This window comes from Pseudomonas sp. DWP2-2 (assembly GCF_049897065.1).
Taxonomy (GTDB): domain Bacteria; phylum Pseudomonadota; class Gammaproteobacteria; order Pseudomonadales; family Pseudomonadaceae; genus Aquipseudomonas; species Aquipseudomonas paracarnis.
On sequence record NZ_JAFCVN010000002.1, the window covers coordinates 226,602 to 451,000 of the forward strand.

The following is a 224,399-nucleotide window of genomic DNA, read 5'->3' on the forward strand; positions in this document are numbered from 1 at the left end:
AGCTGGGTTACATCCCGCGCATGCATATCCAGCACACCTCCAGTGCCGAACAGGGCCAGATCTACATTGGTGCAGTGAACTGGTCGTTGATGGTCGGCGTGATCCTGCTGGTGTTGGGTTTCGAATCCTCCGGTGCCCTGGCCTCGGCCTACGGTGTGGCGGTGACCGGCACCATGCTGATGACCACCATCCTGGTATCAGCGGTGATGCTGCTGCTGTGGAAATGGCCACCGGTGCTGGCCGTGCCGCTGTTGCTCTGCTGCCTGTTGGTGGATGGCCTGTTCTTCGCCGCCAACGCGCCGAAGATCCTCCAGGGCGGCGCCTTCCCGGTACTGGCGGGGATCGTGCTGTTCGTGCTGATGACCACCTGGAAGCGCGGCAAGCAATTGCTGGTCGGCCGTCTCGACGAGGGTGGCCTGCCGTTGCCGATCTTTATCAGCAGTATCCGCGTACAGCCGCCCCATCGCGTTCAGGGCACGGCGGTGTTCCTCACCGCGCGGCCCGACGCCGTGCCCCATGCGCTGTTGCACAACCTGCTGCATAACCAGGTGCTGCATGAGCAGGTGGTGCTGTTGACCGTGGTCTACGAAGACATTCCACGGGTGCCTGCGGCGCGACGCTTCGAGGTGGATGCCTATGGCGAAGGCTTCTTCCGGGTGATCCTGCACTTCGGGTTCACCGATGAACCGGACGTGCCTGAAGCGCTGAAACTGTGCCATCTGGATGACCTGGACTTCAGCCCGATGCGCACCACCTACTTCCTCAGCCGTGAAACGGTAATTGCCTCGCGCATCAAAGGCATGGCCCGTTGGCGTGAAGTGTTGTTTGCCTTCATGTTGAAAAACGCCAACGGCAACCTGCGGTTCTTCAAACTGCCGGTCAACCGTGTGATCGAGTTGGGCACCCAGGTCGAGATGTAAGGCGCTGCCTACCGGGAGCCGGCAATCGGCTCCCGCTTTCCTTTCTGAACCCTGTGCAAACGATGGTTGTCGACTAGGCTCTATGCACTGTTGAACAGTGCCCACAGAACCCAGAAGAGGTGCGCCATGAGTCAGCTGCTCGAACCTTATACCCTGCGCCAATTGACCCTGCTCAACCGCATCGCGGTTTCACCCATGTGCCAATACTCCAGCGACGATGGCCTGGCCAATGACTGGCACCTGGTGCACCTCGGCAGCCGGGCCGTGGGTGGCGCCGGGCTGATTTTTACCGAGGCCACGGCGGTGACCGCCGATGGCCGTATCACCGCCCAGGACCTGGGCCTGTGGAACGACACCCAGATCGAACCATTGCGGCGCATCACCCGTTTTATCGCGGCCCAGGGCGCGGTGGCTGGGATCCAGCTGGCCCATGCCGGGCGCAAGGCCAGCACCCACCGGCCATGGATCGGCAAACACGGCAGCGTCAAGCCGGAGGAGGGCGGCTGGGTGCCGGTGGGGCCCTCGCCGATTGCCTTCGACCCCAATCACACCCAGCCCAAGCCACTGGACGAAGCACAGATCCAGCAAGTAATCGCCGACTTTGTCGCCGCCGCCAGGCGCGCCTTGACCGCAGGCTTTGAGGTGGTGGAAATCCATGCCGCCCACGGGTACCTGCTGCACCAGTTTCTCTCGCCGATCAGCAACCAGCGTCAGGACCACTACGGCGGCTCCTTCGAAAACCGCATTCGCCTGGTGCTGGAAGTCACCAAGGCCGTGCGCGCCGTGTGGCCTGAGGAGTTGCCGCTGTTTGTGCGCGTGTCGGCCACCGATTGGGTGGAAGACGGTTGGAACCCGGATGAAACCGTGGAGTTGGCGCGCCGCCTGAAAGACCTCGGGGTGGATCTGATCGACGTGTCGTCCGGTGGTACCGCCGCCAATGCCGAGATTCCCACCGGCCCCGGCTACCAGACGCGCTTCGCCGAGCGCGTGCGCAAGGAATCGGGCATCGCCACCGGCACGGTCGGCATGATTACCGAACCGGCCCAGGCCGAGCACATCCTGCGTACCTGCCAGGCTGACATTATTTTTCTGGCCCGTGAACTGCTGCGCGACCCGTACTGGCCGTTGCATGCCGACGATGACCTGGGCGGACGCAAAGCCATCTGGCCGGCGCAGTACCAGCGGGCAACCCATCGGGACCAGCCGATCCATGAGTCGGATCTGCGGGATTGACCCTACTTACCTCTGTGCCAAACCCACCCTGATACGGTGGGTTTTTTCTTGCTCGCGTTTATAGGAAGGCTGATCCTTGGCGGTTGTTAAGCAGGAGAAGCTTATGCTGGTGGAACGCGCGTTAACCGAAGACGATATCCCTTTGCTGGCAGCCATCGATCGTACGGAGCTGATCCCGGCGTGCTATCGCATGGACTGCGGCGAACTGGTGTTGTATGCCACACATCATGACATGCACGGCTGGCCCGAAGGCGAGGCTGAACAGGATGCGGTGGCGCTGCGTGCCTGCCTCCAGCGCGGCGGGTGGTTATGGGGCGTATTCGACGGCCAGGTGCTGGTTGCCGCAGTGGTGGTGGACAATCGGCCGTTCCATCACCAGGGCCTGCTGATGCGGCAGCTGAAATTCCTGCATGTCAGCCACAGTGCCCGCGGTTCTGGCCTGGGCGGGCGGTTGTTGGCGCTGGCTTGCGAGCACGGCCGGCAAGTGGGGGCCCAAGCACTCTATATCTCGGCGACGGAGTCGCGTAACACTGTGGACTTTTACCTGCGCCATGGTTGCCGTCTGTTGCAGCAACCCCACGCTGAGCTTTATGCGCAAGAACCGCTAGACATTCACCTGTATCGACCCCTGCGTGAGTAATGGCTGTAGGTTTTTATTACCGCCGTTATTTTTTAAGTTAATACTCTAAAAAAATCCCACGAATGATGAGATAGTTTCTACGCTAAGGGTAAGCCCGACTCCTGGCCCAGGGAGACAGGCGGTTGGTCCGCGAAGCCGTTGCGCTTCCCGGGAGTTTGGAAATGGGCACCAGGAGTGTTTGACTGATATCAGGAGTAGCGGTCCATGGCCAAGTCCTATGGCGTAGCGGGTGCGGTGGCGTCTTTTCTGAGCCGTCGGATGTCCTTGCGGGGTCGAAGGTTGAGTTCAGATGAGATGGAGTTGCTGGTGCAATACCGGGCGCTGACCGAGAGCGATCAGGTGGCGATGCGGTATCTGATTGGTGCGATGAAAAGCGTGTCGCGGTTCTAAGCCACCTGTGATCATTCCCACGCTGCGGCGTGGGAATGATCAGGCGGTTAGTTTCAGGTGTACTTGCGCTGCTCCGGTGCTGGCGGGAAGTACTGATACAGCCAGGTTTCACTCAGGGTGCGGTCCTGGGTTCGTATAAACAGGCGCAATTCGACGGGTTCCACGCTGTCGCTGGTGGGGTACCAGTCGAACAGGATGCGATAGCCCTTGATGTTATCCAGCACCAGCACGCTGAAATCCTTCACCTCACCATGGGAACAAGTCACCACCGGCTCGATGCCGGTGCCCGCTGGCAGGCGATCCAGGCCACCGCCCTTGAAGTCTACGGCGAAACGCCGCGCCCATACCTTCGGATAATGCTCGCCGGGTGCCCAGCCTTCGGTAAAGCCGCCCATGCCCGAACGGGTCGCGTCGACCTGTGCCAGCGGCGTGCTCACCGGCGGCAGTGCGCTCCAGTACAGCTTGTAGCCGTAGTTGAGCGAATCACCCGCGGCCACGGGCTTTTTCGGGGTCCAGAAGGCCACGATATTGTCCAGGGTTTCGCCAGTGGTGGGGATTTCCAGCAAGTCGATGGAGCCTTCGCCCCAGGCCGTGGTCGGTTCAACCCACAGGCTTGGGCGTTTGCTGTACCAGTCGACGGTGTCCTGGTAGCTGGCGAACTCATGGTCGGTCTGCACCAGGCCGAAGCCTTTGGGGTTGGTGTCGGCGAACGCGTTGAATTGCAGCTTGGCCGGGTTGTTCAGGGGCCGGCAGATCCACTCGCCGTTGCCGCGCCACATGGCCAGGCGGTCCGAGTCGTGGATTTGCGGGTGGATGGTGTCGCACATGCGGCGCTCATGGGTGCCGCAGCTGAACATACTGGTCATGGGCGCGATGCCCAGTTGCTCGATGGCGGTGCGCGCATTGATGTGCGCGTCGATCGCCATCACCACTTGGTTGGCCTGGCAGTCGATATCGAAGCGGTAGGCGCCGGTGGCGCTTGGCGAGTCGAGCAGGGCGTAGACCACAAAGCGCGTGGCGTTCTTGTCCGGAGTTTCGAACCAGAACTGCGTGAAATCGGGGAATTCCTCGCGTTTTTTCGCGTAGGTATCAATCGCCAGGCCACGCGCCGAGAGGCCGTACTGGCCGGTGGAATCCACCGCACGGAAGTAGCTGGCGCCGAGAAACGACAGCACGTCATGGCGGTCCAACTCCGGCGCCTTGAACAGCTTGAAGCCGGAGAAACCCAGGTCCCCGGTCAGTTGCTGGGTGTCCACCGTGGTTTTTTCATAGTTGAACAGTGAAGGGCGAAAATGCACTTCGCGGGCTTCACGGGTCTTTGGGTCGACGCTGTGCATACGCACCGGCGTCTTGAAGCCCATGCCGACGTGGAAGAACTGCACGTCCAGTTGGCCGTTCAACTCCTTCCACAGCGAATGGTTACGGTCATAGCCGATGGCGTTGAAATTCTGCGGGGTCATGGTGGCCAGGGTCGGCGGCAGCACCTGCTTAGTGTCCTGGTAGCCACGGGTGGCCAATTGCTTGGCCTGGGCCTTGAGCGATTCGAAATCGAACGCCACGGCCTTGCCATCGGCAGCCCGATTCCCGGCCCAGGCCTGCGCGGCCAGCAGGCCACTGGCCGACAAACCGGTGTAAGCCGCAATGGCCATGGATGCTTTGAGCAAATTCCTGCGGTGCATAGAGACAACCTGTCGTGAGCAAATCCCGCGCCGTTCCTGGCACGTATCGGATCAGAAATAACGGTTCGGACATGCCTTCGGCCAAACGCAACGGACAATAAACAGACGCCGGATAGCTTAAGCGGTTCGATGAACAAGGCAAATTGATTGATGGCGGGATGATGGCGTTGCATGTGCAACAAGACATTTCCAGCATCGCAGGAGGACGTTACATCTGGAAGCACTCTAGATCGCGGCTTTTTGGCACTTAGTTTTACGCTGGAGGCCTATTGGTCCTACGAACCCAAGTGTCTGGAGGCTACGAATGAATACCCGTGGATTGCTCGATCAGTTGCTCAAGTCTGGCCAGGACATGTTGCAAAACAAGGCCGGCGGCCAACGCAAATCCAATGACAAGGGCGCCCTCGGCGGCTTGCTCAGCGGTGGCGGGCTCGGCAGCATGCTCGGCGGTGCCGGCGGCGGCGCCCTGGCGGCGGGGGCCATGGGCTTGCTGCTGGGCAATAAGAAAGCCCGCAAATTCGGCGGCAAGGCGCTCACCTACGGCGGCTTGGCCGCACTGGGTGTGATTGCCTACAGGGCTTACGGCAACTGGCAAGCCCAGCAGGCCAGCGCGCCCCAAGGCGAGCCGCAAACCATCGACCGCCTGCCGGCTGACCAGGTGGAGCAACACAGCCAGGGCATTCTCAAGGCACTGGTGGCCGCGGCCAAGGCTGATGGGCATGTGGATGAGCGCGAGCGCGCCTTGATCGAAGGCGAATTTACCAAGCTGGACAACGACCACGAGCTGCAACACTGGCTGCACGCCGAACTCAACAAGCCCCTGGACCCAACCGACGTTGCCCGCGCCGCCAGCACCCCGGAAATGGCCGCCGAAATGTACATCGCCAGCGTGATGCTGGTGGACGAAGAAAACTTCATGGAAAAAGCCTACCTGGACGAACTGGCACGCCAACTGAAACTTGAACCAGGCTTGAAGCTTGAGCTGGAAAAACAAGTACGGCTAAACGCATAAATAGGGCCACACGCCAGTCAAACCTGTGGGAGCGGGCTTGCCCGCGAATGCGGTGGGCCAGTCACTCTATTTCTGACTGACTGACTCACGCCATCGCGGCATAGGCACCAACACCGTAACCACGATGCGAAGCGAGCCGCTCTTGATCTTGCTTTTGATCTGCTTGTGATCTTGATCTCAGGCGCCCCGTTAAACCACGCTGGCCGGAATTCGACAGGGATTTGGGGGGTAAACCGGCAGGGATGCCGGTTTAGCCGCCCCGCGCCATGGATGGCGCGTGGCGGCGGCCCCCCAAATCACTGGCGGATTACGGGCACACCGAGCCTGGGCGAGGTGCCGAGTGGTGGGGCAAGAGCGTTTTGCTTACTTTTGCGCTTTTCAAAAGTGAGCCGCCGTCAGGGCGGAACCCTAAGCGGCCATTGCCGCAGGAATGGATATGTACACAATCCAGCTGTGTTGACTGTCAGGCCGCCATCGCAGGCAAGTCAGCTCCCACATTCAGATCGTGGGGGGGGCAGGTGGGTAGGCGTCGGCTGTCAGGCCGTCACGGGAGCAAGCTCCCTCGCCACAGGTCCAGCGCCGTACCAAAATTGTGTAGATAGCTGTGGCCAACGCGAGCACATCTGCATTCTGTGCACTGCACATCAAAAGCCTTGATAAAAGCGCGCAGCCGCTCAGCTATACTCCCCTCCATTTGAATGGCCCTGCGAGGAATTACTGTGAAGAACTGGACCCTGCGCCAAAGGATTTTGGCGAGCTTTGCGGTAATTATCGCGATCATGCTGCTGATGGTCGTGGTCTCGTATTCGCGCCTGCTGAAAATCGAAATCAGCGAAAACTCAGTGCGGGACGATGCGGTGCCCGGGGTGTTTTTCAGCTCCATGATTCGTAGCGCCTGGGTCGACAGCTACCTGCAGACCCAGGAGTTGGTCGGGATCCACGAGAACCAGGGCATTTCCGAAACCGACAAACAGGACTACAAGTCTTTCGAGGCTCGGCTTGAGCAACATATGGCCAGCTACGCAGGGACGATCAATATCACCCAGGATCGCACCGAATTCGATGCCTTCGAAAAACTGCACCAGAGCTACAACCAGATTCTCGCCCAGGTCTTGGCGGCCCATCAGAGCAATAACGCCGCCGAAGCACTGAGGTTGTTCAACGAGCAACTGACCCCCGCCTGGACCGCAGGCCGCATGAAGCTCAATGACATTATCAACGAAAACAAGCAGGTCGCCGACAACGCCACCGCCGCCATCGATGATGCGGTAGCGGCCGCGAAGATCAGCATGGGCGTCTCGCTGTTGCTGGCGATTCTCGCCGCCGCGCTGTGTGGCCTGTTGCTGATGCGCGCGATCATGGCGCCGATGCAGCGCATCGTTCAAATCCTCGAAGTCATGCGCACCGGCGACCTGAGCAAGCGCCTGAATCTGGAGCGCAAGGATGAATTCAACGCGGTTGAAACCGGCTTCAACGACATGATGACCGAGCTGACTGCTCTGGTGTCCCAGGCGCAGCGTTCATCGGTACAGGTCACTACCTCGGTCACCGAAATTGCCGCGACCTCCAAGCAGCAACAGGCGACCGCTACCGAAACAGCGGCCACGACCACAGAAATCGGCGCCACTTCCCGCGAAATTGCCGCCACGTCCAAGGACTTGGTCCGCACCATGACCGAGGTCTCCACCGCCGCCGACCAGGCCTCGGTGGCTGCCGGTTCTGGCCAGCAGGGCCTGGCCCGCATGGAAGAAACCATGCACTCGGTGATGGGCGCCGCCGACCTGGTCAACGCCAAGCTGGCGATCCTCAATGAGAAGGCCGGCAACATCAACCAGGTGGTAGTCACCATCGTCAAGGTGGCCGACCAGACCAACCTGTTGTCCCTCAATGCTGCGATCGAGGCTGAGAAAGCCGGTGAGTACGGGCGCGGCTTTGCCGTGGTTGCCACCGAAGTGCGCCGCCTGGCCGACCAGACCGCTGTGGCGACCTACGACATTGAGCAGATGGTGCGTGAGATCCAGTCGGCGGTGTCGGCAGGGGTGATGGGCATGGACAAATTCTCCGAGGAGGTGCGCCGCGGCATGTCTGAGGTGCAGCAAGTGGGCGAGCAACTGTCGCAGATCATCCATCAGGTACAGGCCCTGGCGCCGCGGGTGCTGATGGTCAACGAAGGCATGCAGGCCCAGGCCACCGGTGCCGAGCAGATCAACCACGCGCTGGTGCAATTGGGCGATGCCAGCAGCCAGACCGTCGAATCCCTGCGCCAGGCCAGCTTTGCCATTGATGAACTGAGCCAGGTTGCGGTCGGTCTGCGCAGCGGCGTCTCGCGTTTCAAAGTCTGATGAGCGAACTCGCGGCTAAACGCGGTGCCGTCCCGGCAGCGAAAAAGGCGTTGTTTCTGGTGTTTCGCATCGGCAACGAACGCTTTGCCCTCAAGGCTACGGAAGTGGCCGAGGTGCTGCCGCGCCTGGCGCTCAAACCTATCGCCCAAGCGCCCTTGTGGGTGGCGGGTATCTTCGCCCATCGTGGGGTGCTGGTGCCGGTCATCGACTTGAGCGCCCTGACGTTCGGCACTTCGGCCCAGGCGCGTACCAGCACGCGCCTGGTGCTGGTCAATTACCAGCCGCAGCCCTGGAGTGAGGCGCGTTGGCTGGGGCTGATTTTGGAACAGGCCACCGACACCCTGCGTTGCGACCCCGCCGAATTCCAGCCCTATGGCCTGGACAACCGGCAGGCGCCGTACCTGGGGCCGGTGCGTGAAGATGCCCAGGGCTTGATGCAGTGGATTGGCGTTGCGGATCTGTTGACCGCGCCAGTGCGCGCCTTGCTGTTTTCCGCCGAGTTGAGCCTATGAGCAATGACCCGCGGTTTTTCGCGTTTTTGAAAGAACGCATCGGCCTGGACGTCGCTTCGGTGGGCGAGGCGATTATCGAACGCGCGGTGCGCCAGCGCTGCCAGTCGTCCCAGTCGCAGTCGGCGGAGGCTTACTGGCAACACCTGCAAACCTCCCATGACGAGCAGCAGGCGCTGATCGAAGCGGTGATCGTCCCCGAGACCTGGTTTTTCCGCTATCCCGAATCCTTTGCAACCCTGGCTCGCCTGGCCCAGGCACGCTTGGCCGAGATCAACCAGATGCGCGCCCTGCGTATTCTCAGCCTGCCGTGTTCGACCGGCGAAGAACCCTATTCGATTGCCATGGCCTTGCTCGATGCGGGGTTGGCGCCCCACCAGTTCAAAGTGCAGGGCATGGATGTCAGCCCGCTGTCGGTGGAGCGCGCGCGGCGGGGCGTGTACGGCAAGAACTCGTTTCGCGGCGCCGACCTTGAGTTTCGTGACCGTCACTTCACTGAAGACGCAGGTAATTACCGCATCGCCGACCGGGTGCGCGAACAAGTGCGCCTGCAAGTCGGCAACTTGCTGGACCCGGCACTGCTGGCGAATGAGCCAACCTACGATTTTGTGTTCTGCCGCAACTTGCTGATCTACTTCGACCAGCCGACCCAGAAACAGGTCTTTGATGTGCTCAAGGCATTGACTCACGTAGACGGTGTGCTGTTTATCGGCCCGGCCGAGGGCAGCCTGCTGGGGCGTCACGGCATGCGCTCCATCGGTGTGCCGCAGTCCTTTGCCTTCAGTCGGCATGTAGAACCGGCCCCGCCGGTTGCACCTGTGGTCAAACCGACGCCCGCGCCGCTACCGCAGCGCAGGGCGGTGCCGATACCGCTCAAGCCGCGGCCGTTCAGCACCGTCAGCCCCAACGTGCCACCGGTCAAAGTGGTGACTACCGATGCCGGGGATTTGCTCAGCCAGATCGCAACCCTGGCCAACGAGGGCAAAAGTGCCGAGGCCCGAGCGGCCTGCGAACGGTATTTGAGCAGTCACCCGCCGGCCGCCCAGGTGTTTTACTGGTTGGGGCTGCTCAGCGATGTGGCTGGCAGTGCCCTGGAGGCCCAAGGGTATTACCGAAAAGCCCTGTATCTGGAACCGCAGCATCCCCAGGCCCTGATGCACCTGGCCGCGTTGCTCGAGTCCCAGGGTGACAGTGCCGGCGCGCGCCGTCTTCAGGCACGCGCCGCCCGTAGCGAGCGAGCTGACAGTGAGTCCAAACGATGAGTAGTCCTGACGCGCTCGACACCGCAGGCCTGGACCTGACGCTGACCGATACCCAAGCCATTGACGACTGTTGGAACCGCATCGGTATTCATGGCGACAAGTCCTGCCCGTTGTTGGCCGAGCATATCCACTGCCGCAATTGCTCGGTGTATTCCGCCGCCGCCACACGCCTGCTCGACCGCTACGCACTGCAACAGGACGACCATCACGCGCAGGCAACTGCCGAAGCGGATAACGAGGTGGTCACCCGTTCGCTGTTGATGTTCCGCCTCGGCGAAGAATGGCTCGGTATCGCCACCCGTTGCCTGGTGGAAGTGGCGCCGTTGCAGCCGATCCACTCGCTGCCGCACCAGCGTTCCCGAGCGCTGCTGGGCGTGGCCAACGTACGCGGGGCGCTGGTGGCGTGCCTGTCACTGGTGGAACTGTTGGGCCTGGACAGCACCAGTGCCGGCTCCAGCGGCGGGCGGATCATGCCGCGCATGCTGATCATCGCTGCCCAGGACGGCCCGGTCGTGGTGCCGGTGGATGAAGTAGACGGTATCCATGCCATCGATGAGCGCACCTTGAAGGCCGCATCGGTGTCCGGCACCCAGGCCAGCGCACGCTACACCCAAGGCGTGTTGCAGTGGAAAGGCCGCAGCCTGCGTTGGCTGGACGAAGCGCAATTGTTGTCCGCCGTGACCCGGAGCCTCGCATGACCCCCGACCAGATGCGCGATGCCTCGCTGTTGGAACTGTTCAGCCTGGAGGCTGATGCGCAGACCCAAGTGTTGAGCGCGGGCCTGCTGGCGCTGGAACGCAACCCGACCCAGGCCGACCAGCTCGAAGCCTGCATGCGCGCCGCGCATTCACTTAAAGGGGCGGCGCGGATTGTCGGTGTGGATGCCGGCGTCAGCGTGGCCCACGTCATGGAAGATTGCCTGGTCAGCGCCCAGGAAGGCCGTCTGTATCTGCAACCTGAACATATCGACGCATTACTGCAAGGCACTGATCTGCTGATGCGTATCGCCACCCCGGGCAACGATGTGGGGCCGGCGGATATCGAGGCGTACGTAGCGCTGATGGAGCGCTTGCTCGATCCCTCGCAGCCGATTGCGACGCCCGCGCCAAAACCCGAGCCCATCCCCGCGCCGCGGGTTGACGCGCTGCTGCTGGAGCCCGAGCTGGAGCCTGCGCCACCGCTCGGCAGTGACGCGCCGCGCCAGAACAAGCGCATGACCGAAGGCGGCGAGCGTGTGCTGCGGGTGACGGCTGAGCGCTTGAACAGTCTGTTGGACTTGTCCAGCAAATCCCTGGTGGAAACCCAGCGGCTCAAGCCGTACCTGGCCAGCCTGCAACGCCTCAAGCGCATTCAAAGTAACAGCTTGCGTGCGCTGGATGCCCTGGACGGCCAGCTCAAGTCGCTGGATCTGAACCTGGAGGCCCAGGAGGCCCTGGCCGATACTCGTCGCCTGCTGAGTGAAGCCCAGGCCCTGCTGGCGGAAAAAAACGCCGAGCTGGATGAGTTCGGCTGGCAGGCCGGCCAGCGCGCCCAGGTGCTCTACGACACCGCATTGGCCTGCCGCATGCGGCCGTTTGCCGATGTGCTGGCCGGGCAGGTGCGCATGGTGCGTGACTTAGGTCGCAGCCTGGGCAAGCAAGTGCGCCTGGAGATTGAGGGCGAAAAGACCCAGGTCGACCGGGACGTGCTGGAAAAACTCGAAGCGCCGCTCACCCATCTATTACGCAATGCGGTCGATCACGGCATCGAAACCCCTGAGCAACGCGTGCTGGCGGGCAAGCCGGCGGAAGGCTTGATTCGCCTGCGTGCGTCCCATCAGGCCGGGTTGTTGGTGCTGGAATTGAGCGATGACGGCAACGGTGTCGACCTCGAGCGCCTGCGCGGCACCATCGTCGACCGCCATCTGTCGCCGGTTGAAACGGCCCTGCGTCTGAGTGAAGAGGAACTGCTCACGTTCCTCTTCTTGCCAGGGTTCAGCCTGCGCGACAAAGTCACCGAAGTGTCCGGGCGCGGGGTCGGCCTGGACGCGGTGCAACATATGGTTCGTCAACTGCGCGGCGCGGTGGTGCTGGAGCAGACGGCGGGGCAGGGCAGCCGCTTCCATCTTGAGGTGCCGTTGACCCTGTCGGTGGTGCGCAGCCTGGTGGTGGAAGTCGGCGAAGAAGCCTATGCCTTTCCCCTGGCGCATATCGAACGCATGTGCGACCTGGCGCCCGACGACATCGTGCAGTTGGAAGGCCGCCAGCATTTCTGGCATGAGGGCCGGCACGTCGGCCTGGTTGCCGCCAGCCAGTTGCTGCAGCGCCCGCCGGGGCAGAACCCGTCAGATACCTTGAAGGTGGTGGTGATCCGCGAGCGCGATGCCGTATACGGGATTGCCGTGGAGCGTTTTATCGGCGAGCGCACCCTGGTGGTGTTGCCGCTGGATGATCGCCTGGGCAAAGTCCAGGACATTTCTGCCGGGGCCTTGCTCGATGACGGCTCGGTGGTATTGATCGTCGATGTCGAAGACATGCTGCGTTCGGTGGATAAATTGCTCAACACCGGTCGCCTGGAGCGCATTGCCCGGCGCAGCCAGCAGACCACCGAAGCGCCGCGCAAGCGTGTGCTGGTGGTGGACGACTCACTGACGGTGCGCGAGCTGCAACGCAAATTATTACTCAATCGTGGTTATGAAGTCGCTGTTGCGGTCGATGGCATGGATGGCTGGAACGCATTGCGCTCCGAGGACTTCGACCTGCTTATCACTGATATTGATATGCCTCGCATGGACGGTATTGAATTGGTCACACTTTTGCGCCGTGACAGTCGCCTGCAATCGTTGCCGGTGATGGTGGTTTCCTACAAGGATCGTGAAGAAGACCGCCGCCGTGGCCTCGACGCCGGGGCCGACTATTATCTAGCCAAAGCCAGTTTCCATGACGACGCCTTGCTCGACGCCGTGGTTGAACTGATTGGAGGCGCCCGGGCATGAGGATTGCGATCGTCAATGACATGCCCCTGGCGGTGGAGGCCTTGCGCCGCGCCCTGAGTTACGAGCCCGCCCACGAGGTGGTATGGGTGGCCAGCAATGGCCTGGAAGCGGTACAGCGTTGCGCCGAGCTGACCCCGGACCTGATCCTGATGGACCTGATCATGCCGGTGATGGATGGGGTGGAGGCCACCCGGCAGATCATGGCCGACACGCCTTGCCCGATTGTGATCGTCACTGTCGACCGCCAGGCCAACGTCAGCCGCGTATTCGAAGCCATGGGCCACGGCGCCCTGGATGTGGTGGACACCCCGGCACTGGGCGTTGGCAACCCCAAGGATGCGGCCGCGCCCCTGCTGCGCAAGATCCTCAATATTGGTTGGCTGATCGGCCAGCGCGGCACGCGGGTGCGTGCCGAAACCCCGCCGCAGCGGGTCACCGGCAAGCGTCAACGGCTGGTGGCCATTGGTTCTTCGGCTGGTGGGCCGGCGGCACTGGAAGTTCTGCTCAAGGGTTTGCCCCGGGATTTTCCCGCCGCCATCGTGCTGGTACAGCATGTGGACCAGGTCTTCGCCGCCGGCATGGCCGAGTGGCTGAGCAGCGCTTCCGGCCTGCCGGTGCGCCTGGCCTGTGAGGGCGAGCCGCCTCAACCCGGCGTGGTATTGCTGGCCGGAACCAACCACCATATTCGCTTGTTGAAAAATGGCACGCTAGCCTATACCGCAGAGCCGGTGAACGAGATTTACCGGCCCTCCATCGACGTGTTTTTCGAAAGCGTCGCCAGCTACTGGAACGGTGACGCCGTTGGCGTCTTGCTCACCGGCATGGGGCGCGACGGCGCCCAGGGCCTCAAGCTGATGCGTGAGCAAGGATATTTGACCATCGCCCAGGACCAACAGAGCTCGGCGGTGTATGGCATGCCCAAAGCGGCGGCGGCGATTGATGCTGCTGTTGAAATTCGCCCACTGGATAGAATTGCGCCCCGATTGCTGGAGGTCTTTGCAAAATGAACAAAAATCTCCCGCCGTGCTGGCTTGCAGGTAGTAATTCAGGTGATTGCACATGAATGATTTACAGCTCGACGACTTCAAGACCGACGAAAACGCCGCCATGGTGCTGCTGGTCGACGACCAGGCCATGATCGGTGAAGCCGTGCGGCGTGGCCTGGCCCATGAAGAGAACATCGACTTCCACTTTTGCGCCGACCCGCACCAGGCGATTGCCCAGGCGATCCGCATCAAGCCCACGGTGATCCTGCAAGACCTGGTGATGCCGGGCCTGGACGGCCTGACCCTGGTGCGTGAGTACCGCAATCACCCGGCCACCGCGAATATCCCGATTATCGTGCTGTCCACCAAAGAGGACCCGCTGATCAAAAGCGCGGCCTTTGCGGCCGGGGCCAACGATTATCTGGTCAAGCTGCCGGACAACATCGAACTGGTAGCGCGCATCCGCTATCACTCGCGCTCCTACATGACCCTGTTGCAGCGCGACGCGGCCTACCGTGCGTTGCGGGTCAGCCAGCAACAGTTGCTGGACACCAACCTGGTGCTGCAACGCCTGATGAACTCCGATGGCCTGACCGGGCTGTCCAACCGCCGTCACTTCGACGAATACCTGGAGCTGGAATGGCGCCGCGCCATGCGCGACCAGACCCAACTCTCGTTGCTGATGATCGATGTGGATTTCTTCAAGACCTACAACGACAGCTTCGGCCATGTCGAGGGCGACGAAGCCTTGCGCAAAGTCGCCGCCACCATTCGCGATGCCAGCAGCCGCCCTTCGGACTTGCCGGCGCGCTACGGTGGCGAAGAGTTCGCACTGGTCCTGCCCAACACCTCGCCGGGCGGCGCACGCCTGGTCGCGGAAAAACTGCGCATGGCGGTGGCGGCGTTGAAAATCCCGCACATCGCCCCGGCTGAAGGTGCCAGCCTGACCATCAGTATCGGGCTGTCGACGTTGACGCCTGTCCAGGGTACGGACTGCCGGCAGCTGATCATGGCGGCGGACAAGGGGTTGTACACGGCCAAGAACAATGGGCGTAATCAGGTTGGTATCGAGTAATTAGAGGCCAACTTCAATGTGCGAGGGGGACTTCCCCCTTGCACTCCTGAGTTTCGTACTCATCCGAATTGATTACATATGAAAGTTTTTGAGCTAAGAAATCTGCCATCGTTGTAGAGCCGATGGCAGGGGGCAGGACGGCGTTATTCTATTCTGAATCCAGGCTTGCCATTATTCGCGCGCCACTCTTTGACCTCTTTTACAATGCCTTCTGGACTGTCTTCTCTACCCTTTCTTGGATAATAGACGAGATCTGACCCATCAGGATGCTCCGTAAGTCGCTTGAATTCTAATAGCATTTCGTCATCTTCTTCCTCAGAGCGAGCACTCGCATCACAAAGAGAAATTACAAATTTTAAAAATTCGCTTTCTGTGTACTCAGAAATTGAGGTTTTCATCTTAATTACCTTTGCCGTGAATACGCTTATGAAGTTTTGGAGTGACTATGTGGATATTGTCGATGTCGAAAATTTCTCCGCCTTGGGAAATGAATATTTTATGGTGAAGTTCGAATTTACTAGATTTTCCAGCATGTTCTAGTTCGCTAGTATAGGGCGCCTTGCCGTTTAGTATTCTTCTTAGGTTTTGACGGTTTAACTGACTAGCCAGTTCCGAGTCGCTAGCAACCGTTTTCCAGAAGGCTTCACGAAATGCCTTGAAGTTTTTAAATTCTTGACCTCTCAGTTTTGCGGCAATTTGCGATGGTATAGGGACTCCTTCACCCTGGGAGGCCGCTCCCAGCCAAGAGCCGGTTATAGATTGCCCATTGCCTGTCACGATTCCGGGATCTTCACGCCGATCCCTGAACATGACATAGATTGGAGGCAGGCCAGAATCGACCGGGAAAACGATGATGAAGTCGTCAAATCCAGCTTCAACAACGGCTGGAAAACTGTCAACCCTACCCTCGACTGGAATTGTGTCGGCGCCTGAATAGACGGGCGTTTCAGGCGGGGCCGGTGGCAGCGTTGTTGAGCTATCTCCAGGAGCGGAAATAGGTGTCCAAATCAACGTTCTTGGTGGAATGTCACTTGTCGTGACGGTGTATACCTTCTGCTCAGGATCATAGGTCGCAGTAACCACTTTGACCCTGGAAGGCACGCTTGCACCATCGGTGTTGACCACAAAAACTTCTGACCGCCCATCTGCGGCCGTCCTCGAACTCATTCGAACCGGCAGGTCGATTGTGCCGTTGACTGCCGAACTTATCGTCGACTCGTCGAGGCCTGGTACCAAGGTTGAGATCGGTGTGCCAAGCGCATAACGCTCTGGAAGTTCTCCGTTCGCGAGTTTGGGAGAATAGATCAGCGCTGAAACACCGACCATCAAGCCACTCGCGGTACTGGCGGCCAATTCCGTCAATGCGGCCACTGCTGCCCCAATAGCGGCTCGCAGCGTGACGGTAACCCCCTCTGCTGTAGCGATAGTCCCGACTGAGGTCATGACTATCGCTTGAGTCGCAGCAGCAGTGCCCGACAGTCGATAGGTATTGGCTACTCTTACCGCTTCAATACGCGCTTGGGCCGTTGCTACGTGCTGCGCACGTTCTGCGAGGTCGCTGATTGCATTGGAGGCGTTGGCAAGAAACCGCGCGGACTCTGACTTCAGCACAAAGTCATGATGGCTGAGCCATCTCACCCCAAGCGCGGTGTTCCGCTGCAGATAAATAAGCTGTTTGAGTCCCTCAAGCTCGGGTTTGCTGAGTGGCGGTGTAACCTGTGGGTTGGCTGCGGGATAGTAAATCATCAACCCGTTCCGGTTTATGGCTAACGGTGGGTCAATAGGTTTGATCGCTGCCATCGTTTCTTCGATCATTTTGTCCAGCGTGTTTTTGTAACGCATGAGGGGCTGGTCGGGTGTCAATCCAACGACCGAACCGGCAAGAGAGGCGAGTTCCACCTGCAGGTATTCCGGCAGCAACTGCACCTGAATTTCCAACTCATCTGCAATGGCCTTCAGATACTCATTGTGTAAATTTGCCCAGCCAGGATCCTGTTCGGCTAAATTGGCCTCCAGCGTTTGCCGGGCCTTTGCCAACCCTGAAAGTTTTTTAGTCAGAATGTCTATGGAGAGCGAGAGAGCCTTGAGTTCTTGTGCGGCCCTCCAGACGTTGTCGTAAAGTGTGTAGGCATCGCCCAGATTTTTTATCGGGTCAGAAGAGGCAAGCGTTTCACGTAGCTTTGTATAAGTTAAGTTTTCCATCAGGTAAAAAGGGCTTTGATCATAGAGCCCATAGATGAGTGGCGCAGTACTGGCGTATTTGGTTTTTTTCGCGCCGATGATTTCAAGTGTGATTTTTTGATCGAGAACGGCTGAGGCTGTTTCTGTAAGCGGCTGTGAAGCTTTCGCGGCGTGCTGTTTCTCTGCGAGTTCGCGTTCAGTTTCAGTAGTGAGCGTTGCGAACCGTGCGCTGTACTCCGCGTCAATCAAGGATTGATTGTACTTTTGCTCTCCAATGAAATCGGCGGTGGTGCTAGGGAAGTCAAACTGCTTGAAGCGGCTACGGTCTCCTTCACCTCGACGTGGCCCTTCTTGAAGGCCCCCAGCCATCTCCACTTCCTACGTAGCCTCCGCCTTCACCACCCCAATAAGTGTTTCGTCTCCCTGCGGTAATTATCGTCGGCTTGAGTTCTAAAGGTTGTCCTGGCTGCCACCCTTGTTGTGCCATAGGGCCTCTCCATTTTTATGAGAGTGATCGTTAGAGTTTGTGTGTCCTGAAGAAAAAACTCAGGCGCTTTGATCAAACTTATTTGAGAGGGAAGAAAGAAAAAACTGATGGCGTTTTGATTTGGTTTTATGCGTGTAGGAGGCTTTGTAAGACGGTTCTGAAACTGATGTATTTATATTCTTGTATGTTTATCACTTGAGTCTTGGGATGATTTGGCTAGAAACCTAATTGTTTGTTTTTATTGGAGTGGGTTGGTTTGTGGTCTTTTAGGCAGGCTCTGATTTGGATTTTCAAATTATTTGTATAAACAGATGAGCGGTCTGGTTTTAGCGAGTAGTAGGTCGGGTTTTCTAACGCGCGGCATCGTCAATCTATAGGAAATGCTCTGATGGTCGCGTATCCGTCACCGAAGCAAGCGTGACGAGAGGGAAGCGCTGTCTTGGCAGAATCGACCAAGCGGGCTGCCGTTTCCAGCCGTTTGCCGTTATACTCGCCGGCTTTCAAAAGTTCGCCAACGAGTGCTGCCCGCCATGGAAATCAACCCGATCCTTAACACCATCAAGGACCTGTCCGAGCGCTCCGAAACTATTCGGGGGTATCTTTGACTACGATCAAAAGCATGAGCGTCTGACCGAGGTCAATCGCGAGCTTGAAGATCCGAGTGTCTGGAACAAACCTGAATACGCTCAGGAACTGGGGCGCGAGCGCGCTGCGCTGGCACAGATTGTCGATACCCTCGACGAACTGAACACCGGCCTGGGTGATTGCCGCGACCTGCTGGACATGGCCGTCGAAGAAAACGACGAAGGCGCAGTGGGCGATGTTGTCGCCGAGCTGGCCCGTCTCGAGGAAAACCTCGCCAAGCTTGAATTCCGCCGCATGTTCAGCCACGAAATGGACCCGAACAACGCCTACCTGGATATCCAGGCCGGTTCCGGTGGCACCGAAGCCCAGGACTGGGCCAACATCCTGCTGCGCATGTACCTGCGCTGGGCCGACAAGCGCGGTTTCGACGCGACCATCATGGAACTGTCCGCCGGTGAAGTGGCCGGTATCAAAGGTGCGACCGTACACATCAAGGGCGAATACGCCTTTGGCTGGCTGCGCACCGAGATCGGCGTGCACCGCCTGGTGCGCAAGAGCCCGTTCGACTCCGGCAACCGTCGCCACACCTCATTCTCTGCGGTGTTCGTCTCGCCAGAGATCGACGACAAAGTGGAAATCGAGATCAACCCGGCCGACCTGCGGATCGACACCTACCGTTCCTCCGGCGCCGGTGGTCAGCACGTAAACACCACTGACTCGGCCGTACGTATCACCCACGTACCGACCAACACCGTGGTTAGCTGCCAGAACGAACGTTCCCAGCACGCCAACAAGGACACCGCCATGAAAATGCTGCGGGCCAAGTTGTACGAGCAGGAAATGCAGAAGCGCAACGCCGCTTCCCAGGCGCTGGAAGACACCAAGTCGGATATCGGCTGGGGTCACCAGATCCGTTCGTACGTGCTCGACGCCTCGCGGATCAAGGATCTGCGCACTAACATCGAACGCAGCGACTGCGACAAGGTACTCGACGGCGATATCGACGAATACCTGGAAGCCAGCCTGAAATCCGGCCTCTAATACCCTCTGTGGGAGCGGGCTTGCCCGCGATCCCCCGCCGAAGGCTGGGGGCAACGAACCTGATGGAATATTTAAAGACATGAGCGACCAACAACTCGACCCGCAAGCCCTGCAACAGGAAGAAAACTCCCTGATCGCCCTGCGCAAGGAAAAGCTTGCTGCCGAGCGCGCCAAGGGTAACGCCTTCCCCAACGACTTCCGTCGCGACAACTACTGCGATGCCTTGCAGAAGCAATACGCGGACAAGACCAAGGAAGAACTGGCAGAGGCTGCGATCCCGGTCAAGGTGGCAGGTCGCATCATGCTCAACCGTGGCTCGTTCATGGTGATCCAGGACATGACCGGTCGCATCCAGGTCTACGTCAACCGCAAGACCCTGTCCGAAGAAACCCTGGCCTCGGTGAAAACCTGGGACATGGGCGACATCATCGCCGCCGAAGGCACCCTGGCCCGTTCCGGCAAGGGCGACCTGTACGTCGAGATGACCAATGTACGCCTGCTGACCAAGTCCCTGCGCCCGCTGCCAGACAAGCACCACGGCCTGACCGACACCGAACAGCGCTATCGCCAGCGCTACGTCGACCTGATCGTCAACGAAGACGTGCGCCAGACCTTCCGCGTACGCTCGCAAGTCATTGCTCACATCCGCAGCTTCCTGATGCAGCGTGACTTCCTGGAAGTGGAAACCCCGATGCTGCAGACCATCCCGGGTGGTGCCGCAGCCAAGCCGTTCGAGACCCATCACAACGCGCTGGACATGGAAATGTTCCTGCGCATTGCGCCTGAGCTGTACCTCAAGCGGCTTGTTGTTGGCGGCTTTGAAAAGGTGTTCGAGATCAACCGCAACTTCCGTAACGAAGGCGTCTCGACCCGTCACAACCCTGAATTCACCATGTTGGAGTTCTACCAGGCCTACGCCGACTACGAAGACAACATGGACCTGACCGAAGAGCTGTTCCGCGAGCTGGCACAGCTGGTGCTGGGCAGCACTGACGTGCCGTACGGCGACAAGGTGTTCCACTTCGGCGAGCCATTCGTGCGCCTGTCGGTGTTCGACTCGATCCTCAAGTACAACCCCGAGCTGACCGCTGACGACCTCAACGACATCGACAAGGCCCGTGCCATTGCCAAGAAAGCCGGCGCCAAGGTGCTGGGCTTCGAAGGCCTGGGCAAGCTGCAGGTGATGATTTTCGAAGAATTGGTGGAGCACAAGCTGGAACAGCCGCACTTCATTACCCAATACCCGTTCGAAGTGTCGCCGCTGGCCCGTCGCAACGACGACAACCCGAACGTCACCGACCGTTTCGAGCTGTTCATCGGTGGCCGCGAAATCGCCAACGCCTATTCCGAGCTTAACGATGCGGAAGACCAGGCCGAGCGCTTCATGGCCCAGGTGGCCGACAAGGACGCCGGTGACGACGAAGCCATGCACTACGATGCCGACTTCGTTCGGGCCCTGGAGTACGGCATGCCGCCGACTGCCGGTGAAGGTATCGGCATTGACCGTCTGGTGATGTTGTTGACCAACTCGCCGTCGATCCGCGACGTGATCCTGTTCCCGCACATGCGGCCACAAGCGTAACCGTAGCGAAATCCGAAGCCGCCTTTTATAAGGCGGCTTTTTTATGTGGCCTGTTCAAGTGGTGCTCGTCATTGATCGTTCCCACGCTCCGCGTGGGAGTGCACTCTGTGACGCTCCGCGTCACCTCTAAAGGAAGAAGTGTGGTGAACCGCATAATGGCTCAAGAAGGTGCCGCCGGCATTGCTGCTGCCGTGGCTGAAAGTGTTCAGTACCAGGGCCGCAAGGCCAGTCGGCGGGGCAGCGAGCAGCGCCGGCAAGACATTCTCGATGCGGCCATGCGTATCGTCGTGCGCGATGGCGTGCGGGCCGTACGTCATCGGGCAGTGGCGGCAGAGGCGGGGGTGCCGCTGTCGGCCACCACCTATTACTTCAAAGACATCGACGACCTGCTCACCGACACCTTCGCCCAATACGTGGAGCGCAGCGCCGCTTTCATGGGCAAGCTGTGGGTGCGCAACGAAGGCCTGTTGCGCGAGATGGTCGCCTATGGCGATGGCAGCCCGGAGTCGCGCTCGCAACTGGCCGATGATATCGCGCGCCTGACCGCCGACTATGTGCTGCGTCAATTGACCAACCGCCGCGAATACCTGATGGCCGAGCAGGCTTTTCGCCAGGAGGCCCTGCTCAACCCGCGCCTGGCCGAACTGGTACGCTCCCACCAACAGATCCTGTTGCAGGGCACCGGGCAGTTTTTCCAGGTATTGGGTTCCCGTGAGCCACAGCAGGATGCCAAGGTGTTGACGGCTATCATCAGTCGGATGGAATATCAGGGCCTGTTGGGCGGCGCAGAGCCTTTGACGGGTGACGAGATGCTTGAAATCCTCAAGCGTCACATGCACCTGGTATTGGCCTCGGCCTAGCCCTGTGCGCAATCTGCTTTGGGTGGGGGCAGGCAAGCCAGCTCCTACCTCTGATGGGCCTGCTGCTCAGATGTGAAGCCGTGCGCTAACTGCGCGTGGGCCAATAACGTTTAAAGAGGAAGCACCGGGTGGACGATTACCAGCAGACGATACGCACCTTGTCCGATCGCATTGTGCTGGCGCAAACACCGATCCGCGTCCTTGATGCGGTAAAATGGGACGAGAACATTCGTCAGGGATTTCTCAAGGCCAAGGGCAAGGCGATGCCTGCCGTAGACCGTGATTACTACCTGAACCGGCCGCTGTCGTTCGATTCCAGTGCGGTGAAGCTGGAGTTTCAGAACATCGAGCGCGACATCACCCGTCGCCTTGGGCAATTCAGTCCGGTTGGGCAGATCATGCGGCGCATGTGCCGTGAATACCGCATGGTGGTGCGCATGCTTGAAGCGCGCGGCACCGAGGACTTCGGTCTGATTTCCCAAGAGCTTTACGGCGCCGCCTCCGATGCGTTCCACGCCGGCGACCCGACCCTGGCCGACCTTGGCCTGATGCTCTCCGACTATCTGAACAACATCGATGGCCGGGGTGACCTCAAGGACGAAGCCAAGACCCTCACCGCCAAGGACGCGGTCAGCCTGCTGCAAACGCGCCTGAACAAGGTGTTTGGCGAAGCCGAAGAGACCATCCGCGTGTTCGAGTCCGACGGCATCGTCGCCGATGCGGCAGCGGGCGCCGACTACATCAAGATCCGCGCCGATGCGATGTTCAATGACCGCGACGTGCGCGCCCTCGAAGTGCATGAAGGGTTGGTGCATGTGGGCACCACCCTTAACGGCCAGAACCAGCCGATCTGCACGTTTCTGTCCAAGGGCCCGCCGTCGTCCACCGTCACCCAGGAAGGCCTGGCGATCCTGATGGAAATCATCACGTTTGCCTCCTACCCCAGCCGCCTGCGCAAACTCACCAACCGGACCCGCGCCATCCATATGGTGGAGGAGGGCGCCGACTTCCTGCAGGTATTCGAGTTCTTCCGCGAGCAAGGCTTTGAAATGGCCGAAAGCTATGGGAATGCCAGCCGGGTATTTCGTGGTTCGGTGCCCACCGGCCTGCCATTTACCAAGGATTTGTCCTACCTCAAGGGCTTTATCATGGTCTACAACTACATCCAGCTCGCCGTGCGCAAAGGCAAGCTGGAGCAAGTGCCGCTGCTGTTCTGCGGCAAGACCACCCTTGAAGACATGCGTACCCTGCGCCAGTTGGTCGACGAAGGCCTGGTGGTGCCGCCCAAGTACCTGCCGGAGCAGTTTCGTGACATGAACGCGCTGGCGGCCTGGATGTGCTTCTCCAACTTCCTCAACCACTTGAGCCTGGACCGGATCGAGGCGGATTACTCCAATATCCTGTAACTGACGAAACCGAATCAAAAAATGTGGGAGCTGGCTTGCCTGCGATAGCGCTGGGTCAGCCAGCACTCAGTCACTGATAGACCGCTATCGCAGGCAAGCCAGCTCCCACATTTGATCTTTACTGGTCTTCAGAACTTTCGCGAGGTTTCAACGGATGAGAATCCTCGGCATTTTATGCCTGCTACTCACATTGAACGGCTGCAGCTCCTTGCTGTTCTACCCCGAGCCCGGCCTACCCTTCACCCCGGAAAAAGCCCACCTGCAATACCGCGACGTCACGCTCACCACCGCAGATGGCGTGAAACTGCATGCCTGGTGGCTGCCGGCAAAACCCGGTGTCCCGCTCAAGGGCACAGTCCTGCATTTGCACGGCAACGGCGGCAACCTCGCCTGGCACCTGGGGGGCAGTTGGTGGTTGCCGGAGCAGGGTTATCAAGTGCTGTTGCTGGACTATCGCGGCTATGGGCTGTCGGAAGGCAAGCCGTCGTTGCCGGCGATCTACCAGGATATCGACGCCGCCTTCGGCTGGATCGACAAGGCGCCTGAAACCCAGGGGCAACCGTTGGTTATTCTCGGCCAAAGCCTGGGCGGTGCACTGGCGGTGCATTACCTGGCAGCTCACCCGGAGCGTCAAGCCCAGCTAAAAGCCTTGGTACTGGACGGCGTGCCAGCCAGTTATCGTGACGTAGGACAATTCGCCCTGAGCACTTCCTGGTTAACCTGGCCGTTGCAGGTGCCGCTGTCGTGGCTGGTGCCCGACGCCGACAGTGCGATCAATGCCATTCCCCGGTTGACCGGCGTGCCCAAGCTGCTGTTCCACAGCCTGGATGACCCGATCGTGCCGGTGGCCAATGGCATCCGCCTGTATCAAGCGGCGCCACCGCCCAGGGTGTTGCAACTGACCCGCGGCGGCCATGTGCAGACCTTTGCCGACAAAACTTGGCAGACCGTCATGCTGCGTTATCTGGACGACCCTCAGCACTTCAACGGCTTGCGTCGCCTGGGGGAAATTCCGAATTACCCTATTCCTAAAGTTGACTCATCAGAGAGCCCGCAATGAGCGAAGAACGCAACATGATCCCGCTGATCCTCACCGGCATCGGTACCATCATCGGCACCGTTGGCTGCCTGTGGTACTACGGCTACCTGCACTTCGCCAAGCCCGAAGATGCGTTGCTGCTCAGCGATTTCACCATGCTCAAGACCATACCGGGCGAAGATTACAAAGTGTCCCTGACCCCGGCCGCGCAAGTGGCGCAGTGTGTTGACGGCGTGTTGGTGATGTTTGATACCGAGCAGAAAGGCTTGAGCGGCGTGCTGGTGAACAACAAGAAGCAGGCCGTACGTTGTATAGGTCAAGAAACGCCGAAACTGGAGCAGTAGGACAGGCAGTGTGGGGAAAGCTGGAACCATTTTGAGTGAGTTGCCACTGATTTGGGACCGAGCAGCAACGCTGATTCGGTTAACTCTTTAACTTGATTTGGAGTCACATATGTCTATAAGTGGAGTTGGTCCTTCCCAAGGTGGTTTTGGCGCTCAAGATGCAGGTCAACAATCCGGTGACGTGGGCAGCCTCAAGAAAGAGATTGAGGATCTGAAGAAGCAAATAGGTCAGATGCAATCTCAAGGTGCCGGTGGTTCAGAGGGCAGCGGCGGTTCGGGAGGCGCTATGGATGACCTTAAAAAACTGCTGAAAGAACTCGAGGAAAAGCTTAAAGCTATGGAAGGTCAAGAGGGTAAAGGCGCTGATGGCGAAGGCAGCAAGCCTGGGGGCGAAGGTAGCGCAAAGATTTCCATTGATTTCCAGCAGTAACATGAATAACGGGAACCGTCTTGCGTCAGAAGCCACAAAAGCGTCATGACTCATAAAGATTGGGGCCGAGACAGTGGCGATTACTATTGCTGCGATACGCAATATGTTGAACATGGCGAGAGGGCATGAAGAACTGGAGCGCAAAGTTGCCCAGACGCATGAGCTTAGCCAACTGATGGACAAGCTATCGAGCGCGAAGATAGAAATGCCGCTCGAAGATACACATCGTCCAGTCGGGTTCGACGAACCCAAAAAAAACCCACCGTAAGGTGGGTTTTTTATCCAGCATCAATCAGTTAGCAACGGAAGACCGTGGCTTGACCGGCTGGTTGTCGTTGGAAATGGTCACTTCCACGCGACGGTTCATGGCGCGGCCGGAGACGCTGCCGTTATCGGCAACCGGGTATTCCTTGCCATAACCCTGGGTCACGATACGCGAGATATCCACGCCTTGTTGAGCCAGTGCACGCTGAACAGAAGCGGCACGACGCTCAGACAGGCTCTGGTTGTACGAGTCGGAACCGGTGCTATCGGTATAGCCTTCGACGATCACTTTACGGTCTGGGTTATCGCGCAGGAACTGAGCCAGCTTGGTGATGTTCACCAGGCCGCTGGATTTCAGATCAGACTTGTTGGTGGCGAACAGCACGTCACCGAAAGTCACCAGGGTGCCGCGATCGGTTTGTTTGGCGTTCAAGCTGTTTTGCAGTTGCTTGATTTGTGCGTCACGAGCGTCCAGCAGGGCGCGGGCACGTTCGTCACCAGCGTTTTTCAGCTTGGCCTCGGATTCGCGCAGGACGATGGTGTCCTTGGCCACTTCAACGCGCTGGTTGGTCAGGTAGGCCAACTGGTCGACTTTCTTCTCGTCTTCCTTGTCGCGGTAGGCCTTGTCAGCCTTGTCCAGCCATTCGCTGGCGTCTTTGGTTTCCAGCGCCGCCAGCTTGGTGGCTTGCGGGTTGGTTTGCAGGGACGAGAAATTGGTCCGCGCATTTTCCAGGTTCGCGTTCGGCGGGGTGGAGCAGGCCGCCAAGGCAACGCTCATCGCCAGCAGGGCAGGGATCATCAATTGTTTACGCATAGTCGTGTCGTCCTTTCAATTCGATATCAGGTGCGATGCAGTCAAGGGGCTGCGGCTTACTTCTGCATGATTGCAGCAGGGCGCATGCCTTCCTTACGCAGTTCTTCAACAGCCTTCTGGGAATCCTTCACAGCCTGTTGAGCCTTGGCAGCCTGGGCCTTACGCTCAGCGACGCGGGCATCCCACTCGGCTTGTTCAGCCAATTGGCGAGCCTTGTCGTAGTTCTTGTCGTGCATGGCAATCTCAGCTTCTTTGAGCTTGTCCTGGGCCGACTTCATTTCCACCGCCGCATACTCGGTACCGCCGGCGCTGACTGCGCTGTTGACGGCCGATTGGGTTACGGCGTACTGCTCGGTTGGAGGGTTGCCGGCGCAGCCAGCCAGAACGAAGCTGGTGCCGATTGCCAGCGCGGCCAATTTGAGCCCGCGCAGGTGGTTAAACGAGGATTTGGCAGTGCTGGTGTTCATCGTCTTCAACTCCATTGGATAACTCCTGAAAAACATCAAAATCCATCGGGGCGTATCGATTTCGGGCCCGTCGGTAAAGCACATGGCGTCCGTTCAAACGACCGTTCCACAAGTGATGGCTACTGGCTGTGACCGGAGGCTTTTTTCAAAAGTTCAGCGGATATGGCGATTTGCCTAAAAAAATATCTGACTGATTGGTCAGTGTTTGAAAAATGGAACTTTCGCGGTGCGCAGCGGTACCTCCGGGCCTGTAAAAGGCCCGGAATACGTGGGTTTAATTGACGTCAATAAATGTTTATCAGTGTTTTTGTTCGTCAGCGCCGGCCGACAAATCATGTAAGTGGCGACGGGATAAAGTAAGAAAGCGTGGCGTGGGGCCGACGTCTTCATACAGCGGGTCACCCTCTTCGTCGGTGGCAATTACCTGCTGGCCCTGGATGTAGGGAAAGCTGGCTTCCAGCTCTTCAAGGGCGGCACCGATCAACTCGCCGAGCAGTTCTTCGACATGGCGCTTGGGGTACATCTCGGCAATGGCTGCCAGCCGTGCAGCGGCTTCTACATCCAGATGAATGGCGTACTCAGTCTTGGTCAAACGACCCTTGGCGGTTTCTTCCCAATGCTGGGCCAGTTCTCGAATTTTCATGGCTACCTCAATAAAGCCTGCGATGGCAGGCGGTGATGAGCGACCAGCCGCCTGCGCGGATGACGCGGCGACTCACCGTTGAGACTAGCTGCAAGCGCCAAGGTTTAAAGTCGTTTGCGTTCGGCCTTGTCAGAAACCGACGTCGGCGGCACTCTGAAGCACCTGCGCGTCCCGGATTTCTGGCTGGAGATTGGCTGATGAGTGATATCGATGCACGCTTGCGTGAGGATGTTCACCTGCTGGGTGAGCTATTGGGCAACACCATTCGAGAGCAGTACGGCGAGGCTTTCCTCGAGAAGATCGAGCAGATCCGCAAAGGCGCCAAGGCCGACCGTCGCGGAGCCGTTTCAGAGAAAGCCGCTGGCGATGAGTTGAGCGCCAGCCTCAACCAGTTGCAGGAGGACGAGCTGCTGCCGGTGGCCCGAGCCTTCAACCAGTTCCTCAACCTGGCCAACATTGCCGAACAATATCAATTGATTCATCGGCGCGATGAATCGCAACCCGCGCCGTTCGAATCGAGGGTCTTGCCGGAGTTGCTGGCCCGTCTGCAAAGCGAAGGGCACAGCAATGAATCCCTGGCCCGGCAGTTGGCGCGGTTGGACATCGAGCTGGTGCTCACCGCCCACCCCACCGAAGTGGCCCGCCGCACGCTGATCCAGAAATACGATGCCATTGCTGCGCAACTGGCCTTGCAGGATCACCGCGACCTCACCACCGCCGAGCGCGAGCAGATTCGCGAGCGCTTGCAACGCTTGATCGCTGAAGCCTGGCACACCGAAGAAATCCGTCGAGTGCGGCCCACCCCGGTGGATGAAGCCAAATGGGGCTTTGCGGTGATCGAGCATTCCCTATGGCACGCCATCCCCAATTACCTGCGCAAGGCCGACCAGGCCCTGCACGCCGCCACCGGCCTGCGCCTGCCCCTGGAGGCTGCACCGATTCGCTTTGCTTCGTGGATGGGTGGCGACCGTGACGGCAACCCGAACGTCACCGCGCCGGTCACGCGCGAAGTGCTGTTGCTGGCGCGTTGGATGGCGGCGGATTTGTATCTGCGTGACATTGATCAATTGGCCTCCGAGCTGTCGATGCAACAGGCCAGCCCGGCGTTGCAAGCCAAAGTCGGCGACAGCGTCGAACCTTATCGTGCCTTGCTAAAGCAACTGCGTGAACGCCTGCGCGCCACGCGCCAGTGGGCCCACACCTCGTTGACCAGCACCACCCCGGCGCCGGCCGAGGTGTTGCAGAACAACCGCGACCTGCTGGACCCGCTACAACTGTGCTACCAGTCCCTGCACGAATGCGGCATGGGCGTGATCGCCGATGGCCCGCTGCTCGACTGCCTGCGCCGTGCCGTGACGTTCGGCCTGTTCCTGGTGCGCCTGGATGTGCGCCAGGACTCCAGCCGTCACTCGGCGGCCATGACCGAAATCACCGATTACCTGGGCCTGGGGCGTTATGAGGACTGGGATGAGGATGCGCGTATCAGCTTCCTCACCCAGGAACTGACCAATCGGCGGCCATTGCTGCCGGGTTACTTCAAACCCTCGGCGGACACTGCCGAGGTGCTCAATACCTGCAAGGAAATCGCCGCCGCACCAGCCGCATCATTAGGTTCGTATGTCATCTCCATGGCCGGCGCCGCGTCGGATGTGCTGGCGGTGCAACTGCTGTTGAAGGAATCCGGTGTACAGCGGCCAATGCGCGTAGTGCCATTGTTCGAGACCCTGGCCGACCTGGACAACGCCGGGCCGGTGATGGAGCGCCTGTTGCAACTGCCGGGTTACCGCGCGCGCTTGCAGGGCCCGCAGGAAGTGATGATTGGCTACTCGGACTCGGCCAAGGACGCCGGCACCACGGCCGCCGCCTGGGCACAGTACCGCGCCCAGGAGCGTCTGGTGGACATCTGCCGCGAGCAACAGGTGGAGCTGTTATTGTTCCACGGTCGCGGCGGCACTGTTGGTCGTGGCGGTGGCCCGGCGCACGCTGCCATCCTGTCGCAGCCACCGGGCTCGGTAGCGGGGCGGTTCCGCACCACTGAGCAGGGAGAGATGATTCGCTTCAAATTCGGCCTGCCGGATATCGCTGAGCAGAACCTCAATCTCTACCTGGCCGCGGTACTGGAAGCGACCCTGTTACCGCCGCCGCCTCCCGAGCCTGCCTGGCGTCATCTGATGGACGAACTGGCGGCAGACGGTGTCAGCGCATACCGTGCCGTGGTGCGGGAAAATCCGCAGTTCGTCGAGTACTTCCGCCAGTCCACGCCGGAGCAGGAGTTGGGCCGTTTGCCTTTGGGCAGTCGCCCGGCCAAGCGTCGTGCGGGCGGGATTGAGAGCTTGCGCGCCATCCCATGGATCTTTGGCTGGACCCAGACGCGCCTGATGCTGCCCGCCTGGCTCGGCTGGGAAGCGGCACTGAGCAAGGCACTGGAGCGCGGTGAAGGTCAATTGCTGGGGCAGATGCGCGAGCAGTGGCCGTTCTTTCGCACGCGCATCGACATGCTGGAAATGGTCCTGGCCAAGGCCGATGCCGATATCGCCCGTCTTTATGATGAGCGTCTGGTGCAGCCGGACCTGCTGGCATTGGGTGCGCACTTACGCGACCTATTGTCGCAGGCGTGTGACGTGGTGCTTGGCCTGACCGGCCAGTCGCAGCTGCTGGCCCATAGCCCCGACACCCTGGAGTTCATCCGCCTGCGCAACACCTACCTCGACCCCTTGCACCTGTTGCAGGCCGAGTTGCTGGCACGTTCGCGCCAGCAGGAGGCTGCCCAAGACAGCCCTCTGGAACAGGCGCTGCTGGTGTCCGTGGCCGGTATCGCGGCCGGTTTGCGCAACACCGGCTGAGGTTTTTTGCGTGTACTCAATGGCTTGCGGGTAAACCGCGACGACCGCCCGGAAATGGGCGGTCGTCGTTTGAGAGGGTGGGTTGCGCTCAGGCACACCCCGGCGCTGACGCATGTGCGGCGCGGGTTTCTCCTACTTTTGGCGGCTTGTATGGTGAGGGCCCGCTGTGTATCTTGATCAGCCTTTGGCCGTTTGATCGGCCTAGAACCACATTTTTACGAGATTGGCCCCACGCGGCGAATCCGAGCGTCATCTCTATAAAAAATTGAGGAGCACATCGATGCGCGTCATTCTGCTGGGAGCTCCCGGGGCCGGTAAAGGTACTCAGGCAAAGTTCATCACTGAAAAATTCGGCATTCCACAAATCTCCACCGGCGACATGCTGCGTGCGGCCGTCAAGGCTGGCACCGAACTGGGCCTGATCGCCAAGAGCGTGATGGACAGCGGCGGCCTGGTCTCCGATGACCTGATCATCAACCTGGTCAAGGAACGCATCAGCCAGGAAGACTGCAAGAACGGTTTCCTGTTCGACGGCTTCCCACGCACCATTCCCCAGGCTGAAGCCTTGGTGAAGGCGGGCGTGGAGTTGGACGCCGTGGTCGAAATCGCGGTTGAAGACGAAGAGATCGTCCAGCGTATCGCTGGCCGTCGTGTTCACGAAGGCTCTGGCCGCGTGTACCACATCGTCTACAACCCGCCGAAAGTGGAAGGCAAGGACGATGTCACCGGCGAAGACCTGGTGCAGCGTAAAGACGACACCGAAGAAACCGTGCGTCATCGCCTGTCGGTCTACCATTCCCAGACCAAGCCCCTGGTGGACTTCTACCAGAAGCTGTCCGCAGCCCAAGGCAAGCCGAAATACAGCCACATCCCTGGTGTGGGCTCGGTAGAGGCCATCACCGCCAAGGTGCTGCAAGCACTGAGCTGATCCCTTGATCAGCGGCACAGACAACGGCCCGCTTGCGGGTCGTTGTTGTTTATACTGGCGCACTTTTTTCCGACTTGGACACCCACACCGATGAGTACCCTGCTGGCCCTGGACACCGCGACTGAAGCTTGCTCCGTTGCCTTGCTGCACGATGGCAAGGTCACGAGCCACTACGAGGTGATCCCGCGCCTGCACGCGCAGAAATTGTTGCCGATGATCAAGCAATTGCTTGAAGACGCCGGGACCACCCTAGCGGCGGTGGATGCCATCGCGTTCGGCCGTGGCCCCGGTGCATTCACTGGCGTGCGCATCGCCATCGGCGTGGTGCAGGGCCTGGCCTTTGCGCTGGAGCGCCCGGTGTTGCCGGTGTCCAACCTGGCGGTACTGGCCCAGCGTGCGTTGCGTGAGCACGGGGCATCGCAGGTGGCAGCGGCAATTGATGCGCGCATGGATGAGGTTTACTGGGGTTGCTACCGTGAGACCGCAGGCGAAATGCGCCTGGTCGGTGCGGAAGCGGTGCTGGCCCCCGAAGCGGCGCAGTTGCCCGCTGACGCCAACGGTGATTGGTTCGGTGCCGGCACGGGCTGGGGTTATGGCGAACGCATCAACGTGACGTGTGCCGAGCAGGACGCAGCGATGTTGCCACACGCCGAAGACCTGCTGGCGTTGGCACGTTTCGCATTCGAGCGCGGCGAGGCGATTGCGGCGGACCAGGCAGCACCGGTGTACCTGCGCGATAAAGTCGCGCAGACCAAGGCCGAACGCGGGATTATTTGACGCCAGAAATGTGGGTGTTACGCGGCAAATTTCGCCAATCGTCAGAATTTGCCTGGGTTTTTAAACCTTTTACAAATTATGTGTTCTAGTTATCACCAGAGCATTTGCGCGCCATGGAAAGTGCCGCTAAATTGCCATCATTGATACCGAGTCTGCATGTATGCGTATAGACGGTTTTTCCTCACAGTCGTACCCCCTCAAGCGTAAGCCGCGCAAGGCGAGCGTGACGGTAGACGAGTCCGTCGAGGATTCACCGGACTTCATTGAAGTACACGCCGATACGCCTTCCAAAGCCCAAGGCGCCTCGAGCGCACGCATCAGCGGCGTTCCTGCCCGTCAGCAAGACATGGTCTTTCCCCGTTCCATGAGCAAAAGCGTTGCCACCGCCTTGGCCAGCTACCTGACCACTGCCGGCTTTGTCGAATGGGATATGGAAGTGCTGGGTCTCGATATCCATATCTGATGCGTTTGCCTTATTACATCGGCTGCCCGTCCTGGAGTGAAAACGCCTGGCGCGAGTACCTGTATCCCGTTGAGGCACGTTCCAGCGATTACCTCGGGCTCTATTCCCAGGTCTTCAACGCCGTTGAGGGCAATACCACTTTTTATGCTCGCCCCTCGGCCGCCACTGTGCAGCGCTGGGCCGAAATCATGCCTGATGATTTTCGCTTCACCGCCAAATTTCCCGGCGATATCAGCCATGCTGGCGATTTGCGTGAACAGCTGCCGGCGGCAGAAAGTTTTGTCGGCTTGATGAGCCCTTTGGGTGAGCGCGTTTCACCGCTGTGGCTGCAGCTCTCGAAGAGCTTTACGCCGCCACGCCTGGCGGAGCTGGCTGGATTTCTCGATGGCATTGATCGGCCGCTGGCCGTGGAGGTGCGTCATGAACAGTTCTTCGCCAGGGGTGATGCTGAGCGCATGCTCAACCGCCTGTTGCGCGATCGCGGTGTCGAGCGCATCTGCCTCGATCCACGTGCCCTGTTCAGTTGTACCTCTACCTCGGAAGCGGTGCTGCATGCCCAGTCCAAAAAGCCCCGGGTGCCACCGCGCCCAGCGGCGCTCACGCAGTTTCCCCAGGTGCGCTTCATCGGGCATCCGGACCTTGAGGCCAATGACCCGTTCCTGATTCCATGGGTGGAAAAGATCGCCAGTTGGATCGAAGAGGGCCGCACGCCCTATATGTTCCTGCACACCTCGGACAATCGTCTCGCGGCGCAACTGGCGCTGCGCTTCCACGCCAAGCTGATGGTGCGTCTGCCAGGGCTACCGCCGCTGCCTGCCTTGCATCGAGAACCCGTGGCGGAGCAGCTCGGGCTACTTTGAGGGTCGAGCCGTGGGTGTGGTCAAGACATTGAGTGTGTTGCTGGTGCTGGTGGGCGCATTTGCGTTGGCCGTCTGGCGGGGTTGGGTGCCGATGCCGGCCGAGTGGAACCCCTGGGCGCCCTTGGATGTGCAGGCCAGCCCCAACCTGTTGACGCGCTACAAGCTCAGTCGTTTGCAGGACGATCCGGCGCTGTGTGACCAGGTGTTGAACACCTCTGGTCTGCGCGTGAGCCGCCAGGCCGATACACCGGCTGATACGGCGTGCCCCTTGCGCAATATTCTGCGTGTGCAGGGCGCTGACGTGGCCTTGAGCAGCAGCTTTCTCGCCAGTTGCCCGCTCGCGGTGGCGTTCGCATTGTTCGAGCGCCACAGCCTGCAACCGGCGGCCCAGGCCGTGTTTGGTCAAGCGGTGAGTCGGGTCGAGCATTTGGGCAGTTTTGCCTGCCGTAATATCTACAATCGCGCCGACGGAAGGCTCAGCCAGCACGCCTCGGCCAATGCCCTGGATATCGCCGGGTTTCGCCTGGCGGATGGACGCAGCATCAGCGTGCTCAAGGATTGGCCGGGGCAGAGCGACAGTGCGCGTTTCCTGCGTTTGGTACGCGATGGCGCCTGTGATGATTTCAACGTGGTGTTGAGCCCGGACTACAACGCGGCTCATCGCAACCATTTCCATCTCGACATGGGGCGTTGGTGGGTGTGTCGCTAGGGTTCAGGCGGCCAGGCGCAGGTTGTGGGTCACCAGCGGGCGTGCCCAGTAGTAATCGAAATCCAGGGCCTTTTGCTGCGCCAGCAGTTCTTCTTCGGGGTACGGCGTGGCGGCCGGTGGCAGCAGGTCCAGCTCGAATTCGGCAATTGGCAGGTGCAGGGGGCGTGGTTGTGGCGCCGGGCCTGGCTCGGGTAGCGGTTGGCCGGCGTTCAGCACGATGGGGCGCACCCACTCGCTCTCAAACGCTTGTTGGCGTTGCTGGGCGATGACTTCTTCTTCCGGGAACGGCGTCGCGGCCGGTGGCAGCAGCTCGGTTTCGAACTCGGCAATCGGCAGGAAGAGCGGCTCCGGCGGGGTGATCTCGGTGTCTTTCACATCGCACTCACGCTGGGTGAGGATCTGCGCCAGCAGGTCGGCGCCTTCGCGGGGTTCAACTGCCGGGTCTGCCGGGGCGGGCGCCTTGGCGGCGAGCGCGTCCGGCGTTTCACCGAGCTGCTCGGCCAACGCGCGGGCAAAGAAGTCCTGCCACACATGACTCACCCCGGCCAGCGCTTGGGTATTGCGCAGGCCGTAATGGTTGTGGGTCGGCAGTACACCGATGGAAAGGGGAAGAATGTCTGACATTTTTCTCGGTCGACGCTCAGCTCTGGCAAAATACCTGACTGTAATTTTTATCGGCTGTTGTTTGCCGATCCTTAATTTTTTTGAGCGTGGCGATTGATGAACGAACAACCAGCGGCCAGCCGCATCCAGGTCCAAGCCTTGGCTGACAGCTTCCAGGCCCGCGCTGAACAGTGGGCTTCGCTGCTGGGGTTGCCTCTGCAGGTGGCCGATGCGGATTTTTCCCTGCAAGTGGGGGAGCACGGTTTGCAGTTGCAACAGCTTGGGCCTGATGCGCCAGGGCCGGTGCGGGTCGACTTTGTCGAAGGCGGCGCGGCGCATCGGCGATTGTATGGTGGTGGCAGCGGGCAGATGATCGCCAAGGCGGTGGGCATCGCCCAGGGCGTGCGCCCGCGAGTGCTGGACGCCACGGCTGGCTTGGGCAAGGACGCGTTCGTGCTGGCCAGCCTCGGGTGTGAGATGAGCCTGATCGAGCGCCAGCCGTTGATCGGCGCCTTGCTCGAAGATGGCCTGGCCCGCGCTGCAGAGGATTTTGACGTGGCGCCGATTGTGGCGCGCATGAAGCTGCTCAAGGGCAATTCCATCGACGTGATGCTCAATTGGCAGGGCGAGCCGCCTCAGGTGATCTACCTGGACCCGATGTTTCCGCACCGTGAGAAAACTGCGCTGGTGAAGAAGGAAATGCGCCTGTTTCGGCCGTTGGTGGGTGATGATCCGGATGCACCGGCGTTGCTCGCGGCGGCTCTGGCCCTGGCCAGCCATCGTGTGGTGGTCAAGCGGCCGCGCAAGGCACCCTGTATTGAGGGGCCGAAGCCAAGCCATGCGCTGGATGGCAAGTCCAGCCGCTACGACATTTATCCCAAGAAAGCGCTCAAGCCGTAAGCTGCAAACAGCAGCACTTATCTCCCAGGTGCGCCGCAATCCAAATGTGGGAGATTCTATGGTTGGGGGGAAGCCCCCAAACCCGCTTTTGATTGGTACTCGCTCTGGTTTTTCATGAGCGAAAAGGCGATACGCGCTAACTTGCGGGCGATGATGACCAGGACTTGAGTTGTTTTCAGTCCCCTGGCCAGATAGCCCTCGTATAAAGGCTTCCAGGCTTCTGACCTAATACCGGCTGACGCCGCGTTATGCAGCAACCTGCGGATCTCTGAGTCTCCTTTCTTGCTTAACGAACGACGTCCGTTCATTTGCCCTGAGTCGGACACCCTCAAGTCCATTCCCAGAAAAGCAATGTAAGCGTCAGCACTTTCAAACTCTCCTCGTTGAAAGGCCATAGTCAGTGCAACTGCCGTAAGAAAACCAATGCCCTCTACGGCTTGGCAGCGCCTGACTTGATTCAAGACACCCGCTTCAGTGACAGCAGCTAATATCCGTTTTTCAATGAGCGCTTCATGTCTATCAAGACAAGCTGAAATGCTCTTGGACGAGGCTTTGAGCAAAGGCTCACCTGCCCAGCTCTGGTTCAGAGCAACACGCATCTTCACCAGTGCGGCACGTCGGCGAAGCGTATCCGTCCGGCCAACACACCTTCCTGACGCAACCGCCGAAGGACCAGCCCGTTTTGCGAAACCTCGGCTGTAGTTTACGACTTCAGCCTCAGCCGGGCCGGCGAGCATGCGCGTAACTTCCTACAAGACTGGAAGGGCAAGCTGGTCTGCGATTATTTCGGCGATTACAAGGCCAGCTTCGAACTCGGCGTGACTGAAATCGGCTGCATGGCTCATGCCCGGCGCAAGTTCTTCGAACTGCATGCGACTCACAAGAGCGCGCTGGCTGAGCAAGCCTTGCGTTACATGCAGGCGCTGTACGAGATCGAGGGGGAAATCGAGGATCTAGAACCGGACATACGCCGCCGAATACGGCAGGAAAAGGCGGTACCCGTGATGGATGCGTTGCATGCCTGGATGGTTGCCCAGCGCGACATCGTGCATAACGGTTCGGCCATTGGCAAAGCCTTGGATTACAGCTTGAAACGCTGGACGGCGCTGTCGCGCTACCTCGATGACGGGGCCGTGCCTATTGATAATAACTGGTGTGAGAACCAGATACGGCCTTGGGCGCTGGGGCGCAAGAACTGGCTCTTTGCTGGGTCGCTACGCAGCGGCAAACGCGCCGCTGCGATCATGAGTTTGATTCAGTCGGCCCGGAACAATGGGCACGATCCCTAGGCCTACCTGAAGGATGTGCTGACGCGCCTGCCTGCGCAGCGGGCAAGTGAGATTGCAGAGTTGCTGCCGCATAGGTGGCGTCCGGCTTAGTCGTGCAAGACGGTTTGCCCGTACGCTTACAAAGAAAGCCCAGCTTGAGCTGGGCTTTCTTTTGCAGACCTACATATCACTCAAGCGTATACTTATTCTCAGCCATAAAGGCTGGCTCTTTCCAATTAGAACCTTTTTTAATTCCCCCATCAGAATTATCAATCAGCCCTTCCAGTCTCATGTTATGAACAAGCTTTAATAGCTCAAGATTATTACCAATATTTACCCAGCCATTCCTGTTATATAGTCGATCCAGCATCGGATATGAAATTGACTTATTTCTTACTATAAAAAGAACGACATCTCTTGGGGATTCAGAGTTTACAATATCATTGATGTTGCTCATGTTATTCTCCGTATATTTGTTTGTTTTCTGCGACTATAGCTTCTGGCGTATAGAGTAATTCGTCAGCATCTTTAAGCTTGAAATCCTCTAAAGTCGCGGCATGAGTATTATTCCAAGTGGCGCCATCGTCGTTCGGTTTCACTCCATCCGTTATACCTAGAGCCCTATACCGCTCTAGCTCACGAATCTCATGGGTGTAAAATCGCTTATCGACATCGGTAATGGCCAATTCGCCAGTTAGGATTTTTTCCAGACGGTCAATCATCACAACATTTGCGTCCGATGGGTCGAATCTGCTCGTATGCAGCTTAACGAGGTCAATACCTTCCTGAGTCACCGCTGCGGTTGTCCAGTCTAGACTCTGAATGGGGCCGCCCGCCTTATCAGGATTGTACATCCGACCGCTGTGCTCACCTTTGGTGGTAGCCCCTTCGTACGGACTACTAAATACCGCATAAATCGGCGGTAAACCCGAATCTGCGGGGTAAACGTAAATAGCGTCCCGAATATCCAACTGGCCGACTACCGGAAACGGCTCAGCTTTGACCTCAATCGGTGTCAGTGTAATCCCGGTATACACCGGGGTTTCGACAGGCTGCGCAGGCGTCGCCGTCGAGCTATTACCTGGTACTGCGATTGGGAACGTCAGGGTGATCGGTGGTGAGTCAGTTGTAGTGAACGTATAGGCATTGGCCACAGGATCAAGCACTAGCGCTCTTACCGGGACGGTAGGTGCTAACCCTCCAGTGGGCTGGGTGGCCACTACCGAGTATTTGGACTGATCGCCATAAATTCGGTAGGGCAGATCCACAGTTCCTCCCGCCGCGGCGATCTCGGCAAGATTTTCGGGAAGATTAGGCGTTAAATCCTTGGCCGGCGTGTTAAGCATGGTCGAAGGTAGCTCACCATTACCCAGTGATGGTGAATAGACCAGCGCGCCAATGCCCACTGCCGTGGCAGCACTTACAACAGTGCCTAAGGCTACCTTTGCAGCCTGAATAGCCGCATCCAGCGTAAGACCTGAACCGGCAGTAATGGCGATAGAGCCAGCCGCAGTACTTAACTGACTCGCACCGTCAGCGGGGAGCCTATACGTATTAGCGGCTTTAAGTGCTGCAGCTTCAGCAGCAATTCTTGCTGCCTCTGCAGCGGCCGCTTCATCAGCAATGCGCTTGGCTTCAGCTTCGGCGGCTAACCTGGCAGCTTCTGCTGCAGCGGCCTCATCAGCGATACGCTTAGCTTCTGCCTCTGCCGCTACTCGCGCCGCTTCAGCAGCGGCTGCCTCATCAGCCACGCGTTTGGCTTCAGCCTCAGCTGCAACCCTTGCGGCTTCCGCAGCTGCGGCCTCATCGGCAATACGTTTAGCCTCGGCGTCTGCACGTGCTTGATTAGCCTGTGCCTGAAGGTTCTGCTTCAGGGCATTCAAATAGTCGATCTCGCGGTTGCTATATTTTGCAGCATACGAAGCCTCAAGTGAGGCGTACCATTCTTTATAATTTTTATCCGGAGGGTAATTTGTCTTGCTTCCGCTGATTGCATCTTTAATAAACTGCATCGTCGGATAATAAAAGAAGTCTCCATAGTAGTACTTATCAGCAATCACTTTTTGAGCAGCAGCAGCCTGTGCTTTTTGAGCAATTAGCGTATCTACCGAACGAATATGCTGTTCGATTTTCTCGACTTCGCTCGCGGGACTGCCTTCATTTTGTTCTATTGCAGTAATGCTTTGTGCAATAGATTCAGGCATCGACTGAAGATTCGCTGCAAAGCTTGCCTCCTGGTCCTTAACATTCTGGGAAATGATGGGAGGGTATGTGTTAAGCACATAAGTACGCGTTGCAAGGTTAATGAGCTGTCCGGTGTGACTATGTGAAAAATCACTGTCACCACCACCCCCTCCGAATGTCTGAGGTTCATATTTATTAATAGCATTGATTTCAATTTCTGGCAGATGAATCGTATCGCCATTAGCCATAGTGAATTCTCCTTTTCGCTAGGTACAGCATAAGAGCTTTGTACATCTCAGTAGGATGGACGGATGGTTCTCTCGTTGCCTTACTACTCTCTGATGAACGGCTTCGCCTCTTGGGTTGTCAGTTTTTGAGAAGCTCAACGAACGAGAATCCCCGTCTTCTCCACTTTTCACCATATCGCATTAATACTGTATGGGTATCCAGTATCAAGGGGAAACAAAAAATGCACTTATGCATATCGCGACCGACAAACGGTAGTGGTCACTGTTCCTTACGATACGGCTCTGAGCTTGACGGTGGGGGGAGCACACCTCTGTGACCGCAACCACTGCCGGTCATTTGCAGATAATGTGAGCCCGTCACAATGGAACGCGAGTCTACGGCGTCGAATGCAAGCCCATTTGCAATTAATGTGAGCCGGAGCCTTTGGCTGGTTGCAGTTAATGTGAGCCAGAAATGCCGCTGAATGCGAGCCCGAGTGTTTTCAAACGCGAGCCGCTACACTTAGGGTTCCGCCCTGACGGCGGCTCACTTTGCAAAAGCCGGGATGCCGGCCCAGGCCAAAGTAAGCAAAACGCTCTTGCCCCACCACTCGGCACCTCGCTTAGGCTCGGTGTGCCCGTAATCCGCCAGTGATTTGGGGGGCCGCCGCCACGCGCCATCCATGGCGCGGGGCGGCTAAACCGGCATCCCTGCCGGTTTACCCCCCAAATCCCTGTCGAATTCCGGCCAGCGTGGTTTGACGGGGCGCTTAAGATCAAAATCAAAAGCAGATCAAGAGCAGATCAAGAGCGACTCGCTTCGCATCGTGGTTACCGTCGGTTGCTACCGCCTATGCAGTGCTGTCGAGCCCCGTGCTGCGATAGGCCCGCATAAACAACTTCACCACGTCCTGCACATGCTCTTCGGCTTCTTGCGCGCTCAATTGTCCGCCGCAGCCATACAACAAGCGGAAGTTCGCCGTGCCCTTGAGCAGGCAAAAGAAGTGCTCCGCGGCTTTGAACGGTGTGTCGATGCTCAGGGCGCCGCCCTGGTGAATCTTGCCGAGCAGGCGCTCCATGCCTTGCAGCATGCGCATGGGGCCGGCGTTGAAGAAGATCTGGGAGAGTTTCACGTCCTGATTGCCGGTGGTCATCATCAGGCGATGCAGGTTTACCGACTCCTCGCTGTTGATCAGCCGATGAAAGCCGCGTGCGATGTTGAGCAACACCGTCTCGACGGGCATGCCTTCAGGAAGCTCGAAGTACATCACCGGCAACTGCTCTTCACATTTGGCCACCACCGCAGCGGTGAACAGCGTCTCCTTGTCGGTGAAGTGACTGTAGACCGTGAGCTTCGATACGCCGGCCGCCAGGGCAACGGCGTCCATGCTGGTGTTGGCATAACCCTTGTCCAGGAACAGCGATTTCGCCGATTCGAGGATTGCCTGGCGTTTTGCCATGTCCTTGGGACGCCCGGGGCTTGCGGTGTTCAGAGGATTGTCGGACATTTTCACCTTTAATACTGGACTGGTGAGTTTGGTATTAATAACATACCGGCCAGTATAATTATTCCAAGCTCTATTTGCGAAAGGTCCTTCAGCATGCGCAGCGCTTTCCTGCCCCTTGCTTTGCCTGTCAGCCTGGTCTTCCTGTTGGCCGCGTGCGGCCATGAAGAAGCGGCCCAGACCACCGTACGTCCGGCCATGGTGGTGCAACCGCAGCCTTCGGCACAGGCGATGGACAGCTACCCCGGTGAGGTGCGTGCCCGTTATGAGCCGGACCTGGCCTTTCGCATCGGCGGTAAAGTCAGCAAGCGCCTGGTGGAGGAGGGCGAGCGGGTCAAGGCCAACCAGCCGCTGGCCGAACTCGACCCCCAGGACGTGCGCCTGCAACTGGAAGCGACCCGCGCTCAAGTAGCCGCTGCAGAGGCCAATCTCAGCCTGGTGCGTGCGGAACGAGATCGCTACAAGACCTTGATGGACCGGCAGATGGTCAGTCGGTCGCAGTACGACAATTCCGAAAACCTCTACCGAGCCGGTGAAGCACGCCTCAAGCAGATCAAGGCCGAGTTCGATGTGTCGAGCAACCAGGCCGGCTACGCCGTGCTGCGTGCGCCCCAGGATGGTGTGGTCGCCAAGCGTGCCGTCGAAGTGGGGCAAGTGGTTTCCGCTGGCCAGACCGTGTTCACCCTGGCCACCGATGGCGAGCGTGAAGTGTTGATCAGCCTGCCTGAACAGGGCTTTGGCCGCTTCAAGGTCGGCCAGCCAGTGTCGGTGGAGTTATGGAGCCAGCCAGAGCAACGTTTTGCCGGGCGCATTCGTGAGCTGTCTCCCGCGGCCGATCCCAAATCCCGCACTTTCGCGGCGCGTGTGGCCTTCACCGGCGGCAAAGTGCCCGCCGAACTGGGCCAAAGTGCGCGGGTTTTCATCCAGGCCGACGGTGTCATTGCGCTGTCGGTACCCTTGTCCGCCCTGAGTGCCGAAAACGGCGCGTCCTACGTCTGGCGCGTACAACCGGACAACACCCTTGAACGCACTCCCGTGCGCATTGGTGCCTTTGGCGAAAACACCGTACCGATACTGGAAGGATTGGCCGCCACCGACTGGGTGGTTGCCGCAGGCGTGCATGTACTTCATGAGGGCCAGTCAGTGCGCCCGGTGGACCGCTCCAACCGTGTGGTTAATCTGGCGGCCAAGGAGTAGTCCCCATGGGTTTCAATCTTTCCGAGTGGGCGTTGCGTAATCGCCAGATCGTACTGTTCCTGATGATCCTGTTGGCCGTGGTTGGCACCTTGTCCTACACCAAGCTGGGGCAAAGCGAAGACCCGCCCTTTACCTTCAAGGCCATGGTGATCAAGACCAACTGGCCCGGGGCCACGGCCCAGGAGGTATCGCGCCAGGTCACCGAGCGAATCGAGAAAAAACTCATGGAGACCGGTGAGTACGAACGCATCGTGTCGTTCTCCCGCCCCGGTGAATCCCAGGTCACCTTTATTGCCCGTGATTCGATGCGTTCGGCGCAGATTCCCGAGCTGTGGTATCAGGTGCGCAAGAAAATCAGCGACATCCGCCACACCTTGCCGCCGGATATCCAGGGGCCGTTTTTCAACGATGAGTTCGGCACCACGTTCGGCAATATCTACGCCCTGACCGGCGACGGATTCGACTATGCCGTGCTCAAGGACTACGCCGATCGCATCCAGATCCAGCTGCAACGTGTCCCGGATGTGGGCAAGGTCGAGTTGCTCGGCTTGCAGGACGAGAAGATCTGGATCGAGCTGTCCAACCTCAAGCTCGCTACCCTCGGCTTGCCTTTGGCTGCGGTACAGCAGGCGTTGCAGGAACAAAATGCGGTGTCCACCGCCGGCTTCTTTGAAACCCCTACCGAGCGCGTGCAATTGCGCGTTTCTGGCAACTTCAAGACGGTGGAAGAGATCCGTAACTTTCCGATACGCGTGGGGGATCGCACTTTCCGCATCGGTGACGTGGCTGACATCCATCGAGGTTTCAACGACCCACCGGCACCGCGCATGCGCTACATGGGCGCAGATGCCATCGGCCTGGCCGTGGCCATGCGCGACGGTGGCGACATCCTCGTATTGGGCAAGGCCCTTGAAGCGCAATTCGCACGCCTGCAAAAGAACCTTCCGGCAGGGATGGAGCTGCGCAAAGTGTCGGACCAACCAGCAGCGGTAAAGACCAGCGTCGGCGAGTTTGTCCAGGTACTGGCTGAAGCGTTGGCGATTGTTTTGCTGGTGAGCTTTTTCTCCCTCGGTGTGCGCACCGGCATGGTCGTTGCCCTGACGATTCCGCTGGTACTGGCGATGACCTTTGCCAGCATGTATTACCTGGGCATCGGCCTGCACAAGATTTCCCTTGGCGCCTTGGTCCTGGCCCTGGGCTTGTTGGTAGATGACGCGATCATCGCCGTGGAAATGATGGCGATCAAAATGGAGCAGGGCTACGACCGGCTCAAGGCTGCAAGTTTCGCCTGGACCAGTACCGCGTTCCCTATGCTCACCGGCACCCTGATCACGGCGGCGGGCTTCTTGCCAATTGCCACCGCGCAATCGAGCACCGGGGAATACACCCGCTCGATCTTCCAGGTGGTGACCATCGCACTGCTGGCCTCCTGGGTGGCAGCCGTGGTGTTTGTGCCGTACCTGGGGGAAAAACTCCTGCCCGACCTGGCGAAGATTCACGCCGCCAAATACGGTACCGACGGCCCGGACCCTTACGGCACACCCTTCTATCAGCGTGTAAGACGTCTGGTGGAGTGGTGCGTGCAACGGCGTAAAACCGTGATCGTGCTGACCTTGCTGCTGTTTATCGGCTCGGTTGCACTGTTCCGCTTCGTGCCGCAACAGTTCTTCCCAGCTTCCGGTCGCCTGGAGTTGATGGTCGACCTGAAACTGGCCGAGGGCGCTTCGCTCAGTAACACCGCCGAACAGGTCAAACGCCTGGAGGCGTTGCTCAAGGAGCATGCCGGCATCAACAACTATGTCGCCTACGCGGGCACCGGTTCGCCGCGGTTTTACCTGCCACTGGACCAGCAATTGCCCGCTGCCAGCTTCGCCCAGTTTGTGGTGCTGGCTAACACCATCGAGGAGCGAGAAAGCCTGCGCACCTGGCTGATCGAAACCCTCAACGAGCAATTTCCCGACCTGCGTTCGCGTGTCACACGGCTGGAGAACGGCCCGCCCGTAGGCTACCCGGTGCAGTTTCGCGTGACCGGCGAGCACATCGAAGAGGTGCGCGCGCTGGCGCGCAAAGTGGCGGCGAAGGTTCGCGAAAATACCCATGTGGTCAATGTGCACTTGGACTGGGAAGAGCCAAGCAAAATCGTGTACCTGAATATCGACCAGGACCGTGCCCGCGCCCTCGGTGTGAGCACTGCCAACCTGGCGAAATTCCTGCAGAGTTCCCTGACCGGCTCCAGCGTCAGCCAGTACCGTGAGGACAACGAATTGATCGAGATCCTCCTGCGCGGCACGGTGCATGAGCGTAGCGAACTGTCGCGCCTGCCGAGCCTTGCCGTGCCCACCGACAATGGTAAAAGCGTGGCGCTGTCGCAAATTGCCACCCTCGAATATGGCTTCGAAGAGGGCATCATCTGGCATCGCAACCGCTTGCCCACGGTGACTGTGCGGGCCGATATCTATGGCAAGGAACAGCCGGCGACCCTCGTGCAGCAGATCTTGCCGACGCTCGCCGATGTACGTGCCGAACTGCCGGATGGCTACCTGCTGGAAGTGGGCGGCACGGTTGAAGATTCAGCGCGTGGGCAAAACTCGGTGAAGGCCGGCGTGCCGCTGTTTATCGTGGTGGTGCTGACCTTGCTGATGCTGCAACTGCGCAGCTTTTCGCGCACGGCGATGGTCTTTCTCACCGCACCGTTGGGGCTGATCGGCGTGACCCTGTTCCTGCTGGTATTCCACCAACCCTTCGGCTTCGTCGCCATGCTTGGCACCATCGCGCTGTCGGGAATGATCATGCGTAACTCGGTGATTTTGGTGGACCAGATCGAGCAAGACATCAAGGCCGGCCTGGCACCTTGGCAGGCGATTATCGAAGCTACGGTCCGACGCTTTCGCCCGATTGTTCTGACGGCACTGGCGGCGGTGCTGGCGATGATTCCGCTGTCGCGCAGTGTGTTCTTCGGGCCGATGGCCGTGGCGATCATGGGAGGGTTGATCGTGGCTACGGCATTGACCTTGCTCTTTCTCCCGGCGCTTTATGCCGCGTGGTTTCGCGTCAAAAAGGACGCTGGATAATCAGGCTGTCATCTCGGTTGTCGGGGCGTAGAGAGTACGCGCCCCGTCACCGTGGGCATGCGGCAGAATGAGCAATTTTCCTATGTGAGAGATAGGAAGCTCACTACACGGGCCTAGGAACCTTTCCTTATTGATTGCCACTCAATGTTACCTGGTTGGCAGGTACCTACTGCTCTTGCTCGTCGGCAGAAACAGTAGTGATTGGAATGAATTTAAGGAGTTCGCCATGTGTATAGCTAGTTTGAAGGCTTTTCTGCGTCCGCCCAGCAGGCCAAAACCTCCTGAAAAGTGTAAACCCAGCCCTCCTGAACGTTGTAAGCCCAAGCGCCCCGGGTATTGCAAACCCAAGCCCCTTGAGAGTTTCAGACCCAAACCTCCTGAGGAATGCAGACCCAAGCCTCCTGAGGAATGCAAACCCAAACCCCCTGAGTATTGCATGCCCAAACCTCCTGAAGAGTGCAATCCCGAGCCCCCTCCTAAGTGTTGCTACATAAAAACCGTTGAGCTGACGATTGTCATGAAGGCGGCCATAAATTACTGACTTTGAGGCTCTTTTTTGCGCAAACGCCTCGAGAATACGAGGCGCTTGTGGGGTGCAGGGCAGATCGGCAGGTTTTACAGCGCGCCAAACACCTTCTTGGCCAAGCTGGTAGCCGCAGCCGCTGGATTCTTGCGAATCGTTTCTTCCTGCTGCGCAATCATCTTGAACAAACCATCCAGGGCCTGCTCGGTCACGTAGTTCTCAACGTTGGCGCTCTTGGCGTCCACCGCGCCAAAGGCCGCGGCCTTGCCGGCGAGGGCGTTGTACTGCTGGGCCACGCCGACTTTGTCGGTGGCGGCCTTGACGATAGGCAGGAACTTGGCGCGAATCTCTTCACGGCTGCTTTTGTTCAGGTACTGGGTGGCGGAGTCCTGGCCACCGCTGAGAATGCCCTTGGCGTCGGTCACGCTCATGTTCTTCACAGCGTTGACCAGGATCGGCTGGGCCTGAGTCACGGCGGTTTCCGCTGCCTTGTTCATGCTGGTTTCCAGCTGCGTGACCTGGTCACCCATGCCGAACATTTTCAACTTGTCGGCGACTTTGCCGAGTTTGCCCGGCAGGCCGATCTTCACGTCCGGGTTGTTGCTGAAACCACCGGGCGTCCCGAGCTGTTTCACAGCAATCTGTGCACCTTGGGTCAAGGCATCCTTGAGGCCGCCGCTGGCGTCACCCTGAGACAGGCTGCCGAGATCCAGGGCCATGGCGCTGGCGCCGAATAGCAAGCCAGCACACAGGGCGGTGAGGCGAAGAGATTTGCGGAGCATGGGCGCTTCCTTATGAAGTGGGAATGATCAGTGTGCAGCCGCATCCACGCGCAGGCGCAGCGGTTGTGGGTCCTGGCCGTTGAGCTGCACGGTGTGCCGCTCGGTGGTGATAAACAGTAGCTTGCCGTCCAGCTCGATGCGAGCGCTGACCGAGTATGTGTGGCCTGGCTTAACCTGGGCCGGGTCATAGCTCAGGTGAAACGGCAGCGGCACCTGGCCTTTGACCGGGCCTTTCTGTTCGGCGAGGGGCACGGCCGGGGCGTCCATCAGGGACACGTCCTGCAGGCTGACACTCAAGGTGGCGGCTGGCGGCAGGGCGATGCGTTGCAGGTAGAACACTTCGCCGTCGAGGCTGGCCTTCGGGGTTGGGGTCATCGAGTGGCAGGCTCCGAGCAGGGCGGTCAGGCCCAGGAGGATGAGTTTTTTCAAGGTGCGGCTCCTTTTCAACGGCGCCGGAATCCGCCCGGCGCCTCAATCAGTCTAGCGCTGTGCTTCAGGATTGACGGCAACCGGTTCGGCCGCAGCCTCGGCTGCGCCGTCCACGCGGTGCAAGGCAACTTGGCGGATCGACAGGCGAATATCCGCCGGCAGTACGCGTTTGGCGGCGCCTTCGGCCAGTTCGCCGAGCAGGTCGTGATAGCCCAGCTTGCCGGCTTCATCGCGGCGCAGCACATCTTGCTCCAGCAACGTCTGGATAAAATGTCGGAAAAGACTCTTGTCGAAGAATTCCGGGGCATTGAGGCCGTGCAGGATCGACAGGCGCTGGGCCATGATCGTGCACAGGTCTTCCAGCTCTTCGGCGCTGATGCTGTTCTGGCCGCTGTTGAGCAGTAACGAGATCGCCATGTAGAAACGTTGCAGGGTCTGGGCGATGCTCTTGGACAGCAGCGTCAGCAGCACAAAGTGCCGCGAACTCGGCGCCGGGCGCAGGTATACGGCGTTTTCGAAACGCAGCAGGCCTTGTTCGACAAACGCGTCCAGCCACTGGTCCACCACGCTGTCCAGATCCTCCAGCGACCAACGGATAAACAGCTCCGATTGCAGGTACGGGTAGAGCGCGTGGGTGTAGCGCAGGATCTGTTCGCGGGTCATGCGCGAACTGCTCTGGAAGAAGCTCGCCAGCAGCGCTGGCAGGGCGAAGATGTGCAGCACATTGTTGCGGTAGTAGGTCATCAGGACGGCATTCTGCTCATCCAGATAAACGATTTTGCCCAAGGCGTCGCTCTGTTCGGACAACAGGTTCATGTCCTTGACGTGCTTGATCAGCGCCAGGCCATCGCCATCCGGCAAAGTGGTATGGGGCGAGTAGGGCACACGACGCAACAACGCCAGGTACAGGTCCAGTTGGCGGGCCATGGCCTGTTCATCCAGCGCCAGGCGAGTGGTGGACAGTAGCGCCAGCGCGACCAGGTTCACCGGGTTCACCGCAGCGGCTTCGTTCAAGTGGCGCGCCACCTGTTCGCCGAGGCGATTGGTGGTCTCGTTGAGCCACGCCGGTTTGTAGTTCGGCCCCAGTTCCTGGGCGCGCCAGTCCGGTTGCTCGGCGTCGAGGAACTCCGCCAGCTTGATCGGCTCACCGAAGTTGACCGCCACTTGGCCGAAGCGCTGCTTGAGCGCGCCGACCACTTTGAAAATATCGAAGATCGACTCTTTCTTCTTGCTCGCGCCACGCAGTTCGCCCAGGTAAGTGCGGCCTTCGAGCACGCGCTCATAGCCGATATACACCGGCACGAACACGATGGGCATGCGCGAGGAACGCAGGAAGCTGCGCAAGGTGATCGCCAGCATGCCGGTTTTCGGTTGCAGCATGCGCCCGGTGCGCGAGCGCCCGCCTTCGACGAAGTATTCCACCGGGAAACCCTTGGTAAACAGGGTGTGCAGGTATTCGTTGAACACCGAGGTGTACAAAGGGTTGCCCTTGAAGGTGCGGCGCATGAAAAACGCACCGCCACGGCGCAGCAGGCTGCCGATCACCGGCATGTTGAGGTTGATGCCGGCGGCGATGTGCGGCGGGGTCAGGCCGTTCTTGAACAGCAGGTAGGACAGCAGCAGATAGTCGATGTGGCTGCGGTGGCAAGGCACGTAGATCACCTCGTAGCCTTGGGCCACCTTTTGCACGCCCTCGATGTTATTGACCTTGATACCGTCGTAGATCTTGTTCCAGAACCAGCTCAATACCACTTCCAGGAAGCGGATCGCGGTGTAGGTGTAATCCGAGGCAATCTCGTTGCCATAGCGCAGGGCCAGGGCCTTGGCTTTTTCCGGGGCGATCTTTTCGCGTTCGGCTTCATCCGCAATGGCTTGGCGTACCAGCGGCATATTGACCAGGCCCTTGACCAGATTACGCCGGTGGGACAGGTCGGGGCCGATCACTGCCGTCTTCAGGTTACGGAAGTGCACACGCAGGATGCGCTGGGCCATGCGTACGGTGCGTTCGTGGCCTTTATTGTGCTCGATCAATTCACGCAGGTTGATAGGCGCGGAGAATTGCACGCGGGTCTTGCGCCCCAGGATCAGGATGCTCAACAACCGGCGTAGACGCCCGGTGACCGCCCAGCTGTCGGCGAACAACAGCTTCCACGGGCTGGACTCGCTTTCGGGGGATTGGCCCCAGAACACACTGACCGGAATGATTTGTGCATTCTCTTCGGCGTGTTCAGTGAGGGTGTTGACCAGGCGCGTCAGGGTCGGCGGCGCACCGCGCTTGTCCTGGCGGCCGAGCCAATCCGGGTCTGGCGTGAGGTAGAAGAACGCCGCAGGCTCCATCAACGGCCCCACCGACACCGGCAGCACCGGACGTGGCAGGCCAGCCTTGGTGCACTCGGCATCGACCACCGCCAACTCGGTGAGGGAGGGTGATTGCAGGACGTAGAAAACCGGCCGGCTGCGGTCCAGGTTGAGGGTTAGGGACGACTGGTTGATCGTCTCCGAGCGAACCCAGAGGTACAACAGTCGGCGCAAGGTGCCGAACACCAGACGGCGGAACGGGGAGCGGGTCATAGGCGAGCTGCTTCAAGTGGAAAAAACCGAGCAGGCGCTCGGGCGGGTAGTGTGCCGTATTCGCCGAAAATCGGCAAAAAAGCAGCGATGTAAAGTTGAGTTGATGGTTTTTGAGCCTGTCTTATACTCGGCAGTTCAATGCGAGCGACTCAACAATAAAAAACCAGTGGGAGTGAACAGATGTCAACGCGCGAAACCGGCAATGTGAAGTGGTTCAACGATGCAAAGGGCTACGGCTTTATCCAGCGTGAGGATGGCAAGGATGTGTTTGTGCACTACCGCGCCATTCGCGGTGAAGGCCACCGTTCGTTGGCCGAGGGCCAGCAGGTGGAGTACGCCGTGGTGACGGGCGAGAAGGGCTTGCAGGCGGAGGATGTGGTGGGCCTGTAACAACTTTGTTTGATCGTTCCCACGCTCTGCGTGGAAACGCCTCTTGTGACGCTCCGCGTCACGCTTTGGGACGCAGAGCGTCCCAGGCTACTTTCCCACGCAGAGCGCGGGAACGATCTTCAGGCGGTCTTCCAGGTGATCTGTTCTTCACCGTCTTCGCTGATGCGAATCCAGGTGTCGGCACTTTCCTCACCTTCTTCCTCAACCCAGGTGCCCGGCGCGCAACGCACTTCGACGTTCAGCGCGGCAAACGCGGCGCGGGCGCAGGCGATGTCGTCGTCCCACGGGGTCTGGTCGCTTTCCAGGTACAGGCTGTTCCATTTGCCCACCGCCTTGGGCAGCCAGGTCACCGGCACGCTGCCGGCCTTGCACTTGTAGGTCTGGCCTTTCTGGACCCAGTCGGTACACGGGCCGAGTGCGGCGCCCAGCCAGGCAGCGATGGCCTTGTGATCGACGTCGGCGTCCTTCAGGTAAATCTCAATATCGGGTTGGCGCATGGATGTTCCTCGTTGCGGGATTCGAAAATCCATTCGCGGATGGGTGAACGTCAGTCATTGAAGCACGAAATAATCGTAACGCATCGACACCGTGACCTGCAGCGGCTCGGCCGCCTCGATCACCTCGTGGCGGCGCTCGGCACTGGCCCGCCAGCCGTGGGGCGTCATCGCCAGCAGGTTGGCGCGGTCCTGGGGTTCGGCCAGGCTCAGGGTGAATTCCAGGGTTTCACTGTGAGCAAGGCTCATACCGTCCGGCACCAGGGCCAGGTGTTTGTCGTCGGTGTACTCGCGTACCTCGTCGTAAAGACGCTCGCGCAGTTCCATCAAGTGGCCGCTGGTCGGGCCGACCTTCATCAAACCACCGCCGGGACTGAGCAGGCGCTTGGCCTCTTGCCAGTCCAACGGGCTGAACACGCTGGCGAGGAACTGGCAGCTGGCATCGGCCAATGGCACGCGGGCCATGCTGGCGATCAACCAGGTCAGCGCCGGGTTGCGTTTGCACGCGCGCTTGACCGCTTCCTTGGAGATATCCAGGGCATAGCCATCGGCGTGGGGTAGGGCCTGGGCAATTTGCGCGGTGTAGTAACCCTCGCCACACCCAATGTCGACCCAGCGCTGCGGTGCACGCTCGGCGGCCAGTTCGGCCAGGCGCTTGGCCACTGGCGCATAGTGGCCAGCGTTGAGGAAGTCGCGGCGCGCCTCGACCATGGCCAGGTTGTCGCCTGGGTCGCGGCTGTTCTTGTGCTGCACCGGCAACAGGTTCAAATAACCCTGGCGCGCGCGGTCGAAGCGGTGCCCGGCCGGGCACGCCACGCCATTGTCCACGGTATTGAGCGGTGCACTGCAAATGGGGCAGGCAAGCATCAGGCGAGCAACTTGATCAGGGTCTGGTAATAGATTTCGGTCAGCACGTCGAGGTCGCTGGCCAGGATGCGTTCGTTGACCTGGTGGATCGTCGCGTTCACCGGGCCCAGTTCGACCACCTGGGTGCCCAACGTTGCAATGAAGCGCCCATCGGAAGTACCGCCACTGGTAGACGCCTGGGTCTCGCGCCCGGTGATCGCCAGGATGCTGGCCGACACTGCATCCAACAGAGCGCCTGGCTCGGTGAGGAACGGCAGGCCCGACAGCGCCCACTCCACGTGCCAGTCCAGGCCATGTTTGTCGAGAATGGCCGCGACGCGTTGTTGCAGGCCCTCGACGGTGGATTCGGTGGAAAAACGGAAGTTGAACACCGCCGTCAGGTCACCCGGGATCACATTGGTGGCGCCAGTACCGGAGTTGAGGTTGGAAATCTGGAAACTGGTTGGCGGGAAGAACGCGTTGCCGTCATCCCAATGCTCGGCAGCGAGTTCGGCCAGGGCCGGTGCGGACAGGTGGATCGGGTTCTTTGCCAGATGCGGGTAAGCCACATGGCCCTGTACACCGCGCACGGTCAAGGTGGCGCCAAGGGAGCCTCGGCGGCCGTTCTTGACCACGTCGCCCACCAGGCTGGTGCTCGACGGTTCGCCGACGATGCACCAGTCCAGGCGCTCGTTGCGTGCGGCCAGGCGTTCGATCACGGCCTTGGTGCCGTGGTGCGCCGGGCCTTCTTCGTCGCTGGTGATCAGGAAGGCGACCGAACCCTTGTGGTCCGGGTAGTCGCTGACGAAACGTTCCGCCGCCACCAGCATCGCCGCCAGGCTGCCTTTCATGTCCGCCGCCCCACGGCCGCAGAGCATGCCGTTGTCATCGATCAACGCGTCGAACGGGTCGTTCTGCCAGGCCTGTACCGGGCCGGTCGGCACCACGTCGGTGTGACCGGCAAAACACAGCACCGGGCCTTCGTGCTTGCCGTGGGTGGCCCAGAAGTTGTCCACATCTTCGATGCGCATCGGTTCAAGCGCAAAACCGGCGTCGCCCAGGCGCTGCATCATCAGCTTCTGGCAATCGGCATCGATCGGTGTGACCGACGGGCGACGGATCAGGTCGATGGCAAGTTGAAGGGTCGGCGAAAGGTCGGCATGGGCCGTCATGGGGGGAACTCCGGAAATCGAGGCGGCGACGTTCTAACTGTAGGAGCGAGCTCGCTCGCGAAAAACTCAAGGGCACCGCGTGCATTCAGGATGCCCGCGTTATCGTTAACGATTTTCGCGAGCAAGCTCGCTCCTACAGTGATGGGTGTAAGGCACGCAAAAGGGCCGTTATCTTATAGCAAAACGGCGGCCAAAGGCCGCCGTTTAGTGCATCGCGTGACTTTTTACGCCGCCGGCGCAGCCTCAAGCGCCGTCGAAGGTTTGGGCAGCGACGACAAGAACGCCATGATCAGCGCCGCCACGTACGGCAGCGACTGTACCAGCAACATTACCACCCAGAAGCGAATGTCATTGCTCGGCAGGCCTTGCACCAGGTAGATCCCCAGCGCCGCGCCCCATAGCAGCAGCATGATGAACATTTCTTCGCGGGCTTCGGAAATCGCCACCCAGAAGCCGTGGTTATCCGCGTTTTTCGGTGTACGAAAGAACGGAATGCTGCTGGTGAAGAAGCCGTACAACACCGCTTTGGCGATGGTATGAGACAGCGCCAACCCGGCCAGTGCCGCGCAGAACGCATCTTTCAAGTTCACACCTACCGCACGACGATAGAGGAAGATGATCTTGCCGACTTTGAACACAAACAACGCCAACGGCGGGATCGCGAAAATCAGCAATGGCGGGTCGACCCGAGTCGGCACGATGATCATCGCCGCAGACCACAACAGGGCGCCGACGGTAAAGAAGATGTTCATGCCGTCGGCCACCCACGGCAACCAGCCCGCAAGGAAGTGGTAGCGCTGGCCACGGGTCAGTTCGGTGTCTTTACCGCGCAACAGGCTGGCGGTGTGGCGCTTGATGATCTGGATCGCGCCATAGGCCCAGCGGAAACGCTGTTTCTTGAAATCGATAAAGGTATCCGGCATCAAACCCTTGCCGTAGCTGTCGTGGTAGTACGCCGCAGACAGGCCTTTTTCGAACACGCGCAGGCCCAGTTCGGCGTCTTCACAGATGCACCAGTCGGCCCAGCCCAGCTCTTCAAGCACCGAGCGGCGGGTCATGGTCATGGTGCCGTGCTGGATGATCGCGTCACGGTCGTTACGGGTGACCATGCCGATATGGAAGAAGCCTTTGTATTCGGCGTAGCAGAGCTTCTTGAAGGTGCTTTCGTTCTGGTCGCGGTAATCCTGGGGCGACTGCACCACGGCGATTTTCGGGTCGGCGAAGTGCGGCACCATGTGCTTGAGCCAGTTCGGCGATACGCAGTAGTCCGAGTCGATCACTGCGATCACTTCGGCATCCTTGGCGGTGTGCGGGATCAGGTAGTTCAGCGCGCCGCCCTTGAAACCGGCCAGGGGCGCGACGTGGAAGAACTTGAAGCGCGGGCCGAGGGTTTCGCAGTAGTCGCGCACCGGCTCCCACACCGCCGGGTCCTTGGTGTTGTTGTCGATGATCAGGACTTCATAATCCGGATAGTCGAGGGCGGCCAGGGCGTCGAGGGTCTGCTTGACCATTTCCGGTGGCTCGTTGTAGCACGGCACGTGGATCGACACTTTCGGGCGGTAGTCCGAGTCGCCTTCCACGGGCAGGAATTCACGCCGGCGCTTGTGGGTCCACACCGCTTCTGCCAGCTCATGGGCTTCGGTCAGCAACACAATGAACACGCCCAGGGCGCCGAGTGCCAGCAACACCCCGACCGTCACGCTGAACCAGGTGCTGTATTGCTGGCTGTAGTCGTAGCCGATCCAGACCAGCACCGACCCGCACAGGAACGCAATGAAGGTCAGGAAGGTACGGCCCCGCTGGCGCAGGGCCGAGCCGTCGATCATCAACAGGGTCAGGGACAGCAGCGCAAGCACCACCGAACCGATGGCCAGTACCCGCCATTGCGGAATCGCCACCACCGGGCCGTCAAAATTGAATTTCTGCTGGCGCGCGGCATTGAATACACCCCAATACGCACCCGCCGACCCTTCGTCGCTGACCTTCCACGGCTGGTCGAAGGCCTCGATCACAAAGTAGTTGTAACCCTGGCGGTTGAGCTTGTTGACCAGCGTACGCAGGTAAATCGCCTGGTCGGCCGGCGACGACTCATTGCCACCGCGCATACGGCCGTTGCTCGGCCAGCCCACTTCCGATAGCAGCAGTGGCTTTTTCGGGAAGGCTTTCTTCAGGTCCTTGGCGCGGTCGAGAACGTACTGGCCGGCCTTGTCCATTGGGATGTATTCCCAGAACGGCAGGATGTGCGCGGCGATCAGGTCGACGTGCTTGGCCAGTTGCGGGTTCTTTTCCCAGATGTGCCATTGCTCGGAGGTGGTCACCGGGACTTTCACGGCGGCGCGCACGCGGTCGAGCAGCACGATCAGGGCTTCGGGGGTGATTTCTTCACGGAACAACGCTTCGTTGCCCACCACTACGCGCACGACGCTGCGCGAGGTGTTGGCGATCTCGATAGCGCGCTGGATCTCCCGCTCGTTACGCTCAAGGTCCGGGCTGATCCAGATCCCCAGGGTCACGCGCAGGCCAAACTCTTCGGCCAGCTTGGGTATATCCCCCAGGGGGCCGTCCACCGAGTAGGTACGGATGTTGTCCGTCAGCTTGCTCATGATCGCAAGGTCCTGACGCATCTGTTCGTCGGTAGGGTACTGGCCTTTCTGCGGGTACTGGCCTTGCTGGAACGGCGAGTAGGAAAAACCGGAGATCTGATCGGGCCAGTTGGGAGCGGTGACCGGGCGGTTGATCAGCGCCCAGAAACCGGTGAACAGCGCGGCAATTGCCAGCACCACCACCAGGTTGAGTCCAAATTTACGCGATGCCATGGTTATGTCGGGTTCCAAAGGGTGCGGAACGAAAGAGGTGTCGGCCTGCGCCGAACGGCGCGCATCCTACACTGGCGCTTCCCTGAGCGTACAGCAGACAGAGAAAAGCCGGACGTTAGTCTGCGAAACTCCATCTAAGTTCTTCACTTGTAACTTGTAGCTTAAAACTTGCCGCTCCGTAGCCCTATAATGCGCGCCGGTTTTTGGGGTAATGATGATGAGTACAGAAGATCCGCGGTTTGCAGGCGTCGCCCGCTTGTACGGGCTTGAGGGCCTGGAGCGCTTGAAAGCGGCCCATGTGGCGATTGTCGGCGTCGGCGGCGTGGGTTCCTGGGCGGCGGAAGCGATTGCCCGCTGCGGGGTGGGCGAGATTTCGCTGTTTGACCTGGACGATGTCTGCGTCAGCAACAGCAACCGCCAGTTGCATGCCTTGGACAGCACCGTGGGCAAGCCCAAGGTCGAAGTGATGGCCGAGCGTTTGCGCGGTATTAATCCTGAGTGCACCGTGCACGCGGTGGCAGACTTCGTCACCCGCGACACCATGGCCGAGTACATCACCCCGACTATCGACTGCGTGATCGACTGCATCGACGCGGTCAACGCCAAGGCGGCGCTGATTGCCTGGTGCAAGCGTCGCAAGATCCAGATCATCACTACTGGCGGTGCCGGCGGGCAGATTGACCCCACGCTGATCCAGGTATGCGACCTGAACCGCACCTTCAATGATCCGCTGGCGTCGAAAGTACGCTCTACCTTGCGCCGCGATTATGGCTTTTCGCGCACGGTGACCCGTCATTACAGCGTGCCCTGCGTGTTTTCCACCGAACAACTGCGCTATCCCAAACCCGATGGCAGTATCTGTTTGCAGAAGAGTTTTGTCGGCGACGGGGTCAAGCTTGACTGCGCGGGAGGGTTTGGCGCGGTGATGATGGTCACCGCCACGTTCGGCATGGTGGCGGCGACCAAGGCGGTGGACAAGATTGTGGCGGGAGTGCGCAGGCCGTCGGAGCGCATCAAACCCAGCTAAATCTCATTGCCGAACATAGATCCAGATTGTGGGAGCTGGCTTGCCTGCGATAGCGGTGTGTCAGCCACTGAAAATACTGACTGATTCGCCGCTATCGCAGCATAGGTATCTACACAACTTCGGCACGACGCTAAATCTGTGGCGAGGGAGCTTGCTCCCGTGACGGCCTGGCAGCCGACACAGATATAACTGATGCCCCGCGATCCAATGTGGGAGCTGGCTTGCCTGCGAAGACGGCCTGACAGTCAACACAGTTGGACCGTGTACATATCCATTCCTGCGGTAGCGGCCACTTAGGGTTCCGCTTTTACAGCGGCTCACTTTTGAAAAGCGCAAAAGTAAGCAAAACGCTCTTGCCCCACCACTCGGCACCTCGCTTAGGCTCGGTGTGCCCGTAATCCGCCAGTGATTTGGGGGGCCGCCGCCACGCGCCATCCATGGCGCGGGGCGGCTAAACCGGCATCCCTGCCGGTTTACCCCCCAAATCCCTGTCGAATTCCGGCCAGCGTGGTTTAACGGGGCGCCTAAGATCAAAAGCAGATCAAGAGCGGCTCGCTTCGCATCGTGGTTACCGTTGAGCTAACAGAGTTATGTAGATACCTATGGCTATCGCAGGCAAGCCAGCTCCCACATTATTTCTGTGTACGCGTCAGGTCTCGCATGCGTTGCAGTACGGCATTCAAGCCATTGCTGCGCGACGGCGATAGTTGGCGCGACAGGCCCAGTTGATTGAACCAGCCAGGCAGGTCGACCGCTTGCAATTGATCAGCCGACAACCCATTGACCCGTGCCAGCAGCAACGCCACCAACCCGCGAATCATCCGTGCCTCGCTGCTCGCAGCAAACTGCCAATGGCCATCCTGCAAGCGCCCCACCAGCCACACCAGGCTTTCGCAACCTTGCACCAGGTTAGCATCGACCTTTTCGTCATCAGCCAGGGCGGGCAAGCGTTCACCCCATTGCATCAGCATCCGTGCGCGCTGCTCCCAGCTGCCCACGGCCTGGAAGGCTTCCAGCGCGGCTTGTGCCTCCAGCGGCAAGCTCATCGCAGCATGTCCAGCGCCTGGTCCAGCGCTTCAAAAAAGCGTTCCAGGTCGTCGGAATCGTTGTAGAGCGCCAGGGAAACGCGGATAGCGCCTGACAGATGCATTGCCTTCAACAATGGCATCGCGCAGTGATGACCGGCACGCACTGCAATGCCTTGCTCGGTCAGCAGGTGGGCGAGGTCGGCGTTGTGCACGCCCTCCACCACAAAACTCACCAGCGCCACCTGCGGCGATCCCAGCACGCGCACGCCATTGCGTGCCTTAAGCCCACGCAGCAGGTAGTCATGCAGGGCGGCTTCGTGGGCGATCACCGCCGAGGCATCCAGCGAGCTCAGGTAATCCAGGCTCGCGCCCAGGCCGATCACGCTGGCAATCGGTGGGGTGCCGGCTTCAAAGCCCAGCGGCGCGGGGCGAAAGCTGGCGCTGTGGTAGTCGGCCTGTTGCACCATCTCGCCGCCGAACTGCCAGTGGCGCAGGTGGTGCAGGGCCTCATTACGGCCATACAGCACGCCGACGCCGTCCGGGCCGTAGAGTTTGTGGCTGGAGAACACGTAGAAGTCGCAGCCCAGGGCCTGTACGTCGTGGCGGCCATGGACGATGCCTTGGGCGCCGTCCACCACCGTGAGGGCGCCATGTGCCTGGGCCAGCGCCAGCAAGGCTTGCAGCGGCTGCCAGGCACCGAGCACGTTGGACAACTGGCTCACCGCCAGCAGGCGCGTGCGCGGGCCAATCAAGCGGGCCGCGGCGTCCAGGTCGATTACGCCTTCATCGTCCAGGGGTAATACCACCAGCGTGAGCGCGCGGCGTTTGGCCAATTGCTGCCAGGGCAACAGGTTGGCGTGGTGTTCCAGGGCGCTGATGGCAATCTCATCGCCCGCATTGAATAAGTGTTCCAGGCCATAGGCCAGGAGGTTCAGCGCAGACGTTGCGCCGTGGGTAAACACAACCTGCCCGCTGTCACCTGCGTTCAACCACTGCGCGACCTTGCTGCGGCTGTCTTCAAAGGCCTGGGTAGCATGGGCCCCGGGCAAATGCTGGGCACGGTGCACATTCGCTGCGCCATTGGCGTAGTAATGATTGATGGCATCCAGCAGGGCTTGGGGTTTTTGCGTGGTGGCGGCGCTGTCCAGATAGATCTGGTCTTGCCGTTGCAGGGTGGCGATGGCCGGGAAGTCGGCGCGCCAGGGGGAGGGCACAAGCATGGTGATCAAGACTCGTATAAGCGGGCCGCCCCCGAGGGTGCGGCCCGCTAGTGGCATCGAGTGGCTGCTTAGTTGTGAGCGTGCAGCGCTTCGTTCAGTTCGATGGCCGATTTGTGGGTTTTACACTCCACGGCACCGGTCTCGGAGTTACGACGGAACAGCAGGTCCGGCTGGCCAGCCAACTCGCGTGCCTTGACCACCTTGACCAGTTGGTTCTGCTCGTCCAGCAGGGCAACCTTGGTGCCGGCGGTGATGTAGAGGCCCGACTCCACGGTGTTGCGGTCGCCCAATGGGATACCGGTACCGGCGTTGGCGCCGATCAGGCAGCCTTCGCCCACCTTGATCACAATATTGCCGCCGCCCGACAGGGTGCCCATGGTGGAGCAACCGCCGCCCAGGTCCGAGCCCTTGCCGACGAATACGCCCGCCGATACGCGACCTTCGATCATGCCCGGGCCTTCGGTGCCCGCGTTGAAGTTGACGAAGCCTTCGTGCATCACGGTGGTGCCTTCGCCCACGTAGGCGCCCAGACGGATACGTGCAGCGTCAGCGATACGCACGCCAGCCGGTACGACGTAGTCGGTCATTTTCGGGAACTTGTCCACCGAGAACACTTCCAGCAGGTCGCCACGCAGGCGCGCTTCCAGTTGGCGCTCGGCCAGTTCATTGATGTCGATAGCGCCCTGGCTGGTCCAGGCCACGTTCGGCAACTGCGGGAACACACCGGCCAGGCTCAGGCCGTGGGGCTTGACCAGGCGATGGGACAGCAGGTGCAGCTTGAGGTAGGCCTCAGGCGTGGAGGTCAGTGCGGCGTCTTCGGCCAGCAAGGTCGCGACCAGCGGCGTGTGGCTTTCAGCCAGGCGGCTGAGCAGGGCGGCCTGGGCAGCATCGACGCCTTTGAGCGCGTCGGCCAGTTGCAGGGCCTGGCTCACGGTGAAGGTGATCGCCTGGTTGCCTTCGGTGTAACCGAGGATCGGTGCGATGGCGGCAACGATTTCAGCCGACGGGTTGAGCAAGGGTTGTGCGTAAAACACTTCCAGCCAAGCACCTTGGCGGTTCTGAGTGCCGACGCCGAAGCCCAGGCTGAACAGGGAATTGGACATGCTGTTACCTCTACAAAAATGGAAGGCTGGCCTACTTGAGGGCCGCCGAATAACTATCTGGCTTGAAGCCAATCAGGGTTCTGTCACCGAGATCGAGCACCGGGCGCTTGATCATCGAGGGTTGTGCGAGCATCAATTCAATGGCTTTCGACTGATCGAGATCGGCTTTGCGTTCGTCTTCGAGTTTGCGAAAGGTGGTGCCCGCACGGTTCAAAACCACCTGCCAACCGTGCTCGTTGCACCATTGGGTCAAGTGTTCGCGGTCGATACCGGCCGTTTTGTAGTCATGGAACTCATAGCTCACCCCGTGCTCATCGAGCCAGGTGCGCGCCTTTTTCATGGTGTCGCAGGCTTTGATGCCGAAAAGGTGCAAGGTTTTGCTTGAAGCACTCAAGGAATTGCCCCCCTTTGGACGTATGAAAATGAAAGATCGCCGATTATGCCACGACCAGCGGGTTTCGGCGCCGCTCGTCAACAGCGTGCGACTTTTGTGCAAAGTGCCAGTGCGCAGCATAGGCGAGTAACATAGCCAGGTAACATAGCCGGGTAATATGGCACTTCAACGGCCAGTTGTTGCCTGATGTGTCGTTGCAAGCCGATTGTCCGGGAAACCCGCGTTATGCAAACCGCCTACACCGTTCTTATCCTGCTGATGCTGGTCAGCTTTTCGCGCCTGATCGGGCGCATCATTCCACTGCCCTTGCCCCTGGTGCAGATCGCCGCCGGCGCCTTGCTGGCCTGGCCCACGTTGGGGCTGCATGTGGCGCTGGACCCTGAGCTGTTCCTGTTTCTGTTCCTGCCGCCACTGTTGTTTTCCGATGGTTGGCGCATGCCCAAGCGTGAGTTGTGGCACCTGCGTGGCCCGATCCTGACATTGGCGGTGGGGCTGGTGCTGTTCACCGTGGTGGGCGCCGGTTACTTCATTCATTGGTTGCTGCCCTCGATCCCCTTGCCGGTGGCCTTTGCCCTGGCAGCGGTGCTCTCGCCGACGGACGCTGTGGCGGTGTCGGCCATTTCCCAGAACCGTTTGCCCAAGCCGCTGATGCACATGCTCCAGGGCGAGGCCTTGATGAATGACGCGTCGGGCCTCGTGACTTTCAAGTTCGCCCTGGCCGCTGCGTTGACCGGGGTCTTTTCCCTGGCGGATGCCAGCCTGACGTTTGTGTTAGTGGCGGTGGGCGGGCTGGCGATCGGTGTGGCGTTGAGCTGGCTGGTCGGCCGCCTGCGCGCCTGGATGATCGCGCGCGGTTGGGACGACCCGGCGACCCATGTGGTGTTCATGTTGTTGCTGCCCTTTGCTGCGTACGTACTGGCTGAACGCCTGGGCGCGTCCGGCATCCTCTCGGCGGTGGCAGCGGGCATGATGCAAAGCTGGCTCGACCTGCTGCCGCGCCAGACCAGCACGCGCCTGCTCAACCGCAGCGTGTGGTCGTTGCTGGAGTTTGCCTTTAACGGCCTGATCTTCCTGCTGCTCGGTCTGCAACTGCCAGACATCATCAAGGCCGTGGTCAGCCATGAAACCACGCTGTGGCCCACCTTGATGTATCGCTGCCTGGATGTGGTGGCGATCTTTCTGGTGCTGGTGGTATTGCGCTTCATCTGGGTGCAAAGCATCTGGCGGCTGTCAGGGTTGCTGCGCAGGCTACGTGGCAAAAGCGCGCTGACCCTGGTGCCGACGGCCCGTTCCTGCTGGTTGTTGACCGTCGGCGGTGTACGCGGTGCGGTGACCCTGGCGGGCGTCATGTCGGTGCCCTTGCTGTTGGCGCCTGGCCAGGATTTCCCTGAGCGTGACCTGCTGATCTTTATCGCTGCCGGTGTGATCCTGTTATCACTGGTCGCTGCCTGTATCGCGCTGCCGCTGCTGTTACGCGGCGTCGAGAATAGCCCGGATGAAAAACGCCACAAAGAAGTGCGCGAAGCCTGGAAAAAGACCGCCGTGGCCGCGATTCATGCACTGGAGGCCGACGAGCCAGCCGAGGCCGAAACGCCGGACGCCGCCCAGGCGGCATTGGCTACCGAACTGAAGGCACGGCTGATGTCGGAATATCGCCATCAATTGGAAGTCTTCAACGATTCGGCTGAAGCTCAGGCGCTGGCGCAGCAAATGGACCTGCTTGAGCGCAAGCTGCGGCTCAAGGCTCTGCGCGCGCAACGGTTGGAGTTGTACAGCTTGAGCCGTCACCACCAGATTGGTGATGACGTATTGAGGGAGGTGCTGGCGGAATTGGATATGAGCGAGGCGAATTTGGGTCACATGAAGTGACCCGTAAGCCCTTAACGGCGACGCTGGATAAAGTCGCGAATCCGCTCAGCCGCTTCCACGCATTCGGCCAACGGCGCAACCAATGCCAGGCGCACACGCCCCGCACCTGGGTTAAAGCCGTCCACTTCCCGCGACAGGTAAGAGCCCGGCACCACCGTCACATGTTCTTCCACGAACAAATCGCGGCAGAAGGCGGCGTCATCGCCTTGTACATTCGGCCACAGGTAAAAGCCGCCGTCCGGGCTTTGCACGTCCAGCACCGGCTTGAGGATCGCCAGCACTGCGTCGAACTTCTCGCGGTACAGGTCACGGTTGGCCAGTACATGGGCCTCGTCCTGCCAGGCGGCGATGCTGGCCAACTGGGTTTGCACCGGCATCGCGCAGCCATGGTAGGTGCGGTACAGCAAAAAGGCCTTGAGGATCTCGGCGTCGCCGGCCACGAAGCCTGAACGCAGGCCTGGCAGGTTGGAGCGCTTGGATAGGCTGTGGAATACCACACAACGCTTGAAGTCCTGACGGCCCAGTTCGACGCAGGCGCTGAGCAGGCCCGGGGGTGGGGTTTGTTCGTCGAAGTACAGTTCGCTGTAGCATTCGTCGGCGGCGATGACGAAATCGTATTTATCGGCCAGGGCGATGAGTTTTTTCAGCGTGGCGACTGGAATCAGCGCACCGGTCGGGTTACCGGGGGAGCACAGGAACAGGATCTGGCAACGTTTCCAGATATCCGCAGAGACAGCATCGAAGTCTGGATTGAAGCCGTTGCTATCCAGGCACGGCAGGTAATGCGGCTTGGCCCCGGCCAGGAACGCGGCGCCTTCGTAGATCTGGTAGAACGGGTTGGGGCTCACAACCAGTGCATCGTCGCCACGGTTGACCACGGTCTGGGTGAAGGCAAACAGCGCCTCGCGCGTACCGTTGACCGGCAGGATGTTGCGCGCCGGGTCCAGCCAGCCCTTGGGCACGTTGAAGCGGCGTTCGCACCAGGCGCCGATGGCTTCACGCAGTGCCGGGATACCCAACGTGGTGGGGTACACCGCCATTTGATCGAGGTTATTGCTCAAGGCCTCGGCAACGAAGGCCGGTGACGTGTGCTTGGGCTCGCCGATGGACAGTGCGATCGGGCGTTTGTCCGGGTTCGGCGTCACGCTGCCGAGCAGGGCGCGCAGCTTCTCGAAGGGGTAGGGCTGCAACTGGTTAAGGGCGTTGTTCATATAAGCCTCTATCACGGTGAGCGCGGATCTGTGGGAGCTGGCCTGCCTGCGATCTGCGGTCGATCGGACGGGCCGAGGTGTCTGCATCGCAGGCAAGCCGGCTCCCACATGACTCGTGTTCACAAAGTTAAGAATTCAAATAGTCAGTCTGGTCAGCTCGACACCGGGTTCCTGGGTCACGCTCAACTGCTCCACGATTGCCGCCTGTAAACGCAGGCACAGCTCCGGGTCGGACAGTGGCTGGTTGTCGGCATCGGTGATAAAGAACACGTCTTCCACCCGCTCGCCCAGGGTCGCAATCTTGGCATTTTGCAATGACAGGTCGAACTCCAGGAAAATCCCGCCGATACGCGCCAGCAGGCCTGGGCGATCCGGTGCGCTGAGCTCCAGCACCGTCACCGGTCGCTGTGCGTCGTTGGAAATGGTCACCTGAGGCGCAAAGGCAAAATGCTTGAGCTGGCGCGGCACCCGGCGCTGGATGATGGTGGGGTAGTCGTCGGGGTTGCGCAGGGCTTCGGTCAGGCCCTCGCGGATCTTTTTCACGCGCGCCGGGTTGTCGCCAATCGAGTCGCCGTCGGCGTCGAGCACGATGTAGGTGTCGAGAGTGAATTGGCTGCTGGAGGTGATGACCCGGGCGTCATGGATGTTCAGGTTGAGCTGGTCCATGGCCGCCACGGTCACGGCGAAGAAGTCGTGCTGGTCGGGCGCGTAGATGAAAATCTGCGTGCCGCCTTCGAATTCGCGCTGGGTGGTTTCCTTGATCAAGACCAACGGGCCGCCATCGGCGGGTTGCTGCAGGATCGCGTCGCTGTGCCAGGCCACGTCGCCGGCGGTGTGGCGCAGGAAGTAATCGTCACCCAGTTGCGACCAGAGTTGCTCCACGTCGTCCGGGTCGTTACCGCCGCGCACCAAGATATCCAGGGCTGCGCTTTGGGTGCGGCGGATCTGCTCTTCGCGGTCCACCGGGTTCTCCAGGCCACGGCGCAGGGCGCGCTTGGTCTCGGTGTACAGCTGGCGCAACAGGCTGGCGCGCCAGGAGTTCCACAGCGTCGGGTTGGTGGCGTTGATGTCAGAGACGGTCAGCACATACAGGTAATCCAGGCGGGTTTCATCGCCGACGATGCCGGCAAAGTCGTGGATCACCTGCGGGTCGGACAAGTCCTTGCGCTGGGCCGTGGTCGACATCACCAGGTGGTTCTGCACCAGCCAGACAATCAGGCGGCTGTCCCACAACGGCAACTGGTGGCGCTGGCAGAAGGCTTCGGCATCGACCGCGCCGATCTCCGAGTGGTCGCCATGCCGGCCTTTGCCGATGTCGTGGTACAAGCCGGCCAGGTAAATCAGCTCGGGCTTGGGCAGCTTGGCCATCAGCTTACTGGCCAGCGGGAATTTCTCTGACACCTGGGTGTACTGCAACTTACGCAGGTGCTTGATCAGGTTCAGGGTGTGGGCATCGACGGTATAGATATGGAACAGGTCGTGCTGCATCTGCCCGACGATAAAGCCGAACTCCGGCAGGTAGCGCCCGAGAATGCCGTAGCGGTTCATGCGCCGCAGGTTGCGATGGATGCCGATGCGGCACTTGAACAGTTCGATAAACAGGCTGGTATTGCGAATGTCGTTGCGAAAATCGTCGTCGATCAGGTGACGGTTTTCCCGCAGCAAGCGGATGGTATCGGCACGCACGCCTTTGATCTCCGGCTGCTGGGCCATCAACACGAAGATTTCCAGCATGGCGAACGGCGTGCGGCGGAACACGTTGTCGTTGCGTGCTTCGATATAGCCGTCGTGCAACTGGAAACGCGCATTGATCGGCTGCGGCGGCGCTTCGTCCTCGGGGGCCAGGATCACTTCTTCGAAGTGCTGGATGATCAAGTCGCTGAGCTGGGCAATGCTCATGACCACCCGGTAGTACTGCTGCATGAAGCTTTCGATGCTGGTCTTCGCATCTTCGCCTTCAAAGCCCAGAAGGGTAGCGATAGAGCGCTGGTGATCGAAGAGCAGGCGGTCTTCGGAACGACCGGCCAGCATGTGCAGGGCGTAGCGCACCTTCCACAGGAATTCCTGGGACGAGGCCAGCAGGGAATTTTCGCTCTCCACCAGAAAGCCTTCGCCGGCCAGGGCGCGCAGGTTCAGCGTGCCGTATTGACGGCGCGCCACCCACAAGATTGTCTGGATATCCCGCAGCCCACCGGGTGAGCCTTTGACGTTGGGTTCCAGGTTGTATTCGGTGTCGTTGTACTTGTGGTGCCGGGCTTTTTGCTCGGCGCGCTTGGCCAGGAAAAAGTCTTTGCTTGGCCACATGTGTGCGGTACTGGTGACTTCAAGCATGCGCTGGCGCAGGCGCTCGGGGCCACAGATGGTGCGGCTTTCCATCAGGTTGGTGACCACCGTCAGATCGGCACGGGCCTCTTCGGCGCATTCGTCCACCGAGCGTACGCTCTGGCCGACTTCCAGGCCGATGTCCCACAGCAACGTCAGAAAGCGCTCGATGGAATCGCGAAAGATCTCGTGATCGGCCTGGTCCAGCAGGATCAGCAGGTCGATGTCGGAGTAGGGGTGCAGTTCGCCGCGACCGTAGCCGCCGACCGCCACCAGGGCGATATCGGCGTCGAAACTCCAATTGAACTGCTCCCAGGCCTTTTGCAGGATGTTATCGACGAACCAGGCGCGGTCTTCGATCAGGCGGCGAATATCCCGGCCGCTGCGAAAGCGCGCATCGAGCACCTCGCGGGCTTGGCGGATAGCCTTCTTGAAGGCGGCGATGGGGCTTGCCTTCAGTGCCAGCTCGGCCTGGAATTGGCCACGGTCGAAGAGTTCGGGATCCACCTGGGGCATCGTTCGGCTTTCCTTTCTATCTATCAGTCAGTCACAACACGTTGCGGGAAAACCTGGGCGACCTTCAGGCAGAAACGCGTGGGATGGTGTCGTCAGCGCGCAGGGTGAAGATCTCGTAGCCGGTGTCGGTGACCAGCAGGGTGTGCTCCCACTGGGCCGAGAGCTTGCGGTCCTTGGTGATGGCGGTCCAGCCGTCGCCCAGCACCTTGGTGTCGGCCTTGCCCTGGTTGATCATCGGTTCGATGGTGAAGGTCATGCCGGCCTTGAGTTCCATGCCGGTGCCGGCGCGGCCGTAATGCAGAATCTGCGGCTCTTCGTGGAACACCTTGCCGATACCGTGGCCGCAGAACTCGCGCACCACCGAGAAGCCGTTCTTTTCCGCGTGCTTCTGGATCACTTCACCGATGTCACCCAGGCGGCAGCCGGGCTTGACGATCTCGATGGCCTTGTACATGCATTCCTGGGTGACCTGGGACAGACGCTCGGCCCATACCGGCACATTACCGACGTGGAACATGCGGCTGGTGTCGCCGTGGTAACCATCCTTGATCACCGTGACGTCGATGTTCAGGGTGTCGCCGTCTTTCAGTGGCTTGTCACCGGGAATGCCGTGGCAGACCACGTGGTTGATCGAGGTGCAGATCGACTTGGGGAAGCCTTTGTAATTCAGCGGGGCAGGGATGGCTTTTTGCACGTCGACTATATAGTCGTGGCAAATGCGGTCCAGCGTTTCGGTGGTGACGCCGGGCTTGACGTGTTCGGCGATCATTTCCAGCACGTCGGCAGCCAGTTTGCCGGCAACGCGCATGCCTGCGATGTCTTCGGCGGTTTTCAAGGTAACGGTCATACAGGCTCTCTCTAGCGCGACGCGCTGAAATCAATACGGTTCACGGGGAGCGCGACAAAGGGGTACAGCATTCGCGCAAGTCCCAAAAAACGCGATTCTAACAGACGATGCTGGCAAATCATGCGCGTCTGGTGATCGCTTCTCTCTATGAGGTAGAGGCATGTTGGCTGTATTCAAGGGGTTACGCAAAGACGACGACCGGCAAGTGTGATTGCGGGTTTCGTTTTTGCCGATGCTGTGGTATAAAATGCGCCGCTTTCCGGGGATACCCCGCAAAGCTTAAATCCACACACGTGTCGACACGATGACCTGGGTGCCGGAGGCCTTGATGCCGCTGGTTGGTCATTGGGATACGTGGAGGCCAAACCCGACTTATTAAGGAACTATCATGTCCCAAGTCAACATGCGCGATATGCTGAAGGCCGGTGTGCACTTCGGTCACCAGACCCGTTACTGGAACCCGAAAATGGGTAAGTACATTTTCGGCGCGCGTAACAAGATTCACATTATCAACCTTGAAAAAACCCTGCCAATGTTCAACGAAGCGCTGACTTTCGTAGAACGTCTGGCCCAGGGCAAAAACAAGATCCTGTTCGTTGGCACCAAGCGTTCCGCTGGCAAGATCGTTGCTGAAGAAGCAGCACGTTGCGGTTCGCCGTACGTCGATCACCGCTGGTTGGGCGGCATGCTGACCAACTTCAAAACCATCCGTGCTTCCATCAAGCGTCTGCGTGACCTTGAAGTACAAGCCGAAGACGGTACTTTCGCCAAGCTGACCAAGAAAGAAGCGCTGATGCGCTCCCGTGACCTGGAAAAGCTCGATCGTTCCCTGGGTGGTATCAAGGACATGGGCGGTCTGCCTGACGCACTGTTCGTTATCGACGTTGATCACGAGCGCATCGCGATCACCGAAGCCAACAAGCTGGGCATCCCGGTTATCGGCGTAGTCGATACCAACAGCAGCCCGGAAGGCGTTGACTACATCATCCCAGGCAACGATGACGCAATCCGCGCTATCCAGCTGTACATGGGTTCGATGGCTGACGCTGTAATCCGTGGTCGCAACCACGTTGCTGGTGGTACCGAGCAGTTCGTTGAAGAAGCTCCGGTAGCTGCCGCTGAGTAATTGACGCCCTGGCGTTGACTCAGTAAGCAAAAAGGGGGCTTGGCCCCCTTTTTGCCACCTCGAAAACCATTTGTCGGCAGCGCAGCTACATTATTTGTAACGTGCAGCGACCTACAACGGAAATTCGGGAAGAATTGATCGCCCGTTTGATCGGGTGGAATGGTTGAAAACCTATCCAAGAGGATTTTGAAATGGCAGAGATTACTGCAGCGTTGGTTAAAGAACTGCGTGAGCGTACCGGCGAAGGCATGATGGATTGCAAAAAGGCCTTGACCAAGGCCGGCGGCGACATCGAAAAAGCCATTGATGACATGCGTGCTTCCGGCGCCATCAAGGCTGCCAAGAAAGCAGGCAACGTGGCTGCTGAAGGCGCTATCGCTCTGAAAGAAGACGGCAAATCCGCCGTTCTGCTGGAAGTGAACTCCCAGACCGACTTCCTGGCTCTGCAAGATGACTTCAAGGCATTCGTTGCTGCCAGCGTCGAAAAAGCTTTCGCTGACAAGCTGACCACTGTTGAGCCTCTGATCGAAGCTCAAGAAGCAGCTCGCCTGGTACTGGTCGGCAAGGTTGGCGAAAACGTCAACATCCGTCGCCTGGTTCGCGTTGAAGGTGACGTAGTTGGTGGCTACCTGCACGGCAACAAAATCGGTGTTGCAGTTGTTCTGAAAGGCGGCGACGTTGAGCTGGCCAAAGACATCGCGATGCACGTTGCTGCAAGCAACCCTGAGTTCCTGCTGCCTTCGGAAGTTTCGGCCGAAGCGATCGAGCGTGAAAAAGCTGTGTTCCTGCAGCTGAACGAAGAAAAAATCAAAGGCAAGCCAGAAAACATTGTTGAGAACATGGTCAAAGGCCGTATCAGCAAGTTCCTGGCCGAAGCAAGCCTGGTTGAGCAGGCGTTCGTCAAGAACCCTGAAATCAAGGTTGGCGAACTGGCCAAGAAAGCCGGTGCTGAAATCGTTTCCTTCACTTACTTCAAAGTAGGCGAAGGCATCGAGAAGCCGGTCGACAACTTCGCTGAAGAAGTTGCTGCCCAGCTGGCTGCCGCCAAGCAATAAGACAGTTCCAAACTGTCGCCGAAAGAGGCTGCCCGCTCACGCGCGCAGCCTCTTTTCAAATGGGAAGGCCAATTTTATTTGGTTTCCTCTCGGAACTGGCTTACAAAGCCGTGTTCCGATGGCGCTGTGACAGCGTCCAGCTAGAGTGAACGCAAGCCGTAAACGGCTCGCCAAGAATTTTTTAAAAAATACGCCGCAGGAGAGATTCGCAATGGCTCAGCAGGGCAGTGGTTATCAGGCTCGCTATAAACGCATTCTACTCAAGCTCAGCGGCGAGGCCCTGATGGGCTCGGAAGAGTTCGGGATCGATCCCAAGGTGCTTGACCGCATGGCGCTGGAAGTCGGCCAGTTGGTCGGTATCGGCGTGCAGGTCGGCCTGGTGATTGGTGGTGGCAACCTGTTCCGCGGTGCGGCACTGAGTGCGGCCGGTATGGACCGGGTTACCGGCGACCACATGGGCATGCTGGCCACTGTGATGAACGCCCTCGCCATGCGCGACGCCCTGGAGCGCGCCAACATCTCGGCCATCGTGATGTCGGCAATTTCCATGGTTGGCGTGACCGATCACTATGATCGCCGCAAAGCCATGCGCCACCTGAACTCCAAGGAAGTGGTGATCTTTGCTGCTGGCACAGGTAACCCGTTCTTCACTACCGACTCGGCCGCATGCCTGCGTGCTATCGAAATCGATGCCGACGTGGTGTTGAAGGCGACCAAGGTGGATGGCGTATACACTGCAGACCCATTCAAAGACCCGCATGCCGAGAAGTTCGATCATCTGACCTACGATGAAGTACTGGATCGCAAGCTGGGTGTCATGGACCTGACCGCTATCTGCCTGTGCCGCGACCACAAGATGCCGCTGCGCGTATTTAACATGAACAAGCCCGGCGCCCTGCTGAATATCGTACACGGCGGCGCAGAAGGGACTCTGATCGAGGAAGGCCAACAATGATCAACGAAATCAAGAAAGACGCCCAGGCGCGTATGCAGAAATCCCTGGAATCCTTGAGCCATGCCTTTGGCCAGATCCGTACTGGCAAGGCGCACCCAAGCATCCTGGGCAGCGTGATGGTGCCTTACTACGGTTCCGACACCCCGCTGAGCGGCGTGGCCAACGTGACCGTGAAGGATTCGCGTACCCTGCAAGTTGTTGCCTTCGAGCGCAACATGCTCGCCGCCGTCGACAAGGCTATCCAGAGTGCCGGCCTGAACCTCAACCCGACCAACTTGGGCGAGTTGCTGCTGATCTCCATGCCAGCCCTGACCGAAGAAACCCGCAAGGGCTTCACCAAGCAGGCGCGCAGTGCTGCTGAAGATGCGCGCGTTGCCGTGCGTAACATCCGCCGCGATGCACTGGGCGATCTGAAGAAGCTGGTCAAGGACAAGGAAATCAGCGAAGACGAAGAACGCCGCGCCGTCGCTGATATCGACAAGCTGACCAAGGACGCCGAAGCCCAGATCACCAAGGCGACCGAAGAAAAAGAAAAGGACCTGATGGCCGTATAAGGGGTCAGGACGCCTTCATGGAAAAGACCAAGCAGACTGTGCCCTCCGTGGTGCCGCGCCATGTCGCGATCATCATGGATGGGAATAATCGCTGGGCGAAAAAACGCTTTATGCCGGGTGTTGCCGGGCATAAAGCGGGTGTTGACGCGGTAAGGGCGGTGATTGAGGTGTGCGCCGAGGCCAAGGTCGAAGTATTGACCTTGTTCGCGTTCTCCAGTGAGAACTGGCAGCGGCCCGCCGATGAAGTCAGTGCCTTGATGGACCTGTTCTTCAAGGCATTGCGTCGTGAGGCCAAGCGCCTCAACGACAACAACATCAGTCTGCGCATCATTGGTGATCGCTCGCGGTTCCATCCGGAGCTGCAAGCTGCCATGCGTGAAGCCGAGGCCATCACTGCCGGCAGTAACCGTTTTGTGTTGCAGATCGCAGCCAACTACGGTGGCCAGTGGGATATCGCCCAGGCTGCGCAGCGGCTGGCCCGCGAAGTGCAGGCCGGCCATCTGCGCCCGGACGACATCACGCCCGAACTGTTGCAAACCTGCCTGGTGACCGGCGACCTGCCGTTGCCGGACTTGTGCATTCGTACCGGTGGCGAGCATCGCATCAGCAATTTCCTGCTGTGGCAGTTGGCCTACACCGAGCTGTACTTCTCCGACCTGTTCTGGCCGGACTTCAAACACGATGCCATGCGTAATGCACTGGCTGATTTCGCTTCCCGTCAGCGTCGCTTCGGTAAAACGAGCGAGCAGATCGAAGCTGGAGCCCGGGTTTAAATGCTTAAACAACGAATCATCACGGCGCTGATCCTGCTGCCGATTGCCTTGTGCGGTTTTTTCCTGCTCGACGGTTCCGGTTTTGCGCTGTTCATCGGCCTGGTTGTGACCCTTGGTGCGTGGGAGTGGGCGCGCCTGGCAGGCTTCGTCAACCAGTTGCCGCGTGTGGCCTATGCCGCCTTGGTCGCGCTGTTGTTGTTCTTCATGTACATCCTGCCGGACATCGCGCCCTGGGTGCTGGGGGCTGCAGTGTTGTGGTGGGCGTTGGCGACTTTCCTGGTGCTCACCTATCCGCGCACCAGTGGCCAGTGGTCCAGCGTGGCCTGCAAGCTGGTGATTGGCCTGGCGATCCTCTTGCCGGCCTGGCAAGGGCTGGTGGAGATCAAGCGTTACCCGCTGGGCAACGAATTGATCCTGGCTGTGATGGTGTTGGTATGGGGTGCCGACATTGGTGCCTACTTCTCGGGTAGAGCTTTTGGCAAACGCAAGCTGGCCCCGGCCGTAAGCCCCGGCAAGAGCTGGGAAGGTGTATACGGCGGCCTGGCCTTGACGCTGCTGATCACCCTGGTGGTCGGTGTGGTGCGTGACTGGTCGGTAAAGGAGGTGCTTCTGGCCTTGCTGGGGACGGCTATTGTCGTCTTCATCTCGGTGGTGGGCGACCTTACCGAGAGCATGTTCAAACGCCAGGCGGGCATCAAGGACAGCAGTAACCTGTTGCCTGGTCATGGCGGTGTGCTTGACCGTATCGACAGCCTCACCGCTGCGCTGCCTATTTTTGCCGTGCTGTTGTGGATGATCGCTTCGTGAGCCGCCTGCAGCAGGTTACGGTGCTGGGTGCGACCGGCTCGGTCGGGCTCAGTACCCTGGATGTCATCGCGCGTCACCCCGATCGCTATCAGGTTTTCGCCCTGACCGGCTTCACGCGTTTGCGCGAGTTGCTGGCCTTGTGCGTGCGTCACTCGCCGCGCTTTGCCGTGGTGCCGGAAGCTGCTGCGGCTCGCAGTCTGCAGGATGATCTGCGGGCTGCCGGGCTGGCCACTCAGGTATTGGTTGGCGAGGCAGGCTTATGCCAGGTCTCGGCCGATGCGGACGTGGATACGGTGGTGGCGGCGATTGTCGGTGCGGCAGGTTTGCGCCCGACCTTGGCGGCAGTCGATGCTGGCAAGAAAATCCTGCTGGCCAACAAAGAAGCCTTGGTCATGTCCGGCGCACTCTTTATGCAAGCGGTGCGTAAGAGCGCAGCGGTGCTGCTGCCTCTGGACAGCGAGCACAACGCCATCTTCCAGTGCATGCCCGGTGATTTTGCCCGCGGCTTGAGCCAGGTCGGCGTGCGCCGAATTCTGCTGACGGCATCGGGTGGCCCATTCCGCCAGACTCCGTCGGCCGAGCTGGACCATGTGTCTCCCGATCAGGCATGCGCTCACCCGAACTGGTCCATGGGGCGCAAAATCTCCGTGGATTCGGCGAGCATGATGAACAAGGGCCTGGAGTTGATCGAGGCATGCTGGCTGTTCGATGCGCGGCCTGATCAGGTTGAGGTGGTCATTCACCCACAAAGTGTGATCCATTCCCTGGTCGATTACGTGGATGGTTCGGTGTTGGCGCAATTGGGTAACCCGGACATGCGCACACCGATCGCCAACGCCTTGGCGTGGCCTGAGCGGATTGATTCCGGCGTAGCACCGTTGGACTTGTTTGCAATCGCGCGCCTGGACTTCGAAGCCCCGGACGAGCAGCGTTTCCCTTGTTTGCGCCTGGCGCGGCAAGCGGCCGAGGCGGGTAACAGTGCCCCGGCGATGCTTAACGCGGCCAACGAAGTTGCCGTGGCGGCGTTTCTTGAGCGGCGCATCCGCTTTCCGCAGATCGCGAGTATCATCGAGGACGTCCTGGCGCTTGAGCCGGTAGTGGCAGTGAATGACCTGGAGGCGGTGTTCGAGGCCGACACCAAGGCCCGAGCCCTGGCCGGGCAATGGTTGGATCGCAATGCGGGTTAGGCCGCGGGCAGGTTTGAGTCTTCAGGCATTGGATTGAAGTGCGGAGAAATTAGATGAGTGCGCTCTACATGATTGTCGGCACCCTGGTTGCTCTGGGTGTGTTGGTGACCTTCCACGAATTCGGCCACTTCTGGGTGGCGCGTCGTTGCGGCGTCAAGGTATTGCGCTTTTCCGTCGGTTTCGGCATGCCGTTGTTGCGCTGGCATGATCGCCGCGGCACTGAGTTTGTCATTGCTGCTATCCCGTTGGGCGGCTACGTCAAGATGCTCGATGAGCGCGAAGGCGAAGTGCCTGCAGACCAGCTGGACCAATCCTTCAATCGCAAGACCGTTCGTCAGCGTATTGCGATTGTGGCGGCGGGACCGATCGCCAACTTCCTGTTGGCGATGGTGTTTTTCTGGGTCTTGGCCATGCTGGGCAGCCAGCAGGTGCGCCCGGTCATTGGCGCGGTCGAAGCCGACAGCATCGCGGCCAAGGCGGGCCTGACGGCAGGGCAGGAAATTGTATCGATTGATGGCGAACCCACCACAGGGTGGGGCGCGGTCAATTTGCAGTTGGTGCGTCGCCTGGGTGAAAGCGGCACCGTCAATGTGGTAGTGCGTGACCAGGGCTCCAGCGCCGAAACCCCGCGGGCATTGGCGCTGGACCATTGGCTCAAGGGCGCCGATGAGCCCGATCCGATCAAATCCCTCGGGATCCGCCCTTGGCGTCCGGCCTTGCCGCCGGTGCTGGCCGAGCTGGATCCAAAGGGGCCGGCCCAGGCTGCTGGCCTGAAAACCGGTGATCGCCTGTTGGCCCTTGATGGCCAGGCGCTGGGTGACTGGCAGCAGGTGGTTGACCTGGTGCGTGTGCGCCCTGATACCAAAATTGTGCTGAAAGTTGAGCGCGAAGGTGCTCAAATCGACGTCCCCGTGACCCTGTCGGTGCGAGGCGAAGCCAAGGCGGCCGGGGGCTACCTGGGGGCAGGGGTCAAAGGTGTCGAATGGCCGCCATCGATGGTGCGAGAGGTCAGCTACGGGCCTTTGGCAGCGATTGCAGAGGGCGCGAAACGCACCTGGACCATGAGCGTGCTGACCCTCGAATCCCTCAAGAAAATGTTGTTCGGTGAGCTCTCGGTAAAAAACTTGAGTGGACCGATAACCATTGCTAAAGTGGCGGGCGCTTCTGCCCAGTCGGGTGTCGCGGATTTCCTGAATTTCCTGGCTTATCTGAGTATTAGCCTTGGGGTTCTGAATTTGCTGCCCATTCCAGTATTGGATGGGGGGCATCTGCTGTTTTATCTGGTCGAGTGGGTGCGTGGTCGCCCCTTGTCGGATCGGGTGCAGGGTTGGGGGATACAGATTGGTATCAGTTTGGTGGTCGGGGTGATGTTGTTAGCCCTGGTCAACGATCTGGGACGTCTGTAACGCTTCGCTGAATTGCGAATCTGCCGCATTTTGCGGCAGTTTGTTTATTGCCAGTTGGAATAAGAAAGGACTTCATGAAACGTCTGCTGCTAACTGCGGTTCTCACCGTATTGATGATCGCCGAAGTTCACGCCGAGTCCTTCACCATCTCCGATATTCGCGTCAATGGCCTCCAGCGGGTCTCCGCGGGTAGCGTCTTTGGTGCCTTGCCGTTGAACGTCGGGGAACAGGCGGATGATCGTCGCCTGGTGGAATCCACTCGTGCGCTGTTCAAAACCGGGTTCTTTCAAGATATCCAACTGGGTCGCGAAGGCAACGTCCTGGTCATCACGGTCGTCGAGCGACCTTCCGTCGCCAGTATCGCGATCGAAGGTAACAAGGCCATCTCCACTGAAGACCTGATGAAGGGCCTGAAGCAATCGGGCCTGGCCGAGGGCGAGATCTTCCAGCGCGCAACCCTTGAGGGTGTGCGTAACGAGTTGCAACGTCAGTACGTTGCCCAGGGCCGCTACTCCGCGACCGTGGAAACCGAAGTGATCCCCCAGCCTCGTAACCGTGTGGGCCTGAAGGTCAACATCAACGAAGGCACCGTGGCCGCCATCCAGCACATCAACGTCGTGGGCAACACCAAGTTCCCTGATGAAGACCTGGTCGACCTGTTCGAACTCAAGACCACCAACTGGTTGTCGTTCTTCAAGAACGATGACAAGTACGCCCGTGAAAAACTCTCCGGTGACCTGGAACGCCTGCGCTCCTACTACCTGGACCGTGGCTACATCAACATGGACATCGCTTCGACCCAGGTGTCCATCACCCCGGACAAGAAGCACGTCTATATCACCGTCAACGTCAACGAAGGCGAGAAGTACAAGGTTCGTGACGTCAAGCTCAGCGGCGACCTGAAAGTGCCTGAAGACCAGGTCAAGTCCCTGCTGCTCGTGCAGAAGGACCAGGTGTTCTCGCGCAAGCTGATGACCACCACCTCAGAACTGATCACCCGCCGCCTGGGTAACGAAGGCTATACCTTCGCCAACGTCAACGGCGTGCCGACCCCGAATGATGAAGACCACACCGTGGACATCACCTTCGTCGTCGATCCTGGCAAGCGTGCCTACGTCAACCGTATCAACTTCCGTGGCAACACCAAGTCCGCGGACGAAGTGCTGCGTCGTGAAATGCGTCAGATGGAAGGTGGCTGGGCTTCGACCTACCTGATCGACCAGTCCAAGACCCGTCTTGAGCGCCTGGGCTTCTTCAAGGAAGTCAACGTCGAAACCCCGGCCGTACCGGGTGTGGATGACCAGGTTGATGTGAACTACGCCGTTGAAGAACAAGCCTCGGGTTCGATCACCGCCAGCGTCGGTTTTGCCCAGAGTGCCGGTTTGATCCTGGGTGGTTCCATCACGCAGAACAACTTCCTGGGTACCGGTAACCGTGTGTCCATCGGCCTGACCCGCAGCGAATACCAGAGCCGATACAACTTCGGCTATACCGACCCCTACTGGACTGCAGACGGTGTGAGCCTGGGCTACAACGCCTTCTACCGCACCACCGACTACAAAGACCTCGATGTTGACGTTGCAAGCTATGCGATCGACAGCCTGGGTGCCGGTGTAAACGTGGGTTACCCGATCAGCGAGACTTCGCGCCTGACCTTCGGCCTTACCGCCCAGCAGGATGAGATCAAGACCGGTATTTATACCGTGGACGAAATCTTCGACTTCACCCGTCGTGAAGGCGACAAGTTCCTGAACTTCAAGGCGTCTGCCGGCTGGTCCGAGTCGACCCTGAACAAAGGCGTACTGGCAACCCGCGGCCACTCCCAGAGCCTGACCGCGGAAGTCACTACGCCGGGCAGCGACCTGTCGTTCTTCAAGCTCGACTACCGCGGCCAGTTGTTCCAGCCGTTGAGCGATAACTACACCATGCGCCTGCACACAGAGTTGGGCTATGGCGACGGTTATGGTTCGACCAATGGCTTGCCGTTCTATGAAAACTACTATGCAGGTGGTTTCAACTCGGTACGTGGCTTCAAGGACAGCACTCTGGGTCCGCGTGGTACGCCGAGCCGCGGTTTTGACCGGACCGGTAACCAGGGCACTGTCGCTGACTCGGACAACGACCCGCTGCCATTCGGTGGTAACGTGCTGATCCAGGGTGGTGCGGAGATTCTGTTCCCGCTGCCGTTCGTCAAGGACCAGCGTTCCCTGCGTACTTCGGTCTTCTGGGACGTGGGTAACGTGTTCGACTCCAAGTGCGAACAGATCAAAAACCCAAGTGGCTTGAAGTCCAATACTCAATGCAACGACGTGAGCCTCAGCAACCTGGCGAGCTCCGTGGGCGTGGGTGTGACCTGGGTGACTGCGCTGGGCCCGTTGAGCTTTGCTCTGGCCATGCCGATCAAGAAACCGGATAACGCTGAAACCCAGATTTTCCAATTCTCCCTCGGCCAGACGTTCTAAGCGTCTGACCTAAGATAACGACAACGGATTCTGTAGGAGTACATCGTGCGTAAGTTGACTCAATTGGTCTTGCTGGCCACTGTGCTGGTCACCACCCCGGCCTTCGCCGAAATGAAAATCGCGGTCCTGAACTATCAGATGGCCCTGCTGGAGTCCGATGCGGCCAAGCGATACGCCGTGGATGCCGAGAAGAAATTCGGTCCGCAGCTGACCAAGCTCAAGACACTGGAAAGCAGCGCCAAGGGTATCCAGGACCGCCTGGTAGCCGGTGGCGACAAGATGCAGCAAGGCGAGCGCGAGCGTCTGGAGCTTGAATTCAAGCAAAAGGCCCGTGACTACCAGTTCCAATCCAAGGAGCTGAACGAAGCCAAGGCTGTGGCCGACCGCGAAATGCTCAAGCAGCTCAAGCCGAAATTGGACAGCGCTGTGGAAGAAGTCATCAAGAAGGGTGCCTTTGACCTGGTGTTCGAGCGTGGCGCCGTGATCGACGTCAAGCCTCAATACGACATCACCCGCCAGGTGATCGAGCGCATGAACCAGCTGAAGTAAACCATGACAGCGACTATCAAGCTCGGCGAGTTGGCCGAGTTCCTGGGGGCCACCTTGCGTGGCTCCAAGGAGAAAGAAATCACTGGGCTAGCCACCTTGCAGGAGGCTGGCCCAGCTCAGTTGAGCTTCCTCGCAAATCCTCAATACCGTAAATACCTGGTCGACTGCCAGGCCGCAGCAGTGTTGCTGAAGGCCGCCGACGCCGAAGGGTTTACCGGGGATGCGCTGGTGGTGGCCGATCCGTACCTGTCGTACGCCAAGGCGTCGCACCTGTTCGATCCCAAGCCGAAGGCGGCCGGCGGTATTCACCCGTCTGCCGTGATCGCCGATGATGCCCAGGTTGATCCTGCCGCCAGCATCGGTGCATTCGCCGTGATCGAAAGCGGGGCGCGTATTGGTGCTGGTGTCACCGTGGGTGCCCACTGCTTTATCGGTGCACGCTGTGAAATTGGTGCCGATGGTTGGCTGGCCCCCCGCGTGACCCTCTACCACGATGTGCGTATTGGTCAGCGTGTGGTCATTCAGTCCGGTGCTGTTATCGGCGGCGAAGGCTTTGGCTTTGCCAACTCCAAAGGTGTCTGGCACAAGATCGCCCAGGTCGGTGGCGTATTGATCGGCGATGATGTGGAGATCGGTGTAAACACTGCGGTGGATCGCGGGGCTCTGGCCGATACCGTGATCGGTAACGGTGTGAAGCTCGATAACCAGATCCAGATCGCCCACAACGTGCAGATTGGCGATCACACCGCCATGGCTGCCTGCGTGGGCATCTCCGGCAGCACCAAGATCGGCAAGCATTGCATGCTCGCCGGTGGCGTTGGGCTGGTGGGGCATATCGATATTTGCGACAACGTCTTCATCACCGGCATGACCATGGTGACCCACTCGATCACAGAGCCAGGGGCCTACTCGTCCGGTACCGCGATGCAACCTGCGGCCGAATGGCGCAAGAGTGCCGCGCGTTTGAGGAAGATCGACGACATGGCACGACGTATCAAACAGCTTGAAAAGCGTGTCGGGGACGTGACCCCTGGCGGTAATGCTTCATCAGAAGGCTGATACCATTTCCATATCAAGTGTGCGCAGCCGCTAGACGGCCTCCTTGATTTGCTAGCGGGGCGTGCGCCTGGTGCGCCCGCCCCCAATCTTTATTACAGGCTTCCCCCCGAAATGATGGACATCAACGAGATTCGCGAATACCTGCCTCACCGTTACCCGTTCCTGCTGGTGGACCGCGTAGTGGACCTCAATGTCGAGGAAAAGCGCATTCGTGCCTACAAGAATGTCAGCATCAACGAACCATTCTTCAATGGTCACTTTCCTGCGCATCCAATCATGCCAGGTGTGTTGATCATCGAAGCCATGGCCCAGGCTGCCGGTATCCTTGGTTTCAAAATGCTCGACCTCAAGCCTGCTGACGGCACGCTTTACTATTTCGTGGGTTCGGACAAGCTGCGTTTTCGCAACCCGGTCACCCCGGGTGACCAGTTGATCCTGGAAGCCAAGTTCATCAGTTGCAAACGCCAGATCTGGAAGTTCGAATGCCAGGCCTCGGTAGATGGCAAGCCGGTGTGCTCTGCCGAGATCATCTGTGCGGAACGCAAACTATGAGTTTGATTGACCCTCGCGCAATCATCGATCCGTCGGCCGTACTGGCCGCCGACGTTGAGGTCGGCCCTTGGTCGATCGTCGGCGCAGGTGTGGAAATCGGCGAGGGGACTGTCATCGGGCCGCACGTGATCCTCAAGGGTCCGACCCGCATTGGCAAACACAATCGCATCTACCAGTTTTCCTCGGTAGGCGAAGACACCCCGGACATGAAGTACAAGGGTGAAGAAACACGCCTGGTAATCGGTGACCACAATATTATCCGTGAAGGCGTCACCATTCACCGTGGCACCGTGCAAGATCGCGCCGAAACCACCTTGGGTGATCACAACCTGGTCATGGCCTATGCGCACATCGGCCATGACAGCGTGATCGGCAATCATTGCATCCTGGTCAACAACACTGCGTTGGCAGGCCATGTGCACGTTGATGACTGGGCGATCCTTTCCGGCTTCACCCTGGTACATCAATACTGCCATATCGGCGCCCACAGCTTTTCCGGTATGGGCACCGCCATCGGCAAGGATGTCCCGGCATTCGTGACGGTGTTCGGCAATCCTGCCGAAGCCCGCAGCATGAATTTTGAAGGCATGCGTCGTCGTGGTTTCAGCGAAGAAGCCATCCACGCCCTGCGCCGTGCCTACAAGACGGTTTACCGCCAAGGGTTGACCGTGGAGCAGGCCCTGGCCGAGTTGGCCGAGCCTGCCACGCAGTTCCCGGAAGTCGCGGTATTCCGTGATTCTATCCAGACCTCGACTCGCGGCATCACCCGCTGATCATGGCCACTCTGCGTATTGCGCTCGTGGCCGGTGAAGCTTCCGGCGATATCCTGGGTTCTGGCTTGATGCGCGCGCTCAAGGCCCAGCATCCGGCGGTGGAATTTATCGGGGTCGGCGGCCCGTTGATGCAGGCCGAAGGCCTGACCTCCTATTTCCCCATGGAGCGCCTGTCGGTCATGGGACTGGTGGAAGTCTTGGGGCGCCTGCGTGAGCTGCTGGCTCGCCGCAAGCTGCTGATCAAGACGCTGATCGAAGAAAAACCTGACGTCTTTATCGGCATCGATGCGCCGGACTTCACGCTCAATATCGAACTCAAGTTGCGCCAGGCCGGGATCAAGACCGTGCACTACGTCAGCCCATCCGTGTGGGCGTGGCGCCAGAAGCGTGTGTTGAAAATCCGCGAAGGCTGCGACCTGATGTTGACCTTGCTTCCATTCGAAGCCCGGTTCTACGAGGAGAAGGGCGTGCCGGTGCGGTTTGTCGGCCACACCCTGGCTGACGCCATTCCCTTGCAGGCTGATCGTGCGGCTGCGCGCGCCGAGCTGGGCTTGCCCGATGGCCCGTTGGTAGCGTTGATGCCAGGCAGTCGTGGCGGTGAGGTGGGGCGTTTGGGGGCGTTGTTTTTTGATGCTGCCGAACGTCTTCAGGCGCAAAAGCCGGGAATCCGCTTTGTGCTGCCTTGCGCCAGTCCACAACGTCGTGCACAGATCGAAACCCTGCTGGAAGGCCGCAACCTGCCGTTGACCCTGCTCGATGGCCAGTCCCACCTGGCCCTGGCAGCCTGCGATGCGGTGTTGATCGCCTCGGGCACTGCCACACTTGAGGCCCTGCTGTACAAGCGGCCGATGGTCGTGGCCTATCGCCTGGCGCCACTGACCTTCTGGATCCTCAAGCGCATGGTCAAGAGCCCTTACATTTCCTTGCCCAACCTGCTGGCCCAGCGCCTGCTGGTGCCGGAGTTGTTGCAGGACGATGCAACGCCCGAAGCGCTTGCGCAAACCCTACTACCCTTGATTGACGGCGGCGAAGAGCAGACCCGTGGTTTCGACGATATTCACCGCACGTTACGCCGTGATGCCTCGAACCAGGCGGCCGACGCCGTGTTGACCCTGATCGGCCATAAACAGGAAGCCTTATGACCATGCAAATGGGCCTGGATTTCAGTCTCGTCGCCCAAGCCCACGAACTGGTGGCGGGTGTTGACGAAGTCGGGCGCGGCCCGCTGTGTGGCGCAGTGGTCACGGCGGCGGTGATCCTTGATCCGAACCGCCCGATCCTGGGGCTCAACGATTCGAAGAAGCTCACCGAAGCCCGTCGCGAAAAGCTCTATGACGAGATCTGTGAGAAAGCCCTGAGCTGGCATATCGCCCGGGCTGAAGTCGAAGAAATCGACGAGCTGAATATCCTGCACGCCACCATGCTGGCGATGCAGCGCGCTGTGGAAGGGCTGCACATCACCCCGAAAATGGCGATGATCGACGGTAACCGCTGCCCCAAACTGACAATGCCGTCCGAAGCGGTGGTCAAGGGCGATAGCAAGGTTCCCGCCATTGCCGCCGCCTCGATCCTGGCCAAGGTCAGCCGCGACCGTGAAATGGCCGCGTTCGAATTGATCTATCCCGGCTACGGCATTGGAGGCCATAAAGGCTACCCGACCCCCGTTCATCTGGAAGCTCTGGCTCGGCTCGGCCCCACCCCGATCCATCGCCGCTCGTTTGCCCCGGTGCGCCAGGCTTATGAGGCCCGTGAAAGTCTGATCGAGGTATAGCAGCAAGGCTGATGTTTTTACCCAGGCCCGGTACAATCCGGGCCTTGTTGTTTTCATGTATCAAGACAGGATCACTATGCCGGCTTCATTCGTTCATCTACGCCTGCACACTGAGTACTCCCTGGTCGACGGCCTGGTACGGATCAAACCGCTGGTCAAAACCCTGGTGGGCATGAACATGCCTGCGGTTGCGGTTACCGACCAGAACAACATGTGTTCCCTGGTCAAGTTCTACAAGAACGCCATGGGCGCCGGCATCAAGCCGATCTGCGGCGCCGATCTGTGGCTGTCCAACAAAGACCCGGATAGCCCCCTGAGCCGCATCAGCCTGCTGGCGATGAACGGCGTGGGTTATCGCAACCTCACCGAACTGATCTCCCGTGGCTTTATCGATGGTCAGCGCAACGGCTCGATCATCATCGAGCGCGAGTGGGTGGCCGAAGCCAGCGAAGGACTGATCATGCTCTCGGCGGCCAAAGAGGGCGAAATCGGCATCGCGCTGCTGGGCGGCAACCCTCAGGAAGCCGAAGTGCTGGCGCGTGAGTGGATGCAGGTGTTCCCAGGCCGGTTCTACCTGGAAGTCCAGCGCACCAACCGCCCCAACGATGAAGAGCATCTGCACGCTGCCGTAGCCCTGGCCGATAAGCTGGGTGCGCCGCTGGTGGCGACCAATGATGTGCGCTTTATCAAGAAAGAAGATTTCGAAGCCCACGAGACCCGCGTGTGCATCGGCGAAGGCCGTGCCTTGGATGACCCGCGCCGCTCGAAGAACTACAGCGAAGAGCAGTACCTCAAAAGCGCCGAGGAAATGGCGGAGCTGTTCAGCGACTTGCCCGAGGCCCTGGAAAACTCCGTCGAGATCGCCAAGCGCTGCAACATCGAAGTGAAGCTGGGCAAACACTTCCTGCCCAACTTCCCGATTCCCGATGGCATGACCATCGACGAATACTTTCGCAAAGTGTCGTTCGATGGCCTGGAGGAACGCCTCAGCGTCCTGCTGCCCAAGGACACCACCGAGGACTACGAAGCCAAGCGCCAGGTGTATGTCGATCGGTTGAATTTCGAGCTGGATATCATTATCCAGATGGGGTTCCCCGGTTACTTCCTGATCGTAATGGACTTTATCCAGTGGGCCAAAAACAACGGTGTGCCGGTAGGCCCTGGCCGGGGGTCAGGTGCTGGCTCGCTGGTGGCCTACGTACAGAAGATCACCGACCTTGACCCGCTTGAATATGACCTGCTGTTCGAACGGTTCCTGAACCCGGAACGGGTTTCCATGCCCGACTTCGACGTCGACTTCTGCATGGATGGCCGTGACCGCGTGATTGAGTACGTGGCCGAAAAATACGGTCGCAACGCGGTAAGTCAGATCATCACCTTCGGCTCCATGGCCGCCAAAGCGGTAATCCGCGACGTGGCGCGGGTGCAGGGCAAATCCTACGGTTTGGCGGACCGCCTGTCGAAGATGATCCCGTTCGAAGTCGGCATGACCCTGGAAAAAGCCTACGAGCAGGAAGAAATCCTGCGCGACTTCATCAAGGTCGATGAAGAAGCCGCCGAAATCTGGGACATGGCGCGCAAGCTCGAAGGCGTGGTGCGTAACGTCGGTAAACACGCCGGTGGTGTGGTTATTGCGCCGACCAAGCTCACCGACTTTTCGCCGATCTATTGCGATGAAGAAGGCGACGGCCTGGTCACCCAGTTCGACAAGGACGACGTGGAGGCCGCCGGCCTGGTGAAGTTCGACTTCCTCGGCCTGCGGACCCTGACGATCATCGACTGGGCACTCAAGACCATCAACCGCGACCGTGCCAAGGTCGGCGAAGAGCCGCTGGATATCGCGTTTATCCCGCTGGACGACAAGCCGACGTACAGCCTGCTGCAAAAAGCCGAAACCACCGCAGTGTTCCAGCTTGAATCCCGGGGCATGAAGGAGCTGATCAAAAAGCTCAAGCCCGACTGCCTGGAAGACTTGATCGCACTGGTGGCCCTGTTCCGTCCGGGCCCGCTGCAATCGGGCATGGTGGATGACTTCATCAACCGTAAACACGGCCGGGCCGAGCTGGCTTACCCGCATTCCGACTATCAGTATGAAGGCCTCAAGCCCGTACTGGCGCCGACCTACGGCATCATCCTGTACCAGGAACAGGTGATGCAGATCGCCCAGGTGATGGCCGGCTACACCCTCGGCGGTGCGGACATGCTGCGTCGCGCCATGGGTAAGAAAAAGCCCGAGGAAATGGCCAAGCAGCGCGGCGGTTTCATTGAAGGTTGCGCCACCAACAATATTGATGCCGACCTGGCCGGTAACATCTTCGACCTGGTAGAAAAGTTCGCCGGTTATGGCTTCAACAAATCCCACTCCGCCGCCTATGGCCTGGTGTCGTACCAGACCGCCTGGCTGAAAGCCCACTACCCGGCACCGTTCATGGCGGCGGTACTTTCGGCGGATATGCACAACACCGACAAGGTCGTGACCTTGATCGAGGAAGTGCGCACCATGAAGCTGCGCCTCGACGCGCCGGACGTGAACGCTTCGGAGTTCAAGTTCACGGTGAACGACGAAGGCCGCATCATCTATGGCCTTGGCGCGATCAAAGGCGTGGGCGAAGGCCCGGTCGAGGCCATTACCGAAGCGCGTCAGGACGGGCCGTTCAAGGAACTGTTCGACTTTTGCGCACGCGTTGACCTCAAGCGCATCAACAAGCGTACCCTCGATGGCCTGATCCGCAGCGGCGCACTCGACCGTCTTGGCCCGTATTTTCATGATGAGCCGAAGGCTTACCAGGCCAATATCGACCGCAACCGTGCGGTGTTGCTGACCGCCATGGAAGAGGCGATCAAGGCCGCCGAACAGACCGCCCGTACCCATGACAGCGGCCACGCCGACCTGTTTGGCGGGCTGTTCGTCGAAGAAGATGCGGATGTCTACGCGAATCACCGCAAGGCCAAGGAGCTGACTCTGAAGGAGCGCCTCAAGGGTGAAAAAGACACCTTGGGCCTGTACCTCACTGGCCACCCGATTGACGAGTACGAAGGCGAAATCCGCCGTTTTGCCCGCCAGCGCATCATCGACCTGAAGCCGGCGCGGGATACCCAGACCGTCGCCGGTATGATCATCGCCCTGCGGGTGATGAAAAATAAGAAGGGCGACAAGATGGGCTTCATCACCCTCGATGACCGCTCGGGCCGCATCGAAGCGTCATTGTTTGCCGACGCGTTTCACTCCGCCCAATCGCTGTTGCAGACCGACGCCATGGTGGTGGTGGAAGGGGAGGTCAGCAATGATGACTTCTCCGGTGGCCTGCGCCTGCGCATCAAGCGCGTGATGAGCATGGAAGACGCCCGCACCAACCTGGCCGAAAGCCTGCGCCTGAAGGTCAAGACCGAAGCGCTTAAAGGTGATCAGCTACGCTGGTTGGGTGACCTGCTAAAACGCCATCGTGGCGCATGCCCGGTGACCATGGAGTACACCGGCAGCGATGCCAAGGCCATGTTGCAGTTTGGTGAGACGTGGCGAATTGATCCCGCTGATGGCTTGATTCAAGCTTTGCGTGACCAGTTCGGGCGAGACAACGTCTTCCTCCAATACCGTTGACGGTCATATAGATCTGATCTCGACTAAACATTTAATCTCGACCTAAACGCGCCTCTCCCTTAAGGTAGGGCGCGAATAGACAACCGGCTGGCCAGGCACCCCTTGGCCGTCGACCCAAGACGGACGCTTATGAACCCGAATTTTCTTGATTTCGAACAGCCGATCGCTGACCTGCAAGCCAAGATCGAAGAGCTGCGCCTGGTCGGCAATGACAATTCGCTGAACATCGGTGATGAAATCGCTCGCCTGCAAGACAAGAGCAGCACGCTCACCGAAGACATCTTCGGCAAGCTGACCAGCTGGCAGATCGCGCGCCTGGCTCGCCATCCGCGCCGTCCCTACACCCTGGACTACATCGAACACATCTTCACCGAGTTCGACGAGTTGCACGGCGACCGTCACTTCTCCGACGACGCAGCCATCGTGGGCGGCATCGCTCGCCTGGACGACCAGCCGGTGATGGTGATCGGTCACCAGAAGGGCCGTGAAGTGCGCGAGAAAGTACGCCGCAACTTCGGTATGCCGCGCCCGGAAGGCTATCGCAAGGCGTGCCGCCTGATGGAAATGGCCGAGCGCTTCAAGATGCCGATCCTGACCTTCATCGACACGCCGGGTGCCTACCCGGGTATCGACGCCGAAGAGCGCAACCAGAGCGAAGCGATTGCCTGGAACCTGCGCGTCATGGCGCGCCTGAAAACCCCGATCATCGCCACTGTGATTGGTGAAGGTGGTTCCGGCGGTGCCCTGGCCATTGGTGTCTGCGACCAACTGAACATGTTGCAGTACTCGACCTACGCGGTGATCTCGCCGGAAGGTTGTGCCTCGATCCTGTGGAAAACCGCCGAAAAGGCGCCGGACGCTGCCGAAGCCATGGGTATCACCGCCGATCGCCTCAAAGGCCTGGGTATCGTGGACAAGGTCATCGCCGAGCCACTGGGCGGCGCCCACCGTGACCCGGCTGCCGCTGCTGCGACCATCCGTGCCGAGTTGGGATCGCAACTGGCGATGCTCAAGAAGCTGGATAACGAAGCGCTGCTGGCTCGTCGTTATGAGCGCCTGATGAGCTACGGCCTCTAAGCCGACGCTGTACCCAATGCGGGAGCCGGCTTGTGTGGGAGCTGGCTTGCCGGCGATAGCATCACCTTGGTATCACTGATACCTCGAGGTGCCTGCATCGCGGGCAAGCCCGGCTCCCACATTTGTTTTGTGTATGCTGACGGACGTATTCAAGCTTTGCGGCGGTGACGTGTGATGAAACCAACCCTGCCGGCCACACTCCTGCACACCCTGGCCGACTGGCGCAACGCGCCGGCCTGGCATATCGCATTCTCCGGCGGTCTCGACTCCACCGTTCTGCTGCACCTCCTGGCCTCATTGGCCAAAATCGAAAATCTGCCTCCTGTCAGCGCCGTCCATGTCCACCATGGCCTGCAAGCTGCTGCCGATGCTTGGCCCTCTCATTGCCAATCGGTCTGCGACAGCCTGGGCGTACCTTTGCGCGTCATGCGCGTGCAGGTCAGTGAGGGTGCGAGCCTTGAACGTGCGGCCCGCGAGGCGCGCTACCAAGCGTTCATGCAGGTCCTAGGGGGGGGGGAGGTGCTTTTCACTGGCCAGCATCGCGACGATCAAGCCGAAACCCTGCTGTTTCGCCTGCTGCGTGGCGCCGGTGTAAGAGGGCTGGCGGCTATGCCTGAGCATCGCCCCTTGGCGCAGGGGTGCTTGGTGCGGCCGTTGCTGGCATTTTCCCGTAGCGACCTGGAAGCCTACGCCCATCAGCATCAGTTGCAGTGGATCGACGACCCCTCCAACGTTGATCCACGGTTTTCCCGCAATTACCTGCGTCACCACGTACTTCCCACGCTGACGAAACGCTGGCCACAGGCGATCACCCACTTGGCTCGCACGGCTGAACACATGGCTGAGGCGCAAGGGCTGCTCGACGAATTGGCGATGATGGACCTGCAGCGCGCCGATCAGCCTTCTGCGTTTCCCTGGTTGCCTCTGCCGTCCCTGGCGCTTGAACCATTGCGCGAGCTATCCGATGCCCGCCAGCGTAACGCCCTGCGGCATTGGCTCACGCCACTGACCCGTTTACCCGACAGCGACCACTGGGCCGGTTGGCATGCCCTGCGCGATGCCAAGAGCGACGCACAGCCTCTGTGGCGCCTGGCCGACGGCCAAATGCAGCGTAGCGGTGAACGCATCTGGTGGTTGCCCTCAACATGGTCGGAGTTTTCCGACGCATCGGTGAGCTGGCCCGATCCGCAAGATCCACTAAAGTTAACGGGCAATGGTCAACTGAGGTTTATCGGCAAGGCCCCCGAAGGCCCGCTGGAGGTGCGTTATCGCCAGGGTGGCGAAATCATCGACGTAGCGGGCCGAGGCCGGCGGAATCTCAAGCGTCTGCTGAATGAAAGCGGCATGCCGGGTTTCGCCCGTGGCAGATTGCCGCTGGTCTATCGGGGCGAGCAATTGCTGGCTGTGCCAAGCGTTGCGGGGGCATGGTCCAGGTCGGTGGGTGAGGTGCAATTGGATTGGTTGCCACAGACCTGCGATCAAGGTTTGAGCTGATAGCGCCTTTCCGGTAGACTACGCTCCCTTCTTGATACAACTTCTGTGGATTCGCCTGAATCGCAGTCGTTGCCGATTACCAAGCAGTCTTTGCTGGGCGATTCCAAAAAATGTGTAGCGATCAACGTACCGGTGCTTCATTGCTGGTCTGTCACAACGCGGCGGTTTTTTTGAAAGGTGCACTGTGATTAATGCAGGTGATCGGGGGCTTCGGCCTTCCTTCGCTTTCCCCGGCGGCTCGGACCGCTTTAACGCAGACTTCTAGGGTTTTTCATGACGCGCTACATATTCGTCACGGGCGGTGTTGTTTCTTCATTGGGGAAAGGCATTGCCTCCGCTTCATTGGCGGCCATCCTGGAGGCGCGGGGACTTAAGGTCACCATGCTCAAGCTGGACCCGTACATCAACGTTGACCCGGGCACCATGAGCCCGTTCCAGCACGGTGAAGTGTTCGTCACCCACGACGGCGCCGAGACCGACCTGGACCTGGGCCACTACGAGCGGTTCATCCGCACGACCATGACCCAGAACAACAACTTCACCACCGGCCGTGTCTACGAGCACGTGCTGCGCAAAGAGCGCCGTGGTGACTACCTGGGTGCAACCATCCAGGTGATCCCGCACATCACCGACGAAATCAAGCGCCGCATTATCAAGGGTGCTGGCGATGCCGACGTGGCGATGGTCGAGATCGGTGGCACCGTGGGTGACATCGAGTCCCAACCGTTCCTCGAAGCCATCCGCCAGTTGCGTTTCGAAGTCGGCGCCAAGCGCGCGATGCTGATGCACCTGACACTCGTGCCGTACATCGCCACTGCCGGCGAAACCAAAACCAAGCCTACCCAGCATTCGGTCAAGGAACTGCGTTCCATCGGCCTGCAGCCGGATGTGCTGGTATGCCGCTCCGATCACCCGATCGACATTTCCTCGCGCCGCAAGATCGCGCAGTTCACCAACGTTGAAGAACGTGCGGTGATTGCCCTGGAAGACGCCGACACCATCTACAAGATCCCGGGCATCCTGCATTCCCAGGGGCTGGATGATTTTGTGGTCGAGCGTTTCGGCCTGCAGTGCGGCGGCGCCGACCTGTCCGAGTGGGAAGCGGTTGTCGACGCCAAGCTCAACCCTGAGCATGAAGTCACCATCGCCATGGTCGGCAAGTACATGGAACTGCTGGACGCGTACAAGTCGCTGATCGAAGCGATGAGCCACGCCGGTATCAGCAACCGTACCAAGGTCAACCTGCGCTACATCGATTCCGAAGACATCGAGAACCAGGGCACCGCGCTGCTCGAAGGTGTTGACGCTATCCTCGTTCCCGGCGGTTTCGGCCTGCGTGGCGTGGAAGGCAAGATCACCGCAGTGCAGTACGCCCGTGAAAACAAGGTGCCGTACCTGGGTATCTGCCTGGGCATGCAAGTGGCTGTTATCGAGTTCGCCCGTAACGTGCTGGGCTGGAAAGACGCCAACTCCACCGAGTTCGATCACACCAGCGGCCATCCGGTCGTGGGCCTGATCACCGAGTGGGAAGACGCCACCGGCGCCGTTGAAACCCGTACCGAAACCTCCGACCTGGGCGGCACCATGCGCCTGGGTGCACAGGATTGCCTGCTGGAAGCCGGCTCGCTGGTACACGACTGCTACGGCAAGGACGTGATCGTTGAGCGTCACCGCCACCGTTACGAAGTGAACAACAACCTGCTGCCGCAGATCAAAGAAGCTGGCCTGAAAATCTCCGGCCGCTCCGGTGATGGCAAGCTGGTTGAAGTGGTCGAGGCACCGGATCATCCGTGGTTCGTGGCTTGCCAGTTCCACCCGGAGTTCACCTCGACACCGCGTGACGGTCACCCGTTGTTCAGTGGTTTCGTCAAAGCAGCACTGACGCAACATCAGAAGAAGGCGTAAACCTGATGGCCCAGAAGATCATTCGCGTAGGCGACATCGAGATTGCCAACGACAAGCCCATGGTGCTGTTCGGCGGCATGAACGTGCTGGAAAGCCGCGACATGGCGATGCAGGTGTGTGAAGAGTACGTGCGGGTCACCCAGAAGCTGGGTATTCCTTACGTCTTCAAGGCCAGCTTCGACAAGGCCAACCGTTCGTCCGTGACCTCCTATCGCGGCCCGGGCCTTGAAGAAGGCATGCGGATCTTCCAGGACATCAAGCAAGCCTTCGGCGTGCCGATCATCACCGACGTCCACGAGCCTGAGCAGGCTGCGGTGGTCGCCGAGGTGTGCGACATCATCCAGTTACCGGCTTTCCTGTCGCGCCAGACCGACCTCGTGGTCGCCATGGCCAAGACCGGCGCGGTGATCAACATCAAGAAAGCCCAATTCCTCGCTCCTCAGGAGATGAAACACATCCTGAGCAAATGCGTGGAAGCGGGTAACGACCAGTTGATCCTTTGCGAGCGGGGTTCGAGCTTCGGCTATAACAACCTCGTGGTGGACATGCTCGGTTTCGGCATCATGAAACAGTTCGAATACCCAGTGTTCTTCGACGTGACCCACGCGCTGCAAATGCCCGGTGGTCGCTCGGACTCCGCTGGCGGGCGCCGTGCCCAGGTGACGGACCTGGCCAAGGCGGGCATGAGCCAGTCCCTGGCGGGCCTGTTCCTTGAAGCTCACCCGGACCCGGACAACGCCAAATGTGATGGCCCATGCGCGCTGCGCCTGGACAAGCTGGAGCCATTCCTGGCCCAACTCAAGCAGTTGGACGAGCTGGTCAAGAGTTTTCCGACGGTAGAGACCGCGTAACTGGCATTTCTCCGGTAGAATTTCCCACGCTTTACGCTCAGGCCCCCGGGCCTGAGCCTTGTCGTCTGCAAGCCTGCCCCGTTGTTCCACCCTTGCGGTCGGTCAAAAGATTTCCTTCAGCTGCGTCGTTTTCGTCAACTTTGGAGTGTTTACAACAATGGCAAAAATCGTCGACATCAAAGGTCGTGAAGTTCTCGACTCCCGTGGCAACCCCACCGTCGAAGCCGACGTGCTTCTCGATAACGGCATCATCGGCAGCGCCTGCGCGCCGTCCGGTGCCTCCACCGGTTCGCGCGAAGCGCTGGAACTGCGTGATGGCGACAAGAGCCGTTACCTGGGCAAGGGTGTACTCAAGGCTGTAGCCAACATCAACGGTCCGATTCGTGACCTGTTGCTGGGCAAGGACCCGCTGGACCAGAAAGCCCTGGACCACGCGATGATCAAGCTCGACGGCACTGAAAACAAAGGCAGCCTCGGCGCCAACGCCATCCTCGCGGTATCCCTGGCCGCCGCCAAGGCAGCAGCCCAGGACCAGGATCTGCCGTTGTACGCACACATTGCCAACCTGAATGGCACTCCGGGCGTCTACTCGATGCCGGTGCCGATGATGAACATCATCAACGGTGGCGAGCACGCGGATAACAACGTCGACATCCAGGAGTTCATGGTGCAGCCAGTGGGCGCCAAGTCCTTCTCCGAAGGCCTGCGCATGGGCACCGAGATTTTCCATCACCTCAAGGCTGTACTGAAGGCTCGTGGCCTGAGCACTGCCGTGGGAGACGAAGGTGGTTTCGCGCCGAACCTGGCCTCCAACGAAGATGCACTGAAAGTCATCTCCGAAGCTGTGGCCAACGCTGGCTACACGCTGGGCACCGACGTGACCCTGGCTCTGGACTGCGCCGCCAGCGAATTCTATGAAGACGGCAAGTACAACCTGTCCGGCGAAGGCCAGGTGTTCGACTCCGAAGGCTTCGCTGAATACCTCAAAGGCTTGACCCAGCGCTACCCGATCATCTCGATCGAAGACGGCCTGGACGAGTCCGACTGGGATGGCTGGAAAATCCTCACCGACAAGATCGGCGAAAAAATCCAGCTGGTGGGTGACGACCTTTTCGTGACCAACACCAAGATCCTGAAAGAAGGCATCGACAAGAAGATCGCCAACTCGATCCTGATCAAGTTCAACCAGATCGGCACCCTGACCGAAACCCTGGAAGCCATCCAGATGGCCAAGGCCGCGGGCTACACCGCCGTGATCTCCCATCGCTCCGGCGAAACCGAAGATTCCACCATTGCCGACCTGGCCGTGGGTACTTCGGCGGGCCAGATCAAGACCGGTTCCCTGTGCCGTTCCGATCGCGTTTCCAAGTACAACCAATTGCTGCGCATCGAAGAGCAATTGGCAGGTAAAGCCAAGTACAACGGTCGCGGCGAGTTTCGCGGCTAAGCAGTAAATGGTAAAAAGTCGGCGGATTGCGTCGGAAATCTCACGAAAATGTGAATTTCGGCGCTAATCTGCTGACTGACAAGCGCAAGCCTGGGTTTTCCAGGCTTTGTGCTATCAGTTGCTGCAAAAGGTTTGCATGACTGTCTTTATTCAATGGATACCCGGATTTCGATGCGCAGTCCCAATTGGTTGTTCCTCGTCTTGCTCTTGTTGCTGGCTGGCCTGCAGTACCGCCTATGGGTCGGTAATGGCAGCTTTGCGCAGGTGGAAGAGTTGACCCAGCAAATTGCCGACCAGCGTGCCGAAAACGAACGCCTGCTGGAGCGCAACCGTGTCCTCGACGCTGAAGTGCTTGAGCTGAAAAAAGGCACGGAGACCGTTGAAGAGCGGGCTCGTCATGAGTTGGGCATGGTCAAGGAGGGCGAGACCCTCTACCAGTTGGCCCAATGAGCCACGATTTACCGGCCTTCTGGGCCGTGATTCCTGCCGCGGGCGTCGGTGCCCGTATGGCTGCGGACCGTCCCAAGCAGTACCTGCAATTGGGCGGGCGCACTATTCTCGAACACAGCCTCGGCTGTTTTCTCGACCATCCATGCCTCAAGGGCCTGGTGGTCAGTCTTGCAATTGACGATCCTTATTGGCCCACCTTGGCATGCGCCACTGACCCGCGTATACAGCGTGCCGACGGGGGCTCGGAACGTTCCGGCTCGGTACTCAATGCGCTGCTGCAACTCAACGCCCTGGGCGCCAGTGATGAAGACTGGGTGTTGGTGCATGACGCTGCGCGGCCTAACCTGAGCCGTGATGACCTCGACAAATTGTTGGCGGAACTGGCTGACGATCCGGTAGGCGGCCTGCTGGCGGTGCCGGCGCGCGACACCCTCAAGCGTGTCGACAAGCACGGCCGTGTGGTGGACACCATTGATCGCAGCCTGATCTGGCAGGCTTATACACCGCAGATGTTCCGCCTGGGCGCCTTGCATCGCGCCTTGGCCGACAGCCTGGTGGCCGATGCGGTGATCACCGATGAAGCGTCGGCCATGGAATGGTCTGGGCAGGCACCGCGCCTGATCGAAGGGCGTTCGGACAATATCAAGGTGACTCGGCCGGAAGACCTGGAGTGGTTGAAGTTGCGCTGGGCTAATCGGCGGTAACCTGTCAGACCGAGTCTGCTTCATCGCAGGCAAGCCAGCTCCCACATTTGATCGCTGCCACATCAAACAACACGTCCAACTGTGGGAGCCGGGCTTGCCCGCGATGAGGCCGGTGCAGACCACCTCAATTCAATGCTTGTACTCCGGCCTCTGCGCCAACCCCACCTTCAAGAAATCCACCAGCTTCCTCACCTTCGGCGACAAATGCCGCTGCTGCGGATACAGCGCCCACACGGCGGTATTCGGCGGTTGATGAGCCTGCAGCAGCGACACCAACGCCCCGCTGTGCAGATGCTCCAGCACGTAGTAATCCGGCAACTGGCACAAGCCCATGCCTTGCAACGCGGCATCCAACACCGCTTGCCCACTGTTGCAGCGCCAATTGCCTTGCACACGCTGGGAAAATTCCCGCCCATCCTGGGCCATTTGCCAGATATCCGAGCTGCCAATCAGACAGTTATGCCGGCTCAACTCCGACAAGCTGTGTGGCCGACCGTACCGTTCGAGGTAGGAGGGGGAGGCGCACAGGTACATGCGCCGAGGCGCCAGGCGGCTGGCGACCATGCGCGAGTCTTGCAGGCGTCCCAGGCGGATGGCCAGGTCGAGGCCTTCATGGACCAGGTCCAGCGAGCGGTTGGTCAACTCGATGTCCACGCGCAGTTGCGGATAGTGCGCCATGAACCGCGTCACCAGCGGCACGATAAAACGTTCGCCATAGGCCACGGCGCAGGTCATGCGCAACATGCCCTTGGGTTCGCTGGTCAGGTCGCCCACCGCCCGCAACGCTTCCTCGCGACCGTCCTGCAGGCGTTGGCAGTGCTGCAGGAAGGTCTGACCGGCTTCGGTCAAGGTCACCTTGCGCGTACTGCGGTACAGCAATCGGGTTTGCAGGCGTTCTTCAAGACGCGCCACTTGCCGGCTGACATGGGATGAAGACACCCCCAGCCGTTCGGCCGCCGCCGTGAACTGGCTGCATTCGGCCACCGCGACAAACTCGTCAATGCCTTCCCAGCGGTTCTCCAGCATGCTGATTGTCCCTGTACGGCAATAATGTTTTGCTTTGGTCCGGATTATTCATCAATGGGCGATGTTTTACACTCACGGCCTCAGTTTTTAACCCGATGGAGAAACCCGGATGATCAAGTCCCGTGCCGCCGTAGCCTTCGAAGCCAAGAAGCCCCTTGAGATTGTTGAAGTGGATGTCGCCATGCCCAAGGCTGGCGAGGTGCTGCTGCGGGTAGTTGCGTCCGGCGTGTGCCATACCGACGCCTACACCTTGTCGGGCGCCGACCCGGAAGGCATTTTTCCGTCGATCCTCGGCCATGAAGGCGGCGCAGTGGTGGAAGCCATCGGCGAGGGCGTAACTTCGGTGGCTGTGGGCGATCACGTGATCCCCCTGTACACCCCGGAATGCGGCAAGTGCAAGTTCTGTCTGAGTGGCAAGACCAACCTGTGCCAGGCCATTCGCGCCACGCAGGGCAAGGGCTTGATGCCGGATGGCACCACGCGTTTCTCCTACAAGGGCCAGCCGATTTTCCACTACATGGGCACCTCGACGTTCTCCGAGTACACCGTGCTGCCGGAAATCTCCGTGGCCAAGATTCCTAAAGAAGCGCCGCTGGAAAAAGTCTGCCTGCTCGGTTGCGGTGTCACCACCGGCATCGGTGCGGTGATCAACACCGCCAAGGTCAAGCCGGGCGACACCGTGGCCGTCTTCGGCCTGGGCGGTATTGGCCTGTCGGCGATTATCGGTGCAGTCAAGGCCAAGGCCGGTCGCATCATTGCTATTGATATCAACCCGGCCAAGTTCGAAATCGCCAAGCAACTGGGTGCCACCGATTGCATCAACCCGAAAGACTACGACCGCCCAATCCAGGACGTGATTGTCGACCTGACTGACGGCGGCGTGGACTTCTCTTTCGAGTGCATCGGCAATGTGCAACTGATGCGTGCGGCCCTTGAGTGCTGCCACAAAGGCTGGGGCGAGTCGGTGATCATCGGCGTGGCCGGTGCTGGCCAGGAAATTGCCACTCGCCCATTCCAGCTGGTCACCGGTCGCGTCTGGCGTGGTTCGGCGTTTGGTGGCGTGCGCGGTCGTACCGAATTGCCAAGCTACGTGGAAATGGCTCAGTCCGGTGAAATCCCGCTGGATACCTTCATCACCCACACCATGGGCCTGGAAGATATCAACAAAGCGTTTGACCTGATGCATGAAGGCAAGAGCATTCGTACCGTCATTCACTTCTGAGGTCGGCCATGAGTCTGGAAAACCTGTCATGCCAGAAGAGCTTCGGCGGCTGGCATAAACGCTACAAGCATCATTCCGATGTGCTCGGTTGCGACATGACCTTTGCCGTCTACCTGCCACCGCAAGCGGAGCAGGGCGGCAAGCTGCCGGTGTTGTATTGGCTGTCCGGTTTGACCTGTACTGACGAAAACTTCATGCAGAAGGCCGGCGCCCAGCGCATGGCCGCCGAGTTGGGCTTGATTATCGTCGCGCCGGACACCAGCCCCCGTGGCCCCGGCGTGCCGGGCGACCCGGACAATGCCTGGGACTTCGGCCTCGGCGCCGGCTTCTACCTCAATGCCACCCAGGAACCCTGGGCCAAGCACTATCGGATGCATGACTACGTGGTACAGGAGTTACCGGCCTTGGTGGAAGCGCATTTCCCTGCGTCGGATAAGCGCGGCATCAGCGGCCACTCCATGGGCGGTCACGGTGCGCTGGTCTGTGCGCTGCGCAACCCTGGACGTTACCTGTCGGTGTCGGCATTTTCGCCGATCAACAATCCGATGGACTGTCCTTGGGGTCAGAAAGCCTTTTCCCGTTATTTGGGTGAAGAGCGCTCTAAGTGGCGTGAATGGGATGCGTGCGTGCTGATCAGCGAAGCCTCGGAAAAGCTGCCGCTGTTGGTGGACCAGGGCGATCGCGACGATTTCCTCGCCGTTCAGCTAAAGCCTGAAGCCCTGCTGCAGGCGGCCAAGGCAGCCAACCATCCGCTGGAACTGCGCCTGCAGCCTGGCTACGACCACAGCTACTTTTTCATCGCCAGCTTCATCGAAGACCATTTGCGTCATCATGGGCGTGCTTTGCTCGGCTAATCTGAGGCAAAAGTAGGTAGAATCACGCCCTGAATTAAATCGGGGCGTTTTTTTATGCGTATTGGCCACGGCTACGATGTGCACCGTTTCGCTGAAGGCGATTTCATCACCCTGGGCGGCGTGCGCATTGCACACCACCATGGGTTGCTGGCTCATTCCGACGGCGACGTGGTCCTGCACGCCTTGAGCGATGCCTTGCTCGGCGCGGCTGCATTAGGCGATATCGGCAAGCACTTTCCGGACACCGACCCCACCTTCAAGGGGGCGGACAGTCGTGTGTTGCTGCGCCATGTGGTCGGCCTGATCCATGCCAAGGGCTGGAAGGTCGGCAACGTCGATAACACCATCGTCGCCCAGGCGCCGAAAATGGCCCCCCATATTGAAGCGATGCGCGCAGTGATCGCCGCAGACCTGCAAATTGAATTGGATCAAGTCAACGTGAAAGCCACTACCACCGAAAAGCTCGGGTTTACCGGTCGTGAAGAGGGCATTGCGGTGCACTCCGTCGCCTTGTTGCTGCGCGCATGAACGACCTGCAACTGCTGGGCCCGCGGGCCTATGGCGAGGCCCTGGGCAGCGCGGTACTGAAGGCCACGGCCGAAGACTTCCAGGTTGATGAGGTGCTGGACATCCCGCTGACCGGCGATGGCGAGCACCTGTGGCTGTGGGTGGAAAAGCGCGGCTTGAACACTGAGGAAGCCGCACGGCGTATCGCCAAAGCCGCTGGGGTGCCATTGCGCACCGTCAGCTATGCCGGGCTCAAGGATCGTCAGGCCCTGACCCGCCAGTGGTTCAGCGTGCAATTGCCCGGCAAGGCCGACCCGGACATGAGCGGCGCAGAAAACGACACCCTCAAGATCCTGAAAACCGCCCGTCACAAGCGCAAGTTGCAGCGTGGGGCCCATTCGGCCAATGGTTTCACCTTGCGCCTGACCCAATTGGCCGGCGACACCGCTGCCATCGACGCACGTCTGCAGTTGATTGCCCGGCACGGCATCCCCAATTATTTCGGCACCCAGCGTTTTGGCCACAACGGCGGCAATGTGGTGGATGCTCGCGAGTGGGCTGCCCGCAAGGCCCTGCCCGAGCAGCGCAACGTGCGCTCGCGCTTGCTGTCCACGGCTCGCAGTTACCTGTTCAACCAAGTGTTGGCGGCTCGCGTCGCCGACGGTTCATGGCAGCGTGCCCAAGTTGGCGATCTGCTGGCGTTTACCGACAGTCGCAGTTTTTTTCCGGCCGGGGAAGCTGAATGCAGTGACCCGCGCCTGGCGATCCTGGACCTGCATCCCACCGGCCCGCAGTGGGGCGAAGGCGACTCGCCGGCGAAAGGTCTTACGTACGAGCTGGAACAATCTGTCGCCGCTGGCGAAGCAGACCTACGTGATTGGCTGGTGAAGGCGGGAATGAGCCAGGAACGTCGCATTCTGCGACTGCCCATTGGCGGGTTGACGTGGCATTATCCCGGGCCTGACATTCTGCAATTGGAATTCGTCCTGCCGGCCGGATGCTTCGCCACTGTCTTGGTGCGCGAGCTTGTTGATCTGGTGCCGGTGGGGCAGACGGACAGCCCATGCGTATTCTGATATCAAACGATGACGGTGCCACCGCACCCGGTCTTGCCGCGCTCCATGCTGCGCTGCAGGATTACGCCGAGTGCGTGGTGGTTGCCCCCGACCAGGACAAGAGCGGCGCCAGCAGTTCGCTGACGCTCGACCGTCCGCTGCATCCGCGGGTCCTGGCCAATGGCTTTATCAGCGTTAACGGCACCCCCACCGACTGCGTGCACCTGGCGATCAACAGTCTGCTGGAGCACCAGCCAGACCTGGTGGTCTCGGGGATCAACCTGGGCGCCAACCTGGGTGATGACGTGCTGTATTCCGGCACCGTGGCGGCCGCCCTTGAAGGGCGCTTCCTGGGCCGCACCGGCTTTGCCTTTTCCTTTGCTTCGCGGCAGCTGGATAACCTGGCGACGGCGGCCTACTACGCGCGCAAGTTGGTGGAGGCCCATGCTTCCCTGGACCTGCCGCCGCGTACGGTGCTCAACGTCAATATCCCCAACTTGCCCCTCGACCATATTCGCGGTATCCAACTCACGCGCCTGGGTCATCGCGCCCGTGCGGCGGCGCCCTTGAAGGTGGTCGACCCTCGCGGCAAGGAAGGGTATTGGATCGCCGCCGCCGGCGACGCCGAGGATGGCGGCGAAGGCACCGACTTTCATGCGGTGATGCAAGGCTATGTCTCCGTTACCCCTCTGCTGTTTGATCGCACCTTCAGTGATGCCTTCAGTGGCCTTGATGGCTGGCTGGAGGGACTGCGTTGATGGCTCGTGAACAAGACGACCTGTTGCGCCGTGGCATCGGGATGACCTCCCAGCGCACCCGGGAGCGGTTGATCCAGCGTCTGTATGAAGAAGGCTTGTCCAACGCGCAGGTGCTGGAAGTGATCCGGCGCACGCCGCGGCACCTGTTTGTCGATGAGGCGCTGGCGCATCGCGCCTATGAAGACACAGCGTTGCCAATCGGCCACAACCAGACCATCTCTCAGCCCTATATGGTTGCGCGTATGAGCGAGCTATTGCTGGCGGCGGGGCCGTTGGACAAGGTGCTGGAGATTGGTACCGGCTCCGGCTACCAGACGGCCGTGCTGTCGCAATTGGTAGAGCGGGTGTTTTCGGTCGAGCGCATCAAGGTGCTACAGGACCGGGCCAAAGAGCGTTTGGTGGAGCTGAACCTGCGCAACGTGGTATTCCGCTGGGGCGATGGTTGGGAGGGCTGGCCGGCGCTGGCGCCCTACAACGGTATCATTGTCACCGCCGTGGCCACCGATGTGCCGCAAGCCTTGCTGGATCAATTGGCGCCTGGCGGGCGGCTGGTCATCCCGGTGGGCTCCGGCGAAGTGCAACAGTTGATGCTTATTATCCGTGAGGACGAAGGTTTTTCCCGGCATGTACTCGGTGCCGTGCGGTTCGTACCCTTGCTCAACGGCCCGCTGGCCTGATCATTTATTCGCAGGCAGTGAATTCTGTAAGCGCGGATGTGTCTTACGGCGGGGTCCATTGAATCAACATGCCTGGCAGCCACGATTAAACATGATGAATTTTTCCTTTCAGTCAGGTGCCAGTAAAAAGCCAATGCCCAGTTATACTTGCGTCATATTTCAAGCCTGATACAGGCGTTAACGTTCAGCCACCACAAAGGGAGCGGCGGGTGAGTCTCACAGGTCCTGCGCAGCGAATGAGTAAAACAAGCTTTCAGCGACTGGTGCTTGGCCTTGTCTTGAGTTCCTTATTGGCAGCCTGCTCGAGCACGCCATCCGGCGGTGCGCGGGTCGTTGACCGTACCAACGCAACCCCCCAGAGACCTACGGTCACCACCGGCCAATACGTGGTGCGCAAAGGCGACACACTGTTCTCGATTGCCTTCCGTTATGGCTGGGACTACAAGGCGTTGGCCGCCCGTAACAACATTCCTGTGCCGTATACGATCCATCCTGGGCAAACCATTCGTTTCGATGGTCGCTCAGGTTCTGCACCTACGGCAGTTGTGACAAAGTCGGGTTCTTCGCCATCGTCCTCGAGCAAGACCACCATCATCACTCGGCCTGCAGGCAGCGCCACGCCTACGGTTGCGAGCAAGCCGGCACCCGCGCCGTTGCCACCTGCCGGGCCTGCGCCGACCGGATGGGGATGGCCTTCAAACGGAGTGTTGATTGGAAAATTCTCTTCAAACGGTAGTTTGAATAAAGGCATTGATATCGCCGGGGATTTGGGACAGCCTGTTTTAGCTGCGTCTGATGGGACAGTGGTGTACGCCGGGAGTGGTTTGCGGGGCTACGGCGAGCTGGTCATCATCAAACACAGCGATACCTACGTCAGTGCCTACGGTCATAACCGCAGGTTGTTGGTTCGGGAGGGGCAGCAGGTCAAGGTCGGACAGACGATTGCCGAAATGGGGTCAACGGGCACAGACCGGGTGAAACTGCACTTTGAGATTCGCCGCCAAGGGAAGCCTGTAGATCCGCTGCAATTCCTGCCCCGTCGTTGATGTGTTGCACAGCCTGTTCCCTCACGTAGAAGGAACAGGCTCCAGCGTTGCCAAGGATAGAGGCGTCGCTTGAGCTTGAGGTCGAACTCACCAAAGGACTATAACAATGGCTCTCAGTAAAGAAGTGCCGGAGTTTGACATCGACGATGAGGTTCTCCTTATGGAGACCGGCATCGATTTGGAAACGATGTCAGATAATGAAGGGGTATCACCACCTTCAGTTCGCACCAAATCCAAAAATGCTGCCGCGTTGAAGCAGCACAAGTACGTTGATTACACCCGGGCGCTCGATGCGACCCAGCTGTACCTCAATGAAATCGGCTTTTCCCCTCTGTTGACCCCCGAAGAAGAAGTCCATTTTGCGCGTCTGTCGCAGAAGGGCGATCCGGCTGGGCGTAAGCGCATGATTGAAAGCAACCTGCGCCTGGTGGTGAAGATCGCCCGACGCTACGTCAATCGTGGGCTTTCCCTGTTGGACCTGATCGAGGAGGGCAACCTGGGCTTGATCCGAGCTGTGGAGAAGTTCGACCCTGAGCGGGGCTTCCGTTTCTCCACCTATGCCACCTGGTGGATTCGCCAGACCATCGAACGGGCGATCATGAATCAGACCCGCACGATCCGGTTGCCGATCCATGTGGTCAAGGAGCTCAACGTCTACCTGCGGGCGGCGCGTGAGCTGACGCAAAAACTCGATCATGAACCTTCGCCTGAAGAGATCGCCAACCTGCTGGAAAAACCGGTAGGGGAGGTCAAGCGCATGCTGGGCCTTAACGAGCGTGTCTCTTCGGTCGATGTCTCGCTGGGGCCGGATTCGGATAAGACCCTGCTGGACACCCTGACCGATGATCGTCCGACAGACCCTTGCGAGCTGCTGCAAGACGATGATCTTTCCCAAAGTATTGACCAGTGGCTCTCAGAGCTCACGGACAAGCAGCGTGAAGTGGTGATTCGCCGCTTCGGCCTGCGCGGCCATGAGAGCAGCACCTTGGAGGATGTAGGCCTGGAGATCGGCCTGACCCGTGAGCGGGTGCGGCAGATCCAGGTAGAGGGCCTCAAGCGCTTGCGCGAGATCCTGGAGAAGAATGGCTTGTCGAGTGAGTCGTTGTTCCAATAACGATTGGTAGGGCAGCGATCACAAAACGCCCGATGCATGTGAATGCACCGGGCGTTTTGCTGTGCCCTGATCGTTCCCATGCTCTGCGTGGGAATGCAGCTCTGGACGCTCGGCGTCCCAAAGCGCGACGCCGAGCGTCACAAGAGGCGTTCCCACGCAGAGCGCGGGAACGATCAGGCATAAAAAAACCCCGCTTTTAAGGGCGGGGTTTTTTCGACTAAGTCAGTACAAGTTAGATAACTTGAACTTCTTCAGCTTGCATGCCTTTCTGACCGCGGGTAGCGATGAAAGAAACCTGTTGGCCTTCTTTCAGGCTTTTGAAGCCGTCGGATTGGATAGCTTTGAAGTGAACGAACAGGTCGTCACCGGATTGTGGAGTGATGAAGCCGAAGCCTTTTTCATCGTTGAACCACTTAACGGTACCAGTTTGGCGATTAGACATGGTGTAACTCCTTGGACAAAGTTAACTGCGACTCAGGAAAAGCCCTGGCCGAGACTGAGTGCAAAGAGCAGGAAAAATTCTTGGAGATGGTTGGATCGAAATTCAACATATCGTGTAGAGATTCTCAGTGACACAAGCAGCACAGTGGCGCCACCTTAACCCTTTTTCCGGAACGTGCCAATGGTATTTCCGAAGGTTTCTCTATTTTCGTGACTGGCGGTGGTATTTACAGACATCCCTCACGGCAATCCCGCCCCCGGCCGTGTTGGCTGAGGCTTATAGCGCGCAGGGCTTTGATCAAGAAAACCCTTGTGGCCTTTGAACCCCAAGGCTGGCCCCGGTAAGATGGCCCACAGATTTTTTTCGCCTCGCTATTCAGGACACCGCCATGAGCATCAAATCGGACAAGTGGATTCGCCGCATGGCGCAGGAACACGGCATGATCGAGCCGTTCGTCGAACGCCAGATTCGTGGCGAAGGCGACGAGCGCGTGATTTCGTACGGCGTTTCCAGCTATGGCTACGACGTGCGTTGCGCCGATGAATTCAAGGTGTTCACCAACATCAATTCGGCGATCGTCGATCCGAAAAACTTCGACGAAAAGAGCTTCGTCGACGTCAAGAGCGACGTGTGCATCATCCCGCCCAACTCCTTCGCCCTGGCGCGCACCGTGGAGTTCTTCCGTATCCCTCGCGACGTGCTGACCATCTGCCTGGGTAAAAGCACCTATGCCCGCTGCGGCATTATCGTCAATGTCACGCCGCTTGAGCCTGAGTGGGAAGGCCACGTCACCCTGGAATTCTCCAACACCACCACCTTGCCGGCGAAAATCTACGCCAACGAAGGCGTGGCACAGATGCTGTTCCTGCAGTCCGATGAGGCCTGTGAAGTGTCCTACAAGGACCGTGCGGGCAAGTATCAGGGCCAACGCGGCGTCACTCTCCCACGCGCTTGATCGAAAGCGCCTACGGGTAAAGGGAATTTGTCTGCAGAAAGTGACTCTATCTAGGTGTACTGCTTCGGCGCGTGTGAAACGCGCCGGGCCATACTTGAGGAGTACCCTATGAAGATCGACCCGCGAATCAGCGCAGAACTCGCCCGGCTTGAACCCAACCAGATTGGTGTTCTGGCCTGGTCCTTGATGGCCAACCCCGCGCATGCGGGGGGCATCCCTGGTCAACCCGAACCTGATTACCCGCAGCCTACCGAGCCGGGTGAGCCGACCTTACCGGACGAGCCGCCACCCGCACCCGTTGCCTGATACCTGAGCAGGCCTGTGTCCGATTCATTGAATCGGCCAGACTTGGTGATCGCCAATCACAAAGATTCGCTGGTCCTGGGCCTGCTCCACGGCATAACCCCCTGTGAACGCGCCGAATGCTGGCAGCAGGCTAACCTGAGTGCCGATCTGGAAGCATGGCAGGCGTAGCCGCTGGCGCCCTTTGCCGCGCAAGTGGTACACCGGATGCACATGCCCCGCCAGTACATGATGGCTGGCGTGGGCGTCTGGCTCATGTTGCAAGGCGAAAGGGCCCATCAGCAGGGGCTCGGGGATCACCTCGATGCCCAGATCCAACGGTGGGTCGCCGGCGCTTTTGTCGTGATTGCCGCGAATCAAGGTCAAGGCCAATGTGCGATTGCGCTCACGCCAGGCCCTGATTGCGTTCAGGGTGCCGCTGGCGTGAGAGCCGGGACCGTGGAGGAAATCACCGAGAAAGATCAACTGCGCGCACGGCAGGGCCGATAACAGCTTGTCCAGGCGTTCCAGGTTGGCCGTAGTCGTGCCCTGTGGCACCGGTTGTCCCAGGCTGCGATAGGCCGAAGCCTTGCCAAAATGCGCATCGGCAATCAGCAGGCATCGGCGTGCGGGCCAATACACGGCCTTGTCCGGCAATAGCCAGAGTTCTTCGCCTTCAAGCGTCAGTGGGTAATGCATCAGCCTTGCCCTTTGTCGGCGACTTTTTCCAGGTCGTTGACCATCCGCGCTATGCGCTCCGAGAGTTTTTCCGAGCTCATGCTTTCGCGCATCCGTTCTACCAGCAGCGGAAAGGCCAGGGGCGTGGGCCGCTGGATCCTGTGCAGGTCCAGCTTCAATGTCGACAGATGATTCAGCGTCTGTTCCAGCCGGCGAATATCCAGCTCGTCCCGCAGCACTTCTTCCCCAGCCTGGGCCAGCAGCAGATTTTGTGGGTCATATTGCTTGAACACTTCAAAGAACAAACCACTGGAAGCCTGCACTTGTCGCGTGCTTTTTGGCGCGCCGGGATACCCGGCAAATACCAGCCCGGCGATTCGCGCAATCTCGCGAAAGCGGCGCAGGGCCAGTTCACCGGCATTGAGGCTGGCGACCACGTCCGCCAGCAGGCCTTGGGGGCTCAGCACTCTAGTGTTCAACAACTGGGGCCACTGCACCTCGGTGGCGCTCAACAGCTCCAGGCCATAATCATTCACCGCAATCGAAAAGGTCAGCGGCTGCTGCTGGCTAACCCGCCACGCCAGCAAACTGGCCAAGCCCAGGTGTACCTGGCGGCCAGCGAACGGATACAGAAACAAGTGCCAGCCCTCCCGCGACCGCAGGGTTTCAGCCAGCAAATGCTCGCGGGTCGGCAGCCCGGACCAGCGCAATTGGGTGTGCAGCAACGGTTGCACCGCTTTCATCTCTGGGCCGTCGAAGTGCCCATGCGCGGCGGCATCAAAACGCTCGACCACCGCCTGGGCCAGTTCGTTGGAAAGGGGCATGCGCCCGCCATTCCAGCGTGGCACGGCGGCTTTTTTCGCGTTGCTGCGGCGCACATAGGCGGTCATGTTTTCCACACGCACCAGTTCCAGCAAGCGCCCGGCGAACAGAAACCCATCCCCCGGCTTGAGCCTTGCAATAAAGCCTTCCTCGACACTGCCCAGGTTCTTGCCGCCGCCGCCCTTGCTCCAGAACTTGAGCTGGATACTGGCATCACTGACGATGGTGCCGACGCTCATGCGATGGCGGCGTGCCAAGCGGGCATCCGGAACACGCCAGATGCCGTGCTCATCGGGCTCCACCCGGCGGTAATCCGGATAAGCGGTGAGTGACAGGCCACCATGGCGCACAAACCCCAGGGCCCAGGCCCAATCCGCTTCGGTGAGGTCGCGATAGGCCCAGGCGCCGCGCACTTCGTCCAACAGTGCCGCCGGAGTAAACCCGCCGCCCAAGGCCATGCTGACCAGGTGTTGTACCAGCACATCCAGCGGCTTGTAAGGTGATTCCCGCGCTTCGATGCGCCGTTGGGCGATCGCATCCTGGGCGGCTGCGGCTTCCACCAGCTCCAGGCTGTGGGTTGGCACCAGCGTTACCCGTGAGGGCCGCCCTGGCGCGTGGCCGGAACGCCCGGCGCGTTGCATCAGCCGCGCCACACCCTTGGCGGAGCCTATTTGCAGCACCCGTTCCACCGGCAGGAAGTCCACGCCCAGGTCCAGGCTGGACGTGCACACCACCGCCTTGAGTTGCCCGTCTTTCAACGCTCGCTCCACCCAGTCCCGGGTCTCCCGCGATAGCGAGCCGTGGTGCAGTGCAATTAATCCGGCCCAGTCCGGTCGGGCGTCGAGAATCGCCTGGTACCAGATCTCCGACTGCGCCCGTGTATTGGTAAACACCAGGCAACTGCTGCTGGCCTCCACCTCAGCGACCACCTGCGGCAACATCTTCAAACCGATGTGCCCCGCCCAAGGGAAACGCTCGGTGACAGCCGGCAACAAGGTGTCGACCTTCAGCGCCTTCGCCGTTTGCCCCCGCACATTGACCCCGCCACCCTGTGGGACCAGAACCTCCAACGCGTGGGCCTGATTACCCAGCGTTGCGGAAATACCCCACACCATCAACTCAGGATGCCAGCGCCGCAAGCGTGCCAGTGCCAGTTGCAACTGCACGCCGCGCTTATTGCCGATCAGTTCGTGCCATTCATCCACGATGACCATGCGCAGGTGCGCCAGGCTGGTTTCACTGTCGGCACGGGCCAGCATCAGGGTCAGGCTTTCCGGAGTGGTGACCAGGGCGGTGGGTTGGCGACGGGTCTGGCGCGCGCGTTCGCTGCTGCTGGTGTCACCGGTGCGCAGGCCCACGCTCCAGGGAATCTGCAACGCCTCCAGTGGGGCTTGCAGGGCGCGTGCGGAGTCGGCGGCCAAGGCGCGCATTGGCGTGATCCACAGCACGGTCAGCGGCTCGGCAGGCGGTTTGCGTTTGCCTGTGGCGGGCGGGCGGGTGATGGCGAAACGGTTGAGTGCGGCAAACCACAGGGCATAGGTTTTACCCGCCCCGGTGCTGGCATGCAGTAACCCTGATTGGCCGGCCTTGACCGCGGCCCATACCTCTTTCTGAAAGGCGAATGGCTTCCAGCCTTGGGTGGCAAACCATTGCTTGGCGAAATCGTGGGTTTTTGCCATTCGGCAGCGGACGCTCTGGAGGGGTTAGTTCAAAGACCCCTGAGGCAGCGCCGACGTTCAACTGCCTAATGCCATTCAGTCAAGCAGAAGCGCTGCCCTGTGGCGAGGGAGCATGCTCCCGCTGGACTGCGTAACAGTCCCAGTCTTTTTGAGCAAAGAGCGGGGGCCGCTTCGCGCCCCAGCGGGAGCAAGCTCCCTCGCCACAGCAAGCTCGCTCCTACTTCAAATTGCCACTCAGAAACTGTTGCAGGCGTTCGCTTTTCGGATTGCCCAGCACATCCTCCGGCAAGCCCTGCTCCTCCACCAGACCCTGATGCAGGAACAGCACCTGGCTTGAAACCTTGCGCGCAAAGCTCATCTCGTGGGTCACCATAATCATGGTGCGGCCTTCCTCGGCCAGGCCCTGGATCACCTTCAAAACTTCGCCCACCAACTCCGGGTCCAGCGCAGACGTGGGTTCATCGAACAGCATCACCTCCGGCTCCATGGCCAGGGCGCGGGCGATGGCGACACGCTGCTGCTGGCCGCCGGAGAGGAACGCCGGGTATTGATCAGCCACGCGCGCCGGCAGCCCGACTTTGTCCAGGTAGCGGCGGGCACGGTCTTCGGCGTCCTTTTTACTGCAACCCAGCACGCGGCGCGGGGCCATGGTGATGTTTTCCAGCACGCTCATGTGGCTCCACAAATTGAAGTGCTGGAACACCATCGCCAGCCGCGTGCGCAAGCGTTGCAACTCGGCGTCGTCGGCTACGCGCATGCCATGGCGGTCGCTGACCATGCGAATCGCCTGGCCGTCCAGGGTCATGGCGCCATCGTTGGGGGTTTCCAAAAAGTTGATACAGCGCAGGAAGGTACTCTTGCCTGAGCCACTGGCGCCGATCAGGCTGATCACATCACCGGTCTTGGCCTTGAGCGACACACCTTTGAGCACTTGATTGTCGCCATAGCTTTTGTGCAGGCCTTCAACGGTCAGTTTGTACATGTGGCATGCATCCTCAAGGCGAAAGTAGATAACCGCTGCGGTAGGCCTGTGTGCCGGCGACATGGCAGGTCACCATGCCGGCCGTGGCCATGCGGCGTAGCGAACGGGCGTAAAGCAGCCCGGCGTGCTGGCAGTGCACAGGCGTCACGCGGTCTGTAATGGGATCGATGATTTCAGCGACCAATTGCCCCGCCTCCAGGTATTCCCCCGGCAGGGCGCTGAACACGAGCAAGCCACCCACTGCAGTGGTCACTGGCTCCACCGCCGCCAACGGCGTAGCCGGGTAGGCCAGGGCAGGCAAGGGGGCTGCATTGCCGCGAATGGCGCCGAAGTGGATCAAATAATCAATGATGGCCTGGCAGTCCAGCGCGGCGAGGCCGTGGTTGACATCGCCCTGGCCACGCAGCTCGACGGTCACCGACAAGCCGCCCATGGGGATCGGGTAGCGTTCGCCGAAGCGTTGCTGCAACTGCCACCACACCAGGGTGAAACACTCGTCAAAAGACTGCCCACCGGAATCGGTGGCCAACAAGTTGGCCTCCGAGCCCAGGTAGCGCGCCAACGGTTCTACCTGTGGCCAGGCTTCGGGCGTGGTGTACAGGTGCGCCACGGCTTCGAAGTCGCAATGCAGGTCCAGCACCACGTCGGCATCACAGGCCAGGCGTTGCAGCACCAGGCGTTGGGAGTGCAACTGGGTCTGGGCGGTGTGCGCGGCCAGGGCGCGGGACAGTGCGCTGCGGATCAATTGGGCATTGCGCTGGGGATCATCGCCCAGCAGGTCTTCGACCTGGTTACCCACGTCTTCGCTGAGGTCGACGAACAGGCGATTGAAGTTCTGCCCGCTTTCCAGTTCGTAGCGGCCCAAGGGGATATCCATCAATACCTGTTCCAGGCCCACCGGGTTGGCGACGGGCACCAGCACGATTTCGCTGCGCAAGCGCCCGGTCGCTTCAAGTTCTGCCAGGCGCGCCTTTAAATGCCAGGCCACCAGCATGCCTGGCAATTCATCGGCATGCAGGGAGGACTGGATGTACACCTTGCCTTCGGGCTGCTGCGGGCCGAAGTGAAAACTGTGGATCTGCCGCGCCGTGCCGGGCACCGGTGCGATCAGGTCATGTAGCTGATGGTGCATGCAAGCTCCTTAGTGGCTCGGCCCGAGGAAGGCCAGCCAACGCCGCTCCGCCAGGCGAAACAGGCCGACCAGGGCAAAGGTCACCGTCAGATAGATCAGTGCGGCAATGCCGAATGACTGGAAGGTCATGAAGGTGGCGGAGTTGGCATCCCGCGCCACTTTGAGGATGTCCGGGATCGTCGCGGTAAAGGCCACGGTGGTCGAATGCAGCATCAGGATCACTTCGTTGCTGTAGTAGGGCAACGAGCGTCGCAACGCGGAAGGCATGATCACGTAGGCGTACAGCTTCCAGCCACTGAGGCCGTAAGCCTTGGCCGCCTCGACTTCGCCGTGGGCCATGCTGCGGATTGCCCCGGCGAAAATCTCCGTGGTGTAGGCGCAAGTGTTGAGGGCGAAGGCGAGCAGGGTGCAGTTCATCGCGTCGCGAAAGAACGCATCCAGCACCGGTTGTGCTCGTACGGCGGCAAGGCTGTAGATGCCGGTGTAGCAGATCAGCAATTGGATATAGAGCGGAGTGCCACGAAACAGGTAGGTGTAGAACTGCACGGGCCAACGCACCATGCGCTTGCGCGAAACGCGGGCGATGGACAGTGGAATCGACACCAGAAAACCGATGACCAATGAGGCGCTGAGCAGCCACAAGGTCATGGCCAGGCCGGTGATGTGCTGGCCGTCGCTGTAAAGAAAAGGGCGCCAGTATTCCTGCAATAGCTCGATCATCGCACTGCCTCCCGGGCGCCTGCGGAGTAGCGACGTTCAAGTCGGCGCAAGACAAAGTTGGAGGCGCTGGTGATCAACAGGTAGATCAGCGCCGCCAGCACCAGGAAATAAAACAGTTGATAGGTGCTCTTGCCAGCGTCCTGGGCGGCTTTTACCAAGTCTGCGAGGCCGATGATCGACACCAGTGCGGTGGCCTTGAGCATCACCATCCAGTTATTGCCGATGCCCGGCAGCGCAAAGCGCATCATCTGCGGGAAGGTCACGTAGCGAAACCGCTGCCCGCGCTTGAGCCCGTAAGCGGTGGCGGCTTCGAGTTGGCCGCGGGGCACGGCGAGGATCGCACCGCGAAAGGTTTCGGTGAAATACGCACCGTAGATAAAGCCCAGGGTGATCACCCCGGCGCTGAACGGGTCGATCTCGATGTATTCCCATTCCATAAAGTCGGTAAAGCCACTGAGCCAGGTTTGCAGGCTGTAGAAAATCAACAGCATCAGCACCAGGTCCGGCACACCGCGAATCAGAGTGGTATAGAGCTGGGCGGGGATACGCACAATGGCCAGGCTGGACAGTTTGGCGCTGGCGCCGAGCAGGCCCAGCAATACGCTGACGGCCAGGGACAGCACCGACAACTTGATGGTCATCCAGGTGCCTTGCAGCAACAGCGGGCCGAAACCCTTCAGGCTGAATGCGCTCAGCCCGAGGGTTTGCAACAGATCTTCGAACATAAATCAGGACCTATGGCGATAAAAAAGCGCCCCACCCGAAGTAGGGCGCCCCAGGCATTATTTGCCGCTGTACAGGTTCAGATCGCCAAAGTGTTTCTTCTGGATAGTGGCGTAGGTGCCATCATCGTGTAACGCTTTGATACCTTTATCCAAAAGCGCCTTGAGTTCAGTGTTACCTTTTTTGATACCGATGGCGGTTTTCGACGGCAGCAGCGGGTCGTCGATAGCGGCGCTCACTTCATAGCCAGCACCGGCTGGCGACTTGAGGAAGCCCAGTTCGGCCTGGAGCATGTCCTGCACGGAAGCGTCGAGGCGCCCGGAGGTCAGGTCGGCGTACACCTGGTCCTGGTTGGCGTAAGCCTTGGTGGTCACCCCGGCTTTATCCAGTACGGCCTTGGCGTAGGCTTCCTGGATGGTGCCTTGCTCGTAACCTACGGATTTACCTTTGAGAGATTCTGGCGTCGAATAGCCAGCGCCTTTCTTGAACACCAGCGAAGTCGGGCCGGAGAACAGCTCGGAGGAGAAGTCGATGGCCTTCTCGCGCACGGGGGTCACGGTCATCGACGAAATCACGCCATCGAATTTATTGGCTTTCAGGCCCGGGATCATGCCGTCGAAGTCACTTTCGACCCACTTGCACTTGACCTTCAGCTCCGCGCAGATCGCATTGCCCAGGTCGATATCGAAGCCCACCAGGCTGCCGTCGGCGGCCTTGGATTCGAACGGTGCGTAGGAAGGGTCGACACCAAAACGCAATTCCTTGTATTCCTTGGCTGTAGCAACACCAGCAGCCATGCACAGAGCCAGTGCAGAAAGGGTCAGCAATGCTTTTTTCATTATGTAATCCCTGGAAACCAAGATAAGCGCTTGTGGCGCGATTAGGACTGTTACTGAACGGTGTCAGACCCATCACAAGTAGCAATTTCTGCACCATAGTTCCGGATGGGCTTTTTAAACGGTGGGATAAGGCAGTTCCAAGTGTAGGCGGCGCCCAAAAATGGGCATGGAATTTCCAGTGCACCATTGTGGAACTGTCGCTGATCAAAAGGTGGGAGCTGGCTTGCCTGCGATAGCGGTGGGTCAGTTGTTACATGGGGTAATTACGAAACGCGATAGCAGGCAAGCCAGCTCCCACAAGGGGCTACATCAGGCTAGCAAGTCTTGTAGCGTGGCCAGGTTGTCCGCTTCATCCACCGCCTTGTCCTGGCGCCAGCGCAGCATCCGCGGAAACCGCACCGCAATCCCGCTCTTGTGCCGCTTGGACAGGGCAATCCCTTCAAAACCCAACTCAAACACCATGCTCGGCGTCACGCTGCTGACCGGGCCGAACTTCTCCACCGTGGTTTTGCGCACAATGGCGTCGACCTTGCGCATTTCCTCGTCGGTCAGCCCGGAATACGCCTTGGCGAACGGCACCAGTGTGCGCTCGCTTCCCGGTGGGCTGTCCCATACCGCGAAGGTGTAGTCGCTGTAGAGGCTGGCGCGCCGGCCATGGCCGCGCTGGGCGTAGATCAACACGGCGTCGACGCTGAAGGGGTCGACCTTCCATTTCCACCAAAGGCCCATGTCCTTGGTGCGGCCCACGCCGTAGAGGCCGTTGCGATCCTTGAGCATCATGCCTTCCACGCCCAGGCTGCGAGAGGCTTCGCGCTGCTCGGCCAAGGCTGCCCAAGTCTTGCCTTCCAGCAAGGGCGAAGGCAATAAGACCGGTTGGTTGCACGTAGCGATCACCTGTTCCAATTGGGTGCGACGTTCGGCCTGGATGTGGTTGCGCCAGTCGTCGCCCTGATACTCCAGCAAGTCGTAGGCGAGCACGGCCACTGGCGCATCCTCAAGGACTTTTTTACTCAGGGTCTTGCGGCCAATGCGCTGTTGCAGCAGCGCGAAGGGTTGTACCGAGTCTTTCCACACCACGATTTCGCCATCGATCACCGTACCGTCGGGCAGGCCACTGACCAGGCTGTGGAGTTCAGGGAAGCGTTCAGTCAGCAATTCTTCACCGCGAGACCAGACCCACAGGCGTCCCTCGCGCTTGACCAGTTGTGCGCGAATGCCATCAAACTTCCATTCCACCTGCCAATCGGCGGGTGAACCGAGCAGCGTGTCGAATTGCTCCACCGGTTGCGCCAGCCCGTGAGCCAGAAAAAACGGATAGGGTTGCCCGCCACGTTGCGCGTGTTCGTCGGACGATTCGGCGGCAATCAGCTTTAGATAGCCTTCGGCTGTGGGACGGTTCGACAAATCGGTGTAGCCCACTAGCCGCTGCGCCACGCGTTTGCTGTCGAGATCGGCCATGGCGGCGAGGGCGCGGGTCACCAGCAGTTTGGATACCCCGACCCGGAAGCTGCCGGTGATCAATTTGATGCACACCATCAGGCTCGGTTGGTCCAGTTGCGCCCACAGCGCCGGCAGCCGGTCTGCAAGGTCCAAGGGTGGCAGACCGCGCAGGGGCAGCAGTTTTTCTTCCAGCCACACGGCCAGGCCGTCTTCGGATGTGTAGGTGGATTCTGGCAGGAGCAGTGAGATCGTCTCGGCCAGGTCACCTACGGACTGGTAGCTCTCTTCGAACAGCCAGGGTTCGATGCCGGCCGCTTCGGTGGCCATGTCCCGTAGCAGGCGCGTCGGCACCAGCTGTCGTGGCCTCCCGCCGCTAAGAAAGTAAACGGCCCAAGCGGCATCTGCTGGCGGCGCCTGCAGAAAGTAGGCCTGCAGGGCGGCGAGCTTGGCATTGCTGGAAGTGGTGGCGTCGAGGTTGGCGTACAGCTCAGCGAAGGCTTTCATGCCGTGGCCTCTTCTTCGTCATCGCCGTATTCGGTGCTGAAGCCTTGGGCATCCAAGCCCTTCTCCCGCAGGTGGCGTACCAACACACCGACCGAACCATGGGTGACCATCACCCGTTGTGCCCCGGTTTGTTCGATGGCCCATAACAGGCCCGGCCAGTCAGCGTGGTCCGAGAGCACGAAGCCACGGTCCACGCCGCGCCGCCGTCTGGTACCGCGCAGGCGCATCCAGCCGCTGGCGAAGGCGTCGCTGTAGTCGCCAAAGCGACGCATCCAGGTACTGCCTCCAGCGGAGGGCGGGGCGATGATCAGGGCTTGGCGCAGCAGTGGGTCGGTCTTTTTGAAGTCGCCGGCATACAGCGTCTCGGGGATGTAGATGCCCGCTTCGCGGTACACCCGGTTCAACGGTTCGACCGCGCCGTGGCTGAGGATCGGGCCGATGCTGGCGTCCAGCCCATGGAGGATGCGTTGGGCCTTGCCGAAGGAGTAGCAGAACAACACGCTGGCTTTGCCGCTGGCGATATTGGCCTGCCACCAGTCATTGATCCCGGCAAAAATCTGCGCCTGGGGCTGCCAGCGGTAAATCGGCAGGCCGAAGGTGGATTCGGTGATAAAGGTGTGGCAACGCACCGGTTCGAAGGGCGCGCAGGTACCATCGGGTTCGACCTTGTAGTCGCCGGACGCCACCCAGACTTCGCCCTGGTATTCCAGGCGTACCTGGGCCGAGCCCAGTACATGTCCGGCGGGATGGAAACTCAAGGTCACGCCGTGATGCACCAACCGTTCACCGTAGGCCAGGGTTTGCAGGTTGATGTCCTGGCCCAGGCGCCAGCGCAGGATACCTTCGCCGGGGGCGGCGGCCAGGTAGTGTTGATTGCCGGTGCGGGCGTGGTCGCCGTGGGCGTGGGTGATGACCGCACGTTCCACTGGACGCCAGGGGTCGATATAAAAATCACCGGCAGGGCAGTAGAGGCCTTCGGGGCGGGCGATGACAAGGTCCATGGGGTTGCCGGGGCGGTGGGCTTGTTAGTTATGAGGCGGGGCTGGGTGCAGAAGTTCTATCTGAATGCAGGTAGTACAAAGGTGGGAGTTGGCTTGCCTGCGATGACGGTCTGAAAGCCGACACCTATCTACCTGACACCCGACGATCCAACTGTGGGAGCTGGCTTGCCTGCGATGGCGGCCTGACAGCCGAAGCTGTTATCTGTGTACATATCCATTTCTGCGGTAACGGCCACTTAGGGTTCCGCTTTTACAGCGGGTCACTTTTGGAAAAGAGCCCGGAATGCCGGCCCAGCCAAAAGTAACCAAAAAGGCTCTTGCCCCACCACTCGGCACCTCGCTTGGACTCGGTGTGCCCGTAATTCGCCAGTGATTTGGGGGGCCGCCGCCACGCGCCATCCATGGCGCGGGGCGGCTAAACCGGCATCCCTGCCGGTTTACCCCCCAAATCACTGTCGAATTCCGGCCAGCGTGGTTTAACGGGGCGCCTGAGATCAAGATCACAAGCAGATCAAGAGCGACTCGCTTCGCATCGTGGTTACCTTCGGCTGCTATCGCAGGCAAGCCAGCTCCCACAGCGTTATCCGGTTTCGTCAAGGAAGCCCGGTTACTTACCAGGCGTCAGGGTCAACCTTGTCTTGCCATACACCTTTTCAAAGTTCTGCGGCTGCATCGGAAAGCTCAGGTATTGCGCCTTCAGCGAGGGGTCGATGCCATTGACATAGTTGGGGCTGGCCGGGTTGCCGGATTGGCCGATGCCGCCCTGGCCCATCATCGGTTCCACTTGGCCGAAGTCGATGATCATGCGCAGCGCCGACACCTGGGTCGCGTTGAAATCCTGGCCCCAGCTATACGGCGCCGGGTTCAAGGTGTTGTGGTCGCCACCGCTGGCAAAGGGGCCGCGGATGACCTGGCCGCTGCTGTTTTTCCATGTGGTGCTGTGCAGCTTGCCCCACTGCCAGGCCTTGTGGTCGGCGCCCAATTGACTGTCGCCAGTAGTGATGGCGGCGGCCAGGGTGCGGGCCAGGATCGCGGGTTTGTCTTCTTTTTGCGGTGTACGCGTGTCATCCCAGAATGGGCTGTCTTCACGGCCCAGCAGGTGGTCGGCGATGGCCGAGTAGGACAGGCTGGCGTTGCTGACGAAGGCTTTCCAACTGGCGCTGTTTTCCGGGCCGAGTTTGTCCAGGAAGATCTGCCGGGCGCTTTCCTGCAGGAACAGTTCGTAGATTGCCGCGTCAGCCGAGGTGGTTGCCAGCCGACCATCGAAGGTCATCAGGCGCTCCAGTGCTTCGCGGGCCTTGGCACGTTCCGCTGTCGGCAGGGCCTCGATGGCCTGTTTGAGCGGCTGGGCCATGCCGGGTGCCTGGAACATGTTCTTGAGCTTGGCGGCGAAGAGGGTGGTCTGGTCGTATTGCATGGCGATCAGGCTGCGGCTGTCATGCTTGCCGGCGTTGGCCAGTTGCGCCAGGCGCTCGCTGCGCTCCGGTGCATCCCAGGCGTTGGACAGTTGCATGCCGTAGCCACGCGGCGCGGTACGCTGGTTGGCGGTGCCGATCCAGCCTTGGGCCGGGTCCTGATCGTACGGGTGCAGCATCGCGTCGGCGTAGCCGTCCCAGTCAAAGCGCGTGTCCCAGCCCGGCGATGGCAACAGGCCTTCGCCTTCGCGGCGGTTGGGGAAACGGCCGGTGACCTGCCAGCCGATGTTGCTGGCGTCGGCGAAGATCATGTTCAGGGCGATGGCGCGAATCTCGCGGGTAGCATCCGAGGCCTTGCCGGCGTTTTGTGCGCGGGACAGGTCGAAGAACGCATCCAGGCTCTTGTCGTCCTTGAAGTCGGCGGTTTGCAAGGCCAGGCCAAGACCGCTGGTGAGCGCCTGGCTGCTGTTGAGCAGAGCGCCGTGGCGGGTTTCGTACACCACTTCGCGAATCGAGCGCTGGCCCTTGATGAAGAAGGTTTCGTTGCGCACGCCGGCCGGCAGCCATTTGCCGTTGTTCTCGTAGTACAGCGCACTGCCCTGGCGTTTGACCTTCTCCAGGAACAGGTCCTGGGTGTCGCCCTTGACCGCGCTCATGCTCCACGCCACTTTGCCGTTGAAACCCGCCAGCAGGGTCGGCAGGCCGGCAATCGAAGCACCGACGGCCTGGTATTTGGGCGCACGAATCTGCACGTAGTTCCACGGCGACGGTGCTTGTGGCTGCGCGGCGATATCGTTGGCCAACAGGCTTTTGCCGCTGCGGCTGCGTTGTGGGCCAATGGCCCAGTTGCTTGAGGTGGTGACGCCCAGGGCATTGAGGCCGCGCAATTGCTGGCCCACCGTCTCCAGCCCGGCGAGGCCGGTGATCTGGTTCAGGTTGACGCCTTTGAGCTTGTCGGCTTCGGCCAGCGGGACGGGTTCGTCCGGTGCGCTTGGGGTGAGCCAGGCGAGTTTGTCGACGCCGACCTTTTGCGCCAGCATCAGGGACGAAAGCTCCTCCTGCAGATTGCTCGACTGGCTGAAGTTGAGCAGGCAGAACAGCAGCGCCGAATCTTCCGGCTTCCAGTACTCGGGCTTGTAGCCGCTCTGGGCCAGGTCCGTCGGCAACTTGTCGCGATAACGGAACAGGTAGGCGTTGACGCCTCGGGCATACACTTCAAAGAAGCGTTTGAGGCGCGGCGATGAAGCGTTGTACAACTCGCCAGCGCTTTTCTTGAGGTTGACCGCCCGCATAAAACGGTCGACGTCCAGCACTTGCGGCCCCGACATTTCCGCCAGACGGCCCTGGGCTAGCAGGCGCAGGGTGACCATCTGGGTGATGCGGTCGCTGGCGTGTACGTAACCGAGGCTGAACAAAGCGTCGTGGAAGGTGTTGCTTTCGATCAGCGGCATGCCTTGGGCATTGCGGCGCACCGACACATTCTGTGCCAGGCCCTTGATTGGCTGCACGCCGGCAACGGGCGGCAGGGTGTCCTGGGTGTTCTGGAGCTGGCAACCGGCCAGGCCCAAGGCACTGACCACTGCCGCGGCAACGCCGAACCGGGGAAGAAAATATAAGAGGGCTGGCGAGGCCATGGCAAAGCTCCTGCGGGGGTAGCGTCAGTAAAGGCGCTACGTTAGTGAGCGCGGCGAAACGACGCAAGCGGGAGTTTTGGCAATTGCGTGAGAACTTGAAACAGCCACCAATCGAGGTGGCTTAAGGTTTTGTAGGAGCGAGCTTGCTCGCGAGAAACCCATAGGCGCCGCGTTTACTCAGAAAACGCGCGCTATCGTTGACGTTTTTCGCGAGCAAGCTCGCTCCTACCCGTGCGGTTTAAGCACCGTGGCACTTCTTGAATTTCTTCTCGCTGCCGCACGGGCAAGGATCGTTGCGGCCTACGTCCTTCAACGCATTGCGCACCGGCTCCTGGTGAGCGTGGCCGCAGTTCGGGCCGTGGACATGGCCGTGGTCGTGATCATGATGATCATGATCGTGGTTGCAGTCAGGACCATGGACATGAGGTTGCTGTGTCATCGATGTTGCTCCGGAATAAAATCGCCGGGGATTATCTCGCCATTGTGTGCCACCTGCACGTCATTACCGATGAATAATCCGGTTTTCAGTTCGCCTTCTAAACGATAAGGCACGGGCCGGTCGGGATTTTTCAGCATCTGCACCACCTCACGCACCTGTGGCCAGAGGTTGGTGCGCACCGAGACCTTGAAGAATTTATGACCGCGTGGCGGTACGGTCAGCCACTCGTTGGACTCGCCTTCGGTCAACACCAGATTGCCCAGGCTGACCTTGTAGACCAGGCCGCGCACGGTCAGGTCGGCGTCGTCGCGGTTGTCCACGCGAAAGTACAGCTTGAATTTCTGTTCCAGCAGCTTGGCCCGCACCACTTCGACCTTGACCAGGGAAACGTGGGGGGGCGGCGCGTCGTCTTCGAACCAGGACGCGCAGCCGGTCAGGCCCAGGGTCAACGCCAGCATCAAGCTATACATTCGAAGCATGGCGCTATCCCCGTCGAGTGATTAGAAGTAGCTGGAACAGCACTTCTTGAATTTCTGCCCGCTGCCACACAAACAGGCATCGTTACGTCCGGCCTTCACTTCTACCGTAGGATCGATGAAGTACCAGCGCCCTTCATTCTGTACGAAAGAAGACTGCTCGCGGTGACTATGTTCACCGGCAGCGTCATGCCAGCGCGCGGTAAAGGTGACAAAGGCGTGCTCAGGCTGGCCGCCGAATACCTCGGAGCTTTCCACCTCCAGGCCCAGCCAGGTGCTCTGGGCACTCCAGGCGGCAATGGCGTCGCGGTCCAGGCCAGCCTGTTGCGCAGGCAGCGTAGTGGCGACCAGGTAATCGACTAGGCCCAGCACATAGGCGCTGTAGCGCGAGCGCATCAACGCGCTGGCGCAGGGGGCCGGGTGGCCGGCGTGATAATGGCCGCAGCAGGCATCCAGCAGATTGCCGCTGCCGCACGGGCAAATGGATGTACTCATCGGGTTACCACCAATACTTTCCGAAGTTTTCCGGGTTGGCCCAGAAGCGGGCGTTGAGCCAGTCCGGCACCTGTTTATAGTCAAGCAGATCATAGGTAAACAGCGTCAGCACCTGATCATCGCGTTGGAAGCGTTCGCCGGCTTGCAGGGCCAGGGAAAAAAAGTCGGTGTCCTTCCAGTCGCAGGCACCCAGGTCGACCAGCACGGCAATGCGGCTGGCGTTGAGGTTACGGATGCCTCCGAGCAGGGTCAGGCCTTGGGGTTTGGACAGGTGCTCCAGGCAGTCGACCACCAACGCGAGGTCAAAGCGCTGCACGGCGAGGTCTTCCGGCAACGGTCCTGGCGCGGCATAGAACACCTCGGTATCCGCGTGCGCAGCCCGGAAGGCATCCAGCGCCGGAAATTGGCTGGCGCCCACTAACAACAGGTGTTTTGGCCTGTGAAGGTCCAGCAGGGCCGCCAAGGCTTGTTGGGGCGTACGGGCAGAAATTCCAGCGGTCATTGCAGATCCTCGCATCAAGACCGTAGAGACTAGCGCGGCTGGGCGCGTGGGCCTAGAGCGCGGCGGTCGATACCCACCGAGGTGGAATTGAAGTTTTTTGATCCTTCACTGGCAAATCGCCGGTAGAAGTCGTTACTGTGCGCTCAAAGAAAAATTTGAAAACACTCAGGAGCCCCATGATGCGTAAGGTTTTTCTGTTGGCCCTGTTGGTCAGCCCCGTTGCCCTGGCCCAGAGCGTCAGTGTCGAAACCAATTCGTTGATGCGCTTGCCCAGCAGTACCAGCGTGTTGCAGCTCGAGCGCCTGGACGTGGCGGACTACGGCACCTTGCTGATTCCGGCCACCATCAGCCAGGTCACGGTGGATGAGCTGCACTTGGGGCGCGACGCACGCATCACCATTGTGCCTGGCAATACCGCCTTGCAAATGCAGGTACGCGAGGCGCAGTTGGAGCACGGTAGCCAGATCACCTCACGGGGCGCCCCCGGCACCCACGAAAAACCCGCCAAGGCTGGACGTGATCTGACCTTGCGCATTAACTCGCTGACTGCCGAAGCGCTGTCGGTGGATGCCCGTGGTGGCGCTGGAGCCCAAGGATATGCGGGCCTGGACGGTGCCAACGGCGTGGACCCGGGTTGCACCTGGGGTTCAGCCGGGCGCGGCTTTAATGGCGATAACGGCGGCGATGGCCGGCCAGGGGCAGCGGGCGCCCAGGTACGCCTGGAGTTGCCACAGGAATTCCCGGCTGAACAGATCAAGGTCTGGGTCGATGGCGGGGCTGGAGGCCTGGCGGGTGTTGCAGGTAAACCCGGCAAGGGCGGGCAGTCCAAGGGCTGCCTGGTGTACCGCGCGGACGGCGGCGAAAAGGGCCGACCAGGGTTGGAGGGGCAACCGGGGCCGGCTGGGCCTGCGGGGTCTGTGACCATCCAGCGGCTGTAAGAGCCAGCTTGCTCGCGAAAAACGTCAACGATAACGCGTGCTTCCTGAATAAACGCGGCGTCTGTGAGTTTTTCGCGAGCAAGCTCGCTCCTACACGCGTTAGGGCAAGCCAACAGCTCAGAACATCGGCCGAGCCGAAGCCACCGCCACCACCACCAACCCCACGATCAAATTAATCCCCACCAACCTGCGAATCTGCCCCAGCGCAGCCGCGCCCGCCGGCCAATCCTCAGCCGCCACCGCCGCCTTCAGCTCCGGGAACTTCAAGGCCTGGATGCGGATAAACAACGCCGTCATCACCAGATACAACCCCATCATCACCTGCACATAACGCGGCGCGGTCTCAAAACCACTGAAGCGCAGTTGCAGCAAACCAATGCCGCTGATCGGTAAAAGCACCACCGCCACCCACACCCACACAAAAAAACGTTGAAACACATTTGCCCACAGCTTGAGCCGGGCAGGGCCGTCAAGCGCCGCCACGGCGGCGGGGCGCAGGATCATCCAGGCGAAAAACATGCCGCCGACCCAGATCAAGGCGGCCAGTACATGCAGGGTATAAGCGAGGCTAAACGCGGTCATTGTGGTACTCCGTTCTGCGCGGGATTAATTAGCGGGGTATGATAGCGGCCGATCCGAACCACTGAAAATTTATCCAGCGTTTTTTGCGCCCGACTATCCATGATCAGCACTGAACTCAAAACCACGATCCAGGGCGCCTATTCGCGTTTTCTCGAAGCCAAGAGCTTGAAACCGCGCTACGGCCAACGCCTGATGATCGCCGAAGTGGCAAAAGTCCTCGGGGATATCGACACCGACGACGAAGGCCGCCGCGAGGGTGAGCCTGCGGTAGTGGCCGTCGAGGCCGGTACCGGTACCGGCAAGACCGTGGCCTACAGCTTGGCCGCGATCCCTACGGCCAAGGCTGCTGGCAAGCGATTGGTGATTGCCACCGCTACCGTCGCGCTGCAAGAGCAGATTGTCTACAAAGACTTGCCCGACCTGATGCGCAACAGCGGCTTGAGCTTTACCTTCGCCCTGGCCAAGGGCCGTGGCCGCTATATGTGCCTGTCCAAGCTCGACGTATTGCTGCAGGAAGGCCACGCCCAAACCGCCACTGCCTCCTTGTTCGAAGAAGAAGGCTTCAAGATCGAGGTGGATGAGGCCAGCCAGAAGCTGTTTACCAGCATGATCGAGAAGCTGGCCGGCAACAAATGGGACGGCGACCGCGACAGCTGGCCCACCGCCCTGGAAGATTCAGACTGGGCGCGCCTGACCACCGACCACAGCCAATGCACCAACCGCCATTGCCCTAACTTCGGCCAGTGCGCCTTCTACAAGGCGCGCGAAGGCATGGGCAAGGTAGATGTCATCGTCACCAACCACGATATGGTATTGGCTGACCTGGCCCTGGGTGGCGGTGCGGTACTGCCCGACCCACGCGACACCCTCTATGTGTTCGACGAAGGCCACCACCTGCCAGACAAGGCCATTGGCCATTTCGCCCATTACACCCGCTTGCGCTCCACGGCCGACTGGCTGGAAACCACTGCCAAGAACCTCACCAAGTTACTGGCCCAGCACCCGTTGCCCGGCGACCTGGGCAAGTTGATCGAGCAAGTGCCGGAGCTGGCGCGCGAGATCAAGACCCAGCAGCAGTTCATGTTCAGCGCCTGCGAGCAGGTGGCGGACTTCAAGCCCGGTGAAGACGTCGAAGGCCGAGAGCGCCCGCGTCACCGTTTTGTCGGCGGGATGATTCCCGAGCACATGCGCGAAATGGGCATCGAGCTGAAGAAAGGCTTTTCACGCCTCACCGACCTGTTCACGCGCCTGACGGACTTGCTCAAGGAAGGCATGGATGGCGAGGTCAATATCGGCATCGCCAGCAACCAGGCCGAAGAGTGGTACCCCTTGTTCGGCAGTTTGCTGTCTCGTTCCCAAGGCAATTGGGAGCTGTGGACCGCCTTCACCGTCGAAGACCCGGAAGACAACCCGCCCATGGCCCGTTGGCTGACGTTGTCGGAAAGCGGTGCGCTGTTCGATATCGAGGTCAACGCCAGTCCGATCCTCGCCGCTGAAATGCTGCGCCGCAACCTGTGGAACGTCGCCTACGGCTGCCTGGTAACCTCGGCCACGCTGACGGCCCTGGGCACCTTTGACCGCTTCCGCATGCGCGCCGGCCTGCCGAAAAAGGCCGTCACCGCCGTGGTGCCCAGCCCGTTTCATCACGCTGACGCCGGCGTGCTTCGGGTGCCGGACCTCAAGGCCGACCCACGGGATGCGGCGGCGCACACGGCGGCGATCATTCGCGATCTGCCGTCGTTGGTGGAAGGCTCCCGCGGCACCCTGGTGCTGTTCTCGTCGCGCAAACAGATGCAGGACGTGTTCGATGGCCTCGACCGCGACTGGCGCAAGCAAGTGTTTATCCAGGGCAACCTGTCCAAGCAGGAAACCCTGAACAAGCACAAAGCGCGGGTCGACGGTGGGGATTCCAGTGTGTTGTTCGGCCTGGCCAGCTTTGCCGAAGGCGTGGACTTGCCCGGTGCCTACTGCGAACACGTGGTGATCGCCAAAATCCCGTTCTCGGTGCCGGATGACCCGGTCGAGGCCGCACTGGCCGAATGGATCGAAGCCCGGGGCGGCAACCCGTTCATGGAAATCTCGGTGCCGGATGCTTCACTGAAGCTGGTGCAGGCCTGCGGGCGTCTGCTGCGTACCGAAGAAGACCGCGGCACCATCACCTTGCTCGACCGTCGCCTGGTTACCCAGCGCTATGGCAAGGCGATCCTCAATGCATTGCCGCCGTTCAGGCGCGAAATTTCTTAAGCCACCGTGGGCGGATTCGCCCACTCTGTGGTCTATCTCATCACTATCATCAGGCCAGTCATCGGCCGTTTGGGAGAACCTTGTTCGTATGATTCGCACGCTGCCCGCTCTTTTTGCCCTGCTGTTCGCTGCGCCGTTGATGGCGGCGCCCGAGGGGCAACAAACGCTGTTCAACTTCGTCCGGCCGGCCGATGTGGTCAAGGTGGCGACCCAGGACGCCAGCCTGCCGCAATACAATGCCGAACAAACGCCCGAAGGCGAGGTGCTGCGCCGCATCACCTTCAACCCAGCGGCCGAGCCGAGCCTGGTGCTCAGCCCGCAGACGGGGACGTGGGACTGGTCGCAATCGAGCGCCATGAGCCTGCGTATCCAGAGCGCGATGAACTGGGCACTGACCCTTTACGTCAAGGTGCAGAGCGCCGACGGCAAGACGCTCGTCAGCCGCATCGACCTGCCTGCCGGCCCGGCCCAGACGCTGCTTGTCCCGCTGCAAGCCAACTCACCGCTGAGCCAGGGCATGAAGGCCGGCCCGCCGATGCCGATGACCGTGGATGGCCAGCGGGTGTTGCTGGCCGCCAGCGCCGGAGAAATCGACCGCAGCCAGGTCGTCTCGGTGACCCTGTCGATGCTCAAGCCCAATGCCGCTCAAAGTATCCTGCTGGAGCGCTTTGGCGTGCAGGACAGCGAGCCGGTATTGAAGGCTGCCTACACTGAACTGGTGGATGCCTATGGCCAATCCAACCGCGCACGCTGGCCGGAGAAGGTCAGCAGCGACGAGCAACTCAAGGCATCGGCCGCCAAGGAACAACAGCAGCTCAAGACCTGGCTGGCCGAGCGGGACAAGTCCTCCCTGGATCAATACGGTGGCTGGAAGAAGGGCCCGGCCTTCGACGCCAGCGGTTTTTTTCGCACTCAGAAGCGCGACGGCCGCTGGTACCTGGTGACGCCGCAGGGGCATCCGTTCTACTCGCTGGGGGTGAACACCGTGGCGCCGGACAACAGCCAGACCTATGTGGCGGGGCGCGAGTGGATGTTCGCGGCGCTGCCCAAGGCCGGCGAACCCTTTGACAAGTACTACGGCAGCGACGACAGCCGCACCGGCAACGGCGCCGGTGAAGGCCGCGGTTTTGGCTCCGGGCGTTGGTACGATTTCTATGGCGCCAACCTGCAACGTACTTACGGCGGGGACGCGTTGGACCAGCCACGCTGGGTGACCCACACCCTCGATCGCCTGCAAGCCTGGGGCTTCAACACCGTCGGCAACTGGAGCGATCCGGACCTGGCCACTGCCGACCGCGTGCCGTACACCTTGCCGCTGTCGATTGTCGGTGACTATGCCAGCATCAGCACCGGCACCGACTGGTGGGGCGGCATGCCCGACCCCTTCGACCCGCGCTTTGCCATGGCCACCGAGCGCGCAGTGGCTATTGCCGCACGCGATCACCGTGACGATCCTTGGCTGATCGGTTTCTTTGCCGACAACGAACTGGCCTGGGCCGGTCCTGGCGAGGATGCAAAATCTCGCTACGCCCTGGCCTACGGCACCCTGCGCATGACCACCGACGTGCCGGCCAAGCGCGCCTTCCTTAAGCAACTGCGCGATAAATATCGCAATGAAGAGGGCCTTTCCAAAGCCTGGGGTATTCAACTGGCTGGTTGGGAACTGATGGAAGACCCAGGCTTCGAGCCGCCGATGCCCAGCCCTGAACACCCGGAAATCGAAGCCGACTTCAAGTATTTCCAGAAGACCTTCGCCGATGCTTACTTCAAGACCATTTCCGACTCGCTGAAGTGGCACGCGCCCAACCAGCTGTTGCTGGGCGGCCGTTTTGCGGTGAGCACGCCCGAGGCCGTCGCTTCGTGTGCGCAGTATTGCGACGTGCTGAGCTTCAACATGTACACCTTGAAACCCCAGGACGGTTACGACTTCGCCGCCCTGCGTGCGCTGGACAAACCGGTACTGATCACCGAATTCAACTTTGGCTCCGCCGACCGCGGCCCGTTCTGGGGCGGCGTGACGCAACTGGCCCGCGAAGAGGACCGCGGCGCGGCGTACTCCGCGTTCCTCAAGCAGGCGGTGGCCGAGCCGTCGATTGTCGGGGTGCACTGGTTCCAGTACCTGGACCAGCCGGTAACCGGGCGTCTGCTGGATGGTGAAAACGGCCATTTCGGCCTGGTCGGCATCACCGATGTATCCTTCCAGGGCTTTGTCGAGACGGTGCGCAAGAGCAACCTGGCCGCGCTCGACCAGTTGGGCCGTGAGGCGCAAAAAGCCAAGGCCACCCAAGCGATGCGTGAAAGTGAAGCGGGCAAGCCGGGGCGCGACGGCAAAGGCGCGGGGCAGGGCGCTGGGCATGCCGGTGGACACGCTGGAAACGGTCATTGATTCATCGTTGACGGGTTCACAAAACCTACAATGGCTGAAAGAATGGCGACCACTTTTCATGGTGTTTTCCGAGGGGACTTAGGTGCAGATTCAGGGTCATTACGAGCTGCAGTTCGAAGCGGTGCGCGAAGCCTTCGCCGCCCTGTTCGATGATCCTCAGGAGCGTGGTGCCGGGCTGTGCATCCAGATCGGCGGGCAAACCGTCGTCGACCTGTGGGCCGGTACTGCCGACAAGGACGGTGCCGAGGCCTGGCACAGCGATACCATCGTCAACCTGTTCTCCTGCACCAAGACCTTCACGGCAGTGACCGCCCTGCAACTGGTGGCCGAAGGCAAGCTCAAGCTCGATGCGCCGGTAGCCGAGTACTGGCCGGAGTTTGCCGCTGCTGGCAAGGACGCGATCACGCTGCGCCAGTTGCTCTGCCACCAGGCCGGGCTGCCCGCCATCCGCGAAATGCTGCCCACCCAAGCGTTGTACGACTGGCAATTGATGGTCGATACCCTGGCGGCAGAAGCCCCGTGGTGGACACCGGGCCAGGGCCACGGCTATGAGGCGATCACCTACGGCTGGCTGGTTGGCGAACTGTTGCGTCGCGCCGACGGGCGCGGGCCGGGGGAGTCGATCGTGGCGCGGGTGGCACGGCCATTGGGGTTGGACTTCCATGTAGGCCTGGCGGATGAAGAGTTTTATCGCGTCGCTCATATAGCGCGCAGCAAAGGCACTATGGGGGATGAAGCCGCGCAACGGTTACTTCAAGTAATGATGCGCGAGCCGGCGGCGATGACTACCCGTGCATTTGCCAATCCACCGTCTATTCTGACCAGCACTAATAAGCCTGAATGGCGACGCATGCAGCAGCCTGCGGCGAATGGCCACGGTAATGCACGCAGCCTGGCCGGGTTTTATAGTGGTTTGTTGGACGGTAGTTTGCTGGAAAGCGACATGCTCGAACAATTGACCCGCGAGCACAGTATCGGGCTGGATAAAACCTTATTGACCCAAACCCGCTTCGGCCTGGGCTGCATGTTGGATCAACCGCAGTTGCCCAATGCCACGTTCGGCCTCGGACCACGTGCATTCGGGCATCCCGGGGCAGGGGGCTCAGTCGGGTTTGCCGACCCTGAACATGATGTAGCCTTCGGTTTTGTGACTAATACCTTGGGGCCCTACGTACTTATGGACCCGCGGGCCCAGAAGTTGGTCGGAATATTGGCCGGTTGTCTATAAACCCCTTGCTGTTTCACAATTTTTTGTTACAAAGGCAAGTATAAAAAAGATGCTGAACGACATGTTGTAACTTGAATGCTCTTTTAGCGTCTGTTTAACGGGTCCTGCGACCCTCTGTTTTTTTCTCATTTTGTGGATATCTCATGTTATCGAACAAGTCTTTGGCACTGGCGCTGTGCCTCACTATTACGGGTTGTGCACAAACTCCACAAAATGATGCCGAAGGTGGGCATTGGTGGTCATTTGGATCTGACAAAACCGCGACCAAGGATCCAGTGGCCCAGACCGACGCCAAGTCGGATGCCAAACCCGACGCCAAGCCGGCCGCCGGTGCCAAGCCTGTTGAGCCTGTCACCGCTGCTGCCGCTGCCCCGGCCGCCAAAGCTGACACCGGTTACAGCTGGTGGCCGTTTTCCACCAAGAGTGCCGAAGACAAAGCCGCCGACGCCAAGGCCGACCTGAAAGCCGACCTCAAGGCGGCAACCCCGGCCTCGGACGCGGCACCTGTCCTCGCCAAGACCGACAGCGAGCCGCGCTGGTGGTGGCCGTTCGAAAGCAAGCCAAAGCCATTGGCCAAGGTCGATGTGACCAATGTACAAATGCCTGACCCGAAGATCACCCAAGCCTGGCTGGACGAATACGAACCACGCCTGCGTGCCGCCATCAAGGACAGCAACCTGCAACTGGAGCGCCGTGACAACACCCTGGTGGTGATTGCCCCGGTAGACGGCTCCTACAACCCGAAGCGTCCGGCCATGTTGCTGCCGGTGACCCTGGGCCCGTTCACGCGGGTGGCCAAGGCCGTCGAAGCTGACCCGAAGACCGCCGTACTGGTGCTGGGCCACGTTGATGCCACGGGCAGCGCCCCGGCCAGCCAGGCGTTGAGCAAGGAACGTGCGCAGTCCATTGCCTCGATTTTCAGCCTGAGTGGTTTGAAACAGGATCGCTTGATGCTGCGTGGCATGGGCGACCTTATGCCGCGTGCCGCCAACGACAGCAATCAGGGGCGTGCGCTGAACCGTCGCATGGAAATCATGTTCACTCAGCGTACAACGATGTTGGCACTGCTGAGCAAGTACAACTCCGGCAAGACCCCGCCCGTAGCCGAAATGGTCGCGGTGCAGAATGTGCCTGCGCCAGCACCGGCGGCCAAAGCGCCTGCCAAAAAGGCCACGGCCAAGAAAGCGGCGGCCAAGCCAGTGGCTAAAAAGGCTGCGGCCAAGCCGGCTGCGAAGAAACCTGCCACGGCAAAAGCCAAGGCGGCACCCGCTTCGAACGACCAGGCGAAGAACTGAGCTGTTGAACCACAAGGATAAAGCCGCATGACCCAGGCACTGGCCGATATGCGCCGTGACTACACACGGGACGGTTTGAGCGAGGCCCAGGCCCCGGACGAGCCGTTTGCGTTGTTCCACCATTGGTTTGCTGATGCGGTGAAAACCGAACAGCCGCCAGTGGAGGCCAATGCCATGACGCTGGCGACAGTGGATCAGGACAGCCGCCCGCACTGCCGCATCCTGCTGCTCAAGGGCCTGGATGCACAGGGCTTTACCTTCTTCACCAACTATCAGAGCGCCAAGGGTGAACAACTCGCGGCGCGGCCGTTTGCGGCCATGACCTTCTTCTGGCCCACCCTGGAGCGCCAGGTACGCATTGAAGGGCGCGTGGTCAAGGTCACGCCTGCAGAGTCGGATGCTTATTATCAGGTGCGCCCGTTGGGCAGCCGTCTGGGTGCCTGGGCCTCTCCGCAGAGCAAAGTCATTCGTGATCGCGAAGAGCTGCAGGCGCTGCTCAAGGCCACTGAAGAGCGTTTCAGCGATACCCAGCCCGATTGCCCCGAGCATTGGGGAGGGTACCGTTTACTGCCTGAGCGCATCGAGTTCTGGCAAGGCCGCGCCAGCCGCCTGCATGATCGCCTCAACTACCGCTTGCAAGACGGCCAATGGTGCCGCGAGCGCCTGGCGCCCTGAGCGTCACCTTTCGTCATCCCACCTGAATCAACACCGTTGCGTCGAAGTCTCTGTTCAAGAGACTTCGGACGCTTTCGGCTGTGCGGCTACACTGATCGAGCCGGTTATGGCATCGTTCCGTACCCTGGCTTGGTTACCGTTCGTCGAGTTCTCTGGTGCTGGCAGTCTGTACTCAGGCTGAATGAAAGCAAGTTTCTGCCTGGTGCGCCGTGACACGCGCCAAGCCACAGCGTTTAATGAATACCTGTCCTTTGGAGTTGATGCTATGCGTAAGTCCGTTTTACTAGTTGCCTGCTTTACCACCCTGTCGTTGCTGTTGGGTGGCTGCGCCTCGAGTCTGACCGGCGACTCGTACTCTCGTGATGAGGCGCGTCGTGTACAGACCGTTCGCATGGGCACCATCGAATCCCTGCGTCCGGTGAAAATCGAAGGGACCAAGACCCCAATCGGCGGCGCCGCGGGCGCAGTCATCGGCGGCGTTGGCGGCAGCGCCATCGGTGGCGGCCGTGGCAGCATCGTTACTGCTGTGATCGGCGCAGTTGCGGGCGGCCTGCTGGGCTCGGCCACTGAAGAAGGCCTGACCCGTACCCAGGGCGTGGAAATCACCGTGCGCGAAGACGACGGCAGCATGCGTGCCTACGTACAAGCCGTGCAGGAAAATGAAATCTTCCGCATTGGTGACCGCGTACGCATCATGACCGTCGACGGTACCAGCCGCGTTACTCGCTAAGCCTTAAGCTTCAGGCGAAGAAAAACCCCCAACCGGGTGACCGGTTGGGGGTTTTGTTTGTAGGAGCGAGCAAGCTCGCTCCTACAACTGACTGACTTCAATCATGCAACGACGACTTTCTTGCGACTTGCCATCGCCGTCACGGCATACCCGATAAAGGCCGCCAGGATCGACCCGGTCAGAATCCCCATGCGATCTTCACCGGCAAACTCACTGGCGCCTGGCACAAACGCCAGGGAGCCGACAAACAGGCTCATGGTGAAGCCGATCCCGCACAGAATCGCCACGCCCATTACCTGACCCCAGTTGGCGCCGCTGGGCAGTGAGGCGATGCCGGTCTTGATCGCCAGCCAGGTGAGGCCGAACACACCGACGGTCTTGCCGATCAAGAGACCGGCGGCGATGCCCATGGGCACGGAGTGGGTGAAGCTCTCCAGGCTGACACCTGTCAGAGAGACCCCGGCATTGGCAAACGCGAACAGCGGCAGGATGGCGTAGGCCACCCACGGGTGCAGGGCGTGTTCCAGGCTCAGCAGCGGTGAGGTTTCAGCATTTTTGGTGCGCAGTGGAATGCAGAACGCCAGGGTTACACCCGCCAAGGTCGCATGCACACCGCTCTTGAGCACGCACACCCACAGGATCAGGCCGATGATCATATACGGCCCCAGCTTGATCACGCCCAGGCGGTTCATCGCAATCAGCGCAATCAAGCACGCCCCCGCGCCCGCCAGGGATGCCGTGGACAAGTCAGCGGAATAGAACAAGGCAATGACGATGATGGCGCCAAGGTCATCAATGATCGCCAGGGTCATCAGGAACAGCTTCAGCGACACTGGTACGCGCTTGCCCAGCAGGGCCAGAACGCCCAGCGCAAAGGCAATGTCGGTGGCCATGGGGATCGCCCAGCCGGCCAGGGCGGCCGGGTTGTCCTTGTTAAGCGCCCAGTAGATCAGCGCCGGCACAACCATGCCGCCGATGGCCGCTGCGCCAGGCAGCACCACTTGCGAAGGCTTGGACAGGTGACCATCCAGCAGCTCACGCTTGACCTCCAGGCCGATCAGCAGGAAAAACAGGGCCATCAGGCCATCGTTGATCCAAAGCAGCGCCGGCTTGGCGATTTTCAACGCGCCAACCTGAGCCACCACCGGCGTGTCGAGAAAGGCGTTGTACAGGTGCGACAACGGTGAGTTGTTGATAATCAGCGCCAAAGCGGCAGCGGCGATCAACAACAGACCACTGGCGGCTTCCAGCTGGAAGAAACGGGTGAAAGTGCTACGCAGAGGCAAGGGATGCTCTCCAATCCAGGTTCAATAGGTGGGTACCCTAACCCGTACCGTTAGTTGTTAAAACAAAAGTTATATTCTTATTTGTTATAAGGAGTTGGCCGGAACATCGGTGGGTTAAAGACTAGCAATTGTGTGTCCAATTGCGTCGTCACTGTATCTGTGTGAAGTGTGGGAAATATCCTAAGATCACCGCTGAAAACCTTTAGAGAAGCCACCATGAGCGACCACCGTACCTGGGCCCGCGAAGCCATTCGTATCATTGAAGCGGACTTCCAGCGGAGCGCCGATACCCACCTGATCCCGCTGCCATTACCGGGTTTGCCAGGCATCGAGTTGTACTTCAAGGATGAGTCCAGCCACCCCACCGGCAGCCTGAAACACCGGCTGGCGCGCTCGCTGTTCCTGTATGCGCTGTGCAATGGCTGGCTCAAGCCGGGCGCCCCCGTTATTGAAGCGTCCAGCGGCTCCACCGCGATCTCTGAAGCCTACTTCGCGCGCTTGCTCGGCTTGCCGTTCATTGCCGTCATGCCCGCGACCACGTCCCAAGAGAAGATCGCCCAGATTGCCTTCTATGGTGGCAAGAGCCATCTGGTCCAGGACCCGACGCAGATCTACGCCGAATCCGAACGCCTGGCCCAGGAAAGCGGGGGGCACTTCATGGACCAGTTCACCTACGCCGAGCGTGCCACCGACTGGCGGGCGAACAACAACATCGCCGAATCGATCTTCCAGCAGATGCGCTTTGAACAGCACCCGGAGCCGAGTTGGTTGATTTCCAGCCCTGGCACCGGCGGCACCACCGCGACCCTGGGCCGCTATGTGCGTTATCGTCAACATTGCACGCGTGTTCTATGTGCCGACGCCGAACGCTCGGTGTTCTTCGACTTCTACCAGAGTGGTGACGCCAGCCTGCGCCTGGACTGTGGCTCACGGATTGAAGGGATTGGTCGCCCACGGGTGGAGGCATCGTTTCTGCCCGCGGTGATTGACGCCATGGTCAAAGTGCCGGATGCATTGTCCCTGGCGGCCATGCATTACCTGGCTGAGCGTTTGGGGCGACGGGTTGGCGGGTCCAGCGGGACCAACCTGATCGGTGCGCTGATGGCGGCGCAACAGATGAAAGCGGCGGGGGAGTCGGGGTCGATCGTTGCGATCTTGTGCGATGGTGGTGAGCGCTATGCCACGACCTATTACGATCAAGCTTGGCTGGCGGGGCAGGGCTATGAGCTGGAAGGGTTGATCGCGGCGGTTGCGGCGAGTGTCGAGCGCGGTGAGGCGCTACCCGCTAACATCCTGCGCGCTAATATCTGACAAGCAGCGCCAAGTTGTAAGCTCCAAGCTACAAGAAAAGCAGGATGCATACCTGTTTTTAGCTTGTGGCTTGAAGCTTACAACTCGAAGCTTCAACCGTGGATGCCGAGCATATCCCGCGCCAACGCCTCGGCGATCCGAATCCCGTCGACACCCGCCGACAGAATCCCACCGGCATACCCCGCGCCTTCTCCGGCCGGGAACAAGCCTTTGACGTTCAGGCTCTGCATTGACTCGTTGCGGGTAATGCGCAAGGGCGATGAGGTGCGGGTCTCGATGCCGGTCAGCACCGCATCGTGCAGCGAGTAACCTTTGATCTGTTTCTCAAACGCCGGCAAGGCTTCGCGGATGGCTTCGATGGCGAAGTCCGGCAGGGCCAGGGCCAGGTCACCCAGCGACACTCCGGGTTTGTAGGACGGCTCCACACTGCCCAGCGCGGTGGAGGGTTTGCCGGCGATGAAGTCGCCCACCAGTTGCGCCGGGGCCTCGTAGTTGCTGCCGCCGAGGATGTAGGCGTGGGACTCCAGGCGCTCCTGCAACTCGATACCGGCCAGCGGGCCACCCGGGTAATCCACCTCGGGGGTAATGCCTACCACGATGCCAGAGTTGGCATTGCGCTCGTTACGCGAGTATTGGCTCATGCCGTTGGTCACGACGCGATGGGGCTCCGAGGTCGCAGCCACGACGGTGCCGCCCGGGCACATGCAGAAGCTGTAAACCGAACGGCCGTTCTTGGCGTGGTGCACCAGCTTGTAGTCCGCAGCACCCAGCTTCGGGTGGCCGGCGTATTTACCCAGGCGTGCGGCGTCGATCAGCGACTGTGGGTGTTCGATACGGAAACCCACCGAGAACGGCTTGGCTTCCATGTACACGCCACGGTCGTGGAGCATGCGGAAGGTGTCCCGGGCGCTGTGGCCCAGGGCAAGAATCACGTGCTTGGAGAGGATCTGCTCGCCGCCGTCGATGACCACGCCGTTCAACTGGCCGTCTTCGATCAACACGTCGGTGACCCGCTGCTCGAAGCGTACTTCACCGCCCAGGGCGATGATCTGCTCGCGCATGTTTTCCACCACGCCGGTCAGGCGGAAGGTGCCGATGTGGGGCTTGCTGACGTAGAGAATTTCTTCCGGCGCGCCGGCCTTGACGAACTCGTGCAGCACTTTGCGACCGTGGAATTTCGGGTCCTTGATCTGGCTGTACAGCTTGCCGTCGGAGAAGGTGCCTGCGCCGCCTTCACCGAATTGCACGTTGGACTCGGGGTTGAGCACGCTTTTGCGCCACAGGCCCCAGGTGTCCTTGGTGCGTTGGCGCACTTCCTTGCCGCGCTCGAGGATGATCGGCTTGAAGCCCATCTGTGCCAGCAGCAGCCCGGCGAAGATCCCGCAGGGACCGAAGCCCACCACGATTGGCCGCTCAGCCAGGCCTTCCGGCGCCTGGCCCACCACCTTGTAGCTGACATCCGGTGCCGGGTTGACGTTGCGGTCGTCGGCAAACTTGAGCAGCAGCGCGGCTTCACCCTTCACGTTCAGGTCGACGGTGTAGATGAAGCACAGCTCAGAGGTCTTTTTACGCGCATCGTAGCTGCGCTTGAACAGGGTGAAATCGAGCAGGTCATCACTGGCGATGCCCAGGCGCTGCACGATGGCAGTGCGCAGGTCTTCTTCGGGATGGTCGATGGGCAGCTTGAGTTCGGTGATTCGTAACATGACAGGATCCGGTAGGCGGCGGGCAAGGAGGCCGGCTGTTTTGCAAACCGGCGATTATAAGCCCCAATGGCAAGTTTCCGTCAGGTTAAAACAGCACAGGGCCTAATCAGTCGTCCCGCGAGCCGCCGAATGCTGCGCAACCACGCTGCACCTGGCCGTTCACGCGCAACTCGGCGCTCATGTGTTGCAGGCTGCCGCTCACACTGTCGACGCAGCGCTGGGGCGCCACCCACAGTTCGATGTGCTGGTTGTTGGCTTCAGTCATCAGATTGAAGCGGCCGTCGCCCAGTTGTTCCTCGACGTAGGGTACTGCCAAAGGTGGATGGCCTTCGCGTTCCAGCACCATACCCTTGGCCGTGACATTCATTGCCCAGGCGGGTTTATGGCCGTTGGCCCGCAGTATCATGCGCTTGAAGTCCGGGTCGGAGCACGCTGAAGTCGAGCGTTCGACGCGATACAGCTGTTGCAGGTCCACTGAACCCTGGGTGCCGCTGGCGACCCCGGAAAACTTGCCGCGCAGGTCGGCAAACAGCTTGCCCTGCTGGCCGGCCAGCGAGGCGGCTTCCTGCAGGACGCTGGTGCCGCCGGTGTCGTTGACCACGTAGCTACGCTGGTCGCCGCACGGCTGGAACAGCAGTTTGCCGTCCACCGCGGTCAACTCACCCTGCATACGGGTCAGCCCGACAGTCGATGGCTTGGCCGGCTCGCTTTCGAACAATTGGCAGGCGGCGAATACAGGAAGCAAGGCAAACAGGACGAGGGTACGGGCGGCGCGCATTATCGGGTCTCCAGGCAAGTGCCGCCACGTTACGCAGGCTGGCCGTGCATCACAAGCCCGCTTGCCAGCTTCAGGCGTTTCTTACAGCACTCACCCTCACCCCACGATAAAGGTCTGACCAGTTTGTAGGCCCTCGACGCTTTTGGCGTAAGCCAGCGCTACATCGGCGGCGGGGGCAGGTTTGTAGCCACGGAAATAAGGGGCATAGCTGCCCATGGCTTCCAGTAGCACAGTCGGGCTGACCGAGTTGATACGCAGGCCGCGAGGCAATTCAATGGCCGCCGCTTTGACGAAGGCGTCCAGAGCACCGTTGACCAAGGCCGCCGAAGCGCCGGTACGGATAGGATCACGGTTCAGGATGCCGCTGGTGAACGTGAACGAAGCACCGTCGTTGGCGTACTCACGGCCGATCAACAGCAGGTTGACCTGGCCCATCAGCTTGTCACGCAGGCCCAGTTCGAAATCGCTGTCGTTCATGTCTGCCAGGGGCACGAAGTTGACGCTGCCTGCCGCGCAGATCAGGGCGTCGAACTTACCGGTCTGCTCGAACAGCTTACGGATCGAGGCGCTATCGCTGATATCCACCTGGAAGTCACCGCTGGTGCGGCCGATGCTGATCACTTCGTGGCGCTGGGCCAGTTCCGCCTTGACCGCTGAACCGATGGTGCCGCTGGCACCGATCAATAGGATTTTCATCGTGCTGTTCCTCTGGGGCTGATTTCCTGCAGGGGCAAGCGTGCTCGCGAAAAACTCAAGGTCGCCGGCGTGTAGTCAGGCTTACCGCGTGATCGTTGACGTTCTTCGCGAGCAAGCTCGCTCCTACAGGGGTTGGGATTTGCGTTCAGTCTAGTGTGGCTTTTTAATTGGATAAACGTGCTAATAGGCAACCTTTGGTTTTCAAATGGAAACAGTCCATGAGCGAAATGGATGACCTGGCGGCGTTCGCCGTGCTGATCGAAGCCGGCAGTTTCACCGTGGCGGCCGCACAATTGGGCTGCAGCAAAGGGCAGTTGTCCAAGCGCATCAGCCAGTTGGAAGCGCAGTTTGCCGTGGTTTTGCTGCACCGCACCACGCGCAAGCTGAGCCTGACTGCTGCCGGCGCGGCGTTGCTGCCCCAGGCACAAGCATTGGTGGTGCAGGTGGAACGCGCCCGCCAGGCATTGGCGCGGCTCAAAGATGATTTGGCTGGCCCTGTGCGTATGACCGTTCCAGTGTCGTTGGGTGAAACCTTCTTCGATGGCTTGCTGATGGAGTTCTCCAAGCAATACCCGCAGGTGCAGATCGAGCTGGAGCTCAATAACAACTACCGAGACTTGGCACGGGATGGTTTTGACTTGGGGGTACGGTCGGGCGCCATCGAACATGAACGCTTGGTGGCTAAACCTTTGCTGGCCTGGCATGAGATGACCTGCGCCAGCCCGGCTTATCTGGAACAGCATGGCGAGCCGCAGACCCCAGCGGACCTGGCGGCGCACAGCTGTTTGCTCAACAGTCATTACAGTGGCCGCGAGGAGTGGTTGTACCACCAGCAACACGAATTGCTGCGGGTAAAGGTGAGCGGCACCTTCGCCTCCAACCACTACAACCTGTTGAAAAAAGCAGCGTTGGTCGGCGCCGGTATTGCCCGCCTGCCGTCCTACGTTCTACCCACGGAGCTGGCTGACGGCCGATTGCGCTGGCTGCTGCGCGATTATCAGACACGCAGCATGCCGATGTACTTGGTGCATCCCTACCAAGGCGGTTTGCCTCGGCGTACCCAGGTGTTGGCCGACTACCTGGTGGACTGGTTCAAGCGCAGCGGCGAAGCGCTGGATCGGCTTCAGCGATAACGACGGGCAATCAGGTGGTCGATGGACAGGCACCCGGGGCCTTTGGCAAGCAACAACAATAACAGCGCAAGCCAGGTGCCGTGAGTGGGGTAGGCGTCAGGGTAGACGAACAGCTGGATGGTCAAGGTCATGCCTATCAAGGCCAGGGCCGAGAAGCGCGTGGCGAACCCCAGCAGAATCAATACCGGAAAAAAGTGCTCGGCAAAGGTTGCCAGGTGCGCGGCCACCTCTGGCGACAGCAGAGGCAATTGGTATTCGCTGCGAAACAAAAAGAGCGTCGAGGCGGCGAGTTTGGGCTCACCCCATTGGAAGGTGCCGCTGATCAGGTCAATGGCAAAGCCTTCGACCTTGGTCTGGCCAGACTTCCAGAACACCGCAGCAATGGAGAAGCGCGCGATAAAGGCGATCAGGCTGTAGGGGATTTTTTCAAACAGTGCGACGGTTCGTTTTACCAGGCAGGGAGCGGGAAAGTTCATGGCGATACCTCTGGTTGCAGATGCAAATGGGTGATGGCGTCGTGGCTGATCAACAGCGTGAGACATAGGTGCAAGTCGAATTCGTCAGAGGCTTTCAGGGCATCAGCTATGGCCATTTCCAGCCCTGCGCCTTGGTTGAGTCGGTTGATAAAGGTCACAGACCCGCGGTCGATGGCGAATACCTTGACCACCAACCCTTGGCGCAAGACCAGCCCGCCTTGGGCATGCCAGGGGTTCAAGCTGGCGATGGCCCCGTCGGCCTGGTGCGCCGCCCAAACCGATACCACCGCGTAGGACGATTCCAGCGTGGCAAGTGACGGATGCAGTCCTACACGCAGTTGCCCCAGTTGTGCGCAACCTTGCAGTTGCCGAAGTACGCTGTGCTGATCCAGAACCTGGCAATCCGCCGCGTGATAAGCGCGGACCCTCAAGCGTTCCAGCCGGGCGACATCGGCCAGGTAGGGCACGCTCCAGGCTGGTTCGAAACCCTGGATAAAGTCAGCGAACGTGCCGCCGTACTCATTGATCAAGGGGCTGGTGGGCGGGTGGGCCTGGGCATACAGGCCGGCCATGGCGCGGAAAAACTCATCGCCGACCAGTTGCCGCGCCACCGGGTAGGCGGCTGCCAAAGCATTGATCAAAGCGCTATGGACATTGTTTCGATACACCGCAAAGCGGCTCGCCGGTTCAGCACCGTTGCTGCTGAACACGCCCTCGGGGCAGGTTGCTTGCGGGGCCAGTAAAGCCTCGGCGAATGTTTGCTGAATGCTCATCGGGCCACCTGCGACAAATACCATTCGGCCTGCCGGGCCTCTGCTTGCAACACGCTGAACGCGGGCACCTGGTTATCCCGCTCGATCAGCGTCGCCACCGCTCCGGTCCGCGCCAGTACCTGTGCGTAAAGCTGCCACACGGCGTTATCGATCGGCGCGCCGTGGTCATCAATCAGCAGGCGGTCGCCCAGGCTGTCGGTGTCTTCGGCAAAACCGGCCAGATGAATCTCACCCACTGCGTGCAATGGCAAGGCATCGATGTAGGTCAGCGGGTCGCGCTGATGATTGATGCAGGACACGTAGACGTTGTTGACGTCGAGCAGCAGGCCGCAACCAGTACGGCGGACTATCTGGCTGATGAAGTCGGTTTCGTCCAGGGTAGAGCGCTGGAACTGCAGGTAAGTGGAGGGGTTTTCCAACAGCATCGGCCGCTTGAGCGTGCTCTGTACCTGATCCACGTGTTCGCATACCCGCTCCAGGGTGCAGGCGTCGTAGGCCAGGGGCAGCAAGTCGTTGAGAAACACCGGGCCGTGGCTGGACCAGGCCAGGTGTTCGGAAAAAGACTGGGGTTGATAGCGTTCGATCAGCGTGGCCAGGCGTGCCAGGTGCTCGCGATCCAAGGGGGCTTCGCCGCCGATGGACAGGCCGACGCCGTGCAGTGACAGGGGGTACTGCGCACGAATCAACCCCAGGTAGTGATGAAACGGGCCGCCGGCCGCCATGTAGTTTTCGGCATGTACTTCGAAAAAACCGATGTCGGCGCGGGTCTCGAGCACCTCGGTGAAGTGCTCGGTCTTGAGCCCCAGCCCGGCCCGATAGGGGAGGCCGGGCACCTGAGCCGGTGAGACCGCGTGTTGGGCTGTAGGCGTCATCATCAGTACTCAGGCTGCGCGGGGTTCAGGATTTGGCGGTGAAGGCCGCTTCCTGGCCAAAACCGGTCGGCGAGGTGGTGCTTGGGGTCTTGGTGCAAGTGCCGGCGGGGACCAGCTTCCAGGCATTGGCCTGGTCTTTGGTTTTGGAGGTGCCAGCGCAGGAAGTACCGGCGCCCGCGGCGCAGTCATTCTTGCCGGCTTCAGCCACGCCGAAGCATTTCTGCATGTCGTCGGCCGCGTGGGCGGTGGTGGTCAGGGCGGACAGGCTCAGGGCAGACCCAAGGGCCAGGACGAGGGTGGCAGCGGACAGTTTGGTGGTCATGGTGTGTCTCCAGCAGTGGTTGAATGCGCAGGCTTGATTGCCTGCATGCACCACTAGAGAAAGGGGGAGGGAATTCGTTACAAAGCCATCGAAAAAAACTGCAAACAACACCTGTTTAATGACTTATACAAAGCAAATGTGGGAGTCGGGCTTGCCCGCGATGCAAACGCCTCGGTTCTTCAGATACACCGGGGTGATGCCATCGCAGGCAAGCCAGCTCCCACACAAGCCAACTCCCATTTGGAACTCACTCTTTCTTAGCCGCCGAGGTAGGCCTCCCGCACCTTCGGATCGGTCAGCAATTGCTCACCCGTACCCTGCATCACCACCCGGCCATTCTCCAGCACATAGGCACGGTCAGCGATTTTCAGCGCCTGGTTGGCGTTCTGCTCCACCAAAAACACCGTCACACCGTCCTTGCGCAGCTGTTCGATGATGTCGAAGATCTGCTGGATGATGATCGGTGCCAGGCCCAGGGAAGGCTCGTCCAGCAACAACAGCTTGGGCTTGCTCATCAGCGCCCGGCCGATGGCAAGCATTTGCTGCTCGCCGCCGGACATGGTGCCGCCGCGCTGGCTGAAGCGTTCCTTGAGACGGGGGAACAGGTGCAGCACCTTGTCCATCTGCTCCTGGTAATCGCCCTTGTCGGTAAAGAATCCACCCATGGCCAGGTTCTCTTCCACGGTCAGGCGCGAGAACACCCGACGGCCTTCGGGCACCACCGCAATGCTCTTGCGCATGATCTCGGCGGAGTGCTTGCCCACCAGTTCTTCACCCATGTAGCGGATGCTGCCACTGTAGGCTTGCGGCGAACCGCACAAGGTCATCAGCAAGGTCGATTTGCCGGCACCGTTGGCGCCGATCAGGGTGACAATCTCACCCTGGCGCACTTCCACATTGACGCTGTGCAGGGCCTGGATCTTGCCGTAGAAAGTGGAAACGTTTTCGAATTGCAGCATTTTACGCTTCCCCCAAGTAGGCTTTGATCACTTCAGGATTGTCGCGGATCTGCTCCGGCGTCCCGTTGGCCAGCGGCGTGCCCTGGTTGATCACCACGATATGGTCGGAGATGCTCATGACCAGTTTCATGTCGTGTTCGATCAACAGCACCGTGGCGTTGTTTTCCTCGCGCAGCACGCTGATCAGCGCCTTGAGGTCTTCGGTTTCCTTGGGGTTCAGGCCGGCGGCGGGTTCGTCGAGCATCAGAATCCGCGGGCGGGTCATCATGCAACGGGCGATTTCCAGGCGACGCTGCTGGCCGTAGGCGAGGGTGCCTGCCGGGCGGTTGGCAAACTCGGTCAGGTTGACCTTGTCCAGCCAGTACGCCGCGTACTCCATGGCCTCGCGCTCGCTCTTGCGGAACGCCGGGGTCTTGAACAGGCCCGCAAAGAAGTTGGTGTTCAAATGACGGTGCTGGGCGATCAGCAGGTTCTCGACCGCCGTCATGTCCTTGAACAACCGCACGTTCTGGAAGGTACGCACCACGCCCTTGCGAGCGATCTCGTGACCGGCCAGGCCCTGGATCGGCTGGCCGTCCAGCAGGATGCTGCCGCCGCTCGGCTTGTAGAAGCCGGTGAGGCAGTTGAACACCGTGGTCTTGCCGGCGCCGTTGGGGCCGATCAGCGCTACCACTTGTTTCTCTTTGACGGACAGGGCCACGCCATTGACCGCCAGCAAACCACCGAAGCGCATGCTCAGGTTTTCGACTTTCAGGATCTCGCGGCTCATTTGCGCAGCTCCATGTGTGGACGTTGCATGGGCAGCAGGCCTTGAGGGCGCCAGATCATCATCAGCACCATCATGGCGCCGAACATCAACATGCGGTATTCGCTGAACTCACGCATCATTTCCGGCAGCAGGATCATCACGATGGCCGCCAGGATCACGCCCAGTTGCGAGCCCATGCCACCCAGTACCACGATGGCGAGAATGATCGCCGACTCGATAAAGGTGAACGATTCCGGCGTCACCAGGCCTTGGCGAGCGGCGAAGAAGCTGCCGGCAAAACCGGCGAATGCAGCGCCCAGGGTGAATGCGGAAAGCTTGATGATGGTCGGGTTCAGGCCCAGGGCACGGCAGGCGATTTCATCTTCGCGCAGCGCTTCCCACGCACGGCCGATGGGCATGCGCAGCAGGCGGTTGATCACGAACAGTGCCGCCAACGCCAAAAGCAGCGCCACCAGGTACAGGAACACCACTTTGCTCACCGGGTTGTAGGCAATCCCGAAGTACTCGTGGAAGGTCTGCATGCCTTCGGCGGCGGTGCGGTCGAACGACAGCCCGAAGAACGTCGGCTTGGGAATGCTGCTGATACCGTTGGGGCCACCGGTGATATCGGTGAGGTTACGCAGGAACAGGCGAATGATTTCGCCGAAGCCCAGGGTCACGATGGCCAGGTAGTCACCGCGCAGGCGCAGCACCGGGAAGCCCAGCAGGAAGCCGAACGTGGCCGCCGCCATACCCGCCAATGGCAGGCAGATCCAGAAGCTCCAGCCCAGGTAATGCGAGAGCAGCGCGTAGGTATAGGCACCCACGGCGTAGAAGCCCACATAACCCAGGTCGAGCAGGCCTGCCAGGCCCACCACGATGTTCAGGCCCAGGCCCAGCAACACGTAGATCAGGATCAGCGTGGCAATGTCGACCGCGCCGCGCGAGCCGAAGAACGGCCAGATCAGCGCCGCGATGATCAACCCGATGATGATGTAGCGCTGGGTGCGCGGCAGGGTCAGAAATTGGCTGACCTTGGGCGACACCAACGGGCCACGGTTGCCCTTGAACAAGGCACCGACCTGCTGGGTGAACAGTACACGCAGGAACATTAGCACCGAACACAGGGCGATGACGGTCAGGGTCACAGGCCCGGTGCCGTGCACCTCCAGGTTGATGCCGACAATGCTCAGCTTGAGGCCGAGTACCGGGAAGGCCACGGCCCACACCAGCAAGGCGCTGAAAAACGCCGATTTAAGATATCTGCTCATACTTTCTCAACCTCCGGACGGCCCAGGATGCCGGTCGGACGGAACAACAACACCAGAACCAACAGGCCGAACGCGACGACATCCTTGTACTGGTCACCGAAGATATCGGCGCCAAAGGCTTCGGCCACACCCAGCACCAGCCCGCCGAGCATGGCGCCCGGAATGCTGCCGATGCCGCCCAATACCGCAGCGGTAAAGGCCTTGAGGCCCACCAGGAAGCCGGCGTTGGGGTTGATCACGCCGTATTGCATGCTCAGCAACACGGCCGCCACGGCCGCCAGCGCAGCACCAATGACGAAGGTCAGGGCGATGATGTTGTTGGTGTTGATGCCCAGCAGGTTGGCCATCTTGATGTCTTCGGCGCAGGCCCGGCAGGCGCGCCCCAGACGGGAGCGGGAGATGAACAGCGTCAGGCCCAGCATGGCCACCAGGGTGACCACGAAAACCAGAATCTGCATGTACGAAATCAGCACTTCTTGTGCGCCACCCGGGCCGAAGGAAATGCTCCCCGGAATCAGGTTGGGAATGGACTTGTCCTTGGAGTCCTGGGACAGCAATACAGTGTTCTGCAGGAAAATCGACATGCCGATCGCGGAAATCAGCGGGATCAAACGGTTGCTGCCCCGCAGGGGGCGGTAGGCAACCCGCTCGATGCTGTAGCCATAGGCACTGGTTACGATGATCGACGCCAGGAACGCAGCGGTCATCAATAGCGGCAGGGAGTGGATCCCCATCATGGCCAGCCCGGCAAGGGCAATGAAGGCCACGTAGGAACCAATCATGTACACCTCGCCATGGGCGAAGTTGATCATTCCAATGATGCCGTAAACCATTGTGTAGCCAATGGCTATCAAGGCATAGGTGCTGCCAATGGTCAGGCCATTAACCAGCTGTTGGAAAAAATGATAGATCTCAGGCATTACAGCGCTCCTAAAAACCCGATACGCATTTCACTGGTGGAGTCATTTCCGGCTCGGTGCCCTGTTCTGTGACCAGGTTGCACAAAGCGTTTGCCAGCGAACCGCTGGTGACGGTTTTAAGATTTTCAGGTGAGCCAGCGCCCGGATCGCGGGTGACATGGCCCATAAACCTCGTAAAACAAAGCCCACTGCTTGCACAGTGGGCTTGTTGACCAGTAACGCCTGGCTTACTGAGGGGAAACTTCGGTTTTTGGTTTACCGAAGTGCCATTCGTAGACCACGAACTTGAAGTCCTTCAGGTCGCCCTTGGCGTCGAAGCTCAGATCGCCGGTAGGGGTCTTGAAGGTACCCGCGTGGATGGCCTCGGCCACTTTGGCGGTGTCTTCGCTCTTCGCGGCAGCGATACCGCCGGCGATGACTTCAACTGCCGAGTACGCCGGGAATACGAACGGACCGGTTGGGTCCTGTTTGTTCTTGGCGAACTCTTCAACGATGGCTTTGTTGGCAGGGTCGGTGTCGAAGGATTTCGGCAGGGTCACCAGCAGACCTTCGGAAGCGCCCTGGGCGATTTGCGAGATGGAGTCGTTACCCACGCCCTCTGGGCCCATGAACTTGGCGTTCAGACCTTTTTCCTTGGCTTGGCGCAGGATCAGGCCCAGCTCAGGGTGGTAGCCGCCGTAGTAGACGAAGTCGACGTTGGCTTGCTTGAGCTTCTGGATGATCGAGGAGAAGTCTTTGTCACCGGCGTTCAGGCCTTCGAAGACGGCAACCTTGGTGCCTTTTTCTTCAAGGGTCTTCTTCACGGCGCTGGCGATACCCTCACCGTATTGCTGCTTGTCGTGCAGGACGGCAACGATTTTCGGCTTCACGTGGTCGGCGATGTAGTTGCCGGCCGCTGGGCCTTGCGCGCTGTCCAGGCCGATGGTGCGGAAAATCAGCTTGTAGCCACGGGAAGTGATTTCAGGGCTGGTGGCAGCGGGGGTGATCATGATGACGCCTTCGTCTTCATAGATATCCGATGCTGGCTGAGTGGAGCTGGAGCAGAGGTGGCCGACGACGAACTTGACGCCATCATTGACCACTTTGTTGGCAACGGCCACGGCTTGTTTTGGATCGCAAGCGTCGTCGTATTCCTTGGCCTCAAGCATCTTGCCGTCTACGCCGCCCTTGGCGTTGATGTCTTTGATGGCTTGCTTGGCACCCATGAATTGCATGTCGCCGTATTGCGTCACCGGACCGGTCTTGGGACCGGCGATGCCGATCTTGATGGTGTCGGCTGCGAACGAATGGCCGGCAACCCCAGCCAGGACCATAGCGGCAAACAGTTTGGAAATCTGCTTAGTAGCCTTATTCATAGTGCTCCACTCTTACTGTTGTATTTTTTATAGTTCTAGCGGCCTTGTGAGCTGCGGAACCGGATCAGATATCGCGGATATCCCCCCGGCATTGCCCTGGCAACTGTACCGGTACAGTGTAGAGCGCCGGTTGATCGCTTGAAAAGCTGGCAGCTGGGGGCAAAACCTGGGTATGTCGCTTAAGTGAAAGAAAAAGACAGAATTGCGCCGGGCTGCTAACAGCTTTCAAGGCATTCCTTGGCTTTCCTGGCAGTTTCAATCGCTACTTCATTTGCTACTGGGTTTTTCTGCCTGAGCGACGGGGCTATGATTGCGCCGATTTTCTACTCAGGTGAATTCCCATGACGCAAGAACCAAGCACCCTCTATGCCAAGCTGCTCGGTGAAACCGCCGAAATTTCCTGGAAGGAGCTTGAACCGTTCTTTGCCAAGGGTGCCCTATTGTGGGTCGATGCCGGCCTGGATTTGATCGAGGCCGCCGAAGGAATGGCCGAAGACAACCGTGACAAAGTCGCCGCCTGGCTGGCTGCAGGCACCCTTGGCGAGGTGTCTGCGACGCGGGCATTGGACCTGGTCGAACGGGATCCAAGCTTATGGGCAGTGGTGGTCTCGCCATGGATCCTGATCCAGGAAAGGGCGGCATAAGAATGGTGCGCACGAAAAAGGTGCGTATTTTTCACGCGCTGAAGTGTGTAGCCGAGTAACCGCTGAACGCGTGATGGCACCTTGCCGTAGAGAAAGGTCACAGCCGAGGGTGACGTAAGCGTCACGGGAACAGTTGAGGTCCGAAGGAATGAGTGGCGCAATTGTTTCTAGGTATGACCCGGCGTGAAGAGAAGCAGCGATTACACCACCACTCCCCGTGCCTGGGTCTCAGCGAATCGGCCTGACAATAGACGGCGGGCCGATACGCCCTGGCGCCGGGTCTTTTGGCTGTGGAGCGTCGTTGTTCTCCACGCTGAGCGGGTATAGCGGGTTGCGCATGGCAATCCCCTGCATCACGCCGATGATGTCATTGAAAGGCACCGCCGGGCTGAGCAGGTAGCCTTGGATGTAGTCACAGCCATGCTTGAGCAGCAACTCGAACTGTGCCTGGGTTTCCACGCCTTCGGTAACCACCTGCAAGTGCAGGGTGTGGGCCATGCCGATAACCGCCTGGACGATTTCACTGTCTGCGGTGGATTTGGGAATGTCCTGGATAAACGAGCGGTCGATCTTCAAGGTGTTGAGCGGCAAGCGCTTGAGATAAGCCAGCGACGAATAGCCAGTGCCGAAGTCATCGATGGCCAGTGACACACCCAGGGCGCGAATTTGCCGCAACAGTGCCAGGGTGCTGCTGATGTTGCCCATCAGCGCATTTTCAGTGACTTCCAGTTCAAGTCGGTTGGTGCCTATGCCGGCGAAGCGCAGGGCGTCTTCGATTTCATCGGCCAGTTCGTCACGCGCCAGGTTCAACGCCGAGCAGTTTACCGCCATGATCAACTCGGTGTAGCCCCGGTCAGACAACAGGCTCAGGTCGTGACAGGCCTGGCGCAATACCCAGTGGTCCAGCTCGGCGATCAGCCCGTTGTTCTCGGCAATGCCGATAAAGCGGTCCGGAGCCAGGAGTCCGTGCTGGGGGTGTTGCCAGCGCACCAGGGCTTCCAGGCGCGTGACCTTGCCCAGCTTCATGTCGAAGATCGGCTGATAAAACAGCACCAGCTGGTTGCGCGTACGCAAGGCGGCGCGCAGTTCCTCCTCCAGTTGCAGCTCAAGGAACGCGCGTGTTTTCAGGTTGGAGCTGAAGAAGTGCAAGCTGTTGCGCCCGGCGTCCTTGGATTGGTACAGCGCCAGGTCGGCAGTTTTCAGCAGCTCTTCGCAGGTGTGGCCGTCCTCGGGAAACAGGCTGATGCCGATGCTGGTGGTCATCACCATGCGCCGGCCAGCCAGCTCGATGGGCTCTTTCATCTTCTGCATGATGCGCTGGGCCATCTGCCGGGCTTCGTCGCGGTGATGAATAGTGATCAGAATACAGAATTCATCGCCGCCAAAGCGTGCCACTACATCTTCATGGCTGCGTATCGAGCCCTTGATATGCCCGGCCAGCACCGTGAGCAACTGGTCGCCCGCATCGTGGCCAAGGCTGTCATTGATGCGCTTGAAGTGATCAATGTCGAGAAAGATTACCGCCAGCATGCCTTGGCTTCGGGTTTTTTCCGCAACCTTTTCCGCGAAGATCTGATTGAAACCACGGCGGTTGAGCAGGCTGGTCAGCGCATCGAAGTGGGCCACTTGTTGCAGTGAGGCGCGGGCCTGGTCGAGTTCGCTGAGCAGCGCATTGACCCGGCGCAGGTCCCGTTCTTTGTGCTGCAGCTTTTTATCTGCCAGGGCTGCGCTGACACTACTGCCGATCACCAGCAAGGTAATTACCGCCACCGACAACCCCAGTTGAATCTGGCTGCCATCCACCGGCAATGAAAGATCCGCGCCACCGGGCACCAGCATTTGCATGGCCGCCATGCCGGTGAAATGCATGCTCAGGATTCCGGCTCCCAGCACCAGGCTGGCGGCGTATTTGAGCAACTGGTGAAACACGCCGGCTCCGTTGCGCAGGTAGCTGGACAGCAACAATGCCGCCAGGCTGGCGCCGATGGCAATCGCCACCGAGGCCAGGAACAGCCGTGTTTCGAAGTACACCTGGGCCTGGGAGCGCATGGCCGACATGCCCACGTAGTGCATCAGCGCGATACCCAGTCCCATCCACACCGAAGCCACCAGGTACTGATGAAAGCGCAGGTGAGTATGACTGAGGGTCTGCATGGCGAGCAGCGAGGCGATCAGGGCGATCAGCAGCGAGGCGAACGTCATGATCAATTCGTAGTGAATGGCGATGGGGGCCTGGAACGCCAGCATGCTGATGAAATGGGTCGACCAGATTCCGCCTGCCAGGCAACCCGCGCCCAGCCAGCGCCAATGGCGGCGGGCTTCGGTACGCTGGACATGGCCCACACGTTCGGCCATGTCCAGCGTACCGAAGCCCGCCGCGCAGGCGACCAGGTACGCCAGTAGCACCAGAAAGGGGTTATGACTGCAATTGAGTAATAAATGCCCACTGTCTGGAAGGTCGGTAAAAAAGTGCTGCCCCAGCCATTCCATAGCGTATCCCGTCATAGAGCCATGTCACTGCCAGAGGCGATGACCGATGAGATCGAGTATAGAAGTCTCCGAAGATTTGCCATGAGTAATGGCGTTTTGATCTCAAATTATTTTGACATGCCTTCCATAGCGTTTGGTGCTAAGCGCTGATGGGCAGGTCGAGTTCGAAGTGTGGGGCTTCCAGCGGCGCCAGGCCGAATGCGGCACGGGCGGCGTCGCAATCGACATTTTGCTCGCCCTGGCTCCAGGACGAGTCGAACTCACGGCATACGCTGGAGCGTTGCTCATAAATAGAGCAGCTGGTGGCCTGTCCGACTTCACCTTCAAGGCTGCAGCACCGTGCAGGTTTCTGATCGGTGCCGATCATCGCCACGCGGCTGGGGTTGATCTGCACCACCAGGTCATCGGGCACCGTGCCCCCGGACGAGGCGCACTCACCCCAGAAGAAAGACACGCGAAAGTGTGAACAGCAGGCACCGCAATTCAGACACGGACTGGCTTCGGACATGGGCGTCATCAATAAGAAAAGTAGGAGGAGGGTGCTACGAAAGGCTCGCCATTCTATCCGTGCCATCGCCATTGGGAAGAGGGGCACGCACTTATATTTTCGTGGGCAAAATCCGCTGTTGCCTGGGTGAAATCATGCCCTATCAGCTTTACGAATCATTACAGACAATCACTGCCAGCCTGACTATGTTGCAGTGACCTGAGCAGGATGCATCGGGCATCGCAGCTCTCATAACAATAAAAGAGACGGACCCATGCAGAACTCGACCCAAGCGGCGAATGCCTGGCGCATTCTGTTCCTGCTGTTCCTCGCTAACCTGTTCAACTTTTTTGACCGCACCATTCCCGCGATCATCATTGAGCCCATCCGCATGGAATGGCACCTGAGCGACTTCCAGCTCGGTATCATCGGCACCGCTTTTACCATCGTCTACGCCATTGCCGGGCTGCCGCTCGGGCGCCTGGCTGACACCGGTTCACGCAGCAAGTTGATGGGTTGGGGCTTGTTCGCCTGGAGTGGGCTGACGGCGGTCAACGGCATGGTCGGCAGTTTCTGGACCTTCCTGCTGGTGCGCATGGGCATTGGCATCGGCGAAGCCAGCTATGCACCCGCGGCCAATTCGCTGATTGGCGACCTCTTTCCCGCCCACCGCCGTGCCCGAGCCATGGGGATTTTCATGCTTGGCCTGCCGTTGGGCCTGTTGCTGGCGTTCTTTACGATCGGTGCGATGGTCAAGGCGTTCGACAGCTGGCGCGCGCCCTTCTTTATCGCGGCGGTGCCGGGGCTGATCCTTGCGGTGTTTATGTTCTACATAAAAGAACCCAAGCGTGGTGCGGCGGAAACCGTGCAAGTCTCCCAAGAGCGCGTCGACCGCCCGATCCGTCGCGTGCTGGCTGTGCCGACCTTTCTGTGGCTGGTGCTGGCCGGGTTGTGCTTTAACTTTGCCACCTATGCGTGCAACTCGTTCCTGGTGCCGATGCTGCAGCGCTATTTCCTCATGCCCTTGCAGGACGCGGCCGTCGCGACGGGTGTCATCGTCGGCCTGACCGGTTTGGTGGGCTTGACGCTGGGGGGCTGGATTGCCGACAAGATTCATCAGCGGGTCGCCAATGGCCGACTGTTGTTCGCCGCCTTCAGCTTGATCATCTCCACGGTCACCACCGCCTGGGCATTGCATGCCGGGCGTGTCGAAATCGGGGTGTTTGTCGCGCTGTTCAGTGTGGGCTGGCTGTTTGCCTACAACTTCTATACCTGCGTGTATACCGCGATCCAGGACGTGGTCGAACCACGCTTGCGCGCAACGGCGATGGCGCTGTTCTTTGCCGGGCTGTATCTGCTCGGCGGTGGCATGGGGCCGGTGGTGGTCGGGGCGTTGTCCGATCACTTTGCCCATTCAGCGATGTATGCGGCTGGGGCGCAGCAGATGACAGAGGCTTATAAAGCGGTAGGCTTGCATGACGCCATGTACCTGATTCCAGTGGCGTTGTTCTTGACCATGCTGTTTCTGTTCCAGGCCTCGCGCAGTTTTGTGCGTGATGCCAAGCGGATGAAGGAAGGGTTGAGTGCGGTTGAGGTGCCGGCAGCGGCGGCAACGGCGTGAGACCGAGTGATCGTTCCCATGCTCTGCGTGGGAACGCCGCTCTGGACGCTCTGCGTCCGCTTAAAAGTCGTGACGCAGAGCGTCACATGATGCATTCCCACGCCGAGCGGGGGAACGATCTCTAGGCCGGATAGCCGACGCTGTTCTAACTGACGTGCCGCGATCTAAATGTGGGAGCTGGCTTGCCTGCGATGACGGCCTGATAGCCGACACCCATCTACCTGGTACACCACGATTAACCTGTGGGGGGGCTTGCTCGCGAAGGCGGCCTAACATTCAACACAGTTGGACCGGGTACATATCCGTTATTTAGGTAACGGCCACCTAGGGTTCCGCCCTGACGGCGGCTCACTTTGCAAAAGCGGCAAAGTAAGCAAAACGCTCTTGCCCCACCACTCGGCACCTCGCCTAGGCTCGGTGTGCCCGAACGCAGTCTTGAATCCGTGGGCCGCCGCCACGCGCCATCCATGGCGCGGGGCGGCTAACCCGGCGTCCTGCCGGGTTACCCACGAATTCAAGCCTGCGTTCGGCCAGCGTGGTTTAACGGGGCGCCTGAGATCAAGATCACAAGCAGATCAAGATCAAGAGCGGCTCGCTTCGCATCGTGGTTACTGTCGATCGCTTCAGAGTTGTGGAGATATCTATGCCGCGATGAGGCCGGCAAGGCTAATAAAAAGGCCCGCATTGCGCGGGCCTTTTACGTTCAGCGGATTATCAACCCGCCACCAACACCCGAATCGCTTCCAGTCGCAGTGCCGCTTTATCAAGCATGGCCAGGCCTTGCTCGCGCTGGTTGCGCAAGGCAACCAGCTCGCTGTCACGTACGGTCGGGTTGACCGCTTGCAGCGCGGTCAGGCGCGCCAGCTCTTCGTCGGTGTCTGCCGCCAGGCGACGCTTGGCTTCGGCTACACGCTCGGCGTGACGCGGGGCGATCTTCTCTTCACCGGCGTTGATGCGCGGTGTGAGTTGGTCGCGCTGCGCCTGTACGAATTTGTTCGCGCTGGCCCGTGGCACGCTTTCCAGCTGGTCATTCAAGGTTACGAACGACACGCGGCCCGACAGGTCATTACCGTTGGCATCCAGCAGGCAGCGCAAGGCGGCCGGTGGCAGGTAGCGACCCAGTTGCAGGGAGCGCGGGGCGACCACTTCGCTGACATACAGCAGTTCAAGCAATACGGTGCCTGGCTTGAGCGCCTTGTTCTTGATCAGTGCCACGGCGGTGTTGCCCATGGAACCGGACAGCACCAGGTCCATGCCGCCTTGCACCATCGGGTGCTCCCAGGTGATGAACTGCATGTCTTCGCGCGACAGCGCCTGGTTACGGTCGTAGGTGATGGTTACACCCTCGTCGTCGCCCAGGGGGAAGCTGGCGTCGAGCATTTTTTCGCTGGGCTTGAGGATCAGCGCGTTTTCCGAATGGTCTTCGCTGTCGATGCCGAATGCGTCGAACAGGGTTTCCATATAGATCGGCAGGGCGAACTGGTCGTCTTGTTCGAGGATGTCCTCGACCAGTGCATCGCCTTCGCCAGCGCCGCCTGAATTGAGTTCGAGCAAGCGGTCGCGACCGGTGTGCAGCTCCTGCTCCAGGCGCTCGCGCTCGGCACGGGCTTCGTCGATCAGGGCTTGCCACTCGCCGTCGTCGGCGGCTTCCAGCAAGGGCAGCAGGCGTGGGCCGAACTGATGCTGCAAGGCGTTGCCGGTCGGGCAGGTGTTGAGGAAGGCATTGAGCGCCTCGTGGTACCACTGGAACAGGCGCTCTTGCGGGCTGGTTTCCAGGTAGGGCACGTGCAGTTCGATCACGTGTTTCTGGCCGATCCGGTCCAGGCGCCCGATGCGCTGTTCCAGCAGGTCGGGGTGGGACGGCAGGTCGAACAGCACCAGGTGATGGGAGAACTGGAAGTTGCGGCCTTCACTGCCGATTTCCGAGCAGATCAGCACCTGGGCACCGAACTCTTCATCGGCAAAATAGGCAGCGGCGCGGTCACGCTCCAGAATATTCATGCCTTCGTGGAACACCGTGGCCGGGATGCCGGAGCGCACACGCAGGGCGTCTTCCAGGTCCATGGCGGTTTCGGCGTGGGCGCAGATCACCAGGACCTTGGTGCGCTTGAGCATTTTCAACTGGTCGATCAGCCACTCGACCCGAGGGTCGAAACGCCACCAGCGGTTCTCTTCCTCGATGTCCGGTTGCGCCTGGAAGCTGACTTCCGGGTACAGCTCGGCGTGTTCGCCCAGGGGCAGTTCGAGGTATTCGTCCGGGTTCGGTAGCGGGTAGGCGTGCAGCTTGCGCTCGGGGAAGCCTTGCACCGCAGCACGGGTGTTGCGAAACAGCACGCGGCCGGTGCCGTGGCGGTCCAGCAGTTCACGCACCAGGCGCGCGCTGGCCTCGGTGTCGCCATCGTTGACGGCGGTGAGCAGGGCTTCACCTTCGTCACCGAGGAAGCCTTGAATGGTCTTGTGCGCGGTCGGCGACATGCGGCCCTTGTCCAGCAGCTCCTGCACGGCTTCGGCCACCGGGCGATAGTTTTCGCTCTCGGCGCGGAAGGCTTGCAGATCGTGGAAGCGGTTCGGGTCCAGCAGGCGCAGGCGCGCAAAATGGCTGTCCTGGCCCAGTTGTTCTGGAGTGGCGGTCAGCAGCAGCACGCCAGGAATCACTTCGGCCAGTTGTTCGACCAGCGAGTATTCGGCGCTGGCCTTGTCTTCGTGCCACACCAGGTGGTGGGCTTCGTCGACTACCAGCAAGTCCCAGCCGGCGGCGAACAGCGCGTCCTGGGCCTTCTCGTCGTCCACCAGCCATTCGAGCGCAACGAGTGCAAGCTGGGTGTCTTCGAACGGGTTGGTGGCATCGCTTTCGATAAAGCGCTCTTCATCGAACAGCGCAACCTGCAGGTTGAAGCGGCGGCGCATTTCCACCAGCCATTGGTGCTGCAGGTTTTCCGGGACCAGGATCAGTACGCGGTTGGCACGGCCCGAGAGCAGTTGGCGATGGATCACCAGGCCTGCTTCGATGGTCTTGCCCAAACCCACTTCGTCCGCCAGCAACACGCGTGGCGCGATACGGTCAGCGACTTCGCGGGCGATGTGCAGTTGGTGGGCAATCGGTTGGGCGCGTACGCCACCCAGGCCCCACAGCGAGGACTGCAACTGGCGGCTGGTGTGTTCCAGGGTGTGGTAGCGCAGCGAGAACCACGCCAGCGGGTCGATCTGCCCGGCGAACAGGCGATCACTGGCCAGGCGGAACTGGATGAAGTTGGACAGTTGGGTTTCTGGCAGGGTGACCTGCTCGTTCTGCCCATTGAGGCCGTGGTAGACCAGCAGGCCATCGACGTCGTCGACTTCCTGTACGGTCATTTTCCAGCCTTCGAAATGGGTGATGGTGTCACCCGGCGAAAACCTCACGCGAGTGAGGGGCGCATTCCGTAGCGCATACTGGCGAGTGTCGCCAGTGGCCGGATAGAGCACGGTCAACAAGCGGCCGTCCTGTGCCAGAACGGTGCCTAACCCCAGCTCTGCTTCGCTGTCACTAATCCAGCGTTGCCCCGGTTGATACTGCTGCGCCATGCTGCCTGACTCCCGCCGTGAAAAAGCCGACTATGTTAACGGAACACGGCCCGGCGCCCAAGAACTCTGACAAAAACTACGCTGTTTGTACGGGCAGGCGGAAATTGAATCGACGGGTGGCGGGCACTTGAGAGTGTCGACTGAGTCACAGCTTGGCACGCGGGTGCTCAAGTCGCCCTGCCACCCGCCGACAGCCTGTTGATCAGGAGAATAATTATCATGCTGCCACCCATGCTGCCCGTCAGTGTTGTGCCGGTCACGTCGCAACTCGACCCGGCACGCCAGAAACCGGATATTCCGCCGGTGGTGCCCATTCAACCGGGCTCCAACGAGAGCACGATCGACCTGAAAAAAGGCGATGCCGAGCAATCGACCTTTCTGCTGCGCGAAGAGCAGCGTCGCCAGCAGGAGCAGCAGAAACGCCGGCGCGAAGCCGACGACGACGCGGAGCAGCATTTGCCGATTCCCGGCGACTTGCTCAACGCTGACAACACCGTGCCCGTGGCGCCGCTGATCGAAGACGCGCCGCGCCAGGGCCTGTGGGTGGATATCGAGGTCTAACCGTTCAGTTCGCGCAGGGCCTTCACCAGCAGCTCAATATCGTCATCGGTGTTGAGCGGGCTGACGGAGATGCGCGCAATGCTGTTCAACCCACGTGCTTGCATATCCAGCGGGGTGTAGGCCACGCCATTGGCGCCGATGTTGATGCGCTTGCAGGCCAGGCGTTGCTTGAGTTCAAAGCTGTCCCAGCCGGCCAGGTTGAACGCGATCAAGCCTGAATGCGTTCTGCCTAAGTCATGCAAGGTAATTCCCGGTATCTGACGCAGTGCTTCGCGGATTCGCGCGCTGGTCTTCGAGACCCTTTGCCATACTTGCTCAATCCCCAGTTGATTGATCTCGTGCAACGCATTGCCCAGGCCGGCCAGCAGGGCGAAAGAGACTTCGCTGGTTTCAAAGCGCCGGGCGTCGTTGCGCAGGTCGAAGCCTTCTGCGGTCCAGGGCGCTGAAAACACGTCGCGTTGGGCCGGGTTCAGATGCGGCAGAAAATCCGGCCTGATATACAGCAGCGCGGTACCGCGAGGCCCGCGCAGGTGTTTGCGGCCGGCAGACTTGAGCACATCGCACTGCAACGCTTGTACATCCACCGGCACCTGGCCGACGGCTTGGCCCGCGTCGATGAAGTAGGGAATGGTATGCCGCCTGGCCACATCGCCGATGGCCTGGGCCGGGTTGATCAAGCCACCGTTGGCCGGGAGCCAGGTGAGGTCGATCAGCTTCACCTTTGCATCCAGCATCGCCTCCAACGCCACCGGGCAGGCCGCGCCGCTGGCATCGCACGGGATGACCTCCACCCGCGCCCCGGCTTGAACGGCCAGTTCCATGCTCGCCAGGTTACCGCCCCATTCGTGGCGCCCCACTAGAATACGATCGCCCGGCTGCCATGGCCCCAGCGCCTGGAAGGCCATGCTCCAGGCCGTCGAGCCACTGCTGGCGAAGGCAATCGATGAGGCGGGCGCATTGAGCAGTTGGCCGGCGGCTCGGCGGGCATTTTCCACTAAGACGGCACCCTGTTCTCCGGCCTCCATCGGGCCGTCGCGGGCTTCGCGTTGCAGCTGTTCGATGATGGCGTCGAGCGTCGCCTGGCTGGGCAAGGATGCCCCGGCGTGGTTGAAGTGCACGATGCCGGACTGGCAACCGGGCGTGGCTTCTCGCAAGTGCTGGACTTGCAGCGGGGTCATGGCTGCAGCTCGAAAATGGCGTCCACTTCCACGGCGACACCAGCCGGCAGACTGCAGACCCCTACGGCGGTGCGCACGTGCCGGCCCTTGTCGCCGAGGGCATTGACCAGCAGGTTCGAAGCGCCATTGGCGACCAGGCTTTGGCGCTGGAAGTCGGCGCTGCTGGCAATGAACACGCCCAGGCGCAGGATGCGCACCACCCGCGACAGGTCATCGCCCAACGCGTCGCTCAATTGCCCCAGCAGGCCCAGCGCCGCCAATTCCGCCGCTTGGGCGCCATCTTCATCGCTGAGAGAATCGCCCAGCCGGCCAAGGTAGGCAGGTTTGCCATCGGCCATGGGAATTTGTCCCGAGATGAACAGCTGGTGTTGGCTGATCACATGATTGACATAGTTGGCAGCGGGTTGGCTGGGCGTGGGCAGTGTCAGGCCGAGGGCGTGTACGCGCTGGCGGATGGAGTCGGTCATGGTGAAATCCTCTGGTGTCAGAAGGTTCCAGCATGTTGGCGGTGGCGAGGGGCGACAAACGGATAGATCTCAACCGACGTATCTAAAAAACTCACGCGTCGGCACACGCCTGCTTCAACCACTGGCTGAAGCATTCAGCCGCCTCACTGAGCGGACCCTGAGGTGCGATCAGCCAATAACCGATCTCGCTGTGATAGGGCGGCCAGTCAAAGGCCTCCACAAGGCTGCCGTCGTGGAGCCTGCGTTCAATCAGGCGATGGCGGCCCATGGCGATACCCTGGCCGGCCACGCTCGCTTCGACCACGATGTTGTAGTCATGCAGCATCACGCGGGGGTGGTGATCAAGGTTGACCTGGTAATGGGTCGACCAATCGGTCCACTCGAAAGGGCGGTGCGAGGTCGCCATCAACAACGGGCCTGTGGCGACCTGTCTGGCCTTGAACGCCGGGCTGCATACCGGTGACAGGGTTTCGGTCATCAGGCGTGTGGCGAGCACGTCGGGCCAGTCGCCCTTGCCGTAGCGGATGGCCAGATCAACTTCGGCCGTGGCGACGTTGGCCAGTTGAATAGCGGGCAGCAACTCCACCTGGATATGCGGGTAGCACCGTAGAAACTCGGCCAGGCGCGGCGCCAGCCATAACGTGGCAAAGGATGCCAGCAAGCCGATACGCAACACACTTGCGCTGGGCGCACCCCGTTGGTTGCGCGTCGCAGCGGCGATGGCGTCCAGGGCAGGGCGGATTTGCGCGTAGTAATCTTGCCCGGCCAACGTCAGGTCAATCGCACGGGTTCGCCGGATAAACAACGGTTTGCCCAGGTGGTGTTCGAGCTTATGTACCTGGTGGCTCAGCGCGCTTTGGGTCACCGACAACTCGTTGGCCGCCTTGATAAAACTCAAGTGCCGCGCCACGGCCTCGAAGGCGCGCAGGGCCAGCAGCGGTGGAAGGTCGTTGTGCAAGGCCACCTGGATGCGCCTCCTGGGCAGGGTAGAAAATGCCGATTTTGGTCGATGGCCTGCATTTTGTCGCCCGCTTAATTGCCGTCGGGCGGGGCAGGCCGCATTATTGAGGCATTCCCGCCACGACGTAAGCCAAGCCATGAGTGATGACGACAAGCTGATCGACCTGAACGCCGAACGTGCCAAGCGCGTGCACGACCTCAATGACAAACGCTTGAATGAAGTGCGCCAAGCCTTTGAACAAGCCATGCCCTTGGGCAAGACCAAGAAAAAGTCCAAGAGCAAGCCGAAAAAACGTTGAAACGCCCTGTATCCATTGATGCAGGTCAGTTATTCCCCTTCTTTACGCCCCGTTGTGGGCGACATTGATCCTGGTCAATTTCCCACTGCGCCTTCTCCATTAACTTAGCCCTATCGCAACAGGGCAAGTGCAGGAGGCCGGTCATGTTTTTCGATAATGTGGTTTTCGCCGGAGTGCTGACTGTTAGCCTCATGGTGCTGTTTTTTGTAGGGTTTGGATTTTTTATCTGGAAAGACGCGAACAAGCGTAAAAAACCTTAAGTCTTTCCGGGTTACATGAGCACGCAAGGCATTTTGGGCGACTTCGGTCGCCCTTTTTTTTGGCAAAACGCACCGCAGTTTTTGATCGTTCCCACGCTCCGCGTGGGAACGCATCCCGTGACGCTCCGCGTCACCCGTGCGCCAGTGGGACGCGGAGCGTCCGTGGCGGCATTCCCACGCAGAGCGTGGGAACGATCATAAAACGATCATAAAAAAAGGTGCGACCCTCGCGGATCGCACCTTTTTTATCGCCGGCTGGCTATCAGTTGCCCAAAGCCTTGGACGCCAACCAGAACAACCCGGCCGAGAGGCCTACGGTCGCTGGCAAGGTCAATACCCAGGCCATCAGGATGGTCTTGACGGTGCCACCTTGCAGGCCGCTTTTGTTGGCAACCATGGTGCCCGCCACGCCAGAAGACAGGACGTGGGTGGTGGACACTGGCAGGGCGAAGATATTGGCAAAGCCGATCATGGTGGCCGTGGTGATTTGCGCCGACATGCCCTGGGCATAGGTCATGCCTTGCTTGCCGATCTTCTCACCAATGGTCAGTACCACGCGCTTCCAGCCCACCATGGTGCCCAGGCCCAGGGCCAGTGCGACCGCGAGAATCACCCAGAACGGGGCGTACTCGGTGGTGGCGGTCAGGTCTTTGCGCAGCTTGTCGAGGTCTGACTTCTCACGGGAGTCCAGGCCTGGCAGCTTGCCGACCTTTTTCGCGGTGTCATCCAGGCAAAGCAGGTAGCGACGCACTTCGATGCGGTGGTCGGCCGTCAGCGAGTGGTAGTCCGAGACGCCCTTGAGGGTGCCCAGCAGCGCGTTGATCGTCGGTTCGGTCTGCTGCGGGTTGCAGCGGAACTTGCCCGGCAGGTCATCCTTCACGCTTTTGCCCAGGGCCAGGAATTCACCGAGGGTCTCGTGGTTGCGCTGGTAGAACTGGTTCAGGTGCAGGGTGGCGTCGCGGGTACGTTCGATCTGGTAAGTGGTGCTGCCCAGGTCCAATACGAACTGCGCCGGCACGATACCGATCAGTACCAGCATGATCAGGCCGATGCCTTTCTGGCCATCGTTGGAGCCGTGCACGAAGCTTACAGCCATGGCCGAAATCACCAGGACCAGGCGGTTCCAGAACGGCGGGTGCTTCTTGTCGTCGAGCTTGCGGCGCTGGTCCGGGGTCTTGTGCATCTTAGACAGCGGGCGCCACCACTTCAGGCCGATCAGCACCAGGGCGGCGACCAGGAAGCCCGCCATCGGCGAGAACACCAGGGAGGCGCCGATATCCACGGCCTTCTGCCAGTTCACACCGTCAGCCAGGGGGATGTCGTTGATCAATGCATTGGCCAGGCCGACACCGAGGATCGAGCCGATCAGGGTGTGGGAGCTGGAGGCGGGGATACCGAAGTACCAGGTGCCCAGGTTCCAGGTGATCGCCGCCGCCAACAACGAGAAGACCATTGCCAAGCCGTGGCCGGTGTTCACATTGATCAGTAACTCCACCGGCAGCAAGTGCACGATGGCGTAGGCGACACCGACACCGCCGAGCAATACGCCGAGGAAATTGAACACCCCGGAGAAGAACACGGCCAGGTGTGGCGGCATGGCTTTGGTATAGATGACTGTGGCCACCGCGTTAGCGGTGTCATGAAAGCCATTGATGAACTCGAAGGCGAGGACAAAGGCCAGGGCGAGCAACAGGCTCACGAGAACCCAAGCATCCAGTCCGCTGAATAAATCGATCATGAAGGTTTTCTGACCCGGTCGTAAGGGGGCGCGATTATGCCAGAAAACATCAGTAATCGATGCATTAGCTGCTCATCGGTAACAATCTTCCTGGAAAAAAAACCGGCAAGACACACGTATCCCAGGGTTTTCGGGGCTTTGGCAAGTCTTTGATTTATAAAGCGCGGGCCGCGGAAGGCGGGCTTTTGTCATGAAAATGCTATGCCTGAAACATTTGTATGAAATTTCGTGGGTGGCTGTAGGTTACTGACCAGCGGCCGCTGAACCAGTGGTTGACCGGCAGCGACTGCAAGGCGCTGAACTCGACCAAAGTGCTCAGGGCTCCTCGGTCTTGAGTTCCTGCTCGATTTTTTGGATTTCCTGGGCAAATGCCTGATCCAGCAGGCTGGCTCGTTTGCGCCATGGTTTGCGTTCCGGCTCAGGTTGCGCGGCGTAGGTGGTGACTTCCCCGCCGTAGACGTCCTTGTAACGTTGCTCCTGGCGCTCAAGTTCCGCGCGCAGTTCATCTTTCGTCACAGTATTACCTAATTGAGTTGAGTTATTGATTGCGCAGTGTCATGCCTGAAAGTCGTGCTCGGGGCGATTCCAAATAGAACAGTAGAACCGTTCAAGTTGGTATACGGGCCTGAGGGCCGTTCTTTTAAGCGAGTACTTGTGGCCGGCGTTGCCTGCAGCCTGCAATGCCTGGTGAGCTCCCCTCCCGATAGTGATACCGGGCTGACCTCTGCACAGGTTGCATTATAGCGGCGCATTTGAAGAACACTATCATCATGAAGTTAAAAAGCGTCAACGGCGTGCTTGGGTTTTGTTACATATCGCCGACGTATGTGTGAACAGCGTCATCTTCATATCTGTATTCATACTGATAGAAGGGTAAATGCCTACACTTTTCGGCGACATCAGCTAAATCTCGAACGTTATCTGCGGGATCTGCACCCATGCCGGCCAAATTGCGATAATCGCATGGTTGTCCGATAATCGCCCAATGTTACCGGCGTTGACTTGTGCAGGGCGGCCGGCACGGCTTGTAATAGCCGCCAACCCTCCCGTGGTGATAACAAGAGAAGGCCCGTTGAAATGAACGATCAATTGCGCAACTCCTTTGCATCAGTGGCGCCGCCGATCGTGGCTTCACCGGCCAAGCGCATCCAGGCATTCACCGGTGATCCGGATTTCATGACGTCCCTGGCCCGTGGCCTGGCCGTGGTGCAGGCGTTCCAGGAGCGCAAGCGTCACCTGACCATCGCCCAGATCAGCCACCGCACCGAAATTCCCCGCGCCGCCGTGCGCCGTTGCCTGCACACCTTGATCAAGCTCGGCTACGCCACCACGGATGGGCGCACCTACTCGCTGTTGCCCAAGGTGCTGACCCTCGGTCACGCCTATCTGTCGTCCACACCGCTGGCCGTTTCGGCACAGCCTTATCTGGACCGCATGAGCGAGCAGCTCCATGAAGCCTGCAACATGGCTACCCTGGAAGGCGATGACATCCTCTATATCGCCCGTTCCGCCACCACCCAGCGCCTGATCTCGGTTGACCTGTCGGTGGGCGGGCGCCTGCCTGCGTATTGCACGTCCATGGGTCGCATTCTGCTGGCCGCCCTCGACGATGCCTCGCTGCAGGATTATCTCGACCATGCCGACCTGCAAACCAAGACCAGCCGCACCCTGACAACACCGCAAGCGTTATTCGAATGCCTGCAACAGGTGCGTCAGCAGGGCTGGTGCATTGTCGACCAGGAACTGGAGCAGGGCCTGCGCTCCATCGCGGTGCCGGTGTATGACGCGTCCGGCCAGGTATTGGCCGCGCTGAATGTCAGCACCCACGCCGGTCGGGTCAGCCGCAGCGAGTTGGAGCAGCGCTTTTTGCCGAGCATGCTCAGCGCCAGCCGTGAGCTGAGTGCGCAGCTGTTTGCCTAAGCTGTTCGGTGACCGCACAGATCCCGGCGGGCTCGATTGACGGTGTTTCCCTTGGCTTATTAATGTGCGGCAGCGCTCTGAGGAGCTGCCCAATAAGAATGACGGCCCAGGTCGTCAGCCCGCCATCGGTGTGGAATAAAAATAATGAATCAGCCTTCTGTCGGTACCACCCTGGACGTACAGTCCTTTATCAACACCCAGCCACTTTCGCGCTATCAGTGGCGCGTGGTGATCCTGTGTTTCCTGATTGTCTTTCTCGACGGCCTCGATACAGCCGCCATGGGCTTTATCGCGCCGGCACTGTCCCAGGAATGGGGCATCGACCGCGCCAGCCTCGGCCCGGTGATGAGCGCCGCGTTGATCGGCATGGTGTTTGGCGCACTCGGTTCCGGCCCGCTGGCCGACCGCTTCGGCCGCAAAGTCGTGCTGGTCGGCGCGGTGTTGGTGTTTGGTGCGTTCAGCCTGGCGTCGGCCTACAGCACCAATGTCGACCAGTTGCTGGTGCTGCGCTTTCTCACCGGCCTGGGCCTGGGCGCCGGCATGCCGAATGCCACCACCTTGCTGTCTGAATACACCCCCGAGCGGCATAAATCCTTGTTGGTGACCAGCATGTTCTGTGGTTTCAACCTCGGCATGGCCGGTGGTGGGTTTATTTCGGCCAAGCTGATTCCCGCGTTCGGCTGGCACAGCCTGTTGCTGATAGGCGGCATCCTGCCGTTGATCCTGGCGGTGGTGCTGTTGGTGTGGCTGCCGGAGTCTGCCCGCTACCTGGTGGTACGCAATCGCGGCACCGACAAGGTACGCAAGACCCTTGCCCCCATCGAGCCAAACATCGTTGCCCAGGCCACTCACTTCAGCGTACCGGAGCAAAAAACCGTCAAGGCCCGCAATGTCTTCGCAGTGATTTTCTCGGGCACCTACAGCGCTGGCACGTTGCTGTTGTGGCTCACGTACTTCATGGGCCTGGTGATTGTTTACCTGCTGACCAGTTGGCTCCCGACTTTGATGCGTGACAGCGGCGCGAGCATGGAACAGGCCGCGTTTATCGGCGCGCTGTTCCAGTTTGGTGGGGTATTGAGCGCGGTGGGCGTGGGCTGGGCGATGGACCGGTTCAACCCGCACAAAGTGATCGGCACTTTTTATCTGCTGGCCGGGGTGTTTGCCTACGCGGTGGGGCAGAGCCTGGGCAACATCACGCTGTTGGCCACCCTGGTGCTGGTCGCCGGGATGTGCGTCAACGGTGCGCAATCGGCAATGCCATCCCTGGCAGCACGTTTCTACCCCACCCAAGGCCGTGCCACCGGGGTGTCATGGATGCTCGGCATCGGCCGCTTCGGCGCGATTCTGGGGGCGTGGATGGGCGCTACTTTGCTGGGCCTGGGCTGGAACTTCGAGCAGGTGCTTACGGCACTGGTGATTCCGGCGGCGTTGGCCACGGCAGCGGTGGTGATCAAGGGCATGGTCAGCCATGCCGATGCCACCTGAAACCAATCGCTACCCCTGTGGGAGCTGGCTTGCCTCCGATATCGGTGCTGAATCCACTCGCGCCATCGCAGGCAAGCCAGCTCCCACATTGACCCTGTTCCTTACAATGGTTAGTTAAGTAACAATCGGTTCGATAATCGAACGCTCAGTCGATTATCGGATTGTTCGGTCCATTTCCCCGGCTTAATCTTCAAGCACTTCGGCGCCACCTCAGCGCCTTTTTCGATCAACACCGGGAGCCCAACCCCATGGCTGAAATCCTCACCTTGCGTGATGCGGTCAAGCGCTTCGTGAACGACGGCGATACCGTCGCCCTCGAAGGCTTCACCCACCTGATCCCTACGGCCGCAGGCCATGAAATCATTCGTCAGGGCAAGAAAGACCTGACGTTGGTGCGCATGACGCCTGACCTGATCTACGACCAGTTGATCGGTGCCGGCTGTGCGCGCAAGTTGATTTTTTCCTGGGGCGGCAACCCGGGCGTGGGTTCCCTGCATCGGCTGCGCGACGCGGTAGAGAAACAATGGCCGCAAGCGCTGGAGATCGAAGAGCACAGCCACGCCGACCTGGCCAATGCCTACGTCGCCGGTGCCTCCGGCCTGCCGTTCGCGGTGTTGCGTGCCTACGCCGGTTCCGACTTGCCCAAGGTCAACCCGCTAATCAAGACCGTCACCTGCCCCTTCACCGGCGAAGTGCTGGCGGCGGTGCCGTCGGTGCGTCCGGACATTACCGTGATTCATGCGCAGAAAGCCGACCGCAAAGGCAACGTGCTGCTCTGGGGCATTCTCGGGGTGCAGAAGGAAGCGGCCCTGGCGGCCAAGCGCTGCATCGTCACCGTCGAGGAAATCGTCGACGACCTGAATGCGCCGATGAACAGCTGCGTGCTGCCGACCTGGGCGCTGACGGCGGTGTGTCACGTACCCGGTGGTGCCCATCCGTCCTACGCTCACGGCTACAACGAGCGGGATAACCGTTTCTACCAGGCGTGGGACCCGATTGCCCGCGACCGTGGCACCTTTACCGCCTGGATCGACGAATACATCCACGGTACTGCCGACTTCATTGAATTCCAGGCCAAGCTGGCCGCCGCGCAGGAGGCTAAGTAATGGCTTATTCCACCAATGAAATGATGACCGTCGCCGCCGCACGACGCCTCAAGAACGGCTCGGTGTGCTTCGTCGGCATCGGCCTGCCATCGAAGGCGGCCAACCTGGCGCGCCTGACGTCCTCGCCGGATGTGGTGCTGATCTACGAGTCGGGCCCGATTGGGGCCAAGCCCAGCGTGTTGCCGCTGTCCATCGGCGATGGCGAGCTGGCGGAGACCGCCGACACCGTGGTGCCCACCGGTGAGATCTTTCGCTACTGGCTGCAGGGCGGGCGCATTGATGTCGGTTTTCTCGGCGCGGCCCAGGTCGACCGTTTCGGCAATATCAACACCACCGTGGTCGGTGATTATCACCAGCCTAAAGTGCGTTTGCCGGGTGCCGGTGGCGCGCCGGAAATCGCAGGTTCGGCCAAAAGCGTGTTGATCATCCTTAAGCAATCGTCCCGTTCGTTCGTCGACAAACTGGACTTCATCACCTCCGTCGGTCACGGCGAAGGTGGCGACTCACGCAAGCGTCTGGGCCTGCCCGGCGCCGGCCCGGTGGGCATCATTACCGACCTGTGCATCATGGAGCCGGAGGAGGGCAGCCATGAGTTCGTGGTCACTGCGCTGCATCCGGGCGTGACCCGCGAGCAAGTGATCGCCGCCACCGGCTGGGCGATTCGCTTTGCCGACCAGGTGAGCACCACCGCTGAACCCACCGAGACCGAACTGACCGCCCTGCGTGACCTCGAAGCGCGCACCGCGGCTGCCCACGGCCAAGCACCGGGAGAAGCCTGATGCGCGAGGTTTTTATCTGTGATGCCATTCGCACACCTATCGGCCGTTTCGGCGGTGGCCTGTCCACGGTGCGTGCCGACGACCTGGCGGCGCTGCCGATCAAGGCGCTGATCGAGCGCAACCCGTCGGTGGACTGGAGCGCCGTAGACGAAGTCTTCCTCGGCTGCGCCAACCAGGCCGGTGAAGATAACCGCAACGTGGCACGCATGGCGTTGCTGCTGGCGGGGCTGCCGGAAAGTATTCCTGGAGTGACCCTCAACCGCCTGTGCGCCTCGGGCATGGATGCCATCGGCACCGCTTTTCGTGCGATTGCCAGTGGTGAAATGGAGCTGGCGATTGCCGGTGGCGTCGAGTCGATGTCCCGCGCTCCGTTTGTGATGGGCAAGGCCGACGCGGCGTTCTCGCGCAACATGAAGTTGGAAGACACCACCATTGGCTGGCGCTTTATCAACCCGCTGATGAAGGCCCAGTACGGCGTGGATGCCATGCCGCAGACGGCCGATAACGTGGCCGATGACTATCAGGTTTCCCGCGTCGACCAGGACGCTTTCGCCCTGCGCAGCCAGCAACGCACCGCCGCTGCCCAGGCCGCCGGGTTCTTTGCCGAGGAAATCGTTCCGGTGCGGGTCGCCCATAAAAAAGGCGAAACCCTGGTGGAACACGATGAACACCCACGGGACACCACGTTGGAAGCCCTGGCCAAGCTCAAGCCGGTCAACGGCGCGGACAAGACCGTCACTGCTGGCAATGCCTCGGGCGTCAACGATGGCGCCGCCGCGCTGATCCTCGCCAGCGCCGAGGCCGTCAAGCAACACGGCCTCACCGCCCGCGCCCGTGTGCTGGGCATGGCCAGTGCTGGTGTAGCCCCGCGCGTGATGGGCATCGGCCCGGTGCCGGCGGTGCGCAAACTGGTGGAGCGCCTTGGGTTGGCTGTCACCGACTTTGATGTGATCGAACTCAACGAAGCCTTCGCCAGCCAAGGCCTGGCGGTGCTGCGCGAGCTGGGTATTGCGGACGATGCGCCCCAGGTCAACCCCAACGGCGGCGCCATTGCCCTCGGCCATCCCTTGGGGATGAGTGGTGCGCGGTTGGTGATGACGGCCCTGCACCAATTGGAAAAAACCGGCGGCAGCAAAGGCCTGGCGACCATGTGCGTGGGCGTCGGCCAAGGCTTGGCCCTGGCGATTGAACGCGTCTGATCAATAAAAGAGGATTGCTCCATGAGTGACAAGCCCGGTTACCGGCGCCCGCAAGCGGGCACTCAACCTGATTACCTGCACCCGGCCTACCAGTCGACGAACCTGCGTTCGCCGTCCCAGCCTTTGGTGTTCCTGCCCCATTCCTTGTCGGAAATCACCGGCCCGACCATCGGCGCCGAACGTATCAATGAGAAGGACAACGACCTGACAGCCCAGCATGAGGGCGAGCCGCAAGGCGAGCGCATCATCATTCATGGCCGTGTGCTGGACGAAAACGGCCTGCCAGTGCCGGGCATCCTCGTGGAGATCTGGCAGGCCAATGCCGCCGGCCGCTACAACCACAAGCGCGACCTGCACGATGCACCCCTGGACCCGAACTTCACCGGCACCGGGCGCACCGTCACCGACGCCGATGGCTGGTACCAGTTCCAGACCATCAAGCCCGGCGCCTACCCGTGGGGCAACCACCACAACGCCTGGCGCCCGGCGCATATCCACTTTTCGCTGTTCGGCCCCAGCGTGCTGACGCGCCTGGTGACGCAAATGTATTTCCCGGGTGACCCGTTGCTGGAGTACGACCCGATCTACAACTGCGTGCCGGATACCAGCGCCAAGCAACGCTTGATCGCTAGCTTCGACCTGGAAAAAACCATTCCTTCCTATGCCCTCGGCTACCGCTGGGACATCGTCCTGCGCGGCCGCGACGCCACGCCGATGGAGAAATGAGATGACACTCAACGCGACCACGTCCCACACCGTCGGGCCGTATTACCACATTGGCCTGACCTGGCTGAACCGTGAAGACCTGACCGTCACCGCCACCCTCGGTGAGCGCGTGGCAATCAGCGGTCAAGTGGTGGACGGCAACGGTGATGTCGTCAACGACGCCATGCTGGAAGTCTGGCAGGCCAACGCCGTCGGCAAATATGCTCACCCCGAAGACGAGCAGGACAAAGCGCTCGACCCGAACTTCGAAGGCTTCGGCCGCGTGCCGGTGGATGCCGAAGGGCGTTTTCGTTTTACCACCATCAAGCCGGGCAGTGTGCCGGGGCTCAAGGGCACCACTCAGGCGCCGCATTTGGTGGTGCTGGTGTTTGCCCGTGGGTTGGTGAAGCACTTGCTGACGCGGATTTATTTTGACGGTGAGGCCTTGAACGGCGATGACCCGTTGCTGGCGTGTGTGCCGGCAGAACGTCGTGGCACCTTGATTGCCCAGGCGGATGCGGCAGGGGTATATCAGTGGAATGTGATTTTGCAGGGCACAGATAAGGAAACGGTGTTCTTCGACTATTGAGTTGGCTGTTGACGATCGTTCCCACGTTCTGCGTGGTAATGCATCCCGTGACGCTGCGCGTCACCCGCGAACGGCAGGACGCGGAGCGTCCCATGCGGCGTTCCCACGCAGAGCGTGGGAACGATCATCCAGGCTCCACCTATCCAAAAGTCTGCTTGCGGAACAGGGTTGTTGCAAAGTATGTCTAGGCTATAACCGTTCCCACTGAGTAAAAAAACATGACAACAAAAACCAGCCACTACACCGGAGAAGAACGCAGCAAACGGATCTTTGCGATTGTCGGTGCGTCCTCCGGCAACCTGGTCGAATGGTTCGACTTCTACGTCTATGCCTTCTGCGCGATTTATTTTGCCCCGGCGTTTTTCCCCTCGGATGACCCCACGGTGCAGTTGCTCAACACCGCCGGTGTGTTTGCCGCCGGGTTCCTGATGCGACCGATCGGTGGTTGGTTGTTTGGCCGGGTGGCCGACAAGCACGGGCGCAAGAACTCGATGATGATCTCGGTGCTGATGATGTGTGGCGGCTCCCTGGTCATCGCCTTCCTGCCCACTTATAACGACATCGGTGCCTGGGCCCCGGCGCTGCTGTTAGTGGCACGACTGTTCCAGGGCTTGTCGGTGGGCGGCGAATACGGCACCACGGCCACCTACATGAGTGAAGTCGCGCTCAAGGGCCAGCGTGGCTTCTTTGCTTCGTTCCAGTACGTGACCCTGATCGGCGGCCAGTTGCTGGCGGTGCTGGTGGTGGTGATCCTGCAACAGATCCTCACTGAAGAAGAATTGCGTGCCTGGGGCTGGCGCATCCCGTTTGTGATCGGCGCCATAGCCGCCGTGATCTCCCTGCTGCTGCGTCGCACCCTGAAAGAAACCACCAGCAAGGAAATGCGTGAAGACAAGGACGCCGGCAGTATCGTCGCGCTGTTTCGCGACCACGGCAAAGCCTTCATTACGGTGCTGGGCTACACCGCCGGCGGCTCGTTGATTTTCTATACCTTCACCACCTACATGCAGAAGTACCTGGTGAACACCGTCGGCATGCACGCCAAGACCTCGAGCTACATCATGACCGGCGCGCTGTTCCTGTACATGTGCATGCAGCCGCTGTTCGGCATGTTGGCCGACAAGATCGGCCGGCGTAATTCGATGCTCTGGTTTGCCGGCCTTGGCACGTTGTTCACAGTGCCGATCCTGCTGACTTTGAAAACCGTGACCAGCCCGTTTTTGGCATTTGTGCTGATCACCCTGGCCTTGGCGATTGTCAGCTTCTACACCTCCATCAGCGGCCTGGTCAAAGCGGAGATGTTTCCGCCGCAGGTGCGTGCCTTGGGCGTGGGCCTGGCCTATGCGGTGGCTAACGCGGTGTTTGGCGGTTCGGCAGAAGTGGTCGCGCTGAGCCTCAAATCCATCGGCATGGAAAACACCTTTTATTGGTACGTCACCGCGATGATGGCGGTGGCCTTCCTGTTCAGCTTGCGCCTGCCGAAACAGGCGGCGTACCTGCATCACGATCTGTAAGGGATGAGTTATGACGTTGCGCACGAGCAATCAACTGTTCGACGCTTATTTCACTGCTGACAGCATGGCCGAGGTGTTCTGTGACCAGGGGCGCTTGCAGGGCATGCTGGATTTCGAAGCCGCGCTGGCTCGGGCGCAGGCCCAGGTAGGGTTGATCCCCCAGGCCGCCGTCGCACCGATTGCCCAGGCGTGCCTGGCGTCGCTGTATGACGTGGATGCCCTTGGCAGCGCGATTGCCACGGCGGGCAACTCTGCGATTCCACTGGTGAAGGCGTTGGGCAAGTTGATCGCCAGTGAGGACGCCGACGCCGAGCGTTATGTACACCTGGGCGCAACCAGTCAGGATGTGATGGACACCGGCCTGGTGCTGCAACTGCGCCGTGGGGTGGAGTTGATCGAGGCCGACCTGGCTCGCCTGGGGGAGGTGTTGGCCGCCCAGGCTCAGCGTTACGCCACCGTGCCGTTGGCCGGGCGTACCTGGTTGCAGCACGCGACGCCGGTCACCCTGGGGATGAAAATCGCCGGTTGGCTGGGCGCGGTGACGCGCAGTCGCCAGCGCCTGGCCGAATTGAAACCGCGCCTGTTGGTGCTGCAATTTGGCGGCGCGTCGGGCACTTTGGCGGCCCTCGGCGAACACGCCATGCCTGTGGCCGAGGCCTTGGCCGCCGAGTTGCAACTGGGCTTGCCGGAGCAACCCTGGCACACCCAGCGTGACCGCCTGGTGGAGTTTGCCAGCCTGCTCGGTCTGATCGCCGGTAGCCTCGGCAAGTTGGGCCGCGATATCAGCCTGTTGATGCAGACCGAAGCGGCGGAGGTGTTCGAGCCTTCGGCGCCGGGCAAGGGCGGTTCGTCCACCATGCCGCACAAGCGTAACCCGGTGGGCGCCGCGGTGCTGATCAGCGCAGCCACCCGCGTACCCGGCCTGGTGGCGACAATGTTCAGCGCCATGCCCCAGGAGCACGAACGCAGCCTGGGCTTGTGGCATGCCGAATGGGAAACCTTGCCGGAAATTTGCCGCCTGGTATCCGGTGCCTTGCATCAGGCAATTCTGGTCAGTGAAGGGCTGGAGGTGAATGCCGAACGCATGGCACAGAACCTCGACCTGACCCAAGGCCTGGTACTGGCCGAAGCGGTGAGTATCGTGCTCGCCCAACGCTTGGGCCGTGACACCGCGCACCATCTGCTGGAACAGTGCTGCAAACGTGCGGTCGCCGAGCAGCGCCATTTGCGCGCGGTACTGGCGGATGAGCCGCACGTCACCGCCGAGCTGTCGGCGGCTGAACTGGATCGCCTGCTCGACCCTGCCCACTACCTAGGCCAGGCGTCTACCTGGGTCACGCGTGCGGTGACCGAACATTTTGCTTTGACTGCCTGAGGAGAACGCTGTGGCTTTTGTACAACTCGCCGAGGGCGAACTGCATTACCAACTCGAGGGGCCCGCCGACGCACCGGTATTGGTGCTGTCCAATTCCTTGGGTACCGACCTGCATATGTGGGACATCCAGATACCGGCTTTTACCGAGCATTTTCGTGTGCTGCGATTCGACACCCGTGGCCACGGCCAATCCCTGGTGACCGCGGGGCCTTACAGCATCGAGCAACTGGGCCGAGACGTGATCGCGCTGCTGGATGCGCTGGATATCCAGAAGGCGCATTTTTGCGGATTGTCCATGGGCGGCTTGATCGGCCAATGGCTGGGCATTCATGCCGGCGAGCGCCTGCAACGCCTGGTGGTGTGTAATACCGCGGCCAAGATCGGCACGCCCGAGGTGTGGAACCCGCGTATCGAAATGGTCCTGCGTGATGGCGCCGCCGCGATGGTGGCGCTGCGCGATGCGTCGATTGCGCGCTGGTTCACCGCAGATTTCGCCGCTGCCAACCCGCATCAGGCCAAGCAGATCACCGACATGCTCGCGGCCACGTCACCCGAGGGGTATGCCGCCAACTGCGGCGCCGTGCGCGATGCGGATTTTCGTGAGCAATTGTCCTCGATCAAGGTGCCGACCCTGGTGATTGCCGGCACCGAAGACGCGGTGACGCCGCCAGCCGGCGGCCACTTTATCCAGAGCCATGTGCAGGGTGCCGAGTATGCCGAGTTCTATGCGGCGCACCTGTCCAACGTTCAGGCCGGTGCTGCGTTCAGCGACCGGGTGATCGAATTTCTGCTGGCCCGCTGAGGAGCTATTTGTGGACGAGAAACAACGTTATGCCGAAGGCCTGCAGGTGCGCCGCGAAGTACTGGGCGATGCCCATGTCGACCGCAGCCTCAATGCCCTGACCGAGTTCAACAGCGAGTTCCAGGAAATGATCACCCGCCATGCCTGGGGTGACATCTGGACCCGCCCCGGCCTGCCTCGGCATACCCGCAGCCTGATCACCATCGCGATGCTGATCGGCATGAACCGCAGTGAAGAACTGAAACTGCACCTGCGTGCCGCCGCCAGCAACGGCGTGACCCGCGCCGAGATCAAGGAAGTGCTGATGCAGAGTGCGATTTACTGTGGGATCCCGGCGGCGAATGCGACGTTTCACTTGGCTGAGTCAGTGTGGGATGAGTTGGGAGTTGAGTCGCGGGGCGCGGTCTAGATGTATTCCGTACGTAGTGGGCGGCGCATTTCTTCCTTCAGTGCATTTTCAGTAAATGCAGGGGGGTTGCTTGTCGTGGGCTCGGTTGCACGATGATCGTCAAAATCGAACGATAATGCATCTGTAGGCAAGCCTACTGCTTGACGTTCGTCGTTGGGCTCGCCCTCAGGATTCTCGTCTATGACTGTTTGACCTTCGAGGAAGGTACCCGTGGCCCCATTGTAGGCGTGGGCCATTTCATGGAATAGGACGTTGACCGGAGCAGTTTCGTCATTAGGCACGAAGGAGGGGTTGTATTGTAATTGTGCGCCCGTCGCGAAGGCGCCACGTTGATTGTGAGCAATGTAGCCCTGGGCTGCTGGTTCAAGGGTCTCCAGGGATTTACCTGTAGCCAGGTGGTTGCGCACCGCTGCGTTATTAAAAATGTAAAAGCCGTTATCATCAGCCGTTTCAGTGATGCGCACCGGAGAGTCATTGCGCTGGGCCGAGTTATCGGCAGTGCTTAACATTTTTTTGCCTGGCAGGGACATTCTCAGCAGTTCCATGTCGTCCTCTACGTATTGTATGAACTCGGGAGAGCCTTCAACGACATAGCCACTTTTTCCTGCTTCGCGGTATTGCGTGTGAATGAGCGTGGAACCTGGCGTGCGGTGAATCTCGTCCGAAGGCTTGGCATAAATGACGGTGTCATCGCTATTGGACCTGACAATATTTTTGTCGCGCCCGGTATAAATCGTGGCAGGGCCCTGCGTGACTATCAGGTTTTCACCTTTGCCTCCATGCATGACTATCGGGTTTGGGGAGTCATTGCTGGTGCTAATCATAAAGTCGTGACCGTCACCACCGTCCATGTAGATATGGCGATCAGCAGAACCCTCTCCTGACTGCATGCGGTCATTACCGTTGTTTCCCTTGAGAATGCCACTGCCGGAGCCTGCGATGAGTAAATCGTCGCCATCATCACCAAATGCGATGCCGACGCCGCTGCCCAGTTTTAGCCAGTCGTTCCCTGCGCCTCCGTATAGACGCGTATTACCCGAGCCAGCACGGGCATAATCATTGCCCTCGCCCAGTTCAATGCGAATGTCGTTATTAACGTCTGGGTGGATCACAACGCAGTCATCGCCGCCTTTGGTTTTTATGCGCAGGGGCTGGATTTCAGTTCCGTCAGAGGAGCGAGCAAGACTCAGTTGATACGGTATGTTATTGATGGTGGCGACCAGACTGTCGTCCGGGCCTTTTTTGATAATGACCTTATCGGCACGGTCAGTTGTCTCGATTACACATTCATTACCAGCAGCCCCTATCGGCTCGCCGTTTTTGCTTAAGTAGGTTATCTCCTGATAGATCTTTACGTTCGCGTCATGACGCAACACATCAGTGTTGATGTATTTTTTTTGGGTTGTGTCTAGTGGGTCCTGATCAGGTGTGAGCCTGGAATGGCTGGAAAAGTACAGGAAATTCACTGTCCTGTCCGGTCCTACATACCCGGCAGATTTAGCGTTGATCTGGATGGGTGGTCGCGGTGAGGTTGTGCTGGAAGGTGCCTCCACGGGCGCCATGGGTTGTGGATTGACGGCGTATGCGCCAGAAAGCGAAGACGTATTCATGTGGGTCATCTCATTGTGTGTTGACCCTGAGTGGTGGTGCTGGAATTGAGGTTCCCGACAGCAGGTGGGCGGGGACGGCAGCAGATGTTATCCGTTGTTGCGACGAGGTTAATGAGAGTCTGCGTCCCACACCAGATTCCAAATCCCAGGCAAATGCACTGGGTCGTCCACATTTTTCACGGTTCGCGCAATCGCCGCGCGCTCAACCTGGGCCGTGTCGGTGTAGAACGGCTCGGCAGCGGTCTTCAAACCGTTGACCCGCGCGCTGTCCATCAGGATCTGCAAATACTCCTGCATATGCCGCGCGGTGTAGCGATTGATGTCATGGAAGGTCACCACCACCGGGATCACCCCCTCCACCGTTGGCAGCTCACCCAAGGCGATGCGTTCGCGCACCACCGACAGTTGCCGATACAGGTTGGCCCGCCGACGCGGGCTGGCGTTGAAGCCCCAGATCTTGCCGTCATTGGCACTCAGGTCCGTCAGCAGAACGTGCATGCCGTGGCGTTGGTAGGCGGCGAAGGTGCGCTTGTCGTAGTTCCAGAAGGGTGGGCGTACCAGCACGGGGGGCGCGCCCGTGATGGCGGCAATGTCTGCGGCCCCTTCGGTAAGGGTGTGTTCCAGGGTGGCGTCGTTCAGCCAGCGATGATTGGTGTGAAACGCCGTGGCGGTGTGAAAGGCCAGGACATGGCCGGCGGCGAATTCGCGTTCCATGGTCTTGCGCCCCCGGGCACTGCCGCCGGAGCGAGCGGCTTCGGTCTGCAGGAAGAACACCGCCTTGATTCCCGGCAGCACCGGGTTGTTGGCCAGGTCCGCCACTACCGAACGGCTCGGATTGTTGTAGCCCGAGGCGCTTGGGCCGTCATCGAAGGTCAGCAAAAAGCGGATCGGCGCCTGGGCCAGCAGGCGCTGTTCGGTCTGTGGCGTCAGGGCGATGGGGGCGCTGATGCAGCCCCCCAGGCTCAAGGCCAGGGCAAACAGTGCGATTGCTGTAGCGAAGGATTTCATGCCGTGCAGGGCCCGAGTAAAGGCCGCTGCTGGGGGGATCAGCAGCGGCAGGCGCGCACCATACAGTAAGTGCTATGCCGGTTTACAGCAGACTGATCGGATAGCTGACGATCAACCGGTTCTCATCGAACTCGTTGTTGCTGTAGTCCCTGCGCATGCTCGAATTGCGCCAGCGCACGTTGAGGTTTTTCAGCGTGCCGCTTTGCACCGTATAGCCTACTTCGGTCTCGCGGCCCCACTCCTTGCCGTCGGTGATGGTGCCGGTGTGTACGTTGCTGCCGCTGATATAGCGGTTCATCAGGGTCAGGCCCGGTACGCCGAGGGCGGCGAAGTTGTAGTCGTGGCGAACCTGCCAGGATTTCTCCCGCGCGTTGTCGTAGCTGGAGTTGTAGCTGTCGTTGGCCAGGGTACCGCCGCTGGTGCCGTTGACGCGCATCCAGGCACTGTCGCCGGTGAGTTTTTGCAAACCGACGTAGAAGGTGTTGCCGCCGTACCTGGCCGAGAACAAACCGGACCAGGTTTTGTTGTCCAGGTCGCCGGCGCGGGCGCTGCCGTCGTCCTTGCCGTAGAAGAAGCCCAGGTTGGCGCCCAGGGTCCAGTCGCCCACAGGCTGGCTGTGGATCAGATTGACGAACTGCTGGCTGTAGATGTCCTTGAGCTGGGCATTCCACACGCCGACTTGGGTGTGTTTGTCGTTGAACGCGTATTCGGCGCCCTGGAAATTGAAACGGTCGGAGGTGAAGGCGGTTTTGCCGAACATCGACATGTCGCTCATGCTGCCGTCGTCCCGCGGGCTGTTGGCGCGGAATTGGCCGCCATAGAGGGTCAGGCCGTCGATTTCCTTCGAGGTGATCTGCCCACCACGCAGGGTCTGTGGCAGGGAGCGGCCATCGTCGGAACGCAGGATCGGCAGCACCGGCATCCATTCGCCCACCTTCAGCTCGGTCTTGGAAAAGCGCGCCTTGAACGCCACGCCCAGCCGGCCAAATTCATCGGCTGGCCGACCGTCATGGTCCAGCGGCAGCAACTGCGTACCGCCCGTGCCACGGCCGCCATCGAGCTTGAGCGAGTACAGGCCCAGCACATCCACACCAAAACCGACCGTGCCTTGGGTGAACCCGGACTTGGCGTCGAGGATGAAACTTTGCGTCCACTCCTGCGCGCCACCCTGGGCCTTGGTCGGATTGGTGTAGTTGCGGTTGAAGAAGAAATTACGCAGGTTGAGGTTGGCGCTGGCGTCTTCGAGAAAGCCGTGCTCCTGGGCGAAAACGGGCAGTGCAGAACTGGCGACAGCAGCCGCCAGCAACAGCTGGCGCGGTTGGAAAGTGCTCATGGTGTGGACCTGTTGTTATTGGGTTTATGCAGGTGGCGGCCATGGTGCGCGGCGGTGCGGGGGCGATGAAAGTAGGGGAAGGTGGGTTGTGGGCGATGATCGAACGCAAGTTGTAAGGGCGACAATGCAGGCATAAAAAAACCGCTTCCGGTGAGGGAAGCGGTTTTCACACCCGCGCTATCAGAACAACTTCAACGGCGGTGCTTGTTCTTTCAACGGCTCGTTCTTCGCAGTCTGCTCGTTCCAGCCACCGCCGAGGGCCTTGTACAGGTTGACCTCGCTGGTGAGCTGCGCCAGGCGGTCGGTGATCAGCGATTGCTGGGCACTGAACAGTTGGCGCTGGGCGTCGAGGAAGGTCAGGTTGCTGTCGACACCAATGCGGTAGCGACGCTCGGCCAGGCGGTAGTAATCCTGGTTAGCCTCGACGAAGCCGCGCTGGGCATCCAGTTGCTGCTTGTAGGTCGCACGCGCGGCCAGGCCGTCGGAGACTTCCTGGAAGCCGGTCTGGATGGCCTTCTCGTAGTTGGCCACGTTGATCTCTTTCTGGATCTTCGAGTAGTCCAGGCTTGCGCGCAGGCTACCGGCGTTGAAGATCGGGATGTTGATCTGCGGGGCAAACGCCCAGGTCCCCGAACCGCCTTTGAACAGGCCACCCAGGGTAGGGCTGGCAGTACCGGCGCTGGCGGTCAGGCTGATGCTCGGGAAGAACGCCGCACGGGCCGCGCCGATGTTGGCGTTGGCGGCCTTGAGGTTGTACTCGGCTTGCACGATGTCTGGGCGACGTTGCAGCAGGTCCGAGGGCAACCCGGCAGGCACTTCGCTGAGCAGGTCATCGGACAGCGGCTTGCTGGCGATATTCGCCGGCAGGCCGGTGCCCAGCAGCAGGGTCAGGCTGTTTTCGTCCTGGGCCACCTGGCGGGTGTAACGCGCCAGTTGCACACGGGCGTTTTCCACCGAGGTGCGTGCCTGGCTGAGGTCGAGGGCCGAGGCCACGCCGACTTCATTGCTGCGCGAGGTGAGCTTGTAGCTTTGCTCGAACGCGGCCAGGGTGTCCTGGGTCAGCTTGAGCAGCTCCTTGTCGGCCTGCCAGGTCAGGTAGGCATTGGCCACGCTGGCCACCAGGCTGATTTGGGTGCTGCGGCGCGCTTCTTCAGTGGCGAAGTACTTTTGCAGCGCTTCTTCACTGAGGCTGCGCACGCGGCCGAACAGGTCCAGCTCATACGAACTGATGCCAAGGCCCGCCGAGTACTGGCTGGCGATGGTCGATTCGCCGGTCTGCGACAGCTTGGCCGGGGTGCGCGAACGGCTGCCGTTACCGGTGGCCGATACCGCCGGGAACAGGTCGGCACGCTGGATCTGGTATTGCGCTGCATAGGCGTCGATGTTCAGCGCCGCGACACGTAGGTCACGGTTGTTCACCAACGCGGTCTGGATCAATTGCTGCAGGGCAGGGTCATGGAAAAACTGCTTCCAGCCTTGCTCGGCAGCGGCCTGGCTCGGCGCCTGGGCCGACGAATACGCCGGCCCCTGCGGGAACTGCGCGGCCACCGGCGCTTCGGGACGCTGATAGTCAGGTATCAGCGAGCAGCCACTGAGCACGAATGCGGTGACGGCTAGGGAAAGTAGCGACTTGCTCATTGGCCAGCCTCTTTAGGAGTTTCAGTAGTGTCTTTCTTTTTGCGTTCGCCAGCGGCGGACACGGTTGCGTAGAACAGTGGCACCCAGAAGATCGCCAGCACAGTGGCCGTGATCATACCGCCGATAACGCCGGTACCGATTGCGTGCTGGCTGCCTGAACCGGCGCCGGTGGAGATTGCCAGCGGCAATACGCCGAGCATGAACGCCAACGAGGTCATGATGATCGGGCGCAGACGCATGCGGGATGCTTCGATAGCCGCCTCGACGATGCCTTTGCCTTGCTCATGCAGTTCCTTGGCGAATTCCACGATGAGGATGGCGTTTTTCGCCGCCAGGCCCACCGTCACCAACAGGCCCACCTGGAAGAACACGTCGTTGGACAAGCCGCGCATGCTGGTGGCGATCAGTGCACCGATCACACCCAGAGGTACAACCAGAATCACCGCGATCGGGATCGACCAGCTTTCGTACAGTGCCGCCAGGCACAAGAACACGACCAGCAGCGACAGTGCGTACAGTGCTGGCGCCTGGGAACCGGAAAGGCGTTCTTCGTACGACAGGCCTGTCCAGGCGTAACCGACACCGGCCGGCAGTTCTTTGGCGATGCGTTCGACTTCGGCCATCGCATCACCGGTACTGTAGCCCGGTGCCGGGGTACCGAGGATTTCCATCGCCGCTACACCGTTGTATCGCGAAAGCTTGGGCGAACCGTAGATCCACTTGCCCGACGAGATGGCCGACAGCGGCACCATTTTCCCGTCGTTGCTGCGCACGTACCATTTGTCCAGGTCTTCGGGCGACATCCGGCTGGCGGCGTCGCCTTGTACATACACCTTCTTCACGCGACCACGGTCGATGAAGTCGTTGATGTAGCTACCACCCAAGGCAATGGCCAGGGTCTGCTGGATATCCGCCAGGCTGATGCCTTGGGCACTGGCTTTCTCGTCGTCAACGGTCAGCTCGTACTGCGGCTCGTCGTTCACGCCGTTAGGACGCACGCCGGCCAGCACCTTGCTTTGTGCCGCCGCACCCAGGAACTGGTTACGTGCAGCCATCAGCTTGTCGTGGCCGACGCCACCCTGGTCTTGCAGGAACACGTCGAAACCCGTGGCGTTACCCAACTCCAGCACCGAAGGCGGCACGATGGCGAAAACCATGGCGTCCTTGAAGGCCCCGAAGAAGTAACCCTGGGCACGCTTGGCCACTTCGAACACCGACTGGCTCGAATCACGCTCATCCCACGGCTTGAGCATCACGAACGCAAGCCCGGAGCTCTGGCCACGACCGGCGAAGTTGAAGCCGTTCACGGTAAACACCGACTTCACCGCCTTGCCTTCGCCTGGCTCGCCTTCCTTGTCGTTCAGCAGGAAGGCGCGCATGTCGTCGACGACTTTCTGCGTGCGCTCAGCCGAAGCACCGACCGGTGTCTGCACCTGGGCGAAGATCACACCCTGGTCTTCCTCAGGCAGGAACGCGCTTGGAATACGGGTGAACATCCAGATCATGCCGGCCAGGATCAGCGCATACACCAGGAATGCCGGGATCTTGTGCTTGATCATGCCGCCCACGCCGCGCTCGTACTTGAGTACGCCACGGTCGAAGGTGCGGTTGAACCAGCCGAAGAAGCCGCGCTTGGGCTGGCCGTGTTTTTCCGGATCAATCGGCTTGAGCATGGTGGCGCACAAAGCCGGGGTGAAGATCAGGGCAACCAGCACCGACAACGCCATCGCCGAAACGATGGTGATGGAGAACTGCCGGTAGATCACACCGGTGGAACCACCGAAGAACGCCATCGGCAGCAGTACCGCCGACAGTACCAGGGCAATACCCACCAGGGCACCCTGGATCTGGCCCATGGACTTGATCGTTGCTTCCTTGGGCGACAGGTGCTCCTCGGCCATTACCCGTTCGACGTTTTCCACCACGACGATGGCATCGTCCACCAGCAAGCCGATGGCCAGGATCATGCCGAACATGGTCAAGGTGTTGATGGTGAAGCCGCACGCCGCCAGGATCCCGAAGGTACCCAGCAATACCACCGGTACGGTCATGGTGGTGATGATGGTGGCACGGAAGTTCTGCAGGAACAGGAACATCACCAGGAACACCAGCACGATCGCTTCGACCAGAGTGTGAACCACACCGGAGATCGATTCGGTCACGACCGGGGTGGTGTCATAGGGCACCACCGCCTTCATGCCAGGCGGGAAGAACGGCTCCAGGGACTTCACTGTTTCGCGGATGGCCTTGCCGGTGTCCAGTGCGTTGGCACCGGCCGCCAGCTTGATCGCCATACCCGAGGCCGGCTTGCCGTTGAACTGTGCACTGATGCTGTAGTTCTGGCCGCCCAGTTCGATGCGCGCGACGTCACCCAGGCGAACCTGGGAGCCGTCGGTGTTCACCTTCATCAGAATCTTGGCGAATTCCTCGGTGCTTTGCAGGCGCGTCTTGCCGATGATCGTGGCGTTCAGCTGGGTGCCTGGCAGGGCTGGCAGGCCGCCCAGTTGGCCGGTGGCCACCTGCACGTTCTGGGCCTTGATGGCATTGCTGACGTCCACTGGCGTGAGCTGATAATTGTTCAGTTTGGCCGGGTCGAGCCAGATACGCATGGCGTACTGCGAACCGAACACCTGGAAGTCACCCACCCCCGCGGTACGGGAGATCGGGTCCTGGATGTTGGACACGATGTAGTTGGAGAGGTCGTCCTTGGTCATGCTGCCGTCTTCCGACACCAGACCGATCACCATCAGGAAGTTCTTCACCGACTTGGTCACGCGGATACCCTGTTGCTGCACTTCTTGCGGCAGCAGTGGGGTGGCCAGGTTCAGCTTGTTCTGTACCTGAACCTGAGCGATATCCGGGTTGGTACCCTGGTTGAACGTCACGGTGATGGTCATGCTGCCGTCGGAGTTACTGTCCGAGGAGACATAACGCAGGTTGTCGATACCGTTGAGCTGTTGCTCGATGACCTGCACCACGGTGTCCTGCACGGTTTGTGCGGACGCGCCTGGGTAGGTCACCTGGATATCAATGGCCGTTGGTGCAATGGCCGGGTATTGGTTGATGGGCAACTTCAGGATCGAGAGTGCCCCGACCAGCATGATCACCAGGGCAATTACCCAGGCGAAAATGGGACGGTCGATAAAAAATTTCGACATGGATTACTCCCCTTGACCAGCAGCGGCAGCAGGCGCTGCGGCAGTACCGGCGGGTTTAGCGTTGGAGGCTTCCGTGACCTTCACCTCGGCGCCTGGCTTGACGTACTGCAAGCCTTCGGTGATGACGCGATCACCGGCATTGAGGCCTTTTTCCACCAGCCAGTAGGCACCGGCGGTACGGTTGGCAACCAGTTCGCGTTGCTCGACCTTGTTGTCCTTGTTCACGATCAGCGCGGTCGGAATGCCGCGCAGGTCACGGGTCACGCCTTGTTGCGGAGCCAGGATGGCCTTGCTGTTCACACCGGCCAGCAACTGGGCGTGTACGAACATGCCCGGCAGCAGCACGTGGTCAGGGTTGGGGAACACGGCGCGCAGGGTCACGGAACCGGTGGTCTGGTCGACCGACACTTCGGAGAACTCCAGCTTGCCGTCCTGGGCGTAGGCCGTGCCGTCTTCCAGGGTCAGCTTGACCTTGGCAGCGTTTTCGCCGGCTTTTTCCAGTTGGCCGCTGGCCAGGTCGCGACGCAGCTTGAGCATTTCAGCCGAAGATTGCGTGACGTCGACGTAGATCGGGTCCAGTTGCTGGATCACCGCCATGGCGTCGGCCTGGCCATTGCTGACCAGTGCGCCTTCGGTGACCGAAGAACGGCCAATACGCCCGGAGATCGGCGCGTACACCTTGGTATAGCGCACGTTGATCTGGGCGGTTTGAACGTTTGCCTCGGCAGTCATGCGGTTGGCAACGGCGGTGTCGTATTCCTGACGGCTGACGGCTTGTTCATCGACCAATTGCTTGTAGCGATCGGTGATGGATTTGGTCTGGGTCAGGCTCGCTTGTGCGCTTTTGAGCGTGGCTTCATACACCGACGGGTCGATCTGGTAGAGCTGTTGCCCTTCCTTCACGTCGGCGCCTTCCTTGAACAGGCGCTTGAGAATGATGCCGTTGACCTGCGGCCGGACTTCCGCAATGCGAAAGGCCGTGGTGCGGCCTGGCAGCTCGGTGGTCAGGGTATAGGCTTGCGGTTGAATGGTGACCACGCCGACCTGAGGGGTTTGAGCGGGCGGTGCCGCTTCTTCCTTTTTACATCCGCTGAGCAGCGATGCCAGGGCGACGGCAGTGACCAGAGCGGTAACAGCTGGCTTAAGTTGCATGAAGATCCTCGGGTCAGGCGCGCAGAGTGCGCACAAGAAGTGTGGAAGGGTAAAAAACAAGCCGTGAGTGGATAAGTAGCTTGCTACGCAATATACTTACGTTCATGGTTGTTTGTAAACTCTTGACAGGCTTCGCGCAATGTTGACAAAGCACCGCCGCAAGCCTCGATTCTAGTACGTTCGGCGCCCATGACGGCGTCGTCCCACAATTATTCAGATGACGGTCAAGTACCGTCCACAGTGTCCCGATTGAGGTTTTACTGCCATGGTTCGTCGCACCAAAGAGGAAGCTCAGGAAACGCGCAGCCAGATTCTCCAAGCCGCCGAGCAAGCCTTTTATGAGCGTGGCGTAGCGCGTACCACCCTGGCGGACATCGCCGCGTTGGCGGGCGTGACGCGTGGGGCAATCTATTGGCATTTCAGCAATAAGTCCGATTTGCTCCAGGCCTTGCTCGATACGCTGCACGAACCCTTGGACGAATTGGCCCGGGCGAGTGAAAGCGAGGATGAAGTCGACCCGCTGGGCTGTATGCGCAAGCTGCTGATTCATCTCTACCATGAAGTGGCCCTGGACCCGAAAACCCGGCGCATCAACGAGATTCTGTTTCATAAGTGCGAGTTCACCGATGAAATGTGTGACATGCGCCGCCAACGCCAGACCCACAGCCTGGAATGCAACCTGCGTATCAGCCTGACGTTGCGTAACGCGGTTCATCGCGGGCAACTGCCTGAAAATCTCGACACCACCCGTGGGGCTGTCTGCATACATGCCTTCATCCACGGTTTGATCGGCCAGTGGCTGCTGGTCCCCGATAGCTTTGAACTGCACCAGGACGCCGAGCGCTGGGCTGATATAGGGCTGGACATGCTGCGCCTGAGCCCCAGCCTGCGCAATTGAAACAAAATGCGTAATTGCAACCCGTTGTGTCAACAGTAAAGCCTAAGGACGGTCAATCGTCCTTCTGGCTGATTTGTGGGGTGACTTTATATACGGCCTGGCGGGCGGTTGATAGGTAGCCGGCTAAGTATTTTGTAGCGATATTGTTGCCGTTCTGTGAAGCGATGTTTCCAGGGGGGGCTACAGACAGGCACAAATGTGGGAGGGGACTTGCTCCTGACACTGTAGGAGCGAGCTTGCTCGCGAAAACGTCAACGATAACGCGTGCTTGCTGAATGAGCGCGGCGCCTGTCAGTTTTTCGCGAGCAAGCTCGCTCCTACAGTATTTGCGGATGACGTTAGATCGGCAGCGTCGGGTAGTCGATGTAACCCACCGGGCCTTTGCCATAGAAGGTCTCAGGGTGAGGCTCGTTCAACGGCGCATCGGCCTTCAGTCGCGCCGGCAGGTCCGGGTTGGCGATGAAAGGAATACCAAAGGCCACTGCATCCGCCTTGCCCGCCGCCAGCCAGGCATTGGCGCTGTCTTTGGTGAAGCGTTCGTTGGCGATGTATACGCCGCCGAAGGCTTTTTTCAGCTGTGGGCCGAGGCTATCCGCACCTTCTTTTTCGCGGGAGCAGATGAAGGCGATGCCGCGCTTGCCCAGTTCGCTGGCGACGTAGGTGAAGGTCTCGGCGAGGTTGTCGTCGCCCATGTCATGCGCGTCAGCACGCGGTGCCAGGTGCACGCCCACGCGGCCGGCACCCCAGACTTCGATGGCGGCGTCGGTGACTTCCAGCAACAGGCGCGCACGGTTTTCCAGGGAACCACCGTACTGGTCGGTGCGCTGGTTGGTGCTGCTCTGCAGGAACTGGTCAAGCAGGTAGCCGTTGGCGCCGTGGATTTCCACGCCGTCGAAACCGGCGGCCTTGGCGTTCTCGGCGCCGGTGCGGTAAGCGTCGACGATGTCGGCGATTTCAGCGGTTTCCAGGGCGCGCGGGGTTGGGTAGTCGGCCAATGGGCGAACCAGGCTGACGTGGCCTTTAGCCTGGACCGCGCTCGGAGCCACCGGGGTTTCCCCGTTCAGATAGGACTCGTGGGAGATGCGACCAACGTGCCACAACTGCAGGAAGATCTTGCCGCCCGCGCCATGCACTGCCTTGGTGATATTGGCCCAGCCGCGCACTTGGTCGTTGGACCAGATGCCGGGGGTGTCCGGGTAGCCCACGCCCATGGGCGTCACGGAAGTGGCTTCGCTGAGGATCAGCCCCGCGGAGGCGCGTTGCACGTAGTACTCGGCCATCAGCGCGTTGGGCACGCGCCCGGCATCAGCACGGCAGCGGGTCAGCGGCGCCATGATGATGCGGTTCGACAGCTGCACGTCGCCCAAGGTGATCGGATCGAAAATAGTCGTCATGGAAAAAACACCTTCTCTTTCAAGTTGATCAGTTGGTCGCAGGGGCCAGGTCGGCATTGCCGCCCTGACGGAAAGTGATGAGGGTCACCAGCAGCGCGAAAATCGCCAGTGCTGCAGCGGCCAGGGGCACGCTGGTCAGGCCGAAACCGTGGGCAATCACGCTGCCGCCGACCCAGGCGCCGAGGGCGTTGCCAATGTTGAAGGCACCGATGTTCAGGGTGGATACCAGGTTCGGCGCGGCCTTGCCGAAGGTCACCACGTTGATTTGCAGCGCCGGCACGGCGGCGAACGAGGCAGTGGCCCACAGGAACAGGGTGATTTCAGTCGGTATCACCGCAATGCTGGTCCAGCTCAGCACCGTGGACACCACCGCCATGCTGATGAACACGCCGACCAGGGTGGCCGCCAGGCGTTTGTCCGCCAGCTTGCCGCCGATGATGTTGCCCACGGTGAGGCCCAGGCCGATCAGCAGCAGGGTCCAGGTCACGCCCTTGGGCGACACGCCGGTGACATCGCCGAGCAGCGGTGCGACGTAGGTAAAGAGGGTGAACATGGACGCGGCGAACAGCGCGGTCATGCTCAGCGACAACCAGATACCAGCACCCTTGAGGGCGGCCAGTTCGGCGCGCATGTCGAGTTTTTCTTCGTCACGCTTGGCGGGCAGGAAGCGAATAAGGCCGATCAAGGCAATCACGCCAATCACGGTCACGGCCCAGAAGGTCGAGCGCCAGCCGGCTTCCTGGCCCAGCGCCGTACCCAGGGGCACGCCCAGCACGTTCGCCAGGGTCAACCCGGTGAACATCAGCGCCACCGCCGACGCACGTTTGTTGGCCTGCACCAGGTTGGCCGCCACCACCGAGCCAATCCCGAAGAAGGCACCGTGGCACAACGCTGTGACCACACGGGCAAACATCAGCACGTTGTAGTCGCTTGCCAGGGCACAGAGCAGATTGCCGATAATGAAAATACCCATCAACGCTACCAGCGCCGCCTTGCGTGGCAGCCTGGCGGTGGCCAGTGCCATGAACGGTGCGCCGATGGCCACGCCCAGGGCGTAGCCGGTGACCAGCCAGCCGGCGCCGGGAATCGACACACCCAGGTCCGCCGCCACATCGGGCAGCAGGCCCATGATGACGAACTCGGTGGTGCCGATGGCGAAGGCGCTCAGGGCCAGTATGAGTAGCGAGAGTGGCATGGGCGTGTCCTTGATGATTACGGTGCGCTGAGTTCGGTAATGAGCGCAGTGAGAAAGGCTTGGATCACTTCCTCATTGCGCTTGAAAAAGTGCCACTGTCCAGCCTTCTGGCTGCTGATCAGACCCGCCCGTTGCAAGGTGGCCAGGTGCGCCGACACCGTCGACTGGGACAAGCCGCAGCGCTGGTCGATCTGCCCGGCGCAGATGCCGTATTCGTGGTTGTGCAATTGCTCAGGGAACTGCACTTTCGGGTCTTTGAGCCAGGTGAGGATGTCTCGTCGTACTGGGTGCGCCAGGGCTTTTATTATTTCGTCGAGGTCGATGGACATGGCAGGGTGCTCGGTGTCGTAAAGCGTTATATCGCGATGAGGCGAACTTTAAATCGTAATATTCCGATATACCAATATGATTTTGATCTGAGGCCAGGCCAAATCGGTATATCGGGTTATAACGATATGCGAGTGGCAGTGGTAGACTGCGTAGCATGAATTATCTCGCACATCTGCACCTGGGCGGCCAACTTCCTGCGCAATTGCTGGGCAGTCTCTATGGCGACTTCGTCAAAGGCCGCCTGCAGGGCCAGTTCAGCCCGCAAATCGAAGCGGCGATCCAGTTGCATCGCTCCATCGACCGGTTCACCGACAGCCACCCCTTGGTGGGGGAGGCGTTGTCGCGTTTCAGCCAGACCCGCAGGCGCTATGCCGGCATCGTGCTCGATGTGTTTTTTGACCATTGCCTGGCGCGTGATTGGGCGCTGTATGCCGACCAGCCCCTGGAGCGTTTCACGTCGCATGTGTATCAGGTGTTGGCGGCCGAACCCGCGTTGCCGGGGCGGCTGGCGCAGATTGCGCCGTATATGGCCGCGGATGATTGGTTGGGCTCGTACCGCGAGTTTGCGGTGATGGAGCAGGTGCTGCGCGGGATTTCGCGGCGGCTGACACAGCCTGAGGAACTGGGGTATGCGATGCAGGAGTTGCGGGTTTTGTATGAGCCGTTGAGTGAGGACTTTCGACTGTTCTACCCAGAGTTGCAGAAATTTGCGCAATCTCAACTGACTATTGAGATCTGAATGTGGGAGCTGGCCTGTCGGCGATAGCGGCCTACCGGTTGATGTTATGGCTGACCCACCGCCATCGCAGGCAAGCCAGCTCCCACATTTGGATTGAGTTCACATTGCTTCAGGCTGCGAATGCAGGCCGAGCGGCCACTTGCTCGGTTTCCGGCACCGGGCCGAACAATGCCTTCTGCACCGCCTGCTGCGCCTGATACGCCAACGCCGCACGTTCCTGCCCGGCGCAGGCAATCGGCTTGAGCACATGAATCTCCACATCGCCGCGGTCATTGGAAAACAAGCGCATCAGGTGCGAGAGCAAATCATCATCGCCAATAAAGGGTGCCAGCGGGTCGACTTGGCCGTCGCGCAGATACCGAATCGCTACCGGCTGCAGTGATACATCCGCATCGATCGCGCTGGCCAGCAAGCGCCCGTGGAACGTGCGCAGGCCGCGCCCATCGGTGGTGGTGCCTTCGGGGAACATCAGCAAGGGGTGCTGTTGCTCCAGATGACGGGTCATTTGCTTGCGGATCAGTTGGCTGTCACCTGATCCGCGACGAATAAACAGGCTGCCAGCCTTGGCCGCCAGCCAGCCGGCCACCGGCCAGGTGCGCACCTCGGCCTTGGACAAAAACGACATCGGCGCCACCATGCCCAGCAACGGAATATCCGTCCACGACACATGATTGCTCACCCACAGCATCGGCGTTTGCGGCAACTCGCCATGCACCGTCACGCGAAAGGGCAGGGCGTTGGTCAGTCGCGCCATAAAGAAGCGCGACCAACGCTGGCGCCGCACCATCGAGTTAGCCACGCCCAGGCGCTCGAACAGGCCAAACACACTGGCCATGCTCAACCCCAGCCCCACCACCAACAGCACGCGGGCGATGCGCCCGTAAATGCGCAGGCGGTTCATCACATGGCCGCCTTGAAGTGGCGCGCGTAACGCGGGCACAACTCGTCGCGCTTGAGCAGGATAAACACGTCTGCTACCTGGAAGTCTTCATCCCAGCACGGCTCGCCGCAGATCTTCGCGCCCAGGCGCATGTAGGCCTTGAGCAGCGGCGGCATTTCGGCGATGACGTTGGACGGCAAGTCCAGGGCCGGCAGTGGTTTTTTCGGTTCGGCGCGCAGGTGTTCGTTGCACAGGTAGCGCTCGCGCAAGCGCTGCATGATCGCGTGGGCCTGGATGCCGCCATCGTGCATCGGGATGCTCGCGCAGCCCATCAGGTAGCTGTAGCCGCCCTGGTTGAGCACTTCGGCCAACTCGCCCCACAACACCGCGATGGTGCCGCCATTGCGATAGGCCGGGTCGACGCAGGTGCGGCCAATCTCCAGGATCGGGCCCTGCAAGTGCAGCAGGCCATGCAGGCTGAATTCTTCTTCACTGTAGAACCGGCCCAGGGTGCTGGCGGCCTGGTGGTCGAGCAGACGGGTAGTCGCGACGAGTCGACCGCTGTTCAAATCCCGCACGCCGATATGGCTGCAGTGAACATCATAGTCATCCATGTCCAGACCCAATTCCGCGCCTTTCAGCTTGGCGTTGAACTCGCCGCTGAACACGTTGAACCGCAGGGCCTGGGCTTCCTGCAATGCCTGTGCGCCTACCAGGCGTTCGGCTTGCAGACGGCGTTCATTGCCTTTGTCGCTGATGCGGGCGATCTGAGTCATAGCGAGTCTCCGGGTGCCGGCCAGGTTGCGGCCAGTCGACTTTGTTGTCCAAAGTCAGGCTATGTAGCCTCGGTGTCAGCTCCATGAAGTTACGGTGACGGTTGGATGACAGCCCCCTTGTCGCAAATCTGTCACTGGCGTGAGCTAGGCTCGCGGGCTTGAATGCCCCCTTGAGTTTGCGTCCATGGTCCGAGGCCTGTTGTGCGTTGCCCTGCTGTTTGTCGCCGTGAATGCTCGCGCTGAAATCTGGCCTGAAAAGGAGTGGGCCGTGGGCACAACCCTCACCGGTCCCGCTGTCGATGCCCTGGACGCCTACGCTTTCCCACCTCGTGACGATGCCACCCGCAACGGTATTCGCACCGATGCGTTGCTGGTCATTCGGGATGGCGAAATCATCTATGAACGCTACGCCGCGCCCACCACTGCCAGCACACCGCACCTGACCTGGTCCGTCAGCAAAAGCCTGATGGCTACCGTGCTGGGCGTGGCCTACGGGCAAGGCCGCTTCAAACTCGGCGACCCTGTCGCACGTTTCTACCCACCGATGAAGCAGCACCCCAAAGTGAGCATGGCCGACCTGCTGCACTGGGCCTCCGGGTTGGACTGGCAGGAAGACTACGAGTACGCCCCGTTGAAATCCTCGGTGGTGGCGATGCTCTACACCCGTGGCCACACCGACATGGCGCAATTCGCGGCGGATACCGAGGCCGCCGCCGTTCCTGGCCAGGCTTTCCGTTATTCCAGTGGCGACAGCACTATCCTGTCCGCTGCGCTCAAGGGCATGCTCGGCCACAAGGCCTACATGACCTACCCGTGGGACGCGCTGTTCCAGCCCCTGGGCATTCGCGACGCAACCTGGGAAACCGACGCCGATGAAACGTTTGTCGCGTCGTCCTATGCCTACCTCACGGCCCGGGATCTGGCACGAGTAGGTTTACTGATGGCGCGGGATGGGCGCTGGGGCGTGCGGCAACTGCTGCCCAAGGACTGGGTCACCTTCAACCGCCGGCCCTTCGACCGCTACAAAGTCGGCCAGGATGAAGCTGTGCCGGGCGGCCATTGGTGGCTCAACACCGGCGCCCCCCAACCCTGGCCCGACGCACCGGCCACTACCTTCGCCGCGCTGGGGCACTGGGGCCAGGCGCTGTTTGTGCTGCCCGACGAACACCTGGTGATCGTGCGTTACGGCGATGATCGGGATGGCAGTTACCGGCATAACGAACTGCTCAAACGCGTGCTGGCGGCGGTGCGCTCATGATCCGTCGTCATCCGTTCATCAGCGTTTTACTGGTGTTGCTTTTCGCATTGTTCGGCTGGGTTTGGCACGAGCGCGTCAACCTGCAAGCCTTCCCCGACATCATCGCGGCGTACACCGCCAAGGAGTACTGCTCGTGCCGGTACGTGGCCAACAACCCGGCGCAGTATTGCCTGGGGTATGTGAAGCAGTACGTGCCCATCAGTGCGTTTATCGACACGCCTGAGCGCAGTGAAGTAACGGCGAGTGGTTTGGGGCGTACGCATACAGCGCGATGGATAGGCAACCGCCAAGGCTGCCGCCTGACTCCCTGACACACCCCATCACCTCCTGTGGGAGCGGGCTTGCTCGCGAATGCGGTGGGTCAGTCAACACATGTATTGGCTGGTATTGCGCATTCGCGAGCAAGCCCGCTCCCACAGGGGATATGCGCTGGCGGACGCAACGGCGCTGGTTTTTTGCTGATGTCGGACCTCGGCTGAGGCCCGTTTGAGCTACCTGAACTTCACAAGCATGGCGGCAACTACCCCCCATGTGAATGACGTGAACATCAGCGTCATATTGACGATCAGACGCCGTTTCAGACGAGCTGGAAATGTTTCGATATCAGCAGGATTTACATCACCTGTAAGAACATAAGCCCTCGGCCACACGACCATCCCCGCGATTTTTGATATTTCCAAGAGTGACCAAATCAAGCCCCGTTTTCCTAGGCTATCTCCCCATAGGTAGATATACCGACTGTTTTTCAAAGCCTCCTTTAATGCGTCCAGATGACGGTGGCTCAGGTGCAAACTATGAGCAATCCCGGCAACTGCGAGCAGACCTGGGGCCCCCAAAACAAAGATTGCAGCCCAGGGAGGCCAAGTGTCGATACCGGTCATGGTTGAGTCATTTCGTAAATTTTTTCTCCGATAGCTTCGCCAGTCATATTACCAACAGTCGTCCCCATCCATGCGCCTGTCCCTACTATAGCTGCGATGCATACAACGCCTCCGATACCTCCAGTGGCTACGCCAATCGCCAGGCAGATCGGACCACTGGCAGAACTAGCCATCGCGCCACCTGCAACGCCGAGGGCAGTAGAAAGCCCAAATTTTCCGCCTTCAGTAAACTTGACCTTCTCACAAGCTGGCCCAGATTCGCCGTTACATACCTGCTCAATAGCCATCAGCGAAGACACTCCGCCAATCCCAATCCCGATGTAACCGCCCGCCTTCATGTATTGGGTAGCACGACTCGTTGCTTCCACGTGAGCGGCATATCCCGGAATCTGCCCCGGCGCACCGGCCTTGTCCCAATGGTGCACCAAGCTACGACTGGAAATGCCGAGGGCTGTTTTCAACTTGGGGTGATCGCCCAGGGTGGTGTGGCCACGCAGCCGAGTGGAATTCAACAGATGAGCATCCAGCTGGCTCATAAGACGCTGGCGATCCGTGAAGAACTGCGACGACTTAAGGTGGCCGTGCTGACGATAAGTTTGTTGGTGTAGACGCTCGATGGCCTGGAGGGTGTTGCGCAAGTTATTCAGGTGCGTTTCCATCACCACCGCACTCACGCCGAGCCAGGTTGAGGTATGGCCTATGAAGCTGGCGATTTCGGCACCGTGTCGATACAGAAAGTCGGCCTCGTCCGGCGTAAGGGAATCCAGGGAGGCATCGACTTGTTGAGCGGCCTGCATCAACTGCGCTTCCTGATAAGTGCAGGAGGTGTTGTTCGGATCGCTGAGCACGACCATTGAGCCGGCTTTGAAGTGACCTGTATTGGGATTCAGCGTTTGAAACTTGCGCATTACAGCCGGGTCAAGAACTGGAAAAAGCGTGGCCTCCAAAGCCTCGCGCGTAGTGCTTTTGGGCACGATATAAAAACCTGGTTCCTGGCCCGATAGGCCGTTAAATGCAGACGGGACTGAATGGCTTGGCGGTTTGTAAGCGCTTTGAGAAGGCGCCGCCCAACTGGTAGTGGCTCGGACCGGTTCGGCTGCTCGTCTGGCGGAGTTCGTAGCGCCGCTATCTTTACCATATTGAGCTGAAAACACTGAAGGAATCAGCTCGGCTTTACAGGGACAGTCGCTGTAACTATCCAACGTACCGGCCATAAGCCGGCCATGACTGTTCATGTAAGAAATGCCACCGACGATCTTATATGTTTGCCCATCCTTGCCACAGGTAACTCGATCACCTTCGCAGGCATGAAGAAGGCCATGGATGTTGACTCTTTTATCTCCGTCCAGCACTTCCCCGCCGCAGGTGGTCTTGTCACCCAGGCCAATGAAATAACCTACGCTCATTGTTTTTCCCTTTATCCATTAAGTTTTTTGGCCGTACTTTCCTCCTCGTCTCGACAAGAAAACTAACGCGTGACGCATTTCAATCGAGGTAAACGAGCAAGGGAGAGTCAGTGGCAAGCCAGACTTTGGAGAGGGATTTACTTAGGGTAAAGTCAGACGATTCCGTGAGTTTCGTCGTATTAATCTGATGGGATTGCGGCGCCCGATGCCGTGCACCGGGCGCGTATTACTTATTGCACAGGTGGAGTGCCGGGCTGCATCGCCAGCAGCAGGTCGTCGATGATGGCTTTGCCCATTTCGCCCAAGTAATGCGAGGCGAACGCAAACCTCTCGGCCCTGCGGTCCATGGCAGCTTCAAGGGAGAGCATTTTGGCGTAGTAGAGCACGTGGGAGGCGTGTTCGAGGGCTTCCACAAGCGGAACCCCGGCGTTGACGCGGAACAGTTTCAGGTGGCTTTTGTTTTCTCCGCAGTCTGCGAAGGTGGCGGCGCCGATGGTTTCGGCTGAGGGTATTTCGTACGGCATAAGCTTGCTCCTTTGGTACAACCAAAATGAGCTTCTTTCTCGGGATTCCACGCCCGGTCGTTGATGAGCAGCGACGGTGGGGAGATTAACGCTATGTACGTGGCCTCGCAACCGGTGGCATTTCGCTGTTGATCCCGGCAGCGGTGGGTCAGTTGGAAATGTTTTGGCTGACAGTCCGTCATCGGGGGCAAGCCCCCTCCCACATTTTGATCTCCAGAGATTTTAAGAAAATGGTTGGCCTCAGGTTCCACAGGGTGGAACCACCTTTGATTGTCCTCACGCGCACATCGCGCTTAGCTGTCGATGTGTCGCCAACAAGAACGGGACCACCCGCCTGTGAGGAGAATCACCATGCGCCCGCACCAGCACATCCTGGATTGGCTCAGCGACGTTGCCAGCGACTTGCACGCTGTGCGTCACGATATCCACGCCCACCCCGAACTCGGCTTTGAAGAGAACCGCACCTCAGCGCTGGTCGCACAGTCACTCAAGGAGTGGGGTTACGAGGTGCACACCGGCATCGGCAGGACCGGTGTGGTCGGTGTGTTGCGCAATGGCAACAGCTCGCGCACGTTGGGGATTCGCGCCGACATGGACGCCTTGCCCATCATCGAAAACACCGGCGCGGCCTACACCAGCCAACATGCCGGCTGCATGCACGCCTGCGGCCATGACGGCCACACCACCATGTTGCTCGGTGCCGCGCGTTACTTGGCGGCGACGCGGCAATTCGACGGCACTTTGAACCTGATTTTCCAACCCGCCGAAGAAGGCCAGGGCGGTGCCGAGGCGATGTTGGCGGATGGTTTGCTGGAGCGCTTCCCGTGTGACGGCCTGTTCGGCATGCACAATATGCCGGGCTTGCCGGCGGGGCATTTGGGATTAAGAGTTGGCCCGATGATGGCGTCCCAGGACTTGCTCACTGTCACCCTTGAAGGCGTCGGCGGCCATGGTTCCATGCCGCACCTCACGGTCGATCCACTGGTGGCTGCAGCGAGTATGGTCATGGCCTTGCAGACGGTAGTAGCGCGCAATATCGATACCCAGGAAGCCGCCGTGGTTACGGTCGGTGCGCTGCAAGCCGGCCAGGCCGCCAACGTGATTCCCCAGCAAGCGCTGCTGCGCCTGAGCTTGCGCGCACTCAACCCCACGGTGCGCGAACAGATGCTGGAACGGGTCAACGCGATCATCCACACCCAGGCCGCCAGCTTCGGCTGCACCGTGCACGTCGAACACCGCCCGGCCTACCCGGTACTGGTCAACCACGCCGAAGAAACCGAATTCGCCCGCCAGGTCGGTGTGGCCTTGCTCGGTGCCGACGCTGTGGATGGGAACACCCGCACGCTGATGGGCAGCGAAGACTTCGCCTGGATGCTGCAACGCTGCCCCGGCAGTTACCTGTTTATCGGCAACGGCGTGTCGCGACCGATGGTGCACAACCCCGCCTATGACTTCAACGACGACATCCTGCTGACCGGCGCAGCCTACTGGGGCGCGCTGGCCGAGAGCTGGCTCAAGCCTGCCTGACGACCTCATCTTTTTCTGCCGCTGGACCCTTTCCCTATATCGGTTGAATGGAGTGTTCCTCATGCAGACTTCAAAGCCTGGCGTTTCCCGCACCCGCCAAGTGGTGGCGGCCGTGATCGGCAACGCGCTGGAATGGTATGACTTTATCGTCTACGGCTTTCTCGCCAGTATCATCGCCCGGCAGTTCTTCCCCTCGGAAGACGAATACGCGTCGCTGCTGATGGCCCTGGCCACCTTTGGCGTGGGCTTTTTCATGCGTCCGGTGGGCGGCATCCTGTTGGGTATCTATGCCGACCGCAAAGGCCGCAAAGCCGCGATGCAGTTGATTATCCGGCTAATGACCGTGTCCATTGCGCTGATCGCCTTCGCGCCGAGCTACGCCGCCATTGGCATGGGTGCGCCGTTGCTGATTGTGGTGGCGCGGATGCTTCAGGGGTTTGCCACCGGCGGTGAATATGCCAGCGCCACGGCATTTCTGGTGGAGAGCGCACCTGCCCATCGCAAGGGCTTGTATGGCTCCTGGCAATTGGTAGGGCAATGCCTGGCGGTGTTCGGCGGGGCGGCGATGGTGGCGTTGGTCACGCATTTCTTTTCGCCCGAAACCCTCGACCTGTGGGGCTGGCGCCTGCCGTTTGTGCTGGGCTTGTTGATCGGCCCGGTGGGGTTGTGGATTCGTCGGCACATGGAAGACCCGGAAGAGTTCATCCAGGCGCGTAAAAACGCCACCGGCCCGGCGCCGAGCCTCATGCAAGTGCTGCGTGACCATCGGCGCAGCATCCTGGTGTCCATGGGCCTGGCCTGCGGGGCGACGGTGTCGTTCTACGTGGTGCTGGTGAACATGCCGACCTTCGCCCACAAGAACCTCGGCCTGCCGCTGGACCAGGTGCTGATGGTGCAGATGTTTGCGGTGGCGCTGATGACCGTGGTGATCCCCTTGTCCGGCCTGCTCTCGGATCGATTGGGACGGCGACCGGTGTTGATGGCCTTCACCCTGGCGTTCTTCGTGATGGTCTACCCGTTGTATGTGTGGGTGGCCGCCGCGCCGTCCATCGAGCGCCTGCTGGTGATGCAGGTGATGTTGTGCACGGCGATTGGCGGGTTCTTCGGGCCAGCGCCGACGGCATTGGCCGAGCAGTTTCCCATTGAGGTGCGTTCCACCGGTGTGTCGGTGGCCTATAACGTGGCGGTGATGGTGTTCGGTGGTTTCGCGCCGTTGATCGTGACCTGGCTGAGCAAGGTGCTGGGCACGCCGGTGGCGCCGTCGTTTTATGTATTGTTTGCGTGCGTGCTGACGCTGCTGGGCACTTACTGCATGCGCGAGGCACCCCGGGCGAGCAAGCCGCTGCCGTTTTCCAGAGAGGTGAAGCCTTGAGTATTGTTGATTGGGATGCCACTGAGCTGTCGCGGGCCATCCATGGGCGGCAGGTATCGTGCGAAGAGGTGATGCAGGCGTACCTGGCGCAGATCCAGCGCTTTAACCCTGGCGTGAATGCGCTGGTGTCGTTGCGCGAAAGCGAGGCCGTGCTGGCCGAGGCGAGAGCCTGTGATCGTGAGTTGGACCGGGGCCATTCCCGTGGCTGGATGCATGGCATGCCCCAGGCCATCAAGGACCTGGCGGCCACCCAGGGTTTGCGCACCACCCTGGGCTCACCGCTGTTCGCCGAGCATGTACCGAACGAAGACGCCATCAGCGTGGCGCGGGTGCGGGCCAGTGGCGCGATCATCATCGGCAAGACCAACGTGCCGGAGTTCGGCCTGGGCTCCCACACCTACAACACGCTGTTTGGCACCACCGGCAATGCCTATGACCCACGCCTGGCGGCGGGTGGCAGCAGTGGCGGAGCGGCGGTGGCCCTGGCGCTGCGCATGCTGCCGGTGGCCGACGGCAGCGACATGATGGGCTCGCTGCGCAACCCGGCGGCGTTCAACAACGTGTTCGGCTTGCGCCCCTCCCAGGGGCGGGTGCCTCACGGGCCGATGCCGGAACTGTTCGTGCAGCAATTGGGCACCGAAGGCCCGATGGGGCGCAGCGTAACGGATGTGGCGCGGTTGCTGAGCATTCAGTCCGGTTACGATCCCCGGGCGCCGTTGTCATCCAGGGACGATCCCGCTGTGCTGGGCCAGCCGTTGCAACGCGACTTCAACGGCGCACGCCTCGGTTGGCTGGGGGACTACAACGGTTATCTGCCGATGGATGATGGCGTGATGAGCCTGTGCGAAGCGGCGCTGGATGATTTCGCCAGGTTGGGCTGTGAAGTGCACAGCTGCCAACCGGACTTTTCCATGGCGCGCCTGTGGCGCTGCTGGTTGGTACACCGCCATTGGCTGGTGCACGGCAACCTCGGCGCGGCCTACGCCAACCCGCAAAAGCGCGCGTTGCTCAAGCCCGAAGCGCAATGGGAAGTGGAGGGCGGCCAGGGCTTGAGTGCCCAGCAGGTTTACCAGGCGTCGGTGGACCGCAGTCAGTGGTACCGCGCTTTGGGCAAGCTGTTCGAACGTTACGATTTCCTGCTGTTGCCCACCGCCCAGGTGTTCCCTTTCGATGCACAACAGCCTTGGCCGCGCCTCGTGGGCGGGCGTGAAATGGACACTTATCACCGCTGGATGGAAGTGGTGATCGGCCCGACCCTCGCCGGTTTGCCGAGCATGAGCATCCCGGCGGGCTTCAACCCTCAGGGCTTGCCCATGGGCCTGCAAATCATTGGCCCGGCCCAGGCCGACAGGGCCGTGCTGCAATTGGCCTATGCCCATGAACAACTGACCCAATGGGTACAACGCCGGCCACCGGCGTGCCTTGCAACGACCCGTTGAGCGCTGACCGGGCCTGTATCTTGCTGTGAAAAAAGATCATCCACCAGCAACAGGGAGATCGAATATGGAGACAGGCACCGTACGCTCGGTTGAGCGCGCTCTGGCAATCGTCGAGTTGCTGGGCGAGCACCAGGCCCTGGGGCTGGAAGAACTGCACTACCTCACGCAGCTGCCCAAGGCCACGGTGTCGCGCATGTTGCTGACCTTGCAGGAACAGGGGTGGGTCTACCGCGGCCTGAGCGATCGGCGTTACCGCCTGCGTGCCCGGCGCTTGTTTGGCGATACCCAGCAACGCTTCAAGCGCCAGGTGGTGGAGAGCGCCGCCCCTTGGTTGCTGGAGCTCAGCGAGCGCACTGGGCTGGTGGTGGACTTGTCGTGCTTCGATGGCGAGCGCCTGGAGGTCATGGAAAGCGCGATCCCCAGCGTGTTGCGCAAGCTGTACCCGAACAACTGCCAGATCGTCGGCCAGTACGCCAGCCTGTTCCACTCGGCGATGGGCAAGGCTTGCCTGACGCAATTGCCGGCTGACGAAGTACAGCGCCTGGCAGGCCGCAATCATGTGGCGGCAGACGAGCACTATCGCGCATGCGAGCAAACCCAGCACCAGGGCTTCGGACAGCGTACCGAGGGCTATTGGGAATACCCGGTGCGTTTGCCGTTCCTGATCCGGGCGGTGGCCTTGCCGGTGCGCGCCAATGGCCGATTGGTGGGGAGCATGGCGCTGCATTGGCCGATGCATCAGGCGCCGGTGGAGCGGGTGTTGAATTTGCACATGGGCAGCCTTGAAGAAACGATCTGCGAAGTGCAGCGAACGCTGGTTTGAAAACACAGCAAAAATCCTGCGGCAGCTGGCTTTTGTGGCGAGGGAGCTTGCTCCCGCTGGGGTGCGTAGCGCCCCCAAAAAGCCGGCTCCAGCTGCGCTGTCGAACGGGAGCAAGCTCCCTCGCCACAGCAAGCCAGCTCCCACATTGAATTTGCGCCGGTTGTGAGATTGCGCTTAAGGTTCGCCCAGGTTTTTTGCCCCATGAGTCTATATGTTCAATGTCAAACCTCTGGTCTTCGCGCTGCTGGCCTTTGCTGCTGTGCCTGCCCACGCCGATTGGTACCTGGATAACGAATCCTCGCGCCTGTCTTTCGTCACCACCAAAAACACCGAGATTGCCGAAGTCCAGCGCTTCCTGGTGCTGCACGGCAAAGTCGACGCCAAAGGCGCGGCTCGGCTGGAAGTGGAGCTGGACTCAATCAACAGCGGTATTCCGTTGCGCGACGAGCGCATGCGTAAAGAGCTGTTCGAGATCAAGACCTTCCCCGAAGCGCAGATCAGCGCACAGATCAATCTGCAGCCCATCAATGACCTGGCGTCCGGCGCGCAGTTGGAATTGCGCCTGCCCTTGAGCGTCACGCTGCACGGCAAGACCCAGACCTACAGCGCCGAACTGCTGGCCACGCGCCTGGATGAGCGGCGTTTCCAGGTGGTAACCCTGGAGCCCGTGGTGCTGCATGCCGAGGATTTCGACCTGGCGCCCGGTGTGGCTACCTTGCGTAAGGCGGCAGGGCTCAAGTCGATCAGTTTGTCGGTGCCGGTGGGTGCGGTGCTGATCTTCACGGCGCGCTGACATGAGCGGCGCGGTGTTCCCGTGGCGCAGCGCCAATCAATTCGAATTGCTGATCGACGGGCCGAATTTCTTCCCACAGATGCTGGTGGGTATCGCCCGGGCCGAGCAGCAGGTTGATCTTGAGTTGTACCTGGTCGAAGCCGGGGCCTGCGCCGAGGCCATGGTGCAGGCGCTGGTACTGGCCGCCGAACGCGGCGTGCAGGTGCGTTGCCTGTTTGACGATTACGGCAGCCTGGCGTTTACCCTGGGGCTGCGCAAGCGCTTGACCGATGCCGGCGTGGCGCTGCGCTTTTACAACCGCCTGAATTGGCGGCGCTGGATGCGCAACCTGTACCGCGACCATCGAAAGCTACTGCTGATCGACCAGCGCATTGCGGTGGTCGGCGGCACCGGTGTCACCGACGAGTTCTGGACGCCGGGGCAAGACACCGCCGACTGGCATGAAGTGATGGTGCAGATCAGCGGCCCGCTGGTGCTGGACTGGCAGGCCCTGTTCGACCGGCAATGGCACGCTAACGCCGCGCGCCGTGAGTGGAAACCGGCTACCCACTTTGGTTTGCCTCGCTTGCCCAAGGTGCCCGCCACCGGGCCGGGGCTGGGCCGCGTGGCGTATGCCGATGCGCGTCAGCACCGTGACATCCTGCAATCGTTGATTCGTGCTTTGAACAGCAGCAAGGGGCGTATCTGGCTGGCGACCCCGTACTTCCTGCCAACCTGGAGCGTGCGCCGTGCCTTGCGCCGGGCAGCAGGGCGCGGTGTGGACGTACGTTTGCTGCTCACCGGCCCGCGCACCGATCACCCGTCGGTGCGTTACGCCGGGCACCGTTATTATCCGCGCCTGCTGCGTTCAGGCGTGCAGATCTTCGAATACCAGCCGTGTTTCCTGCACCTGAAGATGGTGCTGGTGGATGATTGGGTGAGCATTGGCTCGTGCAATTTCGACCACTGGAATCTGCGCTTCAACCTGGAAGCCAACCTGGAAGCGCTGGACCCGCAGTTGACGGCAGCGGTGGTGGGCAGTTTCGAAGCGGACTTTGCCCAAAGCCAGGCGGTGAGCCTGGAGGCATGGAAGGCGCGGCCATTGTGGCGGCGGGTGAAGCAGCGGGTGTGGGGCTGGATTGATCGGTTGGTGGTGAACCTGCTGGATCGGCGCGGCTAGTCGGGCCAACTCAATCAACTGTGGGAGCTGGCTTGCCTGCGATAGCATCACCTCGGTACACCTGACAAACCGAGGTGCCTGTATCGCAGGCAAGCCAGCTCCCACAAAAGCCAGCTCCCACAGCGACCGTGTTTACAGCTTCAGATCAGAGCAGTTCGAAGGTTTGCTGCTGCACATCCTGGGAATCCAAGCCGATCTGCACATTGAACTCACCCGGTTCCGCCGCGAACTTGAGTTGGGCGTTGTAGAACTTCAAGTCGTCCTCGGTGATGGTGAAGTGCAGCGTGCGCGCTTCGCCAGCCTTGAGCATGACCTTCTGGAAGTTCTTCAGCTCCTTGATCGGGCGGATCATCGAACCGGCCACGTCCTGGATATACAACTGCACAACCGTTTCGCCATCGACCTTGCCAGTGTTCTTCACGGTGACGCTGGCATCGAGCTTGCCGGTCTTGTTCAGCGTGGTGGACGACAGTGCCATGTCCGACAGGCTGAACGTGGTGTAGCTCAGGCCATAGCCAAACGGAAACAGGGGGCCGGTGGTGTCATCGAAGTACTGCGAGGTGTAGTTGCCCGGCTTGCCTGGGGTGAATGGCCGGCCGATGGTCAGGTGGTTGTAGTAGGTCGGAATCTGCCCCACCGAACGAGGGAAGGTGATCGGCAGCTTGCCCGATGGGTTGTAGTCACCGAACAGCACGTCGGCGATGGCGTTGCCGCCTTCGGTACCTGCGAACCAGGTTTCCAGGATCGCGTCGGCCTGTTGGTTCTCTTCGAGAATCGACAGCGGACGGCCGTTCATCAACACCAGCACCAGCGGTTTGCCGGTGGCTTTGAGGGCCTTGATCAAGTCGCGCTGGCTTTGCGGGATGTTCAGATCGGTACGGCTCGACGATTCGTGGGACATGCCACGGGACTCGCCCACCGCCGCGACGATAACGTCGGCGTTGTTCGCCGCCTTCACCGCTTCATCAATCAGCACCTGGGCAGGGCGCGGGTCATCCACCACTTCCGGGGCATCGAAGTTGAGGAAGTTGAGGTAGTCGAGCACCGCTTTGTCGCCGGTGATGTTGGCGCCACGGGCATAGATGACTTTGCCTTTTTCACCGATCACGGCGTTCATGCCGTCGAGCAGGGTCACCGATTGCGCAGGCCGGCCAGCAGCAGCCCAACTGCCCATCATGTCGATGGGTGCCTTGGCCAGCGGGCCGACAAGGGCAATGGTCGCGGATTTTTTCAGCGGCAGGGTGTCGTTGTGGTTTTTCAGCAACACCAGGCTGCGGCGCGCAATGTCGCGGGCCTCGGCACGGTGCAGGCGGCTGTCGGCGTAGGTGTCGGCCGGGTCATCCTCGGCCTTGCCGATGCGCAGGTACGGGTCCTTGAACAGGCCCATGTCGTACTTGGCACCGAGCACTTCGCGCACGGCGTTGTCGATGTCGCTCTGCTGGATCTCGCCGGACTTGAGCAGCCCCGGCAATTCCTTGCCGTACAGCGAGTCATTCATGCTCATGTCGATGCCAGCCTTGATCGCCAGCTTGGCGGCTTCACGTCCGTCCTTGGCCACGCCGTGCTTGATCAGCTCGACGATCGCACCGTGGTCGCTGACGGTCAGGCCCTTGAAGCCCCAGTCTTTGCGCAGCAGGTCGTTCATCAGCCAGGTGTTGGCGGTGGCAGGCACGCCGTTGATCGAGTTGAGCGCGACCATCACGCCGCCGGAGCCGGCCTTGATCGCCGCGTGGTAGGGCGGCAGGTAGTCCTGGTACATCTTGACCGGGCTCATGTCGACCACGTTGTAGTCGCGCCCGCCTTCCACCGCGCCGTAGAGGGCGAAGTGCTTGACGCTGGCCATGAGGCTGTCGGCATTCGCGGGGCTGGTGCCCTGGAACGCCTTGACCATCACTTCGGCAATGCGTGACACCAGGTAGGTGTCTTCACCGAAACCTTCGGAAGTGCGGCCCCAGCGCGGGTCGCGGGAGATATCGACCATTGGTGCAAACGTGATATCGAGGCTGTCGGCGGCGGCTTCCTGGGCGGCGATGCGCCCGGAGCGGCCAATGGCGTCCATGTCCCAGCTGGAGGCCAGGGCCAGGCTGATCGGGAAAATGGTGCGGTGGCCGTGGATCACGTCGTAGGCGAAGAACATGGGGATCTTCAAGCGGCTGCGCATGGCCGCGTCCTGCATCGGACGGTTTTCCGGGCGGGTGATGGAGTTGAACGTGCCACCGATGCGGCCGGCGGCGATTTCCTTGCGGATCAGCTCACGGGGCATTTCCGGGCCGATGCTGATCAGGCGCAATTGGCCGATCTTCTCATCCAGGGTCATTTGCTTGAGCAGGTCGCTGACGAAGGCGTCCTTGTCGTTAAGCGCAGCAGGCTTTGTTTCTGCCCATACGGGGTGGCTGGCCAGAGTGGCAACAAGGCCGAGCAAACACAGCTTTTTCATGAATATCCTTTTTCGGCGACTGCGCAGCATTCAGAGAGATGCTGTCGGCCAAAATGTGGGGAACGTCTATTGTTGTTCGGGTGTTGTTCAGATAAATGCAGCACACTCTGAACTCTTTTTCGCGCTGGGCATCTTTGTAGCTGATTGGCTCGAAGCATTCCAGTGGTGGCGGATTATGCCCCAAGCGCGTGGTTTATAGGGTTAGTCGTCACATTCCATCAGATCGGGCAGGAGAAACACTATGCAAGCAGCACACACTTATCGCTGGGGCTTCAAGGCTGCGGCGCTGTTACTGATCAGCAGCGTGCTGAGCGGTTGCGGCATCAACAACATCCCGACCCTGGACGAACAGGCCAAGGCCGCCTGGGGCCAGGTGCAGAACCAGTACCAGCGCCGTGCTGACCTGATCCCCAACCTGGTGGAAACGGTGAAGGCGTATGCCGCCCACGAACAGGAAACCCTTACCGCGGTGATTGAAGCGCGGGCCAAGGCCACCTCGATCCAGGTGGATGCCAGCACCCTGGACAACCCCGAAAAACTCAAGCAGTTCCAGCAAGCCCAGGATGGCCTGAGCGGCGCACTCAGCCGTTTGATGGTGGTGTCCGAGCGTTACCCGGACCTGAAGGCCAACCAGAACTTCCTGGCCTTGCAATCGCAACTTGAAGGCACCGAGAACCGTATCGCTGTGTCTCGCCGTGACTTTATACAGGCCGTACAGGCTTACAACACTGAGATCCGCACCTTCCCGGGCCGCCTGTGGCACAGCGTGATGTACAGCGACTTGCCGATCCGCGCCACGTTTGAAGCCACCAGCGCCGATGCCGATAAAGCGCCGCAAGTGAAGTTCAAATAAGGCTGCACTGAGGTGTCGATGCGTTTATTACGGATAGGCCTGGCGCTGTGGCTGTTGGCCTGCGTGGGCGTGGCCCAGGCGGCGCTCACCTTCCCGGCGCTGACCGGGCGGGTGGTGGACAGCGCGCAGATGATCGACCCGGCGGTGCGCGAGCAACTGACCCAGCAACTGCAGGCGCTGGAGCAGACCTCGGGCGACCAGTTGGTGGTGGTCACCGTGCCCGACCTGCAAGGCGTGCCTATTGAGGACTACGGTTATCAATTGGGCCGCCAGTGGGGCATTGGCCAAAAGGGCAAGGACAACGGCGCGCTGTTGATCGTCTCCCGTGATGACCGCCAATTGCGCATCGAAGTCGGGTATGGCCTGGAAGGCGTGCTGACGGATGCGCAATCCTGGGTGATCATCAACCAGGTGATCCTGCCCAAGTTCAAGGCCGGCAATTTCAGCCAGGGCATCAGCGACGGTGTGGCCGCGATGATCCAGGTGGTGGGCGGTGAGCCCTTGGCGGTGCCGGCCCATGTGGCGGATGCGAACTTCGCCATGGATAATCCCGGTTTTTCCATCGGCCTGTTTATTCTGCTGATCGGCGTGCTGTGGCTGTGCAATCGCATGGGCTTGCCGGTGGGCGCTATCCTGCTGGCGATTCTCAACAGCAGCGGGCGCGGCGGTGGTGGCGGCGGTGGCGGTGGTTTCCGCGGCGGCGGCGGTGGTTTTGGCGGTGGCGGGGCTTCGGGCAGTTGGTAATGACAATAACGAGAATAGAGCATCTACAACCATGGCATTACTGACTGAACACGAGCAGCGCCAAGTCGCCGAAGCGATCGCCCGGGTCGAGAAAACCACCGACGCGGAGTTGGTCACCGTGCTGGCGGCGCGCGCCGACGACTACGCCTACATTCCGTTACTGTGGGCGAGCTTGATCGCGTTGGTGGTGCCGGGCGTGGTGCATTACCTGTCGGGTTACCTGACCATGTACACCTTGCTGGTGGCGCAGTGGGCGACGTTCATTGTGCTGTGCCTGGTGTTCCGCTTGCCCAAGGTCACTACTCGGCTGATCCCGCGTTCGGTACGCCACTGGCGTGCGTCCAACCTGGCGCGGCGGCAGTTTCTGGAGCAGAACCTGCACCACACGGTGGGCAGCACCGGGGTGCTGATTTTTGTCAGTGAGGCTGAGCGTTATGTGGAGATCCTGGTGGATGAGGGGATTTCCAAGCGCCTGGATGACAGCAATTGGGACGCCATTGTCCAGGCGTTTACCCAGCAAGTTAAACAGGGGCAGACGCTGGCCGGGTTCATCGCCTGCGTTGAAGCCTGTGGCGAGTTGCTCAAGGTGCATGTGCCCGTTACCCAAACCCGCAACGAACTGCCCAATCGCCTGGTCGTACTCGAATAACTGCTTTTTTGTAGGAGCGAGCTTGCTCGCGAAAAACTCATCGACGCCGCGTTCATTCAGGACACCCGCGTTATCGTTGACGTTTTTCGCGAGCAAGCTCGCTCCTACACAAGGCAGCATCCTTATTCGGGTTGATTGACCGTTGATCAAATAACCCCGTGCCCTGAACCCCCATCCCGCCTAAAATGCCCGGCATTCTTTACCCGAGGCGTTTTTGTTCATGTCCGTCACCGCTCAACCTGCCCGCCCTGCGCCGGATCATCATGCCCAGTTCATCGAACTGTTGAGCGCAAGCTTGGCCCAGAACGCTTTTATCAAGCTGGTGCTGGCCAAGTACGTCGGTGAGGAAGCCGAGTTGCAGCGGCTGATCATCAAGCCGGTGGTGGTCAAGGAGCAGCCTTGCCTGTCGTTCGTCTATCGCTACAAGACCCGCGACATCACCAAGAACTTCCCCTTGGCCGACGGCGTGGCGGCGATCGCCGAGCTGTTGCCCAGCTCGTTCAAGAACGCGCACTTGCTGGCGCTGACCGACGAAGCCCAGTTGGAATACAGCAAGAAGAACAAAAGCTCGCTGTTCAAAAGCAAACCGCAGCAACTGCGCGAAGCGCCTTCAGCCGAGCATAACCGTGAAAAAAATCGCTTCCTCGACCTGAGCCGGCCGTTTCTCTCCGACCTGGGCGTGACCGACGCCAAGCAGGCGCTGATCCCCTCGATGTCGCGCAAGTGGAAGCAGATCAACAAATTCATCGAAGTGTTCAGCCATGCACTGACGTCGTCGCCGTTGCAGCTCGATCGCCCGGTGCGTGTCGCCGATTTCGGCTCGGGCAAGGGTTACCTGACCTTCGCCATTCACGATTACCTGCGCAATACCCTCAAGGCCGAGGGCGAGGTCACCGGTGTCGAGTTGCGTGAAGACATGGTCACCCTCTGCAACAGCGCCGCCGCACGCCTGGAGCACCCGGGGCTGGTGTTCAAATGTGGCGATGTACGCAGCGTGGCGCCCAGTGAGCTGGACGTGATGATTGCCTTGCATGCCTGCGACATCGCCACCGACTACGCGATCCACACCGGCATCCGTTCCGGTGCGTCGATCATCATGTGCTCGCCGTGCTGCCACAAACAGATCCGCCTGCAGATCCAGAGCCCGGCGTTGCTCAAGCCGATGCTGCAATACGGCCTGCACCTGGGCCAGCAGGCGGAAATGGTCACCGACAGCCTGCGCGCATTGTTCCTTGAAGCCTGTGGCTATGAGACCAAGGTGTTCGAGTTCATCTCGCTGGAACACACCAACAAGAACAAGATGATCCTGGCGGTCAAACGTGCCGAGCCTGTGGACAACGCGCAGCTATTGGCAAAAATCCAGGAGCTCAAGGCGTTTTATCACATCACCGAACACTGCCTGGAAACCCTGTTGCGCGGGGATGGCTACCTGGCCTGAAATGGGCGCGGTTCCCTGTGAGAGCTTGCTCCCGTGCCGGCCCCGGCGGCCAGCGCATATCTACCTGACGCCCCGCGATCCAAATGTGGGAGCTGGCTTGCCTGCGAAGACGGCCTGACAGCCGACCGGGATGTGGGATCAGACTGAGTACATATCCGTTATTTAGGTAACGGCCACTTAGGGTTCCGCCCTGACGGCGGCTCACTTTGCAAAAGCGGCAAAGTAAGCAAAACGCTCTTGCCCCACCACTCGGCACCTCGCCTAGGCTCGGTGTGCCCGTAATCCGCCAGTGATTTGGGGGGCCGCCGCCACGCGCCATCCATGGCGCGGGGCGGCTAAACCGGCATCCCTGCCGGTTTACCCCCCAAATCACTGGCGAATTCCGGCCAGCGTGGTTTAACGGGGCGCCTGAGATCAAGATCACAAGCAGATCAAGATCAAGAGCGGCTCGCTTCGCATCGTGGTTACCGGTGGCTGCGGCGAACTGCACAGTTGTGTAGATACCTATGGCTATCGCAGGCAAGCCACACACACATTTGGAATGCGTGTGTGCTTAGAAGAACCGCGTCACGCTGATCTTCGCATCACGCCCCTTGGTGTACGCCCGGTCGCCGCTCAAGGCCGGGCGGAAGTTTTTGTTGAACAGGTTGTCCACCGTGAAGTTCACCTCGGTGCCTTTGAGATATGCCTGCTGCGGTGTCCATTTGGCGAACAGGCCCTGGGTGTTGTAGCGCTTGTTGCCGTACTGGTCGTAGAACACATCGCCGATGCTGGAGCCCGGGCCGCCCGAGTATTTGTCGCTGGGCAGGCGGTCGGTGGCGCCGATGAATTGGCCCATCCAGCCCACCTGGGCATCCCAGGCCGGGATGTGAGTGCCCAGTACCAGCACCCATTTGGTCGGCGGAATATCCCGCGCGGCCACGTCCGGGCCCCAGGGATTGGTGTAGGCGCCTTGGTGCTGGCCCTTGGCATAGGCGAACGACACCGAGCCAAACAGGTAGGTGGAGTTGTAGATCGATTCGAGCTCAACGCCCTTGATGGTCAGGCTGCCGATATTGCGGTAGTTGGACATCGGCCCAGGCGGGCAAGCTGAAGCGATGCTGCCGCCATTGACAGCCTGGTTCTGGCAACCCACGCCGGTGGCCTTGAAGATCTCGTCTTCGACTTTGTTGTGAAACAGGGTGGTGCGCAGTTGCAAGTTGTCGTCCTGGGCGAGCAGGTTATCGAAGCTGGTGATGTTGCCCAGGGTGATCGAGGTGATGCGCTCCGGGTCCAGGTCGACGCTGGTGGCGGTGCGACTGCCCACGCCCTGCACTTCGTATTGTTCGTCGATCACCGGGGCGCGCCAGGTCTGGCTCCAGTTGGCGAACAGCCCCACACTCGGCGTCACGGTCCAGAATAGCGCCAGGCGTGGCGACCAGCCAGTGTAGGTGCGGTCGCTGTAGTCGTGACCCACTGCCGGGTTGTTGTAGTAGGGCGCATCGTTGCCTTCGCCGCGGTTGCGCACATGGTCATAGCGCAGCGACGGCGTGATCGTCACGTCGCCCAACGTCACCGCGTCCTGGATAAAGAAGCTGTTGGTATCGACTTTGCCGTGGGGCATAAAGCCCGGCTGAAAGTGCCCGTAGTTGTAGCGCGGCGTGTTGTAGGTGGCGCCGGGCATCCACATCTCGGTTTCGCGGGTGTGCTTGCGGATTTGCCCGCCGACCGTCACGGCATGCTGCAAGGGGCCGGTTTCAAACAGGCTGACGTTACGGATATCCAGGAGCTTGTCGGTGTAGGCGGTGTCCATCTTGCGCCCGCCGGTGGCCAACTGGAAAAACGCCGTGGCGTCACGCTCATCGGTCTGCTCGGTGTTGGACTGGGAGTACTTGATGGTCAAGTCCACCAGCGGGTTGTCCAGCGGCTGGTATTCATACTTGCCCGACCAGGTGGTGTCGACCGTGTCACGGTGGGCGAGGAAGCGCTTCAACGCGCCTTCGTAGCCGTAGCGGTCGATGTTGAACTGGGTCGGTGGCGTTGGGTAACTGGCGGCGGAAAACGGGGTCCAGCGGTTGCTGTGGGAGCGCGAGTATGACAGCCCGACACTGTGCTCATCGGTAAAGTGCGCGTTGACCTTGAACAGCTTGCCGTCCACATCCTGGGCGCTGTTGGGCAGGCGCTGGGGGTTGATCGGGTACTCATTGTTGTCGTTGGGCAATTTGGCGGCCACCTTCATATCGCCGCCGTCGCGTTGGGTCAGGTAGGCCAGCGCATCGAAACGGCCGTCGTCGGTACGGCCATAGACGGCACTGCTGTAGACCTGTTCATGGTCGTTGCTGGAGTAGCCATATTTGAGCATCGCACCGCTGTTGCGGCCGTCCTTGAGCAGGTCCGGGGCGTCCTTGGTGACCATGTTGACCGTGCCGCCGAAGCCGCCATTACCGGTGAACGGCGAGTTGGGGCCTTTTTCCACTTCAATGCGCTTGATCAGCTCGGGCTCGATAAACACCGTGCCTTGCTGGTAACGCTCAAAGCCTGTCTTGGTGGCACCGTCAACGGTCAGCGGCACGTCTTCGGCATCGCCGAAACCACGGATGTTGATGGTCTGGCCGCCGGGCTTCAGCGAGCCGCCCTGGCTGACACCGGGCAAGGTCTGCAACAGGCTGGGAATGTTATTGGACTGGTAACGGTCGATGTCGGCCTGGGTCAGGGTGGAGCGGTTGACGGTGCTGGCGTTTACCTCATTGCCAGTACCGATCACGCTCAGGGTGTCCAACTGGATCGCGCCACCGGTGGTGGTTTTGCCCTCGTCGGGGCGCACCACATAGGTACTGCCGACCTTGATCAGGTTGAGCTCACCGTTTTTGAGCAGGGAACGGATGGCCACTTCCGGGGTGTAGTTACCGTCAAGCGCTGGGGCCTGCACGTTCTTGAGCAGGGTTTCATCGAACAGCAGCTGGATTTTCGCTTGCTGGGCCACCTGGCTCAGGGACGTGGCCAGCGACTGGGCCGGCAGGTGCAGCTTGAGCGACTCGGCTTCGGCGCTGAGGCTCAAGGCCAGGCACGTAGCCATGAGTGTCGGTCGAAGAAACAGGTGCGAAGCGTGGCAAGGCGCGCGAAACATGAAATCCCCCGGAGCGGCTAAATAGCCAAAAAGGTGTGCGTATCAAACACAGACAGGAGGAAGACGGGGCAGGCAAAAAAAACCACACATGCGAATGCAAAATATTCTCATGTGTGGTTTCTGCCGTTTATTTGCTCGGCTCGATTCTCATGATGCCATCCGCCGAGAGCACGGTTTTCACTGGCAACAGCGCGGGCAAGGCGTTGAGCAGGGCGTCCGGGTCGCTCACATCAAGGTTGCCCGACACCTTGAGCTGCGCGACGGCCTTGCTGACCTGCAACGGCGTTTGTGGACGGTAGAGGCTAAGTTCGTCGATCAGGCTGGCCAGCTCTCGATTGCGAAACGACAAATGCCCGCTGCGCCAATCGGCGATCTCTTCGGCGCTGAGGCTTTGCGATTGCACGGTGCCTTTGGCGTAGTTGTATGAGGCCCGTTGCTGGGCGTCGAGCAGGGTGACGGGGCTTTCGCCATTTGGCGCGAAAGCGACCTGGCCATGGGCAACGCTGACCACCAATTGCTGCTGCCCACGGCGCACATCGAAAGCCGTGCCCACCACCCGTACGCTCGACTCGCCGGCCTGCACGTAGAGGGGGCGTTCCTTGTCGGCGGCCACTTCGATGTACAGCTGGCCTTTGTCCAGATGCAGCACCCGTTGATGGGCGCTGAAGTCCACGCGGATATGGGTGTTGGCATTCACATACAAGGTACTGCCATCTGGCAGATTCAAAGTGCGCACGCCCTTGGCATGGGTGGCAACCTGGTTGTGATACAGCTCGCGCGGTGCGCCGATAGAGGTCGCCAGCACGGCGCAGAGCAGGGCGGCGGCCATCGCCAGGGCAGGGCGCCAAAGGCTGGGCTTGCGCTTGGGCAGTGCCAACGGTTTGTTCAGTTGTTGCAACTGGGCGAGGTCGGCCCACAGCTGTTCGAATTCGGCATAGGCGCGCGCATGCGCGGGCACCGCCTGCCAGTCGGCAAAGGCTTTACGGTCGGCGCGGCTTGCTTCGTTGCGGTTGCGTGCAAACCAACTGGCGGCTTGGGCGTCGATGCAATCGCTCGCTTGGCTGTCCAGCGCGTCTGTGTCGCTCGGGCGGTTCATTCTGGCTGCTCCGTGCCGGGGGCGGGTTGAAGGCGGCGCTTGCAGTGCAGCAGGGCAAAGGCGATGTGCTTTTCCACCATGCTGGTGGAGATGCCCATGCGCGTTGCTATCTGCGCCTGGCTCAAGCCTTCGAAGCGGTGCAGCATAAGGGCTTCTCGTCGGCGCGGCGAGAGTTCGGCAAGGACTTCTTTCAACTGTTCCAGGCGTTGCAGGCGAAGGGCGGCGGCCATGGGGTCGTTGTGCTCGTCGGTGACCGGCTCGGCATCCATTTCGGCGTGATCAGGGTGGACGGTTTGCCGTACCTTCTGTTTGCGCCAGTGATCGCGCAGCAGGTTGCGCGCCATCTGGAACAGAAACGCTCGTGGCTGCTCGACCTTGGCACGGTCGCGGTAGCCCAGCCATTGGGTAAATACATCCTGGGCCATGTCCGCCGCGTCGCTGGCGTTGTCCGTGCGTTTACGCAGGAAATACAGAATGTCTGCATAAAACCCGCGACAGGCATCGGCCGCCGACGGGTCGGGCTGGGGACGAGACATGGATACCCTTCTTGACGAAGTACGACGTGGAAAAGTCGCGAATGATATCGAGAATTATTGTCATTTGTCTCCAGCTAAATAGATCTCCCGTGTTTGGCTGGAAAAAATTGGGGCATGGCCTTTAATCCTACAAGTTTGGGAGCGATATCCCACTCAAAGGAGAAAGTCATGGCTGGATGGTATGAGTTGAGTAAAAGCAGTAACGGGCAGTTTCGTTTCGTGCTTAAGGCGGCGAACGCAGAAACCATATTGACCAGCGAGCTTTACACCACCCGCGGTGCTACTGAAGCCGGCATTGCTTCAGTGCAGACAAACAGCCCACATGATGAACGTTATGAGAAAAAAGTGGCCAGCAACGGCCAACCGTTCTTCAACCTCAAGGCGGCCAATCATCAAGTGATCGGCAGCAGTGAGCAGTACACCTCTACAGCCGCACGAGACAATGGCATTGCCAGCGTCAAGACCAATGGTCCCAGTGTCACTATCAAGGACAAGACCTGACAGTTGTGCAAGAAGACCTGCACCCGGCTCGCGAGAGCCGGGCGTTTTTATACCGATGACAGCAACGCTTTGAGCTGTCCGATCCCTGCCTCACCCAACGGGAACACCGGCAAGCGCGGATTACCCACCTCCAACCCGGTCAAGCGCAACCCGGCCTTGATCGTCGCCGGCAGCCCGCCTTTGAGGATGAATTGCAGCAAGGGCAACTGTCGGTAGAACAGCTCCCGCGCCTTGTTCAAATCATCGGCCAGTACGGCCTGATACAAGCTCAGGTTCAGTTGCGGGATCAGGTTCGGCGCCGCGGTGCACCAGCCTTTGGCGCCAGCCGCGAAGGCTTCCAGCGCCAGCGGGTTGCAACCGTTGTAGAACGGCACGTCACTCTGCAGTTTCAACTGGTGCATGCGCTGGATGTCGCCAGTGCTCTCCTTGACCATGGTCACGTTCTCGACCTGCTTGAAGATACGCAGGATCAGCTCCACCGACATGTCGGTGCCGCTGGTGGCCGGGTTGTTGTAAAGCATGATCGGCACGCCGATGCTGTCGCCGATGGCGGCGTAGTGAGCGAGGATTTCCGCGTCACTGAGTTTCCAGTACGAGGCCGGCAGCACCATGACCACATCGGCGCCGTGCTCTTCGGCGTAGCGGGCGCGGCGCACGGCCTTGGCGGTGGTCAGGTCGGACACGCTGACAATGGTCGGCACGCGCTTGGCGACTTTCTTGATGCTGTAGGCGCTGACTTCATCCCACTCGGCATCGCTCAGGTAAGCGCCTTCGCCCGTGCTGCCCAAGGGCGCAATGGCGTGGACGCCGCTGTTGATCAAGCGGTCGATGGAGCGCCCGAGGGCGTCGAGGTCAACGCGCTGGCCGTCGGCGCTGAAGGGCGTGATGGTGTAGCCGATGATGCCGTGAATGGTTGGGTTGGACATGGGGGAAACTCCGGTCGAAAAGGGGGGCAATCAGTTCAGGCAATCGGCGTGCTTGCGCAGGTTTTGCCGGGCGTAATAGTTGAACGCGGCGCCGTGGCGTTTGGGTTTGGAGATCCAGTCGTGGGCCTCGCGCCCCAGCTCCGGCAGGATCGGTTTGACGGTACCAGCAGACATCGCCAGCAACTGCAACTTGGCAGCCCGTTCGATCAACTGCGCAATCACGCAGGCTTCTTCGATGCTGGCCCCGGTGGACAACTGGCCGTGGTGCGAGAGCAGAATGGCGCGCTTGTCGCCCAGGGCCGCGGTGATGATTTCCCCTTCTTCATTGCCCACCGGCACGCCGGGCCAGGCCTCCAGGAACGCGCAGTCTTCGTACAGCGGGCATAGGTCCATGTGCGACACCTGCAACGGCACTTCCAGCATCGACAGCGCGGCAATGTGCGTGGGGTGTGTGTGGATGATGCAGTTTACATCCGGGCGGCCGCGGTACACCCAGGTGTGAAAACGGTTGGCGGGGTTGGGAATGCCATGGCCTTCCAGTACTTCGAGGTCTTCGTTGACCAGCAACAGATTGCTGGCCGTGATTTCGTCAAAACCCAGGCCCAGTTGCTGGGTGTAGTAGGTGCCGGGCGTCGGCCCACGTGCGGTGATCTGCCCGGCCAGGCCAGAGTCGTGGCCGTACTCGAACAGGATTCGGCAGGTCAGCGCCAGCTTTTGCCGGTCGGTCCACGTATTATCTGCCAGGCTGTTTTGCATCTGGCTCAGTGCTTGCTTGACCAGTTGGTCTTTTGGGAGTGCTAATGTCTTGGCCATATCGGTGTCCTTTGGGTGGTTCAATGGACGTCGGATTTGCTGGTCGCCCGCTGCTCGCAAGGTCGTTGGGTGAATGCAAATGACACTAAAGATGCTATATGACACTTTGTGTCATTGGCAAGCCTGTCTCATCGCTTTCTGCAGGGATTAACCGCAGCACATGTCTATCCGCTTGAAAATATTAAGAAAAAAACTTGGCGTGACCCTGGAGGCCTTGGCCGAAAAATCCGGGATGACCAAGAGTTACCTGTCGAAAGTCGAACGCGGGCTTAATACGCCATCCATCGCTGCGGCGTTGAAACTTGCCAAGGCGTTGAACGTGAAGGTCGAAGAACTGTTCAGCGAAGACAACGTCAGCCTCGACAGCTACAGCCTGGTGCGTAGCCATGAGCGGCCCGACACATCGCCGGGTTATGCGGTGCTGGCCCACCAAGTCAGCGAGCGCAGCCTGCTGCCGTTCATCATTTATCCGCCGGCGGAGTTCACCGACAAGACCTTCAAGGAGCACCTGGGGGAGGAGTTTTTATTCGTGCATGAAGGCCAGGTTGAGGTGGATTTCATGAACGAGCGCGTGCTGTTGGCGCGCGGTGATGCGCTGCATTTCAACGCGCAGAAACCCCACCGGATTCGCTCGGTGGGAGAGGTGCAGGCGCAGTTGCTGGTGGTGGTGCACAGCGCTGAGGAGTGAGACTGAGCCCGACTTGAAATGCATTCAATGTGGGAGCTGGCTTGCCTGCGATAGCGGTTTATCGGTGCCCAATCTGTCGCTGACCCACCGCCATCGCAGGCAAGCCAGCTCCCACATTTTGCTCAGCGTTCTACAGGGACGGACAATGCCGGATTGCCCAGTGGGTGCGTACGCGCGGTAAAGAACCTCAGTTCCACATTAGAGCCCTCGAACAGCTCCATATACCGCCGCTTCTGCTGACGAACAAACCCATCACTGCGCCCCGACACCGAGATCGCCAGGGTGCTGATGCGGGCCTGGCCGATAGCTTCTACCAGGTGTTTATCCTGCGGCCCCAAGTCATGCCCGAAGATGCACAGCGCGCCTTCATGGCTCAACAGCTGTTCATAACAGAACGACAGATAATCCGAACTGCGGATACTTTTGAGTTTCTCCTCCACCTTGCCTTCACTGACAAACAGCGGCACATCGTCGAGGGTCTTGATCGTGTTGTTGATGGCAAAACTGCTGAGCAGGGTGCTGTCGGTGGACGGCAATTTGCGCGCCGTGCCGTCGAGGTTGCGCACCAGGTGCAGGCCTCCGTGCAGGTACAGGATGCGGGTGATGTCGGTGCGCGTATTGCGCAGGTCGAAGCTTGAGTCGGCGCTGCGAAACAGGTCGTCGATACCCGGTGCGTGCAGGGTCGCCCAGTAGTTGAGCAAATCGTAGTTACTGGTGAATACGGTGGCGTAGGTGGCCAGCTCCGCGTTGATCGTCGCCAGCGTCGACGGTTGCACCAGGCGCCAGGGAATGTGCACGGCATGGATGGTGTTGATCAGTGCTTCCTTGATCGCGTAGTAACGGTTACGCGGCGCCGCCGAGCTGACCGCCAGGGCCTTGTTGACCCGGCTGGTGGTTTTCAAGGCGCCCAGGGCTTGCTCGAAACTGCGGGTTTGCAAGGCGTCGAACACGCTGAGCTCGGAGGCGCTCAGGGGTTTTTCTTCGACGGTACGGGCGTTTTCGAACAGCGAGTCGTAGGCAAAGTCTTCCCAGATCGTGCGGCTGGCGCCGTTGCCGATCAGAATCCCGCTGAAGTCGACGGCAGCGCGCAGGGCACTCCAGTCTTCAAGGTGGGCGTCAATATCCTGGAAATCCTTCATTGCGGCGGGTCTACTCGAAATCGGCTGGGGGGTGACTTTATCACGAGCCGGCATTGATCCTGATCAAGATGCGCCACGCGGTACAGGTTGATTCTGTCGGCATAAAGCCTTTGAGGATTGATCATGAGCAGCACGTTCTTCATCCCCGCCGTCAACATCATGGGCATCGATTGCCTCGACGAAGCGATGACCGCCATCCGCAACTACGGCTTCGGCAAAGCGTTGATCGTCACCGACGTCGGCCTGGCCAAAGCCGGTGTGGCCGGCATGATCGCCGAGAAGCTGGCGATGCAGGATATCGACTCGGTGATCTACGACGGCGCCAAGCCCAACCCCAGCGTGGAAAACGTCGAAAAAGGCCTGGCGTTACTGCAACAGAGCGCCTGTGATTTCGTCGTGTCCCTGGGCGGCGGTTCGCCCCATGACTGCGCCAAGGGCATTGCCCTGTGCGCCACCAACGGTGGGCGTATCGGCGACTATGAAGGCGTGGACCGATCGAGCAAGCCGCAACTGCCGCTGGTAGCCATCAATACCACCGCTGGCACGGCCAGCGAGATGACGCGTTTTTGTATCATCACCGACGAAAGCCGCCACGTAAAAATGGCCATCGTCGACCGCAATGTCACGCCGTTGCTGTCGGTCAACGACCCGGCCCTGATGGTCGGCATGCCCCAGGGCCTCACCGCCGCCACGGGCATGGATGCGCTGACCCACGCCATCGAAGCCTACGTGTCCACCGCTGCGACACCGATCACCGACGCCTGCGCGATCAAGGCCATCGAATTGATCAGCGCCAACCTGCGCCTGGCGGTGCGCGACGGCACTGACAAGGCCGCACGGGAAAACATGGCCTACGCGCAATTCCTCGCTGGCATGGCCTTCAACAATGCGTCCCTGGGTTTCGTGCATGCCATGGCCCACCAATTGGGCGGCTTGTACGACCTGCCCCATGGCGTGTGCAACGCGGTGCTATTGCCCCATGTACAAAGCTTCAATGCCAGTGTCTGCGCCAAACGCCTGAGCGACGTGGGCCGGGCCCTTGGTGCAGATATCAAGGGCATCACCGCCGAGGAGGGCGCCCAGGCTGCCATCGCGGCGATTCGTCGGTTGTCCCAGGACGTGGAAATCCCTGCGGGCTTGCGTGAGCTTGGCGCTAAGTTGCAGGACATTCCGTTGCTGGCCAGCAATGCGTTGAAAGATGCCTGCGGGCTGACCAACCCACGGCGGGCGGACCAGCGTCAGATTGAGGAGATCTTTCGTAGCGCTTTTTGATAGGGGCAGCCTTTGGCAGCACGCGGTAAGCTACACGCTCAATGCATTCAAGCATCAAGCGTGCGGCGTGCCGCTGAGGTCCCTTCATGAGAGTTCTGTTATTCGGCGCCACCGGCATGGTGGGCCAGGGTGTGCTGCGCGAGTGCCTGCTGGCGGCCGATGTGCAGGAAGTAGTGGCCGTCGGCCGCACGCCCTTGACCCAAGAGCACGACAAGCTGCATCAGGTGTTGCACAACGACATGCTGGATTTCCACCCCCTGGAAAACCTGCTGCAGGGTTTTGATGCATGTTTCTTCTGCCTGGGTGTTTCGTCGGCGGGCATGAAGGAGGCGCGCTATACCCACCTCACCTATGACCTGACCCTCGTGGCGGCCAGCACCCTGGCGCGGCTCAATCCGCAGATGACCTTTATCTATGTGTCCGGCGCCGGCACGGACAGTTCCGAAGCCGGCAAGTCGATGTGGGCGCGGGTCAAGGGCAAGACCGAAAATGCCTTGCTGCGCTTGCCGTTCAAGGGGGTGTATCTGTTCCGCCCCGGGATCATCCAGCCGTTGCACGGTGTGCGTTCGAAGACGCCGTTGTACCAATCCTTCTACAGCGTGCTTGGGCCGGTGCTTTCGTTTGTGCGGCGACTGAAACCGGATTGGGTGGTGAGCACCGAGACCGTCGGCCGTGCGATGTTGCAGGCGGCCAGCCAAGGCGCGCCGCAGCCCATGGTGGAGCAGGCGCAGATCAATCGCCTTGCGGCTGAGCGCCGCTGAACTGAATTAGCGCAACGCCGCTGATCAGCAGTAACGCGCCCAACGCCCGGGAGGTTGTCAACTGACGTTCCACCAGGCCGAACAGGCCGAAATGGTCCAGCAGCAACGACGCGAGAATCTGCCCGGCCATGGCCAGCGCGATGAAGCCCGATGCGCCGAGCTTGGGCAGCAGCATCAGCGCCAATGAAATAAAACACACGCCAAAGGCACCGCCGGCCCACATCCACAACGGTGCCTTGCTGATAAACGCCATGTTCGGCAGAGGTAAACGTAGCGCCACAATCACCGGCAGCAGCACGATGATGCTCACCAGCAACGATGCCAGGGTGGCCCACAAGGGATGGCCGAGCCCGCGCCCGAGGTTGGCGTTGATCGCACTCTGAAACGGCACCACCGCGCCGGCGAACGCCGCCAGCGCTAACAAACCTACCCAATGCAACACAGTCATCTCGACGCTCCCAAAGGTTTTGCTGGACTCTAGGGTATTCGTCGCGCAAATTTAAATTCCAAATTCTTATGCTAGGCATGCAGCTGATGAATGATCTGCGCCGCATCGACCTGAACCTGCTGGTGATCCTCGACGCCTTGCTCAGCGAGCAACACGTCACCCGCGCCGCCGAGCGCCTGCACCTGAGCCAGCCGGCGGTCAGCCATGCGTTGGCGCGGCTGCGCGATATGCTGGGCGACCCGCTGCTGATGCGTCAGGGCGGCACACTGGTGCCAACCGCCCGCGCCCTGGAATTGGCGGGGCCATTGACCGAAGCTCTGGCCCAAGTGCAGGCATTACTGGCGCCGAATCGTTTTGATCCCGCCTCGGCCAAGCGCCGCTTTCGCGTGGCGATGTCGGACTACAGCGCGGCGATATTCCTGCCCGGCCTGGTTCGCGTCCTACGCCATGAAGCGCCCGGTATCGACTTGCAGATCATCCAGGCCAGCCGCGAAGGCATGGTTGAGGGTGTGCTCAATGGCGATCTCGATCTGGCTGCGGGCGTATTCCCCGACATGCCCGCCGAACTGCGGACTACGCCGCTGTTCGAAGAGCATTACACCTGCCTGGTCGACCCCACCAGCCTTGCGCCCAACGGAGTGCTGGACCTGCCGACATACCTGTCACGCCCCCATGTGCTGCTGGAGATGCGCGGCAGCGGCACGCCGGAAATCGAACGGGCGCTGACGGCCATTCGTGAACGCCGCCACGTGGTGATCAGCCTGCCGCACTGGAGCGTGGCGCCGCAGTTGATCCAGGGCACGGACCTGATTCTGACGGTGTCGTCCCGGGGTTTGATGAATATTGACGCTCGGCAATTGCTGGCCGTGCCACCGCCGTTTCATATTCCGTCGTTTGCCTTTGAGCTGGCCTGGCATACGCGGCGGGGCGGGGATGTGGGGTTGCAGTGGTTGATTGGCAGGGTGGTGGGTGTATTGTCCGCAGACCCACGACAACGCGAGAACACCTAGATGCTCAGCGGTTTCAACCACCTGACCCTGGCCGTCACCGATGTGCCGCGCAGCGTCAGTTTCTATCACGACCTGCTGCGCCTGCAGCTCGACGCAACCTGGGATAACGGTGCCTATCTCTCATTGCCTGGGCTTTGGCTGTGCCTGTCGCTGGACCCGTTGCGCTCGGCTGCTCCGGCGATGGATTACACCCACTATGCCTTCACTGTCGATGCTGCTGATTTCACTGCCTTGGTCGAACGCCTGCGCGCCGCCGGCGTACAGGAGTGGCGAGACAACCGCAGTGAAGGCGCATCGTTTTATTTTCTCGACCCTGACGGCCATAAGCTGGAGGCCCATGTCGGCGATCTGGCCTCGCGGCTGCAAGCCTGTCGTGCCAAGCCCTATGCTGGAATGAAGTTTTACCCACCGCGCTGAAACATGCAGAATCGTTCACCCTCAAGCGTCTGTCGGAGCGTCTACCATGACCCCATCCTTGCTGTTCGCCGTGCTGGCGTCGGGTTTTATCTACGGCATTACCCCAGGCCCCGGTGTCCTGGCCGTATTCGGCATCGGTGCGGCCCGTGGCCGGCGTGCCGGGGCAGGATTCTTGTGCGGTCATTTGCTCGGCGATGTGGTGTGGTGCAGCACGGCGCTGATTGCCATCGTTGGTGCGCGGGAAGTCGGCAGCAGTGCGTTTGATGTGCTCGGCGTACTCAGCGGGGTGTATTTATTCTGGCTCGGCTGGCGTGCGATCCGCACCCAACGCCGCAATAGCGATGCCCCTCAGGGCGCGGCGCGCCATCCGTTCTGGCACGGTATTCTGTTTGGCTTGACCAACCCCAAGGCCTACCCGGTCGCCGTGGCGACGTTCACCGCGTTGCTGTCCAGCCGGGCCGAGTTGTTGACTTGGTCGATGCTGCCGACCTTGATTCTGTTGAGCTTTATCGGTGGCTTGCTGGCCTACGCGATCCTGATTGGCGTGGTGGGTGCCCAACGGGTGCGCACGCTGTATCAACGCCATGAAATCCTGATCACCAAGCTCTGCGGCGTGATGTTTATCGGCTTCGCCCTCAATGCCCTGGCGCACGCATTGCCGGGCCTGTTCGGCAGCAAAGCGGCCTGAGGCGACGACGACCGTTCGTCGCCCAGGTAAGTTTTTTCTAAACCTTTACCGTCCTGAAAATTCGAATTCAGGGCGGGTTGTATGCTCCCGCGCCTATTTTTGCCCTGGAGGAACCCATCATGAGCCGCATGGCTATCCGGTTACGCACCGCCAGTTTCGCGATGCTGCTGGGCCTCGGCGCCAGCAATGCTTTCGCCCAGTCGCCTGCAGAATTCATCGAGCAGGCTTCGGCCAAAGGCATGGCCGATATCGAAACCAGTCGCATGGCCCACGCCAAGACCTCGTCCCAGGAAATCAAGGACTACACCATTGAGGTCATCAACGAGCGCACGCTGGCCAACCAGCACTTGGCGGCGATCGCCAAGAAGCTTGATTTGCCAGTGGCCCCACGGGAGAAGATCGTTGATAAAGCCGAAACCCTGATGCCTGAACTCAAGGACGGCGATTCCTTTGACGCTGCCTATACCGCGCAGCAGGTCAAGGAAAACGAAGACGCCATCGCCCTGTTCCAGAAAGAAGGCGCGGCGTCGGATGTGCCAGAGATAAAGGCACTGGTGGATGAGACGCTACCCAAGCTTGAAGAGCGCTTGCAAAAAGCCCGGGCCCTGGCGTCGACGTACGGTAAGGGCCATCAAGGCGACGGTTGAGGCCGCTGCCCGATCTGAAAAACGGCGGTTGGAGGGGACTCCCACCGCCGTTTTCATGCCGGGTTTCAGACGGGGTATGGGTCAATGCCGCCTATAACGCTAGTTCCGTCTGGCCTGTGCCTTCAAGTGCGAGTAAATACTGCTTGGCTGCCAACCCGCCCGCGAACCCGGTCAGTCCGCCGGAGGCGCCGATCACCCGGTGACATGGCGCAATGATTGAAATGGGGTTGCGCCCATTCGCGGCGCCGACGGCGCGCACGGCTTTGGGGTTGCCGATCTGCTGTGCGATCTGGCTATAGCTGCGGGTTTCGCCGAAGGGAATGGTCAGCAGTGCTTGCCAGACTTGCTTCTGGAAGTCAGTGCCGGTGAAGTCCAGTTCCAGTTCGAAGTGGTTACGCTTTCCGGTGAAGTATTCCTGCAATTGGCGCTCGGTTTCCAAGAGCACTGGGCTGTCGTCGGCTTCGATCAATTCACCCAGGCGCACGCGATTGGCACGTTCTACTTCCCAGAGGATGGCGTTGAGTTTGCCATCCCGCGCCACCAGAGTGAGTTCACCGACAGGGGAAGGCATGAGCTTGTATTGGTAGTCCATGAGCAGTTTCCTTGAAGGGCGTTGATGGGGACGACGCCACTGTAGTTCCACCAAGGGGGCTGGGAACTACGTTTCTTGCGGTCAAATTCTTGCCAAACTAGACATTCCAGTAAACCCAGTTGGAATAATAGGGGTACCAGTAGAGCCAGGCGATAATGTAAAGGGCCTTGAGTACGGACGCTGTACTTAACATGACCATAGAAATGACGTTGAGCAGGGTGACAAACAAAGCGAACACAGCCACGCGTGGGGTTGCGTGACGCCAGGCAAACCTCACGCCATACGCTGAGGAGGCAATCACTCCTGACTCCAGCAATAATCCGAGGGGGAAGGGCAGCCGTACAAACGAGACCAGCAGCGGCAAAACCAACACCCAGCCGGCTACTTGGCACAGGATGATTTTGGGTGTGGCTTTTTTGGTGTCCAGCATTGCCATGTTTCCGAACTCTGGGCCGATGAGCCTACATTATCGTGAGGTGTTGCCGGTCTTCCTGTAAGACTTTGCTTAGGCGTACCTATCGCTCCTGCTGTAATACTTTTCGCGCTGCGAATGCCAGAAACCCCGAGCAGCTTTTTCCTGTGGATGATTCAACAGGTATTCAACGATGCGATTCAACAGATAGCCGAGCAGCAGATGAGTGCTGGAGACTAAATTTTAGGCATAAAAAAACCGGTCACCAAGGACCGGTTTTTTGTGCAGCCTCCGCCAGAAACCCCCGACGCAAGTGCAAATCTGAGTGGAGCGGGTAGAGGGAATCGAACCCTCAACTAAAGCTTGGGAAGCTTTCGTTTTGCCACTAAACTATACCCGCTCAGAGCGGCTGACTTTGTACCAGATGTTCAGCTGGATTTGAAGTTTTTCTTTGAAAAATGTGAGAGTTGCGTGTGGCGACAGAGCTTGCTCGCCACAGTGTCAGGCCTGATTTCAAAGCGCCCATGCATGCTGCGCCTGGCCCTGGCTATACCGTAACGGGCTTGCGGGCCGTTGCCCTTTCAAGAAGCCCACCACGGCCTCACGGCTGTCGCGGCACGCGGCTTTATGTTCCATGTCCAGGAAGTGTCCCGTCGCCTGAATGGTGCTGAAGCTGCTCTTGGCCACATGCTGGCCAAACAGCTTGGCGTCGTCTGCACTGGTGTATTCGTCCCATTCGCCGTTCAAGAACAGCACTGGAATATCGATCTGCCTGGCTGCCTTGAGGTAGCACTGCCGGTCGCTGTTGAGCACGTGGCTGATGTGAAAGTGCATCTGCCCGTATTCGTGTGCGGCCAGGTTGCTGACATGGCGGTAGTTGAAGCGTTTGAACAGCGAAGGCAGGTGCTTGCCGATGGTGCTGTTGACCAGATGGCCGACGCGGTCGCGGTCGAGGTTGCCCAAGTAGTCGACGCCGCGTTCGAGGTAGTCACGCATCGGCGCATTGATCACCGGCGAGAATGAGCTGATCACGGCTTTTTCTACCCGACGGGGGCGCTGTGCGAGGGCAACCAACGTGGCGGCCCCGCCCCAGGAGAAGGACAATACGTGTTCAGCGGCGAAGTGGTCGAGCAGTTCAAGGAGGATCTGGCCTTCGACTTCCTTGGTAAGCATCTGCTCATGACGGTTATGGATTTTGGAACGGCCAGCGTAGGGCTGGTCGTACAACACCACATTGAATTGCGGGTACAGGCTTTTCACGGTTTGAGCGAAGGACGCTGTGGTCGCCATTGAGCCGTTGACCAGGACGATGGTCTTTGCCGCCGCGTCCGCGCGATAGAACTCCGTGTACACCCGATACTGACCCTGTATATCCAACACAGCGATTTCTGGCCTCATGTCGTAAGACTCCTGGCAAGCGGGTAGTGCGCGCAGATCACTCTGCACGAGCTTTATGACAGGTAGGCATACGCCTGGAAAATGAGGGCCCATGTCGGTCCGATGACGGCTGGCCGGCGGGTGTTGTTATGGCGGGCGGTTTGCCGGGAAGGCCCGTGGATCAAGCGCGGGCGAGGCAAGGTGTTTCTTGGAGGTTATAGGCGACTCATCAGTCATTATCTGGCTGAAGCCCTGATTCAAGCAGTACGGAACGCATGTCGCAAGGCGAGCGGCTGGTTTTTTGCCATCATCGGCTGAACGGTCGTCAGACTTTTAGGATCTCTTCGTCAGTCAGTGGCCGATACTGACCCGGCGCAAGCGACGCATCGAGCACTAAGGGCCCCATTCGCTCGCGGTGCAGGCCGATCACCTTGTTATCAAAATGACCGAACATGCGTTTGACCTGGTGATATCGGCCTTCGATGATGCTCAACCGCGCTGTCCTGGGACCCAGCAGTTCAAGTTCGGCAGGTTGGGTGGTGAGATCTTCGAAAGCGAAATACACGCCCGCCGCGAACGTCACCGCGTACTGCGGGCCGATGTCCTGTTCGGTTTGCACGTGGTACACCTTGGGCAACTTGGTCTGCGGTTGCGTGAGGCGCCGCGACCATTGGCCGTCGTTGGTGATCAGCATCAGGCCGGTGGTGTTGAAATCCAGGCGCCCGGCGATATGCAGTTCGGCTTTGTCGGGTTCGTCCAGCAGGTCAAGGACCGTGGAGTGTTGCGGGTCCGACGTGGCGCTGACGCAACCCTGGGGTTTGTGCAGCATGAAATAGCGCGCCGGCTTGCCCGCTTGCAGGATTTCACCGTCAACGCAGACCTGGCTGAATTCACGTACGTCATGGTGAGGATCGCTGACCGCAACCCCTTCAACGGTCACCCGGCGTTCCACCAGCAACAGGCGCACTTGCTTGCGATTGAACTGTGGCAGGTTGCTGAGGAAGCGATCAACGCGCATTGCGGTTACGCAACTGTTCGTCCACCTGGGCGCAGCGTGGGCACAGGCAGGCTTTATTACGCAACTCATCCGGCAGGGCTTCAAGTACCGCCGGGTCGATGATGACGCCGTAGCACCAGCAGGCTTGATCGGCAGTGCGCGGATCGGCTAGGGAGCAGTCGTTGCGGGCACCACAGGCGGGGCAAAGGGTCGGTGTGGTCATGGGTCGGTTCAGAAGGAAATCGGGTAGGGCGCGTTAGTTGTTGCACGATACAGCGCGGCTGCGCGGCATTCCATCATCATGGCGTTTTGACGGGCTTTCACTTCGTCTGAAACAGGTGTTTCCACTTGTGTCACGAACGCACCAGATTCGGTTTTTGATGTCAGATGTTTCGTCATTCAGTGAAAGCTGAATGCCGCTCGCCAGCGTCGCTGGAGGAGCTCTTCCGCGGTCCAGGAGGCCGCCATGTATCGACGACTGCTGCTCATCGCTTTGCTCGGCCTGACCCTTTCAGCCTGCGTGCCCTATTACGATGGAGGCGCTTCCTACTATCGCTCCGAGGTCTACACCGCGCCGGCGCCAGCCTATTACTACGGCGGCCCGCGTTATTACCCTTCTGGGCGCAGCTATTACGCGCCAGCGCCTCGCTACTATGCGCCACAGCCTCGCTACTATTCGGCGCCGCGCTACTACCAACCGGCCCCGCGCTATTACCCCCGCGCCGGGTACCGGCCCTACCCAAACCAGGGGTGGGGCGACCGCTGGGGCAATGGCGGGCGTGGACGCGGTTCCGACCACGGAGGTGGCCGCGGCGGTCACCGTTAAATATCTTGAAAAACAAGCGGCGCATCATGCGCCGTTTTTTATAGGTACCGTATGTCCGTACTGTCAGATTTAACAGCTATCTTTGAGGCGCTAGCTGTACTTCACTAACGAGGAGCCTTGTGCTTTTGCGTGGTGAGACTGAGCAGATGGAAACCCTATGTTCAAACAATTGATTTGCGTGCTCCTGCTGATGAGCTGCTTCATTGCATCGGCAAGAGCGGAGCAAGGCTGTCCTTATCCGTCGCAGGTCGCGTATGCAGACGGCCATTATCGCGCCCAGGACAATGGCCTGCGCTGGCAAAGCCCGAAGGTAGCGTCGCGTGGTGTTGTCGACGGGTTCATTGGCGCAATCTTCATGCCGGGCGACGGCGAGGAGAGAGGAAACGGCTACATGGACAAGTGCATCTACCGCACCAGTTGGAACGGTGTTGTAGCGTTGAGGCCAAGCAGCGGAAATGAGGTTATCAACATGTCGTTGACCAGCACCTTGTATTGGAGGCTGCAGCCCGATGCGTTCGAGTTGCCGGTGTATACGTGCGAGGACAGCCAGCCGGACAATTGCGCTTTCAAGGTCAACGACAAGCGTACAGACCTGTCAGTAGTCAGATAAATCCGCCAGAGGATTCCTACCTTCCCAGGCCTTGTCAAAGTGCGCCTGCACCACCGTTTCCGGGAGTGTGTTGATATCCGGCCAGTGCCAACGAGGCGCCTGGTCTTTGTCGATCAGGCGCGCCCGAACCCCTTCGGCGAATTCCGGATGACGGCAGCAGTTGAGGCTCAGGGTGTATTCCATCTCGAACACCTGGGCCAATGAGAGGTGACGGGCACGCTGGAGCTGTTCCCACACCAGATGCGCCGTCAGTGGGCAGCCCTCACTGAGGGTTTTGCCGGCCCGGCTCAATAGCGGGTCGCTGTGGTCGCGCAGCAGGCTCAAGGCGCGCCAGGCACACCGCACATCTCCTACATCAAGCCATTCGTCGATCTGTGAGCGGCGCGGTAGCCATTGCGCTTCGGGTTGATCACTGTTTGCCTCCTGCGCCAGGGCCTTGAGCAAGCTGTTGAGTTGCATCGCGCTCTGTTCCTGCCAGTTCAGCTGCAGCAGGCCATCGAGCAGATCGTCTTGCTGGTCATCACGCAGGAAACGGTCGGCCAGGCCCAAGTCCAGCGCGTCGCGACCGTTGATATGGGCGCCGGTGAGGCCCAGGAACAGGCCGAGCTTGCCCGGCAAGCGGGACAAGAACCAACTGGCCCCCACATCCGGGTACAAGCCAATGCTGATTTCGGGCATGGCCAAACGACTGCTTGGCGTAACGATACGCACGGCGGCGCTTTGCAACAGGCCCATGCCGCCGCCCAATACATAACCGTGGCCCCAGCAGATCAACGGCTTCGGGTAGGTGTGCAGGCGGTAGTCAAGACGATATTCGGCGGCAAAAAACTGCGCGGCCAGGGTCGGAACTTCGCCCGGCTGTTCACGGCAAGCCTGAGCCAGGCTGCGCACTTCGCCACCGGCGCAAAAAGCTTTGGGGCCGTTGCCGCGCAGCAGCACGCAGACGATCTGCGGGTCTTTGGCCCAGGCCTCCATGCGCTCATCCAGGGCCAGAATCATCGGCAGGGAGAGGGCGTTAAGGGACTTTGGCGCGTCCAGGCTGGCGATACCGATGCGAGCGCCGCCACTGCCGGTCAGTTCTTCGAAATGCAGGTTCATCGTGGCCTCAATCGAGAAGGTGAAGGATGAGTATGATCCCTTCGTGGGAAAGTGCCGGTGCTGTGTCAGATCAATTGACAAGCGGGGTCGGCTTTCCTAGGGTTCGCCTCATTCTTTTTTACAAGACAATTCAACTATGACCGATGGCGACCGTATCAAACTCGAACCCAGCTGGAAACACGCCCTGCGGGAGGAGTTCGAGAAGCCCTACATGGCGCAATTGCGCGAGTTTCTGCGCCAGGAACATGCCGCTGGCAAAGAGATCTACCCCCCCGGCCCATTGATTTTCAACGCGCTCAACTCAACGCCGCTGGACAAGGTCAAGGTCGTGATTCTCGGACAAGACCCGTACCACGGCCCTGGCCAGGCCCACGGCTTGTGCTTCTCGGTACAACCGGGCGTGCCGGCACCGCCGTCGCTGGTCAATATCTATAAAGAGCTCAAGCGCGACCTGAACATCGACATCCCCAACCACGGCTACCTGCAAAGCTGGGCCGACCAGGGCGTGCTGATGCTCAACACCACCATGACCGTGGAGCGCGCCAACGCCAACGCCCATGCCGGCAAGGGCTGGCAGTTCTTCACCGATCGGATTATCGAGGTAGTCAGCGAGCATCAGCCTCACCTGGTGTTCCTCCTGTGGGGCGCCCATGCTCAGAGCAAGCAGAAGCTCATCGACGCCACCAAGCATCTGGTGCTGACCTCGGTGCATCCGTCGCCGTTGTCGGCGTATCGCGGGTTTCTGGGCTGCGGGCATTTCAGCCGGGCCAACAAGTTTCTCGAGCAGAATGGCGAGGCCCCCATCGAGTGGCGTTTGCCACCGGTGTGAGGCCTGGCACATTCAACATGTGGGAGGTTTTAGCGGGGGGCTGGCTGACGGTTCCAGTGCCGAAACAAAGGCTCGGCCAAAAACAGCACGAACAACAAGCGCATCACCTGCATCGCCGTCACCAAGGGCACCGACAGTTGCAGGGTTTCAGCTGTCAGGCTCATTTCAGCGATACCGCCTGGCATCATGCCCAGCGTCAGTGATCGCAGGTCGAGGTGAGTGAGGGCGCTCAAGCCCACCGCCGCTAACGTCGCCAGCAGCATGGTCAATGCCGTGCCAATCAAGGTGCGGCCCATGAACGATGGCGCGCGACGGAAGAACTGCCGATTGAAGTGGCAGCCCAAACCGCTGCCGATCAACCATTGGCCGATCTGACTGCCGCCGTCTGGCAGGCCGATGTGTAAATCCCAGGTTACACTGGCGATCGCGCTCACCAGCAATGGCCCGAACAGCCAAGGGTTGGGTTGGCGCAAGCGTTGCCAGCCCCAGGCAACCAGCGCACCCACCGGAAACAGCACGGCCAGCCACGCCCAGTCCACGGGCGCCGGATGGAACTGCGGCGCGCCGCCTCCGAGCAAATATTTGAAGATCGCTGGCACGCACAGCACCACCACCAGCACACGCAGGCTTTGCCCGGCCGCAACCCGGCTGAGCACCGCGCCATTGCGGGCGCCGAGGTTGACCATCTCCCCGGAACCGCCCGGCATGCTGGAGAAAAACGCCGTGGCGCGGTCTTCACCGCTGCGGCGCATCAACCACACGCCCACCACGCTCGACAAGCTGGTGACCAGTGCACCGAAGAAAATCAGGCCGAAGTGGCTCATCACCTGCTCGATCACCACCGGGGTGAAGTGCAGGCCGATGCCGATGCCCACCACCCATTGGCCGCATTTGCGCCCGCCGGGAATCTCTGCCAAATGCCAGGGCGTCAGGCAGCGCACCAGGATGATCGCCAGCAACGAGCCGACCATGTACGGCAAAGGCCAGCCGACCAGGCTTGCCAGGTAACCGCCGGCCAGGCCGACCAGCGGTGTTCCCCACCAATGTTTAAAGGTGACCTCAGACATCGGCCAGGGCACGACGCTGTTGCACGCGTTTACGCCAGATACGCAGCAGCGGTACAAGCAGC

Annotated in this window: 207 protein-coding genes, 1 tRNA gene and 2 pseudogenes (2 of these 210 cut by a window edge); 115 read left to right on the forward strand and 95 right to left on the reverse strand. The window is 60.2% G+C overall.

The window, feature by feature from the left end:
- The 4 genes from ACP7CZ_RS05025 to ACP7CZ_RS05040 all read left to right on the forward strand — a co-directional run.
- Positions 1-920, forward strand: the 3' end of a protein-coding gene (locus ACP7CZ_RS05025) for a potassium transporter Kup (protein ID WP_014717187.1). The gene continues 982 nt to the left of window position 1, outside the view; the window shows 920 of its 1,902 coding nt (coding positions 983-1,902); its start codon lies beyond the left edge, outside the window; it ends in the stop codon at positions 918-920.
- A gap of 126 nt (positions 921-1,046) precedes the next feature.
- On the forward strand, positions 1,047-2,153 hold the full coding sequence (locus ACP7CZ_RS05030; RefSeq protein WP_034126499.1) for an NADH:flavin oxidoreductase/NADH oxidase: 1,107 nt from the start codon (positions 1,047-1,049) through the stop codon (positions 2,151-2,153).
- A gap of 103 nt (positions 2,154-2,256) precedes the next feature.
- Positions 2,257-2,793, forward strand: coding sequence for a GNAT family N-acetyltransferase (locus ACP7CZ_RS05035; RefSeq protein WP_054897105.1), 537 nt, complete (start codon positions 2,257-2,259; stop codon positions 2,791-2,793).
- Positions 2,794-2,997: 204 nt separating this feature from the next.
- Entirely contained in the window at positions 2,998-3,183 is a 186-nt protein-coding gene (locus ACP7CZ_RS05040; protein ID WP_014717190.1) for a hypothetical protein, read from the forward strand.
- A gap of 53 nt (positions 3,184-3,236) precedes the next feature.
- Here ACP7CZ_RS05040 and ACP7CZ_RS05045 read toward each other — a convergent pair whose 3' ends face one another.
- Complete coding sequence (locus ACP7CZ_RS05045; protein WP_054897106.1) at positions 3,237-4,862, reverse strand: glucan biosynthesis protein D; 1,626 nt, start codon at positions 4,860-4,862, stop codon at positions 3,237-3,239.
- Positions 4,863-5,166: 304 nt separating this feature from the next.
- On the opposite strand from ACP7CZ_RS05045, the gene ACP7CZ_RS05050 reads away from it, so the two are divergent.
- The 8 genes from ACP7CZ_RS05050 to ACP7CZ_RS05085 all read left to right on the forward strand — a co-directional run bounded on the left by ACP7CZ_RS05050 (position 5,167) and on the right by ACP7CZ_RS05085 (position 15,022).
- Positions 5,167-5,874: a tellurite resistance TerB family protein gene (locus ACP7CZ_RS05050; protein WP_294164454.1), complete on the forward strand. Its 708-nt coding sequence runs from the start codon at positions 5,167-5,169 to the stop codon at positions 5,872-5,874.
- Between the two features lie 719 nt (positions 5,875-6,593).
- Positions 6,594-8,216 (forward strand): methyl-accepting chemotaxis protein, encoded by a 1,623-nt coding sequence (locus ACP7CZ_RS05055; RefSeq protein WP_014717193.1) that lies wholly within the window; start codon positions 6,594-6,596, stop codon positions 8,214-8,216.
- Positions 8,216-8,728 carry a chemotaxis protein CheW gene (locus ACP7CZ_RS05060; RefSeq protein ID WP_034126504.1) on the forward strand — a complete coding sequence of 171 codons (513 nt, stop codon included), beginning with the start codon at positions 8,216-8,218 and terminating at the stop codon, positions 8,726-8,728. Before ACP7CZ_RS05055 ends, ACP7CZ_RS05060 begins: the two co-directional genes overlap by 1 nt.
- The gene (locus ACP7CZ_RS05065) at positions 8,725-9,987 is read left to right on the forward strand and encodes a CheR family methyltransferase (RefSeq protein ID WP_054897108.1); all 1,263 of its coding nucleotides are present in this window, start codon (positions 8,725-8,727) and stop codon (positions 9,985-9,987) included. The genes ACP7CZ_RS05060 and ACP7CZ_RS05065 overlap by 4 nt, the downstream gene beginning before the upstream one ends.
- Entirely contained in the window at positions 9,984-10,685 is a 702-nt protein-coding gene (locus tag ACP7CZ_RS05070) for a chemotaxis protein CheW (RefSeq protein ID WP_057976021.1), read from the forward strand. The genes ACP7CZ_RS05065 and ACP7CZ_RS05070 overlap by 4 nt, the downstream gene beginning before the upstream one ends.
- Positions 10,682-12,961, forward strand: coding sequence for a hybrid sensor histidine kinase/response regulator (locus ACP7CZ_RS05075; protein WP_294172561.1), 2,280 nt, complete (start codon positions 10,682-10,684; stop codon positions 12,959-12,961). Before ACP7CZ_RS05070 ends, ACP7CZ_RS05075 begins: the two co-directional genes overlap by 4 nt.
- Positions 12,958-13,968, forward strand: a complete 1,011-nt coding sequence (locus ACP7CZ_RS05080; RefSeq protein WP_034126508.1) for a chemotaxis response regulator protein-glutamate methylesterase — start codon at positions 12,958-12,960, stop codon at positions 13,966-13,968. Before ACP7CZ_RS05075 ends, ACP7CZ_RS05080 begins: the two co-directional genes overlap by 4 nt.
- A 52-nt stretch (positions 13,969-14,020) precedes the next feature.
- Positions 14,021-15,022, forward strand: coding sequence for a response regulator (locus ACP7CZ_RS05085; protein ID WP_034126509.1), 1,002 nt, complete (start codon positions 14,021-14,023; stop codon positions 15,020-15,022).
- A 143-nt stretch (positions 15,023-15,165) separates the two neighbouring features.
- On the opposite strand, the gene ACP7CZ_RS05090 is transcribed toward ACP7CZ_RS05085, so the two are convergent.
- Together ACP7CZ_RS05090 and ACP7CZ_RS05095 are read right to left on the reverse strand one after the other, a co-directional pair.
- Positions 15,166-15,420 (reverse strand): bacteriocin immunity protein, encoded by a 255-nt coding sequence (locus ACP7CZ_RS05090; RefSeq protein ID WP_054897112.1) that lies wholly within the window; start codon positions 15,418-15,420, stop codon positions 15,166-15,168.
- A gap of 1 nt (position 15,421) precedes the next feature.
- Positions 15,422-17,572 carry an S-type pyocin domain-containing protein gene (locus ACP7CZ_RS05095; RefSeq protein WP_294172566.1) on the reverse strand — a complete coding sequence of 717 codons (2,151 nt, stop codon included), beginning with the start codon at positions 17,570-17,572 and terminating at the stop codon, positions 15,422-15,424.
- 648 nt (positions 17,573-18,220) lie between these two features.
- Here ACP7CZ_RS05095 and prfB point away from each other — a divergent pair.
- The 7 genes from prfB to ACP7CZ_RS05130 all read left to right on the forward strand — a co-directional run bounded on the left by prfB (position 18,221) and on the right by ACP7CZ_RS05130 (position 24,977).
- A protein-coding gene (gene prfB / locus ACP7CZ_RS05100; RefSeq protein WP_096001736.1) for a peptide chain release factor 2 occupies positions 18,221-19,316 on the forward strand; the annotation gives its coding sequence in 2 pieces (ribosomal slippage) (positions 18,221-18,292 and positions 18,294-19,316; 1,095 coding nt in all).
- A gap of 79 nt (positions 19,317-19,395) precedes the next feature.
- Positions 19,396-20,898 carry a lysine--tRNA ligase gene (gene lysS / locus ACP7CZ_RS05105; RefSeq protein ID WP_003189082.1) on the forward strand — a complete coding sequence of 501 codons (1,503 nt, stop codon included), beginning with the start codon at positions 19,396-19,398 and terminating at the stop codon, positions 20,896-20,898.
- 143 nt (positions 20,899-21,041) lie between these two features.
- Positions 21,042-21,758, forward strand: a complete 717-nt coding sequence (locus tag ACP7CZ_RS05110; RefSeq protein ID WP_169918944.1) for a TetR/AcrR family transcriptional regulator — start codon at positions 21,042-21,044, stop codon at positions 21,756-21,758.
- 128 nt (positions 21,759-21,886) lie between these two features.
- Positions 21,887-23,164, forward strand: a complete 1,278-nt coding sequence (locus ACP7CZ_RS05115) for a flavohemoglobin expression-modulating QEGLA motif protein (protein WP_014717201.1) — start codon at positions 21,887-21,889, stop codon at positions 23,162-23,164.
- Between the two features lie 154 nt (positions 23,165-23,318).
- The gene (locus ACP7CZ_RS05120) at positions 23,319-24,224 is read left to right on the forward strand and encodes an alpha/beta hydrolase (RefSeq protein WP_034126512.1); all 906 of its coding nucleotides are present in this window, start codon (positions 23,319-23,321) and stop codon (positions 24,222-24,224) included.
- Positions 24,221-24,547: a hypothetical protein gene (locus ACP7CZ_RS05125; protein WP_054917825.1), complete on the forward strand. Its 327-nt coding sequence runs from the start codon at positions 24,221-24,223 to the stop codon at positions 24,545-24,547. Before ACP7CZ_RS05120 ends, ACP7CZ_RS05125 begins: the two co-directional genes overlap by 4 nt.
- 109 nt (positions 24,548-24,656) lie before the next feature.
- A complete protein-coding gene (locus ACP7CZ_RS05130) occupies positions 24,657-24,977 on the forward strand; it encodes a hypothetical protein (RefSeq protein ID WP_057976017.1) in 321 nt (106 codons plus the stop codon).
- A gap of 292 nt (positions 24,978-25,269) precedes the next feature.
- On the opposite strand, the gene ACP7CZ_RS05135 is transcribed toward ACP7CZ_RS05130, so the two are convergent.
- The 3 genes from ACP7CZ_RS05135 to ACP7CZ_RS05145 all read right to left on the reverse strand — a co-directional run bounded on the left by ACP7CZ_RS05135 (position 25,270) and on the right by ACP7CZ_RS05145 (position 27,165).
- Positions 25,270-26,055, reverse strand: coding sequence for an OmpA family protein (locus ACP7CZ_RS05135; RefSeq protein ID WP_034126516.1), 786 nt, complete (start codon positions 26,053-26,055; stop codon positions 25,270-25,272).
- Between the two features lie 56 nt (positions 26,056-26,111).
- Positions 26,112-26,537, reverse strand: coding sequence for a DUF4398 domain-containing protein (locus ACP7CZ_RS05140; RefSeq protein WP_034126517.1), 426 nt, complete (start codon positions 26,535-26,537; stop codon positions 26,112-26,114).
- Between the two features lie 283 nt (positions 26,538-26,820).
- Complete coding sequence (locus ACP7CZ_RS05145) at positions 26,821-27,165, reverse strand: hypothetical protein (RefSeq protein WP_034126518.1); 345 nt, start codon at positions 27,163-27,165, stop codon at positions 26,821-26,823.
- Positions 27,166-27,362: 197 nt separating this feature from the next.
- On the opposite strand from ACP7CZ_RS05145, the gene ppc reads away from it, so the two are divergent.
- From ppc to ACP7CZ_RS05175, 6 genes are all read left to right on the forward strand, one after another.
- Positions 27,363-30,008, forward strand: coding sequence for a phosphoenolpyruvate carboxylase (gene ppc, locus ACP7CZ_RS05150; protein WP_034126519.1), 2,646 nt, complete (start codon positions 27,363-27,365; stop codon positions 30,006-30,008).
- A 280-nt stretch (positions 30,009-30,288) separates the two neighbouring features.
- The gene (adk, locus tag ACP7CZ_RS05155; protein ID WP_003189104.1) at positions 30,289-30,936 is read left to right on the forward strand and encodes an adenylate kinase; all 648 of its coding nucleotides are present in this window, start codon (positions 30,289-30,291) and stop codon (positions 30,934-30,936) included.
- A gap of 90 nt (positions 30,937-31,026) precedes the next feature.
- The gene (gene tsaB, locus ACP7CZ_RS05160; RefSeq protein ID WP_236281413.1) at positions 31,027-31,713 is read left to right on the forward strand and encodes a tRNA (adenosine(37)-N6)-threonylcarbamoyltransferase complex dimerization subunit type 1 TsaB; all 687 of its coding nucleotides are present in this window, start codon (positions 31,027-31,029) and stop codon (positions 31,711-31,713) included.
- A 160-nt stretch (positions 31,714-31,873) separates the two neighbouring features.
- Positions 31,874-32,176: a hypothetical protein gene (locus ACP7CZ_RS05165; protein ID WP_089041283.1), complete on the forward strand. Its 303-nt coding sequence runs from the start codon at positions 31,874-31,876 to the stop codon at positions 32,174-32,176.
- Positions 32,176-33,036, forward strand: coding sequence for a DUF72 domain-containing protein (locus ACP7CZ_RS05170; RefSeq protein WP_057976012.1), 861 nt, complete (start codon positions 32,176-32,178; stop codon positions 33,034-33,036). Before ACP7CZ_RS05165 ends, ACP7CZ_RS05170 begins: the two co-directional genes overlap by 1 nt.
- A 10-nt stretch (positions 33,037-33,046) precedes the next feature.
- Positions 33,047-33,745, forward strand: coding sequence for an extensin family protein (locus tag ACP7CZ_RS05175; protein WP_181123835.1), 699 nt, complete (start codon positions 33,047-33,049; stop codon positions 33,743-33,745).
- A 3-nt stretch (positions 33,746-33,748) separates the two neighbouring features.
- On the opposite strand, the gene ACP7CZ_RS05180 is transcribed toward ACP7CZ_RS05175, so the two are convergent.
- Entirely contained in the window at positions 33,749-34,369 is a 621-nt protein-coding gene (locus ACP7CZ_RS05180) for a hypothetical protein (RefSeq protein WP_054897119.1), read from the reverse strand.
- Positions 34,370-34,465: 96 nt separating this feature from the next.
- On the opposite strand from ACP7CZ_RS05180, the gene ACP7CZ_RS05185 reads away from it, so the two are divergent.
- Positions 34,466-35,248, forward strand: a complete 783-nt coding sequence (locus ACP7CZ_RS05185) for a class I SAM-dependent methyltransferase (RefSeq protein WP_014717213.1) — start codon at positions 34,466-34,468, stop codon at positions 35,246-35,248.
- Between the two features lie 56 nt (positions 35,249-35,304).
- Here ACP7CZ_RS05185 and ACP7CZ_RS05190 read toward each other — a convergent pair.
- Positions 35,305-35,874 (reverse strand): annotated as a pseudogene (locus tag ACP7CZ_RS05190) (transposase); the annotation flags it as partial.
- Between the two features lie 45 nt (positions 35,875-35,919).
- On the opposite strand from ACP7CZ_RS05190, the pseudogene tnpC reads away from it, so the two are divergent.
- A pseudogene (gene tnpC, locus ACP7CZ_RS05195) lies at positions 35,920-36,627 on the forward strand (IS66 family transposase); the annotation flags it as partial.
- 76 nt (positions 36,628-36,703) lie between these two features.
- Here tnpC and ACP7CZ_RS05200 read toward each other — a convergent pair.
- The 3 genes from ACP7CZ_RS05200 to ACP7CZ_RS05210 all read right to left on the reverse strand — a co-directional run bounded on the left by ACP7CZ_RS05200 (position 36,704) and on the right by ACP7CZ_RS05210 (position 40,435).
- Entirely contained in the window at positions 36,704-36,973 is a 270-nt protein-coding gene (locus tag ACP7CZ_RS05200; protein WP_197901038.1) for a hypothetical protein, read from the reverse strand.
- Between the two features lies 1 nt (position 36,974).
- Positions 36,975-38,720, reverse strand: a complete 1,746-nt coding sequence (locus ACP7CZ_RS05205) for an S-type pyocin domain-containing protein (protein ID WP_373456463.1) — start codon at positions 38,718-38,720, stop codon at positions 36,975-36,977.
- A gap of 1,058 nt (positions 38,721-39,778) precedes the next feature.
- Positions 39,779-40,435: a TetR/AcrR family transcriptional regulator gene (locus ACP7CZ_RS05210; RefSeq protein WP_034126815.1), complete on the reverse strand. Its 657-nt coding sequence runs from the start codon at positions 40,433-40,435 to the stop codon at positions 39,779-39,781.
- Between the two features lie 93 nt (positions 40,436-40,528).
- On the opposite strand from ACP7CZ_RS05210, the gene ACP7CZ_RS05215 reads away from it, so the two are divergent.
- Positions 40,529-41,629, forward strand: coding sequence for an efflux RND transporter periplasmic adaptor subunit (locus ACP7CZ_RS05215; protein WP_072447672.1), 1,101 nt, complete (start codon positions 40,529-40,531; stop codon positions 41,627-41,629).
- A 5-nt stretch (positions 41,630-41,634) separates the two neighbouring features.
- On the forward strand, positions 41,635-44,700 hold the full coding sequence (locus ACP7CZ_RS05220; protein ID WP_294172592.1) for an efflux RND transporter permease subunit: 3,066 nt from the start codon (positions 41,635-41,637) through the stop codon (positions 44,698-44,700).
- 615 nt (positions 44,701-45,315) lie between these two features.
- Here the strand turns inward: ACP7CZ_RS05220 and ACP7CZ_RS05225 are convergent.
- The 3 genes from ACP7CZ_RS05225 to plsB are packed head-to-tail and all read right to left on the reverse strand — an operon-like array spanning position 45,316 to position 49,005.
- A complete protein-coding gene (locus tag ACP7CZ_RS05225) occupies positions 45,316-46,005 on the reverse strand; it encodes a DUF4197 domain-containing protein (protein ID WP_054897124.1) in 690 nt (229 codons plus the stop codon).
- A gap of 27 nt (positions 46,006-46,032) precedes the next feature.
- Complete coding sequence (locus ACP7CZ_RS05230) at positions 46,033-46,434, reverse strand: YbaY family lipoprotein (RefSeq protein ID WP_054897125.1); 402 nt, start codon at positions 46,432-46,434, stop codon at positions 46,033-46,035.
- Positions 46,435-46,485: 51 nt separating this feature from the next.
- A complete protein-coding gene (gene plsB, locus ACP7CZ_RS05235) occupies positions 46,486-49,005 on the reverse strand; it encodes a glycerol-3-phosphate 1-O-acyltransferase PlsB (protein ID WP_054897126.1) in 2,520 nt (839 codons plus the stop codon).
- A gap of 180 nt (positions 49,006-49,185) precedes the next feature.
- On the opposite strand from plsB, the gene ACP7CZ_RS05240 reads away from it, so the two are divergent.
- Positions 49,186-49,395 (forward strand): cold-shock protein, encoded by a 210-nt coding sequence (locus ACP7CZ_RS05240; RefSeq protein WP_034126819.1) that lies wholly within the window; start codon positions 49,186-49,188, stop codon positions 49,393-49,395.
- Between the two features lie 119 nt (positions 49,396-49,514).
- On the opposite strand, the gene ACP7CZ_RS05245 is transcribed toward ACP7CZ_RS05240, so the two are convergent.
- The 4 genes from ACP7CZ_RS05245 to ACP7CZ_RS05260 all read right to left on the reverse strand — a co-directional run bounded on the left by ACP7CZ_RS05245 (position 49,515) and on the right by ACP7CZ_RS05260 (position 54,723).
- Positions 49,515-49,892: a hypothetical protein gene (locus ACP7CZ_RS05245; protein ID WP_034126820.1), complete on the reverse strand. Its 378-nt coding sequence runs from the start codon at positions 49,890-49,892 to the stop codon at positions 49,515-49,517.
- Positions 49,893-49,946: 54 nt separating this feature from the next.
- Positions 49,947-50,756: a putative RNA methyltransferase gene (locus ACP7CZ_RS05250; RefSeq protein ID WP_054897127.1), complete on the reverse strand. Its 810-nt coding sequence runs from the start codon at positions 50,754-50,756 to the stop codon at positions 49,947-49,949.
- On the reverse strand, positions 50,756-51,907 hold the full coding sequence (dapE, locus tag ACP7CZ_RS05255; RefSeq protein WP_060764510.1) for a succinyl-diaminopimelate desuccinylase: 1,152 nt from the start codon (positions 51,905-51,907) through the stop codon (positions 50,756-50,758). The genes ACP7CZ_RS05250 and dapE overlap by 1 nt, the downstream gene beginning before the upstream one ends.
- Positions 51,908-52,131: 224 nt before the next feature.
- Positions 52,132-54,723, reverse strand: coding sequence for a glycosyltransferase (locus tag ACP7CZ_RS05260; RefSeq protein ID WP_197901036.1), 2,592 nt, complete (start codon positions 54,721-54,723; stop codon positions 52,132-52,134).
- 217 nt (positions 54,724-54,940) lie between these two features.
- Here ACP7CZ_RS05260 and tcdA point away from each other — a divergent pair, with 217 nt between their 5' ends.
- Positions 54,941-55,750: a tRNA cyclic N6-threonylcarbamoyladenosine(37) synthase TcdA gene (tcdA, locus tag ACP7CZ_RS05265; protein ID WP_371262607.1), complete on the forward strand. Its 810-nt coding sequence runs from the start codon at positions 54,941-54,943 to the stop codon at positions 55,748-55,750.
- Positions 55,751-56,382: 632 nt separating this feature from the next.
- Here the strand turns inward: tcdA and ACP7CZ_RS05270 are convergent.
- From ACP7CZ_RS05270 to ACP7CZ_RS05285, 4 genes are all read right to left on the reverse strand, one after another.
- Entirely contained in the window at positions 56,383-56,796 is a 414-nt protein-coding gene (locus ACP7CZ_RS05270; RefSeq protein ID WP_054899095.1) for a SufE family protein, read from the reverse strand.
- Complete coding sequence (locus ACP7CZ_RS05275; protein ID WP_197900957.1) at positions 56,793-57,998, reverse strand: aminotransferase class V-fold PLP-dependent enzyme; 1,206 nt, start codon at positions 57,996-57,998, stop codon at positions 56,793-56,795. Before ACP7CZ_RS05275 ends, ACP7CZ_RS05270 begins: the two co-directional genes overlap by 4 nt.
- A gap of 68 nt (positions 57,999-58,066) precedes the next feature.
- The gene (dapD, locus tag ACP7CZ_RS05280) at positions 58,067-59,101 is read right to left on the reverse strand and encodes a 2,3,4,5-tetrahydropyridine-2,6-dicarboxylate N-succinyltransferase (protein ID WP_034126827.1); all 1,035 of its coding nucleotides are present in this window, start codon (positions 59,099-59,101) and stop codon (positions 58,067-58,069) included.
- Positions 59,102-59,132: 31 nt separating this feature from the next.
- Positions 59,133-59,441, reverse strand: coding sequence for an arsenate reductase (locus ACP7CZ_RS05285; protein ID WP_229999207.1), 309 nt, complete (start codon positions 59,439-59,441; stop codon positions 59,133-59,135).
- Positions 59,442-59,720: 279 nt separating this feature from the next.
- Between ACP7CZ_RS05285 and ACP7CZ_RS05290 the strand changes: the two genes are divergently transcribed.
- The gene (locus ACP7CZ_RS05290; protein WP_294170707.1) at positions 59,721-61,364 is read left to right on the forward strand and encodes a Na+/H+ antiporter; all 1,644 of its coding nucleotides are present in this window, start codon (positions 59,721-59,723) and stop codon (positions 61,362-61,364) included.
- An 11-nt stretch (positions 61,365-61,375) separates the two neighbouring features.
- Here the strand turns inward: ACP7CZ_RS05290 and dapC are convergent, their stop codons facing one another.
- The 3 genes from dapC to map all read right to left on the reverse strand — a co-directional run bounded on the left by dapC (position 61,376) and on the right by map (position 66,260).
- On the reverse strand, positions 61,376-62,575 hold the full coding sequence (gene dapC, locus ACP7CZ_RS05295) for a succinyldiaminopimelate transaminase (RefSeq protein ID WP_034126829.1): 1,200 nt from the start codon (positions 62,573-62,575) through the stop codon (positions 61,376-61,378).
- 135 nt (positions 62,576-62,710) lie between these two features.
- On the reverse strand, positions 62,711-65,413 hold the full coding sequence (locus ACP7CZ_RS05300; protein ID WP_034126830.1) for a [protein-PII] uridylyltransferase: 2,703 nt from the start codon (positions 65,411-65,413) through the stop codon (positions 62,711-62,713).
- 64 nt (positions 65,414-65,477) lie between these two features.
- Positions 65,478-66,260 (reverse strand): type I methionyl aminopeptidase, encoded by a 783-nt coding sequence (map, locus tag ACP7CZ_RS05305; RefSeq protein WP_054917857.1) that lies wholly within the window; start codon positions 66,258-66,260, stop codon positions 65,478-65,480.
- A 388-nt stretch (positions 66,261-66,648) separates the two neighbouring features.
- Here map and rpsB point away from each other — a divergent pair, with 388 nt between their 5' ends.
- The 23 genes from rpsB (at position 66,649) to ispD (ending at position 92,815) form a co-directional block, all read left to right on the forward strand.
- Entirely contained in the window at positions 66,649-67,386 is a 738-nt protein-coding gene (rpsB, locus tag ACP7CZ_RS05310) for a 30S ribosomal protein S2 (RefSeq protein WP_003189158.1), read from the forward strand.
- Between the two features lie 191 nt (positions 67,387-67,577).
- On the forward strand, positions 67,578-68,441 hold the full coding sequence (gene tsf / locus ACP7CZ_RS05315) for a translation elongation factor Ts (protein ID WP_005785711.1): 864 nt from the start codon (positions 67,578-67,580) through the stop codon (positions 68,439-68,441).
- A 211-nt stretch (positions 68,442-68,652) separates the two neighbouring features.
- Positions 68,653-69,396 (forward strand): UMP kinase, encoded by a 744-nt coding sequence (gene pyrH / locus ACP7CZ_RS05320; RefSeq protein WP_003189161.1) that lies wholly within the window; start codon positions 68,653-68,655, stop codon positions 69,394-69,396.
- Positions 69,393-69,950, forward strand: a complete 558-nt coding sequence (gene frr / locus ACP7CZ_RS05325; RefSeq protein WP_003189163.1) for a ribosome recycling factor — start codon at positions 69,393-69,395, stop codon at positions 69,948-69,950. The genes pyrH and frr overlap by 4 nt, the downstream gene beginning before the upstream one ends.
- 17 nt (positions 69,951-69,967) lie before the next feature.
- The gene (gene uppS, locus ACP7CZ_RS05330; protein WP_005785713.1) at positions 69,968-70,723 is read left to right on the forward strand and encodes a polyprenyl diphosphate synthase; all 756 of its coding nucleotides are present in this window, start codon (positions 69,968-69,970) and stop codon (positions 70,721-70,723) included.
- Positions 70,724-71,530, forward strand: coding sequence for a phosphatidate cytidylyltransferase (locus tag ACP7CZ_RS05335; RefSeq protein ID WP_070415440.1), 807 nt, complete (start codon positions 70,724-70,726; stop codon positions 71,528-71,530).
- Complete coding sequence (gene ispC / locus ACP7CZ_RS05340) at positions 71,527-72,717, forward strand: 1-deoxy-D-xylulose-5-phosphate reductoisomerase (RefSeq protein WP_294170785.1); 1,191 nt, start codon at positions 71,527-71,529, stop codon at positions 72,715-72,717. The genes ACP7CZ_RS05335 and ispC overlap by 4 nt, the downstream gene beginning before the upstream one ends.
- A 53-nt stretch (positions 72,718-72,770) precedes the next feature.
- Positions 72,771-74,123 (forward strand): sigma E protease regulator RseP, encoded by a 1,353-nt coding sequence (gene rseP, locus ACP7CZ_RS05345; protein WP_294170786.1) that lies wholly within the window; start codon positions 72,771-72,773, stop codon positions 74,121-74,123.
- 74 nt (positions 74,124-74,197) lie between these two features.
- On the forward strand, positions 74,198-76,585 hold the full coding sequence (bamA, locus tag ACP7CZ_RS05350; RefSeq protein ID WP_057975605.1) for an outer membrane protein assembly factor BamA: 2,388 nt from the start codon (positions 74,198-74,200) through the stop codon (positions 76,583-76,585).
- Between the two features lie 45 nt (positions 76,586-76,630).
- On the forward strand, positions 76,631-77,134 hold the full coding sequence (locus ACP7CZ_RS05355; RefSeq protein ID WP_003189173.1) for an OmpH family outer membrane protein: 504 nt from the start codon (positions 76,631-76,633) through the stop codon (positions 77,132-77,134).
- Between the two features lie 3 nt (positions 77,135-77,137).
- Positions 77,138-78,193 (forward strand): UDP-3-O-(3-hydroxymyristoyl)glucosamine N-acyltransferase, encoded by a 1,056-nt coding sequence (lpxD, locus tag ACP7CZ_RS05360; RefSeq protein ID WP_034126835.1) that lies wholly within the window; start codon positions 77,138-77,140, stop codon positions 78,191-78,193.
- Between the two features lie 111 nt (positions 78,194-78,304).
- Positions 78,305-78,745: a 3-hydroxyacyl-ACP dehydratase FabZ gene (gene fabZ / locus ACP7CZ_RS05365; protein ID WP_003172281.1), complete on the forward strand. Its 441-nt coding sequence runs from the start codon at positions 78,305-78,307 to the stop codon at positions 78,743-78,745.
- Entirely contained in the window at positions 78,742-79,518 is a 777-nt protein-coding gene (gene lpxA / locus ACP7CZ_RS05370; protein ID WP_032893181.1) for an acyl-ACP--UDP-N-acetylglucosamine O-acyltransferase, read from the forward strand. The genes fabZ and lpxA overlap by 4 nt, the downstream gene beginning before the upstream one ends.
- 2 nt (positions 79,519-79,520) lie before the next feature.
- A complete protein-coding gene (gene lpxB / locus ACP7CZ_RS05375; protein ID WP_072446902.1) occupies positions 79,521-80,660 on the forward strand; it encodes a lipid-A-disaccharide synthase in 1,140 nt (379 codons plus the stop codon).
- A gap of 2 nt (positions 80,661-80,662) precedes the next feature.
- The gene (rnhB, locus tag ACP7CZ_RS05380; RefSeq protein WP_161793220.1) at positions 80,663-81,289 is read left to right on the forward strand and encodes a ribonuclease HII; all 627 of its coding nucleotides are present in this window, start codon (positions 80,663-80,665) and stop codon (positions 81,287-81,289) included.
- 76 nt (positions 81,290-81,365) lie between these two features.
- Positions 81,366-84,887, forward strand: coding sequence for a DNA polymerase III subunit alpha (dnaE, locus tag ACP7CZ_RS05385; RefSeq protein ID WP_294170826.1), 3,522 nt, complete (start codon positions 81,366-81,368; stop codon positions 84,885-84,887).
- Between the two features lie 129 nt (positions 84,888-85,016).
- Complete coding sequence (locus tag ACP7CZ_RS05390; protein ID WP_003189182.1) at positions 85,017-85,964, forward strand: acetyl-CoA carboxylase carboxyltransferase subunit alpha; 948 nt, start codon at positions 85,017-85,019, stop codon at positions 85,962-85,964.
- A 174-nt stretch (positions 85,965-86,138) separates the two neighbouring features.
- Positions 86,139-87,458: a tRNA lysidine(34) synthetase TilS gene (tilS, locus tag ACP7CZ_RS05395; protein WP_054897993.1), complete on the forward strand. Its 1,320-nt coding sequence runs from the start codon at positions 86,139-86,141 to the stop codon at positions 87,456-87,458.
- A 273-nt stretch (positions 87,459-87,731) separates the two neighbouring features.
- The gene (locus ACP7CZ_RS05400; RefSeq protein ID WP_034126838.1) at positions 87,732-89,363 is read left to right on the forward strand and encodes a CTP synthase; all 1,632 of its coding nucleotides are present in this window, start codon (positions 87,732-87,734) and stop codon (positions 89,361-89,363) included.
- A 5-nt stretch (positions 89,364-89,368) separates the two neighbouring features.
- Positions 89,369-90,214: a 3-deoxy-8-phosphooctulonate synthase gene (gene kdsA, locus ACP7CZ_RS05405; RefSeq protein ID WP_003189190.1), complete on the forward strand. Its 846-nt coding sequence runs from the start codon at positions 89,369-89,371 to the stop codon at positions 90,212-90,214.
- Positions 90,215-90,371: 157 nt separating this feature from the next.
- Entirely contained in the window at positions 90,372-91,661 is a 1,290-nt protein-coding gene (gene eno, locus ACP7CZ_RS05410) for a phosphopyruvate hydratase (protein ID WP_054897992.1), read from the forward strand.
- Between the two features lie 171 nt (positions 91,662-91,832).
- The gene (ftsB, locus tag ACP7CZ_RS05415) at positions 91,833-92,111 is read left to right on the forward strand and encodes a cell division protein FtsB (protein WP_003189195.1); all 279 of its coding nucleotides are present in this window, start codon (positions 91,833-91,835) and stop codon (positions 92,109-92,111) included.
- Complete coding sequence (gene ispD, locus ACP7CZ_RS05420; protein ID WP_294170832.1) at positions 92,108-92,815, forward strand: 2-C-methyl-D-erythritol 4-phosphate cytidylyltransferase; 708 nt, start codon at positions 92,108-92,110, stop codon at positions 92,813-92,815. The genes ftsB and ispD overlap by 4 nt, the downstream gene beginning before the upstream one ends.
- A gap of 129 nt (positions 92,816-92,944) precedes the next feature.
- Here ispD and ACP7CZ_RS05425 read toward each other — a convergent pair whose 3' ends face one another.
- Complete coding sequence (locus tag ACP7CZ_RS05425) at positions 92,945-93,841, reverse strand: LysR substrate-binding domain-containing protein (RefSeq protein ID WP_034126841.1); 897 nt, start codon at positions 93,839-93,841, stop codon at positions 92,945-92,947.
- Between the two features lie 109 nt (positions 93,842-93,950).
- Here ACP7CZ_RS05425 and ACP7CZ_RS05430 point away from each other — a divergent pair, with 109 nt between their 5' ends.
- From ACP7CZ_RS05430 to rpoS, 8 genes are all read left to right on the forward strand, one after another.
- On the forward strand, positions 93,951-95,063 hold the full coding sequence (locus ACP7CZ_RS05430) for an S-(hydroxymethyl)glutathione dehydrogenase/class III alcohol dehydrogenase (protein WP_014717243.1): 1,113 nt from the start codon (positions 93,951-93,953) through the stop codon (positions 95,061-95,063).
- An 8-nt stretch (positions 95,064-95,071) separates the two neighbouring features.
- A complete protein-coding gene (gene fghA / locus ACP7CZ_RS05435; protein WP_058410376.1) occupies positions 95,072-95,917 on the forward strand; it encodes an S-formylglutathione hydrolase in 846 nt (281 codons plus the stop codon).
- 54 nt (positions 95,918-95,971) lie between these two features.
- Positions 95,972-96,445, forward strand: coding sequence for a 2-C-methyl-D-erythritol 2,4-cyclodiphosphate synthase (gene ispF, locus ACP7CZ_RS05440; RefSeq protein WP_034126843.1), 474 nt, complete (start codon positions 95,972-95,974; stop codon positions 96,443-96,445).
- A complete protein-coding gene (truD, locus tag ACP7CZ_RS05445) occupies positions 96,442-97,500 on the forward strand; it encodes a tRNA pseudouridine(13) synthase TruD (protein WP_034126844.1) in 1,059 nt (352 codons plus the stop codon). Before ispF ends, truD begins: the two co-directional genes overlap by 4 nt.
- On the forward strand, positions 97,488-98,237 hold the full coding sequence (surE, locus tag ACP7CZ_RS05450; RefSeq protein ID WP_003189210.1) for a 5'/3'-nucleotidase SurE: 750 nt from the start codon (positions 97,488-97,490) through the stop codon (positions 98,235-98,237). The genes truD and surE overlap by 13 nt, the downstream gene beginning before the upstream one ends.
- 41 nt (positions 98,238-98,278) lie before the next feature.
- Positions 98,279-98,914 carry a protein-L-isoaspartate(D-aspartate) O-methyltransferase gene (locus tag ACP7CZ_RS05455; RefSeq protein WP_169850588.1) on the forward strand — a complete coding sequence of 212 codons (636 nt, stop codon included), beginning with the start codon at positions 98,279-98,281 and terminating at the stop codon, positions 98,912-98,914.
- 209 nt (positions 98,915-99,123) lie between these two features.
- On the forward strand, positions 99,124-99,960 hold the full coding sequence (locus ACP7CZ_RS05460; protein WP_003189213.1) for a peptidoglycan DD-metalloendopeptidase family protein: 837 nt from the start codon (positions 99,124-99,126) through the stop codon (positions 99,958-99,960).
- A gap of 106 nt (positions 99,961-100,066) precedes the next feature.
- A complete protein-coding gene (rpoS, locus tag ACP7CZ_RS05465) occupies positions 100,067-101,074 on the forward strand; it encodes an RNA polymerase sigma factor RpoS (protein WP_034126846.1) in 1,008 nt (335 codons plus the stop codon).
- A 232-nt stretch (positions 101,075-101,306) separates the two neighbouring features.
- On the opposite strand, the gene ACP7CZ_RS05470 is transcribed toward rpoS, so the two are convergent.
- A complete protein-coding gene (locus tag ACP7CZ_RS05470) occupies positions 101,307-101,516 on the reverse strand; it encodes a cold-shock protein (protein WP_002554837.1) in 210 nt (69 codons plus the stop codon).
- A 388-nt stretch (positions 101,517-101,904) separates the two neighbouring features.
- Here ACP7CZ_RS05470 and dcd point away from each other — a divergent pair, with 388 nt between their 5' ends.
- Together dcd and ACP7CZ_RS05480 are read left to right on the forward strand one after the other, a co-directional pair.
- Entirely contained in the window at positions 101,905-102,471 is a 567-nt protein-coding gene (gene dcd / locus ACP7CZ_RS05475; protein ID WP_003189215.1) for a dCTP deaminase, read from the forward strand.
- A 108-nt stretch (positions 102,472-102,579) separates the two neighbouring features.
- A complete protein-coding gene (locus ACP7CZ_RS05480; protein ID WP_005785769.1) occupies positions 102,580-102,777 on the forward strand; it encodes a hypothetical protein in 198 nt (65 codons plus the stop codon).
- Between the two features lie 24 nt (positions 102,778-102,801).
- Here ACP7CZ_RS05480 and pdeM read toward each other — a convergent pair whose 3' ends face one another.
- The 14 genes from pdeM to ACP7CZ_RS05550 form a co-directional block, all read right to left on the reverse strand.
- The gene (gene pdeM / locus ACP7CZ_RS05485) at positions 102,802-103,452 is read right to left on the reverse strand and encodes a ligase-associated DNA damage response endonuclease PdeM (RefSeq protein ID WP_294171495.1); all 651 of its coding nucleotides are present in this window, start codon (positions 103,450-103,452) and stop codon (positions 102,802-102,804) included.
- Entirely contained in the window at positions 103,452-105,932 is a 2,481-nt protein-coding gene (locus ACP7CZ_RS05490; protein WP_294171497.1) for a ligase-associated DNA damage response DEXH box helicase, read from the reverse strand. Before ACP7CZ_RS05490 ends, pdeM begins: the two co-directional genes overlap by 1 nt.
- 217 nt (positions 105,933-106,149) lie before the next feature.
- Positions 106,150-106,914, reverse strand: coding sequence for an ABC transporter ATP-binding protein (locus ACP7CZ_RS05495; protein WP_034126849.1), 765 nt, complete (start codon positions 106,912-106,914; stop codon positions 106,150-106,152).
- A gap of 13 nt (positions 106,915-106,927) precedes the next feature.
- Positions 106,928-108,046 carry a succinylglutamate desuccinylase/aspartoacylase family protein gene (locus tag ACP7CZ_RS05500; protein WP_294171501.1) on the reverse strand — a complete coding sequence of 373 codons (1,119 nt, stop codon included), beginning with the start codon at positions 108,044-108,046 and terminating at the stop codon, positions 106,928-106,930.
- Positions 108,047-108,055: 9 nt separating this feature from the next.
- Positions 108,056-108,766, reverse strand: coding sequence for an ABC transporter permease (locus ACP7CZ_RS05505; RefSeq protein WP_054917884.1), 711 nt, complete (start codon positions 108,764-108,766; stop codon positions 108,056-108,058).
- Positions 108,763-109,491 carry an ABC transporter permease gene (locus ACP7CZ_RS05510; protein ID WP_003189227.1) on the reverse strand — a complete coding sequence of 243 codons (729 nt, stop codon included), beginning with the start codon at positions 109,489-109,491 and terminating at the stop codon, positions 108,763-108,765. The genes ACP7CZ_RS05505 and ACP7CZ_RS05510 overlap by 4 nt, the downstream gene beginning before the upstream one ends.
- Positions 109,492-109,548: 57 nt before the next feature.
- Positions 109,549-110,328 (reverse strand): transporter substrate-binding domain-containing protein, encoded by a 780-nt coding sequence (locus ACP7CZ_RS05515; protein ID WP_014717255.1) that lies wholly within the window; start codon positions 110,326-110,328, stop codon positions 109,549-109,551.
- A gap of 309 nt (positions 110,329-110,637) precedes the next feature.
- Positions 110,638-112,272 carry an ATP-dependent DNA ligase gene (locus tag ACP7CZ_RS05520; RefSeq protein WP_060764375.1) on the reverse strand — a complete coding sequence of 545 codons (1,635 nt, stop codon included), beginning with the start codon at positions 112,270-112,272 and terminating at the stop codon, positions 110,638-110,640.
- Complete coding sequence (locus ACP7CZ_RS05525; protein ID WP_054897985.1) at positions 112,269-113,273, reverse strand: ligase-associated DNA damage response exonuclease; 1,005 nt, start codon at positions 113,271-113,273, stop codon at positions 112,269-112,271. The genes ACP7CZ_RS05520 and ACP7CZ_RS05525 overlap by 4 nt, the downstream gene beginning before the upstream one ends.
- Positions 113,274-113,880: 607 nt before the next feature.
- Complete coding sequence (locus tag ACP7CZ_RS05530) at positions 113,881-116,322, reverse strand: penicillin acylase family protein (protein WP_294191842.1); 2,442 nt, start codon at positions 116,320-116,322, stop codon at positions 113,881-113,883.
- 238 nt (positions 116,323-116,560) lie between these two features.
- Positions 116,561-116,761 (reverse strand): SEC-C metal-binding domain-containing protein, encoded by a 201-nt coding sequence (locus ACP7CZ_RS05535; protein ID WP_003189235.1) that lies wholly within the window; start codon positions 116,759-116,761, stop codon positions 116,561-116,563.
- The gene (locus ACP7CZ_RS05540) at positions 116,758-117,240 is read right to left on the reverse strand and encodes an LEA type 2 family protein (RefSeq protein WP_054897983.1); all 483 of its coding nucleotides are present in this window, start codon (positions 117,238-117,240) and stop codon (positions 116,758-116,760) included. Before ACP7CZ_RS05540 ends, ACP7CZ_RS05535 begins: the two co-directional genes overlap by 4 nt.
- Positions 117,241-117,261: 21 nt before the next feature.
- Positions 117,262-117,732, reverse strand: coding sequence for a YchJ family protein (locus ACP7CZ_RS05545; protein ID WP_034125936.1), 471 nt, complete (start codon positions 117,730-117,732; stop codon positions 117,262-117,264).
- Between the two features lie 4 nt (positions 117,733-117,736).
- Positions 117,737-118,234 (reverse strand): DUF6231 family protein, encoded by a 498-nt coding sequence (locus ACP7CZ_RS05550; RefSeq protein WP_070415492.1) that lies wholly within the window; start codon positions 118,232-118,234, stop codon positions 117,737-117,739.
- Positions 118,235-118,413: 179 nt separating this feature from the next.
- Here ACP7CZ_RS05550 and ACP7CZ_RS05555 point away from each other — a divergent pair, with 179 nt between their 5' ends.
- On the forward strand, positions 118,414-119,172 hold the full coding sequence (locus ACP7CZ_RS05555; RefSeq protein ID WP_034125938.1) for a hypothetical protein: 759 nt from the start codon (positions 118,414-118,416) through the stop codon (positions 119,170-119,172).
- A gap of 117 nt (positions 119,173-119,289) precedes the next feature.
- Here the strand turns inward: ACP7CZ_RS05555 and ACP7CZ_RS05560 are convergent, their stop codons facing one another.
- A complete protein-coding gene (locus ACP7CZ_RS05560; RefSeq protein ID WP_294191855.1) occupies positions 119,290-119,754 on the reverse strand; it encodes a CopD family protein in 465 nt (154 codons plus the stop codon).
- 99 nt (positions 119,755-119,853) lie between these two features.
- On the opposite strand from ACP7CZ_RS05560, the gene dinG reads away from it, so the two are divergent.
- From dinG to ACP7CZ_RS05590, 6 genes are all read left to right on the forward strand, one after another.
- The gene (gene dinG, locus ACP7CZ_RS05565; RefSeq protein WP_014717263.1) at positions 119,854-121,998 is read left to right on the forward strand and encodes an ATP-dependent DNA helicase DinG; all 2,145 of its coding nucleotides are present in this window, start codon (positions 119,854-119,856) and stop codon (positions 121,996-121,998) included.
- Between the two features lie 88 nt (positions 121,999-122,086).
- On the forward strand, positions 122,087-124,384 hold the full coding sequence (locus tag ACP7CZ_RS05570) for a beta-galactosidase (protein ID WP_294191860.1): 2,298 nt from the start codon (positions 122,087-122,089) through the stop codon (positions 124,382-124,384).
- Between the two features lie 82 nt (positions 124,385-124,466).
- Positions 124,467-125,612 (forward strand): serine hydrolase domain-containing protein, encoded by a 1,146-nt coding sequence (locus tag ACP7CZ_RS05575; RefSeq protein WP_127881185.1) that lies wholly within the window; start codon positions 124,467-124,469, stop codon positions 125,610-125,612.
- A 143-nt stretch (positions 125,613-125,755) separates the two neighbouring features.
- A complete protein-coding gene (locus tag ACP7CZ_RS05580; protein ID WP_082423425.1) occupies positions 125,756-126,907 on the forward strand; it encodes an OmpA family protein in 1,152 nt (383 codons plus the stop codon).
- A 27-nt stretch (positions 126,908-126,934) separates the two neighbouring features.
- Positions 126,935-127,582, forward strand: a complete 648-nt coding sequence (gene pdxH, locus ACP7CZ_RS05585; protein ID WP_294191868.1) for a pyridoxamine 5'-phosphate oxidase — start codon at positions 126,935-126,937, stop codon at positions 127,580-127,582.
- Positions 127,583-127,847: 265 nt separating this feature from the next.
- On the forward strand, positions 127,848-128,312 hold the full coding sequence (locus ACP7CZ_RS05590; protein ID WP_003189251.1) for a glycine zipper 2TM domain-containing protein: 465 nt from the start codon (positions 127,848-127,850) through the stop codon (positions 128,310-128,312).
- A gap of 101 nt (positions 128,313-128,413) precedes the next feature.
- Here the strand turns inward: ACP7CZ_RS05590 and nhaA are convergent, their stop codons facing one another.
- Positions 128,414-129,598: a Na+/H+ antiporter NhaA gene (nhaA, locus tag ACP7CZ_RS05595; protein ID WP_054897977.1), complete on the reverse strand. Its 1,185-nt coding sequence runs from the start codon at positions 129,596-129,598 to the stop codon at positions 128,414-128,416.
- Positions 129,599-129,814: 216 nt separating this feature from the next.
- Between nhaA and ACP7CZ_RS05600 the strand changes: the two genes are divergently transcribed.
- Positions 129,815-130,909 carry a PLP-dependent cysteine synthase family protein gene (locus ACP7CZ_RS05600; RefSeq protein WP_054897976.1) on the forward strand — a complete coding sequence of 365 codons (1,095 nt, stop codon included), beginning with the start codon at positions 129,815-129,817 and terminating at the stop codon, positions 130,907-130,909.
- 92 nt (positions 130,910-131,001) lie between these two features.
- Here the strand turns inward: ACP7CZ_RS05600 and ACP7CZ_RS05605 are convergent, their stop codons facing one another.
- The 3 genes from ACP7CZ_RS05605 to ACP7CZ_RS05615 all read right to left on the reverse strand — a co-directional run bounded on the left by ACP7CZ_RS05605 (position 131,002) and on the right by ACP7CZ_RS05615 (position 134,089).
- Positions 131,002-132,615 (reverse strand): NAD(P)/FAD-dependent oxidoreductase, encoded by a 1,614-nt coding sequence (locus ACP7CZ_RS05605; protein WP_034125946.1) that lies wholly within the window; start codon positions 132,613-132,615, stop codon positions 131,002-131,004.
- 106 nt (positions 132,616-132,721) lie between these two features.
- Positions 132,722-133,393: a COG3650 family protein gene (locus tag ACP7CZ_RS05610; protein ID WP_034125947.1), complete on the reverse strand. Its 672-nt coding sequence runs from the start codon at positions 133,391-133,393 to the stop codon at positions 132,722-132,724.
- 96 nt (positions 133,394-133,489) lie between these two features.
- Positions 133,490-134,089: a short chain dehydrogenase gene (locus ACP7CZ_RS05615; protein WP_034125948.1), complete on the reverse strand. Its 600-nt coding sequence runs from the start codon at positions 134,087-134,089 to the stop codon at positions 133,490-133,492.
- 218 nt (positions 134,090-134,307) lie between these two features.
- Between ACP7CZ_RS05615 and ACP7CZ_RS05620 the strand changes: the two genes are divergently transcribed.
- Positions 134,308-135,222, forward strand: coding sequence for a LysR family transcriptional regulator (locus ACP7CZ_RS05620; protein ID WP_054898403.1), 915 nt, complete (start codon positions 134,308-134,310; stop codon positions 135,220-135,222).
- Here ACP7CZ_RS05620 and ACP7CZ_RS05625 read toward each other — a convergent pair.
- The 9 genes from ACP7CZ_RS05625 to ACP7CZ_RS05665 all read right to left on the reverse strand — a co-directional run bounded on the left by ACP7CZ_RS05625 (position 135,213) and on the right by ACP7CZ_RS05665 (position 142,918).
- The gene (locus tag ACP7CZ_RS05625) at positions 135,213-135,698 is read right to left on the reverse strand and encodes a DoxX family protein (RefSeq protein WP_034125950.1); all 486 of its coding nucleotides are present in this window, start codon (positions 135,696-135,698) and stop codon (positions 135,213-135,215) included. The genes ACP7CZ_RS05620 and ACP7CZ_RS05625 overlap by 10 nt on opposite strands.
- Positions 135,695-136,471, reverse strand: a complete 777-nt coding sequence (locus ACP7CZ_RS05630; protein ID WP_089041263.1) for a DNA-binding domain-containing protein — start codon at positions 136,469-136,471, stop codon at positions 135,695-135,697. Before ACP7CZ_RS05630 ends, ACP7CZ_RS05625 begins: the two co-directional genes overlap by 4 nt.
- Positions 136,468-137,346 carry a DUF692 domain-containing protein gene (locus ACP7CZ_RS05635; protein ID WP_294191909.1) on the reverse strand — a complete coding sequence of 293 codons (879 nt, stop codon included), beginning with the start codon at positions 137,344-137,346 and terminating at the stop codon, positions 136,468-136,470. The genes ACP7CZ_RS05630 and ACP7CZ_RS05635 overlap by 4 nt, the downstream gene beginning before the upstream one ends.
- A gap of 22 nt (positions 137,347-137,368) precedes the next feature.
- A complete protein-coding gene (locus ACP7CZ_RS05640) occupies positions 137,369-137,665 on the reverse strand; it encodes a BufA1 family periplasmic bufferin-type metallophore (RefSeq protein ID WP_034125953.1) in 297 nt (98 codons plus the stop codon).
- A gap of 257 nt (positions 137,666-137,922) precedes the next feature.
- A complete protein-coding gene (locus tag ACP7CZ_RS05645) occupies positions 137,923-138,624 on the reverse strand; it encodes an ABC transporter ATP-binding protein (RefSeq protein ID WP_003193540.1) in 702 nt (233 codons plus the stop codon).
- A 1-nt stretch (position 138,625) separates the two neighbouring features.
- Positions 138,626-139,393: a high-affinity branched-chain amino acid ABC transporter ATP-binding protein LivG gene (livG, locus tag ACP7CZ_RS05650; RefSeq protein WP_034125954.1), complete on the reverse strand. Its 768-nt coding sequence runs from the start codon at positions 139,391-139,393 to the stop codon at positions 138,626-138,628.
- A complete protein-coding gene (locus ACP7CZ_RS05655) occupies positions 139,390-140,643 on the reverse strand; it encodes a high-affinity branched-chain amino acid ABC transporter permease LivM (protein ID WP_034125955.1) in 1,254 nt (417 codons plus the stop codon). Before ACP7CZ_RS05655 ends, livG begins: the two co-directional genes overlap by 4 nt.
- Positions 140,640-141,563: a high-affinity branched-chain amino acid ABC transporter permease LivH gene (livH, locus tag ACP7CZ_RS05660; RefSeq protein WP_003193535.1), complete on the reverse strand. Its 924-nt coding sequence runs from the start codon at positions 141,561-141,563 to the stop codon at positions 140,640-140,642. Before livH ends, ACP7CZ_RS05655 begins: the two co-directional genes overlap by 4 nt.
- A gap of 227 nt (positions 141,564-141,790) precedes the next feature.
- Positions 141,791-142,918 carry a branched-chain amino acid ABC transporter substrate-binding protein gene (locus ACP7CZ_RS05665; RefSeq protein WP_003193533.1) on the reverse strand — a complete coding sequence of 376 codons (1,128 nt, stop codon included), beginning with the start codon at positions 142,916-142,918 and terminating at the stop codon, positions 141,791-141,793.
- 341 nt (positions 142,919-143,259) lie between these two features.
- Here ACP7CZ_RS05665 and ACP7CZ_RS05670 point away from each other — a divergent pair, with 341 nt between their 5' ends.
- On the forward strand, positions 143,260-143,562 hold the full coding sequence (locus ACP7CZ_RS05670; protein ID WP_034125956.1) for a DUF2288 domain-containing protein: 303 nt from the start codon (positions 143,260-143,262) through the stop codon (positions 143,560-143,562).
- Positions 143,563-143,790: 228 nt separating this feature from the next.
- On the opposite strand, the gene ACP7CZ_RS05675 is transcribed toward ACP7CZ_RS05670, so the two are convergent.
- Positions 143,791-146,052, reverse strand: a complete 2,262-nt coding sequence (locus tag ACP7CZ_RS05675) for a putative bifunctional diguanylate cyclase/phosphodiesterase (protein ID WP_294191929.1) — start codon at positions 146,050-146,052, stop codon at positions 143,791-143,793.
- Positions 146,053-146,191: 139 nt separating this feature from the next.
- The gene (locus tag ACP7CZ_RS05680; protein WP_034125958.1) at positions 146,192-146,560 is read right to left on the reverse strand and encodes a YkgJ family cysteine cluster protein; all 369 of its coding nucleotides are present in this window, start codon (positions 146,558-146,560) and stop codon (positions 146,192-146,194) included.
- Between the two features lie 253 nt (positions 146,561-146,813).
- On the opposite strand from ACP7CZ_RS05680, the gene ACP7CZ_RS05685 reads away from it, so the two are divergent.
- Complete coding sequence (locus tag ACP7CZ_RS05685) at positions 146,814-148,160, forward strand: spinster family MFS transporter (RefSeq protein ID WP_034125959.1); 1,347 nt, start codon at positions 146,814-146,816, stop codon at positions 148,158-148,160.
- Between the two features lie 714 nt (positions 148,161-148,874).
- Here the strand turns inward: ACP7CZ_RS05685 and rapA are convergent.
- On the reverse strand, positions 148,875-151,721 hold the full coding sequence (gene rapA / locus ACP7CZ_RS05690) for an RNA polymerase-associated protein RapA (protein WP_294172361.1): 2,847 nt from the start codon (positions 151,719-151,721) through the stop codon (positions 148,875-148,877).
- A gap of 219 nt (positions 151,722-151,940) precedes the next feature.
- On the opposite strand from rapA, the gene ACP7CZ_RS05695 reads away from it, so the two are divergent.
- Entirely contained in the window at positions 151,941-152,282 is a 342-nt protein-coding gene (locus tag ACP7CZ_RS05695; protein WP_054898409.1) for a hypothetical protein, read from the forward strand.
- Here ACP7CZ_RS05695 and ACP7CZ_RS05700 read toward each other — a convergent pair.
- The 3 genes from ACP7CZ_RS05700 to ACP7CZ_RS05710 form a co-directional block, all read right to left on the reverse strand.
- On the reverse strand, positions 152,279-153,460 hold the full coding sequence (locus ACP7CZ_RS05700; RefSeq protein WP_054898410.1) for an aminotransferase class V-fold PLP-dependent enzyme: 1,182 nt from the start codon (positions 153,458-153,460) through the stop codon (positions 152,279-152,281). The two genes, ACP7CZ_RS05695 and ACP7CZ_RS05700, sit on opposite strands and share 4 nt — an antisense overlap.
- Positions 153,457-153,927 (reverse strand): RidA family protein, encoded by a 471-nt coding sequence (locus tag ACP7CZ_RS05705; protein WP_054898411.1) that lies wholly within the window; start codon positions 153,925-153,927, stop codon positions 153,457-153,459. Before ACP7CZ_RS05705 ends, ACP7CZ_RS05700 begins: the two co-directional genes overlap by 4 nt.
- Before the next feature lie 91 nt (positions 153,928-154,018).
- Positions 154,019-154,891 carry a LysR substrate-binding domain-containing protein gene (locus ACP7CZ_RS05710; RefSeq protein WP_054898412.1) on the reverse strand — a complete coding sequence of 291 codons (873 nt, stop codon included), beginning with the start codon at positions 154,889-154,891 and terminating at the stop codon, positions 154,019-154,021.
- Between the two features lie 133 nt (positions 154,892-155,024).
- On the opposite strand from ACP7CZ_RS05710, the gene ACP7CZ_RS05715 reads away from it, so the two are divergent.
- Positions 155,025-155,186, forward strand: a complete 162-nt coding sequence (locus ACP7CZ_RS05715) for a hypothetical protein (RefSeq protein WP_236455002.1) — start codon at positions 155,025-155,027, stop codon at positions 155,184-155,186.
- Positions 155,187-155,329: 143 nt separating this feature from the next.
- Complete coding sequence (gene ccoM / locus ACP7CZ_RS05720) at positions 155,330-155,446, forward strand: cytochrome c oxidase subunit CcoM (RefSeq protein WP_019817835.1); 117 nt, start codon at positions 155,330-155,332, stop codon at positions 155,444-155,446.
- Between the two features lie 262 nt (positions 155,447-155,708).
- Here ccoM and ACP7CZ_RS05725 read toward each other — a convergent pair whose 3' ends face one another.
- Entirely contained in the window at positions 155,709-157,184 is a 1,476-nt protein-coding gene (locus ACP7CZ_RS05725; protein ID WP_003189291.1) for an inorganic phosphate transporter, read from the reverse strand.
- A gap of 315 nt (positions 157,185-157,499) precedes the next feature.
- Positions 157,500-157,700, reverse strand: a complete 201-nt coding sequence (locus ACP7CZ_RS05730; protein WP_003189295.1) for a hypothetical protein — start codon at positions 157,698-157,700, stop codon at positions 157,500-157,502.
- 561 nt (positions 157,701-158,261) lie between these two features.
- Here ACP7CZ_RS05730 and pcaR point away from each other — a divergent pair.
- From pcaR to pcaC, 11 genes are all read left to right on the forward strand, one after another.
- Positions 158,262-159,104 carry a pca regulon transcriptional regulator PcaR gene (gene pcaR, locus ACP7CZ_RS05735; RefSeq protein WP_003189296.1) on the forward strand — a complete coding sequence of 281 codons (843 nt, stop codon included), beginning with the start codon at positions 158,262-158,264 and terminating at the stop codon, positions 159,102-159,104.
- Between the two features lie 144 nt (positions 159,105-159,248).
- Positions 159,249-160,589 carry an MFS transporter gene (locus ACP7CZ_RS05740; RefSeq protein ID WP_294172340.1) on the forward strand — a complete coding sequence of 447 codons (1,341 nt, stop codon included), beginning with the start codon at positions 159,249-159,251 and terminating at the stop codon, positions 160,587-160,589.
- Between the two features lie 248 nt (positions 160,590-160,837).
- Positions 160,838-161,695, forward strand: coding sequence for a CoA transferase subunit A (locus ACP7CZ_RS05745; RefSeq protein WP_294172337.1), 858 nt, complete (start codon positions 160,838-160,840; stop codon positions 161,693-161,695).
- Complete coding sequence (locus ACP7CZ_RS05750; RefSeq protein WP_034125965.1) at positions 161,695-162,474, forward strand: CoA-transferase subunit beta; 780 nt, start codon at positions 161,695-161,697, stop codon at positions 162,472-162,474. The genes ACP7CZ_RS05745 and ACP7CZ_RS05750 overlap by 1 nt, the downstream gene beginning before the upstream one ends.
- Positions 162,471-163,673: a 3-oxoadipyl-CoA thiolase gene (gene pcaF / locus ACP7CZ_RS05755; RefSeq protein WP_173647467.1), complete on the forward strand. Its 1,203-nt coding sequence runs from the start codon at positions 162,471-162,473 to the stop codon at positions 163,671-163,673. The genes ACP7CZ_RS05750 and pcaF overlap by 4 nt, the downstream gene beginning before the upstream one ends.
- Before the next feature lie 21 nt (positions 163,674-163,694).
- The gene (gene pcaH / locus ACP7CZ_RS05760) at positions 163,695-164,399 is read left to right on the forward strand and encodes a protocatechuate 3,4-dioxygenase subunit beta (protein WP_019817832.1); all 705 of its coding nucleotides are present in this window, start codon (positions 163,695-163,697) and stop codon (positions 164,397-164,399) included.
- Between the two features lies 1 nt (position 164,400).
- A complete protein-coding gene (gene pcaG, locus ACP7CZ_RS05765) occupies positions 164,401-164,967 on the forward strand; it encodes a protocatechuate 3,4-dioxygenase subunit alpha (RefSeq protein WP_057975635.1) in 567 nt (188 codons plus the stop codon).
- Between the two features lie 218 nt (positions 164,968-165,185).
- A complete protein-coding gene (locus tag ACP7CZ_RS05770) occupies positions 165,186-166,481 on the forward strand; it encodes an MFS family transporter (protein WP_032893116.1) in 1,296 nt (431 codons plus the stop codon).
- Positions 166,482-166,491: 10 nt separating this feature from the next.
- Complete coding sequence (locus ACP7CZ_RS05775; protein ID WP_057975636.1) at positions 166,492-167,856, forward strand: 3-carboxy-cis,cis-muconate cycloisomerase; 1,365 nt, start codon at positions 166,492-166,494, stop codon at positions 167,854-167,856.
- Between the two features lie 10 nt (positions 167,857-167,866).
- Positions 167,867-168,658, forward strand: coding sequence for a 3-oxoadipate enol-lactonase (gene pcaD, locus ACP7CZ_RS05780; RefSeq protein ID WP_054898417.1), 792 nt, complete (start codon positions 167,867-167,869; stop codon positions 168,656-168,658).
- Between the two features lie 10 nt (positions 168,659-168,668).
- Positions 168,669-169,067 carry a 4-carboxymuconolactone decarboxylase gene (gene pcaC, locus ACP7CZ_RS05785; RefSeq protein ID WP_054898418.1) on the forward strand — a complete coding sequence of 133 codons (399 nt, stop codon included), beginning with the start codon at positions 168,669-168,671 and terminating at the stop codon, positions 169,065-169,067.
- On the opposite strand, the gene ACP7CZ_RS05790 is transcribed toward pcaC, so the two are convergent.
- From ACP7CZ_RS05790 to ACP7CZ_RS05815, 6 genes are all read right to left on the reverse strand, one after another.
- Positions 169,064-170,677 carry a M91 family zinc metallopeptidase gene (locus ACP7CZ_RS05790; protein ID WP_294172315.1) on the reverse strand — a complete coding sequence of 538 codons (1,614 nt, stop codon included), beginning with the start codon at positions 170,675-170,677 and terminating at the stop codon, positions 169,064-169,066. The genes pcaC and ACP7CZ_RS05790 overlap by 4 nt on opposite strands.
- 108 nt (positions 170,678-170,785) lie before the next feature.
- Complete coding sequence (locus ACP7CZ_RS05795; protein WP_089041254.1) at positions 170,786-171,685, reverse strand: polysaccharide deacetylase family protein; 900 nt, start codon at positions 171,683-171,685, stop codon at positions 170,786-170,788.
- 82 nt (positions 171,686-171,767) lie between these two features.
- Entirely contained in the window at positions 171,768-173,018 is a 1,251-nt protein-coding gene (locus ACP7CZ_RS05800; RefSeq protein WP_426173873.1) for an OprD family porin, read from the reverse strand.
- A gap of 180 nt (positions 173,019-173,198) precedes the next feature.
- On the reverse strand, positions 173,199-174,656 hold the full coding sequence (adeC, locus tag ACP7CZ_RS05805) for an AdeC/AdeK/OprM family multidrug efflux complex outer membrane factor (protein WP_003189337.1): 1,458 nt from the start codon (positions 174,654-174,656) through the stop codon (positions 173,199-173,201).
- Positions 174,653-177,814: an efflux RND transporter permease subunit gene (locus ACP7CZ_RS05810; RefSeq protein ID WP_034125973.1), complete on the reverse strand. Its 3,162-nt coding sequence runs from the start codon at positions 177,812-177,814 to the stop codon at positions 174,653-174,655. The genes adeC and ACP7CZ_RS05810 overlap by 4 nt, the downstream gene beginning before the upstream one ends.
- Before the next feature lie 3 nt (positions 177,815-177,817).
- On the reverse strand, positions 177,818-178,966 hold the full coding sequence (locus ACP7CZ_RS05815) for an efflux RND transporter periplasmic adaptor subunit (RefSeq protein WP_054898422.1): 1,149 nt from the start codon (positions 178,964-178,966) through the stop codon (positions 177,818-177,820).
- Between the two features lie 265 nt (positions 178,967-179,231).
- On the opposite strand from ACP7CZ_RS05815, the gene ACP7CZ_RS05820 reads away from it, so the two are divergent.
- Entirely contained in the window at positions 179,232-179,864 is a 633-nt protein-coding gene (locus ACP7CZ_RS05820; protein ID WP_034125975.1) for a TetR family transcriptional regulator, read from the forward strand.
- Between the two features lie 338 nt (positions 179,865-180,202).
- Here the strand turns inward: ACP7CZ_RS05820 and ACP7CZ_RS05825 are convergent, their stop codons facing one another.
- From ACP7CZ_RS05825 to ACP7CZ_RS05835, 3 genes are read right to left on the reverse strand one after another with little or no spacing between them, the layout of a single operon-like run.
- Positions 180,203-181,258 carry an alkene reductase gene (locus ACP7CZ_RS05825; RefSeq protein WP_054921969.1) on the reverse strand — a complete coding sequence of 352 codons (1,056 nt, stop codon included), beginning with the start codon at positions 181,256-181,258 and terminating at the stop codon, positions 180,203-180,205.
- A gap of 28 nt (positions 181,259-181,286) precedes the next feature.
- Positions 181,287-182,453, reverse strand: a complete 1,167-nt coding sequence (locus tag ACP7CZ_RS05830; protein ID WP_294172297.1) for an MFS transporter — start codon at positions 182,451-182,453, stop codon at positions 181,287-181,289.
- Between the two features lie 17 nt (positions 182,454-182,470).
- Positions 182,471-182,782 carry an ArsR/SmtB family transcription factor gene (locus ACP7CZ_RS05835; protein WP_003189349.1) on the reverse strand — a complete coding sequence of 104 codons (312 nt, stop codon included), beginning with the start codon at positions 182,780-182,782 and terminating at the stop codon, positions 182,471-182,473.
- Between the two features lie 155 nt (positions 182,783-182,937).
- On the opposite strand from ACP7CZ_RS05835, the gene ACP7CZ_RS05840 reads away from it, so the two are divergent.
- Positions 182,938-183,522 carry an ACP phosphodiesterase gene (locus tag ACP7CZ_RS05840; RefSeq protein WP_181124964.1) on the forward strand — a complete coding sequence of 195 codons (585 nt, stop codon included), beginning with the start codon at positions 182,938-182,940 and terminating at the stop codon, positions 183,520-183,522.
- 109 nt (positions 183,523-183,631) lie between these two features.
- Here the strand turns inward: ACP7CZ_RS05840 and ACP7CZ_RS05845 are convergent, their stop codons facing one another.
- The gene (locus tag ACP7CZ_RS05845; RefSeq protein ID WP_032893104.1) at positions 183,632-184,423 is read right to left on the reverse strand and encodes a lysophospholipid acyltransferase family protein; all 792 of its coding nucleotides are present in this window, start codon (positions 184,421-184,423) and stop codon (positions 183,632-183,634) included.
- Entirely contained in the window at positions 184,423-185,178 is a 756-nt protein-coding gene (olsB, locus tag ACP7CZ_RS05850; protein WP_003189352.1) for an L-ornithine N(alpha)-acyltransferase, read from the reverse strand. The genes ACP7CZ_RS05845 and olsB overlap by 1 nt, the downstream gene beginning before the upstream one ends.
- A 184-nt stretch (positions 185,179-185,362) precedes the next feature.
- On the opposite strand from olsB, the gene ACP7CZ_RS05855 reads away from it, so the two are divergent.
- Together ACP7CZ_RS05855 and ACP7CZ_RS05860 are read left to right on the forward strand one after the other, a co-directional pair.
- Positions 185,363-186,436 (forward strand): serine hydrolase domain-containing protein, encoded by a 1,074-nt coding sequence (locus tag ACP7CZ_RS05855; RefSeq protein ID WP_054921977.1) that lies wholly within the window; start codon positions 185,363-185,365, stop codon positions 186,434-186,436.
- A complete protein-coding gene (locus ACP7CZ_RS05860) occupies positions 186,433-186,747 on the forward strand; it encodes a hypothetical protein (protein WP_054899013.1) in 315 nt (104 codons plus the stop codon). Before ACP7CZ_RS05855 ends, ACP7CZ_RS05860 begins: the two co-directional genes overlap by 4 nt.
- A 180-nt stretch (positions 186,748-186,927) precedes the next feature.
- On the opposite strand, the gene ACP7CZ_RS05865 is transcribed toward ACP7CZ_RS05860, so the two are convergent.
- From ACP7CZ_RS05865 to ACP7CZ_RS05875, 3 genes are all read right to left on the reverse strand, one after another.
- Positions 186,928-187,317 carry a hypothetical protein gene (locus ACP7CZ_RS05865; RefSeq protein WP_034125982.1) on the reverse strand — a complete coding sequence of 130 codons (390 nt, stop codon included), beginning with the start codon at positions 187,315-187,317 and terminating at the stop codon, positions 186,928-186,930.
- Positions 187,314-188,723: a PAAR domain-containing protein gene (locus tag ACP7CZ_RS05870; protein ID WP_054899014.1), complete on the reverse strand. Its 1,410-nt coding sequence runs from the start codon at positions 188,721-188,723 to the stop codon at positions 187,314-187,316. Before ACP7CZ_RS05870 ends, ACP7CZ_RS05865 begins: the two co-directional genes overlap by 4 nt.
- Before the next feature lie 230 nt (positions 188,724-188,953).
- Positions 188,954-189,247: a DUF3077 domain-containing protein gene (locus tag ACP7CZ_RS05875; protein ID WP_054899015.1), complete on the reverse strand. Its 294-nt coding sequence runs from the start codon at positions 189,245-189,247 to the stop codon at positions 188,954-188,956.
- A 351-nt stretch (positions 189,248-189,598) separates the two neighbouring features.
- On the opposite strand from ACP7CZ_RS05875, the gene ACP7CZ_RS05880 reads away from it, so the two are divergent.
- The 6 genes from ACP7CZ_RS05880 to ACP7CZ_RS05905 all read left to right on the forward strand — a co-directional run bounded on the left by ACP7CZ_RS05880 (position 189,599) and on the right by ACP7CZ_RS05905 (position 196,360).
- A complete protein-coding gene (locus tag ACP7CZ_RS05880; RefSeq protein ID WP_054899016.1) occupies positions 189,599-190,774 on the forward strand; it encodes a M20 aminoacylase family protein in 1,176 nt (391 codons plus the stop codon).
- Between the two features lie 61 nt (positions 190,775-190,835).
- The gene (locus ACP7CZ_RS05885; RefSeq protein ID WP_054899017.1) at positions 190,836-192,146 is read left to right on the forward strand and encodes a citrate-proton symporter; all 1,311 of its coding nucleotides are present in this window, start codon (positions 190,836-190,838) and stop codon (positions 192,144-192,146) included.
- Positions 192,143-193,585: an amidase gene (locus ACP7CZ_RS05890; RefSeq protein ID WP_054899018.1), complete on the forward strand. Its 1,443-nt coding sequence runs from the start codon at positions 192,143-192,145 to the stop codon at positions 193,583-193,585. The genes ACP7CZ_RS05885 and ACP7CZ_RS05890 overlap by 4 nt, the downstream gene beginning before the upstream one ends.
- A gap of 64 nt (positions 193,586-193,649) precedes the next feature.
- Complete coding sequence (locus tag ACP7CZ_RS05895; RefSeq protein WP_054899019.1) at positions 193,650-194,408, forward strand: helix-turn-helix domain-containing protein; 759 nt, start codon at positions 193,650-193,652, stop codon at positions 194,406-194,408.
- A 211-nt stretch (positions 194,409-194,619) separates the two neighbouring features.
- Entirely contained in the window at positions 194,620-195,201 is a 582-nt protein-coding gene (locus ACP7CZ_RS05900) for a YceI family protein (RefSeq protein WP_054898725.1), read from the forward strand.
- A 1-nt stretch (position 195,202) separates the two neighbouring features.
- Positions 195,203-196,360, forward strand: a complete 1,158-nt coding sequence (locus ACP7CZ_RS05905; protein WP_034126534.1) for a phospholipase D-like domain-containing protein — start codon at positions 195,203-195,205, stop codon at positions 196,358-196,360.
- Between the two features lie 145 nt (positions 196,361-196,505).
- Here the strand turns inward: ACP7CZ_RS05905 and bglX are convergent, their stop codons facing one another.
- Complete coding sequence (gene bglX, locus ACP7CZ_RS05910) at positions 196,506-198,797, reverse strand: beta-glucosidase BglX (protein ID WP_054898726.1); 2,292 nt, start codon at positions 198,795-198,797, stop codon at positions 196,506-196,508.
- A 241-nt stretch (positions 198,798-199,038) separates the two neighbouring features.
- On the opposite strand from bglX, the gene ACP7CZ_RS05915 reads away from it, so the two are divergent.
- From ACP7CZ_RS05915 to ACP7CZ_RS05930, 4 genes are all read left to right on the forward strand, one after another.
- Entirely contained in the window at positions 199,039-199,650 is a 612-nt protein-coding gene (locus tag ACP7CZ_RS05915) for a LemA family protein (RefSeq protein WP_014717327.1), read from the forward strand.
- A gap of 18 nt (positions 199,651-199,668) precedes the next feature.
- Positions 199,669-200,394, forward strand: a complete 726-nt coding sequence (locus ACP7CZ_RS05920; protein WP_054898727.1) for a TPM domain-containing protein — start codon at positions 199,669-199,671, stop codon at positions 200,392-200,394.
- Between the two features lie 31 nt (positions 200,395-200,425).
- Positions 200,426-201,043, forward strand: coding sequence for a TPM domain-containing protein (locus tag ACP7CZ_RS05925; protein WP_044272726.1), 618 nt, complete (start codon positions 200,426-200,428; stop codon positions 201,041-201,043).
- 220 nt (positions 201,044-201,263) lie between these two features.
- Positions 201,264-202,481 carry a class I SAM-dependent methyltransferase gene (locus tag ACP7CZ_RS05930; RefSeq protein WP_034126538.1) on the forward strand — a complete coding sequence of 406 codons (1,218 nt, stop codon included), beginning with the start codon at positions 201,264-201,266 and terminating at the stop codon, positions 202,479-202,481.
- A gap of 553 nt (positions 202,482-203,034) precedes the next feature.
- Here ACP7CZ_RS05930 and ACP7CZ_RS05935 read toward each other — a convergent pair.
- From ACP7CZ_RS05935 to ACP7CZ_RS05945, 3 genes are all read right to left on the reverse strand, one after another.
- Positions 203,035-205,587, reverse strand: coding sequence for a TonB-dependent receptor (locus ACP7CZ_RS05935; RefSeq protein ID WP_294154361.1), 2,553 nt, complete (start codon positions 205,585-205,587; stop codon positions 203,035-203,037).
- A 127-nt stretch (positions 205,588-205,714) separates the two neighbouring features.
- A complete protein-coding gene (locus ACP7CZ_RS05940; protein WP_054898729.1) occupies positions 205,715-206,683 on the reverse strand; it encodes a FecR family protein in 969 nt (322 codons plus the stop codon).
- Entirely contained in the window at positions 206,680-207,219 is a 540-nt protein-coding gene (locus ACP7CZ_RS05945; protein ID WP_034126541.1) for an RNA polymerase sigma factor, read from the reverse strand. Before ACP7CZ_RS05945 ends, ACP7CZ_RS05940 begins: the two co-directional genes overlap by 4 nt.
- 168 nt (positions 207,220-207,387) lie before the next feature.
- Here ACP7CZ_RS05945 and ACP7CZ_RS05950 point away from each other — a divergent pair, with 168 nt between their 5' ends.
- Positions 207,388-207,720 (forward strand): YegP family protein, encoded by a 333-nt coding sequence (locus tag ACP7CZ_RS05950; RefSeq protein ID WP_034126542.1) that lies wholly within the window; start codon positions 207,388-207,390, stop codon positions 207,718-207,720.
- A gap of 47 nt (positions 207,721-207,767) precedes the next feature.
- Here ACP7CZ_RS05950 and ACP7CZ_RS05955 read toward each other — a convergent pair whose 3' ends face one another.
- Both ACP7CZ_RS05955 and ACP7CZ_RS05960 read right to left on the reverse strand, forming a co-directional pair.
- On the reverse strand, positions 207,768-208,646 hold the full coding sequence (locus ACP7CZ_RS05955) for a dihydrodipicolinate synthase family protein (RefSeq protein WP_072446839.1): 879 nt from the start codon (positions 208,644-208,646) through the stop codon (positions 207,768-207,770).
- A gap of 30 nt (positions 208,647-208,676) precedes the next feature.
- A complete protein-coding gene (locus ACP7CZ_RS05960) occupies positions 208,677-209,459 on the reverse strand; it encodes an aldolase (protein ID WP_034126544.1) in 783 nt (260 codons plus the stop codon).
- A 160-nt stretch (positions 209,460-209,619) separates the two neighbouring features.
- On the opposite strand from ACP7CZ_RS05960, the gene ACP7CZ_RS05965 reads away from it, so the two are divergent.
- On the forward strand, positions 209,620-210,147 hold the full coding sequence (locus tag ACP7CZ_RS05965) for a helix-turn-helix domain-containing protein (protein WP_054898731.1): 528 nt from the start codon (positions 209,620-209,622) through the stop codon (positions 210,145-210,147).
- Between the two features lie 122 nt (positions 210,148-210,269).
- Here the strand turns inward: ACP7CZ_RS05965 and ACP7CZ_RS05970 are convergent, their stop codons facing one another.
- The gene (locus ACP7CZ_RS05970; protein WP_054898732.1) at positions 210,270-211,286 is read right to left on the reverse strand and encodes a DUF4917 family protein; all 1,017 of its coding nucleotides are present in this window, start codon (positions 211,284-211,286) and stop codon (positions 210,270-210,272) included.
- A 123-nt stretch (positions 211,287-211,409) separates the two neighbouring features.
- Here ACP7CZ_RS05970 and yiaY point away from each other — a divergent pair, with 123 nt between their 5' ends.
- Positions 211,410-212,558 carry an L-threonine dehydrogenase gene (gene yiaY / locus ACP7CZ_RS05975; RefSeq protein WP_034126546.1) on the forward strand — a complete coding sequence of 383 codons (1,149 nt, stop codon included), beginning with the start codon at positions 211,410-211,412 and terminating at the stop codon, positions 212,556-212,558.
- A gap of 86 nt (positions 212,559-212,644) precedes the next feature.
- Positions 212,645-213,319 (forward strand): NAD(P)H-binding protein, encoded by a 675-nt coding sequence (locus ACP7CZ_RS05980; protein WP_054898733.1) that lies wholly within the window; start codon positions 212,645-212,647, stop codon positions 213,317-213,319.
- On the opposite strand, the gene ACP7CZ_RS05985 is transcribed toward ACP7CZ_RS05980, so the two are convergent.
- Entirely contained in the window at positions 213,291-213,767 is a 477-nt protein-coding gene (locus tag ACP7CZ_RS05985; protein WP_054898734.1) for a DMT family transporter, read from the reverse strand. The two genes, ACP7CZ_RS05980 and ACP7CZ_RS05985, sit on opposite strands and share 29 nt — an antisense overlap.
- 77 nt (positions 213,768-213,844) lie before the next feature.
- Here ACP7CZ_RS05985 and ACP7CZ_RS05990 point away from each other — a divergent pair, with 77 nt between their 5' ends.
- The 4 genes from ACP7CZ_RS05990 (at position 213,845) to ACP7CZ_RS06005 (ending at position 216,529) form a co-directional block, all read left to right on the forward strand.
- Positions 213,845-214,777 (forward strand): LysR family transcriptional regulator, encoded by a 933-nt coding sequence (locus ACP7CZ_RS05990; protein WP_426173886.1) that lies wholly within the window; start codon positions 213,845-213,847, stop codon positions 214,775-214,777.
- Entirely contained in the window at positions 214,778-215,194 is a 417-nt protein-coding gene (gene fos, locus ACP7CZ_RS05995) for a fosfomycin resistance glutathione transferase (protein WP_054898736.1), read from the forward strand. It begins immediately after the preceding gene.
- A gap of 46 nt (positions 215,195-215,240) precedes the next feature.
- A complete protein-coding gene (locus ACP7CZ_RS06000; protein ID WP_034126551.1) occupies positions 215,241-215,882 on the forward strand; it encodes a LysE family translocator in 642 nt (213 codons plus the stop codon).
- A gap of 119 nt (positions 215,883-216,001) precedes the next feature.
- On the forward strand, positions 216,002-216,529 hold the full coding sequence (locus ACP7CZ_RS06005; protein ID WP_003189402.1) for a DUF4142 domain-containing protein: 528 nt from the start codon (positions 216,002-216,004) through the stop codon (positions 216,527-216,529).
- A gap of 91 nt (positions 216,530-216,620) precedes the next feature.
- Here the strand turns inward: ACP7CZ_RS06005 and ACP7CZ_RS06010 are convergent, their stop codons facing one another.
- The 7 genes from ACP7CZ_RS06010 to ACP7CZ_RS06040 form a co-directional block, all read right to left on the reverse strand.
- Complete coding sequence (locus ACP7CZ_RS06010) at positions 216,621-217,121, reverse strand: methylated-DNA--[protein]-cysteine S-methyltransferase (RefSeq protein ID WP_034126552.1); 501 nt, start codon at positions 217,119-217,121, stop codon at positions 216,621-216,623.
- A gap of 97 nt (positions 217,122-217,218) precedes the next feature.
- Positions 217,219-217,551, reverse strand: a complete 333-nt coding sequence (locus ACP7CZ_RS06015) for a hypothetical protein (RefSeq protein WP_054898755.1) — start codon at positions 217,549-217,551, stop codon at positions 217,219-217,221.
- A gap of 308 nt (positions 217,552-217,859) precedes the next feature.
- A tRNA-Gly gene (locus ACP7CZ_RS06020) sits at positions 217,860-217,933 on the reverse strand.
- Between the two features lie 113 nt (positions 217,934-218,046).
- On the reverse strand, positions 218,047-218,931 hold the full coding sequence (locus tag ACP7CZ_RS06025) for an alpha/beta fold hydrolase (RefSeq protein WP_054897622.1): 885 nt from the start codon (positions 218,929-218,931) through the stop codon (positions 218,047-218,049).
- A 304-nt stretch (positions 218,932-219,235) separates the two neighbouring features.
- On the reverse strand, positions 219,236-219,928 hold the full coding sequence (locus ACP7CZ_RS06030) for a pseudouridine synthase (RefSeq protein ID WP_054897621.1): 693 nt from the start codon (positions 219,926-219,928) through the stop codon (positions 219,236-219,238).
- The gene (locus ACP7CZ_RS06035) at positions 219,918-220,130 is read right to left on the reverse strand and encodes a cysteine-rich CWC family protein (protein WP_089041245.1); all 213 of its coding nucleotides are present in this window, start codon (positions 220,128-220,130) and stop codon (positions 219,918-219,920) included. The genes ACP7CZ_RS06030 and ACP7CZ_RS06035 overlap by 11 nt, the downstream gene beginning before the upstream one ends.
- A gap of 8 nt (positions 220,131-220,138) precedes the next feature.
- Positions 220,139-220,306, reverse strand: a complete 168-nt coding sequence (locus ACP7CZ_RS06040; protein WP_155718216.1) for a hypothetical protein — start codon at positions 220,304-220,306, stop codon at positions 220,139-220,141.
- 67 nt (positions 220,307-220,373) lie between these two features.
- Here ACP7CZ_RS06040 and ACP7CZ_RS06045 point away from each other — a divergent pair, with 67 nt between their 5' ends.
- Entirely contained in the window at positions 220,374-220,733 is a 360-nt protein-coding gene (locus ACP7CZ_RS06045) for a hypothetical protein (RefSeq protein ID WP_054897619.1), read from the forward strand.
- Positions 220,734-220,890: 157 nt separating this feature from the next.
- A complete protein-coding gene (locus ACP7CZ_RS06050; protein ID WP_054897618.1) occupies positions 220,891-221,343 on the forward strand; it encodes a DUF3757 domain-containing protein in 453 nt (150 codons plus the stop codon).
- On the opposite strand, the gene ACP7CZ_RS06055 is transcribed toward ACP7CZ_RS06050, so the two are convergent.
- The gene (locus ACP7CZ_RS06055; protein WP_054897617.1) at positions 221,329-222,441 is read right to left on the reverse strand and encodes an enoyl-CoA hydratase/isomerase family protein; all 1,113 of its coding nucleotides are present in this window, start codon (positions 222,439-222,441) and stop codon (positions 221,329-221,331) included. The two genes, ACP7CZ_RS06050 and ACP7CZ_RS06055, sit on opposite strands and share 15 nt — an antisense overlap.
- A gap of 136 nt (positions 222,442-222,577) precedes the next feature.
- On the opposite strand from ACP7CZ_RS06055, the gene ung reads away from it, so the two are divergent.
- On the forward strand, positions 222,578-223,270 hold the full coding sequence (gene ung / locus ACP7CZ_RS06060; RefSeq protein ID WP_020301023.1) for a uracil-DNA glycosylase: 693 nt from the start codon (positions 222,578-222,580) through the stop codon (positions 223,268-223,270).
- A gap of 29 nt (positions 223,271-223,299) precedes the next feature.
- On the opposite strand, the gene ACP7CZ_RS06065 is transcribed toward ung, so the two are convergent.
- Together ACP7CZ_RS06065 and ACP7CZ_RS06070 are read right to left on the reverse strand one after the other, a co-directional pair.
- A complete protein-coding gene (locus ACP7CZ_RS06065) occupies positions 223,300-224,337 on the reverse strand; it encodes an AbrB family transcriptional regulator (RefSeq protein ID WP_054897616.1) in 1,038 nt (345 codons plus the stop codon).
- Positions 224,330-224,399, reverse strand: the final stretch of a protein-coding gene (locus tag ACP7CZ_RS06070) for a tripartite tricarboxylate transporter permease (RefSeq protein ID WP_003189428.1). 1,445 nt of this gene lie beyond the right edge of the window; only the last 70 of its 1,515 coding nucleotides appear in the window; its start codon lies beyond the right edge, outside the window; it ends in the stop codon at positions 224,330-224,332. Before ACP7CZ_RS06070 ends, ACP7CZ_RS06065 begins: the two co-directional genes overlap by 8 nt.

What these genes read in the sequence shown, in the direction of transcription:
- ACP7CZ_RS05030 (WP_034126499.1), top strand. Translation starts at nt 1,047, where the DNA reads ATGAGTCAGCTGCTCGAACCTTATACCCTGCGCCAATTGACCCTGCTC.
- ACP7CZ_RS05035 (WP_054897105.1), top strand. Translation starts at nt 2,257, where the DNA reads ATGCTGGTGGAACGCGCGTTAACCGAAGACGATATCCCTTTGCTGGCA.
- ACP7CZ_RS05040 (WP_014717190.1), top strand. Translation starts at nt 2,998, where the DNA reads ATGGCCAAGTCCTATGGCGTAGCGGGTGCGGTGGCGTCTTTTCTGAGC.
- ACP7CZ_RS05045 (WP_054897106.1), bottom strand. Translation starts at nt 4,862, where the DNA reads ATGCACCGCAGGAATTTGCTCAAAGCATCCATGGCCATTGCGGCTTAC.
- ACP7CZ_RS05050 (WP_294164454.1), top strand. Translation starts at nt 5,167, where the DNA reads ATGAATACCCGTGGATTGCTCGATCAGTTGCTCAAGTCTGGCCAGGAC.
- ACP7CZ_RS05060 (WP_034126504.1), top strand. Translation starts at nt 8,216, where the DNA reads ATGAGCGAACTCGCGGCTAAACGCGGTGCCGTCCCGGCAGCGAAAAAG.
- ACP7CZ_RS05065 (WP_054897108.1), top strand. Translation starts at nt 8,725, where the DNA reads ATGAGCAATGACCCGCGGTTTTTCGCGTTTTTGAAAGAACGCATCGGC.
- ACP7CZ_RS05070 (WP_057976021.1), top strand. Translation starts at nt 9,984, where the DNA reads ATGAGTAGTCCTGACGCGCTCGACACCGCAGGCCTGGACCTGACGCTG.
- ACP7CZ_RS05075 (WP_294172561.1), top strand. Translation starts at nt 10,682, where the DNA reads ATGACCCCCGACCAGATGCGCGATGCCTCGCTGTTGGAACTGTTCAGC.
- ACP7CZ_RS05080 (WP_034126508.1), top strand. Translation starts at nt 12,958, where the DNA reads ATGAGGATTGCGATCGTCAATGACATGCCCCTGGCGGTGGAGGCCTTG.
- ACP7CZ_RS05085 (WP_034126509.1), top strand. Translation starts at nt 14,021, where the DNA reads ATGAATGATTTACAGCTCGACGACTTCAAGACCGACGAAAACGCCGCC.
- ACP7CZ_RS05090 (WP_054897112.1), bottom strand. Translation starts at nt 15,420, where the DNA reads ATGAAAACCTCAATTTCTGAGTACACAGAAAGCGAATTTTTAAAATTT.
- ACP7CZ_RS05095 (WP_294172566.1), bottom strand. Translation starts at nt 17,572, where the DNA reads ATGGCTGGGGGCCTTCAAGAAGGGCCACGTCGAGGTGAAGGAGACCGT.
- lysS (WP_003189082.1), top strand. Translation starts at nt 19,396, where the DNA reads ATGAGCGACCAACAACTCGACCCGCAAGCCCTGCAACAGGAAGAAAAC.
- ACP7CZ_RS05120 (WP_034126512.1), top strand. Translation starts at nt 23,319, where the DNA reads ATGAGAATCCTCGGCATTTTATGCCTGCTACTCACATTGAACGGCTGC.
- ACP7CZ_RS05125 (WP_054917825.1), top strand. Translation starts at nt 24,221, where the DNA reads ATGAGCGAAGAACGCAACATGATCCCGCTGATCCTCACCGGCATCGGT.
- ACP7CZ_RS05130 (WP_057976017.1), top strand. Translation starts at nt 24,657, where the DNA reads ATGTCTATAAGTGGAGTTGGTCCTTCCCAAGGTGGTTTTGGCGCTCAA.
- ACP7CZ_RS05135 (WP_034126516.1), bottom strand. Translation starts at nt 26,055, where the DNA reads ATGCGTAAACAATTGATGATCCCTGCCCTGCTGGCGATGAGCGTTGCC.
- ACP7CZ_RS05140 (WP_034126517.1), bottom strand. Translation starts at nt 26,537, where the DNA reads ATGGAGTTGAAGACGATGAACACCAGCACTGCCAAATCCTCGTTTAAC.
- ACP7CZ_RS05145 (WP_034126518.1), bottom strand. Translation starts at nt 27,165, where the DNA reads ATGAAAATTCGAGAACTGGCCCAGCATTGGGAAGAAACCGCCAAGGGT.
- ppc (WP_034126519.1), top strand. Translation starts at nt 27,363, where the DNA reads ATGAGTGATATCGATGCACGCTTGCGTGAGGATGTTCACCTGCTGGGT.
- adk (WP_003189104.1), top strand. Translation starts at nt 30,289, where the DNA reads ATGCGCGTCATTCTGCTGGGAGCTCCCGGGGCCGGTAAAGGTACTCAG.
- tsaB (WP_236281413.1), top strand. Translation starts at nt 31,027, where the DNA reads ATGAGTACCCTGCTGGCCCTGGACACCGCGACTGAAGCTTGCTCCGTT.
- ACP7CZ_RS05165 (WP_089041283.1), top strand. Translation starts at nt 31,874, where the DNA reads ATGCGTATAGACGGTTTTTCCTCACAGTCGTACCCCCTCAAGCGTAAG.
- ACP7CZ_RS05170 (WP_057976012.1), top strand. Translation starts at nt 32,176, where the DNA reads ATGCGTTTGCCTTATTACATCGGCTGCCCGTCCTGGAGTGAAAACGCC.
- ACP7CZ_RS05180 (WP_054897119.1), bottom strand. Translation starts at nt 34,369, where the DNA reads ATGTCAGACATTCTTCCCCTTTCCATCGGTGTACTGCCGACCCACAAC.
- ACP7CZ_RS05185 (WP_014717213.1), top strand. Translation starts at nt 34,466, where the DNA reads ATGAACGAACAACCAGCGGCCAGCCGCATCCAGGTCCAAGCCTTGGCT.
- ACP7CZ_RS05200 (WP_197901038.1), bottom strand. Translation starts at nt 36,973, where the DNA reads ATGAGCAACATCAATGATATTGTAAACTCTGAATCCCCAAGAGATGTC.
- ACP7CZ_RS05205 (WP_373456463.1), bottom strand. Translation starts at nt 38,720, where the DNA reads ATGCCTGAATCTATTGCACAAAGCATTACTGCAATAGAACAAAATGAA.
- ACP7CZ_RS05210 (WP_034126815.1), bottom strand. Translation starts at nt 40,435, where the DNA reads ATGTCCGACAATCCTCTGAACACCGCAAGCCCCGGGCGTCCCAAGGAC.
- ACP7CZ_RS05215 (WP_072447672.1), top strand. Translation starts at nt 40,529, where the DNA reads ATGCGCAGCGCTTTCCTGCCCCTTGCTTTGCCTGTCAGCCTGGTCTTC.
- ACP7CZ_RS05220 (WP_294172592.1), top strand. Translation starts at nt 41,635, where the DNA reads ATGGGTTTCAATCTTTCCGAGTGGGCGTTGCGTAATCGCCAGATCGTA.
- ACP7CZ_RS05225 (WP_054897124.1), bottom strand. Translation starts at nt 46,005, where the DNA reads ATGCTCCGCAAATCTCTTCGCCTCACCGCCCTGTGTGCTGGCTTGCTA.
- plsB (WP_054897126.1), bottom strand. Translation starts at nt 49,005, where the DNA reads ATGACCCGCTCCCCGTTCCGCCGTCTGGTGTTCGGCACCTTGCGCCGA.
- ACP7CZ_RS05240 (WP_034126819.1), top strand. Translation starts at nt 49,186, where the DNA reads ATGTCAACGCGCGAAACCGGCAATGTGAAGTGGTTCAACGATGCAAAG.
- ACP7CZ_RS05245 (WP_034126820.1), bottom strand. Translation starts at nt 49,892, where the DNA reads ATGCGCCAACCCGATATTGAGATTTACCTGAAGGACGCCGACGTCGAT.
- ACP7CZ_RS05250 (WP_054897127.1), bottom strand. Translation starts at nt 50,756, where the DNA reads ATGCTTGCCTGCCCCATTTGCAGTGCACCGCTCAATACCGTGGACAAT.
- dapE (WP_060764510.1), bottom strand. Translation starts at nt 51,907, where the DNA reads ATGACGGCCCATGCCGACCTTTCGCCGACCCTTCAACTTGCCATCGAC.
- ACP7CZ_RS05260 (WP_197901036.1), bottom strand. Translation starts at nt 54,723, where the DNA reads ATGGCATCGCGTAAATTTGGACTCAACCTGGTGGTGGTGCTGGCAATT.
- tcdA (WP_371262607.1), top strand. Translation starts at nt 54,941, where the DNA reads ATGAGTACAGAAGATCCGCGGTTTGCAGGCGTCGCCCGCTTGTACGGG.
- ACP7CZ_RS05270 (WP_054899095.1), bottom strand. Translation starts at nt 56,796, where the DNA reads ATGAGCTTGCCGCTGGAGGCACAAGCCGCGCTGGAAGCCTTCCAGGCC.
- ACP7CZ_RS05275 (WP_197900957.1), bottom strand. Translation starts at nt 57,998, where the DNA reads ATGCTTGTGCCCTCCCCCTGGCGCGCCGACTTCCCGGCCATCGCCACC.
- dapD (WP_034126827.1), bottom strand. Translation starts at nt 59,101, where the DNA reads ATGTCCAATTCCCTGTTCAGCCTGGGCTTCGGCGTCGGCACTCAGAAC.
- ACP7CZ_RS05285 (WP_229999207.1), bottom strand. Translation starts at nt 59,441, where the DNA reads ATGAAAAAGGCGCGCACCTGGCTCGATGAGCACGGGGTGAGCTATGAG.
- ACP7CZ_RS05290 (WP_294170707.1), top strand. Translation starts at nt 59,721, where the DNA reads ATGCAAACCGCCTACACCGTTCTTATCCTGCTGATGCTGGTCAGCTTT.
- dapC (WP_034126829.1), bottom strand. Translation starts at nt 62,575, where the DNA reads ATGAACAACGCCCTTAACCAGTTGCAGCCCTACCCCTTCGAGAAGCTG.
- ACP7CZ_RS05300 (WP_034126830.1), bottom strand. Translation starts at nt 65,413, where the DNA reads ATGCCCCAGGTGGATCCCGAACTCTTCGACCGTGGCCAATTCCAGGCC.
- map (WP_054917857.1), bottom strand. Translation starts at nt 66,260, where the DNA reads ATGACCGTTACCTTGAAAACCGCCGAAGACATCGCAGGCATGCGCGTT.
- rpsB (WP_003189158.1), top strand. Translation starts at nt 66,649, where the DNA reads ATGTCCCAAGTCAACATGCGCGATATGCTGAAGGCCGGTGTGCACTTC.
- tsf (WP_005785711.1), top strand. Translation starts at nt 67,578, where the DNA reads ATGGCAGAGATTACTGCAGCGTTGGTTAAAGAACTGCGTGAGCGTACC.
- pyrH (WP_003189161.1), top strand. Translation starts at nt 68,653, where the DNA reads ATGGCTCAGCAGGGCAGTGGTTATCAGGCTCGCTATAAACGCATTCTA.
- frr (WP_003189163.1), top strand. Translation starts at nt 69,393, where the DNA reads ATGATCAACGAAATCAAGAAAGACGCCCAGGCGCGTATGCAGAAATCC.
- uppS (WP_005785713.1), top strand. Translation starts at nt 69,968, where the DNA reads ATGGAAAAGACCAAGCAGACTGTGCCCTCCGTGGTGCCGCGCCATGTC.
- ACP7CZ_RS05335 (WP_070415440.1), top strand. Translation starts at nt 70,724, where the DNA reads ATGCTTAAACAACGAATCATCACGGCGCTGATCCTGCTGCCGATTGCC.
- rseP (WP_294170786.1), top strand. Translation starts at nt 72,771, where the DNA reads ATGAGTGCGCTCTACATGATTGTCGGCACCCTGGTTGCTCTGGGTGTG.
- bamA (WP_057975605.1), top strand. Translation starts at nt 74,198, where the DNA reads ATGAAACGTCTGCTGCTAACTGCGGTTCTCACCGTATTGATGATCGCC.
- lpxD (WP_034126835.1), top strand. Translation starts at nt 77,138, where the DNA reads ATGACAGCGACTATCAAGCTCGGCGAGTTGGCCGAGTTCCTGGGGGCC.
- fabZ (WP_003172281.1), top strand. Translation starts at nt 78,305, where the DNA reads ATGATGGACATCAACGAGATTCGCGAATACCTGCCTCACCGTTACCCG.
- lpxA (WP_032893181.1), top strand. Translation starts at nt 78,742, where the DNA reads ATGAGTTTGATTGACCCTCGCGCAATCATCGATCCGTCGGCCGTACTG.
- lpxB (WP_072446902.1), top strand. Translation starts at nt 79,521, where the DNA reads ATGGCCACTCTGCGTATTGCGCTCGTGGCCGGTGAAGCTTCCGGCGAT.
- rnhB (WP_161793220.1), top strand. Translation starts at nt 80,663, where the DNA reads ATGCAAATGGGCCTGGATTTCAGTCTCGTCGCCCAAGCCCACGAACTG.
- dnaE (WP_294170826.1), top strand. Translation starts at nt 81,366, where the DNA reads ATGCCGGCTTCATTCGTTCATCTACGCCTGCACACTGAGTACTCCCTG.
- ACP7CZ_RS05390 (WP_003189182.1), top strand. Translation starts at nt 85,017, where the DNA reads ATGAACCCGAATTTTCTTGATTTCGAACAGCCGATCGCTGACCTGCAA.
- tilS (WP_054897993.1), top strand. Translation starts at nt 86,139, where the DNA reads ATGAAACCAACCCTGCCGGCCACACTCCTGCACACCCTGGCCGACTGG.
- ACP7CZ_RS05400 (WP_034126838.1), top strand. Translation starts at nt 87,732, where the DNA reads ATGACGCGCTACATATTCGTCACGGGCGGTGTTGTTTCTTCATTGGGG.
- kdsA (WP_003189190.1), top strand. Translation starts at nt 89,369, where the DNA reads ATGGCCCAGAAGATCATTCGCGTAGGCGACATCGAGATTGCCAACGAC.
- eno (WP_054897992.1), top strand. Translation starts at nt 90,372, where the DNA reads ATGGCAAAAATCGTCGACATCAAAGGTCGTGAAGTTCTCGACTCCCGT.
- ftsB (WP_003189195.1), top strand. Translation starts at nt 91,833, where the DNA reads ATGCGCAGTCCCAATTGGTTGTTCCTCGTCTTGCTCTTGTTGCTGGCT.
- ispD (WP_294170832.1), top strand. Translation starts at nt 92,108, where the DNA reads ATGAGCCACGATTTACCGGCCTTCTGGGCCGTGATTCCTGCCGCGGGC.
- ACP7CZ_RS05425 (WP_034126841.1), bottom strand. Translation starts at nt 93,841, where the DNA reads ATGCTGGAGAACCGCTGGGAAGGCATTGACGAGTTTGTCGCGGTGGCC.
- ACP7CZ_RS05430 (WP_014717243.1), top strand. Translation starts at nt 93,951, where the DNA reads ATGATCAAGTCCCGTGCCGCCGTAGCCTTCGAAGCCAAGAAGCCCCTT.
- fghA (WP_058410376.1), top strand. Translation starts at nt 95,072, where the DNA reads ATGAGTCTGGAAAACCTGTCATGCCAGAAGAGCTTCGGCGGCTGGCAT.
- ispF (WP_034126843.1), top strand. Translation starts at nt 95,972, where the DNA reads ATGCGTATTGGCCACGGCTACGATGTGCACCGTTTCGCTGAAGGCGAT.
- truD (WP_034126844.1), top strand. Translation starts at nt 96,442, where the DNA reads ATGAACGACCTGCAACTGCTGGGCCCGCGGGCCTATGGCGAGGCCCTG.
- surE (WP_003189210.1), top strand. Translation starts at nt 97,488, where the DNA reads ATGCGTATTCTGATATCAAACGATGACGGTGCCACCGCACCCGGTCTT.
- ACP7CZ_RS05455 (WP_169850588.1), top strand. Translation starts at nt 98,279, where the DNA reads ATGACCTCCCAGCGCACCCGGGAGCGGTTGATCCAGCGTCTGTATGAA.
- rpoS (WP_034126846.1), top strand. Translation starts at nt 100,067, where the DNA reads ATGGCTCTCAGTAAAGAAGTGCCGGAGTTTGACATCGACGATGAGGTT.
- ACP7CZ_RS05470 (WP_002554837.1), bottom strand. Translation starts at nt 101,516, where the DNA reads ATGTCTAATCGCCAAACTGGTACCGTTAAGTGGTTCAACGATGAAAAA.
- dcd (WP_003189215.1), top strand. Translation starts at nt 101,905, where the DNA reads ATGAGCATCAAATCGGACAAGTGGATTCGCCGCATGGCGCAGGAACAC.
- ACP7CZ_RS05480 (WP_005785769.1), top strand. Translation starts at nt 102,580, where the DNA reads ATGAAGATCGACCCGCGAATCAGCGCAGAACTCGCCCGGCTTGAACCC.
- pdeM (WP_294171495.1), bottom strand. Translation starts at nt 103,452, where the DNA reads ATGCATTACCCACTGACGCTTGAAGGCGAAGAACTCTGGCTATTGCCG.
- ACP7CZ_RS05490 (WP_294171497.1), bottom strand. Translation starts at nt 105,932, where the DNA reads ATGGCAAAAACCCACGATTTCGCCAAGCAATGGTTTGCCACCCAAGGC.
- ACP7CZ_RS05495 (WP_034126849.1), bottom strand. Translation starts at nt 106,914, where the DNA reads ATGTACAAACTGACCGTTGAAGGCCTGCACAAAAGCTATGGCGACAAT.
- ACP7CZ_RS05500 (WP_294171501.1), bottom strand. Translation starts at nt 108,046, where the DNA reads ATGCACCATCAGCTACATGACCTGATCGCACCGGTGCCCGGCACGGCG.
- ACP7CZ_RS05505 (WP_054917884.1), bottom strand. Translation starts at nt 108,766, where the DNA reads ATGATCGAGCTATTGCAGGAATACTGGCGCCCTTTTCTTTACAGCGAC.
- ACP7CZ_RS05510 (WP_003189227.1), bottom strand. Translation starts at nt 109,491, where the DNA reads ATGTTCGAAGATCTGTTGCAAACCCTCGGGCTGAGCGCATTCAGCCTG.
- ACP7CZ_RS05515 (WP_014717255.1), bottom strand. Translation starts at nt 110,328, where the DNA reads ATGAAAAAAGCATTGCTGACCCTTTCTGCACTGGCTCTGTGCATGGCT.
- ACP7CZ_RS05520 (WP_060764375.1), bottom strand. Translation starts at nt 112,272, where the DNA reads ATGAAAGCCTTCGCTGAGCTGTACGCCAACCTCGACGCCACCACTTCC.
- ACP7CZ_RS05525 (WP_054897985.1), bottom strand. Translation starts at nt 113,273, where the DNA reads ATGGACCTTGTCATCGCCCGCCCCGAAGGCCTCTACTGCCCTGCCGGT.
- ACP7CZ_RS05530 (WP_294191842.1), bottom strand. Translation starts at nt 116,322, where the DNA reads ATGGCCTCGCCAGCCCTCTTATATTTTCTTCCCCGGTTCGGCGTTGCC.
- ACP7CZ_RS05535 (WP_003189235.1), bottom strand. Translation starts at nt 116,761, where the DNA reads ATGACACAGCAACCTCATGTCCATGGTCCTGACTGCAACCACGATCAT.
- ACP7CZ_RS05540 (WP_054897983.1), bottom strand. Translation starts at nt 117,240, where the DNA reads ATGCTTCGAATGTATAGCTTGATGCTGGCGTTGACCCTGGGCCTGACC.
- ACP7CZ_RS05545 (WP_034125936.1), bottom strand. Translation starts at nt 117,732, where the DNA reads ATGAGTACATCCATTTGCCCGTGCGGCAGCGGCAATCTGCTGGATGCC.
- ACP7CZ_RS05550 (WP_070415492.1), bottom strand. Translation starts at nt 118,234, where the DNA reads ATGACCGCTGGAATTTCTGCCCGTACGCCCCAACAAGCCTTGGCGGCC.
- ACP7CZ_RS05555 (WP_034125938.1), top strand. Translation starts at nt 118,414, where the DNA reads ATGCGTAAGGTTTTTCTGTTGGCCCTGTTGGTCAGCCCCGTTGCCCTG.
- ACP7CZ_RS05560 (WP_294191855.1), bottom strand. Translation starts at nt 119,754, where the DNA reads ATGACCGCGTTTAGCCTCGCTTATACCCTGCATGTACTGGCCGCCTTG.
- dinG (WP_014717263.1), top strand. Translation starts at nt 119,854, where the DNA reads ATGATCAGCACTGAACTCAAAACCACGATCCAGGGCGCCTATTCGCGT.
- ACP7CZ_RS05570 (WP_294191860.1), top strand. Translation starts at nt 122,087, where the DNA reads ATGATTCGCACGCTGCCCGCTCTTTTTGCCCTGCTGTTCGCTGCGCCG.
- ACP7CZ_RS05580 (WP_082423425.1), top strand. Translation starts at nt 125,756, where the DNA reads ATGTTATCGAACAAGTCTTTGGCACTGGCGCTGTGCCTCACTATTACG.
- pdxH (WP_294191868.1), top strand. Translation starts at nt 126,935, where the DNA reads ATGACCCAGGCACTGGCCGATATGCGCCGTGACTACACACGGGACGGT.
- ACP7CZ_RS05590 (WP_003189251.1), top strand. Translation starts at nt 127,848, where the DNA reads ATGCGTAAGTCCGTTTTACTAGTTGCCTGCTTTACCACCCTGTCGTTG.
- ACP7CZ_RS05600 (WP_054897976.1), top strand. Translation starts at nt 129,815, where the DNA reads ATGAGCGACCACCGTACCTGGGCCCGCGAAGCCATTCGTATCATTGAA.
- ACP7CZ_RS05605 (WP_034125946.1), bottom strand. Translation starts at nt 132,615, where the DNA reads ATGTTACGAATCACCGAACTCAAGCTGCCCATCGACCATCCCGAAGAA.
- ACP7CZ_RS05610 (WP_034125947.1), bottom strand. Translation starts at nt 133,393, where the DNA reads ATGCGCGCCGCCCGTACCCTCGTCCTGTTTGCCTTGCTTCCTGTATTC.
- ACP7CZ_RS05615 (WP_034125948.1), bottom strand. Translation starts at nt 134,089, where the DNA reads ATGAAAATCCTATTGATCGGTGCCAGCGGCACCATCGGTTCAGCGGTC.
- ACP7CZ_RS05620 (WP_054898403.1), top strand. Translation starts at nt 134,308, where the DNA reads ATGAGCGAAATGGATGACCTGGCGGCGTTCGCCGTGCTGATCGAAGCC.
- ACP7CZ_RS05625 (WP_034125950.1), bottom strand. Translation starts at nt 135,698, where the DNA reads ATGAACTTTCCCGCTCCCTGCCTGGTAAAACGAACCGTCGCACTGTTT.
- ACP7CZ_RS05630 (WP_089041263.1), bottom strand. Translation starts at nt 136,471, where the DNA reads ATGAGCATTCAGCAAACATTCGCCGAGGCTTTACTGGCCCCGCAAGCA.
- ACP7CZ_RS05635 (WP_294191909.1), bottom strand. Translation starts at nt 137,346, where the DNA reads ATGATGACGCCTACAGCCCAACACGCGGTCTCACCGGCTCAGGTGCCC.
- ACP7CZ_RS05640 (WP_034125953.1), bottom strand. Translation starts at nt 137,665, where the DNA reads ATGACCACCAAACTGTCCGCTGCCACCCTCGTCCTGGCCCTTGGGTCT.
- ACP7CZ_RS05645 (WP_003193540.1), bottom strand. Translation starts at nt 138,624, where the DNA reads ATGCTGCAATTCGAAAACGTTTCCACTTTCTACGGCAAGATCCAGGCC.
- livG (WP_034125954.1), bottom strand. Translation starts at nt 139,393, where the DNA reads ATGAGCCGCGAGATCCTGAAAGTCGAAAACCTGAGCATGCGCTTCGGT.
- ACP7CZ_RS05655 (WP_034125955.1), bottom strand. Translation starts at nt 140,643, where the DNA reads ATGAGCAGATATCTTAAATCGGCGTTTTTCAGCGCCTTGCTGGTGTGG.
- livH (WP_003193535.1), bottom strand. Translation starts at nt 141,563, where the DNA reads ATGCCTGAGATCTATCATTTTTTCCAACAGCTGGTTAATGGCCTGACC.
- ACP7CZ_RS05665 (WP_003193533.1), bottom strand. Translation starts at nt 142,918, where the DNA reads ATGAATAAGGCTACTAAGCAGATTTCCAAACTGTTTGCCGCTATGGTC.
- ACP7CZ_RS05670 (WP_034125956.1), top strand. Translation starts at nt 143,260, where the DNA reads ATGACGCAAGAACCAAGCACCCTCTATGCCAAGCTGCTCGGTGAAACC.
- ACP7CZ_RS05675 (WP_294191929.1), bottom strand. Translation starts at nt 146,052, where the DNA reads ATGGAATGGCTGGGGCAGCACTTTTTTACCGACCTTCCAGACAGTGGG.
- ACP7CZ_RS05680 (WP_034125958.1), bottom strand. Translation starts at nt 146,560, where the DNA reads ATGTCCGAAGCCAGTCCGTGTCTGAATTGCGGTGCCTGCTGTTCACAC.
- ACP7CZ_RS05685 (WP_034125959.1), top strand. Translation starts at nt 146,814, where the DNA reads ATGCAGAACTCGACCCAAGCGGCGAATGCCTGGCGCATTCTGTTCCTG.
- rapA (WP_294172361.1), bottom strand. Translation starts at nt 151,721, where the DNA reads ATGGCGCAGCAGTATCAACCGGGGCAACGCTGGATTAGTGACAGCGAA.
- ACP7CZ_RS05695 (WP_054898409.1), top strand. Translation starts at nt 151,941, where the DNA reads ATGCTGCCACCCATGCTGCCCGTCAGTGTTGTGCCGGTCACGTCGCAA.
- ACP7CZ_RS05700 (WP_054898410.1), bottom strand. Translation starts at nt 153,460, where the DNA reads ATGACCCCGCTGCAAGTCCAGCACTTGCGAGAAGCCACGCCCGGTTGC.
- ACP7CZ_RS05705 (WP_054898411.1), bottom strand. Translation starts at nt 153,927, where the DNA reads ATGACCGACTCCATCCGCCAGCGCGTACACGCCCTCGGCCTGACACTG.
- ACP7CZ_RS05715 (WP_236455002.1), top strand. Translation starts at nt 155,025, where the DNA reads ATGAGTGATGACGACAAGCTGATCGACCTGAACGCCGAACGTGCCAAG.
- ccoM (WP_019817835.1), top strand. Translation starts at nt 155,330, where the DNA reads ATGTTTTTCGATAATGTGGTTTTCGCCGGAGTGCTGACTGTTAGCCTC.
- ACP7CZ_RS05725 (WP_003189291.1), bottom strand. Translation starts at nt 157,184, where the DNA reads ATGATCGATTTATTCAGCGGACTGGATGCTTGGGTTCTCGTGAGCCTG.
- pcaR (WP_003189296.1), top strand. Translation starts at nt 158,262, where the DNA reads ATGAACGATCAATTGCGCAACTCCTTTGCATCAGTGGCGCCGCCGATC.
- ACP7CZ_RS05740 (WP_294172340.1), top strand. Translation starts at nt 159,249, where the DNA reads ATGAATCAGCCTTCTGTCGGTACCACCCTGGACGTACAGTCCTTTATC.
- ACP7CZ_RS05745 (WP_294172337.1), top strand. Translation starts at nt 160,838, where the DNA reads ATGGCTGAAATCCTCACCTTGCGTGATGCGGTCAAGCGCTTCGTGAAC.
- ACP7CZ_RS05750 (WP_034125965.1), top strand. Translation starts at nt 161,695, where the DNA reads ATGGCTTATTCCACCAATGAAATGATGACCGTCGCCGCCGCACGACGC.
- pcaH (WP_019817832.1), top strand. Translation starts at nt 163,695, where the DNA reads ATGAGTGACAAGCCCGGTTACCGGCGCCCGCAAGCGGGCACTCAACCT.
- pcaG (WP_057975635.1), top strand. Translation starts at nt 164,401, where the DNA reads ATGACACTCAACGCGACCACGTCCCACACCGTCGGGCCGTATTACCAC.
- ACP7CZ_RS05770 (WP_032893116.1), top strand. Translation starts at nt 165,186, where the DNA reads ATGACAACAAAAACCAGCCACTACACCGGAGAAGAACGCAGCAAACGG.
- ACP7CZ_RS05775 (WP_057975636.1), top strand. Translation starts at nt 166,492, where the DNA reads ATGACGTTGCGCACGAGCAATCAACTGTTCGACGCTTATTTCACTGCT.
- ACP7CZ_RS05790 (WP_294172315.1), bottom strand. Translation starts at nt 170,677, where the DNA reads ATGAATACGTCTTCGCTTTCTGGCGCATACGCCGTCAATCCACAACCC.
- ACP7CZ_RS05795 (WP_089041254.1), bottom strand. Translation starts at nt 171,685, where the DNA reads ATGAAATCCTTCGCTACAGCAATCGCACTGTTTGCCCTGGCCTTGAGC.
- ACP7CZ_RS05800 (WP_426173873.1), bottom strand. Translation starts at nt 173,018, where the DNA reads ATGAGCACTTTCCAACCGCGCCAGCTGTTGCTGGCGGCTGCTGTCGCC.
- adeC (WP_003189337.1), bottom strand. Translation starts at nt 174,656, where the DNA reads ATGAGCAAGTCGCTACTTTCCCTAGCCGTCACCGCATTCGTGCTCAGT.
- ACP7CZ_RS05810 (WP_034125973.1), bottom strand. Translation starts at nt 177,814, where the DNA reads ATGTCGAAATTTTTTATCGACCGTCCCATTTTCGCCTGGGTAATTGCC.
- ACP7CZ_RS05815 (WP_054898422.1), bottom strand. Translation starts at nt 178,966, where the DNA reads ATGCAACTTAAGCCAGCTGTTACCGCTCTGGTCACTGCCGTCGCCCTG.
- ACP7CZ_RS05820 (WP_034125975.1), top strand. Translation starts at nt 179,232, where the DNA reads ATGGTTCGTCGCACCAAAGAGGAAGCTCAGGAAACGCGCAGCCAGATT.
- ACP7CZ_RS05825 (WP_054921969.1), bottom strand. Translation starts at nt 181,258, where the DNA reads ATGACGACTATTTTCGATCCGATCACCTTGGGCGACGTGCAGCTGTCG.
- ACP7CZ_RS05830 (WP_294172297.1), bottom strand. Translation starts at nt 182,453, where the DNA reads ATGCCACTCTCGCTACTCATACTGGCCCTGAGCGCCTTCGCCATCGGC.
- ACP7CZ_RS05835 (WP_003189349.1), bottom strand. Translation starts at nt 182,782, where the DNA reads ATGTCCATCGACCTCGACGAAATAATAAAAGCCCTGGCGCACCCAGTA.
- ACP7CZ_RS05840 (WP_181124964.1), top strand. Translation starts at nt 182,938, where the DNA reads ATGAATTATCTCGCACATCTGCACCTGGGCGGCCAACTTCCTGCGCAA.
- ACP7CZ_RS05845 (WP_032893104.1), bottom strand. Translation starts at nt 184,423, where the DNA reads ATGAACCGCCTGCGCATTTACGGGCGCATCGCCCGCGTGCTGTTGGTG.
- olsB (WP_003189352.1), bottom strand. Translation starts at nt 185,178, where the DNA reads ATGACTCAGATCGCCCGCATCAGCGACAAAGGCAATGAACGCCGTCTG.
- ACP7CZ_RS05855 (WP_054921977.1), top strand. Translation starts at nt 185,363, where the DNA reads ATGGTCCGAGGCCTGTTGTGCGTTGCCCTGCTGTTTGTCGCCGTGAAT.
- ACP7CZ_RS05860 (WP_054899013.1), top strand. Translation starts at nt 186,433, where the DNA reads ATGATCCGTCGTCATCCGTTCATCAGCGTTTTACTGGTGTTGCTTTTC.
- ACP7CZ_RS05865 (WP_034125982.1), bottom strand. Translation starts at nt 187,317, where the DNA reads ATGACCGGTATCGACACTTGGCCTCCCTGGGCTGCAATCTTTGTTTTG.
- ACP7CZ_RS05870 (WP_054899014.1), bottom strand. Translation starts at nt 188,723, where the DNA reads ATGAGCGTAGGTTATTTCATTGGCCTGGGTGACAAGACCACCTGCGGC.
- ACP7CZ_RS05875 (WP_054899015.1), bottom strand. Translation starts at nt 189,247, where the DNA reads ATGCCGTACGAAATACCCTCAGCCGAAACCATCGGCGCCGCCACCTTC.
- ACP7CZ_RS05880 (WP_054899016.1), top strand. Translation starts at nt 189,599, where the DNA reads ATGCGCCCGCACCAGCACATCCTGGATTGGCTCAGCGACGTTGCCAGC.
- ACP7CZ_RS05885 (WP_054899017.1), top strand. Translation starts at nt 190,836, where the DNA reads ATGCAGACTTCAAAGCCTGGCGTTTCCCGCACCCGCCAAGTGGTGGCG.
- ACP7CZ_RS05895 (WP_054899019.1), top strand. Translation starts at nt 193,650, where the DNA reads ATGGAGACAGGCACCGTACGCTCGGTTGAGCGCGCTCTGGCAATCGTC.
- ACP7CZ_RS05900 (WP_054898725.1), top strand. Translation starts at nt 194,620, where the DNA reads ATGTTCAATGTCAAACCTCTGGTCTTCGCGCTGCTGGCCTTTGCTGCT.
- ACP7CZ_RS05905 (WP_034126534.1), top strand. Translation starts at nt 195,203, where the DNA reads ATGAGCGGCGCGGTGTTCCCGTGGCGCAGCGCCAATCAATTCGAATTG.
- bglX (WP_054898726.1), bottom strand. Translation starts at nt 198,797, where the DNA reads ATGAAAAAGCTGTGTTTGCTCGGCCTTGTTGCCACTCTGGCCAGCCAC.
- ACP7CZ_RS05915 (WP_014717327.1), top strand. Translation starts at nt 199,039, where the DNA reads ATGCAAGCAGCACACACTTATCGCTGGGGCTTCAAGGCTGCGGCGCTG.
- ACP7CZ_RS05920 (WP_054898727.1), top strand. Translation starts at nt 199,669, where the DNA reads ATGCGTTTATTACGGATAGGCCTGGCGCTGTGGCTGTTGGCCTGCGTG.
- ACP7CZ_RS05925 (WP_044272726.1), top strand. Translation starts at nt 200,426, where the DNA reads ATGGCATTACTGACTGAACACGAGCAGCGCCAAGTCGCCGAAGCGATC.
- ACP7CZ_RS05930 (WP_034126538.1), top strand. Translation starts at nt 201,264, where the DNA reads ATGTCCGTCACCGCTCAACCTGCCCGCCCTGCGCCGGATCATCATGCC.
- ACP7CZ_RS05935 (WP_294154361.1), bottom strand. Translation starts at nt 205,587, where the DNA reads ATGTTTCGCGCGCCTTGCCACGCTTCGCACCTGTTTCTTCGACCGACA.
- ACP7CZ_RS05940 (WP_054898729.1), bottom strand. Translation starts at nt 206,683, where the DNA reads ATGAACCGCCCGAGCGACACAGACGCGCTGGACAGCCAAGCGAGCGAT.
- ACP7CZ_RS05945 (WP_034126541.1), bottom strand. Translation starts at nt 207,219, where the DNA reads ATGTCTCGTCCCCAGCCCGACCCGTCGGCGGCCGATGCCTGTCGCGGG.
- ACP7CZ_RS05950 (WP_034126542.1), top strand. Translation starts at nt 207,388, where the DNA reads ATGGCTGGATGGTATGAGTTGAGTAAAAGCAGTAACGGGCAGTTTCGT.
- ACP7CZ_RS05955 (WP_072446839.1), bottom strand. Translation starts at nt 208,646, where the DNA reads ATGTCCAACCCAACCATTCACGGCATCATCGGCTACACCATCACGCCC.
- ACP7CZ_RS05960 (WP_034126544.1), bottom strand. Translation starts at nt 209,459, where the DNA reads ATGGCCAAGACATTAGCACTCCCAAAAGACCAACTGGTCAAGCAAGCA.
- ACP7CZ_RS05965 (WP_054898731.1), top strand. Translation starts at nt 209,620, where the DNA reads ATGTCTATCCGCTTGAAAATATTAAGAAAAAAACTTGGCGTGACCCTG.
- ACP7CZ_RS05970 (WP_054898732.1), bottom strand. Translation starts at nt 211,286, where the DNA reads ATGAAGGATTTCCAGGATATTGACGCCCACCTTGAAGACTGGAGTGCC.
- yiaY (WP_034126546.1), top strand. Translation starts at nt 211,410, where the DNA reads ATGAGCAGCACGTTCTTCATCCCCGCCGTCAACATCATGGGCATCGAT.
- ACP7CZ_RS05980 (WP_054898733.1), top strand. Translation starts at nt 212,645, where the DNA reads ATGAGAGTTCTGTTATTCGGCGCCACCGGCATGGTGGGCCAGGGTGTG.
- ACP7CZ_RS05985 (WP_054898734.1), bottom strand. Translation starts at nt 213,767, where the DNA reads ATGACTGTGTTGCATTGGGTAGGTTTGTTAGCGCTGGCGGCGTTCGCC.
- ACP7CZ_RS05990 (WP_426173886.1), top strand. Translation starts at nt 213,845, where the DNA reads ATGCAGCTGATGAATGATCTGCGCCGCATCGACCTGAACCTGCTGGTG.
- fos (WP_054898736.1), top strand. Translation starts at nt 214,778, where the DNA reads ATGCTCAGCGGTTTCAACCACCTGACCCTGGCCGTCACCGATGTGCCG.
- ACP7CZ_RS06000 (WP_034126551.1), top strand. Translation starts at nt 215,241, where the DNA reads ATGACCCCATCCTTGCTGTTCGCCGTGCTGGCGTCGGGTTTTATCTAC.
- ACP7CZ_RS06005 (WP_003189402.1), top strand. Translation starts at nt 216,002, where the DNA reads ATGAGCCGCATGGCTATCCGGTTACGCACCGCCAGTTTCGCGATGCTG.
- ACP7CZ_RS06010 (WP_034126552.1), bottom strand. Translation starts at nt 217,121, where the DNA reads ATGGACTACCAATACAAGCTCATGCCTTCCCCTGTCGGTGAACTCACT.
- ACP7CZ_RS06015 (WP_054898755.1), bottom strand. Translation starts at nt 217,551, where the DNA reads ATGCTGGACACCAAAAAAGCCACACCCAAAATCATCCTGTGCCAAGTA.
- ACP7CZ_RS06025 (WP_054897622.1), bottom strand. Translation starts at nt 218,931, where the DNA reads ATGAGGCCAGAAATCGCTGTGTTGGATATACAGGGTCAGTATCGGGTG.
- ACP7CZ_RS06030 (WP_054897621.1), bottom strand. Translation starts at nt 219,928, where the DNA reads ATGCGCGTTGATCGCTTCCTCAGCAACCTGCCACAGTTCAATCGCAAG.
- ACP7CZ_RS06035 (WP_089041245.1), bottom strand. Translation starts at nt 220,130, where the DNA reads ATGACCACACCGACCCTTTGCCCCGCCTGTGGTGCCCGCAACGACTGC.
- ACP7CZ_RS06040 (WP_155718216.1), bottom strand. Translation starts at nt 220,306, where the DNA reads ATGACGAAACATCTGACATCAAAAACCGAATCTGGTGCGTTCGTGACA.
- ACP7CZ_RS06045 (WP_054897619.1), top strand. Translation starts at nt 220,374, where the DNA reads ATGTATCGACGACTGCTGCTCATCGCTTTGCTCGGCCTGACCCTTTCA.
- ACP7CZ_RS06050 (WP_054897618.1), top strand. Translation starts at nt 220,891, where the DNA reads ATGTTCAAACAATTGATTTGCGTGCTCCTGCTGATGAGCTGCTTCATT.
- ACP7CZ_RS06055 (WP_054897617.1), bottom strand. Translation starts at nt 222,441, where the DNA reads ATGAACCTGCATTTCGAAGAACTGACCGGCAGTGGCGGCGCTCGCATC.
- ung (WP_020301023.1), top strand. Translation starts at nt 222,578, where the DNA reads ATGACCGATGGCGACCGTATCAAACTCGAACCCAGCTGGAAACACGCC.
- ACP7CZ_RS06065 (WP_054897616.1), bottom strand. Translation starts at nt 224,337, where the DNA reads ATGTCTGAGGTCACCTTTAAACATTGGTGGGGAACACCGCTGGTCGGC.